Origin of the sequence: Microbacterium sp. SMR1, from assembly GCF_003289625.1 — a bacterium.
GTDB lineage: Bacteria > Actinomycetota > Actinomycetes > Actinomycetales > Microbacteriaceae > Microbacterium > Microbacterium plantarum.
On the sequence record NZ_QMBN01000001.1, the window covers coordinates 510539 to 734348 of the forward strand.

The 223810-nt window shown below is 68.8% G+C and carries 234 protein-coding genes, 8 tRNA genes, 1 other RNA gene and 1 pseudogene (2 of these 244 cut by a window edge); 160 read left to right on the plus strand and 84 right to left on the minus strand.

Annotated elements, in window-relative coordinates; genetic code table 11:
* A protein-coding gene (locus tag DO944_RS02455) for a hypothetical protein (protein WP_112614330.1) crosses the window boundary here: on the plus strand, nt 1–446 show its final stretch. It extends 1090 nt beyond the left edge of the window; only the last 446 of its 1536 coding nucleotides appear in the window; its start codon lies beyond the left edge, outside the window; it ends in the stop codon at nt 444–446.
* A gap of 23 nt (nt 447–469) precedes the next feature.
* Complete coding sequence (locus DO944_RS02460; protein WP_023951164.1) at nt 470–736, plus strand: DUF3039 domain-containing protein; 267 nt, start codon at nt 470–472, stop codon at nt 734–736.
* A gap of 113 nt (nt 737–849) precedes the next feature.
* Here the strand turns inward: DO944_RS02460 and DO944_RS02465 are convergent, their stop codons facing one another.
* The gene (locus DO944_RS02465) at nt 850–2172 is read right to left on the minus strand and encodes a nicotinate phosphoribosyltransferase (protein ID WP_112614332.1); all 1323 of its coding nucleotides are present in this window, start codon (nt 2170–2172) and stop codon (nt 850–852) included.
* Between the two features lie 79 nt (nt 2173–2251).
* Here DO944_RS02465 and murI point away from each other — a divergent pair, with 79 nt between their 5' ends.
* The 3 genes from murI to rdgB are packed head-to-tail and all read left to right on the plus strand — an operon-like array spanning nt 2252 to nt 4441.
* Complete coding sequence (gene murI, locus DO944_RS02470; RefSeq protein ID WP_112615103.1) at nt 2252–3088, plus strand: glutamate racemase; 837 nt, start codon at nt 2252–2254, stop codon at nt 3086–3088.
* 31 nt (nt 3089–3119) lie between these two features.
* Nucleotides 3120–3851: a ribonuclease PH gene (rph, locus tag DO944_RS02475; protein WP_112614334.1), complete on the plus strand. Its 732-nt coding sequence runs from the start codon at nt 3120–3122 to the stop codon at nt 3849–3851.
* A complete protein-coding gene (gene rdgB / locus DO944_RS02480) occupies nt 3848–4441 on the plus strand; it encodes an RdgB/HAM1 family non-canonical purine NTP pyrophosphatase (RefSeq protein WP_112614336.1) in 594 nt (197 codons plus the stop codon). Before rph ends, rdgB begins: the two co-directional genes overlap by 4 nt.
* 58 nt (nt 4442–4499) lie before the next feature.
* Here rdgB and DO944_RS02485 read toward each other — a convergent pair whose 3' ends face one another.
* A complete protein-coding gene (locus tag DO944_RS02485) occupies nt 4500–6926 on the minus strand; it encodes an ATP-dependent DNA ligase (protein ID WP_112614338.1) in 2427 nt (808 codons plus the stop codon).
* A 61-nt stretch (nt 6927–6987) separates the two neighbouring features.
* Between DO944_RS02485 and DO944_RS02490 the strand changes: the two genes are divergently transcribed.
* On the plus strand, nt 6988–7965 hold the full coding sequence (locus DO944_RS02490; RefSeq protein ID WP_112614340.1) for a Ku protein: 978 nt from the start codon (nt 6988–6990) through the stop codon (nt 7963–7965).
* On the opposite strand, the gene DO944_RS02495 is transcribed toward DO944_RS02490, so the two are convergent.
* From DO944_RS02495 to DO944_RS02515, 5 genes are all read right to left on the minus strand, one after another.
* Nucleotides 7966–8787, minus strand: coding sequence for a DedA family protein (locus DO944_RS02495; protein ID WP_112614342.1), 822 nt, complete (start codon nt 8785–8787; stop codon nt 7966–7968).
* A 51-nt stretch (nt 8788–8838) separates the two neighbouring features.
* Nucleotides 8839–8920: transfer RNA gene (locus DO944_RS02500), tRNA-Leu, on the minus strand.
* Between the two features lie 106 nt (nt 8921–9026).
* Nucleotides 9027–9860, minus strand: coding sequence for a formate/nitrite transporter family protein (locus tag DO944_RS02505; RefSeq protein ID WP_112614344.1), 834 nt, complete (start codon nt 9858–9860; stop codon nt 9027–9029).
* Between the two features lie 78 nt (nt 9861–9938).
* Nucleotides 9939–10991: a methionine synthase gene (locus DO944_RS02510; protein ID WP_112614346.1), complete on the minus strand. Its 1053-nt coding sequence runs from the start codon at nt 10989–10991 to the stop codon at nt 9939–9941.
* Between the two features lie 15 nt (nt 10992–11006).
* A complete protein-coding gene (locus tag DO944_RS02515; protein ID WP_112614348.1) occupies nt 11007–12032 on the minus strand; it encodes a putative oxygenase MesX in 1026 nt (341 codons plus the stop codon).
* A 118-nt stretch (nt 12033–12150) separates the two neighbouring features.
* Between DO944_RS02515 and DO944_RS02520 the strand changes: the two genes are divergently transcribed.
* The 9 genes from DO944_RS02520 (at nt 12151) to DO944_RS02555 (ending at nt 18869) form a co-directional block, all read left to right on the plus strand.
* Complete coding sequence (locus DO944_RS02520) at nt 12151–13092, plus strand: LysR family transcriptional regulator (RefSeq protein WP_112614350.1); 942 nt, start codon at nt 12151–12153, stop codon at nt 13090–13092.
* A 96-nt stretch (nt 13093–13188) separates the two neighbouring features.
* Nucleotides 13189–14364, plus strand: a complete 1176-nt coding sequence (locus DO944_RS02525) for a CpaF family protein (protein WP_396652009.1) — start codon at nt 13189–13191, stop codon at nt 14362–14364.
* On the plus strand, nt 14361–15224 hold the full coding sequence (locus DO944_RS02530; protein ID WP_112614354.1) for a type II secretion system F family protein: 864 nt from the start codon (nt 14361–14363) through the stop codon (nt 15222–15224). The genes DO944_RS02525 and DO944_RS02530 overlap by 4 nt, the downstream gene beginning before the upstream one ends.
* A complete protein-coding gene (locus tag DO944_RS02535; RefSeq protein ID WP_112615105.1) occupies nt 15221–16138 on the plus strand; it encodes a type II secretion system F family protein in 918 nt (305 codons plus the stop codon). The genes DO944_RS02530 and DO944_RS02535 overlap by 4 nt, the downstream gene beginning before the upstream one ends.
* A 30-nt stretch (nt 16139–16168) precedes the next feature.
* Nucleotides 16169–16357: a hypothetical protein gene (locus DO944_RS15530; protein WP_146751994.1), complete on the plus strand. Its 189-nt coding sequence runs from the start codon at nt 16169–16171 to the stop codon at nt 16355–16357.
* Between the two features lies 1 nt (nt 16358).
* Nucleotides 16359–16742: a TadE/TadG family type IV pilus assembly protein gene (locus DO944_RS02540; protein WP_112614356.1), complete on the plus strand. Its 384-nt coding sequence runs from the start codon at nt 16359–16361 to the stop codon at nt 16740–16742.
* Nucleotides 16720–17181: a TadE family protein gene (locus tag DO944_RS02545; RefSeq protein WP_112614358.1), complete on the plus strand. Its 462-nt coding sequence runs from the start codon at nt 16720–16722 to the stop codon at nt 17179–17181. Before DO944_RS02540 ends, DO944_RS02545 begins: the two co-directional genes overlap by 23 nt.
* Nucleotides 17178–17594, plus strand: coding sequence for a pilus assembly protein TadG-related protein (locus tag DO944_RS02550; RefSeq protein WP_112614360.1), 417 nt, complete (start codon nt 17178–17180; stop codon nt 17592–17594). The genes DO944_RS02545 and DO944_RS02550 overlap by 4 nt, the downstream gene beginning before the upstream one ends.
* A gap of 96 nt (nt 17595–17690) precedes the next feature.
* A complete protein-coding gene (locus DO944_RS02555) occupies nt 17691–18869 on the plus strand; it encodes a GAF domain-containing SpoIIE family protein phosphatase (protein WP_181574122.1) in 1179 nt (392 codons plus the stop codon).
* 28 nt (nt 18870–18897) lie between these two features.
* Here DO944_RS02555 and opgC read toward each other — a convergent pair whose 3' ends face one another.
* The 6 genes from opgC to DO944_RS02585 all read right to left on the minus strand — a co-directional run bounded on the left by opgC (nt 18898) and on the right by DO944_RS02585 (nt 26420).
* The gene (opgC, locus tag DO944_RS02560; protein ID WP_112614364.1) at nt 18898–21399 is read right to left on the minus strand and encodes an OpgC domain-containing protein; all 2502 of its coding nucleotides are present in this window, start codon (nt 21397–21399) and stop codon (nt 18898–18900) included.
* Nucleotides 21384–21803 (minus strand): ATP-binding protein, encoded by a 420-nt coding sequence (locus DO944_RS02565; RefSeq protein WP_112614366.1) that lies wholly within the window; start codon nt 21801–21803, stop codon nt 21384–21386. The genes opgC and DO944_RS02565 overlap by 16 nt, the downstream gene beginning before the upstream one ends.
* Nucleotides 21796–22131, minus strand: coding sequence for an STAS domain-containing protein (locus DO944_RS02570; protein WP_064956687.1), 336 nt, complete (start codon nt 22129–22131; stop codon nt 21796–21798). The genes DO944_RS02565 and DO944_RS02570 overlap by 8 nt, the downstream gene beginning before the upstream one ends.
* A gap of 3 nt (nt 22132–22134) precedes the next feature.
* The gene (locus tag DO944_RS02575) at nt 22135–24141 is read right to left on the minus strand and encodes a glycosyltransferase family 2 protein (protein ID WP_112614368.1); all 2007 of its coding nucleotides are present in this window, start codon (nt 24139–24141) and stop codon (nt 22135–22137) included.
* 91 nt (nt 24142–24232) lie between these two features.
* The gene (locus DO944_RS02580; RefSeq protein WP_112615107.1) at nt 24233–25087 is read right to left on the minus strand and encodes an endo alpha-1,4 polygalactosaminidase; all 855 of its coding nucleotides are present in this window, start codon (nt 25085–25087) and stop codon (nt 24233–24235) included.
* A gap of 1 nt (nt 25088) precedes the next feature.
* Entirely contained in the window at nt 25089–26420 is a 1332-nt protein-coding gene (locus DO944_RS02585) for an MFS transporter (RefSeq protein WP_258524566.1), read from the minus strand.
* Nucleotides 26421–26445: 25 nt separating this feature from the next.
* Here DO944_RS02585 and prfB point away from each other — a divergent pair, with 25 nt between their 5' ends.
* The 4 genes from prfB to smpB all read left to right on the plus strand — a co-directional run bounded on the left by prfB (nt 26446) and on the right by smpB (nt 30091).
* The gene (gene prfB / locus DO944_RS02590; protein ID WP_023951108.1) at nt 26446–27558 is read left to right on the plus strand and encodes a peptide chain release factor 2; all 1113 of its coding nucleotides are present in this window, start codon (nt 26446–26448) and stop codon (nt 27556–27558) included.
* 81 nt (nt 27559–27639) lie between these two features.
* Nucleotides 27640–28620: a cell division ATP-binding protein FtsE gene (gene ftsE / locus DO944_RS02595; RefSeq protein WP_112614370.1), complete on the plus strand. Its 981-nt coding sequence runs from the start codon at nt 27640–27642 to the stop codon at nt 28618–28620.
* Nucleotides 28617–29531 carry a permease-like cell division protein FtsX gene (gene ftsX / locus DO944_RS02600; RefSeq protein WP_112614372.1) on the plus strand — a complete coding sequence of 305 codons (915 nt, stop codon included), beginning with the start codon at nt 28617–28619 and terminating at the stop codon, nt 29529–29531. Before ftsE ends, ftsX begins: the two co-directional genes overlap by 4 nt.
* Nucleotides 29532–29614: 83 nt before the next feature.
* Nucleotides 29615–30091 (plus strand): SsrA-binding protein SmpB, encoded by a 477-nt coding sequence (gene smpB / locus DO944_RS02605; RefSeq protein ID WP_112614374.1) that lies wholly within the window; start codon nt 29615–29617, stop codon nt 30089–30091.
* A 26-nt stretch (nt 30092–30117) separates the two neighbouring features.
* On the opposite strand, the gene DO944_RS02610 is transcribed toward smpB, so the two are convergent.
* Nucleotides 30118–30780, minus strand: a complete 663-nt coding sequence (locus tag DO944_RS02610; RefSeq protein WP_112614376.1) for an SIMPL domain-containing protein — start codon at nt 30778–30780, stop codon at nt 30118–30120.
* A gap of 132 nt (nt 30781–30912) precedes the next feature.
* Here DO944_RS02610 and ssrA point away from each other — a divergent pair.
* Nucleotides 30913–31282: a transfer-messenger RNA gene (ssrA, locus tag DO944_RS02615) on the plus strand.
* Between the two features lie 171 nt (nt 31283–31453).
* On the opposite strand, the gene DO944_RS15615 is transcribed toward ssrA, so the two are convergent.
* From DO944_RS15615 to DO944_RS02630, 4 genes are all read right to left on the minus strand, one after another.
* Entirely contained in the window at nt 31454–31612 is a 159-nt protein-coding gene (locus tag DO944_RS15615) for a hypothetical protein (protein WP_181574123.1), read from the minus strand.
* 74 nt (nt 31613–31686) lie between these two features.
* On the minus strand, nt 31687–32079 hold the full coding sequence (locus tag DO944_RS02620) for a DUF4440 domain-containing protein (protein ID WP_112614378.1): 393 nt from the start codon (nt 32077–32079) through the stop codon (nt 31687–31689).
* Nucleotides 32079–32639 carry a hypothetical protein gene (locus DO944_RS02625; protein ID WP_112614380.1) on the minus strand — a complete coding sequence of 187 codons (561 nt, stop codon included), beginning with the start codon at nt 32637–32639 and terminating at the stop codon, nt 32079–32081. Before DO944_RS02625 ends, DO944_RS02620 begins: the two co-directional genes overlap by 1 nt.
* Nucleotides 32636–33472: an inositol monophosphatase family protein gene (locus DO944_RS02630; protein WP_112614382.1), complete on the minus strand. Its 837-nt coding sequence runs from the start codon at nt 33470–33472 to the stop codon at nt 32636–32638. The genes DO944_RS02625 and DO944_RS02630 overlap by 4 nt, the downstream gene beginning before the upstream one ends.
* A gap of 94 nt (nt 33473–33566) precedes the next feature.
* Here DO944_RS02630 and DO944_RS02635 point away from each other — a divergent pair.
* A tRNA-Lys gene (locus DO944_RS02635) sits at nt 33567–33642 on the plus strand.
* A gap of 71 nt (nt 33643–33713) precedes the next feature.
* Here DO944_RS02635 and DO944_RS02640 read toward each other — a convergent pair.
* Nucleotides 33714–35225, minus strand: a complete 1512-nt coding sequence (locus DO944_RS02640) for an HNH endonuclease signature motif containing protein (RefSeq protein ID WP_258524538.1) — start codon at nt 35223–35225, stop codon at nt 33714–33716.
* Nucleotides 35226–35348: 123 nt separating this feature from the next.
* Here DO944_RS02640 and DO944_RS02645 point away from each other — a divergent pair, with 123 nt between their 5' ends.
* Nucleotides 35349–36533: an acetyl-CoA C-acyltransferase gene (locus DO944_RS02645; RefSeq protein ID WP_112614386.1), complete on the plus strand. Its 1185-nt coding sequence runs from the start codon at nt 35349–35351 to the stop codon at nt 36531–36533.
* Nucleotides 36534–36551: 18 nt separating this feature from the next.
* Here the strand turns inward: DO944_RS02645 and DO944_RS02650 are convergent, their stop codons facing one another.
* Nucleotides 36552–36809 carry a hypothetical protein gene (locus DO944_RS02650; protein ID WP_112614388.1) on the minus strand — a complete coding sequence of 86 codons (258 nt, stop codon included), beginning with the start codon at nt 36807–36809 and terminating at the stop codon, nt 36552–36554.
* An 81-nt stretch (nt 36810–36890) separates the two neighbouring features.
* Here DO944_RS02650 and DO944_RS02655 point away from each other — a divergent pair, with 81 nt between their 5' ends.
* The 10 genes from DO944_RS02655 (at nt 36891) to serA (ending at nt 47770) form a co-directional block, all read left to right on the plus strand.
* Nucleotides 36891–38372: a trehalose-6-phosphate synthase gene (locus tag DO944_RS02655; protein WP_112614390.1), complete on the plus strand. Its 1482-nt coding sequence runs from the start codon at nt 36891–36893 to the stop codon at nt 38370–38372.
* Nucleotides 38369–39160, plus strand: a complete 792-nt coding sequence (gene otsB / locus DO944_RS02660) for a trehalose-phosphatase (protein WP_112614392.1) — start codon at nt 38369–38371, stop codon at nt 39158–39160. Before DO944_RS02655 ends, otsB begins: the two co-directional genes overlap by 4 nt.
* Before the next feature lie 29 nt (nt 39161–39189).
* Complete coding sequence (gene ilvD / locus DO944_RS02665; protein ID WP_112614394.1) at nt 39190–40896, plus strand: dihydroxy-acid dehydratase; 1707 nt, start codon at nt 39190–39192, stop codon at nt 40894–40896.
* A gap of 46 nt (nt 40897–40942) precedes the next feature.
* Nucleotides 40943–42745, plus strand: coding sequence for an acetolactate synthase large subunit (locus DO944_RS02670; protein ID WP_112614396.1), 1803 nt, complete (start codon nt 40943–40945; stop codon nt 42743–42745).
* 1 nt (nt 42746) lies between these two features.
* Nucleotides 42747–43256 (plus strand): acetolactate synthase small subunit, encoded by a 510-nt coding sequence (ilvN, locus tag DO944_RS02675; protein ID WP_071918201.1) that lies wholly within the window; start codon nt 42747–42749, stop codon nt 43254–43256.
* Nucleotides 43257–43292: 36 nt separating this feature from the next.
* The gene (ilvC, locus tag DO944_RS02680; RefSeq protein ID WP_023951072.1) at nt 43293–44318 is read left to right on the plus strand and encodes a ketol-acid reductoisomerase; all 1026 of its coding nucleotides are present in this window, start codon (nt 43293–43295) and stop codon (nt 44316–44318) included.
* A gap of 140 nt (nt 44319–44458) precedes the next feature.
* Nucleotides 44459–45181 carry a hypothetical protein gene (locus tag DO944_RS02685; protein WP_112614398.1) on the plus strand — a complete coding sequence of 241 codons (723 nt, stop codon included), beginning with the start codon at nt 44459–44461 and terminating at the stop codon, nt 45179–45181.
* A gap of 57 nt (nt 45182–45238) precedes the next feature.
* Nucleotides 45239–45706 (plus strand): hypothetical protein, encoded by a 468-nt coding sequence (locus tag DO944_RS02690; protein WP_112615111.1) that lies wholly within the window; start codon nt 45239–45241, stop codon nt 45704–45706.
* Entirely contained in the window at nt 45706–46035 is a 330-nt protein-coding gene (locus DO944_RS02695; RefSeq protein WP_112615113.1) for a hypothetical protein, read from the plus strand. The genes DO944_RS02690 and DO944_RS02695 overlap by 1 nt, the downstream gene beginning before the upstream one ends.
* A gap of 130 nt (nt 46036–46165) precedes the next feature.
* Complete coding sequence (gene serA / locus DO944_RS02700; protein ID WP_112614400.1) at nt 46166–47770, plus strand: phosphoglycerate dehydrogenase; 1605 nt, start codon at nt 46166–46168, stop codon at nt 47768–47770.
* 43 nt (nt 47771–47813) lie between these two features.
* On the opposite strand, the gene DO944_RS02705 is transcribed toward serA, so the two are convergent.
* Nucleotides 47814–48359 (minus strand): TetR/AcrR family transcriptional regulator, encoded by a 546-nt coding sequence (locus tag DO944_RS02705; protein WP_181574124.1) that lies wholly within the window; start codon nt 48357–48359, stop codon nt 47814–47816.
* Between the two features lie 63 nt (nt 48360–48422).
* On the opposite strand from DO944_RS02705, the gene DO944_RS02710 reads away from it, so the two are divergent.
* From DO944_RS02710 to DO944_RS15620, 6 genes are all read left to right on the plus strand, one after another.
* Nucleotides 48423–49970, plus strand: coding sequence for an MFS transporter (locus DO944_RS02710; protein ID WP_112614402.1), 1548 nt, complete (start codon nt 48423–48425; stop codon nt 49968–49970).
* Nucleotides 49971–50008: 38 nt separating this feature from the next.
* Nucleotides 50009–51061 (plus strand): 3-isopropylmalate dehydrogenase, encoded by a 1053-nt coding sequence (locus DO944_RS02715; RefSeq protein ID WP_112614404.1) that lies wholly within the window; start codon nt 50009–50011, stop codon nt 51059–51061.
* Nucleotides 51062–51109: 48 nt separating this feature from the next.
* Nucleotides 51110–52216, plus strand: coding sequence for a branched-chain amino acid aminotransferase (locus DO944_RS02720; RefSeq protein ID WP_112614406.1), 1107 nt, complete (start codon nt 51110–51112; stop codon nt 52214–52216).
* Between the two features lies 1 nt (nt 52217).
* Entirely contained in the window at nt 52218–52982 is a 765-nt protein-coding gene (locus DO944_RS02725; protein WP_112614408.1) for a fumarylacetoacetate hydrolase family protein, read from the plus strand.
* Nucleotides 52975–54264, plus strand: a complete 1290-nt coding sequence (locus tag DO944_RS02730; protein ID WP_112614410.1) for an MFS transporter — start codon at nt 52975–52977, stop codon at nt 54262–54264. Before DO944_RS02725 ends, DO944_RS02730 begins: the two co-directional genes overlap by 8 nt.
* Nucleotides 54265–54325: 61 nt before the next feature.
* Nucleotides 54326–54502, plus strand: coding sequence for a hypothetical protein (locus tag DO944_RS15620; RefSeq protein ID WP_181574125.1), 177 nt, complete (start codon nt 54326–54328; stop codon nt 54500–54502).
* Nucleotides 54503–54528: 26 nt separating this feature from the next.
* Here the strand turns inward: DO944_RS15620 and DO944_RS02735 are convergent, their stop codons facing one another.
* Nucleotides 54529–55578 carry an aminotransferase class V-fold PLP-dependent enzyme gene (locus DO944_RS02735; RefSeq protein WP_112614412.1) on the minus strand — a complete coding sequence of 350 codons (1050 nt, stop codon included), beginning with the start codon at nt 55576–55578 and terminating at the stop codon, nt 54529–54531.
* An 80-nt stretch (nt 55579–55658) separates the two neighbouring features.
* Between DO944_RS02735 and DO944_RS02740 the strand changes: the two genes are divergently transcribed.
* The 3 genes from DO944_RS02740 (at nt 55659) to DO944_RS02750 (ending at nt 58295) form a co-directional block, all read left to right on the plus strand.
* Nucleotides 55659–56615 carry a LysR family transcriptional regulator gene (locus DO944_RS02740; protein WP_112614414.1) on the plus strand — a complete coding sequence of 319 codons (957 nt, stop codon included), beginning with the start codon at nt 55659–55661 and terminating at the stop codon, nt 56613–56615.
* Between the two features lie 10 nt (nt 56616–56625).
* Nucleotides 56626–58140 carry a glutamate--tRNA ligase gene (gene gltX / locus DO944_RS02745; protein WP_112614416.1) on the plus strand — a complete coding sequence of 505 codons (1515 nt, stop codon included), beginning with the start codon at nt 56626–56628 and terminating at the stop codon, nt 58138–58140.
* Between the two features lie 83 nt (nt 58141–58223).
* A tRNA-Gln gene (locus tag DO944_RS02750) sits at nt 58224–58295 on the plus strand.
* Between the two features lie 59 nt (nt 58296–58354).
* On the opposite strand, the gene DO944_RS02755 is transcribed toward DO944_RS02750, so the two are convergent.
* The gene (locus tag DO944_RS02755) at nt 58355–59602 is read right to left on the minus strand and encodes an MFS transporter (protein WP_181574126.1); all 1248 of its coding nucleotides are present in this window, start codon (nt 59600–59602) and stop codon (nt 58355–58357) included.
* Nucleotides 59603–59747: 145 nt separating this feature from the next.
* Between DO944_RS02755 and DO944_RS02760 the strand changes: the two genes are divergently transcribed.
* Genes DO944_RS02760 through DO944_RS02770 form a run of 3 tightly spaced genes read left to right on the plus strand, consistent with a single transcriptional unit; the run spans nt 59748 to nt 61649 of the window.
* Nucleotides 59748–59999, plus strand: a complete 252-nt coding sequence (locus tag DO944_RS02760; RefSeq protein WP_112614420.1) for a hypothetical protein — start codon at nt 59748–59750, stop codon at nt 59997–59999.
* Nucleotides 60000–60022: 23 nt separating this feature from the next.
* The gene (locus DO944_RS02765) at nt 60023–60571 is read left to right on the plus strand and encodes a TetR/AcrR family transcriptional regulator (RefSeq protein WP_112614422.1); all 549 of its coding nucleotides are present in this window, start codon (nt 60023–60025) and stop codon (nt 60569–60571) included.
* 25 nt (nt 60572–60596) lie between these two features.
* Nucleotides 60597–61649, plus strand: coding sequence for a 2,3-butanediol dehydrogenase (locus tag DO944_RS02770; protein WP_112614424.1), 1053 nt, complete (start codon nt 60597–60599; stop codon nt 61647–61649).
* A 90-nt stretch (nt 61650–61739) separates the two neighbouring features.
* On the opposite strand, the gene DO944_RS02775 is transcribed toward DO944_RS02770, so the two are convergent.
* From DO944_RS02775 to DO944_RS02785, 3 genes are all read right to left on the minus strand, one after another.
* A complete protein-coding gene (locus DO944_RS02775) occupies nt 61740–61952 on the minus strand; it encodes a hypothetical protein (RefSeq protein ID WP_112614426.1) in 213 nt (70 codons plus the stop codon).
* Nucleotides 61946–63427, minus strand: a complete 1482-nt coding sequence (locus DO944_RS02780) for an SDR family NAD(P)-dependent oxidoreductase (protein ID WP_112614428.1) — start codon at nt 63425–63427, stop codon at nt 61946–61948. The genes DO944_RS02775 and DO944_RS02780 overlap by 7 nt, the downstream gene beginning before the upstream one ends.
* 211 nt (nt 63428–63638) lie before the next feature.
* On the minus strand, nt 63639–65651 hold the full coding sequence (locus DO944_RS02785) for a DUF262 domain-containing protein (RefSeq protein ID WP_112614430.1): 2013 nt from the start codon (nt 65649–65651) through the stop codon (nt 63639–63641).
* A 126-nt stretch (nt 65652–65777) separates the two neighbouring features.
* Here DO944_RS02785 and DO944_RS02790 point away from each other — a divergent pair, with 126 nt between their 5' ends.
* The 5 genes from DO944_RS02790 to DO944_RS02810 all read left to right on the plus strand — a co-directional run bounded on the left by DO944_RS02790 (nt 65778) and on the right by DO944_RS02810 (nt 70811).
* Nucleotides 65778–66551, plus strand: coding sequence for a hypothetical protein (locus DO944_RS02790; RefSeq protein WP_023951035.1), 774 nt, complete (start codon nt 65778–65780; stop codon nt 66549–66551).
* A 144-nt stretch (nt 66552–66695) separates the two neighbouring features.
* Nucleotides 66696–67472 (plus strand): DeoR/GlpR family DNA-binding transcription regulator, encoded by a 777-nt coding sequence (locus DO944_RS02795; protein ID WP_112614432.1) that lies wholly within the window; start codon nt 66696–66698, stop codon nt 67470–67472.
* Nucleotides 67469–68419 carry a 1-phosphofructokinase family hexose kinase gene (locus DO944_RS02800; RefSeq protein ID WP_112615117.1) on the plus strand — a complete coding sequence of 317 codons (951 nt, stop codon included), beginning with the start codon at nt 67469–67471 and terminating at the stop codon, nt 68417–68419. The genes DO944_RS02795 and DO944_RS02800 overlap by 4 nt, the downstream gene beginning before the upstream one ends.
* A gap of 37 nt (nt 68420–68456) precedes the next feature.
* Entirely contained in the window at nt 68457–70529 is a 2073-nt protein-coding gene (locus tag DO944_RS02805; RefSeq protein WP_112614434.1) for a fructose-specific PTS transporter subunit EIIC, read from the plus strand.
* 12 nt (nt 70530–70541) lie between these two features.
* Nucleotides 70542–70811, plus strand: coding sequence for an HPr family phosphocarrier protein (locus DO944_RS02810; RefSeq protein ID WP_023951028.1), 270 nt, complete (start codon nt 70542–70544; stop codon nt 70809–70811).
* Nucleotides 70812–70875: 64 nt separating this feature from the next.
* Here DO944_RS02810 and DO944_RS02815 read toward each other — a convergent pair whose 3' ends face one another.
* Nucleotides 70876–71514 (minus strand): MBL fold metallo-hydrolase, encoded by a 639-nt coding sequence (locus tag DO944_RS02815; RefSeq protein WP_112614436.1) that lies wholly within the window; start codon nt 71512–71514, stop codon nt 70876–70878.
* A 121-nt stretch (nt 71515–71635) separates the two neighbouring features.
* Here DO944_RS02815 and DO944_RS02820 point away from each other — a divergent pair.
* Nucleotides 71636–71711, plus strand: a tRNA-Glu gene (locus tag DO944_RS02820).
* 76 nt (nt 71712–71787) lie between these two features.
* Here the strand turns inward: DO944_RS02820 and DO944_RS02825 are convergent.
* Complete coding sequence (locus DO944_RS02825; RefSeq protein ID WP_112614438.1) at nt 71788–72906, minus strand: DUF4349 domain-containing protein; 1119 nt, start codon at nt 72904–72906, stop codon at nt 71788–71790.
* Nucleotides 72903–73463 carry an RNA polymerase sigma factor gene (locus DO944_RS02830; protein WP_112614440.1) on the minus strand — a complete coding sequence of 187 codons (561 nt, stop codon included), beginning with the start codon at nt 73461–73463 and terminating at the stop codon, nt 72903–72905. Before DO944_RS02830 ends, DO944_RS02825 begins: the two co-directional genes overlap by 4 nt.
* Nucleotides 73464–73579: 116 nt before the next feature.
* On the opposite strand from DO944_RS02830, the gene DO944_RS02835 reads away from it, so the two are divergent.
* The 7 genes from DO944_RS02835 to DO944_RS02865 all read left to right on the plus strand — a co-directional run bounded on the left by DO944_RS02835 (nt 73580) and on the right by DO944_RS02865 (nt 81194).
* The gene (locus DO944_RS02835; RefSeq protein ID WP_112614442.1) at nt 73580–74653 is read left to right on the plus strand and encodes a TerC family protein; all 1074 of its coding nucleotides are present in this window, start codon (nt 73580–73582) and stop codon (nt 74651–74653) included.
* A 151-nt stretch (nt 74654–74804) separates the two neighbouring features.
* Nucleotides 74805–76253, plus strand: coding sequence for a 3-isopropylmalate dehydratase large subunit (gene leuC / locus DO944_RS02840; protein WP_112614444.1), 1449 nt, complete (start codon nt 74805–74807; stop codon nt 76251–76253).
* Between the two features lie 2 nt (nt 76254–76255).
* Nucleotides 76256–76852, plus strand: coding sequence for a 3-isopropylmalate dehydratase small subunit (leuD, locus tag DO944_RS02845; protein WP_023951020.1), 597 nt, complete (start codon nt 76256–76258; stop codon nt 76850–76852).
* A gap of 71 nt (nt 76853–76923) precedes the next feature.
* Complete coding sequence (gene murA / locus DO944_RS02850; RefSeq protein ID WP_112614446.1) at nt 76924–78291, plus strand: UDP-N-acetylglucosamine 1-carboxyvinyltransferase; 1368 nt, start codon at nt 76924–76926, stop codon at nt 78289–78291.
* A 3-nt stretch (nt 78292–78294) separates the two neighbouring features.
* Complete coding sequence (locus tag DO944_RS02855) at nt 78295–79059, plus strand: 1-acyl-sn-glycerol-3-phosphate acyltransferase (protein ID WP_112614448.1); 765 nt, start codon at nt 78295–78297, stop codon at nt 79057–79059.
* Nucleotides 79049–80185: an NAD(P)H-dependent glycerol-3-phosphate dehydrogenase gene (locus DO944_RS02860; RefSeq protein ID WP_112615119.1), complete on the plus strand. Its 1137-nt coding sequence runs from the start codon at nt 79049–79051 to the stop codon at nt 80183–80185. The genes DO944_RS02855 and DO944_RS02860 overlap by 11 nt, the downstream gene beginning before the upstream one ends.
* Entirely contained in the window at nt 80085–81194 is a 1110-nt protein-coding gene (locus DO944_RS02865) for a D-alanine--D-alanine ligase family protein (RefSeq protein WP_112614450.1), read from the plus strand. Before DO944_RS02860 ends, DO944_RS02865 begins: the two co-directional genes overlap by 101 nt.
* On the opposite strand, the gene DO944_RS02870 is transcribed toward DO944_RS02865, so the two are convergent.
* Nucleotides 81184–81696 (minus strand): DUF3515 family protein, encoded by a 513-nt coding sequence (locus DO944_RS02870; protein WP_112614452.1) that lies wholly within the window; start codon nt 81694–81696, stop codon nt 81184–81186. The two genes, DO944_RS02865 and DO944_RS02870, sit on opposite strands and share 11 nt — an antisense overlap.
* A 54-nt stretch (nt 81697–81750) precedes the next feature.
* Between DO944_RS02870 and thiL the strand changes: the two genes are divergently transcribed.
* Entirely contained in the window at nt 81751–82749 is a 999-nt protein-coding gene (gene thiL, locus DO944_RS02875; RefSeq protein ID WP_112614454.1) for a thiamine-phosphate kinase, read from the plus strand.
* Here the strand turns inward: thiL and rsmD are convergent.
* Nucleotides 82719–83315 carry a 16S rRNA (guanine(966)-N(2))-methyltransferase RsmD gene (gene rsmD / locus DO944_RS02880; RefSeq protein ID WP_112614456.1) on the minus strand — a complete coding sequence of 199 codons (597 nt, stop codon included), beginning with the start codon at nt 83313–83315 and terminating at the stop codon, nt 82719–82721. The two genes, thiL and rsmD, sit on opposite strands and share 31 nt — an antisense overlap.
* A complete protein-coding gene (locus DO944_RS02885; protein ID WP_112614458.1) occupies nt 83312–83926 on the minus strand; it encodes a 1-acyl-sn-glycerol-3-phosphate acyltransferase in 615 nt (204 codons plus the stop codon). Before DO944_RS02885 ends, rsmD begins: the two co-directional genes overlap by 4 nt.
* 57 nt (nt 83927–83983) lie before the next feature.
* On the opposite strand from DO944_RS02885, the gene DO944_RS02890 reads away from it, so the two are divergent.
* The 6 genes from DO944_RS02890 (at nt 83984) to mutM (ending at nt 89058) form a co-directional block, all read left to right on the plus strand.
* Nucleotides 83984–86143 carry an ATP-dependent DNA helicase RecG gene (locus DO944_RS02890; RefSeq protein WP_112614460.1) on the plus strand — a complete coding sequence of 720 codons (2160 nt, stop codon included), beginning with the start codon at nt 83984–83986 and terminating at the stop codon, nt 86141–86143.
* Nucleotides 86144–86152: 9 nt separating this feature from the next.
* Nucleotides 86153–86650: a pantetheine-phosphate adenylyltransferase gene (gene coaD / locus DO944_RS02895; protein WP_112614462.1), complete on the plus strand. Its 498-nt coding sequence runs from the start codon at nt 86153–86155 to the stop codon at nt 86648–86650.
* 105 nt (nt 86651–86755) lie between these two features.
* Complete coding sequence (locus DO944_RS02900; RefSeq protein WP_112615121.1) at nt 86756–87253, plus strand: DUF177 domain-containing protein; 498 nt, start codon at nt 86756–86758, stop codon at nt 87251–87253.
* Between the two features lie 2 nt (nt 87254–87255).
* Entirely contained in the window at nt 87256–87465 is a 210-nt protein-coding gene (gene rpmF / locus DO944_RS02905) for a 50S ribosomal protein L32 (RefSeq protein WP_019179169.1), read from the plus strand.
* A gap of 11 nt (nt 87466–87476) precedes the next feature.
* A complete protein-coding gene (rnc, locus tag DO944_RS02910; protein WP_112614464.1) occupies nt 87477–88169 on the plus strand; it encodes a ribonuclease III in 693 nt (230 codons plus the stop codon).
* Entirely contained in the window at nt 88162–89058 is an 897-nt protein-coding gene (mutM, locus tag DO944_RS02915; protein ID WP_112614466.1) for a bifunctional DNA-formamidopyrimidine glycosylase/DNA-(apurinic or apyrimidinic site) lyase, read from the plus strand. Before rnc ends, mutM begins: the two co-directional genes overlap by 8 nt.
* On the opposite strand, the gene DO944_RS02920 is transcribed toward mutM, so the two are convergent.
* Nucleotides 89006–90133 (minus strand): GNAT family N-acetyltransferase, encoded by a 1128-nt coding sequence (locus DO944_RS02920; protein ID WP_112614468.1) that lies wholly within the window; start codon nt 90131–90133, stop codon nt 89006–89008. The two genes, mutM and DO944_RS02920, sit on opposite strands and share 53 nt — an antisense overlap.
* A gap of 48 nt (nt 90134–90181) precedes the next feature.
* The gene (locus DO944_RS02925) at nt 90182–90433 is read right to left on the minus strand and encodes a hypothetical protein (RefSeq protein ID WP_112614470.1); all 252 of its coding nucleotides are present in this window, start codon (nt 90431–90433) and stop codon (nt 90182–90184) included.
* 368 nt (nt 90434–90801) lie between these two features.
* On the opposite strand from DO944_RS02925, the gene smc reads away from it, so the two are divergent.
* From smc to DO944_RS02945, 4 genes are read left to right on the plus strand one after another with little or no spacing between them, the layout of a single operon-like run.
* Complete coding sequence (gene smc / locus DO944_RS02930) at nt 90802–94308, plus strand: chromosome segregation protein SMC (RefSeq protein ID WP_112614472.1); 3507 nt, start codon at nt 90802–90804, stop codon at nt 94306–94308.
* Between the two features lie 4 nt (nt 94309–94312).
* A complete protein-coding gene (ftsY, locus tag DO944_RS02935; protein WP_112614474.1) occupies nt 94313–95185 on the plus strand; it encodes a signal recognition particle-docking protein FtsY in 873 nt (290 codons plus the stop codon).
* 60 nt (nt 95186–95245) lie between these two features.
* Nucleotides 95246–95746 carry a DUF2004 domain-containing protein gene (locus DO944_RS02940; RefSeq protein WP_023950989.1) on the plus strand — a complete coding sequence of 167 codons (501 nt, stop codon included), beginning with the start codon at nt 95246–95248 and terminating at the stop codon, nt 95744–95746.
* A 1-nt stretch (nt 95747) separates the two neighbouring features.
* Nucleotides 95748–96191, plus strand: a complete 444-nt coding sequence (locus DO944_RS02945) for an MSMEG_6728 family protein (protein WP_112614476.1) — start codon at nt 95748–95750, stop codon at nt 96189–96191.
* Nucleotides 96192–96217: 26 nt separating this feature from the next.
* Here the strand turns inward: DO944_RS02945 and lipA are convergent, their stop codons facing one another.
* Both lipA and lipB read right to left on the minus strand, forming a co-directional pair.
* Nucleotides 96218–97240, minus strand: coding sequence for a lipoyl synthase (gene lipA, locus DO944_RS02950; RefSeq protein ID WP_112614478.1), 1023 nt, complete (start codon nt 97238–97240; stop codon nt 96218–96220).
* The gene (lipB, locus tag DO944_RS02955) at nt 97237–97875 is read right to left on the minus strand and encodes a lipoyl(octanoyl) transferase LipB (RefSeq protein ID WP_112614480.1); all 639 of its coding nucleotides are present in this window, start codon (nt 97873–97875) and stop codon (nt 97237–97239) included. Before lipB ends, lipA begins: the two co-directional genes overlap by 4 nt.
* 57 nt (nt 97876–97932) lie before the next feature.
* Between lipB and DO944_RS02960 the strand changes: the two genes are divergently transcribed.
* Together DO944_RS02960 and ffh are read left to right on the plus strand one after the other, a co-directional pair.
* A complete protein-coding gene (locus DO944_RS02960; protein ID WP_112614482.1) occupies nt 97933–98499 on the plus strand; it encodes a TetR/AcrR family transcriptional regulator in 567 nt (188 codons plus the stop codon).
* Nucleotides 98500–98532: 33 nt separating this feature from the next.
* Nucleotides 98533–100086 (plus strand): signal recognition particle protein, encoded by a 1554-nt coding sequence (gene ffh / locus DO944_RS02965; RefSeq protein ID WP_094261654.1) that lies wholly within the window; start codon nt 98533–98535, stop codon nt 100084–100086.
* 15 nt (nt 100087–100101) lie between these two features.
* On the opposite strand, the gene DO944_RS02970 is transcribed toward ffh, so the two are convergent.
* A complete protein-coding gene (locus DO944_RS02970; protein ID WP_112614484.1) occupies nt 100102–101271 on the minus strand; it encodes a glutamate--cysteine ligase in 1170 nt (389 codons plus the stop codon).
* 183 nt (nt 101272–101454) lie between these two features.
* Here DO944_RS02970 and rpsP point away from each other — a divergent pair, with 183 nt between their 5' ends.
* Genes rpsP through trmD form a run of 4 tightly spaced genes read left to right on the plus strand, consistent with a single transcriptional unit; the run spans nt 101455 to nt 103443 of the window.
* Nucleotides 101455–101880, plus strand: a complete 426-nt coding sequence (rpsP, locus tag DO944_RS02975; protein ID WP_023950978.1) for a 30S ribosomal protein S16 — start codon at nt 101455–101457, stop codon at nt 101878–101880.
* A 4-nt stretch (nt 101881–101884) separates the two neighbouring features.
* The gene (locus DO944_RS02980; protein WP_023950977.1) at nt 101885–102115 is read left to right on the plus strand and encodes an RNA-binding protein; all 231 of its coding nucleotides are present in this window, start codon (nt 101885–101887) and stop codon (nt 102113–102115) included.
* A gap of 1 nt (nt 102116) precedes the next feature.
* Nucleotides 102117–102734 carry a ribosome maturation factor RimM gene (gene rimM, locus DO944_RS02985; RefSeq protein ID WP_112614486.1) on the plus strand — a complete coding sequence of 206 codons (618 nt, stop codon included), beginning with the start codon at nt 102117–102119 and terminating at the stop codon, nt 102732–102734.
* A 1-nt stretch (nt 102735) separates the two neighbouring features.
* Nucleotides 102736–103443, plus strand: coding sequence for a tRNA (guanosine(37)-N1)-methyltransferase TrmD (gene trmD, locus DO944_RS02990; protein WP_112614488.1), 708 nt, complete (start codon nt 102736–102738; stop codon nt 103441–103443).
* Nucleotides 103444–103481: 38 nt separating this feature from the next.
* On the opposite strand, the gene map is transcribed toward trmD, so the two are convergent.
* Entirely contained in the window at nt 103482–104264 is a 783-nt protein-coding gene (gene map, locus DO944_RS02995; RefSeq protein ID WP_112614490.1) for a type I methionyl aminopeptidase, read from the minus strand.
* 52 nt (nt 104265–104316) lie between these two features.
* On the opposite strand from map, the gene DO944_RS03000 reads away from it, so the two are divergent.
* The 9 genes from DO944_RS03000 (at nt 104317) to DO944_RS03040 (ending at nt 110985) form a co-directional block, all read left to right on the plus strand.
* Entirely contained in the window at nt 104317–104811 is a 495-nt protein-coding gene (locus DO944_RS03000; protein WP_112614492.1) for an MFS transporter permease, read from the plus strand.
* Between the two features lie 155 nt (nt 104812–104966).
* Nucleotides 104967–105314, plus strand: a complete 348-nt coding sequence (gene rplS, locus DO944_RS03005; protein WP_023950969.1) for a 50S ribosomal protein L19 — start codon at nt 104967–104969, stop codon at nt 105312–105314.
* 141 nt (nt 105315–105455) lie between these two features.
* Entirely contained in the window at nt 105456–106199 is a 744-nt protein-coding gene (gene lepB / locus DO944_RS03010; protein ID WP_112614494.1) for a signal peptidase I, read from the plus strand.
* A complete protein-coding gene (locus DO944_RS03015) occupies nt 106196–106855 on the plus strand; it encodes a ribonuclease HII (protein ID WP_112614496.1) in 660 nt (219 codons plus the stop codon). The genes lepB and DO944_RS03015 overlap by 4 nt, the downstream gene beginning before the upstream one ends.
* A 63-nt stretch (nt 106856–106918) precedes the next feature.
* Nucleotides 106919–107242 (plus strand): DUF2469 family protein, encoded by a 324-nt coding sequence (locus tag DO944_RS03020; RefSeq protein ID WP_023950963.1) that lies wholly within the window; start codon nt 106919–106921, stop codon nt 107240–107242.
* Between the two features lie 90 nt (nt 107243–107332).
* On the plus strand, nt 107333–107695 hold the full coding sequence (locus tag DO944_RS03025) for a YraN family protein (RefSeq protein WP_112614498.1): 363 nt from the start codon (nt 107333–107335) through the stop codon (nt 107693–107695).
* On the plus strand, nt 107692–109161 hold the full coding sequence (locus tag DO944_RS03030; RefSeq protein ID WP_112614500.1) for a YifB family Mg chelatase-like AAA ATPase: 1470 nt from the start codon (nt 107692–107694) through the stop codon (nt 109159–109161). Before DO944_RS03025 ends, DO944_RS03030 begins: the two co-directional genes overlap by 4 nt.
* A gap of 14 nt (nt 109162–109175) precedes the next feature.
* Nucleotides 109176–110696 (plus strand): recombinase family protein, encoded by a 1521-nt coding sequence (locus tag DO944_RS03035; RefSeq protein WP_112614502.1) that lies wholly within the window; start codon nt 109176–109178, stop codon nt 110694–110696.
* Between the two features lie 16 nt (nt 110697–110712).
* Nucleotides 110713–110985 (plus strand): hypothetical protein, encoded by a 273-nt coding sequence (locus tag DO944_RS03040; protein ID WP_146751996.1) that lies wholly within the window; start codon nt 110713–110715, stop codon nt 110983–110985.
* Here DO944_RS03040 and DO944_RS03045 read toward each other — a convergent pair.
* A complete protein-coding gene (locus DO944_RS03045) occupies nt 110982–111446 on the minus strand; it encodes a hypothetical protein (protein ID WP_112614506.1) in 465 nt (154 codons plus the stop codon). The genes DO944_RS03040 and DO944_RS03045 overlap by 4 nt on opposite strands.
* Before the next feature lie 604 nt (nt 111447–112050).
* On the opposite strand from DO944_RS03045, the gene DO944_RS15820 reads away from it, so the two are divergent.
* The 9 genes from DO944_RS15820 to DO944_RS03085 all read left to right on the plus strand — a co-directional run bounded on the left by DO944_RS15820 (nt 112051) and on the right by DO944_RS03085 (nt 116379).
* Nucleotides 112051–112185 carry a hypothetical protein gene (locus tag DO944_RS15820; protein ID WP_258524541.1) on the plus strand — a complete coding sequence of 45 codons (135 nt, stop codon included), beginning with the start codon at nt 112051–112053 and terminating at the stop codon, nt 112183–112185.
* Nucleotides 112182–112643: a hypothetical protein gene (locus DO944_RS03050; protein ID WP_112614508.1), complete on the plus strand. Its 462-nt coding sequence runs from the start codon at nt 112182–112184 to the stop codon at nt 112641–112643. Before DO944_RS15820 ends, DO944_RS03050 begins: the two co-directional genes overlap by 4 nt.
* Nucleotides 112640–113995, plus strand: a complete 1356-nt coding sequence (locus DO944_RS03055) for an AAA family ATPase (RefSeq protein ID WP_112614510.1) — start codon at nt 112640–112642, stop codon at nt 113993–113995. The genes DO944_RS03050 and DO944_RS03055 overlap by 4 nt, the downstream gene beginning before the upstream one ends.
* Before the next feature lie 19 nt (nt 113996–114014).
* Entirely contained in the window at nt 114015–114764 is a 750-nt protein-coding gene (locus DO944_RS03060; RefSeq protein ID WP_112614512.1) for a hypothetical protein, read from the plus strand.
* On the plus strand, nt 114757–114978 hold the full coding sequence (locus tag DO944_RS03065; RefSeq protein WP_112614514.1) for a hypothetical protein: 222 nt from the start codon (nt 114757–114759) through the stop codon (nt 114976–114978). The genes DO944_RS03060 and DO944_RS03065 overlap by 8 nt, the downstream gene beginning before the upstream one ends.
* Nucleotides 114960–115190, plus strand: a complete 231-nt coding sequence (locus tag DO944_RS03070) for a hypothetical protein (protein ID WP_112614516.1) — start codon at nt 114960–114962, stop codon at nt 115188–115190. The genes DO944_RS03065 and DO944_RS03070 overlap by 19 nt, the downstream gene beginning before the upstream one ends.
* A 160-nt stretch (nt 115191–115350) precedes the next feature.
* Entirely contained in the window at nt 115351–115542 is a 192-nt protein-coding gene (locus tag DO944_RS03075) for a hypothetical protein (protein ID WP_112614518.1), read from the plus strand.
* Entirely contained in the window at nt 115535–115837 is a 303-nt protein-coding gene (locus DO944_RS03080) for a hypothetical protein (protein WP_112614520.1), read from the plus strand. The genes DO944_RS03075 and DO944_RS03080 overlap by 8 nt, the downstream gene beginning before the upstream one ends.
* A 92-nt stretch (nt 115838–115929) precedes the next feature.
* Nucleotides 115930–116379, plus strand: coding sequence for a hypothetical protein (locus DO944_RS03085; protein ID WP_112614522.1), 450 nt, complete (start codon nt 115930–115932; stop codon nt 116377–116379).
* Nucleotides 116380–116538: 159 nt separating this feature from the next.
* On the opposite strand, the gene DO944_RS03095 is transcribed toward DO944_RS03085, so the two are convergent.
* Nucleotides 116539–117297, minus strand: coding sequence for a hypothetical protein (locus DO944_RS03095; protein WP_146751997.1), 759 nt, complete (start codon nt 117295–117297; stop codon nt 116539–116541).
* Between the two features lie 38 nt (nt 117298–117335).
* The gene (locus tag DO944_RS03100; RefSeq protein WP_112614528.1) at nt 117336–117830 is read right to left on the minus strand and encodes a hypothetical protein; all 495 of its coding nucleotides are present in this window, start codon (nt 117828–117830) and stop codon (nt 117336–117338) included.
* A 128-nt stretch (nt 117831–117958) separates the two neighbouring features.
* Here DO944_RS03100 and DO944_RS03105 point away from each other — a divergent pair, with 128 nt between their 5' ends.
* The 3 genes from DO944_RS03105 (at nt 117959) to DO944_RS03115 (ending at nt 120104) form a co-directional block, all read left to right on the plus strand.
* Entirely contained in the window at nt 117959–118792 is an 834-nt protein-coding gene (locus DO944_RS03105; protein WP_181574127.1) for a DNA-processing protein DprA, read from the plus strand.
* Between the two features lie 386 nt (nt 118793–119178).
* Nucleotides 119179–119367: a hypothetical protein gene (locus DO944_RS03110; protein WP_112614532.1), complete on the plus strand. Its 189-nt coding sequence runs from the start codon at nt 119179–119181 to the stop codon at nt 119365–119367.
* A 242-nt stretch (nt 119368–119609) separates the two neighbouring features.
* The gene (locus DO944_RS03115) at nt 119610–120104 is read left to right on the plus strand and encodes a toll/interleukin-1 receptor domain-containing protein (protein WP_258524542.1); all 495 of its coding nucleotides are present in this window, start codon (nt 119610–119612) and stop codon (nt 120102–120104) included.
* A gap of 1727 nt (nt 120105–121831) precedes the next feature.
* Here the strand turns inward: DO944_RS03115 and DO944_RS03125 are convergent.
* The 7 genes from DO944_RS03125 to DO944_RS03155 all read right to left on the minus strand — a co-directional run bounded on the left by DO944_RS03125 (nt 121832) and on the right by DO944_RS03155 (nt 127213).
* Nucleotides 121832–123076 carry an HK97 family phage prohead protease gene (locus DO944_RS03125; RefSeq protein ID WP_112614538.1) on the minus strand — a complete coding sequence of 415 codons (1245 nt, stop codon included), beginning with the start codon at nt 123074–123076 and terminating at the stop codon, nt 121832–121834.
* Nucleotides 123069–124259, minus strand: coding sequence for a phage portal protein (locus DO944_RS03130; protein WP_112614540.1), 1191 nt, complete (start codon nt 124257–124259; stop codon nt 123069–123071). Before DO944_RS03130 ends, DO944_RS03125 begins: the two co-directional genes overlap by 8 nt.
* 63 nt (nt 124260–124322) lie before the next feature.
* Nucleotides 124323–125762: a terminase large subunit domain-containing protein gene (locus DO944_RS03135; RefSeq protein ID WP_112614542.1), complete on the minus strand. Its 1440-nt coding sequence runs from the start codon at nt 125760–125762 to the stop codon at nt 124323–124325.
* On the minus strand, nt 125755–126048 hold the full coding sequence (locus tag DO944_RS03140) for a hypothetical protein (RefSeq protein WP_146751998.1): 294 nt from the start codon (nt 126046–126048) through the stop codon (nt 125755–125757). Before DO944_RS03140 ends, DO944_RS03135 begins: the two co-directional genes overlap by 8 nt.
* Before the next feature lie 90 nt (nt 126049–126138).
* On the minus strand, nt 126139–126399 hold the full coding sequence (locus DO944_RS03145; RefSeq protein WP_112614546.1) for an HNH endonuclease: 261 nt from the start codon (nt 126397–126399) through the stop codon (nt 126139–126141).
* Nucleotides 126384–126740, minus strand: a complete 357-nt coding sequence (locus tag DO944_RS03150; RefSeq protein WP_112614548.1) for a hypothetical protein — start codon at nt 126738–126740, stop codon at nt 126384–126386. The genes DO944_RS03145 and DO944_RS03150 overlap by 16 nt, the downstream gene beginning before the upstream one ends.
* Before the next feature lie 257 nt (nt 126741–126997).
* Entirely contained in the window at nt 126998–127213 is a 216-nt protein-coding gene (locus DO944_RS03155; protein WP_112614550.1) for a hypothetical protein, read from the minus strand.
* 686 nt (nt 127214–127899) lie between these two features.
* Here DO944_RS03155 and DO944_RS15535 point away from each other — a divergent pair.
* The 3 genes from DO944_RS15535 to DO944_RS15825 are packed head-to-tail and all read left to right on the plus strand — an operon-like array spanning nt 127900 to nt 129868.
* Entirely contained in the window at nt 127900–128124 is a 225-nt protein-coding gene (locus DO944_RS15535) for a hypothetical protein (protein ID WP_146751999.1), read from the plus strand.
* Nucleotides 128121–129740 carry a phage/plasmid primase, P4 family gene (locus DO944_RS03160; RefSeq protein WP_181574128.1) on the plus strand — a complete coding sequence of 540 codons (1620 nt, stop codon included), beginning with the start codon at nt 128121–128123 and terminating at the stop codon, nt 129738–129740. The genes DO944_RS15535 and DO944_RS03160 overlap by 4 nt, the downstream gene beginning before the upstream one ends.
* Complete coding sequence (locus DO944_RS15825) at nt 129737–129868, plus strand: hypothetical protein (RefSeq protein ID WP_258524543.1); 132 nt, start codon at nt 129737–129739, stop codon at nt 129866–129868. Before DO944_RS03160 ends, DO944_RS15825 begins: the two co-directional genes overlap by 4 nt.
* Before the next feature lie 210 nt (nt 129869–130078).
* Here DO944_RS15825 and DO944_RS03165 read toward each other — a convergent pair whose 3' ends face one another.
* Entirely contained in the window at nt 130079–131416 is a 1338-nt protein-coding gene (locus tag DO944_RS03165) for a recombinase family protein (RefSeq protein ID WP_112614554.1), read from the minus strand.
* 20 nt (nt 131417–131436) lie between these two features.
* Here DO944_RS03165 and DO944_RS16025 point away from each other — a divergent pair.
* From DO944_RS16025 to DO944_RS03180, 4 genes and pseudogenes are all read left to right on the plus strand, one after another.
* A pseudogene (locus DO944_RS16025) lies at nt 131437–131598 on the plus strand (DNA-processing protein DprA); the annotation flags it as partial.
* Nucleotides 131599–131649: 51 nt separating this feature from the next.
* Nucleotides 131650–131883: a hypothetical protein gene (locus tag DO944_RS16030; RefSeq protein WP_396652012.1), complete on the plus strand. Its 234-nt coding sequence runs from the start codon at nt 131650–131652 to the stop codon at nt 131881–131883.
* A gap of 58 nt (nt 131884–131941) precedes the next feature.
* Complete coding sequence (locus tag DO944_RS03175) at nt 131942–132853, plus strand: tyrosine recombinase XerC (protein WP_112615123.1); 912 nt, start codon at nt 131942–131944, stop codon at nt 132851–132853.
* A gap of 68 nt (nt 132854–132921) precedes the next feature.
* A complete protein-coding gene (locus DO944_RS03180) occupies nt 132922–133500 on the plus strand; it encodes a DUF3060 domain-containing protein (protein WP_146752000.1) in 579 nt (192 codons plus the stop codon).
* 3 nt (nt 133501–133503) lie between these two features.
* On the opposite strand, the gene DO944_RS03185 is transcribed toward DO944_RS03180, so the two are convergent.
* Nucleotides 133504–134007: a murein hydrolase activator EnvC gene (locus DO944_RS03185; RefSeq protein WP_112614560.1), complete on the minus strand. Its 504-nt coding sequence runs from the start codon at nt 134005–134007 to the stop codon at nt 133504–133506.
* A gap of 277 nt (nt 134008–134284) precedes the next feature.
* Here DO944_RS03185 and rpsB point away from each other — a divergent pair, with 277 nt between their 5' ends.
* From rpsB to DO944_RS03230, 9 genes are all read left to right on the plus strand, one after another.
* Nucleotides 134285–135181 (plus strand): 30S ribosomal protein S2, encoded by an 897-nt coding sequence (gene rpsB / locus DO944_RS03190; RefSeq protein ID WP_112614562.1) that lies wholly within the window; start codon nt 134285–134287, stop codon nt 135179–135181.
* A gap of 105 nt (nt 135182–135286) precedes the next feature.
* Nucleotides 135287–136114, plus strand: a complete 828-nt coding sequence (gene tsf, locus DO944_RS03195; protein ID WP_112614564.1) for a translation elongation factor Ts — start codon at nt 135287–135289, stop codon at nt 136112–136114.
* Nucleotides 136115–136201: 87 nt separating this feature from the next.
* Nucleotides 136202–136921 carry a UMP kinase gene (gene pyrH, locus DO944_RS03200; protein ID WP_112614566.1) on the plus strand — a complete coding sequence of 240 codons (720 nt, stop codon included), beginning with the start codon at nt 136202–136204 and terminating at the stop codon, nt 136919–136921.
* Between the two features lie 54 nt (nt 136922–136975).
* Nucleotides 136976–137530, plus strand: coding sequence for a ribosome recycling factor (gene frr, locus DO944_RS03205; RefSeq protein WP_112614568.1), 555 nt, complete (start codon nt 136976–136978; stop codon nt 137528–137530).
* An 80-nt stretch (nt 137531–137610) separates the two neighbouring features.
* Entirely contained in the window at nt 137611–138546 is a 936-nt protein-coding gene (locus DO944_RS03210; RefSeq protein ID WP_258524544.1) for a phosphatidate cytidylyltransferase, read from the plus strand.
* Entirely contained in the window at nt 138543–139112 is a 570-nt protein-coding gene (locus tag DO944_RS03215) for a DivIVA domain-containing protein (protein ID WP_112614572.1), read from the plus strand. The genes DO944_RS03210 and DO944_RS03215 overlap by 4 nt, the downstream gene beginning before the upstream one ends.
* Before the next feature lie 45 nt (nt 139113–139157).
* A complete protein-coding gene (locus tag DO944_RS03220) occupies nt 139158–139838 on the plus strand; it encodes a lytic transglycosylase domain-containing protein (protein ID WP_258524545.1) in 681 nt (226 codons plus the stop codon).
* A gap of 11 nt (nt 139839–139849) precedes the next feature.
* Nucleotides 139850–140131, plus strand: a complete 282-nt coding sequence (locus tag DO944_RS15830) for a hypothetical protein (RefSeq protein WP_112615127.1) — start codon at nt 139850–139852, stop codon at nt 140129–140131.
* Entirely contained in the window at nt 140128–140868 is a 741-nt protein-coding gene (locus tag DO944_RS03230) for an alpha/beta hydrolase (RefSeq protein WP_112614574.1), read from the plus strand. The genes DO944_RS15830 and DO944_RS03230 overlap by 4 nt, the downstream gene beginning before the upstream one ends.
* A gap of 3 nt (nt 140869–140871) precedes the next feature.
* Here the strand turns inward: DO944_RS03230 and DO944_RS03235 are convergent, their stop codons facing one another.
* On the minus strand, nt 140872–141942 hold the full coding sequence (locus DO944_RS03235; protein ID WP_112614576.1) for an AI-2E family transporter: 1071 nt from the start codon (nt 141940–141942) through the stop codon (nt 140872–140874).
* Nucleotides 141943–142097: 155 nt separating this feature from the next.
* Between DO944_RS03235 and DO944_RS03240 the strand changes: the two genes are divergently transcribed.
* Nucleotides 142098–143882, plus strand: coding sequence for a glycosyl transferase (locus DO944_RS03240; protein WP_181574129.1), 1785 nt, complete (start codon nt 142098–142100; stop codon nt 143880–143882).
* On the plus strand, nt 143883–144824 hold the full coding sequence (locus DO944_RS03245) for a tetratricopeptide repeat protein (RefSeq protein ID WP_112614580.1): 942 nt from the start codon (nt 143883–143885) through the stop codon (nt 144822–144824). It begins immediately after the preceding gene.
* Between the two features lie 60 nt (nt 144825–144884).
* Here the strand turns inward: DO944_RS03245 and glgB are convergent, their stop codons facing one another.
* Genes glgB through glgX form a run of 3 tightly spaced genes read right to left on the minus strand, consistent with a single transcriptional unit; the run spans nt 144885 to nt 151242 of the window.
* Complete coding sequence (glgB, locus tag DO944_RS03250; RefSeq protein ID WP_112614582.1) at nt 144885–147044, minus strand: 1,4-alpha-glucan branching protein GlgB; 2160 nt, start codon at nt 147042–147044, stop codon at nt 144885–144887.
* Entirely contained in the window at nt 147041–149125 is a 2085-nt protein-coding gene (locus DO944_RS03255) for an alpha-1,4-glucan--maltose-1-phosphate maltosyltransferase (protein ID WP_112614584.1), read from the minus strand. Before DO944_RS03255 ends, glgB begins: the two co-directional genes overlap by 4 nt.
* Before the next feature lie 47 nt (nt 149126–149172).
* Nucleotides 149173–151242 carry a glycogen debranching protein GlgX gene (gene glgX, locus DO944_RS03260; protein WP_112614586.1) on the minus strand — a complete coding sequence of 690 codons (2070 nt, stop codon included), beginning with the start codon at nt 151240–151242 and terminating at the stop codon, nt 149173–149175.
* Nucleotides 151243–151286: 44 nt separating this feature from the next.
* Between glgX and DO944_RS03265 the strand changes: the two genes are divergently transcribed.
* Both DO944_RS03265 and mnmA read left to right on the plus strand, forming a co-directional pair.
* Complete coding sequence (locus DO944_RS03265) at nt 151287–152480, plus strand: cysteine desulfurase family protein (protein ID WP_112614588.1); 1194 nt, start codon at nt 151287–151289, stop codon at nt 152478–152480.
* A 9-nt stretch (nt 152481–152489) separates the two neighbouring features.
* A complete protein-coding gene (mnmA, locus tag DO944_RS03270; protein WP_112614590.1) occupies nt 152490–153587 on the plus strand; it encodes a tRNA 2-thiouridine(34) synthase MnmA in 1098 nt (365 codons plus the stop codon).
* Here mnmA and DO944_RS03275 read toward each other — a convergent pair.
* On the minus strand, nt 153544–154560 hold the full coding sequence (locus DO944_RS03275) for an epimerase (RefSeq protein WP_112614592.1): 1017 nt from the start codon (nt 154558–154560) through the stop codon (nt 153544–153546). The two genes, mnmA and DO944_RS03275, sit on opposite strands and share 44 nt — an antisense overlap.
* A gap of 25 nt (nt 154561–154585) precedes the next feature.
* Here DO944_RS03275 and DO944_RS03280 point away from each other — a divergent pair, with 25 nt between their 5' ends.
* Nucleotides 154586–155257, plus strand: coding sequence for a DUF4166 domain-containing protein (locus DO944_RS03280; protein WP_112614594.1), 672 nt, complete (start codon nt 154586–154588; stop codon nt 155255–155257).
* 9 nt (nt 155258–155266) lie between these two features.
* Nucleotides 155267–157579, plus strand: a complete 2313-nt coding sequence (gene ligA, locus DO944_RS03285) for an NAD-dependent DNA ligase LigA (RefSeq protein WP_112614596.1) — start codon at nt 155267–155269, stop codon at nt 157577–157579.
* Between the two features lie 55 nt (nt 157580–157634).
* On the opposite strand, the gene DO944_RS03290 is transcribed toward ligA, so the two are convergent.
* The gene (locus DO944_RS03290) at nt 157635–159332 is read right to left on the minus strand and encodes a long-chain-fatty-acid--CoA ligase (protein WP_112614598.1); all 1698 of its coding nucleotides are present in this window, start codon (nt 159330–159332) and stop codon (nt 157635–157637) included.
* Nucleotides 159333–159384: 52 nt separating this feature from the next.
* Between DO944_RS03290 and gatC the strand changes: the two genes are divergently transcribed.
* From gatC to DO944_RS03320, 6 genes are all read left to right on the plus strand, one after another.
* Nucleotides 159385–159684, plus strand: coding sequence for an Asp-tRNA(Asn)/Glu-tRNA(Gln) amidotransferase subunit GatC (gene gatC / locus DO944_RS03295; protein WP_112614600.1), 300 nt, complete (start codon nt 159385–159387; stop codon nt 159682–159684).
* Entirely contained in the window at nt 159681–161192 is a 1512-nt protein-coding gene (gene gatA, locus DO944_RS03300) for an Asp-tRNA(Asn)/Glu-tRNA(Gln) amidotransferase subunit GatA (protein WP_112614602.1), read from the plus strand. Before gatC ends, gatA begins: the two co-directional genes overlap by 4 nt.
* The gene (gatB, locus tag DO944_RS03305) at nt 161192–162709 is read left to right on the plus strand and encodes an Asp-tRNA(Asn)/Glu-tRNA(Gln) amidotransferase subunit GatB (protein WP_112614604.1); all 1518 of its coding nucleotides are present in this window, start codon (nt 161192–161194) and stop codon (nt 162707–162709) included. Before gatA ends, gatB begins: the two co-directional genes overlap by 1 nt.
* Nucleotides 162710–162781: 72 nt before the next feature.
* Nucleotides 162782–164041, plus strand: coding sequence for a DNA polymerase IV (gene dinB, locus DO944_RS03310; protein ID WP_112614606.1), 1260 nt, complete (start codon nt 162782–162784; stop codon nt 164039–164041).
* A gap of 40 nt (nt 164042–164081) precedes the next feature.
* Nucleotides 164082–164402: a hypothetical protein gene (locus DO944_RS03315; protein WP_112614608.1), complete on the plus strand. Its 321-nt coding sequence runs from the start codon at nt 164082–164084 to the stop codon at nt 164400–164402.
* A complete protein-coding gene (locus DO944_RS03320; protein ID WP_258524546.1) occupies nt 164377–164955 on the plus strand; it encodes a hypothetical protein in 579 nt (192 codons plus the stop codon). Before DO944_RS03315 ends, DO944_RS03320 begins: the two co-directional genes overlap by 26 nt.
* Here DO944_RS03320 and DO944_RS03325 read toward each other — a convergent pair whose 3' ends face one another.
* From DO944_RS03325 to orn, 5 genes are all read right to left on the minus strand, one after another.
* Nucleotides 164956–165426: a DUF2017 family protein gene (locus DO944_RS03325; RefSeq protein ID WP_112614612.1), complete on the minus strand. Its 471-nt coding sequence runs from the start codon at nt 165424–165426 to the stop codon at nt 164956–164958. It lies immediately after the preceding gene.
* Entirely contained in the window at nt 165423–165722 is a 300-nt protein-coding gene (gene clpS, locus DO944_RS03330; protein WP_112614614.1) for an ATP-dependent Clp protease adapter ClpS, read from the minus strand. Before clpS ends, DO944_RS03325 begins: the two co-directional genes overlap by 4 nt.
* Nucleotides 165713–166063, minus strand: coding sequence for a metallopeptidase family protein (locus DO944_RS03335; RefSeq protein ID WP_112614616.1), 351 nt, complete (start codon nt 166061–166063; stop codon nt 165713–165715). The genes clpS and DO944_RS03335 overlap by 10 nt, the downstream gene beginning before the upstream one ends.
* 27 nt (nt 166064–166090) lie before the next feature.
* A tRNA-His gene (locus DO944_RS03340) sits at nt 166091–166166 on the minus strand.
* 38 nt (nt 166167–166204) lie between these two features.
* On the minus strand, nt 166205–166828 hold the full coding sequence (gene orn, locus DO944_RS03345; RefSeq protein ID WP_112614618.1) for an oligoribonuclease: 624 nt from the start codon (nt 166826–166828) through the stop codon (nt 166205–166207).
* 121 nt (nt 166829–166949) lie between these two features.
* Here orn and DO944_RS03350 point away from each other — a divergent pair, with 121 nt between their 5' ends.
* The 7 genes from DO944_RS03350 (at nt 166950) to DO944_RS03380 (ending at nt 174367) form a co-directional block, all read left to right on the plus strand.
* On the plus strand, nt 166950–168080 hold the full coding sequence (locus DO944_RS03350; RefSeq protein ID WP_112614620.1) for a Gfo/Idh/MocA family protein: 1131 nt from the start codon (nt 166950–166952) through the stop codon (nt 168078–168080).
* On the plus strand, nt 168077–168805 hold the full coding sequence (locus DO944_RS03355; RefSeq protein ID WP_112614622.1) for a cupin domain-containing protein: 729 nt from the start codon (nt 168077–168079) through the stop codon (nt 168803–168805). The genes DO944_RS03350 and DO944_RS03355 overlap by 4 nt, the downstream gene beginning before the upstream one ends.
* Nucleotides 168802–169890 carry a Gfo/Idh/MocA family protein gene (locus tag DO944_RS03360; RefSeq protein WP_112614624.1) on the plus strand — a complete coding sequence of 363 codons (1089 nt, stop codon included), beginning with the start codon at nt 168802–168804 and terminating at the stop codon, nt 169888–169890. Before DO944_RS03355 ends, DO944_RS03360 begins: the two co-directional genes overlap by 4 nt.
* A gap of 42 nt (nt 169891–169932) precedes the next feature.
* Complete coding sequence (locus DO944_RS03365; protein WP_112614626.1) at nt 169933–170961, plus strand: sugar ABC transporter permease; 1029 nt, start codon at nt 169933–169935, stop codon at nt 170959–170961.
* Between the two features lie 35 nt (nt 170962–170996).
* Nucleotides 170997–171884 (plus strand): carbohydrate ABC transporter permease, encoded by an 888-nt coding sequence (locus DO944_RS03370; protein ID WP_240309842.1) that lies wholly within the window; start codon nt 170997–170999, stop codon nt 171882–171884.
* A 44-nt stretch (nt 171885–171928) separates the two neighbouring features.
* Nucleotides 171929–173596, plus strand: coding sequence for an extracellular solute-binding protein (locus DO944_RS03375; RefSeq protein WP_112614628.1), 1668 nt, complete (start codon nt 171929–171931; stop codon nt 173594–173596).
* 66 nt (nt 173597–173662) lie between these two features.
* The gene (locus tag DO944_RS03380) at nt 173663–174367 is read left to right on the plus strand and encodes a hypothetical protein (protein ID WP_112614630.1); all 705 of its coding nucleotides are present in this window, start codon (nt 173663–173665) and stop codon (nt 174365–174367) included.
* 13 nt (nt 174368–174380) lie between these two features.
* On the opposite strand, the gene DO944_RS03385 is transcribed toward DO944_RS03380, so the two are convergent.
* Nucleotides 174381–174453, minus strand: a tRNA-Arg gene (locus DO944_RS03385).
* 111 nt (nt 174454–174564) lie between these two features.
* Between DO944_RS03385 and DO944_RS03390 the strand changes: the two genes are divergently transcribed.
* The gene (locus DO944_RS03390; RefSeq protein WP_146752001.1) at nt 174565–174777 is read left to right on the plus strand and encodes a methyltransferase; all 213 of its coding nucleotides are present in this window, start codon (nt 174565–174567) and stop codon (nt 174775–174777) included.
* On the opposite strand, the gene DO944_RS03395 is transcribed toward DO944_RS03390, so the two are convergent.
* Nucleotides 174758–175393, minus strand: coding sequence for a YitT family protein (locus tag DO944_RS03395; protein ID WP_112614634.1), 636 nt, complete (start codon nt 175391–175393; stop codon nt 174758–174760). The genes DO944_RS03390 and DO944_RS03395 overlap by 20 nt on opposite strands.
* 61 nt (nt 175394–175454) lie before the next feature.
* On the opposite strand from DO944_RS03395, the gene DO944_RS03400 reads away from it, so the two are divergent.
* Nucleotides 175455–176864 (plus strand): PLP-dependent aminotransferase family protein, encoded by a 1410-nt coding sequence (locus DO944_RS03400; RefSeq protein WP_112614636.1) that lies wholly within the window; start codon nt 175455–175457, stop codon nt 176862–176864.
* A 30-nt stretch (nt 176865–176894) separates the two neighbouring features.
* Here DO944_RS03400 and DO944_RS03405 read toward each other — a convergent pair whose 3' ends face one another.
* Nucleotides 176895–177149, minus strand: coding sequence for a hypothetical protein (locus DO944_RS03405; RefSeq protein ID WP_146752002.1), 255 nt, complete (start codon nt 177147–177149; stop codon nt 176895–176897).
* Between the two features lie 116 nt (nt 177150–177265).
* Here DO944_RS03405 and msrA point away from each other — a divergent pair, with 116 nt between their 5' ends.
* From msrA to DO944_RS03430, 5 genes are all read left to right on the plus strand, one after another.
* Nucleotides 177266–177793 (plus strand): peptide-methionine (S)-S-oxide reductase MsrA, encoded by a 528-nt coding sequence (msrA, locus tag DO944_RS03410; protein WP_112614640.1) that lies wholly within the window; start codon nt 177266–177268, stop codon nt 177791–177793.
* A gap of 155 nt (nt 177794–177948) precedes the next feature.
* Complete coding sequence (ssb, locus tag DO944_RS03415; protein ID WP_112614642.1) at nt 177949–178455, plus strand: single-stranded DNA-binding protein; 507 nt, start codon at nt 177949–177951, stop codon at nt 178453–178455.
* A gap of 39 nt (nt 178456–178494) precedes the next feature.
* Complete coding sequence (locus tag DO944_RS15835; RefSeq protein ID WP_258524547.1) at nt 178495–178986, plus strand: DUF6993 domain-containing protein; 492 nt, start codon at nt 178495–178497, stop codon at nt 178984–178986.
* Between the two features lie 56 nt (nt 178987–179042).
* On the plus strand, nt 179043–180722 hold the full coding sequence (gene ettA, locus DO944_RS03425; RefSeq protein WP_112614644.1) for an energy-dependent translational throttle protein EttA: 1680 nt from the start codon (nt 179043–179045) through the stop codon (nt 180720–180722).
* A complete protein-coding gene (locus tag DO944_RS03430) occupies nt 180715–181242 on the plus strand; it encodes a thioesterase family protein (protein ID WP_240309844.1) in 528 nt (175 codons plus the stop codon). Before ettA ends, DO944_RS03430 begins: the two co-directional genes overlap by 8 nt.
* On the opposite strand, the gene DO944_RS03435 is transcribed toward DO944_RS03430, so the two are convergent.
* Complete coding sequence (locus DO944_RS03435) at nt 181220–182143, minus strand: acyl-CoA thioesterase II (RefSeq protein WP_112614646.1); 924 nt, start codon at nt 182141–182143, stop codon at nt 181220–181222. The genes DO944_RS03430 and DO944_RS03435 overlap by 23 nt on opposite strands.
* 44 nt (nt 182144–182187) lie before the next feature.
* On the opposite strand from DO944_RS03435, the gene DO944_RS03440 reads away from it, so the two are divergent.
* Nucleotides 182188–182862, plus strand: a complete 675-nt coding sequence (locus DO944_RS03440) for a hypothetical protein (protein ID WP_112614648.1) — start codon at nt 182188–182190, stop codon at nt 182860–182862.
* Nucleotide 182863: 1 nt separating this feature from the next.
* Here DO944_RS03440 and DO944_RS03445 read toward each other — a convergent pair whose 3' ends face one another.
* From DO944_RS03445 to pepN, 7 genes are all read right to left on the minus strand, one after another.
* Entirely contained in the window at nt 182864–183334 is a 471-nt protein-coding gene (locus DO944_RS03445) for a globin (protein ID WP_112614650.1), read from the minus strand.
* The gene (locus tag DO944_RS03450; protein WP_112614652.1) at nt 183331–184455 is read right to left on the minus strand and encodes a mechanosensitive ion channel family protein; all 1125 of its coding nucleotides are present in this window, start codon (nt 184453–184455) and stop codon (nt 183331–183333) included. The genes DO944_RS03445 and DO944_RS03450 overlap by 4 nt, the downstream gene beginning before the upstream one ends.
* 46 nt (nt 184456–184501) lie before the next feature.
* Nucleotides 184502–185176 carry a response regulator transcription factor gene (locus DO944_RS03455; RefSeq protein ID WP_181574131.1) on the minus strand — a complete coding sequence of 225 codons (675 nt, stop codon included), beginning with the start codon at nt 185174–185176 and terminating at the stop codon, nt 184502–184504.
* A complete protein-coding gene (locus tag DO944_RS03460; protein WP_258524548.1) occupies nt 185166–186428 on the minus strand; it encodes a sensor histidine kinase in 1263 nt (420 codons plus the stop codon). Before DO944_RS03460 ends, DO944_RS03455 begins: the two co-directional genes overlap by 11 nt.
* 10 nt (nt 186429–186438) lie before the next feature.
* Entirely contained in the window at nt 186439–187251 is an 813-nt protein-coding gene (locus tag DO944_RS03465; RefSeq protein ID WP_112614654.1) for an ABC transporter permease subunit, read from the minus strand.
* Nucleotides 187248–188162, minus strand: a complete 915-nt coding sequence (locus DO944_RS03470) for an ABC transporter ATP-binding protein (RefSeq protein ID WP_112614656.1) — start codon at nt 188160–188162, stop codon at nt 187248–187250. The genes DO944_RS03465 and DO944_RS03470 overlap by 4 nt, the downstream gene beginning before the upstream one ends.
* Nucleotides 188163–188270: 108 nt before the next feature.
* The gene (pepN, locus tag DO944_RS03475) at nt 188271–190817 is read right to left on the minus strand and encodes an aminopeptidase N (RefSeq protein WP_112614658.1); all 2547 of its coding nucleotides are present in this window, start codon (nt 190815–190817) and stop codon (nt 188271–188273) included.
* Nucleotides 190818–190929: 112 nt separating this feature from the next.
* On the opposite strand from pepN, the gene DO944_RS03480 reads away from it, so the two are divergent.
* Genes DO944_RS03480 through DO944_RS03495 form a run of 4 tightly spaced genes read left to right on the plus strand, consistent with a single transcriptional unit; the run spans nt 190930 to nt 194639 of the window.
* Nucleotides 190930–191475, plus strand: coding sequence for a ribose-5-phosphate isomerase (locus tag DO944_RS03480; protein WP_112614660.1), 546 nt, complete (start codon nt 190930–190932; stop codon nt 191473–191475).
* Nucleotides 191475–192482 carry an Fpg/Nei family DNA glycosylase gene (locus DO944_RS03485; protein ID WP_112614662.1) on the plus strand — a complete coding sequence of 336 codons (1008 nt, stop codon included), beginning with the start codon at nt 191475–191477 and terminating at the stop codon, nt 192480–192482. Before DO944_RS03480 ends, DO944_RS03485 begins: the two co-directional genes overlap by 1 nt.
* A gap of 4 nt (nt 192483–192486) precedes the next feature.
* The gene (locus tag DO944_RS03490) at nt 192487–193140 is read left to right on the plus strand and encodes an FMN-binding negative transcriptional regulator (RefSeq protein WP_181574132.1); all 654 of its coding nucleotides are present in this window, start codon (nt 192487–192489) and stop codon (nt 193138–193140) included.
* Complete coding sequence (locus DO944_RS03495) at nt 193137–194639, plus strand: amidohydrolase (protein ID WP_112614666.1); 1503 nt, start codon at nt 193137–193139, stop codon at nt 194637–194639. The genes DO944_RS03490 and DO944_RS03495 overlap by 4 nt, the downstream gene beginning before the upstream one ends.
* 108 nt (nt 194640–194747) lie before the next feature.
* Here DO944_RS03495 and DO944_RS03500 read toward each other — a convergent pair whose 3' ends face one another.
* Entirely contained in the window at nt 194748–195233 is a 486-nt protein-coding gene (locus tag DO944_RS03500) for a Dps family protein (RefSeq protein WP_112614668.1), read from the minus strand.
* 109 nt (nt 195234–195342) lie between these two features.
* Here DO944_RS03500 and DO944_RS03505 point away from each other — a divergent pair, with 109 nt between their 5' ends.
* Nucleotides 195343–195879 (plus strand): gamma carbonic anhydrase family protein, encoded by a 537-nt coding sequence (locus DO944_RS03505; protein ID WP_112614670.1) that lies wholly within the window; start codon nt 195343–195345, stop codon nt 195877–195879.
* Between the two features lie 35 nt (nt 195880–195914).
* Here DO944_RS03505 and DO944_RS03510 read toward each other — a convergent pair.
* A tRNA-Gly gene (locus tag DO944_RS03510) sits at nt 195915–195988 on the minus strand.
* Between the two features lie 134 nt (nt 195989–196122).
* Here DO944_RS03510 and DO944_RS03515 point away from each other — a divergent pair.
* The 6 genes from DO944_RS03515 (at nt 196123) to DO944_RS03540 (ending at nt 201380) form a co-directional block, all read left to right on the plus strand.
* Nucleotides 196123–196196, plus strand: a tRNA-Pro gene (locus tag DO944_RS03515).
* Nucleotides 196197–196267: 71 nt separating this feature from the next.
* On the plus strand, nt 196268–197803 hold the full coding sequence (gene tig, locus DO944_RS03520) for a trigger factor (protein WP_112614672.1): 1536 nt from the start codon (nt 196268–196270) through the stop codon (nt 197801–197803).
* Between the two features lie 194 nt (nt 197804–197997).
* Nucleotides 197998–198582 (plus strand): ATP-dependent Clp protease proteolytic subunit, encoded by a 585-nt coding sequence (locus DO944_RS03525; RefSeq protein WP_023950833.1) that lies wholly within the window; start codon nt 197998–198000, stop codon nt 198580–198582.
* 23 nt (nt 198583–198605) lie between these two features.
* Nucleotides 198606–199271, plus strand: a complete 666-nt coding sequence (locus DO944_RS03530) for an ATP-dependent Clp protease proteolytic subunit (RefSeq protein WP_023950830.1) — start codon at nt 198606–198608, stop codon at nt 199269–199271.
* Nucleotides 199272–199442: 171 nt separating this feature from the next.
* Nucleotides 199443–200711: an ATP-dependent Clp protease ATP-binding subunit ClpX gene (clpX, locus tag DO944_RS03535; RefSeq protein WP_112614674.1), complete on the plus strand. Its 1269-nt coding sequence runs from the start codon at nt 199443–199445 to the stop codon at nt 200709–200711.
* Nucleotides 200712–200765: 54 nt separating this feature from the next.
* Nucleotides 200766–201380 carry a dihydrofolate reductase family protein gene (locus tag DO944_RS03540; protein WP_112614676.1) on the plus strand — a complete coding sequence of 205 codons (615 nt, stop codon included), beginning with the start codon at nt 200766–200768 and terminating at the stop codon, nt 201378–201380.
* Here DO944_RS03540 and DO944_RS03545 read toward each other — a convergent pair.
* On the minus strand, nt 201377–203419 hold the full coding sequence (locus DO944_RS03545) for a M3 family metallopeptidase (protein ID WP_112614678.1): 2043 nt from the start codon (nt 203417–203419) through the stop codon (nt 201377–201379). The two genes, DO944_RS03540 and DO944_RS03545, sit on opposite strands and share 4 nt — an antisense overlap.
* A 69-nt stretch (nt 203420–203488) precedes the next feature.
* On the opposite strand from DO944_RS03545, the gene DO944_RS03550 reads away from it, so the two are divergent.
* Together DO944_RS03550 and DO944_RS03555 are read left to right on the plus strand one after the other, a co-directional pair.
* Nucleotides 203489–204112, plus strand: a complete 624-nt coding sequence (locus tag DO944_RS03550; protein ID WP_112614680.1) for a helix-turn-helix domain-containing protein — start codon at nt 203489–203491, stop codon at nt 204110–204112.
* Between the two features lie 2 nt (nt 204113–204114).
* Nucleotides 204115–205434 carry an MFS transporter gene (locus DO944_RS03555; RefSeq protein WP_112614682.1) on the plus strand — a complete coding sequence of 440 codons (1320 nt, stop codon included), beginning with the start codon at nt 204115–204117 and terminating at the stop codon, nt 205432–205434.
* Between the two features lie 19 nt (nt 205435–205453).
* Here DO944_RS03555 and DO944_RS03560 read toward each other — a convergent pair whose 3' ends face one another.
* The 5 genes from DO944_RS03560 to DO944_RS03580 all read right to left on the minus strand — a co-directional run bounded on the left by DO944_RS03560 (nt 205454) and on the right by DO944_RS03580 (nt 210624).
* Nucleotides 205454–205687, minus strand: a complete 234-nt coding sequence (locus DO944_RS03560) for a hypothetical protein (protein ID WP_112614684.1) — start codon at nt 205685–205687, stop codon at nt 205454–205456.
* A gap of 1 nt (nt 205688) precedes the next feature.
* On the minus strand, nt 205689–208268 hold the full coding sequence (gene valS, locus DO944_RS03565; RefSeq protein ID WP_112614686.1) for a valine--tRNA ligase: 2580 nt from the start codon (nt 208266–208268) through the stop codon (nt 205689–205691).
* A 72-nt stretch (nt 208269–208340) separates the two neighbouring features.
* Complete coding sequence (locus tag DO944_RS03570) at nt 208341–209162, minus strand: MetQ/NlpA family ABC transporter substrate-binding protein (protein ID WP_112614688.1); 822 nt, start codon at nt 209160–209162, stop codon at nt 208341–208343.
* Between the two features lie 32 nt (nt 209163–209194).
* A complete protein-coding gene (locus tag DO944_RS03575) occupies nt 209195–209866 on the minus strand; it encodes a methionine ABC transporter permease (RefSeq protein WP_112614690.1) in 672 nt (223 codons plus the stop codon).
* On the minus strand, nt 209863–210624 hold the full coding sequence (locus DO944_RS03580; protein ID WP_258524550.1) for a methionine ABC transporter ATP-binding protein: 762 nt from the start codon (nt 210622–210624) through the stop codon (nt 209863–209865). The genes DO944_RS03575 and DO944_RS03580 overlap by 4 nt, the downstream gene beginning before the upstream one ends.
* A gap of 45 nt (nt 210625–210669) precedes the next feature.
* Here DO944_RS03580 and DO944_RS03585 point away from each other — a divergent pair, with 45 nt between their 5' ends.
* Nucleotides 210670–211086 (plus strand): OsmC family protein, encoded by a 417-nt coding sequence (locus DO944_RS03585; RefSeq protein WP_112614694.1) that lies wholly within the window; start codon nt 210670–210672, stop codon nt 211084–211086.
* Nucleotides 211087–211096: 10 nt separating this feature from the next.
* Here DO944_RS03585 and DO944_RS03590 read toward each other — a convergent pair whose 3' ends face one another.
* On the minus strand, nt 211097–211603 hold the full coding sequence (locus tag DO944_RS03590) for a GNAT family N-acetyltransferase (RefSeq protein WP_112614696.1): 507 nt from the start codon (nt 211601–211603) through the stop codon (nt 211097–211099).
* On the minus strand, nt 211600–212283 hold the full coding sequence (locus DO944_RS03595; RefSeq protein ID WP_112614698.1) for a hypothetical protein: 684 nt from the start codon (nt 212281–212283) through the stop codon (nt 211600–211602). Before DO944_RS03595 ends, DO944_RS03590 begins: the two co-directional genes overlap by 4 nt.
* Before the next feature lie 212 nt (nt 212284–212495).
* Between DO944_RS03595 and ileS the strand changes: the two genes are divergently transcribed.
* Genes ileS through ndk form a run of 4 tightly spaced genes read left to right on the plus strand, consistent with a single transcriptional unit; the run spans nt 212496 to nt 218029 of the window.
* A complete protein-coding gene (ileS, locus tag DO944_RS03600) occupies nt 212496–215873 on the plus strand; it encodes an isoleucine--tRNA ligase (RefSeq protein WP_112614700.1) in 3378 nt (1125 codons plus the stop codon).
* The gene (locus DO944_RS03605; RefSeq protein WP_112614702.1) at nt 215870–217222 is read left to right on the plus strand and encodes a folylpolyglutamate synthase/dihydrofolate synthase family protein; all 1353 of its coding nucleotides are present in this window, start codon (nt 215870–215872) and stop codon (nt 217220–217222) included. The genes ileS and DO944_RS03605 overlap by 4 nt, the downstream gene beginning before the upstream one ends.
* The gene (locus tag DO944_RS03610) at nt 217210–217611 is read left to right on the plus strand and encodes a DUF4233 domain-containing protein (protein WP_112614704.1); all 402 of its coding nucleotides are present in this window, start codon (nt 217210–217212) and stop codon (nt 217609–217611) included. Before DO944_RS03605 ends, DO944_RS03610 begins: the two co-directional genes overlap by 13 nt.
* A 1-nt stretch (nt 217612) precedes the next feature.
* On the plus strand, nt 217613–218029 hold the full coding sequence (ndk, locus tag DO944_RS03615; protein WP_112614706.1) for a nucleoside-diphosphate kinase: 417 nt from the start codon (nt 217613–217615) through the stop codon (nt 218027–218029).
* A 63-nt stretch (nt 218030–218092) separates the two neighbouring features.
* Here the strand turns inward: ndk and DO944_RS03620 are convergent, their stop codons facing one another.
* Nucleotides 218093–218692 carry a vitamin K epoxide reductase family protein gene (locus DO944_RS03620; protein ID WP_112614708.1) on the minus strand — a complete coding sequence of 200 codons (600 nt, stop codon included), beginning with the start codon at nt 218690–218692 and terminating at the stop codon, nt 218093–218095.
* Between the two features lie 277 nt (nt 218693–218969).
* Here DO944_RS03620 and DO944_RS03625 point away from each other — a divergent pair, with 277 nt between their 5' ends.
* Nucleotides 218970–221372, plus strand: a complete 2403-nt coding sequence (locus DO944_RS03625; RefSeq protein WP_181574145.1) for an Rne/Rng family ribonuclease — start codon at nt 218970–218972, stop codon at nt 221370–221372.
* A gap of 34 nt (nt 221373–221406) precedes the next feature.
* On the opposite strand, the gene DO944_RS03630 is transcribed toward DO944_RS03625, so the two are convergent.
* Nucleotides 221407–221679, minus strand: coding sequence for a DUF4031 domain-containing protein (locus DO944_RS03630; protein ID WP_112614710.1), 273 nt, complete (start codon nt 221677–221679; stop codon nt 221407–221409).
* A gap of 231 nt (nt 221680–221910) precedes the next feature.
* Here DO944_RS03630 and rplU point away from each other — a divergent pair, with 231 nt between their 5' ends.
* The 3 genes from rplU to obgE form a co-directional block, all read left to right on the plus strand.
* Complete coding sequence (rplU, locus tag DO944_RS03635; protein WP_023950787.1) at nt 221911–222219, plus strand: 50S ribosomal protein L21; 309 nt, start codon at nt 221911–221913, stop codon at nt 222217–222219.
* A gap of 17 nt (nt 222220–222236) precedes the next feature.
* Nucleotides 222237–222494 (plus strand): 50S ribosomal protein L27, encoded by a 258-nt coding sequence (gene rpmA / locus DO944_RS03640; protein WP_023950785.1) that lies wholly within the window; start codon nt 222237–222239, stop codon nt 222492–222494.
* Between the two features lie 73 nt (nt 222495–222567).
* On the plus strand, nt 222568–223810 hold the 5' portion of the coding sequence (obgE, locus tag DO944_RS03645; RefSeq protein WP_112614712.1) for a GTPase ObgE. Its footprint extends 269 nt past the window's final position; 1243 of the gene's 1512 nt are visible here — the first part of the coding sequence; the start codon lies at nt 222568–222570; its stop codon lies off the right edge, out of view.

The following is a 223810-nucleotide window of genomic DNA, read 5'->3' on the forward strand; positions in this document are numbered from 1 at the left end:
GACTCGTGCCGCTGCTCCTGGTCGCACTGCCGCTGCTCGCAATCGCGATCCCGGTGGGAATCGGCATCCACGGTGACTGGAACGTTCTGCCGGTGATGGTCGGGGTGTGCTCCGCGCTGCTCTTCGGTGGCCTCGGCCTCTCGTCGGTGTCGTCCGTCCTCGCTCCCTACGCCGTCGCCCGGCACGGAGACAGTCCGTTCCAGCAGCCCCAGCGCACGGGCGGCGGGGTCGCTCAGGGCGCGGTGCTGCTCGGCGCGCTTCTCGCCGCATCGCCGGCGTTGTGGTGGTCCTGGCAGTTCCTGCAGGGGGAGGCGCACGCGCAGTGGTGGGCTCTCGGAACCGGACTCGGGGTCGGGCTGCCTGTGCTCGCAGTCGGCATCCTCATCGGGGGTCTGCTGTTCGACCGCCGCGGGGACCGGCTGATGGCATTCGCCGAGACGACCTGATCGTTCGCCGATAGAATTCCCGCATGAGCACTCCTCTCGATTCTCCCGACCAGGGCGGTCTCGCGACCCTCGACCGCGAGCTCGAAGAGCTGATCCGCGAGGAGACGATCGAGCCGGGCGACCATGAGCGGTTCTCGCACTACGTCAAGAAGGACAAGATCCTCGAGTCGGCGATCACCGGCAAGCCGGTGCGCGCATTGTGCGGCAAGAAGTGGACGCCGGGTCGTGATCCGGAGAAGTTCCCCGTCTGCCCGACATGCAAGGAGATCTACGAGTCGATGACGCGCTGACGCGCCACCGACATCGCGAAAACGCACCGTCCCGTCGAGGACGCACCGGCGAAGGTGCGCTCTGAGCGAGAGGGTGCGTTTTCGGCGTTGTGGCCCCAGTCGACGCGGCGACCTCAATCGGCGTCGCGGTAAACCGTGGGGATCGCGGGCTCGGATCGGCTGAGCGCCAGAGCGCGCACCGGCATCTCCTCGATCACGCTGGCGTGGTGGGCGCGGGCGGCGCGAACCCCCGCGGCCCCGATCCATTCGGTCACAGCACGCCCATCCGAGAAGAGCGTCGTCTGCAGTGCGCGCGCGTCGGGGTGCTCGGCAGGGGTGTCGAGCGGCTCGAAGCCGTCGGAGACGACGACGACCTCCTCTTTGGCCGTACCGCCGTCGAGCGCACGGAACGCCGTCTTGCGACCGCCGTGGGAGGCCTTGTCCGCTGACGCCTTCGCGACAGAGAGCCACGATCCGTCGTCGTTCTGCCGCGCGACGAGCTTGTACACCATGCCCGCTGTAGGGGTGCCCGAGCCGGTGACGAGTGACGTCCCCACGCCGTATGCGTCGACGGGGGATGCCGCCAGGGCCGCGATCGCGTACTCGTCGAGATCGCTTGTGACCGTGATGCGTGTGTCGGGCGCGCCGAGTGCATCGAGCTGCGCGCGGACGTCGGCTGCGACGGTCGGGAGATCGCCCGAGTCGATCCGAACGCCGCCGAGGCCGGTCCCGGCCACTCGGATCGCCGTCGCGACGCCCTCGGTGATGTCGTAGGTGTCGATCAGCAGCGTGGTGTCGACGCCGAGAGCGTCGATCTGGCTGCGGAACGCCGCCTCCTCGGTGTCGTGGAGCAGCGTCCAGGCGTGTGCGGCGGTGCCCATGGTCGGGATGCCCCACGTGCGACCCGCCTCGAGGTTGCTGGTCGCGCCGAAGCCCGCGATGTGAGCGGCCCGGGCCGCTGCCACCGCGCTGCGCTCGTGCGCACGACGCGAGCCCATCTCGGCGAGCGGGCGGTCACCGGCGGCGATTGCCATACGCGCCGCCGCCGTGGCGACGGCGGAGTCGTAGTTCAGGATGCTGAGCACGAGGGTCTCGAGCACGACCGCCTCGGCGAAGGTGCCCTCGACGGTCAGGACCGGCGAGCCGGGGAAGTAGAGCTCGCCCTCGCGGTATCCGGTGATCGTGCCCGTGAAACGGTAGTCGGCGAGCCACGCGAGAGTCTGCTCGTCGAGCGCCCCGTGCTCACGCAGGAACTCCAGCTCCTCGTCGCCGAAGCGGAAGTTCTCGACCTCCTCGAGCAATCGCCCGGTGCCCGCGACGACGCCGAACCGCCGCCCGCCCGGGAGCCGACGCGCGAAGACCTCGAACACGCAGTGCCGATCGGCGGTGCCGTCGCGCAGCGCAGCCTGCAGCATCGTGATCTCGTACCGGTCGGTGAGCAGAGCGCTGGAGGCCATGTGTGCCACTGTAGCGACGCCGCATCCCGCCGCAGCGCCTCGGGATGGCATGGCGCGACGCCAGGTAGGCTCGATGATCGTGAATGACGCGCCCATCGGAATCTTCGACTCGGGCGTGGGCGGGCTCACGGTGGCGCGGGCGATCTCGCAGCTGCTGCCGCGAGAGTCGTTGCTCTATATCGGCGACACGGCTCATTCGCCCTACGGCCCGAAGCCCATCGCCGACGTCCGGCGCTACGGGCTCGAGGTCCTCGACACTCTGGTCGACGAGGGCGTGAAGATGCTCGTGATCGCGTGCAACACCGCCTCATCGGCCCTGTTGCGCGACGCGCGGGAGCGCTACGACGTTCCGGTCGTCGAGGTCATCAACCCTGCCGTGCGCGCGGCGATCTCCACCACCCGGAACGGCCGCATCGGCGTCATCGGCACGATCGGCACGATCGCATCTCGCGCGTATCAGGACATGCTCGAGGTCAACGAGCGCCTCGAGGTGTTCGCGGCATCCTGCCCGCGGTTCGTCGAGTTCGTCGAGGCGGGCATCACGCAGTCTCCCGAAGTGCTCGCCGTGGCCGAGGACTACCTGGCGCCGCTCCGGGACGCCGGGGTCGACACGCTCGTCCTGGGCTGCACCCACTATCCCTTCCTCGAAGGCGCGATCAGCTACGTCATGGGCCCCGACGTCGCGCTCGTGTCGAGCGACTCCGAGACGGCGAAGGACGTCTACCGCCAGCTCGTCTCCCGCGGCCTGCTCGCGAACGACGACGCGGTTCCCCGTCACGTCTACGAGGCCACGGGCGACTCCGGCGACGACTTCCTGAACCTGGCCGACCGGCTCATGGGTCGTGGCGTGCCGTCGGTCCGCATGGTCCAGACCGGAGCGATCGTGCTGCCCAAGCTCGCCCCACCCGCATCCTGACCCTCATCCGCCGTCCGATCGGAGACCTCTCATGACCGATTCCCTGCGCGCCGACGGGCGCACCGCCGACCAGCTCCGCACCGTGACGATCGAGCGCGGCTGGAGCGCCCATGCCGAAGGATCGGCTCTTGTGAGCTTCGGCGGCACGAAGGTTCTCTGCACGGCGTCGTTCACCAACGGCGTCCCGCGCTGGCTGACGGGCAAGGGCAAGGGCTGGGTCACGGCCGAGTACGCCATGCTGCCGCGCGCGACGAACAGCCGGAACGACCGTGAGTCGATCAAGGGCAAGGTGGGCGGCCGGACGCACGAGATCTCACGTCTCATCGGTCGTGCCCTGCGCGCCGTCGTCGACACCAAGGCGCTGGGCGAGAACACGATCGTCATCGACTGCGACGTGCTGCAGGCCGACGGCGGCACCCGCACCGCCGCGATCACCGGAGCCTACGTGGCCCTGGCCGACGCGATCGAGTGGGGACGCTCGCAGAAGTTCATCGCACAGCGCTCCGCACCGCTGGTCGACTCGGTGTCGGCGGTGTCGGTCGGGATCATCGACGGAACGCCGATGCTCGACCTCGCCTACGTCGAGGACGTACGGGCCGAGACCGACATGAATGTGGTCGTCACCGGCCGCGGGCTCTTCGTCGAGGTGCAGGGCACCGCCGAAGGCGCGCCCTTCGACAAGCGCGAGCTCGACGCGCTGCTCGAGCTCGGTGTCAACGGATGCGCGCAGCTGCGCGACATCCAGGCGGCGACGCTGGCATGACCGGCCGCATCGTCCTGGCCACCCACAACCCCCACAAGGTCGAGGAGTTCCACGCGATCGTCGCGGCGGTCCGCCCCGACCTTGAGGTCATCGGGTACGACGGGCCGGAACCGGTCGAGGACGGCGTCACCTTCACCGAGAACGCGCTGATCAAGGCCCGGGCCGCAGCAGCGCACACGGGACTGCCGGCGCTCGCCGACGACTCGGGGATCTGCGTCGACGCCCTCGGGGGAGCCCCGGGTGCCTTCTCGGCCTACTGGGCCGGCCACAAGAAGGATGCCGCCGCCAACACGGCTCTGCTGCTCGATCAGCTCTCGGATATCGCCGACCCGCGCCGCACCGCACAGTTCGTGTCGGTCATCGCCCTCGTCGACGGTGACACCGAGCACGTCGTCGAAGGCGTCTGGCCGGGCCGGCTGGCGACCGAGGCGGCTGGCGAGGGCGGTTTCGGATACGACCCCGTTTTCGTTCCGGACGGGCAGTCCGGGCCCGCTCGCACCGTCGCGGAGTGGTCCGCCGCGGAGAAGAACGCCGCGTCGCACCGGGCGCGAGCCTTCGTAGCGCTCACCGAGTTGCTGCGCTCGCTCTGATCCCGCGGGCCACGCGCGCACCAGCGGCCGACGGCCGGGGCTATGCCGACGGGCGAGCCTAGCCGTCGTCGCGGCGGACGTCGCCGGGCGCTCGATCCGGCCGCAGGCCGCGCCACCGGGCATGGCGCAGGATGCCGCCGGGGGTGAACTCGGCGAATTCGACCTCGCCGACGAGCTCGGGTCGCACCCACAGCGCATCGGATGCGTCGGCCGCTGGGACACCCACGAACGGATTCCGATCGGTGCGGAGCGGGTCGAGGGCCGCGGTGAGCCGTGTCAGCTCGGCATCCGAGAACCCTGACCCCACGCGGCCGGCGTACCGGAGCGCCCCGTCGTCGTCGGGGATGCCCAGCAGCAGCGACCCGATGCCGCCCCGTCGGGCGCCCTTGCCCGGCCGGATGGCACCGACGACGACGTCCTGCGTTCGCGTCAGCTTGACCTTGCGCCACTCATCGGAACGGACGCCGATGCGATAGCGGGACGACGGGTCTTTGACGACCGCGCCCTCGAGATCGAGCTGGCGGGCCACGGTGAGCGCAGCGTCGAGGTCATCCGTCACCGGCGGCACGGCCAGCGGAGGCCGTGCTCGCGCCGACGCGGACTCGAGCAGGCGACGACGTTCCCGCAGCGGGAGATCAGTGACATCACGGTCGCCGTGCCGCAGCAGGTCGAAGACGAAGAAGTCGGCCGGAGTCCGAGCCCGTTCTCGGGCGATCTCGCGGGCCTTGGTGAGGTGCATCCGGTTCTGCAGGAGCGGGAAGCTCGGCCGGCCCCCCTCGTCGAGCGCGACGATCTCACCGTCGAGGACGAGGGCCATGTCGCCCAGGCCGAGATCGGCATCTGCGTCGGTGAGCTCGGGGTAGCGTGCGGTGATGTCGGTACCGCTTCGCGCGTACAACCGCATCCGCTTGCCGTCCCAGAAGGCGATCGCCCGGACTCCGTCCCACTTGAACTCGACCCAGGGACCCCACCGTTCCGCGGCCGCGCGGGCAGGCCCGGTCGACGAGGAGACGGCCAGCATGGGCGGCACCGGACCCGCCGCGCCCAGCGACGACGCCGCTGTCTCGGATGCTGGAGAACCGGGGCTCGCCGCGCCTGCCGCATCCGCGACGTCGGTTTTCATCCGGTGCAGCAACCACTGCGACTTCTCACCCGACCCGGCGGTGCGGATGAGTACGAGGCGCGCATCGGCGCCCCCTCCGCCGTTCGTGCTTCGAAGCGTGAAGATGATCTCGTCGTCGCGCCACTTCTCGAGGTCGTAGAGACCGGTGTCCCAGATGGTCATCGTTCCCGCGCCGTATTCGCCGGCCGGGATCTCGCCGTGGAAAGTCAGGTACTCCATCGGGTGCGGCTCGGTCATCACGGCGAGATGGTTGCGGTCCGGTATCTCGGGGATGCCGCGCGGCACGGCCCAGCTGACGAGCACGCCATCCCGCTCCAGTCGCAGGTCGTAGTGGAGGCGGCGCGCATGATGTTCCTGGACGACGAACCGGGGTTTGCCGGCGGAGCCGGTACCCGGAACCCCCGACGCACCCACCGACACCGCCTCGGGCATCGGCTCGGGAGTCCGGTCCGCGGAGCGCTTGGCGAGGTACGGCGCGAGCGGTGCCGTCCGCCGGGGCGCGAGGGGCGCCAGCAGGTCGCCGAGGTCACGGGCGCGCTCGAGCATCTCGTCGAAGCGCAGATGGCGCAGGTCGGGGTCGTCCAGCTCGTCCCACGTCCGTGGCGCGGCCACTGTCGGCTCGTCGCGGCCACGCAGCGAGTAGGGAGCGATGGTGGTCTTCGAGCCGTTGTTCTGGCTCCAGTCGAGGAAGATCTTGCCCGCCCGGGCGCTGCGGGTCATCTGGCTGATGACGAGGTCGGGGTGGTCGGCCTCGAGCGCCCGGGCGAGCTCCTTGGCGAACGCGGAGGCCTGGTCGCTCGTCTGCGCGCCGGCGAGCGGAGCGTACAGATGGATGCCCTTGCTGCCGCTCGTGACGGGGAACAGCTCCATGCCCATGTCCGACAGGATGCTGCGTACCCACCGCGCCACCTCGGCGCACTCGGCCAGGCCGACGCCGGGACCGGGATCGAGGTCGAGGACGAGCCGGTCGGGGGCGCCGCGTTCGCCGGCGTCGGTGAAGCGCCACTGCGGGACGTGCAGCTCGAGGCTCGCCACCTGTGCGAGGTAAACGAGCGAGGCGACCTCTTCGACGAAAGGGTAGTCCTTCGACCCGCTGGAGTGGTCGATCGGAAGGCGGGGGAGCCATGACGGGGCCCCGGGCTCGAGGGCCTTGGCGAAGAAGTCCGGCTGCTCGACGCCCTCGGGCCAGCGTTTGCGTGTCACCGGGCGCCGGTCGAGATGCGGCAGCATCAGCGGCGCGATGCGCGAGAAGTAGTCGATCACCTCGCCCTTCGTGGTGCCCGTTCTCGGATACAGCACCTTGTCGAGGTTCGACAGGCGCAGCCGGCGGCCGTCGACCTGGACCGTCTGCTCTCCTGCCATGCCGACAGGCTATTGCGCCACCCGCTGGCGTCGGTGAGGGGTTGCGGTGTGTACTTCGTGCATGAGATCGATCTGGAAAGGCGCCCTCACCTTCGGGCTCGTCAACGTGCCGGTGAAGGTCTACTCGGCGACCGAGGACCACGACGTGCCGCTGCACCAGGTGCACAACGCCGATGGCGGGCGTATCCGCTACCAGCGCATCTGCGAGATCGACGGCGAAGTCGTGCCCTATGCCGACATCGATCGCGCCTACGACGACGGCGAGCAGACCGTGGTCCTGACGAAGGAGGACCTGGCGTCGTTGCCCTCCGAGCGGAGCCGCGAGATCGACGTCGTCGAGTTCGTGCCGAGCGATCAGATCGACCTGCTCACGCTCGACAAGGCGTATTACCTCGAGCCCGACTCCTCCTCGCCGAAGTCGTACGTCCTGCTCCGCAAGACGCTCGAGCAGACCGACCGGACCGCGATCGTGCGGTTCTCCCTGCGGCAGAAGACGCGGCTCGCCGCGCTGCGCGTGCGGGGTGATGTGCTCGTGCTGCAGACGCTGCTGTGGGCCGACGAAGTTCGGGAGGCGGCGTTCCCCGCCCTCGACGAGTCGGTGCGCATCTCGGCGAAGGAGCTCGAGATGTCGGCATCCCTCGTTGAAAGCTTCTCGAGCGACTTCGATCCCGAGGCATTCACGGACGAGTACCAGGAGGAGTTGCGGACGCTCATCGACGCGAAGCTGGAGAAGGGCGACGCCCTCGACACCTCGGAGACCTTCGGTGAGAAGGCTGAGAAGGAGGGCGGCGAGGTCATCGATCTGATGGAGGCGCTGCGGGCGAGTGTCGAGCGCAGTCGCGCCGCCCGGGGCGGCGGGTCGAAGACGTCGGACGACGGCGACGCGGGGCGCTCCGGCACGAAGACGGACACGAAGAAGAGCACGGCGAAGAGCACGGCGAAGAAGGAGACGGACCAGAAGGCGCCCGCGAAGAAGGCTCCCGCCAAGAAGACGGCCGAGAAGAAGGCTCCGGCGAAGAAGAGCGCGAAAGCCTCCTGATCAGCTCCGCGGGTCGGTGCGCCGGTCGGTGTCGGTCGTGGATGCGTCGGGGCGGTGCGCATGCGGGCCGCCGTGGCCGTGCTCGCGGAAGACCTCGGGGTCGAGCACGAGCTCGCGCGCCTCGTCGGCGTCGGTGTATTCGTCGGGCCCCGCGGCCATCTCCTTCTTCGCCTTGCGCTTCTCGGCGAAGTAGTGCCACACGATGAAGAAGACGGTGCCGACGACGGCCGCGAGCAGGATGACGTCGATGTACTTCGCGACGAACTCGCCGACGCCGGGAATGAGGCTCACGAGATAGCCGATTACGGTCAGGCCGAAGCCCCAGATGACGGCCCCGATGAGGTTGTAGAGCGAGTACCGATGCCACGGCATCTTGCCGACACCGGCGGCGACGGGCGCGAACGTGCGGACGATGGGCACGAAGCGGGCGAGGATGACGGTGACGCCGCCGTATCGCTCGAAGAACGCGTTCGTGCGCTCGACGTTGCGGCGACTGAACAGGCCCGATTCCTTGCGCTCGAAGACGGCGGGACCGCCCTTGCGACCGATCACGTAGCCCACCTCACCGCCGAGGAAGGCCGAGAATCCGATCAGGAGACCGACGATCCAGACGTTGATCCCGAAGACTCCGTGGGGTGCGTGCGTGGCCGGGTTCGACAGCAGGCCGGCCATGATCAGCAGCGTGTCGCCGGGGAGCAGGAAGCCGACGAGCAGTCCCGTCTCGGCGAAGATGATGAAGCACACCACGAGCAGAGCCCACGGACCCGCCGCGCTGATGATGGTGGCGGGGTCGAGCCAGGGGATGAGGGCGATCTGATGCACGAGTTTCCCGTCGGGAGAGGATGACGCGAGGGCGGGCGAACGCCCGATCCGTGCGGAAGGTGGGACTTGAACCCACACGCCGTGAGGCACAGGAACCTAAATCCTGCGTGTCTGCCAATTCCACCACTCCCGCGGACGGGTTCAGTCTAGGCGTCAGCGATAAGCGAATCCGTCCGGATAACCCCCGAATTCGCCGAGACGATGGGGCGGTCGCGGCGCGCATGGCCGCTCGGGCCCACCTATCGCGCGATGGAGCTCCTGAGTCCGGAGTTCGGGACGTTCGCTGACGCGTCAGCGAGTCGCGGGGAGCCGCCGACGAACCAGTACCCGGCGCCGACGACGAGCCCGCCGCCGACGAGGTTCCCGGCGCCGACGAGCAGCAGGTTGAGGGCGAAGCCGCCCACGGTCGCCGACGGGTCGCCGGAGAGCAGACCGATCGTGAACGTGGTCATGTTCGCCACGACGTGCTCGAAGCCGGAGGTGATGAACGCGAGGATCGCGGCGAACACGACCAGGATGCGGGCGGTCTCGCTGCGCAGCCGCACCGTCATCCAGATCGCGACGCAGACGAGGACGTTGCACAGGATGCCGCGGACGAACAGCTCGATCGGCGACTCGTGTGCCTTCGCGGCGAGCATGTCGGAGATCATCGTGCCGGCCGCGGCGTTGCTGTGCAGCACCCCCGACGCGACGATCAGCGCTCCGAACACGACCGATCCGACGAGGTTGGCGCCGAACGTCCACAGGACCGCCGCGGCGGCGCGCCCCGCCGACACGGCCCTCATGAGCGCCGCCTGGGGGACCGTCATCATCGAGGAGGTCACGAGCTCGCCGCCCGCGATGACGACGATCGTCAGGGCGACCCCGAACACCAGTCCCGACACGAGCTTGCCCCAGCCCGAGCCCGCCGCGAAGAGGGGCCCGGCTGCCGTGACCATGAGCACGACCCCGACGCCGATGTAAGCGCCGGCGAGCATGCCCGACACCGTGAAGCGAGCGGGCGAGCGCAGCCCGTCCGCCTTGTGTCGGCCGTTCTCGGCTTGTGCGGCGAGCGCCTCGGGGATCGTGAGCACGGGATCACCGTCCTTCCGCCGCCAGTGTGCGCTCGATGCGCGGTCCGAAAGGGGGCGGCGGGCCGGGGATAACCCCGATCAGCGCACGGCGAGCGCGCTCGGCTCGGAGACCTCGGCTCGGACGATGGCGGCCCCGGCCACCAGAGCGCTGATCTTGTCGTTCGCCACGGCGCGGGGCAGCGGTGCCATGCCGCAGTTGGTGCTCGGGATCAGCTTGTCGGCGTCGACGAACTCGAGGGCGCGACGGAGGGTCTCGGCGACCTCGTGCGGCGTCTCGACCTCGTGGCTGGCGACGTCGATGGCGCCGAGCATCACATTCTTGCCTCGGATGAGTTCGATCAGCTCCACCGGAACGTGCGAGTGGTGGCTCTCGAGCGAGATGACGTCGATGCTCGAGCGCTGGAGAAGCGGGAACGACTCCTCGTACTGCCGCCACTCCGGGCCGAGCGTCGCCTTCCACTCGTTGTTCGCCGCGATGCCGTAGCCGTAGCAGATGTGCACCACCGTCTCGGCGCGCAGGCCCTCGGCCGCACGCTCGAGCGCGGCGATACCCCAGTCCTTCATCTCCTCGAAGAACACGTTGAACGCGGGCTCGTCGAACTGGATGATGTCGACGCCGGCGGCCTCGAGCTCTCGGGCCTCCTGGTTGAGGATCGTCGCGAACTCCCACGCGAGCTTCTCGCGGCTGCGGTAGTGACGATCGGCCAGGGTGTCGATCATGGTCATCGGGCCCGGGAGCGCCCACTTGATGGGGCGGTCGGTCTGCTGCCGGAGGAAGGCCGCGTTATCGACGAAGACCGGCCGCCGGCGACTGACGGCACCGACCACCGTCGGCACGCTCGCGTCGTAGCGGTCGCGGATGCGGACGGTCTCGCGCCGTTCGAAGTCGACCCCGTCGAGGTGCTCGATGAAGGTCGTGACGAAGTGCTGGCGCGTCTGCTCCCCGTCGCTGATGATGTCGAGCCCGCGGCGCTCCTGCTCATGAACCGCAGCGCGGAGAGCATCGCGCTTTCCCTCGACGAGCACATCGCCGGTCAGCTCCCACGGCGACCACAGAACTTCGGGTTTGGCGAGCCAGGACGGCTTGGGCAGGCTGCCGACGGTCGAGGTGGGAAGGAGGGAGTGCGACACGGATCGTCCTTCGGTTCAGCGGGTCGGCGCGGTCGAGGCGGCGTAGCGGGCCGCCCAGCGGCTGAGCACCTGCCGGTGGGGGGTCACGAAGTGCTCCTCGGCGTACCTGCCCTGCGTTGTGGCGAGCTGGCTGCGCTCGACCCGGTCGTAGGTGATGTCCGTCCGCACGAAGTCGTCACTCTCGAGGGTGGGCCGGTAGACCTCGCCGGCGGGCTCGGTCGCGTTGTAGATCTCGGGCCGGTAGATCTTCTGGAACGTCTCCATCGTGCTGATCGTGCCGATCAGCTGCAGATCGGTGTAGTCGGCGAGCAGGTCGCCGCGGTGGTAGAACGCCAGCGGCGCGACGCTTCCGCGCGGCATGAAGTACCGCACCTGCAGCCCCATCTTCGCGAAGTACTCGTCCGTCAGCGAGAACGAGTCCTGCTCGTACTCGACGCCGAGGACCGGATGCCGATTGCCGTTGCGCCGGTAGGTCCGGCTCGTCGACACGCTGATGCACACGACGGGCGACTGGGGGAACCGCTCGCGGTAGGCATCGGACTCGAGGAAGTGCTGGAAGAGCTTCCCGTGGAGGTCGCCGAACCCATCCGGCACCGTGAACTCGCCCGGAGTATGCTGCGCGGACGGCAACAGGATGCTGAAGTCGTAGTCCCGCAGGTACGACGAGAAGTTGTTGCCGACGATGCCGTGGTGGCGCTCGCCGGTCTGCCGGTCGAGGATGTGGATGTCCAGCACCTCGAGGAGCGGAAACTCGCTGTCGTCCGAAGCATCCGCTGCAGCATCCTCGGTGTCGGTGTCGAACCGCAGGTTGGCCGAGACGATGTCGAGCTCGGCGGTGTACGGGTCACCGTCCGGGTTGCCGGTGCGAGCGAGGTCGTTGAGGCGGGCGTCGATCATCGCGAGCGCGCCGCGGAGATTCTCCCGGCGGCGCTCGCCGCGGGCGAGGTTGGCGAAGTTCGTGGTGATGCGCGACGAGTCAGAGGGGGTGTAGTCCTCGTCGAAGCGCGTCGTCGAGATGCGGAACGCGAAGTCGTTCGCCATGATCAGCCAATCGAGCGGAGCTCCGGGGAGCCGTGGGGAAGATGATGGCTCCATCGTGCGCGCCGGCCGTGGTCATCGGGTAATTCCCTCTCGCTATCCGGTGCCATAGTCTGGGGCTATGGCCGTGCGTCGAAGCGGGATCACCCTGCAGCAACTGCAGTACTTCATCGAGGTCGCCGCCGAGGGCTCGATCTCGGCGGCATCCGATCTGCTCTATGTTGCGCAGCCCACGATGTCGGCGGCGATGAAGGACCTCGAGGCGCGGGTCGGCCGCGATCTGCTGGTGCGGTCGGCCCGAGGCGTGACTCTCACCACCGACGGCGTTGAGTTCCTCGGGTACGCCCGCCAGGTCGTCGAGCAGGCCGAGCTGCTCGAGCAGCGCTACCTCGGGCGGCCGCCGTCGCGCCGGCTGCTCGGCGTCTCGACGCAGCACTACTCGTTCGCCGTCGACGCGTTCGTTCGGATGGTCAGGAGCACCGGGGCGCCCGAGTACGAGTTCTCGCTGCGCGAGACCCGGACGTGGGACATCATCGAAGACGTCCGGACGCTGCGCAGCGAGCTCGGCATCCTGTTCCGCAACGACTTCAACCGGAACGTCATCGACAAGCTGCTGCGCGATTCCGGGCTCGCGTTCCACCCGCTGTTCGTCGCCCAGCCGCACATCTTCGTCGCGCGCCGGAACCCGCTCGCCTCGCGGGCCCGCGCGACGCTCGACGACCTCGCCGACCTGCCCCGCCTGACGTTCGACCAGGGTGCGAACAACTCGTTCTACTTCGCCGAGGAGATCCTCTCGACGCTCTCGAGCAAGCAGGAGATCCGGGTGTCGGACCGTGCGACGATCTTCAACCTCATGATCGGCCTCGACGGCTACACGATCTCGACGGGCATCATCAGCGACGACCTCGACCCCGAGATCGTCGCCGTGCCCCTCGACGTCGACGAGCGCATCGAGATCGGCTGGATCGGCCGCACGGCTGTTCCGCTCACCGAGCAGGCGCAGCGCTATCTCGACGAGGTGCGGGCCGTCGTGGGAGGATTCGGAATCGAGCTACTCGGGTGAGGCTGGGGCGTCGCCGCAGGGAGCAATCACCGGCTGCTGGTCCGACCCTGTGGATAGTCGTCACCGCCTGACCGAATAGCGACCACGATGCTGCGGGTGAGCATTTCTCTCTCTGCCGCATCCGGGTCCGAGCCGCCCGACCTGCCGCCCGAGACGCGGATCGCGTGCCGTCTGCGCGATCGGCTGCGGTCGGAGGGCATCGATCCTGCCGAGCGCCCGGACGAGGTCGAGCGCGTCGCGGTCGCGGAGGTGCAGCGACACAACGACTTCGCTCTGGCACGCGGGCTTGAAGCGGTCGACGACGAGTCCGCTGCGGTGCGCCGCGTGCTGGCATCCGTGGCGGGTTACGGCCCCTTGCAGGCGCTGCTCGATGATCCGAGTGTCGAGGAGCTGTGGATCAACGCTCCCGACCGCATCTTCGTAGCTCGAGGCGGACGGAGCGAGAGGGTCGCGTTGACCCTGACCGAGGAGCAGGTGCGCGACCTGGTCGAGCGGATGCTGCACGCCAGCGGTCGCCGCGTCGACTTGAGTCAGCCCTTCGCCGACGCGTCGCTTCCCGACGGTTCCCGGCTCCACGTCGTCATCCCCGACATCACGCGGCATTGGGCCGTCAACGTCCGCAAGTTCCTCCGCACGTTCCGCACGCTCGACGACCTGGTGGCGGTCGGGTCGGTGACCGTGGAGGCGGCGGACATCCTGCGCACCGCGATCGCGAGCGGACGGAACATCATCGTGTCCGGGGCCACCCACGCGGGTAAGACCACCATGCTCAGCGCTTTGATGGCGGCAAGCCCCGCCGAGCAGCGCGTCGTCACGGTGGAGGAGACGTTCGAGCTCGCCGCGGATCTGCCTGACGTGGTCGCCCTGCAGGCCCGGCAGCCAAGCCTGGAGGGCGGGGGAGAGGTGACGCTGCGGCGCCTCGTGAAGGAGGCGCTCCGTATGCGACCCGACCGCCTCGTCGTGGGGGAGGTGCGCGATGCCGAAGCTCTCGACCTGCTTCTTGCTCTCAACACCGGCGTCCCCGCCGCCGCAACGGTGCACGCGAACTCCGCCGCGGACGCGCTGCGGAAGCTCTCGGCCCTCCCGCTACTAGCCGGGCGGAACATCGACGTCGAGTTCGTGCGTGACGCTCTCGCGGCATCCGTCGACATCGTGGTGCACTGCGAGCTCCTGGACTCGGGGCGCCGACGCGTCGCCGAGATCGTGTCGCCCACCGGCGCCGTGACCGACGGTGTGATCGCGACCCGGTCGGTGTATCGGAGCCACGGGTGACCCTTTTCTGGGGCGCGACCCTCGGCGCCGGGCTCGTGCTCATCGTCGCGCCGTGGCTGTCGCCTCGTGAGGCGACGACGCCGGCGACACCCGGTCGCGCTCGCGGAGTCGGCCGCGGCCTCCTCGAATCCGCCGGGTTCGCACATGCGCCGGCGAGCGGGCTCGGCGCCATATCGGTCGGGTCAGCAGCGCTCGCCGCCGCGGCTGCCTGGCTGGTGACCTCCCTCCCCGTCGTCGCCGCCGTCGCTGCCGGGGCAGGAGCGCTGCTGCCGACAGCCTGGCTGCGCTCGCGCGCCCGCCGACTTCGAAGAGCGCGCCGGGGGCTCTGGCCCGACGTCTGCGATCTGCTCGTCGCATCGGTTCGGGCCGGGATGCCGCTCGGTGACGCGGTCTCGTCGATCGCCGAGACCGGGCCACCCGCCCTGCGACCCGCCTTCCGAGGCTTCGCGCGAGATCTCGCCGCGTCCGGCCATTTCGACACCAGTGCCGCCCGTCTGCAGGCGGTGCTCGCAGACCCGGTGGCCGACCGCATCGTCGAGACCCTCCGGATGGCCCGGCAGGTGGGAGGGACTGAGCTGGTCCCGGTGCTCAGGGCGCTGTCGACATCCGTCCGCGCCGATGCGGCTCTCCGCGCTGAGGTGGAGGCGCGCCAGTCGTGGATCCGAGGCGCAGCCGTGCTCGGATTGATCGCTCCCTGGGTGGTGCTCACGCTCCTGGCACTTCGACCTGAAGGGGCCCGCGCGTATGCCTCGGCGGAGGGAGCGATCCTCATCATCGTGGGCGCGGCGGTGTCGTTCCTCGCATACCGGGTCATGCTGCGGATCGGCAGGCTTCCCGAACCGCGGCGGTGGGTGCGGTGACCGGAGTGTCGGAGCTCGCCATTGCCGTCGTGCTGGGCACGGCGCTCGCCGCCGGTCTGCTTCTCACGATCTCCGGGATGCCGCGATGGGTCGCGCCGCCTCTCGAGCGCAGGATCGCGCCTTATCTGCGCGACATCGCCGATCCGATCGGTCTGACCCCGCTCCATCCGGGCTCGTCGTGGCTCGCGGGCTGGCGAGAGCGCAGCACGCGGATGGGGGCGAAGCTGGGCGACTCGGTAGCCCTCCGCCGGCGACTCCTCCGAGCCGGCTGGACGCTGACACCCGAGGGGTTCCGTCTCCGGCAGCTGTTCGCGGGCGTCGGGGGACTCGCGCTGGGCACCGTGCTGACCGTCGCCGTTGCGCTCCGCGGAGATGCGAACGGCGCCACGCTGCTGCTTCCGGTCGTCCTCGCTGTCGCCGGGATGCTCGGTCCCCACATGGTTCTCACCCAGGCCGCGGAGAAGAGGATGCGGCAGGTGCGAGAAGAGGTGCCGACGGTGCTGGAGTTCCTCGCGCTCTGCCTCTCCGCGGGGGAGAGCCTCAACGATGCGTTGCGTCGTGTCAGCGAGGTGGGTGCCGGTGAACTGACCGCACATCTGCGCGCCGCAGTCCTGGCCGCCGGGACTGGGTCGACCCTCACCGATGCCCTGCGTGACATGGCGCGTTCCCTCGAGGTGGCCAGCATCGACCGAGCGGTCGATCAGCTCGTCGGAGCGGTCGAACGCGGTGCTCCTTTGGCCCAGGTCCTGCAGACCCAGGCTGCCGATGCGCGGGAGGACGCGAAGCGGGTTCTGATCGAGCAGGCCGGGCGCAAGGAGATCCTCATGCTGCTTCCCTTGGTCTTCCTCGTGCTGCCGCTCTCGGTCCTGTTCGCGGTGTTCCCCGGCATCGTGATGCTGCGCCTGGGACTGTGAGCCATGTCCGATACGAAGAAAGGAAACACCATGAGACGAACGGTCGCGATGGCCCGCGGCGCCGCACGAGACCTCCGGCATGACGAGCGAGGCGATGTTCCCGGCTGGGTGCTCGTCACCCTGATGACGGCCGGGCTGGTCGTCGTCATCTGGGCGCTCGCCGGGCCCGCGCTGTCGAACCTGTTCGAGCAAGCCATCGCACGCGTCTCCGGACTCTGACATGGCGTTCGCTCTCGACGACCGAGGGTCGAGTCCGGCGGAGTTCGTGATGGTCGGAGCGCTGCTCACCCTGCTGACCCTGGGGGTCATGCAGCTCGCTCTCGCCGTCTACGTCCGAGGGGTCGCTCACGACGCGGCGGTCGAAGGCGCATATGACGCCGCACTCGCCGATGTGACCGACGCGGACGGAGCTGCGCGCGCCCGGGAGATCGTCGACCGGACGCTCGGGCCGGGGTTCGTGCAGGCCGTTCGGACGCAGCGCACTGTGGTCGACGACGCGGCGATGGTGCAGGTGACGATGCGGCTCACCCTGCCGCTCGTCGGATTGATGGGCATCCCGGCAGCGTGGGAGGTGACCGCGCATGCGCCTGCGAACGACGGGTAGTGAGCAGCAGCGTGCTGACGACGGGTCGGCGTCGCTCGAGTTCCTGACCGCGGGACTCATCCTGCTCGTCCCCGTCGTATACCTGATCGTCTCCCTCGGCGTCGTTCAGTCGCACACGTTCGCGGCCCAGGCAGCGGCGCGTCACGTGGCTCGCGCGATCGCGACAGCAACCGACGTCGCTCAGGCCGACGCGCGCGCCGATGACATCACGCGGGCGATCGCCGCCGAGTACGGGATGGCGGCGGACGATCTCGCGCTCGCCGTCTCGTGCGACGGGGCTGGTGCGTGTCCGCGTCCCGGGGAGATGTTCCGCGTCACCGCGGAGACCGAGGCGACGCTTCCGCTCGTGCCTCCCGTGCTCGGCCTCGACCGGCTCGCCCGTGTTCCGATCGAGGCGACCGCGGTGCAACGGATGCCGCGCCTGTGGGGCGCGCTATGAGGCGTCACCACCGGCTGGGGGACGAGGGGAGCGTGCTGCCCCTCACGCTCGGATACGCCCTGCTCGCCATCGTGCTCGTCCTCGTCAGCGCCGACGCGATGAGCCTGTATCTCGCCCACAAGCGGGCAGACACCGTCGCGGATGCCGCGGCCCTGGCGGCATCCGACGGATTCGCTTTCGTCGTCGAAGGCGGCTCACCGCGCGCGCTCCTCGACCCGGCTCATGTCCACGACCAGGCCGCCGAGGTCATCGCGGCAACCGGCGACGTGACGCTGGTCGAAGCCGGCACGCCCGATGGTGTGTCCGCGCGAGTCACCGTGGCGACGGTGTGGCATCCTCCGGTGTCGTCGATGTTCGTGCCCGACGGAGTACGGGTCGAGGCGACCGCGACGAGCCGGACCGTGCTGCGCTGAGTCCGCGAGGCGCAGCAATCGCGCAACCTCCTTCCCGGAGGAATCGGCGCTGGCTAGGGTCGGATGACCGGCTATGCGTGGAGGGGGAGCCCGCTCATGACCCCGCAACTCGATGTCAACGACGACGCGGTGACCCGTCTCGGTCTGATGGACACCGCCCCGGAGGAGCGCTTCGACCGCATCACGCGGCTCGCCCGCGAGATGTTCGACGTCGACTACGCCGTGGTCAACGTCGTGAACTCAGAGACGGTGTTCACGAAGTCGCAGCCGGCGGAATCCGACTTCCGGCACACCCCGATCGAGGACTCGTTCTGCGGCGAGGCGGTCAAACAGCCAGCGGTGCTCGAGGTGCGCGACGGCCGCGCCGATCCGAGGTTCGCCGACCGCGCGATCGTGGCCGAGCACGGCATCCGCTTCTACGCGGGATTCCCGATCCACACCGACGCGGGAGAGACCGTCGGCACACTCTGCCTGCTCGACACCTCGCCCCGTGATCTCAGCGACGCCGACCGCGACGCGTTCGAGCGCTTCGGCCTATGGGCGCAGGCGGAGATGCGCATGGACGATCCCGGTGCCTCCGGTGCCGGGCCCGGGCCCGTGCCCGCTGCGTCGGTCGCCCCGGCCGTACGCGATGACCGTCTCGCGGCAGGGGAGGTCCGCCTGGCCGCCCTGGCGATCCCGTACGGGCAGGTCAGCGGCGACCGGAGCAGCTGGCAGCAGGTCGGAGACCGCATCATCGTCACCCTCGCCGACGTCATGGGCAAGGGTGAAGAGGCCGGCGGGTTCGCCGAGGAGCTGATCGGCGCACTCCAGCAGCGCGCCCACCTCGACCCCGTCGAGGCGATGCTCTCGGTCGAGGACTACGCCCGGCACGACAAGCGCTACCGCGAGACCTTCGCCACCCTGTTCCACGCGGTCATCGAGACCCGGAGCGGCCGCGTGGCATATGTCGATGCGGGACACGGGCTCACGCTGCTTCTCCGTGCCGACGGCACGAGCGAGCGCCTGAGCTCCCGCAACCTCCCGCTCGGCCTGCGCCCATCCGACGCCGAGTGGGAGGCAGGCGAGACCGTGGTCGGGCACGGCGACCTCATCATCTCCGTCTCGGACGGGGCCCTCGATGCCTACGACTCCACGCTCGACAGTCTGCGTCTCATCGGCGAAGACCTCCGCCGCGCCACGGAGCCTGACGCCTTCTTCGACGAGCTGTCCATTCGCGTCTCCGAGCACGTCGTCGACGATGACGTGACGGCGGTGGTCATCTCGGTGCGCTGACGCACGGCGCGGGCGCGCTGACCGCGCGTCAGCGGGGGATCACCGAGAACAGGAACCGCCGCCGCACCATCAGGTAGATGAGCGCGATGACCGCGGTATGGATCAGCGTGCCCTGCCAGAAGCTCTGCCGGTCGAGGCCGGGGATGTTCGCAACGGCGAGCACGAAGAACACGTGCACGATGAACACGTAGAGGCTCGCCTGCCCGAGCGGGATCCAGAGCCATCCCATGACCGCGTTGATCGGCTTCCAGGCCACCGTGAGCACGGCGTAGCTGCAGGTGATCACGAGAACGAGGTCGAGCAGGCGTCCCCAGTGCAGATCGATCCGCGGGTAGCCCGAGTCGTACAGCATCCCGTAGAGGCCGGCAGGGAATGGGGCCGGCTCGAACCCGAAGCTGTCGCCCGCCCAGAGATAGACGAGGAACCCGGCGTAGCCGACGACGAAGAGCCCGACGAGGATCTTCCCCGGTGTCGAGGTGAGCGCCCGGATGATCTGGCGCCGGTAGTACCCGATGACGAGTCCGTGTGTGAAGAGCACCTGCCAGGCCAGCAGCGGGAAGACCGCATTGAACTGCGACGGCAGCGGCGACAGCTCCGGCATCGTGATGTGAAGGGCGTACAGGCCCCAGCTGCCCGCCAGCACGAGCCACCACAGGCGCCGACGGATGAGCCACATGAGTGCGGGGTAGGCCAGGCTCAGCACGACGAACAGCCCCATGATGTTGAAGGGCCACGGCCCCATCTCGAGCAGGAGGAACTGTCTCACCGCGTACCAGGGCGGCGGGTAGTCGAGCAGGCGGTCGGCGTTCGGATAGAGGTCGTACACGCGGCCGGTCGTCGCTTGTCCGTCCTCGCCGGTGCCGCGGTCGGTGAACGTCATGATCGCCGATGCGTCGATGAACGGCACGAAGCTGACGATGAAGATCAGCAGGATGACGGCGAGGGCGACCAGGTACTGCTTTCGCGCGCGTGCCCAGGCCGCGAGCGCAGCAGCCCATTCCCCGCCGCGTGTGACGGCCGCCGGGAAGACCATGCCCAGCACGATCCCGCTGAGGAGGACGAAGAGCTCGGCGCCCGTGATGGCGCCGACGATGTTCAGCGACGCGAACGAGTAGGGGCTCAGGACCTCGATGTGCGTCACGACGACCACGATGATGACGAAGCCCCGCATCATGTCGATGCGCAGGTCGCGAGTCGCGGAATCGTCGGGGTAGCGCCACGACGGCAGCATCCGTCCCACGATCCCCGAGACGAGGAACGCGATGGCGAGCACGGCGGCGGCGCCGGTGATCCAGTTCATCTCGTCGTTGCCCTGGCGCACCTGCACGGTGCTGGCCGAGGCCTGCTCGGGGGTGATCACCTCGGTGATCGGACTCCACTGCACCTGCCCGGATGCCGCGAGGTCGGCGCGGAACGCGCTCGCCAGCTCCCCCGAGGCGGTCAGACGCCAGTCGACCTCCTGAGCGCCGGCCTCGGCTTCCTCGCGCACGGCCTCGAGCCAGGTGACCGCGGTGATCCGCGGGTGGTCGGGCAGCTCGGCGAGCACCTGGCGCCACCAGCCCTGCTTGACGGCGAGCTCGGTGTCTCCATCGAGTGAGAAGTCGTAGAGCGCGCCGGTGTCGAGCAGAAGGTCTCGGCTCTCGCCCGCTGCGAACCTGTCGTAGAAGGTCTCCGGCTGCGGCACGGTGTAGCCCCACTGCTCGTCCAGGCGCGCGGCCACCTCACCCCCGTCAGGAGCGCTGTTCGACACGAGCGGCACGTCGCGACCCGCGGCAGCACCCGACTCGCCCTTGCCGAAGTAGAACATCGTCAGGCCTACCCGGTCGACGGCATCCGCGTCGGGAAAATAGGGGCCGTACGGGTCGTCGGCCTCGGTCAGCAGTCCGTCCGCGTCGGTGTCGAGCGCACGAAGGTCCGCGGGGGAGAGGTCGTCGAGGCGCCCGTCGGCGCGCTCGAAGGGGTACCCCGCGCCGTATGACGGTGCCCAGACCATCTCGGCTCCCGATACCCCGTCGTGGACGACGTCGGCCACGGCCTCGAACGCGCGCACGAACTCGCGCGGCTGCTGTCCCCACGAGGTCCACGAACCGTTCATCTCGGGGGCGAAACGCACGAGATGGTGCGTGTCGTAGTCGCCCTGCATCTTCTCGAGCATCGCGTTGAACGCCGCGGCATCGTCGCGCGTCAGGTCCGCGAGAGGAACCCGCGGTTCCATGCTCAGGACGAGGACGGCGCCCTGGGCGGAGGCCGCCGTGGCTGCGCGAGACCAGTCCTGGCGGGCTTTGTCGTCGAGCGGGTACGACAAGCGGATGGCGTAGGTCGCGGGCGTCTCGCCGAGCCGGTCGGCGTATCCGTCGGGGCCGTCCGAGCCCCAGTCGAGCTCCGGCCCGAACCAGAGTCCGTCCTGCGCGACGGGGGCAGGCTCGCCGGTGTCGGCGATGGCCGCGGGCGCCGTCAGGAGAGCGGCGGCCGTCGCTAGAGCGAGGGCCGCCAGCGCGCGCCGCAGGTACCGCGTCACTCGCGGCGGCACTCGAGAGTCCAGACGTTGCGCCCGTTCTCGTAGCGGTGCTCGACGGAGTCGACGCTCGCGAGGGCGAGGGCGAGGCCGCGGCCGTCCTCGGAGTCGGCGTCGGCCATGGTCACAGCACTGAGGTCGAGTTCGGCGGGCTGAGCGTCGTCCTCGAAGGTCGCTGTCAATGCCTCGGGTGTGGCCCGCAGATCGAGGGTGAAGTGCCGTCCTTCGGCGCCGTGCGCGGCTACGGAGTGCTCGACGATGTTGCCCGCGATCTCGACGACGGCGATCTCGAATGCGAAGCGCGTACGGGGCTCGACGTCGCCGGCTTCCTCCCACCACGATGCGAGCAGATCATGGACGGCCTCGACGCTCTCGAGCGAGACATCGGCGACGAGCGACCGGTGGACGACCTCAGCCATCGAGGGCGTCCTGCACGGTGGCGCGCGGCCGGAGCACGCGGTCGAGGTTCGTCAGGCCGAGCACCATCGTCACCTGTTCGCTCGGCGCGGCGAGCCGCAGGTCGCCGCCGCCTTGACGTGCGGTCTTGAGGCACGCGACGAGGGCGCCGAGGCCTGACGAGTCGATGAAGGCGACATCCGACAGATCCACGATCACGGGCGATTCGCCCGCTGCGGCGATCTCCTCGGTCACCCGCTCGCGGAAAGGACGGGCCGAGACCATGGTGAGCCGCCCGTGGGGGCGGACGACCCGACCGTTCTCGCGTACGTCGATATCGAGGTCCAGCATGGGTCAGGTCTCCTTCAGTTCCAGGTGTGCCGGTGGCCGGTACAGCACGGCGCGGATGATGATGCTGAAGACCATGAGGTCGTACAGCACCCAGACGATGTTGATGAGGGGCGCGATGCCCTGGGCCTGCCCGACGGCGTACCGGATGGCGACGGCGACGAGCGACAGGACGAGCGCAGCCATCGCGATCAGTTGCGGTTTCACGAGGTCCCACCGCGGGCTGTCCTCGGCGGCGCGCGTCTTCGGGGTGACGGCGAACCCCAAGGCTCGACCGCGGTAGACGTTGGCGAACGCTGTCGTCACGGAGCGGATCCAGACGGGGAAGAGCGCGAGCGAGTACTGCGCGCCGCGCCAGGTCGGGCGTCCGTTGGCGACGACGAGGAAGAGCAGCTGGTTCAGGAGGAAGAAGGGGATGAAGCGCGCGAAGAAGTCGACGCTCCACGCCTGCACGGGCATGACGCCGAACGTCAGGTAGAGCACGGGCGCGGCGATGTAGACGATGCCGGCGAAGCCGGCCAGGTAGCTCCACATCGTGCCGAAGTACATGATCCGCTGGCCCCAGCTGAGGCTGCGCTGCACGAGGGGGTTCTCGCGGAACATCACCTGCATGGTGCCCTGAGCCCATCGCAGCCGCTGCGTCAGCATCGTCGGCAGATCCTCGGGGGCGAGCCCCTCGGCGAGCACCTCGTCGTGGTACACCGACTTCCACCCCAGGCCGTGCAGCCGCATCGAGGTCGCCATGTCCTCCGTGACCGAGATGGTCGCGAGGGGCATGATCGCCTGAGCCTCTTCATCGCGCCCGACGTCGAACGCCGAGACGAGCATGCTGATCGACTCGAGCGCAGCCAACGGAGAGAGGCTCCGATCGCCCAGAGCGTCGAGGGTGACCTCATCGATGACGGCGAGGGCCTCGGTGTCGGCGGTCAGCTCGGCGAGAGCGCGCAACTCCTCGCGGACGTCGGAGACGTCCTGATCGCTCAGCTCGCGCCGCACCCGATCGATGCGGCTCTGGAAGGCATAGGTCACATCCGCGAGGGCATCGCCGCGCGCGATCTCGACCTTCACCTGATCGAGGGCGTCCGCGACGGTGTCGAGGGCGGCCGCGATGCGCGGGTCCGACCCGTGATCCCGGCGGGCGCGTGCGAGAACGCGACGGGAGGATCGCACGCCGCGGTTGACGGCGAGCGTGACCTCGTCGACGTAGCGTGAGACCCCGAGCTGCATCAGTGCCTCGCGGCGAAGGATCGCGTTCGATCCGCAGAAGAACGCCGCGTTCCACCCGTCCTTCGACTGCTGGATCGGGCCGTAGAACAACGGCGCCTGGCTGCCGAGCGGGTCACTGGGTGGAACGTTGACGAACCACTGCGGCGTCTGGACCAGGGCGACCTTGTCGTCCATGAACCAGCCGAGCGTGCGATCGAGGATCTTCGGCGAGGGCACCTGGTCGGCGTCGAGGATGAGCAGGAACTCGCCCTCCGTGACCATGAGGGCGTTGTTGATGTTCCCGGCCTTCGCGTGGCGCGGCCGGTCACGCCAGGCCTGCGACCGGGTGACGACGCCGATGCCCTCCGCCTCGGCGAGACGGCGAAGCTCGGGCCGGTCGCCGTCGTCGAGGATCCAGGTCTCGTGCGGGTAGCTGATCGCCTGCGCGGCGCGCGCCGTGCGCATGACGAGGTCGAGCGGTTCGTTGTACGTGGTGACGAGGACGTCGACCGTGACGTCGCGCGTCAGCGGTGGCGCATCGTGGCGTTCCCGCAGCCGCCAGGCGCCGACGGCGAAGATGAGCGAGTCGATCAGGCTGTACGTCTCGGCGAGCACGAGGGGCACGGCGATCCACCACGCCTCCCAGTTCACCGAGGCGAGCCAGCGCCAGACGATGTAGTTCACACCGGAGATCGCTGCGAGCAGAACCACCAGGCGGATCAGTGCGAGACGTCTCGACGACTTCTTCGACTGGCGCGCCGCATCCCGCCGCGTCCCCTCGCGGCCCAACGTCGTCTCGAAGACCATCGATCTCCCTCGGTCGAGAGCAACGCTGTCAGCCCCCGGTCGCAACTTGAAACGGGTTGCGCCAGGAACGACGTTCAGACCAAGATTCGCCTCAGCAATGCGTCGCTACATGCTCAGGGTAGCCTTCCACCGTCAGGCCCCGATCGCGCAGCACGACGGACGCCGGGGTCTCCGGATCGGCGCACATCTCGTCCCAGGTGCGCGGAAGATTGTCGGTGTACTCGATGTCCACGACCGCCTCGCCATAGACCTCGGTGTAGCGGGAGCACTCGAGATACGCGGCGCATTCCTCGACGACGGCGAAGTCGAAGCCTGCCTCGTCGCGGAGCTGGTGAGCGAAGTCCGCCGCGTTCTTCTGACCCGCGGCGAGACCCGCATCGTGGGCGACGTCGACGTAGGCGGCGGCGAGAGCGAGATTGCCGTCGATGTCGAGCATGCCCTCGGAGCGTGTGAACGAATCGAGGTTGTCGAACTCGATCGCGTCGAACCCGGATTCGGCGCAGCCGCGGATCCAGGGGGCGACCAGGGCGAGGATGCGTTCGCGTTTGTCGGCCGTCGATGAATCGATCAGCACCTCGTCGGGCCAGTCCGGATCGATGAGGGGCTCGCCGTCGACCGTCACGAGCAGATCGTCATCCCACAGGTCGCGTTCTGCCGGCTGCGTCTGGAACCCGTTCACGTAGCAGATCGAGTAACGGTCCGGCGCAGGCTCGGCTGTGCGGTCGCGGCCGACGATCTCCACGGCCTCGCTGGGCGGGTACGCTCCGCCCAGCTGGTAGTCCGGCTTTCCGCCGACCGGCGGCAGTATGACGTCGACGGCATGCGCGGACTCGGCGACATCCCCCTTCGCATCCCCGTGCCCGGGGCTGCCGACGGCGCAGCCGGAGAGAAGGGCGGCGATCAGGACGGCCGAGCCGGCGGCCGCGAATCTGTGCACGACGAGCATGCTACGCGGGGTCGTCACGGTCGTCGGGGCCGCCGTCCGGGCCGTCGGGATCACGGCTGATCCGGGTGCGCGGGACGAAACGGGGAACCCACCGGATGAACCCCAACGCGCCGACGAGACCGAATACGCCCATGACACCGGCTGCCACCGGCAGCGAGGCGACAGCAGTGATCCCGGAGACCAGCAGCGGGGCGGCGGCACCGCCCGCGTCGGTGAGCGTGCGCCAGGAACCGAGGAACGGGGCCGGGTTCGCCGTCGGCGCGACATCCGCTCCGAGCGTGAGGAGGATGCCGCTCGAAAGTCCGTTGCCGACACCGAGCACGGCGGCGAAGAGCGCGAACCAGAGCTCGGGCTGCGCGCTGGCCGACGTGAGTGCCAGCGCGATGAGGCCCGCGCTCATGAGCAGCATGGCGGGGAGGGCCGCCCACAGGCGGCCGAAGCGGTCCATGACCTGACCGCTGGCGTAGAAGAGCGCGAAGTCGATGGCTCCCGAGACGCCCACGACGAGTGCGATCGTCGAGCCGTCCAATCCGATCGCGACGCCCCACAGGGGGAGCAGCACCTGGCGCGTGGATCGCAGCGCCGACAGCGACGCGGCGGCGACGCCGAGCCGAGCGAGCACGTCGCGATTGCGCCAGGCGGTGCGGACGACGCCGGTGCCGGGGACGCGGCGCGTCCGGACAGGCGCCGTCGTGATCGCTTCGCCCTCGACGGTCCGTGCGATGGCGGGCGGCGGTCCCAGCCGCTTCTCGGGTTCGGGCCCGAAGGCGACCAGTGCGATCATCGCGACGAGGCAGACGCCGAAGAACCAGATCGTGGCGTGCTCGTCGCCGAACGCCCACAGCAGCGCAGCGGCGATGAAGGGTCCGACGAACATGCCGAGGCGGAAGCTGCCGCCGAGCAGCGACAGGGCCCGAGCGCGGAATGTGAGCGGCACGCGGGTGGTCATGAACGCGTGACGGGCGACTCCGAAGGCGGCCGCGCAGATGCCGATGAGGAAGACGGATGCCGCGAACACCCCCAGCACCGGGGCGAAGGCCATAGCCCCGACACCGACGAGGGCGAGCAGCCCGGCGATGATCATGGTGGCCCGCTCGCCGATGCGGGCGACGGCCCACCCAGCGGGCAGATTGCCGCACAGCTGTCCCACCACGAGTGCGGCGGCGACGAGCGCCGAGGTGGCGACGTCGGCGCCCAGCTCGGCGGCGATGACCGGGATGAGGGGTATGACGGCGCCCTCGCCGAGACCGAACAGGGTCGTCGGGCCGTAGATCATCGGGGCGAGGCGCCAGAGAACGCGGCGGATCGGTTCGTTCTCGTCGCTGGCTCCCATTGCTTCCACGATACTCTGGAGTGCCATGCTCGAATTCGATATCTCCGCCGACATCCAGGCCCTGCGCTCCACGTTCGCCGACATCCAGGCGGTGGTCGACGTCGAGGCTCTCCGGGCCGAGATCGCCCGCCTCTCCGAGGAGGCCGGCGCGCCCGATCTCTGGGACGACGTCGAGAAGGCTCAGAAGGTCACCAGCGCCCTCAGCCACCGCCAGGCCGAGCTCAAGCGCGTCACCGAGGTCGAGCGCCGACTCGACGACCTCGATGTCCTCGTCGAGCTCGCGATCGAGATGGACGATGAGGAATCGGCTGAGGAGGCGCGCAAGGAGCTCAAGCAGCTCGAAGAGGTCATCGGCCAGCTCGAGGTGCAGACCCTGCTTGACGGCGAGTACGACGACCGTGCGGCGGTTGTGACGATCCGTTCGGGCGCGGGAGGTGACGACGCCACTGATTTCGCCGACATGCTGCTGCGCATGTACCTGCGCTGGGCCGAGCGCCACAAGTACCCCGTGAAGGTCATGGACACCTCGTACGCCGAGGGTGCGGGGATCAAGTCGGCCACGTTCGAGGTCGACGCGCCCTACGCGTACGGCACGCTGTCGGTCGAAGCCGGTACGCACCGTCTCGCGCGCATCAGCCCATTCGGGTCGGCGGACAAGCGCCAGACGAGCTTCGCCGCCGTCGAGGTCATCCCGGTGATGGAGGAGGCCGTCGAGGTCGACGTCCCCGAGAACGACATCCGCGTCGACGTCTTCCGCTCGTCCGGCCCCGGTGGGCAGTCGGTCAACACCACCGACTCGGCCGTGCGCATCACCCACATCCCCACCGGCATCGTCGTGTCGATGCAGAACGAGAAGTCGCAGATCCAGAACCGCGCAGCGGCCATGCGTGTTCTGCAGACCCGACTCATGCTGCTGCAGCGCGAAGAAGAGGCGGCGAAGAAGAAGGAGCTCGCGGGCACCATCACCGCGAGCTGGGGCGACCAGATGCGCTCCTACTTCCTCTACGGCCAGCAGCTCGTGAAGGACCTGCGCACCGGCCACGAGGTCGGCAACCCGTCGACCGTCTTCGATGGCGACCTCGACGGGTTCATCGCCGCGGGCATCCGGTGGCGCAAGCGCAAGGATGACGACGCCTGATCGAGTGCTGAGGCGCGGATGCCGCGGCGCGCGGGTGTCGCGGCGTGGTTGTACGGGGGAGCCGCTTAGGCTCATCGAGTCATGATCCGGTTCGAACACGTCAGCAAGCGGTATCGCGGCACCTCGAAGCCCGCGCTCAGCGACGTCGACTTCGAGATCCAGCGCGGCGAGTTCGTCTTCCTCGTCGGCGCTTCCGGATCCGGCAAGTCGTCGTGCCTGCGGATGATCCTGCGCGAGGATGTCGCCTCCGAGGGGCGCGTGGTCGTGCTCGGCCGCGACCTGCGCGGTCTGTCGACGCGCAAGGTGCCCTACTTCCGTCGCCACATCGGCGCGGTCTTCCAAGACTTCCGGCTGCTGCCCAACAAGACCGTCTTCCAGAACGTGGCCTTCACCCTCCAGGTGATCGGCTCGTCTCGCGCTTTCATCTCGCAGGCCGTTCCGGAGGCGCTCGCGCTCGTCGGCCTCGCGGGCAAGGAGAAGCGGCTGCCGCACGAGCTCTCGGGCGGTGAGCAGCAGCGCGTCGCCATCGCGCGCGCGATCGTCAACCGGCCGCAGGTGCTCCTGGCCGACGAGCCCACCGGAAACCTCGACCCCGCGACATCCGTCGACATCATGCAGCTGCTCGCCCGGATCAACGCCAACGGCACGACGGTCGTGATGGCCACGCACGAGGCCGGCTTCGTCGACCAGATGCAGCGCCGCGTGATCGAGCTGAGCGGTGGCGTCATGGTCCGCGACGAGGTCGGCGGCGGGTACGGCGACACCTCGGCACTCCCGAGCCTGGCCCCCGAGCCGGTGCGCGGCGCTGCCGCGGTCGCTGCTCTCACGGCGGTTCTGGAGCTGCAGCGTGAGATCGCCGAGACCCCGTCCACCGCGCACGTCCCGGTGCCCGACGAGCCCGAGGCGCCGGCGGAGCCGCCGCCGCCGGTCGGGGAGACGCGGGCCATCCCGATCGTCGCCCCCGACATCGATCTTGCCGGCCTCGGACTGCCCGACGTCGCGAAGAAGCTCGGACTCGGCGATCGCGACGATCGCAGCGACGAAGTGGGGCCCACGTCATGAGAGTCGGTCTGATCCTCGGTGAGGCTCTGACGGGTCTGCGCCGCAACGCGTCGATGGTGATCTCCGTCGTCCTCGTGACCTTCGTCTCGCTCACCTTCGTGGGTGCGGCGATGCTCATGCAGATGCAGATCAGCAAGACGAAGGACTACTGGTCCGAGCGTGCGCAGGTCGCCGTCTACATGTGCCGTGAGGAAGCGACGGTGCAGAACTGCGCCGACGGTCCCGCGACCGACGAGCAGATCGCGGCGGTAGCCGAGAGGCTGGCCTCGCCCGCGTTGCAGAGCGTCGTGCGCGATGTGCGGTTCGAGACGAGTCAGGAGGCGTACGACAACGTCCTCTCGCTCATGGGGGAGGACTACGCCGAGTTCGTCAGCCCCGAGCAGCTGAACAACACCTACTGGGTCAACCTCGCCGACCCGTCGCAGAGCGACGTCATCAGCGAGGCGTTCAAAGACTTCGACGGAGTCGAGGAGGTCGCGAACCAGCTGCAGTATCTCGACCCCTTGTTCTCGGCGCTCACCGTCGCCACATACATCGCGGTCGGCATCGCCGGTCTGATGCTGATCGCTGCGGTGCTCCTCATCGCGACGACCATCCGGCTGTCGGCTTACGCGCGGCGGCGGGAGCTCGGCATCATGCGGCTCGTGGGAGCCTCCAACCGGTTCATCCAGACGCCCTTCATCCTCGAGGGGGTGTTCGCGGCGCTGATCGGATCGGCTCTCGCGAGCGTCGCGATCATCGCGATGGTGCAGGTCGGAGTCGGCGACTACCTGTCGTCGCAGATCGACTTCGTCACGACCTGGGTGAACCTGGGCGACGTCGCGCTGGTGGTTCCGGCTGTCATCGTGATCGGCGTCGTGCTGGCCGCCGTCTCGGCCGGGTTCGCGATCAGACGGTGGCTGCGCGCCTGAGGTCGAACCCCGCCGCGTCGCCCGCGCGTCGCCGTACCCCTAGACTGTAGGGCTGCGCCAGTGCACCAGGAAGGAGGCGCGTCATGCCGAAGGAACAGGGCGAGAAGCTCGTGGCGAGCAATAAGCGCGCCCGACACGACTACGCGATCGAGAAGACGTACGAGGCGGGTCTCGTGCTCACCGGCACCGAGGTGAAGTCGCTGCGGCAGGGCCGCGCGAACCTCACCGACGGCTACGCCTACATCGACAACGGTCAGGCCTACCTCGATGCCGTGCACATTCCGGAGTACTCGCAGGGTCACTGGACGAATCACGCGACCAAGCGCACGCGAAAGCTGCTGCTCCACAAAGAGGAGATCATCAAGCTCTCGCACGCGGTCAGCGCCGGGGGGTACACCCTCGTACCGCTACGGCTGTACTTCTCGGACGGCCGGGCGAAGGTCGAGATCGCGGTCGCGAAGGGTAAGCGCGAATTCGAGAAGCGACAGACCATCCGCGAGCGCGAGGACAAGCGCGAGGCGGAGCGGGCGATGCGCACCCGCAACCGACTCGGCGAATAGCGGTATCCCGCTTCGCCGTCCGGTCGTCAACGGGCGCGGAAGCGCGCCTCGACCGCGGCGGTCACGACGATCTCAGCGGGCCGGAGCTCGATGCCCCCGGACGGCGCGTCGGCTGACATCGTCGCCGCTCGCGCGAACATCGGCGCGGCAGGCGGAGCATCGGCGCCGCTGAGGAGCCCGACATCGGCGATCTCGACAGGCTCGACTGTGCCGTGACCGAGCGCGGTCGCGTACGCCGAGGCGCGTGCCACAGCGACGCCGACGGCGGAGGTCGCGACCTCGCGTTCGATCGTCGCCCGTGTCGCGGGGGAGAGCTGCCACTCGACGTTCGAGACGCGCATCCCTTCGTCGTCGGAGAGCAGAGACACCCATTCCGCGAGCGCGACGAAGTCGTCGAATGTGGCCACGAGGTCGATCGTCGCGTGGTGCACGGGCGCGAGCTGGTTCCCCTCGGGGTTCCACGGCCGGTCGGACCAGGTCGAGACGGACCCGCTCGACCAGCTCGAGACGACGCCCGCTCGTGTGAGCTCCTCGAGGCGCGTGCGCAGGGGTGCGACCGTCGCGGTCGCCCGGGAGACGACGGCGGTCCGTTCACGACCGTCGGCGGAGGCGGCGGCGGAGACGATCGCGACCTCGGGCGAGACGCGTCGCTCGGCCTCGCCGCGGACGGAGATGAGGATGTCTGCCATGCTCCGACTCTAGGCGCGAAGGGTGGGAATGGCGTGGGGCGCCGATCGGTTGTAGTCTGTAGTGCTCGGGTGCTGCGGCATCCGGTTTGGTAAATCCACAGTGTGACAGCGGCCCTTCGACCGAAGGCTCATGGGGATGATCGGTTTCGACATCGCCTGTGTGTCGGCGAGAAGCGGGCCGAGGATGCAGGGTTATCTCGTTAACGATCTCTGCAAAACTATAAGTGCCGAATCCAAGCGCACTGACTTCGCCCTCGCTGCGTAAGCGAGCCCGATAGTCCGTCAGACCGTGTGTGATCCCGCCACGGACCCTGGCGTCATCTAGGGATCTTGCTGCGTGACGGCGTCCGGACGTCACGCGGGACTCTTCCCGGACTGGGCCCGTCGACTTATGTGTCTGTACTGAAAGTCGGGGCCGAGCAGAACGCCTCTACAGACTGCGCCCGGAGAAGACGCCGTATCTCAGCGATGGACGGGGGTTCGATTCCCCCCATCTCCACCAATGCCGCTGTCACACTGTGAAGCCCCCGATCCCCTGGAAACAGGGGGATCGGGGGCTTCCGCTATGTCGAGCCGACACCGTCGTGCGCTACATACGCGAGGTGTCTGTCGGCGCAAGCGAAAGCCCCCGACCTCGGTTGAGGCGCAGGGGCTTTCGCTGATACGTGCGGTCTCAGGTCTTGTTGCGAATCGAACGCATGAGCCAGGCGATGATCGCGATGATGATCAGCGCGATGCCGATGAAGAGCAGGAACTTCACCGCTTCGACGAAGATTCCCGTGAACAGCAACGCGATGCCGATGATGATGAGGATGATCGCAAGTGCAGGCATGCCTCGATTGTGCACGTGGGTGCCCCCTCAACGCAGGTGCTTGACCTCGCGGGCCGCAGACTCTATGCGCGAGGCTACGGACGTGCGTCGGCAGCCGACTGTTCGGTGCCCTGGTGGAAGCGCAGCGCGAGGGCGTCACCCGAGGTGGCCCAGACCGACGAATGCCGGCTGATCCGGGTACCGGCGATGAGCCGGTATGTCACGAGCACCGTGTCCACGTCGAGGCGCTGGATGACCCACTCGTCCGTATGCGGAGTGTCGCGGGTCGCCTCCTCCAGGAGCTCGACGAGAAGGTCGGAGCGCGTCCATAGGCGGCCGGACCGGCCGATCTCGGTGAAGTCCGGGTGGATGAGCTCGCGGAGGCGGCGCGCGTCCTGCCGGACGGCACTGGTGAGCAGGTCGCGTTCGGCATCGCGGATACGGCCCGCCAGATCGTCGGCGACACCGACGGCGTGAAGCTCTCCCATCAACGTCGCTCGATGACGACGAGGCCCTGCTTCACATCGGCGACCTGGGCATAGCCTTCGCCGAAGAAGTATGTGACGCCGTATCCGTCGCCGTCGATGTTCAGCGCGAACGCCGGATCTTCGGTGATGTAGACCCCGCCGTCGCCCTCTTCGCGGATCCAGCCTTCCGAAACGAGGGCGCGCTCGGCGTCTGAGGTCTCGGCGGCTGTCAGCGGTGCCCAGCCGAACTGGAGGATGTTCCCGCCGGGTTCGGCCGCGTTCGTCCAGGTGCAGGAGACGCCCGCGTCGATCTGCATCTCGCCGATCATGAACGGGCCCTGCTGGTACTCCCAGCCCTGCGACTGCAGCTCCTCGAGGCTGGCCTCTCGGATGATGTTCTCGCAGGTCGGGTCCGGGAGCGCCGGCTCCGAGGCGGTGGCCTCTGGCGTCGCGACGGGAGAGGAGGGGACGGCTTCCGGCGGCGCGGTCTCCGTCGGTTCGGGTGCGGAGCAGCCGGTCAGGAACGTCAGAGCCAGGGCCGAGCCGGTCGCCAGGACGAGGGATGCGTGCCGCCGGGTCATGCGCGACCGCCCTCGTGAGCGAGCATCTCGAGGAAGGTGTCGTGCAGGATGCCGTTGGTGGCGAGGGATGAGCGCGTCGACAGGGTCTCAGCGCCGTCGATGTCGGTGAAGCGTCCCCCTGCCTCGGTGACGATGGGCACGTGGGCGGCCAGGTCGTACTCCTTGACACCGAACTCGGCGACGAACTCGAGCCGTCCTTCGGCGAGGAGCATGTAGGGCCACGCGTCGCCGTAGCCACGATCGCGCCAGACTCGGCGCGAGAGTGCGAGGAGCTGTTCGCCCCGGCCGACTTCATCCCACTGGTGGATGCTCTGGAAGCTGATGCTCGCCTGCGCGAGGTCGTCGATCGACGAGACCGAGAGTGACCGCGGCGTCGTCTCGCCCGGGACGTTCGTCCACGCCCCGTGCCCTGTCGCGGCCCACCAGCGACGACCGATGGCCGGCTGACTGACGACGCCGACGCGAGGCGTCCCGTCGACGGACAGCGCGATCAGGGTCGCCCACATCGGGATGCCCTTGAGGTAGTTCGCGGTGCCGTCGATCGGGTCGATGATCCACTGGCGTCGTGCGTCGCCGGTGGCGCCGTACTCCTCGCCGAGCACGCCGTCGTCCGGGCGCTCGGCGGCCAGCATGTCGCGGATGGCGCGTTCTGTGGCGAGATCTGCCTCGGTGACGTGCGACGCGTCCGCTTTCAGGCGCACGTCGAGGTCGGCCGCGTCGAAGCGGGCCATGCTCACCGCGTCGGCGGCGTCTGCCAACCGGAGTGCGAATGCCAGGTCGTCGGCCAGGGCGTCTGCAGAAGGCGCTGTCAGATCCGGTGTGGTTGGGGTCACGGCTCCAGGATACGACGCGCCGGGGGCGTCGATTGGCGCGATGACGCGAAGTGGGGTAACGTTTCTCCTCGGTTCGCTTCACTGCGAACAGCCTGCACCTCTAGCTCAATCGGCAGAGCAACTGACTCTTAATCAGTGGGTTCTGGGTTCGAGTCCCAGGGGGTGCACCAGCACGAAGGCCCCGCAACTCTCGCCAGTTGCGGGGCCTTCGTGTGTTGCCGTCCGGGCGCGGTTGAGCGCTTCAGAACGGCGGAGCGCTGTGAGCGGGCCGCGCGACAGCGACCGACCCGGTCAGCGATGCGTTCAGGGCGGAGTGCCGCCTGTTGCCTCCGGGCGGTTCGGTGACGGTGAAGGCGACGAGGGGTGGTGGTGCGTCTTCGCGGTAGATCCGTCCGGTGGGTGATGTCCAGATCAGCCTTCCGCCCGGGAGTTGTCGGACATGCCATCGGGTGTGGTGTTTGACGTCGTGGTGTCTCTTGCAGAGGTTCGCGAGGTTGCACACGTGCGTCGCCCCGCCGTCGGATGCGGCGATGGTGTGGTCGAGTTCGCAGCGGATGGCGGGTTGTCGGCATCCGGGGAACCGGCAGTGCCGGTCTCGGGCTCGGAGCAGCCTGACCATGGCGGCGGTGGGCCGGTAGCTGTCGCATTCGAGGACGGTTCCGGTGACCGGGTGGGTGAGCAGCCGGTCCCAGGAGGGGGTGTTGCCGGCGAGTTCGCGTGCGGCGGCGGCGTCGATGGGGGAGCGCCCCGCGAGGTCGGCCGGCCCGTCGTCCTGACCCATCAATGTCAGTGCCGACACCGCGACCTGCACGTGCGCGCGAATCGCTCCGAGGGTTCCGTTGCCGTCACCGGCTGCGGTGGGGTCGAGCGCGGGTGTCCCCGCGAGGAGGAGGTCACTGAACACGTCGGCGCGGACCTGGTCGATGGTGCGGGCATCGTCGACGAACGACGACCCGTCGCAGATCGTCGTGTCGGCATGGGGCGCGCCACCGTTCGCGTCGGTTCGCGCGTCAGGGGCGTCGGCTCGTGCTTCGGGGGCGCCCGCGGCATCCGCGGCACCCGCGACGTCCGCCTGGGCTCGCGCGGTGATGATCTCGCGCGCCTGCCGCGTGAGCCGGTCCACGATCCCGTCCGCGATCACGGTCGGCAGGGTCGCGATCAGGTCCGACATCCCGTCGGCCCCGGCCTGCACCCGCACACACCGCCCCGCCGCGGCCTCCTCGTGCCGCTCGGTGAACGGCCGCGGGTGCATCCGCTCCGCCAGCATCCGCAGCGCGTCCCGCACCCGATTCGGCGTCTCACCCTCGCACCGCTCGACCGCGACGCGTTCGAACTCGGCGCGATCCTCCGCGGGCACGAGGCATCCGACCTCCTGGATCACCCGCACATGCCCACGGACGATGCGTCCGGCTTCCCAGGCCGCCATCGTCACCGGGTAGTTCTCGACCAGGTCCCGGGCTTCGTCGATGCGGCGTTGCAGTGTCCGGTCGGTCGCGACGAACACCCCGGCGAGTTCGGCGGCGATGCCCCGCAGCGCCATCTCGCGCGCCTTGACCTTCTCCGACGCGCCTACGGCCTGCTTCTCGGCCAGCACCCCCGCCGCGGCGAGCACCCGAACCTCACGGATCTGCGCCGCCCGCGCAGCATCCGCCGCGCCCTCGGCATCCGCGACCAGCACCGCCAGGGCATCGACGTCACCGTCGCTGCCCATCCCGCTGCCAGGCCGGCCGCCGAGTTCGTCATTCGAATGCATGTTCGAATACTGTCACGAACCCCCGACATCGGCCCACCACTCTCCACAGGGGCCGGAATCTCGTCCCCGCGGCGGTGACCTGCACGGGCCATCGACGTCGGGGACGCTCGTAGGCTTGAGAACATGACCACGCCCGAGATTGTCATCGTCGCCGCCGCCCGCACGCCGCAGGGGCGCTTGCAGGGGAGTCTGTCGTCCGTTCCGGCCCCCGAGCTCGGTGGCGCCGCTATCGCCGGTGCTCTCGCGGCATCAGGCGTCGCCGCCACTGCGGTCGACGCCGTCATCATGGGGCAGGTCCTCCCCGCGGGCAATGGACAGAATCCGGCTCGGCAGGCCGCGCTCGCGGGCGGCATCGGCTGGGACGTCCCGGCCTCGAGCGTCAACAAGGTCTGCCTCTCCGGCCTCACGGCGATCATCGACGCCGCGCGCATGATCGCGCTCGGCGACGCCGAGGTCGTGGTAGCCGGCGGCATGGAATCGATGAGCCGGGCGCCCCACCTCCTCCCGGGCTCGCGTTCGGGCTGGTCCTATGGATCGATCGAGGTGCTCGACCACACCGCCTTCGACGGGCTCACCGATGCGTACGACCGCGAGAGCATGGGCGCGTCGACCGAGCGCCTCAACCCTCGGTTCGCTGTGTCCAGGCAGGACCAGGATGCCGCTGCCGCGCGCTCTCATCAGCGTGCTGCGGCAGCCCGCGACGCAGGCCGCTTCGCGGCTGAGATCGCCCCGGTGGCGGTGCCGCAGCGCCGGGGCGAGCCTCTCATCGTCGATACCGACGAGGGCATCCGTGCCGATACGACCGTCGACACCCTCGGTGGGCTGCGTCCCGCCTTCGCGAAGGACGGCTCGATCACCGCCGGCAATGCCTCTCAGATCTCAGATGGCGCAGCGGCGGTCGTGTTGACGACGCGCGAGCGCGCCGAGCGGGAGGGATGGTCGGTGATGGCCGTCGTCGGCGCCAACAGCCAGGTCGCCGGTCCCGACAACTCGCTCCACGAGCAGCCGGCCGCCGCGATCGAGCGGGCGCTGGCCAAGCAGGGTATGACGGTCTCCGAGCTCGATCTCGTCGAGATCAACGAGGCGTTCGGCGCCGTCGTGGCAGCCTCGGTGCGCCGGCTCGGTGTCTCTGCTGACATCGTCAACATCGACGGCGGCGGCATCGCGCTCGGGCACCCCATCGGCGCTTCCGGAGCACGGCTCGTCGTCCATCTCGCCCATGAGCTCGCGCGCCGCGGAGCCGGCGCAGCGGCCGCGGGTCTGTGCGGCGGCGGCGGTCAGGGCGAAGCGCTCATCCTGACGCGCTGAGCCCGCCTCGACCCGGGGTCAGCGCCGGCCGCGCTTGACCCGCTCCGCGAAGAGCTTGTCGCGGTCGACGTTCGAGTCGTCCGCCACGAGCCGCCCACGAGCACCGCGGTAGCTGTCGACGACAGCGCCGATCGCCAGCGCCATCGTGATGCCCCAGCTGAGCCATGCCAGGGCGGTGCGCCACGTGAACGGCTCGTCGCTGCGGGCCGAGCGGAGGAGCGTCACGCCACCGGTGATCGCGGAGAGGAGGCCGGTGCCGAAAAGGTACTTGCGCATACCACAAACGTAGCCGCCCGCAGGGGGCGCTGGGCGCGCGGGTAGGCTGGGATCACCGCCGATCGCAGCCTGGAGGCATGCATGAGCACCGCTGATTTCGTCGTCGTCGCCAACCGGCTTCCGGTTGACCGGAACACGGACGGTGGTGGGGACGGAGAATGGCGCCGTTCGCCGGGAGGGCTCGTCACCGCCCTCGAGCCCGTCATGCGCCGCACCGAGGGCGCGTGGGTCGGCTGGCCCGGAAAGCCCGACCTCGAGTTCGATCCGTTCGACTTCGACGGCATGCACCTCGTTCCCGTCGCCCTCAGCGCCGCCGACGTCGAGGACTACTACGAGGGCTTCTCCAACGACACGATCTGGCCCCTCTACCACGACGTCATCGCCGCCCCGCGATACCGGCGCAACTGGTGGGAGGCATACCAGCGCGTGAACCGGCGCTTCGCCGAGGCTGCGGCTGCGGTGGCAGCGGGCGGCGGAACCGTGTGGGTGCAGGACTACCAGCTGCAGCTCGTGCCGAAGATGCTGCGCGACATGCGTCCCGACCTCACGATCGGGTACTTCCACCACATCCCGTTCCCCGCTTACGGGCTGTACTCGCAGCTCCCGTGGCGGAAGCAGGTGCTGGAGGGCCTCCTGGGCGCTGACGTGATCGGTTTCCAGCGCGTGGCCGACGCCGGCAATTTCGCGCGCGCTGTGCGGCGTCAACTGCGGTACGAAACCAAGGCCAGCGGCATCCGCGTCCCCGCCCCGGGCGGAGGGCACCGCACGGCACTCGCCAAGGCGTTCCCGATCTCGATCTCGACCGACGACTACATCGAGCTCGCACAGCGTCCTGACATCCAGGCGCGGGCCGCGGAGATCCGCGAGGATCTCGGCAACCCCAAGACGGTCCTGCTCGGCGTCGACCGGCTGGACTACACGAAGGGCATCCGGCACCGCCTCAAGGCCTTCGGCGAGCTCATCGAGGACGGACGGGTCTCCGTCGAGGACGCCACTCTCGTGCAGGTCGCCAGCCCCAGCCGGGAGCGCGTCGAGTCGTACGTGCAGCTGCGCGACGAGATCGAGCTGACCGTCGCGCGCATCAACGGCGACCACGACACCTGGGGTCACAGCGCGATCCGCTACATGCACCAGGCGTTCCCGCGCGAAGAGATGGTGGCCCTCTTCCTCGCCGCCGACATCATGCTCGTCACCGCGCTCCGTGACGGCATGAACCTCGTCGCGAAGGAGTACGTCGCCAGTCGCATCGACAACCGCGGGGTACTCGTCCTGAGCGAGTTCGCCGGTGCTGCCGACGAACTCGCGAGCGCAGTGCGCATCAACCCGCACGACATCGACGGAATGAAGGATGCCATCGTGCGGGCGATCGAGATGCCTGCAGCCGAGCAGGGGAGGCGCATGCGGGCTCTCCGCAAGCGCGTCCGCGAACACGACGTCGACGACTGGTCGCGATCGTTCCTGGACGCGCTCGCGACCGCCGCTCAGTCCAATAGCCCGGCGGAGTCGGCTGCCACCGCGCGCGCCGTCTCGACCGCCGCCACCGAAGCGGAGCACAGCGCATGAGCGCCGTCGCGTACACATCGCCCGAGGGTCTCGCAGAAGCCGTCGCGCGCGCAGCGAGCGCACGGCACCTCCTCATCGCGCTCGACTTCGACGGCACGCTCGCCCCGCTCGTCGATGAGCCGATGTCGGCCAGAATGCTGCCCGCCGCGCGCGACGCGCTCGAGCGGCTCGCTCACGCATCCGCGACGACGGTCGCGCTCGTGTCGGGTCGTACGCTCGAACACCTGGCCGAGATCTCCGAGCGCGAGCCGGATTCGCGGATACATCTCGCCGGCTCGCACGGCGCCGAGTTCTGGCATCCGGGCGCGGAATCCACCCAGGACAGCGACAGCGACGTCTCACTCCGCGACGAGCTCACGGCGCGCGCGGAGCAGATCATCGGAGGCCTCGACGGCGCATGGATCGAGCACAAGCGGTTCGGGTTCGCCCTCCACACGCGGTTGGCCGATCGGGAGCAGGCCGCCGAGGCAGCCACCCGGATCGATGATCTCGTCCGGACCGAGGCGCCCGCGTGGCGCCGCCGCACCGGCCAGGACATCCTCGAGTTCGCCTCGCGGCACGAGGGCAAGGACTCGGCCGTCCGCAGCCTCCGTGATCGGGTCGGGGCCGACGTCGTCCTCTTCGCCGGCGACGACGTGACCGACGAGGACGCGCTCGCCTCGCTCGAGCCGGGCGACGTGGGGATCCGCGTGGGTGGGGGAAAGACGGTCGCTCAATACCGGGTGGCGGATGCCGCCGCCCTCGCGGTCCTGCTGGGACGGCTCGCCGAGGCCCGGGCGGGAGAATGAGCCCCGCCGCACGGGCATAGAATTCGAGAATGTCCGACAGCTCCGAGACCATCGACATCAAGCCCCGCAGTCGTGCCGTCACCGACGGCATCGAAGCCACGACCTCCCGAGGCATGCTCCGTGCCGTCGGAATGGGCGACGAGGACTGGGACAAGCCCCAGATCGGCATCGCCTCGAGCTGGAACGAGATCACCCCCTGCAACCTGAGCCTCGACCGGCTCGCGCAGGGTGCCAAGGAAGGCGTCCACTCGGGCGGCGGCTACCCGCTGCAGTTCGGCACCATCTCGGTCTCGGACGGCATCTCGATGGGCCACGAGGGCATGCACTTCTCCCTCGTGTCGCGCGAGGTCATCGCCGACTCGGTCGAGGCCGTCATCATGGCCGAACGCCTCGACGGCACGGTCCTGCTCGCCGGCTGCGACAAGTCGATCCCCGGCATGATGATGGCGAGCGCGCGCCTCGGCCTGTCGAGCGTCTTCCTGTACGCCGGCTCGACGATGCCGGGCTGGGTCAAGCTGAGCGACGGCACCGAGAAGGACGTGACGATCATCGACTCGTTCGAGGGTGTCGGCGCGTGCCGTGCCGGAAAGATGAGCGAGGCGGACCTCAAGCGCATCGAGTGCGCGATCGTCCCGGGGGAGGGTGCCTGCGGCGGGATGTACACCGCCAACACGATGGCCTCCGTCGGCGAGGCCCTCGGCCTCAGCCTGCCGGGCTCCGCCGCGCCGCCGTCGGCCGACCGCCGTCGCGACTACTACGCCCACCGCTCGGGCGAGGCCGTCGTCAACCTCCTGCGTCAGGGCATCACGACGAAGGACATCCTGACGAAGGAGGCGTTCGAGAACGCGATCGCCCTCGTCATGGCCCTCGGCGGCTCGACCAACGCCGTCCTCCACCTCCTCGCGATCGCCCGCGAGGCGGAGGTCGACCTGAGCCTGCACGACTTCAACCGCATCGGCGACAAGACGCCGCACGTCGCGGACATGAAGCCCTTCGGCCAGTACGTCATGAACGACGTCGACCGGCACGGCGGCATCCCCGTCGTCATGAAGGCCATGCTCGACGAGGGGCTGCTGCACGGCGACGCTCTGACCGTGACCGGAAAGACTCTCGCCGAGAACCTCCGCGACCTCGACCCGGAGCCGATCGACGGCAAGGTCATCCACACGTTCGACAACCCGATCCACGCCAGCGGCGGCATCACGATCCTGCACGGGTCGCTCGCCCCCGAGGGCGCCGTCGTCAAGACCGCAGGCTTCGACGCCGCGGTGTTCGAGGGGCCCGCGCGTGTGTTCGAGCGCGAGCGCGCGGCGATGGATGCCGTGGCGAACGGTGAGATCGAGCCGGGCTCGGTCATCGTCATCCGCTACGAAGGCCCGAAGGGTGGACCGGGCATGCGCGAGATGCTCGCCATCACCGCCGCCATCAAGGGCGCCGGGCTCGGAAAAGATGTACTACTCTTGACGGACGGACGATTCTCAGGCGGCACAACCGGCCTGTGCATCGGCCACATAGCACCCGAAGCGGTGGACGCAGGTCCCATCGCATTCGTGCGCGATGGTGATCTGATACGGGTCGATATCGCGGCTCGCTCCCTCGACCTACTCGTCGACGAGGCTGAGCTGAACGCCCGCCGTGACGGCTGGGCCCCTCTTCCCCCGCGCTATACCCGTGGCGTTCTGGCCAAGTACTCCAAGCTCGTGCGCTCCGCCGCGGAGGGCGCGACCACCGGCTGACTTCGGCTCCGACATCGTCTCCTCTTCTCCAGCGAGGTTCATCACCATGTCCACCGACATCTCCGCGGCCATTCCCCGGCCGCCGTCCCGCACACCCTCGGCACCCGTGATCACGGGAGCAGAGGCCGTTGTCCGATCGCTCGACAATCTCGGCGTCACCGAGGTTTTCGGGCTCCCGGGCGGCGCGATCATGCCCGTCTACGACCCGCTCATGGACGACGAGGCGGTGCGCCACATCCTCGTCCGTCACGAGCAGGGTGCAGGGCACGCGGCCGAGGGCTACGCCGCGGCATCCGGCCGGGTCGGCGTCGCGATCGCCACCTCGGGCCCGGGCGCGACCAACCTCGTGACGGCGATCGCCGACGCCTACATGGACTCCGTCCCGCTCGTCTGCATCACCGGGCAGGTGTTCTCGACCCTCATGGGCACGGATGCCTTCCAGGAAGCCGACATCGTCGGCATCACGATGCCGATCACGAAGCACTCGTTCCTCGTGAAGACCGCCGAGGAGATCCCCGGCGCGATCGCCGCGGCGTTCGAGATCGCCGGCACCGGCCGCCCCGGCCCGGTTCTCGTGGACATCACGAAGGACGCTCAGCAGAACAGCGCGCCGTTCGTCTGGCCGCCGAAGATCGACCTTCCGGGATATCGTCCGGTGACCAAGGCGCACGGCAAGCAGATCCAGGCGGCTGCGCAGCTTCTCGCCGAGTCGCACAAGCCCGTGCTGTACGTGGGGGGCGGTGTCATCCGCGGCGGCGCATCCGACGAGCTGCTGACGCTCGCGGAGGCGACCGGCGCACCCGTGGTCACGACGCTCATGGCACGCGGCGCCTTTCCCGACTCGCACCCGCAGCACCTCGGCATGCCGGGCATGCACGGCACGGTGCCCGCGGTGCTCGCGCTGCAGGAGTCCGATCTGATCGTCGCCCTCGGTGCGCGCTTCGACGACCGTGTGACCGGCAAGGCGTCGTTGTTCGCGCCGCACGCCAAGGTCGTGCACGTCGACATCGATCCGGCCGAGATCTCGAAGATCCGCTTTGCCGACGTCCCGATCGTGGGCGATGTGCGCGACGTGCTGGTCGACCTCGAGTCGGCCTTCCGCGGCGTCATCGGCGACGGCAAGCCCGACACGACCGAGTGGTGGGCCTACCTCGACGGGCTGCGCGAGGAGTTCCCGCTCGGTTACGCCCCGACGACCGACGGGCTGCTGTCGCCGCAGCACGTGATCCAGCGGATCGGCGAGCTCACAGGCCCCGAGGGCGTCTACGCCTCGGGCGTCGGCCAGCACCAGATGTGGGCCGCACAGTTCATCAAGTACGAGCGCCCCAACTCATGGCTCAACTCCGGCGGCGCCGGCACGATGGGCTACGCGGTGCCCGCTGCCATGGGTGCGAAGGTCGCTCAGCCGGAGCGCGTCGTCTGGGCGATCGACGGCGACGGCTGCTTCCAGATGACGAACCAGGAACTCGCGACCTGCGTCATCAACCAGATCCCGATCAAGGTCGCGATCATCAACAACTCGTCGCTGGGCATGGTGCGGCAGTGGCAGACGCTGTTCTTCGACGGCCGTCACTCGAACACCGACCTGAACACCGGCCACGGAACGGCGCGCGTCCCCGATTTCGTCAAGCTCGGCGAAGCGTACGGCTGCCTCGCCATCCGGGTCGAGACCGAGGACCAGATCGACGATGCCATCAAGCTCGCCCTCGAGACGAACGATCGCCCCGTCGTGATCGACTTCGTCGTGAGCGCAGACGCGATGGTGTGGCCGATGGTCCCGCAGGGTGTGAGCAACAGCTACATCCAGTACGCCCGCGAGCACGCGCCCGCATTCGACGAGGAGGCCTGAGATGTCGCGCCACGTGCTGAGCCTCCTGGTGGAGGACAAGCCGGGTCTGCTGACCCGTGTCGCCGGGCTGTTCGCCCGACGCGGCTTCAACATCGAGTCGCTCGCCGTCGGCGTCACCGAGGTGCCGGGGCTCTCGCGCATCACGGTCGTCGTCGATGTCGAGGAGTTGCCGCTCGAGCAGGTGACCAAGCAGCTGAACAAGCTCGTGAACGTCATCAAGATCGTCGAGCTCGACTTCTCGTCGTCGGTGCAGCGCGAGCACATCCTCATCAAGGTGCGGGCCGACAACCAGACCCGCTCGAACGTGATCGAGGTCGCGAACCTGTTCCGCGCCGCGATCGTCGACTACGCCCCCGACGCGCTGGTGGTCGAGGTGACCGGAGACCGCGGCAAGATCGACGCGATCCTCCGCGCCTTCGAGCCCTTCGGCATCAAGGAGCTGGCCCAGTCCGGCCTGCTCGCCATCGGGCGCGGCGGCAAGAGCATCACCGAGCGCGTTCTGCGCGGCTGACCTTCCGAACCACGAATCAAGGAGAAACACACGAACATGGCCGAGATCTTCTACGACGACCACGCCGACCTGTCCATCATCCAGGGCAAGAAGGTCGCGATCGTCGGCTACGGCTCGCAGGGACACGCCCACGCCCAGAACCTCCGCGACTCCGGTGTCGAGGTCGTCATCGCGCTCAAGGACGGCTCGAAGTCGGCCGCGAAGGCGCAGGACGAGGGCTTCGAGGTCAAGAACGTCGCGGATGCTGCTGAGTGGGCCGACCTCATCATGATCCTGGCTCCCGATCAGCACCAGCGCTCGATCTACGCCGACTCCATCAAGGACAAGCTCACGGCGGGTAAGACCCTCGCGTTCGCGCACGGCTTCAACATCCGCTTCGGCTACATCGACGCTCCCGAGGGCGTCGACGTCATCCTCGTCGCCCCGAAGGCCCCGGGCCACACGGTGCGCCGCGAGTTCGTCGCGGGTCGCGGCATCCCCGACATCATCGCAGTCGAGCGCGACGCGTCCGGCTCGGCCTGGGACACCGCGCTTTCGTACGCGAAGGCCATCGGCGGCACCCGCGCGGGGGTCATCAAGACCACGTTCACCGAAGAGACCGAGACCGATCTCTTCGGCGAGCAGGCCGTGCTCTGCGGTGGCATGAGCCACCTCGTCCAGTACGGCTTCGAGACGCTGATCGAGGCCGGCTACCAGCCCCAGATCGCGTACTTCGAGGTGCTGCACGAGCTCAAGCTGATCGTCGACCTCATGTGGGAGGGCGGCATCGCCAAGCAGCGCTGGTCGATCTCCGACACCGCCGAGTACGGCGACTACGTCTCCGGCCCGCGGGTGATCTCGCCGGAGGTCAAGGAGAACATGAAGGCCGTGCTCGCCGACATCCAGTCGGGCGCGTTCGCGCAGCGCTTCATCGCCGACCAGGACAACGGCGCCACCGAGTTCCTCGGCCTCCGCGAGAAGGAGCAGGGTCACCCCATCGAGGCGACCGGCAAGGAGCTGCGCGGCCTCTTCGCCTGGAAGCAGCAGGACAGCGACTACATCGAGGGCAGCGCCGCGCGCTGACCCGTCACGAGCGGCACCGTCCGCTCCGCGACCCTCGGCGGCACCCCGTCGAGCCCGGCCTCGTGCCACGGAAGCCCGGTCCCCATCAGGGGCCGGGCTTTCGGCGTGCCCCCACAGTCGTGACCTTTTACGATGGATGCATGCCCGTCCGTAAGAAGCAGTTCGCTCGCGCGCGCCTGGGGGCGGTGTGCGTCGCAGCTTCTGTGATCGCGGGGGCGATCACCGCACCGTCCGCCTGGTCGGTCACCGCCGATGAGATCGAGGTCGTCCCGCGATCGGACGCCCCGGTTGCGCCCGTGATCCCGGATGAGGAATCGGACGAGGGCGTCCCGACGCCCGCGCCGGGTGAGACCGAGACGCCGTCGCCGGCGCCGACCAGCGAACCGTCGCCGACGGATGGCGAGCCGACTCCGGCGCCGACCACGAGTCCGGCACCGAGCCCGTCCTCTCCGGTGGACCCCTCGCCGACGGTACCCGTCGAGCAGCCGCCCGCGCCGACGCCGCCGCGCATCGAGACCGACGCCCAGGTCGAGCTGCGCGCTTCTACTGCTATCCGACTCGGCGCCTTGCTGCGGCTCGCGCCGCGTGGCACCGACATGGCAACGCCCACCCCCGAACCGAGCGACGCGGTCCACATCGACGGCGGTCCTGACGTGGGCGGGTCGGCGCAGCTCGGCGCTTCCGTTCCCGCTGAAGACCCGACGGGGCGGACCGACGCGGTCCGAGTCGGATCGTTGCACGACGGGTCGGGCGAGGAACTCACGCGACCCGTCGTCTGGGCGCCGTGGGCCGGAGCGCTCGCTCTGGCCGGCGCCGGTGTCGCGATTCTGGTACTGCGCGGCGGTCGTCAGATCGGTCGCTGATCGGCGCGGCACGGCGCCGCGCCCGTGCCGGCCGTGGTCGCGCGGTACTCTGAGCAGGTGACGAGCCGCGATGACGACGCCCTGAGCTGGGCGGGGGACGACGATCCGACACTCGTGTCCGCGGCCACGGGTCAGCCCACGCCGGAGGCGTCCGGCCCTAGGGAGAACGATTCCACGGAGACGGTGTCCGACCTGCCTGACGAGTCGGCGGAGCACCCCTCGTCCGAGGGCCTGAGCAGCGCTGCTCTCATCTCGCTCGGTGTGCTCGGCGGAATCTACCTGCTGTACTCGGTCGGCTGGTTCGTCGGCGGCATGCGCGTCCACAACCTGAGCGGACTGCTCGGGATCGAGACGGCCGTCACCATCCCGGTGCTCGTGCTCGCCGTCGCCGCGCCGGCGATCTGGTTCACGGCCGCCTACGTCCTCACTCGGAGTTCGCGCGCGTGGGTTCGATTCGCCTGGCTCGGCGCGGGAGCGCTGCTTCTCGTTCCGTGGCCCTTCGCGACGCTCGGGGCGGTGAGCTGATGGTGTCGAACGAAGCGCAGCCGTTACGGAAGGCGCCCCCGGTCTGGCGGGTGGCGACTGTCGCGGGCGCGTTCGGTCTGTTCTACGCGTATGCGGTCTGGGCGGCGGTCCCGCTCCTCTTCGCGCCCTCTCCGGCACGCACCGCTGTCGGGTGGGTGGCCGTCGTCGCCGCGGTCGTGATGCCGATCGTGATCTTCGCCGGGGCTTTCGCGCTCGGTTGGCGCCGGCCGTCCTGGGCGTTCGCGCTCATTCTGCTGGGCGGCCTCGGGCTTGCATCCGTGTTCTTCCTCAACGTCATCTCGTTCGCGCTCACCTCCGGTGCGGTCTGACCCGGCGGAACGTCACACGGTCCTGGGTGTCGCCGACGCCGCGCTAGGCTGAGACGACCCGCCGCACCGCCGTCGGCTGTCGTGGCGACCACCCGTTCCGCGCTTCTGCGCATGCTCCAGAGGATCGTCCGTGCCCCAGCCCGTCGTGCTCATCGCCGAAGAACTCTCGCCCGCCACGATCGATGCCCTCGGTCCTGATTTCGAGATCCGATCCGTCGACGGCGCCGACCGTGCCGCGCTGCTGCCGGCTCTCGCCGACGCGCATGCTGTGCTGATCCGATCGGCGACCAAGATGGATGCCGAGGCGATCGCTGCCGCGCCCTCGCTGAAGGTCATCGCTCGCGCGGGCGTCGGACTCGACAACGTCGACATCAAGGCCGCAACTGCTGCCGGTGTGATGGTGGTCAACGCTCCGACATCCAACATCATCTCCGCGGCCGAGCTCACCGTCGGCCACATCCTCAGCCTTGCGCGCCACATTCCCGCGGCTCACGCGTCGCTCGCGACCGGTGCGTGGAAGCGCTCGTCCTTCACCGGAACCGAGCTGTTCGAGAAGACCGTGGGCATCATCGGCCTCGGCCGTATCGGTGCGCTGATCGCTGCGCGACTGCAGGCATTCGACGTCAACGTCGTGGCATACGACCCCTACGTCACTCCCACCCGTGCACAGCAGCTCGGCGTGACGCTGTTGAGCCTCGACGACCTGCTCGCGCAGAGCGATTTCGTCACGATCCACATGCCCAAGACGCCTGAGACGACCGGCATGATCGGCGCCGAGCAGTTCGCGCGCATGAAGAAGTCCGCCTACGTCGTCAACGTCGCTCGCGGCGGCCTGATCGACGAGGAGGCCCTCTACACCGCTCTCACGACCGGCGAGATCGCCGGGGCGGGGCTCGACGTGTTCACGAGCGAGCCGCCGAAGGAGGACGGCACGGCGTACCCGCTGCTCTCTCTGCCGAACGTCGTCGTCACGCCGCACCTCGGCGCGTCGACCGATGAGGCTCAGGAGAAGGCGGGCGTCTCGGTCGCGAAGTCGGTCAAGCTCGCTCTCGAGGGCGACCTCGTGCCCGATGCCGTCAACGTCGCCGGGGGTGTCATCGACCCCTTCGTCCGCCCCGGCATCGCGCTCGTCGAGCAGCTCGGCCAGATCTTCACGGGTCTTGCGCCCAGCGCACTGACGAGCCTCGACATCGAGGTCCGCGGCGAGCTGGCCGCCTACGACGTGAGCGTGTACCGTCTCGCCGCACTGAAGGGCATCTTCACCAATATCGTCAGCGAGAACGTCTCGTACGTGAACGCACCGCTCTTCGCCGAGCAGCGCGGCATCGAGACTCGTCTCATCGTCGAGGCCGACAGCCCGCTCTACCGCAACATCACCATTCTCCGGGGCACCCTCTCCGACGGGTCGGTCCTGACGGTCGAGGGCACTCTCGCCGGAACGCGGATGGTTCCGAAGGTGGTCGGTATCAACGGTTACGAGGTCGAGGTGCCGATCGAGCGTCACCACGTCGTCATGCGCTACGCCGACCGGCCCGGCATCGTCGCGATCTACGGCCAGAAGCTGGGGGAGGCGGGCATCAACATCGCCGGTCTGCAGGTCGCGCGGCCGGACGCCTCGGGCCGCGCGCTCTCGGTACTCACGGTCGATTCGCCGGTGCCCGACCACCTTCTCGACGAGATGCGCGAGGCCGTGGCCGCAGACCTGTTCCGCCAGATCGAGCTGACCGAGGTCTGAGTGCTCGATTCGATGCCCGGGGCGAATTCGTCCCGGGCATCGGTCATGGTCGAGCGACGCTGAGCACCAGCCGGATGAGTGCGTCGAAGTCTTCGCCCTGGGGGAGGGGACCCACGACAGCGCCCGCCCCCAGCGCGTTGTTGAAGTAGAGGCCGTCGCCGACCAGAAGCACGAGCTGCAGCGCCGTCTCGTCGCGCGTGTGCTCGCGGAGCGCCTCTTCCCACAGGGTGCGGACGTCGCGCAGCGCGGCGCTCGCAGCGGGGTGACCGCTCTGAGCCAGACGGGAACCGGCCAAGAGCGCGCGATCGAGCGCGCTGTCCTCCATCACCGAAGTGCGGAGATAGGCCGCGACGATCCCCTCGGGATGCTGCGCCATGTCGTCGACGTCGAGACGCGCGAGCTCCATCATCCGCTCCAGGAGGGCCGTCTCGAGCGCCTCCTTCGAGGCGTAGTGGTACAGCAGTCCTCCCTTCGAGACCCCGGCTGCGGCGGCGACGGCGTCCATCGTGGCGCCCCGGGCTCCGTCGGAGATCAGCAGATTCTCGTACGCGTCGAGCACGCTCTCGCGTGCGCGTGGGGGACGACTCATGTCCTCAATCCTCTCGCGTCTCGGCGTTCGGTCCTGTTACTATACCGGCTGGACGGTGAACTAATGACGTTGACAGAAGAGATCGCAATCGCAGACGGCCAGGGCCGACGGGTCGGCTGGCGGGGGTGGGCCGCGCTCGGCGTGCTGATGCTGCCGGTGCTGCTCGTATCGGTGGATAACACGGTGCTGAGCTTCGCGCTGCCCGAGATCGCACGAGCCCTGAGCCCCACCAGCGCGCAACAGCTCTGGATCATCGACGTGTATCCGCTCATCCTCGCGGGACTCCTCGTGACGATGGGGTCGCTCGGCGATCGCTTCGGTCGGCGCCGGATGCTGCTGGTCGGCGCGACCGGGTTCGCAACGGTCTCCGCCCTGGCGGCTTTCGCGCCCAACGCCGAGATGCTGATCGCGGCGAGGGCGGCGATGGGCGTGTTCGGCGCCATGCTGATGCCGTCGACGCTGTCGCTGCTGCGAAGCATCTTCACCGACCGGGACCAGCGCCGGCTCGCCATCGCGGTCTGGGCCTCGATGTTCTCGGCGGGCGCCGCGCTCGGTCCGATCGTCGGCGGCGTGCTGCTCGAGCACTTCAGCTGGGGGTCGGTGTTCCTCATGGCGGTACCGGTACTCGTGCCGCTGCTCCTGCTCGCGCCCTTCCTCGTTCCCGAGAGCCGCGATCCGCGGCCGGGGCGCATCGATCCGATCAGCATCGCCCTGTCGATGCTGACGATGGTGCCGATCGTCTACGCCATCAAGGACTTCGCGGTGAAGGGGTGGGGCATCACCCCGCCGGTGCTGTTCGCGCTCGGACTGGTGTTCGGCTGGCTGTTCGTGCGGCGCCAGCTTCGCGTGAACGAGCCGATGCTCGATATGCGGCTGTTCTCCCGCGGCACCTTCAGCGGTGCGCTGCTGGTCAACCTCCTGAGCGTCGTGGCCCTCGTCGGGTTCCTGTACTTCGTGACGCAGCATCTGCAGCTGATCGTCGGTCTCTCGCCGCTGCAGGCCGGGCTGGCCCTGGTTCCGGGGCTCGTCATGATGATCGTCGCCGGGTTGGGAGTCGTGCCCATCTCGCGCCGGGTCTCACCGCGGATCGTCGTGCCCGCGGCTCTCGCGCTGTCGGCCGCCGGGTACGTCATGATCGCGCTCCTGACCGACGCCGAGAGCATGATCGAGCTCGTGCTCGCGTTCGCCCTGCTGGGTATGGGCATCGGCGCGGCGGAGACGGTGTCGAACGAACTCGTGCTCGCGAGCGCCCCGCCGGCGAAGGCAGGAGCGGCCAGTGCAGTGTCCGAGACTGCGTACGAGGTGGGCGCCGTGCTGGGAACAGCCGTGCTCGGCGGCATCCTCACGGCGATGTATCGCGTCGGCATGACGGTCCCGCAAGGGGTGCCAGCCGAGGCCGCCGATGCAGCGCGCGAGACTCTCGCGGGAGCCGTCAACGTCGCGCAGGGTCTGCCCGAGCCGATCGGACGTCAGCTGATGGATGCAGCCGCGCACGCGTTCGACTCCGGCGTCGGCGTGACCGCGGCCATCGGCGCTGTGCTCGTCGTCTGCGCGGGCATCATCGCGGCCACTACGCTGAAGGGATCCCACTCGCGGCCCGCCGAGCATTGAGCGCTCGGCGCGCCGCTTCGCCGAGAACGAGGAGAGCGATGTCGCGCGTCGTGAAGCTGGCCGTGATTCCGGGCGACGGAATCGGTCCCGAGGTCGTCGCCGAGGCCGAGAAGGTGCTCGACGCGGCGGTGGCGGGAACGGATGTCGTCATCGACAAGACGCGGTTCTCGCTCGGTGCGGCGCGTTACCTCGAGACCGGTGACACGCTCACGGACGACGACCTGGCGGCCATCGCTGGGCACGACGCGATCCTCCTCGGCGCGGTCGGGGGAGTGCCCGGCGACCCGCGGCTGCGCGACGCGAACATCGAGCGGGGACTCCTGCTCAAGCTTCGCTTCGAGCTCGACCACTACGTCAACCTCCGGCCGTCGAAGCTGTATCCGAGCGTTCCGGGTCCACTCGCCGACCCCGGGGAGATCGACTTCGTCGTGGTCCGCGAGGGCACCGAGGGGCCGTACGTCGGCAACGGCGGCAGCATCCGCCGCGGCACCCCGCACGAGGTCGCGAACGAGACCTCGGTGAACACCGCTTTCGGTGTCGAGCGTGTCGTGCGCTACGCGTTCGATCTGGCTGAGCGCCGGCGGCAGAAGCTGACGCTGGTGCACAAGACGAACGTCCTCGTGCACGCGGGCGGGATCTGGAAGCGCATCGTGGACGAGGTGGCGGCTGAGCACCCCGACGTCGCCGTAGACTATCTCCACGTCGACGCGGCGACGATCTTCCTGGTCACGAACCCGGGCCGTTTCGATGTGATCGTCACCGACAACCTCTTCGGCGACATCCTGACCGACTTGGCCGGCGCCGTCACCGGAGGCATCGGCCTCGCCGCATCGGGGAACATCAACCCCGACGGCGCGTTCCCTTCGATGTTCGAGCCCGTCCACGGATCGGCGCCCGACATCGCGGGCCAGCAGAAGGCCGATCCCACGGCCGCGATCCTCTCCGTCTCGTTGCTGCTCGATCACCTCGGGCTCACGGAGGCCGCTCGACGCGTGACACGCGCGGTCGAGGCTGACATCGCGGACCGCAGCTCGGACCCGCGCACCACGACACAGATCGGCGACGCGATCACGGCTCGACTCCAGGCGTAGCCTGGAAGCCGCCCGCCGCCCGCCGCCCGACATTCTCTGGGAAGACAGATGACGCTCCTCGAAAACGACCCCGACGCCGGACTCGAAGCCCTCGAGTTCGCCGTCACTCGAAACCTCACCGCAGCCTCGGCTGCCCGTCGCGAGGAGATCCTCGCGAATCCCGGGTTCGGCACGCACTTCACCGATCACATGGTGGACATCTGCTGGTCGGTCCGGGGCGGCTGGCACCGCCCGCGCGTCCAGCCGTACGGTCCGATCACCCTCGATCCGGCTGCGGCGGTGCTGCACTACGGCCAGGAGATCTTCGAGGGCATCAAGGCCTATCGTCACGCCGACGGCTCGGTCCATACCTTCCGACCCGACCAGAACGGTCGGCGGCTCCAGCGCTCCGCGCGCCGCCTCGCGCTGCCCGAGCTGCCGGTCGAATGGTTCATCCAGTCGCTCCGCGAGCTCATCGCCGTCGATGGGGATTGGGTGCCTTCCGGCGCCGATCAGTCGCTCTATCTGCGGCCGTTCATGTTCGCGAAGGAGGCGTTCCTCGGCGTGCGCCCCGCGAACAAGGTCGCGTACTACCTGATCGCGAGCCCGGCGGGTGCTTACTTCACCGGGGGTGTGAAGCCTGTCTCGATCTGGCTCAGCGAGGACTACGCCCGCGCGGGCAAGGGCGGCACGGGCGCCGCCAAGACCGGCGGCAACTACGCGTCGAGCCTGCTCCCGCAGGCCGAGGCGTACGAGAACGAGTGCGACCAGGTCGTCTTCCTCGATCAGGACCGCAACGTGGAGGAGCTCGGCGGCATGAACGTCGTGTTCGTCTACAAGGACGGCACGATCGTCACGCCGCAGTCCGACTCGATCCTCGAAGGGATCACCCGCGACTCGATCCTGCAGCTCGCGCGCGACCGCGGGCATAAGGTCGAGGGACGCGCCGTCTCGCTCGACGAGTGGCGCCAGGGCGTGGCATCCGGTGACATCGTCGAGGTCTTCGCCTGCGGTACCGCTGCCGTCGTGACGCCGATCGGGATTCTCAAGGGCCACGACTTCTTCGACGAGCAGCCGGTCGGCGAGCTCGCCCTGTCACTGCGCGAAGAGCTCACCGACATCCAGTACGGACGACGCGAAGACAAGCACGGCTGGCTCGTGCGATTGGACGGCTGAGATGAAGATCGTACGGTTCTCCCACAACGAGGCCATCCGCTACGGCATCCTCGACGGCACCGACCTGGTGACCCTGGCAGGCGACCCGATGTACGCGGGCTACGACACGACGGGCGAGCGCGTTGCGCTCAGTGACGCCGTGCTGCTGGCTCCCGTCATCCCGCGATCCAAGATCATCGCCGTCGGCCGGAACTACCGCGAGCACGCCGCGGAGTTCGGCAATGAGGTGCCCGCGGAACCCTTGCTGTTCTTCAAGCCGAACACCTCGGTGATCGGTCCCGGCGACGCCATCGTCCGCCCGACCCAGTCGCAGCAGGTGGACTTCGAGGGCGAGCTCGCCGTCGTCATCGGCAAGGTCACCCGCAACGTCTCCGCCGACGACGCGCTCAGCCATGTGTTCGGCTACTCGATCGCGAACGATGTCACGGCACGCGACCTGCAGCGCAGCGACGGCCAGTGGACGCGGGCCAAGGGCTTCGACACGTTCTGCCCGCTCGGGCCGGCCATCGAGACCGAGTTCGACCCGTCACAGGCCGAGCTCGTCGCCCGGGTGAACGGCGACGAGAAGCAGCGTGCACCGCTGACCGATATGGTTCACGGCATCGCCGATCTCATTGCCTATGCGTCCGCCGCGTTCACGCTGCTGCCGGGCGACGTCATCCTGACGGGGACTCCTGCGGGCGTCGGGCCACTCAGCGCGGGCGATGTCGTGGAGGTCGAGATCGACGGTCTCGGCATCCTGCGCAACATCGTCCGGGATGCCTGACGGGGAGAGCATCCCGGTTCCGACCACGGCCGCTGCGGTCGGCGCGCGTGACGCCGTCCGCCGGCGTTCCCTGGTCGTGCTCTCGCTCGGTCAGGTGCTCGGCGGCATCGGTTTCGGCTCGACGATCTCGCTCGGTGCGGTCATCACCGAGCGGCTCACGGGCGACGAAGCGCTCGCGGGTCTTCCGACCGCAGCGGTGACCCTCGGTGCCGCGCTGCTCGCGATGCCGTTGGCCTCCTTCGCGTCGCGATCGGGGCGCCGACCGGCACTGACACTCGGGATGCTGCTGGCGCTCGTCGGCGTGGTCCTCGTCGTCTTCGGCACAGCTTCCGGGCTGTTCCCCGTGCTGCTCATTGCCTTCGCGATGATCGGCGCCGGTCAGGCCGCCAACCTGCAGTCCCGGTTCGCCGCGACCGATCTCGCGACCGACCGCACACGCGGGCGCGACCTCTCGATCGTCGTGTGGGCGACCACCATCGGAGCTGTGCTGGGGCCGAACCTGATCGGTGCCGGCGAGGCGCTCGGCGACGCGGTGGGGATGCCTCCTCTGACCGGGCCGTACCTCTTCACGGCGGTCGCGCAGCTGCTGGCCATCGCCCTGTACCTCGTCGCTCTGCGGCCCGACCCGCTGTTGCTCGCGCGCACGTCGAGCGCCGAGGCACCCCAGGCGCCGGCGACGCGCCGGGCGCAGGCCGACCGACCCGGTGCCGCCCGTTACGCCGTGCTCGCGATCGCCGGATCGCACGGGGTCATGGTGTCGGTCATGGCGATGACGCCTCTGCATCTCGTCCACCACGGTGCGGAACTCTCGGTCGTCGGGCTCACCATCAGCCTGCACATCGCCGGCATGTATGCGCTGTCACCCCTCTTCGGCATCCTCGCCGACCGTCTCGGGCGCGTGGCGACGATCCTGCTCGGTCAGGCTCTGCTCGCCGCCTCGCTCGTCGTCGCCGCGATGGGAGCCGACTCGGCCCTCACTGTCACTGCCTCACTGATCCTGCTCGGGCTCGGCTGGAGCGGAGCCACCGTGGCGGGCTCGGCGCTGCTCACCGAGGCATCGTCGCCGGAGCGGCGGACCGCGCGTCAGGGACGCAGCGACGCGATCATGAACCTCGTCGGGGCCGCGGGTGCTGCCTCGGCCGGGGGAGTGCTGGGCGTCCTCGGCTACGCTGGCCTGTCGATGTGCGCTCTCGCCATCGTCGCGATCGTCGTCATCTGCGGACTTCTCGCGGGCCGCTCTACGCGTTCGCCCGACCGTTCGAACCACCCCGTCGGCACCTAGACCCTGGGCCGCTCAGCGGCAAGCATTTTGCTCCGGGGCGGAAGGCTGGCACCGTGGAGTCATGAGCCACCGCGCACAGTTGATCATCGCCCTCGTCTCGAGCGCGATCCTCTTCCTCTCGATCGCGCTGATGTTCGCGCTGGTGATCATCAGCTTCTTCACCGATGGCATCGACTTCGCGGGCGATCCCCACATCGCCGATGCGCTCGCGTCGACCGGCTGGGCACTGACGGCGTGACGCCGCCCACCGCCGTGCTCCGCTGATCAGCCGAGGAGGGCGGTCGCGGCCAGCTCGACGTCGGCCTCGTCGTTGAAGACGTGGAACGCGATGCGCGCATTGCCGCGACGACCGGATGCCGCCACCCCGGCGGACGTCAGCCGTGCGAGATCTGCGCCGGCGGGATCGGGCCACGTGACGATCGGGGTCGCCCGCAGAGGCTCGGGAAGTCCGAGCCGCTCGCGAAAGGCTGAGGCGAGACCGGTCACCCGCGCGTGAAGCGCGGTGGCGTCGGCATCCGCGAACATCGCCAGTGCTGGTTCGGCGCCGACCATCGCCTGCCACGCTGGCGACACATCGAAGCGCCGCGCCGAGCGCGCGAGTGACGCGTCGACGCCGTAGCACGCGGCCCACGGGTCCTCGCCGGCGTACCATCCGGCGTGGAGGGGTGCGAGCGTCGCTGCGAAGTCGTCGGCGAGCACGAGGAACGCCACGCCGCGAGGCGCGCACAGCCACTTGTACGTGTGGCAGACGAGGGCGTCGAACTGCCCGGCGTCGAGGGGGAGCCAGCCCGCGGCCTGTGTCGCGTCGCAGAGCGTGCGGGCTCGGGCCCGCTGCGCGGCCTCGGCGATCGCGGCCGCGTCGGCGACCTCTCCCGTGGCCGACTGCACGATCGAGAATGCGACCAGGTCGACATCCGGAGTGATCGCGTCGGCGAGGTCGGCGAGCGGGACGGCGCGGACTCGGATGCCGCGCCCGGCGTGCGCGAACGGGAGAACGAGCGAGGAGAACTCGCCCTCGGGGCACAGCACGGTCGCGCCATCGGGGAGGGAAGCCGCGATCATGCCGACCAGGACCGACGTCTGCGACCCGATGGCCACGTGCCCGGGGTCGGTCGACACCAATCGGGCGAAGTGGGCGCGGCAGCGCTCGGCCACGTCCGCGTAATGAACGAGATCGGGCCGGGCATCGAGGTCGGCGACGACCGCCGCCCGCGTCGCGACCGTCGGCAGGCCCGTGCTGCAGGCGGCGAGATAGCCCCGAGCCCCCGGGAACGCGGCGTGAAGCTCCTCCGGTGTGAGAGTCGTCGTCTGCATGCATCCAGGCTGCGCGATCGTGATCTATTGGTCTACGGCAGGATTTGCATACAAAGCATCACGCCTAGTTATCTATCCGGATGGATACCCCGGACTATCGTCTCGACGTCACCGAGTTGCGCGTCGTGCGGGCCGTCGCCGACGGTGGCTCCATCACAGCGGCGGCGACGGCCTTGGGCTACAGTCAGCCGGCCGTGAGCCAGCAGATCAAGCGGCTGGAACAGCGCCTCGGCGTGCCGGTCGTCGAGCGGGTCGGGCGACGGATGCGGCTCACCGAAGCAGGCCGCGTGATCGCCCGGCACGCGGCGGCGGTCGCGACGGTCATCGAGGCGGCCTCCGGTGAACTGGCCGAGCTCGCCGGATTGCGGTCGGGGACCGTGCGCATGGTCGGCTTCCCCTCCGCTTCGCCGACGGTGCTGCCGCGGCTGATGGACCGGCTCGCCCTCGCGGAGCCGGGGCTGACCCTGACATACGTCGAGGCGGAGCCGCCCGAGGCGATCGCCGATGTGCGCGCAGACCGGGCCGACATCGCTCTGACGTTCGGTTACCCGGGTGATCGGAGCGACCTGCACGGTGAGAACGTCCGAGGACTCGACACCGAGGTCATCGGGTACGACGACCTGCTGGCGGTGCTGCCGGCCGACCACCCTGCCGCCCGCGGGTCGGGGGCCATCGAGATCGCGCCACTTGCGCACGAGGCTTGGATCGCCGGATGCCCCCGCTGCCGTGGTCATCTGCTCGAGGTGTGCGGCCGAGCCGGGTTCGAGCCCGCGATCCGCTTCGAGACCGACAATTTCGTCGCGGTCGAGCAGCTCGTGGCTCAGGGAATCGGTGTCGCCACTCTTCCCGGGCTCGCGGTCGCGTCATTCCCTCTCCTCCCCGGTGTGGTGACGCGACCGCTTCCCGCGAGCGAACGCCGCGCCATCCACGCGGTCTCCGCGGGCGGAGCGGGCCGGGTTCCCGCGGTGGCATCGGTCCTCGGCCACCTGCGAGCCGTCGTCGCGGAGCTCACCGGCGGCGACGCTCACGAGAACTAAGCTGGAGGGGATGTCCACCGCACCGCACCCCGCCACCACTACCGCCGCCGGAACCGATGTCCGCGTGCGGTTCTGCCCGTCGCCGACCGGTCTGCCGCACGTCGGCCTCATCCGCACGGCCCTGTTCAACTGGGCCTACGCGCGCCACAACGGCGGCAAGATGGTCTTCCGCATCGAAGACACCGACGCCGCGCGCGACAGCGAGGAGAGCTACCAGCAGCTGCTCGAAGCGCTGCGGTGGCTCGAGATCGACTGGGATGAGGGCGTCGAGAAGGGCGGCCCGAACGCGCCGTACCGCCAGTCGCAGCGCCACGAGATCTACCGCCAGGTGCTCGACAAGCTCATCGCCGCCGGGGTCGTCTACGAGTCGTACTCGACCGCCGAGGAGATCGACGCCCGCAACGAGGCGAACGGCCGCGCGAAGCAGCTCGGCTACGACAACTTCGACCGTGACCTCACCGACGAGCAGAAGGCCGCCTTCCGTGCCGAGGGTCGCGAGCCCGCATGGCGCCTGCGCGTGCCCGACCACGACCTCACCTTCGTCGATCTCATCCGCGGCGAGGTGACCTTCCCCGCCGGGTCGTTCCCCGACTTCGTCATCGTTCGCGCCGGCGGCGTTCCGCTCTACACGTTCGTGAACCCCGTCGACGACGCGCTCATGGGCATCACCCACGTTCTGCGCGGCGAGGACCTCATGCCGTCGACGGCGCGTCAGCTCGCGCTGTACGCGGCGCTCATCGAGGCCGGGGTCACTGATTTCGTCCCGCGGTTCGGTCACATGCCGCTCGTCCTCGGCGAGACCGGCAACAAGAAGCTGTCGAAGCGCGACCCGAAGGCCGATCTCTTCCTGCAGCGCGAGAAGGGCTTCATTCACGAGGGGCTCCTGAACTACCTGTCGCTCCTCGGCTGGTCGATCGCGCCCGATCGCGACGTCTTCACGCGCGACGAGCTGATCGCCGCGTTCGACATCGCCGACGTGAACCCGAACCCGGCCCGCTTCGACCAGAAGAAGGCCGAGTCGATCAACGGCGACCACGTGCGGATGCTCGCGCCCGACGACTTCGCCGAGCGCCTCGTGCCCTACCTCGCCGGCGCCGGGCTGATCGAGAACCCTCCCACGGCGGCGCAGCGCGAGATCCTCGAGGCCGCGGCGCCCCTCGTCCAGGAGCGAATGCAGCTGCTCGGCGATGCACCGGGTCTGCTCGGCTTCCTGTTCCGCTCCGAGGTCGCCTACGACGACGATGCGCTCTCGGGTCTTCCGGCGAACGCGGGGGAGGTGCTCGTCGCGTCGGTCGGCGCCCTCGAGCTCGTTCCCGAGCAGGGCTTCACCGCAGCCGCGGTGCAGGATGCCCTCGCGCCCGCCCTCATCGAGGGGCTCGGGCTCAAGCCGCGTGTCGCCTACGGCCCGCTGCGCGTCGCCCTCAGCGGACGTCGCGTGTCGCCGCCGCTGTTCGAGTCGATGGAGCTGCTCGGCAAGGCCGAGACCATCCGCCGGCTCGACGCGCTCGTCCAGCGCGTCGGCTGACGCGCCCGGGCGGCGCTCGGTTAGGCCCCACCGCATCCGTCGGGTATAGTTGATCCTCGGTGCGACTGAGGTCAAACCGACCATGGGGTATGGTGTAATTGGCAACACGGCTGATTCTGGTTCAGTTGTTCTTGGTTCGAGTCCAGGTACCCCAGCTTCGAGAAAGGCCCCGCTTCGGCGGGGCTTTTCCGTTTCGTGTTCGATGCGGCGGCGGTCAGTGAGGCCGGGCAGACGGTGCCAGCCGCGGTGCCACGACCGCCGCCACGATCAGCGGTGCGGCCAAGAAGAGCCAGGCGGCAGCCGAGGCCCCCGGCATCGCGAGCAGGACGCCGACGATGAGGTTGCCGATGAGCACCGCGATGCCCCCGCAGGTGGCGAGCAGGCCGAAGAACGACCCTGTCGGACGATCCTCCGCGAAGCGGGGCGCCAGCGACAGGGCTGTCGGGTTGGTCGTCATGTGGCCCGCCACGACGAGGGATGCCGCGACGACGACGATCGTGACGCGTGCGGCATCCGCCACCGGCGTCAGCGCGCCGACCGCGACGACGGCGAAGCCGGCGGCGGACAGCAGGTAGCCGGTGCGAAGGGCGACCGGCGCGCCGACGCGCGCCGACCAGCGGGCGACGGGGATTTGCAGCGTCAGCGTCAGGACCGACACCCACGCGAACATCCCGGCCGTCGCGGTGGCCGGGTGGTCCGTGGTGGCGAGCTGCAACGGCAACGCGAGGTAGAGCTGGTTGTACGCCAGCAGATCGGCGGCGTGCGCGGCCGAGAAGCCGACGAAGCGCCGGTCACGCAACGACCACCAGCGTCTCGTCGGGCCCGCCGCGACCTTCGACGTGTGTTCGCGGCTCGCGGCGGGCAGCCAGAATGCGAGGAACAGTCCGATCAGAACGAAGAAGCCGGCCCCGCAGAGGGCGACCGTTTCGAAGCCCCAGCCGAGGAGAGCGGCACCGATGACGGGGCCGGTCACAGCTCCCAGCTCGCCGGTGATGCTGAGCCAGGCGAAAAGCGAGGCACGTGGTCCGGTTCCCGCGGCCGGTCGCCGGCGCTCGGCGTCCGCGAGGAGCACGTTGAGCCCCGGTGAGAACAACGCTCCGCCGAGGCCCGTGAGGGCGGTCCCGGCGACGAAGAGAGCGAGCTGGGGCGGTGCCAGCAGTAGGGATGCCGCGAGCGTCGTGAACCCGGCCACGCGAACGGCGCAGCCGAGGAGAATGACGCGGCGCGCGCCGATTCTGTCGGCGAGCACCCCGCCGACGAGGAACATTCCCTGCTGGGCGAACGTGCGGATCCCGAGAATCAGTCCGACGGTGGTGGCCGCGACGCCGAAGTCCTCGGTGAGGACGAGCGCGAGGAAGGGCACAACGGCGTAAAAGCCCGTGTTGAAGAGGAACTGCGTCGCCAGCAGCACCGGGGTGCGCGCGGCGCGCGGTGCTGCGGCACCGGGAGATGGTTCGGGCACGTCGGTCTCTCTCGGGCTTCGGATGGCGTCGGCGGACCGCGTCGGGGCCCGCGGAGGGGGTGGGTCGTGCAACGCACCGAAACGATCATCGCAAGACGACGGCCGTGCGGCCGCGAACGGCGTGCCGTGGAGTCACAATGGTCGTATGGGACTCTTCACGCAGCGACCCGAAGAACCGAGCGAATGGGCGGGTCTGCCCTCCGAGCCCGTTCGTCGGAAGTCGAACGCCGAGCTGCTGCCCGACGAGCCGCCGGCCGCCGACCCTGCGGGCGACCTGCTCGGCGGGGGCGGTATCGCGTCGATCTCGATTCCGCTGGCGGTTCCGACCGCGACGGAGGCTGAAAACGCCGACGCCGACGGCGAGCCGGAATCACGCAGCGAGCCGCCCACTGTCTGACAGGTGTCGGATAGGCTGATCACATGGACCCGCGGTCGATGCGCAGCCGAGAGGCACTGCGCCGGGCCGCGCTCGATCTGGCCGCTGTTCGTCCGCTTGCGGATCTGTCGGTCTCCGAGATCTGCCGCACGGCCGGCGTGACACGCGATACGTTCTACCGTCACGCGGATTCGCCCGTCGCGCTCGTCGCCGACGCGCTGAGCGTCGAGTTGGCGGAGGCTCTCTCCGACGTCGGCGAGCTCGACTCGCTCTCGACAGCCGAGGCGCTGCTGCTCTCGCACGTCAAGAAGCGAGCCGACGTGTACCGCGGGGCGCTGCATCCTTCGCTCGCCGCACCTATTCGTGGCGTGCTCGAGCGGGTCGTCGCCGGCGGCCTCGAGGAATGGCTCGCGCGGCATCCCGAGATCGAGCCGCCCGCGATGGACGACCAGCCGACGCGAGAGATCGCCGTCGCGTACGCGGCGGGCGGGACGGTCGCGGCGATCGAGGTCTGGCTGCGCTCCGGCGCGGACGACGCGGCGTGGGCGACGAGGGCGATCCTCGCCGCATCACCGGAATGGTGGCTGCGGTAACGCGGCCGAACGAGAGGAGATCACGATGAAGGCAGCAGTGTTCCACGCGAAGGAAGACCTCCGTGTGGAGAACGTCGACGAACCGACGGTGAACGCGGGCCAGGTGAAGCTGAAGAACGCTTTCGCGGGCATCTGCGGGTCGGATCTGCACGTCTACTACGCTCCGGAGGCCGCGGGCCTCACACTCGACGAGCCGCACCCCGTGACGGGCGCGCAGCTTCCGCAGATCCTCGGTCACGAGTTCGCGGGGACCGTCGTCGAGGTCGGCGAGGGCGTCGAGGGGGTCTCGGTCGGCGACCGCGCCGCGGTCTGGCCCGTTTACTACTGCGGCGAGTGCCCCGCGTGCGGGAAGGGAATGTTCAACGCCTGCCAGAAGATCGGCTTCCACGGCCTCAGCTCGCACGGCGGTGGCATGGCGGAATACACGACGGTTCCGGCGTCGATGCTGCACAAGCTCCCCGAGAACGTCGATCTGCGGATGGGTGCCCTCGTCGAGCCCATGGCCGTCGCGTGGCACGCGGTCGAGCGCTCCTTCGTGAAGGCGGGGCAGACCGCGATCGTCGCGGGTGCCGGTCCTATCGGCATCGGCGTCTGGTTCGCTCTCAAGGCTCGCGGTATCGAGAAGGTCCTCGTCTCAGAGCCGAGCGCCTCGCGGCGTGAGACGATCGCCGCGCTCGGTGCCACGGTCGTCGACCCCGTCTCGGGCGACCTCGCCGCCGCGGTGGCCGAGCTGACCGAAGGACGCGGTGCCGACGTCGCGTTCGACGCAGCAGGCGCCGGCCCCGCCATCACGTCGGGACTCGCGAGCCTGGTGCCCGGCGGCCGCCTCGTCGTCGTGGCGATCCACGAGCGCGCGATGGAGTTCTCGCCGACGCAGCTCGTGATGGCCGAGACCGAGATCGCCGGGGCGCTGGCGTACCTGCCGGCCGACTTCGACGCGGTCATCGACGCGATGTCGCGCGGCGTCTACGACACGACGGGATGGGTCGAGGAGGTCCCGATCGACGGTGTCGTCGGCGCCATCGAGAAGCTCCGTGGTGGGGCCGGGGCGAAGATCCTCGTGCGTTCCGACGCCTGACGCCTGACGCCCGACGCCTCGAAGCGAAAGCCCGCGAGTCCGAGTCATCGGTTCGCGGGCTTTCGTGTTCTTGCTGAGCAGGAGCGGAGGTCAGGTGCGGCGCGGCCGCGGCGCCGGCGGCGGCGGGACGGGTTTGGCCGCGACGATGTCCGAGCGACGGATACGTTCGACCCCGCGCTTGCCGTCCACCACGACCAGCTCGTCGTCCGCGCTCAGCAGCTCGCCGAGCGCATCCGTCGCCTGTCCCGTCGGCAGCAGGTAGCGGACGACGACACGGTTGCCGGGGGCGGGCAGCCTCACCATGCGCCGGGGGAGTAGTCCTTGAGGAAGACTCCGAACAGATCTTCGCCGGCCTCGCCACGGACGATCGGGTCGTAGACGCGCGCGGCGCCGTCGACGAGGTCGAGCGGGGCGTGGAAGCCTTCCTCGGCCAAACGGACCTTGGTCGGGTGGGGACGCTCGTCGGTGATCCATCCGGTGTCGACGCTCGTCATCAGGATGCCGTCGGTCTCGAACATCTCGCGCGCGCTCGTGCGCGTGAGCATGTTCACGGCGGCCTTGGCCATGTTCGTGTGCGGGTGGCCGGGGCCCTTGTAACCGCGGTTGAAGACGCCCTCCATCGCGCTGACGTTGACGACGTAGGTGCGGCGGGCCGGGCTCGCGGCCAACGAGGCGCGCAGCTTCGACACGAGCAGGAAGGGCGCGGTGGTGTTGGCGAGCTGCACCTCGAGCATCTCGAGCGGGTCGACGTCGCCGACGCGCTGCGTCCACGAGTTGACGCTGTCGAGGTCGGGGATGAGTCCGCCGGCGTCGATCGCCGTACCGGCGGCGAGGCGTTCGAGCGAGCTCGAGCCCGCGGCCATCGCCTGCTCGGTGAGCTCGTCTGCGCGCGAGGCTGCGGCGGCGAGGATCGGGTGAGCGTTCACCGAGCGCTCGAGAGCTCGGGGGTGCATGTCGTTGGTGTGGCCGAAGGTGACGAGCTCGGGCAGCGGCCCGTCCGGCAGCGGCGAGAGCTCGGCGTCGACGAGGGGCTGGTAGGCGCCGGGGGAGCGCCGCACTGTCTGCGTCGCGTTGTTGATGAGGATGTCGAGCGGACCGGCCGCGGCGACGTCATCCGCGAGTCCGACGACCTGGGCGGGATCGCGCAGGTCGATGCCGACGACCTTGAGCCGGTCGATCCACTCCGGCGAGTCGGGCAGGCTCGTGAACCGGCGAACCGCGTCGCGGGGGAAACGCGTCGTGATGGTGGTGTGCGCGCCATCGCGCAGCAGCCGCAGGGCGATGTACATCCCGATCTTGGCGCGCCCGCCGGTGAGCAGCGCTCGGCGACCCGTGAGGTCGGTGCGGGCGTCGCGCTTCGCGTGGCTGAGGGCCGCGCAGTCGGGGCAGAGCTGGTGGTAGAAGGCGTCGACGAGCGTGTACGGCTGCTTGCAGATGTAGCAGGCGCGCGCCTTGATGAGGGTGCCGGCGATCGGAGCGGTCGTCGACGACGAGATCGGGATGCCGCGGGTCTCGTCGTCGATGCGGTCGGGGGCGCCGGTCGCGGTGGCGTGCACCACGGCGCGGTCGGCGGAGGCGACCGCATCCCGGATCTCACGGCGCCGCACCTTCTTCGCCGCCTTGAACATCGCCGCCGTCGCGCGTCGCACCGAGACGTAGTCCGGGTGGGCGTGGTCGATGTCGGCGAGCTGCTCCAGAACGCGGAGCGTCGCGGCGAGGTCGGCCGGATCGATGCCGCTGGGCGCTACGGAAGCGGGGGAGATCGTGTCGGGAAGCACACGGAATTCTACGACACCCGGTCTGAACGACTCCGGAGGAGGGGACGACCCCGCCGGAGATGAGATCTCACGGCGGGGCCGTCAGTGAGCCCTGGGAGAAAGTGACCCGAACACCGTCTCTACCGAGCCGCTCACGTACAACAGTGAAGCTACGCGGTCGAGAACCGGATCGCGGGGTCGTTGACGCCGCGCTTCCGACTCTGCTACGCGATCAGCGCATCGCCTCGCCGATGTACGAGTACTTCAGGAAGACCTCCGACGCCCAGCCGGCCTCTTCGAGCACACCCTGAACGGCCGTGAGCATGTAGCGGGAGTCCCAGCCCATGTAGAGATAGCTGCCCTCGCCGAGCTCGTCCCACTGGCCGTTCCATGCCATCGCCGGGTACACCGGGCCGCCGCGACGAGCGCTGAAGTCGACGACGCTCTGACGGGAGTCCACCCAGAGGCGCTTGAAGACGCGGTTGAACAGGTACCGGACGTCGGGCACCTCCCAGTGCTCACCGCGGAACTCGACGTAGTCGAACTCGCGCTGCCAGCCACGCGGCCAGCCCCGTCGCAGCTTGGCATCCAGGATCGGCGTGAGGTTGTCGTCGTCGATCCCTGTCAGCGCGGGACGGCGCCAGACCTCGACGAAGCGCGCCGCGAGCTCCTCGGTACGCGCCCCGATGGCTGCGGTGTCCCAGCTCGGGCGCTTGGCCACGTCGCGCGACATCTGCACCGAGCTGCCCGCGAGGAGAGGACGCAGCTGCGGGAAGGTCGCGTCTAGCGCGCGCTCTGCGCGGTCCCGCTCGAGCAGCGTGAGGTTGCCGATCGTGTGCGCCAGGGCGCGGTGGCTGTTCTGCTCGTCCTCGCTGTACTCGGCGAAGCGTCGCGTGCCGTCTCCCGACCAGTCGTCGCCGGCGCCGGCGGGGAAGACCGGCGAAACGTCGAGGAGGTATGCGGGATCCACGTCGGCGAGGCGGCCGAGAACGTAGCGCGGGTGGGGGAGGTCGCTGTACTTGAGTCCGACGCGCACGCGCTCGTCCGAGGGCGTGATTCGCGCGATGGCGCGGGTCAGCGCGTCCGGCCCCTCGGCGTACGCACGGCACAGCCGTGCGACGAGTCGCTCGGTCGCGATGCCGACGACGACGCGGCGCAGAAGGAGTGACTGGATGTCTTCGAGACGGGCGATCAGCTCGTCGCGGGGCAGGATGCCGGCGCGCTGGTCGTGAACGAGCCGCATCGCGAGCGGGAACATCTGACGTCCCAGCACCGCGAGGTAGCCGAGCTGCCGGCCGACCTCGGGGTCGTCGCTCGTGGCCGGGTCGAGGAGCTCGCGGTAGATCTCCGAGAACGTCCGCCAGCTCGTCGCGTGCTCCCGCAGGCTGCCGATGTCGAGCCGGGGGAACTGCTGTCGGAAGACGTCGTAGACGCCGCGTCCACCGGTGATGAGCACCTCGCGCCCCGTGAGCATGACGAGGTAGTGGTTCCAGAATGACCCGATCGCGTCGCCGGTGTTCTGCTCGATCGGGAGCCAGTACTCCTGCTCGATCTCGTTCTGCTCGCCGTGCGTGAGCCCCATCAGCACGTAGTTGTGAATGAGCTCGTGGTCGCGCAGCGGCTCGCCCGTGGAGTTCAGGCTCTCGAAGATCTGCTGAGCGTTGGCCTGCGCCCCCAGAGTGATGGCGACGTGCTCGAGCTTCTGCAGGCCGCGCCACAGCGCGGCGGCCTCGCCGGGCCGGATCTGGCTGCGGAAGAACGCGTAGTTGTCGTCGAAGCGCGAGGCGCGCTGCTCGTCTTCGGGGGAGCGCCGGTCGAGGACGACGCTCTCGAAGACGTCGGCCCAGGCCCGGTGGGGACGGAGCTTGGTGCGCGTCGGGTCGTCGGCGCGGACGAGCACCGCCTCCAGCTCCCGCGCGAGGTCGGGATCGTCGTCGCGCAGCGTGTGGTGGAGTGCCGCGACGAGCAGCATCAGGGTCGTGATTCGCTGCTGACCATCGATGAGCACGAGCTGCGCGTCGTCGTCGGACGAGGTGCTCGCGGTGGAGAGGATCGATCCGATGAAGTGGGTATGAGTGTCGTCGGAGGCCGACACCGACCGGATGTCGCCGAGCAGCTGCTCGCACCCGCCGATGTCCCAGCGGTACTGCCGCTGATAGACCGGGACGACGATGGTGGTCTCGGATGCCGAGAGCCAGCCGATCGTGTTGACGGCGGTCGCTTCGACATTCGTGGCAGTGCTCATGTTCTCCGAAATCGCTCCTCGAAAACCCCGGACGAGTCTACCGGCGCGTTCAGGAGCCCTAGGTAGGCTGACCTAAGTCGGGCCTGTAAAAACTTCGCTTGTCCGACAGAAAGGTCATGATCCGTCATGGGTTACATCAAGTCCGCTGCCCTCGAGGAGACCGGCTACGTCGTCCTCGACCGCTACAACAAGGAGATCGATCCGAAGGAGTGGCTCGACGTCGAGTACGTCGACTGGAAGTCCTCCGGCGACACCCGTTTCGCTCCGCTGGCCTCGGCCAAGGGCGAGATCGAGTGCAACGGTTTCTGGAACCACAAGCCGCCGCGCACAGACAAGGACGGCGTGTGGATCGACTCGCAGACCGCGATCGCTCCGACGCTGACCGCGCGTGCGCAGGAGCCCGGCGCCAACGTCGGCCGCTGCCGCATCATCGAGCTGCAGCCGAACACGTACGCCGACTGCCTCTACAACCTGCACCAGGACGACAACAACCGCCTCAACCCCGACGGCACGGGCTGGGTCGTCCGCGGCTTCTTCAACCTGACGGATGACAAGACGAGCTACTTCGTGCTCCGTGAGAACCGCACCGACCCCAGCGAGGAGACCCGCATCGCGCTGCCCGCCGGTGCGCAGCTCATCGTCGACACCCAGCGCCTGTGGCACGCGGCAGCTCACTACGGTGACGAGCCGCGCTACTGCCTCATCACCTCGTGGGAGTCGGGCCCCGAGCTCGATGCCTACATCGCCAAGTACAACGGCGTGAACAAGGTGGAGAGCTACCCGGTCGACCAGGAGACCCTCGACGCCGGCCAGATCGAGCAGGAGCGCCGCATCGCCGCTCGTGCCGCCGCGCTCGCAGCACGCGGTCAGCAGGAGGTCATCGCGATGAGCGAGGCCTGAGCCTCGGACTCGCCTGAAGGGAGGTGTCGGCTGCGGCCGGCACCTCCCTTCTTCGTCCTTCGCGGTGGGACCAAATACCGTGTTGCTTTCTGTTGCTTTGCGTGTGAATGCGTTGTAACGTGTGGGCATCCGAAGGAGGATGTCGTGTACGCAATGGAGCGCCAGCAGCTCATCGAACGAATGCTCGCCGCCCACGGTCGCGTGGCCGTCGTCGACCTCGCTTCGCGTTTCGATGTCACGACCGAGACGGTCCGGCGCGACCTCGCGGCCCTGGAGGAGACCGGCGTTCTGCGCCGCGTTCACGGCGGCGCGGTGTCGGCGGAGCGCGTCAGCACCGCCGAGCCATCCGTCGCCGAACGCTCCCAGCGCCACTCGGCGGCCAAGGAGCGGATCGCCCGGCGCGCTCTGACAGCGCTCCCGGCCGGGACCGGATCGATCTACGTGGATGCCGGCACGACCACCGGCGCCTTCGCGGAAGCACTGATCGAGCGCAGCGCGCCGAACGGGCTCGAGGTCGTCACCCATTCGATGACGATCGCTCACTCGCTCGCCGGAGCGGCCGGGATCGGCCTGACTGCGATCGGCGGACGCGTCCGGGGCCTCACCGCGGCGGCCGTTGGATCGGATACCGTCGGCGCCATCACGCGGCTGCGGCCCGACGTCGCCTTCCTCGGCACGAACGGCATCGCCCGAGAGGCCGGACTCACGACGCCCGACCCCGACGAGGCCGCCGTGAAGCGCGCCATCGTCGCCGGAGCCCGGCGCGTGATCCTCCTCGTCGATGCCGACAAGTTCGACGCCGAACTGCTCGTGTCGTTCGCCGACCTCTCGGACCTCGACGTCGTCGTGACCGACCGGGAGCCGGATTCGGAGCTCGCCCGCGCCCTGCGCGAGGCCGACGTGGAGGTATGGATCGCATGATCGTGACCCTGACGGTGCACCCGTCGCTCGACCGGACCATCTCGATCGATGCGTCGTTGCGCGTCGGCGAGGTGCAGACGGCGTCCGCCGTCCGCGAGGATGCCGGCGGCAAGGGCATCAACGTCGCGCGCGTGCTGCACGCGTCGGGGGTCGACAGTCTCGCCGTGCTTCCCCTGGACCCCGCCGACCCGTTCGCTGCGGTGCTGGCGGACGGGGATGTCGACGTGCGCACGGTCGCGGTGCACGGCCGCACTCGCGCGAACATCGCGGTCACAGACCCGACCGGCGAGACGACGAAGATCAATCTCCCCGGTGTGGCTCTGAGCGCGGCCGACCTCGACGACGTGATCGATGTCGTCGCGCAGTGCGCGCGCGGCGCCCAGTGGCTCGTGCTCGCCGGCTCGCTCGCGCCCGGCCTGCCGGATGACGCCTACGTCCGCGTCATCCGCGCGGTCCGCGACCGGTTGGGGGAGGAAGCCCCACGGATCGCTGTCGACACGTCGGGAGCCGCGCTGCGCGCCGTCGTCGCGGACGGACGTCCCGACCTCATCAAGCCCAACGACGAGGAGCTCGCCGATCTCTTGGGCGCGCCGCTGCCGGCGGCCGACACCCTCGCCGACGCCGTCCACCTCGCGTCTCGCGAGCTGGTCCCCGCGGCGGTCGGCGCGGCGCTGGTCACCCTCGGTGGCGACGGTGCGGTCATCGTCTCCGACCGCGGCGCGTGGGCAGCGACTCCGCCCCCCACCCGCGTCCGCAGCACGGTCGGCGCCGGTGACAGTTCGCTCGCGGGCTTCCTCCTCGCCGACTCCCGCGGCGCGGACCCCGCAGCCGCGCTCGTCTCCGCCATCCGGTACGGTTCGGCCGCCGCGGCGCTCGAGGGAACGCAAGCCCCGAAACCGACCGATCTCCCCACCGCGGACATCCCCGTCCGCGCGCTCCATCACTGATCCGAACGACCCGCAACACTCGAACCAGGAGGACACCGTGTCCGACACCATCACCCCGGAGCTCGTCAGCCTCGACGCGCCCCTCGGGACCGACAAGAAAGACGTCATCCGCGCCCTCGCTCGCCTCGTCGCAGCGCAGGGCCGCGCCACGGACGCCGACGCCCTCGCGAAAGACGCCATCGCGCGCGAAGAGAAGGACGAGACCGGGCTTCCCGGCGGCATCGCGATCCCGCACGCGAAGAGCGCTGCGGTGACCCAGGCCTCGCTCGCGTTCGCTCGACTGAAGCCGGGCGTGGCATTCGGAGCCCCCGACGGCCCGGCCGACCTCGTCTTCCTCATCGCCGCGCCCGAGAACGCCGCTGAAGAGCACCTCGCGGTGCTGTCGCGTCTCGCCCGCAGCCTGATGCAGGACTCGTTCACGAGCGACCTCCGCGCCGCGGCATCCGCCGACGACGTCGTGCGTACGGTTCGCGCGGCGATCGGCGAGGGCGATGCCGCCCCAGCACCCGCTGCCGCCGCGCCGACGGCCACCTCGGCCGCGCCGGCTGAGGCCACCGCCGGCGACCTGACGATCGACGGCCGTCCCGCCCGCATCGTCGCTGTGACCTCCTGCGCGACGGGCATCGCCCACACCTTCATGGCTGCCGACGCGCTGACCGCCGCAGGTAAGGAAGCCGGGATCGACCTCGTCGTCGAACCCCAGGGCTCCAGCGGATACCAGGCGCTGCCGGCATCCGTCATCGACAACGCCGACGCCGTGATTTTCGCCACCGACGTCGACGTCCGCGAGATCTCGCGATTCGCCGGCAAGCCGGTCATCCGCTCGGGCGTCAAGCGCGGCATCGAGCAGCCCGCGCAGATGATCCGCGAGGCCGTCGCCGCGGCATCGAACCCGAACGCCGCCCGTGTCAGCGGGGCCGCAGCGGATGCCGGTTCCGGTGCGGGCACCGCGTCGCAGAATCTGTCGTGGGGGGCGAAGATCCAGCGCATCCTGCTCACGGGCGTGAGCTACATGATCCCCTTCGTCGCCGGCGGTGGGCTGCTGATCGCCCTCGGTTTCGCCCTCGGCGGCTACGAGGTCACGGCCAACGCGTCGAAGGTCATCATCGACAACGCGCTGTGGAACCTGCCCACGACCGACATCACGTCGCCGTTCGGGCCGCTCGGCCAGTACCTCGGGTCGGTGGCGTTCATGATCGGCTCGACGTCCATGGGCTTCCTGGTGGCCGCTCTCGCGGGATACATCGCCTACGCGATCGCCGACCGTCCGGGCATCGCTCCCGGATTCGTCGCCGGTGCGATCGCCGTCACGATGAGCGCCGGCTTCATCGGCGGCATCATCGGCGGTTTCCTCGCCGGCTTCGTGGCCTGGTGGCTCGGACGCCTTCCCGCGCCGCGCTGGCTGCGCGGCCTGATGCCTGTCGTCATCATCCCGCTGCTCGGTTCGATCGTCGCCTCGGGTCTCATGATCCTGTTCCTCGGCCGCCCCATCGCGGCCCTGATGGCGCTCCTCACCGATGGCCTCACGTCGCTCACCCAGAGCGGTGCGGGCCTCATCGTCGTCGGCGTGATCCTGGGCCTGATGATGTGCTTCGACCTCGGCGGTCCGATCAACAAGGTCGCCTACGTCTTCGCGACGACCGGACTCGCGGCCGCGTCCACCGAGAACACCGCGCCGTACCTCATCATGGCTGCCGTCATGACTGCCGGCATGGTGCCGCCGCTGGCTCTTGCGCTCGCGTCGACCGTGCTCGCGCGTCCGCTCTTCACGCCGGTCGAGCGCGAGAACGGCAAGGCGGCATGGCTGCTGGGCGCCTCGTTCATCAGTGAGGGGGCGATCCCGTTCGCCGCGGCCGACCCGCTGCGCGTCATCCCGGCTTCGCTCGTCGGTGGGGCGATCACCGGTGCGCTGAGCATGTGGTTCGGCGTCCAGAGCTTCGCTCCGCACGGCGGCGTGTTCGTGCTGTTCGCCATCTCGCCGGTGTGGGGTTTCTTCGTCGCGCTTCTGGCGGGTACCGTCGTTTCTGCGCTGTTGCTCGTCGTGCTCAAGAAGTACGTCCGCAAGAGCTCCACCGCCCCGGCCCCGGCCGCGGCGACCGCGACAGTCTGAGGAGACACCACCATGGCAGAACGCACCGCCACCATCGCGAGCAGCTCCGGACTGCACGCCCGCCCCGCGAAGCTCTTCGTGCAGGAGGTGCAGTCGAAGGGCGTTCCCGTCACGATCGCCGTCGAGGGCGGCCCCGACCTGAACGCCGGCAGCATCCTGAGCATCATGGGCCTGGGCGCCTCGCAGGGCTCGGTCGTGACGCTCAAGGCCGAGGGTGAGGGTGCCGAGAAGGCTCTCGACGAGCTCGTCGCCTTCCTCGAGATCGACCACGACGCGGCCTGATCCGCTCCGAACATACGGATGCCGTGGACCTTCGGGTCCACGGCATCCGTCGTTTCCGCGCGGCTCAGATGTCGGTGGAGTCGCCCGGGTCCAGGGCGACGAAGTCGCCGCCGTTCTGCTGGGCCGCCCACGTCAGCCGCTCGCGCCCCATCGCGAGGCCCGCCGGTGAGAGAGTCATGTCGTGGGTCGCGAAGACCCGCTGCGGCTTGACCTCGAGCACGAAGTCCATCGCGTCGCCGATCTTCAGCCAGGGGGCGCCGACGGGCGCCGCCAGAAGCTCCACTTTCGCTCCCTTGGGCACGGCGTACGAGTCACCGGGGTAGTAGAACGCGTCGTCGACGAGGACGCCGACGTTGTCGATCACGGGGATCGACTCGTGGATCACCGCGTGGCGTCCGCCGAAGAACTCGAGGCTGAACGGGCCCGCTTCGAGCTTGTCGCCGGGGGAGACCTCGCGGATGTCGAACCCTGCGGCCGCGCGCACGACACCCTCCGGGCCGTAGACGGGGATGTTCGGGAACTGCTCGAGGATCGTCGACAGGTGCTGCGACGTCCAGTGGTCGGGGTGCTCGTGCGTGACGACGACAGCCACGACGTCATGCAGATCCTCGAGCGGCGAGGTGAACGTGCCGGGGTCGATGATCAGGGTCTTGCCGTCGCGCTCGAGGCGCAGGCAGGCGTGTTCGTGCTTGGTGACATGCATGCCCTCAGTCAACGCCCGACACGCCCGAGAGGGCAATGGGGGCCTCGATTTTGCCGGATGCGCGAGCCCGTGGCATACTTTAACGGTTGCCTCCGGAGCCCCGGGGAAGACAAAAAAGTACGGCCCCATCGTATAGCGGCCTAGTACGCCGCCCTCTCACGGCGGTAACGCGGGTTCGAATCCCGCTGGGGTCACCATTGCGAAACGCCCATCCGATCGGATGGGCGTTTCGCGTTTGTCGGAAACCGGTCACCGGTTACCGGCCCCGCGAGGTCAGTCGCCGGTAGAGCTCCGTCGCGCTCGGCGCCGGCGCGTCGACGAGACGACGAGCCAGATCAGCGCGGCGGTGAGACCGATCACGACGAGCCAGGGCAGCAGGAACCCGAGCGCCACGACGATCCCGTTGAACGTGGCGATGAGCCCGTTCCACCCCGTCGCCAGTCCGTCGCCGAAGCCTGCCGGATCGGCGTCCACCTTCTCGGCCGGCGCCTGCAGGTGCACCGTGAGCGACGACAGGGTGACCTGCGACTCGAGCGCGGTGAGCTGCTGCTGCAGCGAGTCGAGCTCGGCCTGCCGGTCGGCGAGAGCGGACTCCGCTGCGATGAGGTCGGCGACCGACCCGGCTTCGCCCATGAGCTCCGTCAGCCGTTCGACCGATGCCTGCCCGGCGGCCACCCGGGCGCGGAGGTCGGTCGTCTGCGTTGTCACGTCGTCGCGTGAGACCTGCGAGCTCTCGACTTCGCCGACGTCCGCGAGCGCAGCGATGGCCTCCTCGAGGCTCGCTGCGGGAACCCGGACGGACACCCAGGCCGAGCCGGCGGAGGCAGGCCAGACCGCGCGGTCATCCGCGTACGGCAGCGCGCCCGCCGCCGTGCCCCCGAGACTCATCGACTCGACATAGCCGCCCGCGGCGACGGCGGCCTCGGCGATCGATTCCGCCGCGTCACGGGGATCGTCGGCGATCACTGTGGCGGACGCTGTGGCGATGACGTCGCGCCCGGCGGGGGAGTCAGACACCGCGCCGGAGGCCGACCCCTCTTCGGTCGACCCGTCCAACGCGAACGGCTCGGGCTGCGCCGCCGAGTCGCCGGCGTCTCGCGACACTTCGCCGTTCTCCATCGTGCCGAAGAACCCCTCCGGGGCGGTGGCGGGCGCGACGGAGGAGGCCCCGCCGCTGCTGCTCGTCAGCTGCGGCGCGATGGCCGCGGCCACGACGATCACGGCTGCCGCGGCGCCGGACGCGCCCCACCAGGCCCGCCGCCGTCGCGTCCGCTGCGCGGCGGCCCGGTCAGCCGAGGCGCGGTGTTCGGCGCGGTCGCGCGCGATGTCCGCGAACAAAGCCTCTTCGATCGCATCGATACGGCTGTCATCCAGGGTGGGTAGATCGTTCATGACTGCTCCGGTTCAACGCTCGAGCGGACGAATGTGCGGATGCGGGAGAGCCGGTTCCGGACCGTCCCGTGGCTGACGCCGAGCTGGTCGGCGGCTGCTTGATACGCGAACCCTTCGGCGGCGCAGAGCCGGAAGATGTCCTGGTCGAGGGGGCTCAGCGAGCCGACGGCGGCGAGGATGCGTTCGACGAGATCGCTCTGCACCACCTGCCGCTCGACGTCCACCGTGTCGGCGACCTCGGCGGCGTCCTCATCCGTCGTGTGGCGTCGTTCCCGTTGCCGTCGGCGGATGCGGTTCGCGCTCTGGAACCGGCAGATGGTGACGAGCCACGGCAGCAGCGACTCGCCCGCCAGCTCGAAGTCGGAGAGTTTGCGCCAGGCCACCAGGAACGTCTCCTGCGTGACGTCCTCGGCTTCGAGGCGATCGCCCAGCAGGCCATGCGCGAGCCAGTACACCGGCCGCACGTAGGCGCGATAGAGCGTACGGAAGGCGTGCTCACTTCCGGATGCCGCCGCTTCGACGAGCTCGGCATCACCGCGTGTGATCGTGTCGACCATGCGTCTGAGTTCCTTCCCTCATCCCATCAGTGTCGCGTCGTCGCGAACCGTCTCACACCCGGGCCGCGGGGGAGCCGGGGTGTAGTCTCGGGAGGCTTCCTCCCCGAAAGGCTCGCATGGACCTCCCCGTGCCGTTCCAGATCGTCGCGCTCGTCGTCCTGGTGCTCGTGCTCGTCGCCGATCTGCTCATCATCGTCAAGCGGCCCCACATCCCGTCGCCGAAGGAGTCGACGCTGTGGGTGCTGTTCTACGTGTCCCTGGCGCTGGTGTTCGCCGGCATCCTCTGGGCCGTCGCAGACGTCGAGCACGCCGGGCAGTTCGTCGCCGGATGGCTGACCGAATACAGCCTCTCCATCGACAACCTCTTCGTGTTCGTCCTGATCATGAGCCAGTTCTCGGTTCCGCGCCGGTATCAGCAGAAGGTGCTGATGGTGGGCATCATCATCGCGCTGGTGCTTCGAGGTCTCTTCATCCTCGCGGGGGCGGCAATCATCGAGCAGTTCAGCTGGGTGTTCTACATCTTCGGTGCCTTCCTCATCTACACGGCGATCAAGCAAGCGCTGCCCGAGGGCGACCACGACGATGACGTGAAGAAGGAGAACTTCCTCGTGCGCATCATCCGTCGCACGGTGGACATCTCCGACGAGTACGACGGCCCCAAGGTCCGGACCGTCGTCAACGGCAAGCGGATGTTCACCCCGATGATCATCGTCTTCGTGGCGATCGGCGTCACCGATCTGCTGTTCGCCCTCGACTCGATCCCGGCCATCTTCGGCATCACGCAGGACCCGTTCCTGGTTTTCACCGCGAACATCTTCGCGCTGATGGGTCTGCGCCAGCTCTACTTCCTGCTGGGCGATCTGCTCGACCGGCTCAAGTACCTGCACTACGGGATCGCGTTCATCCTCGCGTTCATCGGCGTGAAGCTGATCCTTCACGCGATGCACGAGAACGAGCTCGCGTTCATCAACGGCGGCGACGGGATCGCCTGGGCGCCCGAGATCTCGACATGGGTGTCGCTCGGCGTCATCATCGGCGCCATGCTCGTCGCGACCGTAGCCAGCCTGATCGCCGCGCGGCACGACCGCGACGCGGCCGGCCCGACCCAGGCTGCGGCCGCCGTCGCCGACGAGCAGGGCACGCCCCCCACGGTCGAGCAGCCGCACCCGCGCGACGACGAGCGCTCATGACCGGACGCCGCCGCGGCGCCCGGTGGTATTCTGACCGCATGCGGATCGCTCGCCTTCTCCTTAGCGGCCGCGGCGAGGTCTCGTTCTGAGCCCCTCCTCGCCGCGGAGTCCGTCGTGGGCTTGATCCCGGTTCGCAAGGAGAACGAAACCCATGAGCATTCCCACCCCTCCCGAGCGCCCGCGCACCCTCGCCGAAAAGGTCTGGGACGACCACCTCGTCGTCAAGGGTGAAGACGGTCAGCCCGACCTGATCTACATCGACCTGCACCTCGTGCACGAGGTCACGAGCCCGCAGGCCTTCGACGGTCTGCGTGCCGAGGGGCGTCCGCTGCGGCGCCTCGACCTGACGATCGCGACCGAGGACCACAACACCCCGACGCTCGACATCGACAAGCCGATCGCCGACCTCACCAGCCGAACGCAGATCGAGACCCTTCGGCGCAACGCAGAGGAGTTCGGCGTCCGCCTCCACTCGCTCGGCGACGCGGAGCAGGGCATCGTCCATGTCGTCGGACCCCAGCTCGGCCTCACGATGCCGGGCATCACGGTCGTGTGCGGCGACAGCCACACCTCGACGCACGGCGCGTTCGGCGCGATGGCGTTCGGCATCGGCACGAGCGAGGTCGAGCACGTCATGGCGACGCAGACCCTTCCGCTGAAGCCGTTCAAGACGATGGCGATCACCGTCGAGGGCGAGCTGAAGGAAGGCGTGACGGCGAAGGACATCATCCTCGCCGTGATCGCGAAGATCGGCACCAACGGCGGCCAGGGCTACGTGCTCGAGTACCGCGGCAGCGCGATCCGCGCCCTCTCCATGGAGGGGCGCATGACCATGTGCAACATGTCAATCGAGGCGGGTGCCCGCGCAGGCATGGTGGCCCCCGATGAGATCACCTTCGAATACGTGAAGGGCCGCCCGCACGCGCCGACCGGGCAGGACTGGGATGACGCCGTCGCCTACTGGCGCACGCTCCCCAGCGACGAGGGCGCCGTCTACGACGCCGAGATCTTCATCGATGCGGCCGAGCTCGAGCCGTTCGTCACGTGGGGAACCAACCCCGGCCAGGGCGTCTCGCTCAGTGCGACGGTTCCCTCGCCCGACGACTTCAGCGACCCGAACGAGAAGGCGGCGGCTGAACGCGCGCTCGATTACATGGACCTGCAGCCGGGTACTCCGCTCAAGGAGATCCCGGTCGACGCCGTCTTCATGGGTTCGTGCACCAACAGCCGCATCGAAGACCTGCGCGCGTTCGCGTCGATCATCGAGGGGCGCACGAAGGCTGACGGAGTTCGCGTGATGGTCGTTCCGGGCTCCGCCCGCGTTCGGCTCGAGGCTGAGGCCGAGGGGCTCGACCGGGTCTTCACCGAGTTCGGCGCCGAGTGGCGCTTCGCCGGCTGCTCGATGTGCCTGGGCATGAATCCCGACCAGCTCGCTCCGGGCGAGCGCTGCGCGTCGACCAGCAACCGCAACTTCGAGGGACGCCAGGGCAAGGGCGGCCGTACGCACCTGGTGTCGCCGCTCGTGGCCGCCGCCACCGCTGTGCTCGGGCGCCTCGCATCGCCGAGCGATCTGCCCGCACGCGAGAAGGTCGAGGCCTGAACATGGAGAAGTTCGAGACCCACACCGGTGTCGTCGCACCGCTCAAGCGCTCCGCCGTCGACACCGACCAGATCATCCCGGCCGTCTACCTGAAGCGCGTCACCAAGACCGGCTTCGAGGACGCGCTCTTCGCCAACTGGCGTCAGGACCCCGAGTTCGTGCTGAACCAGCCCGCTTTCGCGGGGGCGTCGATCCTCGTCGCCGGGCCCGACTTCGGTACCGGATCGAGCCGTGAGCATGCGGTGTGGGCGCTGCGCGACTTCGGATTCCGCGTCGTGCTGGCACCCAAGTTCGCCGACATCTTCCGCGGCAACGCGGGCAAGCAGGGCCTCCTCGCCGGTGTCATCTCGGAGTCGGATCGCGAGGCGATCTGGGCTGCCGTGGATGCGCAGCCGGGTGTGCGGATGACGGTCGATCTCGAGGCACGCGTCGCTGCTCTCGGCGACCTCCGAGTCCCGTTCGAGATCGACGATTACACTCGTTGGAGGCTCCTCGAAGGACTCGACGACATCGGGCTCACGCTGCGCAATGAAGAGGCGATCGCGCAGTTCGAGGCGCGCCGTGAGGCGTGGCGACCCCGGACACTCCCCGTCGCGTAGCCCCGGATCACGCCCTGAACCGTGGGGCGAAGATCCGCCCCGCCCTCGATCACCAAGTGAGGAAGTCCTGCATGAGCACTCCGCCGAGTGAGCCGTCCGCATCGGAGAACGGCAACCGTCGCGAAGACGGCGAGATCCTCGAGATCCGGGGCGGGCGGCCCCTCGTCGGACGTGTCGACGTCAAGGGAGCGAAGAACTTCGCGACGAAGGCCATGGTCGCCTCGCTGCTCGGCGAGACCGAGAGCGTCCTGCGCGACGTTCCTGACATCAGCGATGTGGCCGTGGTCCGGTCCCTTCTCGAGGTCCACGGCGTGACGGTCGCCGACGACGGCGAGGGCACGTACCGGCTCGACCCGAGCGGGGCCGAATCGGCCGGCTTCGAGGAGATCGACGCGCACGCCGGTGCCTCGCGCATCCCGATCCTCTTCTGCGGGCCGCTCCTGCACCTGCTCGGCCAGGCGTTCATCCCCGACCTCGGCGGATGCCGAATCGGGGACCGCCCCATCGACTTCCATCTCGACGCGCTCCGCAAGTTCGGCGCGATCGTCGACAAGCAGCCCAACGGCATCCGTCTCTCGGCGCCCGAGGGACTTCACGGTGCGGACATCGAGCTGCCCTACCCGAGCGTCGGCGCCACCGAGCAGGTGCTGCTGACTGCGGTGCGAGCCAAGGGCACGACGGAGCTGCGCAACGCCGCCATCGAACCCGAGATCATGGACCTGATCGCCGTGCTGCAGAAGATGGGCGCGATCATCTCCTACGAGCCGAATCGCGTGATCTTCATCGAGGGCGTCGACAAGCTCCGCGGGTACGACCACCGGTCGATCTTCGATCGCAACGAAGCAGCCTCATGGGCGTGCGCCGCCCTGGCGACCGACGGCGACATCTTCGTCGGCGGTGCGAAGCAGCAGGAGATGCTCACCTTCCTCAACGTCTTCCGCAAGGCCGGAGGCGACTTCGACATCCAGGAGGACGGCATCCGCTTCCGTCGCGACGGCGCGCTGCGTCCCGTCTCGGTCGAGACCGATGTCCACCCCGGATTCATGACCGACTGGCAGCAGCCGCTCATTGTCGCCCTGACGCAAGCCGAAGGCGTCTCGACCGTGCATGAGACGGTCTACGAGAACCGTCTCGGCTTCACTCAGGCGCTGAACAAGATGGGCGCGCAGATCGTGGTGCACCCCGAGGGCATCGCGAGCCCGGACCGTCGCGTCCCGCGTCGCGCCCTCGAGCAGGCCGCGGTCATCACGGGCCCGACGCCGCTGCACGGTGCGGATGTCGTCGTGCCCGACCTGCGCGGCGGATACAGCTACGTCATCGCGGCTCTCGCGGCCGAGGGAACGTCGGTCGTCCGCAACGTCGGGATCATCCGCCGGGGCTACGAGAAGTTCTTCGACAAGCTCGAGGCGCTCGGCGCCGACTTCGACATCATCGGCTGACGCGTGTCGCACAACCGCCGTCGCGCGTCCGCGGAGAAGACGAAGCCGACCCCGTTCTGGTTGGCCGCGGCCCTCGTCGTGCCCGCGGTCGGTCTGCTGGCCCGGATCGAGATCGAGGGCGGGGAGCATCTCCCGGAGGAGGGCCCGTACGTCCTCGCGCCCAATCATTACAGCGAGTTCGACCCGATCGTCATCGCCGTGGCGACCTGGCGCCTGGGCCGGGCGCCGCGATTCATGGCGAAGGAGAGCCTCTTCCGCGTGCCCGTCGTGGGTGCGGTGCTGAAGGGCCTCGGCATGATCCCCGTCTCGCGGACGACGTCGGCCTCGGCGGCGGGCCAGGCGATCTCGCAGGCCGCCGAGCTCGTGGCCGACGGTCGCGGCGTGATCGTGTATCCCGAGGGTTCGCTGACGCGCGAGCCCGACCTGTGGCCGATGCGAGGGAAGTCGGGTGCCGTCCGGGTCGCGGCGGCCGGCGACATCCCGATCATCCCGGTCGCCACGTGGGGCGTTCAGTCGATCCTCCCGCGTTACGGGAAGTTCAGCGCCTGGCCGCTGCGCAAGCGCATCCGCGTGCGCTTCGGTCCGCGCGTCGAGCTTCCCTTCGAACCGGGCGTGACTCCGTCGCCGACGCAGCTGGTGGCGGGAACGGACGCTGTGATGGCCCGCATCTCTGGGCTGCTCGGCGAGCTTCGCGGCGAGACCCCGCCCGCCGAGCGCTGGAACCCGGGACAGCACGGCCAGAAGGAGACGGGTCGCCTTGAGCCGTAAGACCGAGACCTCCGGACCCCGGGTCACCGTCATCGGTTCGGGTAGCTGGGGAACCACGTTCGGCAAGGTGCTCGCCGACGGCGGCGCCCAGGTCACGATGTGGGCGCGCCGTGCCGAGCTCGCGCATGAGATTCGCGAAGGCAAGCGCAACAGCCGGTATCTGCCGGGCATCAACCTCCCGCGTTCGATGACGGCCACCCACCATCTCTCGGAGGCGCTGCAGGGCGCCGAGCAGGTGTACCTCGCCGTATCGAGTCAGGCGCTGCGTGAGAACCTCACGGCCATCCGGCCCCTCATCGCCGGCGGAACGATGCCCGTCGTCTCCCTCATGAAGGGCGTCGAGAAGCGCACTGGCCTGCGAATGAGCCAGGTGATCGAGCAGGGGCTCGACTGCGACCCGAACCGCATCGCGATCGCATCCGGACCGAATCTCGCCCTCGAGATCGCACGCGAACAGCCGACGGCCGCCGTGATCGCGTCTGCGAGCCAGGAGACGGCTGAGGCGGTCGCGCTGCGCGCACGCAATTCCTACTTCCGCACGTTCGTGAACACCGACGTGATCGGCACCGAGTTCGGGGGTGTGCTGAAGAACCTGATCGCCGTCGCGATCGGCATCGTCGACGGCGTCGGCTACGGCGAGAACACGAAGGCGTCTATCATCACGCGCGGTCTCGTCGAGATGACGGACTTCGCCGTGGCACAGGGGGCTCACCCCGAAACCCTTCAGGGACTCGCGGGCCTCGGCGACCTCATCGCGACGTGCCAGTCGCCCCTGAGCCGCAACAACACGGCCGGGCGTCTGCTGGGGCAGGGCTACTCATTCCAGGACGTCGTGAAGCAGATGGACCAGACCGCCGAAGGCCTGGCCTCGGTCGCGCCCGTCCTGACACTGGCCCGCGCGGCGGGAGTGCAGATGCCGATCGTCGAGCAGGTCAAGATGGTCCTCGACGGCACCATGAACCCGCGCGACATCGCGCCCCACCTGACCACCGACGACGACAAGCCGACCGGCGAGAGGACCCCCCATGGCGACGACAACAGTAGCGGTGCTCTTCGGCGGGCGTTCCAGCGAGCACTCGATCAGTTCCGCAACGGCGGCCGGGGTCCTGCGCGCGATCGATCGTGAGCGCTACCGCGTGATCCCCGTCGGGATCACGCGCGAGGGTGCGTTCGTCCTGGAGGACGACGACGCCGATAAGTTCGCGCTGAACCCGGAACGGATGCCGGAGGTCGTCGACAACGGCACGCGCATCCTGTGGCCCGAGCCCGGCGGCCGGCGAGAGCTCCGGGTGCGCCGCGACGACGGCTCCGTCGAGGCGCTCGGCGAGATCGACGTCGTGCTGCCGATCCTGCATGGTCCGCACGGCGAGGACGGCACGATCCAGGGGTTCTTCGACACGCTGCAGCTGCCCTACGCCGGCGGCGGGGTCTTCGACTCCGCCCTGTGCATGGACAAGCACTTCATGAAGATCGTGCTGCAGGCTGCCGGCATCCCCGTCGCTCCCTGGGTCACCGTCGAAGAGACCCGGTGGCGTCGAGACCCCGACGGTGTTCGTGTGGATGCCGCAGGCCTCGGCTTTCCGAGCTTCGTCAAGCCGGCGCGCGCCGGATCGAGCGTCGGGGTGTCGAAGGTCCACGAGGCGGCCGAGCTCGACGCGGCCCTCGAGCTGGCGTTCGCGGAAGACGGCAAGGTGCTGATCGAGCCGGCGATCGTCGGCCGCGAGGTCGAGGTCGCGGTTCTGGAGGGGCGCGGCGAAGACTCCGCCCGAGCGTCACTGCCGGGGGAGATCGTGCTCACAACGCGCGAATTCTACGACTTCGAGGGCAAGTACCTCGGCGGTGACGGCGCGGAGGTCGTCTGCCCGGCCGATGTGACGGCTGACGAGATCGAGGCGCTCCAGAACATGGCGGTCGCCGCATTCACCGCCGTCGACGGCCGCGGGCTCGCGCGCGTCGACTTCTTCCAGACGGCCGATGGCCTGTATGTCAACGAGCTCAACACGATGCCGGGCTTCACGCCGATCTCGATGTTCCCGAAGTGCTGGATCGCCTCCGGCCTCAGCTACAGCGACCTCATCGCCGAGCTGATCGAGGTCGCGCTCTCCCGGCCCGTCGGGAGCGCCGTCAGGGACTGACGGGCGAGGGGACGGGGGTCGCCTCCGCACGGTCGACGCATGCACCGCCGTCGCTGGGCAGCCGCGACACGACCCGTGACAGTTCGTCGAGGACCTCTCGACTCGACACGCCCTGCACCTCGGCCGAGGTCTCGGTGTTGAAGTAGAGCTCGACCGCAGGCTTTCGCCCGTAGGTGACGACACGGAAGCGCGGCGCTTCCGATTCGTCGATGACCCAGTCGACGCCGGCGACCGATTCGCAGCGAAGCGTCGTGGGCCCGGGAGAGGCGACACCGCACGAGAAGATGATGGTCGCCGGATCGCCCCACGCGGCCGTTGCCTGGCTGTCCGTCCAGCGGCGCTCTGCGCCGGCGACCTGCTGCGGAAGCCGAACCATCAGGTCTGCGCATTCGGGAGCATTCGCCTCCGGGGCCGCGGGGACGTTGACGGTCCCGGCGCAGCCGGCGAGGGCGAGAGTCACCGAGGCCAGGACGAGTGCGGGAATCGTACGGCGGAGCGGCATCCCTCCAGGGTACTGGGCCGTGAGGGGCCACGACCGCCGGGGTAGCGTTGGACCATGCCCGACGTCGATCCCGCCACCCCCGTCGGCTCCCTGTCGGAAGAGGCTGTGCTCGCGCACATCCTCCAGCGCTTAGGCCCGGGCCAGGCGCTCGTCGGGCCGGGCGACGATGCCGCGGTGCTGCGGCTCGCCGATGCACGCGTCGTGGTGACCACCGACACGTTGATCCACGGTCCGGATTTCCGGCTGGCCTGGTCGTCCGGGCGAGACCTCGGCGCGAAGGCTGCGGCCGTCAACCTCGCGGACGTCGCCGCGATGGGTGCCCGACCCGTCGCCCTGTTCGTCGCCCTCGCCATGCCGCCCGAGACGAGCATCGGGTTCGTCGGCGAACTTGCCTCCGGGCTTCGAGAGGCGTGCGACGATCTCGCTCCGGGATGCCGGGTCGAGGGAGGCGATCTCACGAGCTCCGATACGCTCACGATCGCCGTCACCGCGGTCGGCGAGCTCGACCCGGGCCGGGCTCCGGTGCTGCGCTCCGGGGCACGCCCCGGTGACATCGTGGCGATCTGCGGCGATGTCGGTCTCGCTGCCGCGGGTCTCGACATCCTGTTCGATCGGTTCCGAGATGAGCGGGGTGCGGCGATCGCCGTCGATGACGCTGTGCTGAGCCCGTCCGAGCGCGTCGCGGTGCGGGGGCAGCTCCGCCCGCGTCCACCGATCGGGTCCGGCACAGCTGCGGCGCGAGCAGGGGCAACCGCGATGATGGACGTGTCCGACGGCCTGGTGCGTGATGCTCGTCGTCTCGGCCGGGCCTCCGGCGTCACGGTCGATCTCGAGCGGAGCACGCTCGGCCCGGACAGCGATCGCGCGCTTCGCGGCGGCGAGGATCACGCGCTCCTCGCGACCTTCGCCGCCGGGACGGTGCTTCCCGCGGGCTTCCGTCGCATCGGCTCGGTGAAGCAGGCCGGCCTCGACCCGCTCACCGTGGACGGTAGGCCGGAACGTTCGGCCGGCGGATGGGACCCTTACCGCGACTGGGACGGCGCGGGCGGCTGACCACCGTTGTCCGCGCGTTCGTACCACCACAGTGCGGTGTCGCCGTAACGCTTGCTGCGCAGCGGTTCGAGCTGCGCCGGAACGCGCGGCTCGGGGGAGCGGCTCGCGCGTTCCACGATGACGACCGCCCCTCGCGCGGTGACGTCGGCCAGCAGTGCGAGAGTGATCGCGAGGGCCTCGTCATCGAGGTCGTAAGGCGGGTCGATGAACACGAGGTCGAAGGGCCCGGATGCCGACTGCAGAAACGCGTCGGCGCTGCTGCGATGGACCCGGACCGCCGACGAGCCGACGGCCCGAGCGACGGTTCGCGCGTTGCGGTCGGTCACCGCGGCCGCCGACGCCGACTTCTCGACGAGGTCGACGGACGCCGCGCCCCGACTGACGGCCTCGAGACCGAGGGCACCCGAACCCGCGTAGAGGTCGAGCACGCGCGCGCCGTCGAGGACGCCCGAGGCATCGAGCCCCCCGAAGAGCGACTCGCGGACCCGGTCGCTCGTCGGTCGGGTGCCGCGGTCGGGAACCCGCAGCACGAGCGATCCGGCGGCGCCGGCGATGATGCGTGTCATGCCGGGCCCGCCGTATGTTCCGCGGCCTCGTCGCCGGCGCTGCCGCCGTTCTCGTCGCGGAGGCGCGGCTCGCTACGCAGCTCGGGGCGGAACCCCGCCTTGTCGGCGTAGAACTCGCGGATGACGGCCATGTCGGCGGCGACGTCGCCCGTGAGCTCCATGGTCGGCCCGAGGCCGGTGGTCATGGTGGTGCGGTCGACGTACCCGAGCGTCACCGGCAGGCCCGAGGCGCGGGCGATGCGGTAGAACCCCGACTTCCAGCCGGTACGGGAGGTGCGGGTCCCGTCCGGGGTGATGACCAGACCGAACACCTCGCCCGCCGCGATCTGCGCGAGGACATCGTCGACGACGCGCGAGGGGTCGTCCCGGTCGACGGGGATGCCGCCGAGCTGGCGCATCGGACCGCTCCGCCAGCCGCGGAACAGACTCTTCTTGCCCAGCCACCGGACCGGGATCTGCAGACGCCACGCGATCGCGAGCATGAGCACGAAATCCCAGTTGGAGGTGTGCGGCGCACCGATGAGGATGGTGGGCCGTGTGGGTGCGGGCGTGCTGACGAGGCGCCAGCGGCTGAACGTCCAGAAGAGGTGGGCGATCGCGCGTCGGAGCATGCTCTTACCGTAAAGCCTGGCGGCGGCGTGTCCGACCTCCTGCCTAGACTCGACTCCATGCCGCAGGTCGACCTGGATACCCCGCTGCCGCAGGCCGTGGGCGAGAAGGTCGCCGCGACGCTCTCGCGTGCGTTCACGATGACGACGGTCGGTGACCTCCTCGCGCACTACCCGCGTCGCTACGCCCGCCGCGGCGAGCTGACCCCGATCTCGTCCCTGCCCGTGGGCGAGATGGCGACGATCGTCGCCGAGGTGAAATCGGTTTCGGAGCGTCCGATGCGTCAGCGTCGAGGGTCGCTCATCGAAGTCGTGATCAGCGATGGCGTCGGCGAAGCGACGCTGACGTTCTTCGGACAGAAGTGGCGTCTCCAAGAGCTCCGGGTCGGGCGACAGGGCATCTTCTCGGGCAAGGTCGGGGTGTTCAAGGGAAAGCAGCAGTTCGCCCACCCCGACTACGAGCTCTTCGACGACGAGGTCGAGGCGCGCGTGACGGCGGTCGCGCGAAGCCTCGAACCGATCCCCATCTACTCCGCCACGAGCACCATCACGAGCTGGCAGCTGCGCAAGATCATCGCCGACGTCATCGCGCGGCTCGGTGACGTGCCCGATCCGCTGCCTGACGAGCTGCGTGAGCGGCGTCAGCTCCTCGATGCCCGGACGGCGCTCGTCCAGGTGCACACCCCGACCGTCCCCGAGCAGGTGCGTCCGGGTTTCGAGACCCTCCGCATGCACGAGGCATTCGTCCTCCAGGCCGCCCTCCTGCAGCACCGCATCCAGGTGCGGCGGCTCGCCGCCACCGCCCGACCCGCGGGAGACCTGCTCGAGCAGTTCGACGCCGCCTTGCCCTTCGAGCGCACCCCCGATCAGATCGCTGTCGGCGACGTGATCGCCGATGATCTCGTGAACGAGTGGCCGATGAACCGGCTGGTGCAGGGCGAGGTGGGGTCGGGCAAGACGCTCGTGGCTCTGCGCGCCATGCTGCAGGTCGCGCAGTCCGGGGGGCAGGCGGCACTCATCGCGCCGACGGAGGTCCTCGCCGCGCAGCACGTGCGATCCATCGCGAAGATGCTGGGGCCGCGGCTCGCCCCCGAGCTGATGCCCACTCTGCTCACGGGGGCGCAGCCGGCCGCTGAGCGGCGCAAGGCTGCCCTGCGGGCAGCATCCGGCCAGGCGCGGATCGTGGTGGGCACCCACGCGCTGCTGAGTGCGTCGACGACGTTCGCCGACCTCGGCCTGGTCGTCGTCGACGAGCAGCACCGATTCGGCGTCGAGCAGCGCGAGGCGCTCCGCGCGAAGGGCACCTCGCCCCACGTGCTCGTGCTGACGGCGACGCCGATCCCGCGCACCGTGGCGATGACCGTTTTCGGAGACCTCGACGTGTCGACGATCCGCACGATGCCGACCGGGCGCGCGGGCATCTCCACCTTCGTCGCGCCTCTGGCCGAGAAGCCGGGCTGGTTCGGCCGGGTGTGGGAGCGCGTGGCCGAAGAGGTCGCTCAGGGACGACAGGCCTTCGTCGTGTGTGCGGCGATCGACGCCGAGAAGGCCGTGGTCGACGACACCGACGACGCTGGCATGCTCGAAGACGGCACGCGGACGCGGACTCGCTGGGGAGTCGTTCAGGCCACCGCGATGCTCGCACAGCATCCGTCGTTCGCCGACCTCACCGTCGCGACGCTGCACGGCAAGATGCCCGCAGACGAGAAGGATGCCGTCATGCAGGCGTTCGCCCGCGGTGAGATCGACGTGCTCGTGGCCACGACAGTCGTCGAGGTCGGCGTCGATGTGCCGAACGCCTCGACCATGGTGATCCTCGAGGCTGAGCGATTCGGAGTGTCGCAGCTTCATCAGCTGCGCGGCCGCGTCGGCCGGGGCAGCGTGCCCGGGCTGTGTCTGCTGGTCACCGAGGCAGACCCCGATACGGCGGCGCGGTCACGGGTCGAGGCCGTCGCGGCCACGACCGACGGCTTCTCCCTCGCAGAGGTCGACCTCGAGCTGCGGGGCGAGGGAGACGTCCTCGGCGATGCTCAGTCAGGTGCGCGGTCATCGCTTCGTCTGCTGCGAGTCGTCGCGGATGCCGACCTGATCGCGCAGGCGCGCGACGAAGCCGCATCCGTGCTGCAGAACGACCCCGATCTGTCGGAGCATCCCGGGCTCGCCGCAGCCATCGCGCGGCGCCTGGGCGAGGACGAGCGCGGCGCGCTCCACAGGAACTAGGCTCAGACCATGAGCAACCGGATCGCGGTCGTGCCCGGCTCCTTCGATCCGCCGACCCTCGGCCATCTCGACGTCATCCGTCGGGCCGCTGCCTTGTACGACCAGCTCCACGTCCTGGTCGTCCACAACCCCGGCAAAGAGGCGATGCTCCCCATCGCGCAGCGTCAGGCGCTTCTCGAGCAGTCGATCGACGAGGCCGGGATCGAGGGTGAGATCGTCGTTGCGGCGTGGAGCATGGGACTGCTCGTCGACTACGCGACCGACGTCGGCGCCGGGATCCTCGTCAAGGGGATCCGGTCGCAGGTCGACGTGGCCTACGAGACGCCGATGGCGATCGTCAACCGGCACCTCGCTCAGATCGAGACCGTGTTCCTGCTTCCCGACCCCGCGCACGCGCTGGTGTCGAGCTCTCTCGTGCGGCAGGTCGCCTCGCTCGGCGGCGACGTGTCGCCCTTCGTGCCGGGCCCCGTCGCGCGGTTCCTCGACACGGGATCCCGCGGCATCTGAGTCCGCTCGACGCCACGGCGACTACCATGGTCGATCGTGGGTAGAAAGCACGTCACCGGACCATTCGTCATCCCCGTGCGCGACATCGTGCGCCAGCCGGGGGAGATGCGGGAGTTCGCGTTCAGCGTGCCCGCGCCCGACAAGTGGGGCGAGGGTCTCGTCTCGGTCGCCGCGGGCCGGCCGATCGATCTCGAGGTGCGCCTCGAGTCGGTGCACGAGGGCATCCTGGCCACCGCTGAGGCCGACACCGTGTATGACGGCGTCTGCGGTCGGTGCCTGACGGAACTGACACGCCCCCTCCGAATCGAGTTTCAGGAGCTCTTCGGGTATTCTGGGGACGAAGCGTCCGACTTCGAGGTTCAAGACGACCACGTGGATCTTGAAACTCCGGTCAGGGATTCGATCGTCCTGGCGCTTCCGTTCCAACCGGTGTGTCAGCCGGATTGCCCCGGGCTCGACCCGGTCACGGGTGAGAAGCTGACGCCGGGAGCGGAACCTGCGGAGCAGGTGCAGATCGACCCGCGCTGGGCCGCGCTGACGGCCTACACCCCAGACCACGACGACGCAGACCACCGCGTCGCGCCCGACACAGAGAAGAGCTAGCCATGGCAGGTAACCCCCCGAAGCGGAAGGTCTCCCGCTCCAACACGCGTTCGCGTCGCGCGCAGTGGAAGGCCGAGGCTCCCACGCTCGTCAAGACCATCGAGAACGGCAAGGTCGTCTACAGCCGCCCCCACCAGGCGAAGGTCGTCACCGACTCGCAGGGCACCGAGCTGTTCCTCGAGTACAAGGGTCGCAAGGTCGCTGACGTCTGACGACGCGCGGCGTGACTGAGAACACCACCGAGCGCTCCGCGCTCACCGACAAGCTCGGGGTCGACATCGACCCCGAGCTTCTGTCGCTTGCCCTCACCCACCGTTCGTACGCGTACGAGAACGGCGGGACGCCTCACAACGAGCGTCTCGAGTTCCTCGGCGACTCGATCCTGGGCCAAGCCGTGACCGTGCATCTTTTCCGCACGCATCCCGATCTCGACGAGGGTGCGCTGGCCAAGCGTCGCGCGAGCGTCGTGTCGACGATCGCCTTGGCCGAGGTCGCTCGGACGATCGGGCTCGGCGACCACATCAAGCTGGGCCGCGGCGAGACGCAGACCGGCGGGCGCGATAAAGACTCGATCCTCGCCGACGCCATGGAGGCCGTGATCGGAGCGGCCTTCCTCTCGGCCGGTCCCGAGCGGGCGCAGGAACTCGTCCTCCGTCTCGTCGCGCCACTTCTGGCGGACCCCGCGCGTTACGGCGCGGCGATGGACCCGAAGACCTCCCTGCAAGAGCTCGCCGCTCACCTGGGCGTTGCGCCGCCGGTCTACGGCATCGAGGCCTCGGGACCCGACCACCACCGGGTCTTCACCGCGACCGTCACCGTCGGGGACGTGTCACGCGAGGGCGTGGGAAGCAGCAAGAAGCAGGCCGAGATGGCGGCCGCCCTTGCTGTGTGGCACGTGCTGTCTGCCCGTGCCTGAGCTGCCCGAAGTCGAGGTCGTGCGCGCCGGTCTCGAGCCGGCCGTCGTCGGCGCACGGATCGAGGCGTGCACGGTGCTCGACGCTCGCGCGCTCACGCGCCACGTCGGAACGCCGGCGTCGTTCGAGCAGGAGTTGACCGGACGCTCCGTCACCGCCGTCGCGCGACGCGGCAAGTTCCTCTGGTTTCCCGTGGAGGGCACCCAGCGTGCGGTCATCGCCCACCTCGGAATGAGCGGGCAGATGCTGCTGCGCGAGCCCGGTGCGCCGACCGAGCGCCACGAACGCATCCGCTGGGACATCGTGCACCCGGAGCACGGCGAGCTCTCCGTCCTGTTCGTCGACCAGCGGACCTTCGGCTCTCTCGCGGTGGACGACCTCGAACCCACAGTGGACGGCGCACCAGCCGGGCGCGGAACGGATGCGGCACTGATCCCGGGGCAGGTGCGGCACATCGCCCGCGACCCCCTCGACCCGGCGTTCGACGCTCCGCGGCTTCATCGGGAGCTCGCCCGGCGGTCGTCCGGCATCAAGCGCGTTCTGCTCGACCAGGGCGTGGTCAGCGGCATCGGCAACATCTACGCCGACGAGGCGCTGTGGGCTGCCCGCATCCATCCCGGGACCGCCGCGTCCCTCCTTTCGCGCCCAGCGCGGGAGCGCCTGCTCGAGGCCGTCGTCGCGGTGATGACGAAGGCTCTCGCCGAAGGCGGCACGAGCTTCGACGCCCAGTACGTCAACGTCAACGGCCAGGCCGGCTACTTCGCGCACTCGCTCGAGGCCTATGGCCGCACCGGAGCGGAGTGCTCGCGGTGCGGCTCGGCCATCGTCCGGGTCGCGTTCACGAATCGCTCATCGCACTACTGCCCGCGCTGCCAGCGTCGTCGCCACTGAGCCGCTTCTTCCAAGCGCCCTCGTATGACAGCGGGCGGAACCCGAGGGCCTCGTTGATGTCGAGCATCGGGCGATTCTCTTCGGCGTTGTAGGTGATGACGCGGGGTGATTCGGGGGCGATGTCGCGCCACGCGACGAGGCCCGCGCACTTCACGAGCATTCCCAGCCGGTGGCCCCGGTGGCTCGCCGACACGAGCGTGTCGTGCTGATGGGTCGCGCCGGTGCGGTCGGAGCCGATCATGAGTTCGTTGAAGGCCGCGAGCTCGCCGGTCTTGATGTGCTGCGCCGCGGTCACGAGCAGTGTCTGGTCCGCTTCGACGTAGCGCGCATCGTGGCGGGCCAGGCGCGCGGCATCCCACTCTTCCTCGTCCACCTCGAGGCCGGCGGCAGGGGCGTCGGTCGACATGCGCGACTTGAGCCAGGCGTACCCTTCGACGAACTCCGGCGGCGTCGGCGCGGTCCATCGCACCACGCGGTACCCGGCGGCCGCCACCGTGGCTCTCGCCAGGTGATCATCGACGACGGTGGCGGAGTCGGTCAGATCGAGCACGCTCTTCCGATTGATCTGCTCGAGCGTGTAGCCGTGACGCAGCAGGAAGCGCGCGGCATGGTCGCGCGGAATGTCGCCGTACCCCGTCGGAGCGGCCAGCCTGTCGCCCGGCTCATCGGGATGCTCGGCGTACGTCTGCAGAACGTGGCGGCCATGGTCGCGGGCGGTCCGCTCGACGAGCGCGTGGGCCTGCGAACCGATGCCTAGTCCGCGGACCTCGCGCAGGAGTTCGATGAGCCAGTACGCGCTGTCGGATCCGGCTTCGTGGGGGATGTCGAGCCCCACGCGCCCGACGACTCTGCCGTCCCATACCGCGAGCCAGCTGAATCTCGTCTCGTCCGGGCTCGGGCGATAGTGGGGGAGCAGCTCGTCGGGGCGGGCGGTATCGTCATCGCCGCCGGTGATCTCGCGATACACGAGATTGCGCACGCGCACCATCTCGCAGAAATCCGCGGCGTCCGGTGCATCGATCCTCTCAGGGATGCGGAGGGGGCGCAGCTCGAGCCGCGCAGTGATGTCGTTCATGATTCTCTTTCGGCGGCGTGGGGTCTCGTCACCGAGACCCCACGCGGATCAACGGTAGGGAGTGAGCAGGTACGCGCGTTCCCAGTGCCGCTCGCGCGCCTCGCGGGCGGCGAGCTGTTCGCGGCGGTACGCGACCTCGGGCGCAGAGCTGGCGCCGCGGTTCGCGCTCCACACGATGAGGCGCAGTGCGATGCGCAGCGCAAGGCGCTGGGCGAGGGTCGGACGGCCGAGAGCCGTCTGCTCGGAAATGGCGGGCCGCGCAGGCGCGACCTCGGGACGTCGTTGTACGACGGTGTTCATGGTGTCCTCGTTCGAAGAGGGCGGACGTGCGATGGCGACGATGTGCGTCGCAGGTGCAGCCGTCGGCTGCGGCCCGGCGCGAGTTGTCGCGCGGGCGGAGAGGCGGAACGGGGCGAGGGACTCGCGGACTCAGACGTTCAGCGGAGCACCCATGACGGCGGCTCCACCGATCACGCAGGAGAAACGGTCGCGGTGCTCGGAACGAACAGCAACAGCGTTAAACGCGGTGACAGAAATCAACATCGGGGAACCTCCTTTCGTCAGGGATGCGGGAAGTGACGCTAGCGGTCCGCCCGGTGCGGCGTCAAGTCCGGCTCGTCATCCTCCGGTAGCGTGTGGGCATCCACCGAGCGCCGGGAGGGCCCGACATGCACCTGAAGAGCGTCACGCTCAAGGGCTTCAAGTCGTTCGCCCAACCGACCACTTTCGTGCTCGAGCCGGGCGTCACCTGCATCGTCGGGCCCAACGGCTCGGGCAAGTCGAACGTCGTCGACGCGCTCGCCTGGGTCATGGGCGAGCAGGGGGCCAAGACCCTCCGCGGCGGGAAGATGGAAGACGTCATCTTCGCAGGCACTGCCACGCGCGGTCCGCTCGGTCGCGCCGAGGTCCAGCTGACGATCGACAACCACGACGGCGTGCTTCCGATCGAGTACGCCGAGGTGACGATCAGCCGCACGCTGTTCCGCAACGGATCGAGCGAGTACGCGATCAACGGCGAGACGTGCCGACTGCTCGACGTGCAGGAGCTCCTGAGCGACTCCGGTCTCGGTCGCGAAATGCACGTGATCGTCGGGCAGGGCCGGCTCGACACCGTGCTGCAGGCGAGCGCGGAGGACCGGCGCGGTTTCATCGAGGAAGCGGCGGGCATTCTGAAGCACCGCCGCCGCAAAGAGAAGACGGTTCGCAAGCTCGAGGCGATGGAGGCCAATCTCACGCGGTTGAGCGACCTGGCGGGCGAACTGCGGCGGCAGCTGAAGCCCCTCGGCAAGCAGGCCGAGATCGCACGTGAAGCCGCGACGATCGCCGCCGTCGTCCGCGACGCGAAGGCGAGGCTGTACGCCGACGACCTCGTCGCGCTGCGCTCCCAGCTCGCCGACCACGCACGCGACGAGCACGAGCGGCACGCCGAACGCCTCGTGCTGCAGGACCGGCTCGACGGCGTCAAACGACGCATCGACGAGCTCGAGGCCGAGCAGCGATCCGAGGCCGTCGACAGGGCACGCGCCACCGCGTTCGCGCTCGAGCAGGTCCAGGAGCGGGCGCGCGGACTGCACACGCTCGCGGCGCAGCGCCGCGCTCTTCTCGAGGACGACGGCCAGCTCTCGATCGAGGTCGCCACGGTGGGACAGGCGGCGATCGACGAGGCCCGCCAGGAGGTGGACGAGATCGCTTCGGGCGTCGGCGACGCGCAGGATGCCGCCGCCGCGGCATCCCGGGATGTGATTCGAGCGCGTGCCGAGTTGGATGCTCTCGACTCCGACATCGCCGCGCAGAGCGCTCTCGTCTCCGAGCACGACATGCGGCTGACCAAGCTCCGCGGCCGAGCAGACGCCGCCGCGTCGCGCTTGGAAGCTCTGCGCGCGACGGTCGAACGGCAGCAGCGGGGGCTGGACGCCGCACGGACGCGGCGCGCGGAGGCTGAGGCGGCCCTCGAGCAGGTCCAGTCCGAAGCGGCTCCCGAGGCGAGCTCCGCCGAGCACACGGCTGCGTACGAGCGCGCTCAGCGCGAGGCGACGGAGGCGGAGACGACGCTCGCGGGCATCCGTGAGCGGCTGCACGCGGCCGAGCGCGAGGTCGAGTCGCTGACGGCGCAGACGGCTGCGCTCGGGCGGGCGCTCGAGGTCCGCAACGCGGCCGCCGATCTGCTGTCGCGCGGCGACGATGGGCTGCGGTCACTCGTCGCCGACGCCCTGAAGGTGGAACCGGGATACGAAGCGCCTGTCGCTGCGGCGCTGGGGGCGCTGGCCGAGGGCGTGCTCGCCGCCGATGTGCCCGCAGCGCTGCGGGCGGCAGCCACCGCTGCCGAAGACGACCTCGGTGTCGTCGACATCGTCCTCGCGCATGCCGACCGGGGAGAGGCTGTCAACGCCGTGCCGGGCGCTGTGCGTGCGATCGACGTCGTCAGCGGGCCCGACGGCGTCGTCGGCCAGCTCGAGCAGGTGCTCGTCGCTGATGACCTCGAGACAGCAGTCCGTATCCGCGATGCATGGTCGGCGAGCGAACGCGGACGCGCCGTCGTCGTGACCAAGCAGGGCGAGCTGGTCTCGTGGCGCACGGTCCGAGCCGGATCCGGCGAGGGCCGGTCACGTCTCGAACTCGCCGCGGAGCGAGACGCGGCGGCTGACCGGCTGAGCGAGATGACCGTCGTCGCCGACGCGCTCCGGGAGTCGCTGACCGATGCGCAGGCAGCCTGGACCGAGGCTCGCGCCCGGACGAGGACAGCGCTCGAGACGCTGCGTGCCCACGATGCGGCGCTCGCGGCCGACGCGGAAAAGCTCAACCGAGCCACCGTGCGGTACGAAGCGGCCATCGCAGAATGCGACCGGCTCGAGGCAGGCATCGCGCCGGCTGTCTCGGCCGCGACCGAGGCCGAGTCAGCGGCCCGCGATGCCGAGGAAGCGCTCGCGGCGGCGGCTGCGGCGCCGCGCCCGATCCTCGACGCATCGGCGCGTGACGGTCTCCTCGAAGCCCTCGAACAGGCTCGCGAACGCGAGATGCGCGCACGCCTCGACGTCGAGACCCTGCGAGAGCGCGTGCGAGCCGGCGAGGCCCGCGTGGTTCAGCTCGAACGCCAGCGCGAGCGAGAGCGCGCCGCCGCCGCCGAGGCCGCCCGACGCGCCGTCATCCGGCGGCAGCAGCGTGCGATCGCGGATGCCGTCGCCGCACAACTGCCGCCGCTGCTCGAATCGATCGACAGGTCCGTCGCCGCCGCCCGCGTGGAACTGGGGAGGGCTGAGCAGGCGCGGAGCGAGATCACGAGCGAGCTCGCCGAGCTGCGCCGCCAGGATCAGTCGGCGCGCAGCCGGCTCTCGGCCCTGACCGAGTCGGTGCACGGACTCGAGATGCAGATGCACGAGAAGAAGCTGCACGTGACGAGTCTGCTCGAACGCGTCGGGTCGGAACTGGGCTTCGACGAGGACATTCTCGTTTCGGAATATGGGCCGGACCACCCCGCCCTCGACGATTCCGGCGAGCCGGTGCCCTTCGATCGCGCCGCTCAGCGCCGTCGCCTCGCGGAGGCGGAGCGGAAGCTCGCGCAGCTCGGGCGCGTGAACCCTCTGGCGCTGGAAGAGTACGCCGCGCTCGAGCAGCGGCACGCGTTTCTCACGGAACAGCTCGCGGATCTGACCCAGACCCGCTCGGACCTGCTGACGATCATCGGCGAGCTGGACGAGCGGATGCAGACGATCTTCCTGGCCGCCTTCGAGGACACGAAGGTCGCATTCGGCGAGGTATTCCCGATCCTGTTCCCCGGGGGCACCGGCAGCATCTCGCTGACCGATCCCGACAACCCGCTCACGACCGGCATCGAGGTCGCGGTGCGACCTGTGGGTAAGAAGATCGAGAGGTTGTCGCTCCTCTCGGGCGGCGAGCGTTCCCTCGCCGCTGTCGCTCTTCTGACGGCCATCTTCAAGGCGCGGCCGAGCCCGTTCTACATCCTCGACGAGGTGGAGGCAGCGCTCGACGACGCGAATCTCGGACGCCTGCTCGGCGTGTTCGAACAGCTCCGCGAATCGAGCCAGCTCATCGTCATCACGCACCAGAAGCGCACGATGGAGATCGCGGACGCGCTCTACGGCGTCTCGATGCGCCAGGACGGAGTGTCGGCGGTCGTCGGTCAGCGCGTTCGGGAGCGCGCGGGCGCCGTAGGCTGAGGGTATGGCCGACAATCCCTGGTCGCTCTCGCGCGCGCTGCGCGGGCTCTTCGTCAAGCCGACCATCGACGAGAACACGTGGGACGATCTCGAGACGGCGCTGCTGACCGCCGACTTCGGGCCCGACATCACGGAGCGTCTCGTCGATGACCTGCGCGACAAGGTGGAGCGGTACCGCACGACCGACCCCCGCGACCTCCAGCGCATGCTCAAGGAGACCCTGGAGGAGCGGTTCGCCGCGTTCGACTCGACCCTGCGTCTGACGGAGCGTCCCGCCGTCGTCCTGGTCGTCGGGGTGAACGGCGTGGGGAAGACCACGACGATCGGCAAGTTCGCGAAGTTCCTCCAGCGTTACGGCCGGTCGGTCGTCGTCGGAGCCGCCGACACCTTCCGTGCGGCCGCGGTCGACCAGCTCGCGACGTGGGCCGAGCGCGGAGGCGCGCAGATCGTCCGTCCGCAACAGGAAGGCCAGGACCCGGCCTCGGTTGCGTTCCAGACGATCGACTACGCCAAGCGGGCCGGCACGGAGATCGTGCTCGTCGACACGGCCGGCCGTCTGCACACCAAGGGTGGGCTGATGGACGAGCTCACCAAGATCCGGCGCGTCATAGAGAAGCAGGCGCCGATCAGCGAGGTGCTGCTCGTTCTCGACGCGACGACCGGGCAGAACGGCGTGATGCAGGCCGAGGCGTTCCTCGAGCACGCGGGAGTGACCGGCCTGGTCCTGACGAAGCTCGACGGCTCCGCACGTGGCGGATTCGTCCTCGCCGTGCAGGAGCGCACCGGCATCCCCGTGAAACTTCTCGGCCAGGGCGAGGGAATCAACGACCTCACGGGCTTCACCCCGCACGTCTTCGCGTCGGCGCTCGTCGAGTGAGTCGCGCGCCGCGCCGCATCACCACTTCCCCCGCACCCTCACGGCTGGTTTCATAAACACATGGCGATCGAGCACGACTACTTCGGACTCCTCGAGTCGGGGCCGGACGGATCGATCTTCTGGTCGGATCACGTCGAGATCGGCGATCAGACGGTCACCGTCGATCTGACGGCTCCGGATCAGGACGACGTCTCGGCTGCCGCGCTGGATGTCGCCGCCGCCATGATCTCGGCGATCGAATCGATCGATCTCTCCGCCCGCAACGCGATGGTCTCCGAGCTGAACGACCGCACCAGCGAGGTGACGGAGTTCATCCTCCAGCAGCAGGAGGAGCTCGGAGAGGACATCGAGTCGTACCTCGTGGACATCTCGGGCGACGTCCACATGGACGTCATCCGGTCGTTGCAGCTGATCAGCATGACGATCCTGGCCGATGAGCACGGGGGATCGGACCCATTCGCGGTGCTCGAGTACGCGCTCGACCCCGATTCGACCGAAGAGGTGCTCCTGGTGAATCTCACGAGCGACGGCAGCATCCAGTCGGTCACCAGCGCCGACTGACGTGCAGACCTTTCTGCCGTATCCCTCGTTCGCCCAGTCGGCGGCGGCCCTCGACACGGCGCGGCTCGGCAAGCAGCGCGTGGAGACGCTGCAGCTGCTCCGGGCCAACACGGTCCCGGGATACGGATGGCGCAACCATCCGGCCGCCAAGATGTGGCGCGGCTATCTGCCGGCCCTCACGGCGTACGGCCTTGCGATGACGGACGCGTGGATCGCCGCCGGTCGCCCGGACACGGTCCGGCCGCAACTGCTGCAGTTCGCTCCCGATGTCGATGGGATGCCCGAGAGCGAACTCGAGATGCCGCCGTGGCTGGGCGATGAGGCGTTCCACCTGTCTCACCGCTCGAACCTCGTGCGCAAGGATGCCGCGTTCTACCGGCCGCGCTTCGGTGACGTTCCCGACGACCTGCCGTATGTCTGGCCGCCGGACCCGACCGCGTCCTGAGACCTCGCGGCCGGGCCGGCACGGCGTCAGACGGCCTGCGCGAATCCGGACTGGGCCGAGTCGGCGAGGTGCGCGAGATGGGGCGGGATCTCCCGGCCCTTGGCAGTCATGGACTGCGCCCACAGGCGCCCGGCCCGGTAGGACGACCGCACGAGCGGTCCGGCGAGCACGCCGAGGAAGCCGATGCGTTCCGCTTCCTCACGGAAGCCGACGAACTCCTCCGGCTTGACCCAGCGGTCGACCGGCAGGTGACGAGGCGTGGGACGCAGGTACTGCGTGATCGTGATGATGTCGGTGCCCGCGTCATGGAGGTCCTGGAGGGCCTGGACGATCTCCTCGGGCGTCTCGCCCATCCCGAGGATGAGGTTCGACTTGGTGATGAGTCCCGCGTCACGGGCGCGCGTGATCACGCCCAGGGAGCGCTCGTAACGGAAGGCTGGCCGGATCCGCTTGAAGATGCGGGGGACCGTCTCGACGTTGTGTGCGAAGACCTCGGGTCGTGACGCGAACACCTCGTCGAGCTGCGCCGCGTCGCCGTTGAAGTCCGTCGCGAGAATCTCCACGCCCGTGCCCGGGTTCTCCGCGTGGATCCGTCGCACCGTCTCCGCGTGGAGCCAGGCTCCGCCATCGGCGAGGTCGTCGCGCGCCACCCCGGTGACCGTCGCGTAGCGCAGCTGCATCCGGCTGACGCTCTCGGCGACGCGGCGCGGCTCGTCGGTGTCGTATTCGGCCGGCTTGCCCGTGTCGATCTGGCAGAAGTCGCACCGACGCGTGCACTGCGAGCCGCCGATGAGGAAGGTCGCCTCCCGGTCCTCCCAGCATTCGTAGATGTTCGGGCATCCCGCTTCCTGGCAGACCGTGTGGAGTCCCTCTTCTTTGACCAGATCATGCAGAGCGCGATACTCCTCGCCCATCCGCGCCTTCGTCTTGATCCACTCCGGCTTGCGCTCGATCGGCGTCTGCGCGTTGCGCACTTCCAGGCGCAGGAGCTTGCGCCCTTCCGGACCACCCGCGGCGGGAGCGGCGGGCACGGCGCAGCCGCCGCTCATGCTGCGGCCGCCGTCTCGAACTCGGCGCGGAACCGACACGCGACGGTGTCCACCACATCCGCGGGGGAGACGCTTCTGCCCAGCACTGTCGAGAGGGAAGCGACGCCGGCATCGGCGATGCCGCACGGGATGATCTGCTCGAACGGGGCGAGGTCGTTGTCGCAGTTGAGGGCGAAGCCGTGCATCGTCACGCCGCGCTGAACCCGCACACCGATGGCCGCGATCTTCGCGTCTCGGCCGTCCTGACTCACCCAGACGCCGCTTCGGCCCGTCACCTGACAGGCCGCGACGCCCAGGTCGGCGACGACGTCGATCAGCATCCGCTCGAGCCGCCGCACGTGCGAGACCACGTCCACCGGCTCGGGGAGCCGCAGAATCGGATACCCCACCAGCTGGCCCGGCCCGTGCCAGGTGATCTTCCCACCGCGGTCGACCTCGACGACGGCGGTGCCGTCTGTCGGTCGCTCGCCGGGCTCGGTTCGCGCTCCGGCGGTGAACACCGGCTCGTGCTCGAGCAGGAGCAGCGTGTCGGGGCCACCGGCGACGACCGCGTCGTGGACACGGCGCTGCAGCTCCCAGCCTTCTGCGTAGGGGACGACGGCGGGGGCGAGCCCCACGACGCGGACATCGAGCACGGTTCCTCCTCGAATACTGGACCGCGTCCAACAATACGACACGCCTAGGCTGTCCTGGTGACGTCCTCCACCCGCGCCGGCCGGCCTCGCGTATCGTCCCGCGAGACCCTCGCGGAGGCCGCCTGCGAGCTCTTCCTCGAGCGCGGTTATGAGGCGACGACGGTCGCCGACATCACCCGACGCGCCGGTGTCAGCCGTTCGAGCTTCTTCAACTACTTCTCGTCGAAGTCGGCCGTCCTGTGGTCCGGACTCGATGAGCGGATCGGCGAGCTCGAGCTCGGTCTGCGACGCGCCGGCGGTGTCGACGACGTCGCGTCCGCGGTGGCGGAGCTCGCCCGCGGCTTCGCCCCCGACGCGTTGGCGCTCGCGATCGTCAACGATGTCGCGATGGGGCTGTCCGACGAGCTCGCGCGAGATGGCGCACTGCGGGCCGCCCGCATCGCGAGAGCCGTCGCCGCGGCCCTGCACGGGTCTGGGACGGAACGACTCGAAGCCGACATCCTCGGCGCCGCCTGGGGCGGTGCTGTGCTCGGAGCCGTCCGCTCCTGGGCGCGCGGGGGAGCGGGTCGGACGGATCTGGCGCACGAGATGGTCCGAGCGATCGCGATCGTCCGGGGGCGCTGACCGGGTCAGCTGCTCGCATAGAATCGAGGGATCATGGCAACTTTCGGCACGCTCTCCGACCGTCTTACCGAGACCTTCCGGAATCTCCGCACCAAGGGAAAGCTCTCGGCGGCTGACGTCGACCAGACCGTCCGTGAGATCCGCCGCGCGCTTCTCGACGCCGACGTCGCCCTCGCGGTGGTCAAGGAGTTCACCGCCAAGGTGCGTGAGCGCGCGCTCGGCGATGAGGTGAACCGTGCGCTGAACCCTGCCCAGCAGGTCGTTCAGATCGTCAACGAGGAGCTCGTGGGCATCCTCGGCGGCGAGCAGCGACGACTGCAGTTCGCGAAGAACCCGCCCACCGTCATCATGCTCGCGGGCCTCCAGGGCTCGGGTAAGACCACGTTCGCCGGCAAGCTCGCGAAGCAGCTCGAGAAGGACGGTCACACGCCTCTTCTCGTCGCGTGCGACCTCCAGCGGCCGAACGCCGTGAACCAGCTTCAGGTCGTGGCCGAGCGTGCCGGCGCCGCCATCTACGCGCCCGAGCCCGGCAACGGAGTCGGCGACCCCGTGCGAGTCGCCCGTGACGGTGTCGAGCACGCACGCCGCCAGCAGCACGATGTCGTCATCATCGACACCGCGGGACGCCTCGGCGTCGATGCGGAGCTCATGAAGCAGGCCGCCTCGATCCGCAAGGCCACCGATCCCGACGAGGTGCTCTTCGTCATCGACGCGATGATCGGTCAGGACGCGGTGAACACCGCGAAGGCGTTCCAGGAAGGCGTCGACTTCACCGGCGTCGTCCTGTCCAAGCTCGACGGCGACGCACGCGGTGGTGCTGCGCTCTCGGTCGCCTCGGTCACCCAGCGGCCGATCATCTTCGCGTCCACGGGTGAGGGCCTCGACGACCTCGAGCCCTTCCACCCGGACCGCATGGCCAGCCGCATCCTCGACCTCGGCGACATCCTCACTCTGATCGAGCAGGCACAGCAGGCGTTCGACGAGCAGGAGGCCCTCGCGGTCGCCGAGAAGCTCGCGAAGGAGCAGTTCACGCTCGAGGACTTCCTCGACCAGCTTCAGCAGATGAAGAAGATGGGGTCGATGAAGAAGATGCTCGGCATGCTGCCGGGCATGGGGCAGATGAAGCAGCAGCTCGAGCAGTTCGACGAGCGCGAGATCGACCGCACCGAGGCGATCATCCGGTCGATGACGCCGGCGGAGCGTCGCAACCCGAAGGTCCTCAACGGCTCGCGCCGCCTGCGCATCGCCCGCGGTTCGGGGATGACGGTGACCGACGTCAACCAGCTCGTGCAGCGCTTCGAGCAGGCGGCGAAGATGATGAAGACGGTCGCTCGCGGTGGCGTTCCCAACATCCCCGGAATGGGGCCGATGGGCGGCAAGCCCGGCGCCTCGAGCAAGCGCGGCAAGCAGGCCAAGAACAAGGGCGGTTCGCGTTCGGGCAACCCGGCGAAGCGGGCCGCAGAGAATGCCGGCCTCGCGACCGCGACGGCGCCGACCGGTTCGGGCTTCGGTCTCGGAGCCGGCGGTCAGGCTCAGCCGAGCGAGGCCGACCTCGCCGAGATCCAGAAGCTCTTCGGCAAGGGCTGAGTCAGCCGGTCCGAATCAGCGGCCGACGTCCGGCTGCGCCAGGTGCTGGCGCAGCGTGGGGCCGTCGCGGAACTCGCGGATCAGGTGCTGGACGACCTCGCGCAGGTCGCCGTCGGCCGCATCCGCGACGCGCGTCTGCCGGAGGTAGCTCGCCCCTTGATCGAGGATCGTGTTCAGCCCGCGGAACTCGCGTGCGCAGTGCAGCTCCTCGGCGATCGGCTCCAGCTCGGCCATCGTGTCGCGGAGGTGATCGGCGACGTGGCGCTGCGTGCCATCGGCGTCGACGATCAGACGCGCGTCCAACCCGTACCGGGCGGCGCGCCACTTGTTCTCCCGCACGAACCACGGCGGGATCGTCGGGAGCTCGCGCCCCTCGTCGAGCTGTCGCGAGAGGTGCTCGGTGAGCACCTGGACGAGGGATGCCACGGCCGCGAGCTCGGGAAGCGTCGACATCCCGTCGCACGCGCGGATCTCGATCGTTCCCCACTTCGGCGCGGGGCGGATGTCCCAGCGCACCTCCGACGCGTCCTCCATGACGCCCGTGCGGACCATGCCGTCGAGGTAGTTCTCGAAGTCGCTCCACTGCGTGAAACTCCAGGGCAGGCCGGCGGTGGGCAGCTGCTGGAAGACGAGGGCGCGATTGGATGCGTACCCGGTGCGGTCGCCGGCCCAGAACGGGCTCGACGCCGACAGGGCTTGCAGGTGGGGGAGGTAGAGCGACAGCGCGTTGATGAGCGGGAACACCTTGTTCACGTCCTCGACACCCACATGGATGTGGATGCCCCAGATCATCATGTTCCGGCCCCACCACTGGGTGCGTTCGATGAGCTTGTGATAGCGGGTCTTGTCGGTGATCTGCTGCTCGTACCACCGGGCGAAGGGGTGGCTGCCGGCGCAGAGCATCTCGAGACCGCGCGGTGCGGCGAACTCGCGCACCCGCTGGATCGCGTCGTCGATGTCGTCGACCGCCGCGGCGACGGTGTCGCCGACACCGCTGGTGACCTCGATGGTGTTCGTCAGCAGCTCGCCCGTGATCGTGTAGCGCTCGAGCGCGGAGGATTCCTCGACTTCGGCGAGCACTTCCGGCGCTCGGGGCGCGAGATCCCCTGTGTCGCGGTCGGCGAGCATCAACTCCCACTCGAGCCCCACGGAGGAGCGGGCAGACGTGGCGAAGGGGACCGTCATGCGCTCAGTCTGACACGCGGTGCGGTGCGGTTCGCGACGACCGTCATCATCTGGCAAAATAGACGGTTGGACCGCTCGCTCGACCCTCTATCCGGCGGGAAGGTCCACCCTCAGAGCTCCCGCCGGGTGTGCACCCCACGCTCCAGGCGACGTTCACTTCACATCACACCACTCAGGAGAATTGTGGCTGTCAAGATCCGTCTCAAGCGCCTCGGTAAGATCCGCGCGCCCTACTACCGCATCGTCGTCGCCGACTCGCGCACCAAGCGCGACGGCCGCGTGATCGAGGAGATCGGTCAGTACCACCCGACCGAGGAGCCCTCGATCATCAAGGTCGACTCCGACCGCGCCCAGTACTGGCTGTCCGTCGGCGCTCAGCCGACCGAGCAGGTCACCGCGCTGCTGAAGCTCACGGGCGACTGGGGCAAGTTCAAGGGCGACAAGAACGCCGTCTCGACCGTTCGCACGGCCGAGGCCAAGGGCGAGTTCGTCGCAGACGCGTCGAAGAAGTCTGTCATCAAGCCGCAGGCCGCCAAGAAGGCCGAGGAGCCCGCCGCTGAGGCTCCCGCCGACGAGGCTCCCGCCGCCGACGCGACCGACGCGGAGTAATCCGTTGCTGTCCGCCGCGCTCGAGCACGTCGTCAAGGGGATCGTCGATCACCCCGACGACGTCGTCATCCGTTCCTCCTCGTCGCCCCGCGGCGAGGTCCTCGAGGTGCGCGTGCACCCCGACGACCGGGGACGGGTGATCGGGCGCGGCGGACGCACCGCCAAGGCGCTGCGCGCGCTGATCTCCGCGCTTGCCGACGGCACGCGCGTTCGCGTCGACGTCGCGGACGACTGACATGGCCGCCGACCCCGCTCGCACTCAGCTGCGCGTCGGGCGCCTCGTCAAGGCGCACGGCCTCAAGGGCGCACTCAAGCTCGAGCTCTACACCGATGATCCCGACGGCCGCTTCGTGCCGGGCGCGACGTTCACGTTGCAGGTCCCCGAGGCGTCTCCCTGGCACGGCAAGTCCGTGACCGTCCGCGAGTTCCGGTGGATGAACTCGCACCCCGTCCTCTTCCTCGAGGACGTCAACGACCGCGATGCCGCCGAGAGCCTGGTCAAGGCCATCCTCTGGGTCGACCAGGACGGCGACGCCACGGTCGAGGACGACGCCTGGTTCGATCACCAGCTCGTCGGCCTCGACGTCGTGCGTGACGGCGAGCGGGTCGGACGCATCGCACGAGTCGATCATCTCCCCGCGCAGGACCTGCTCATCGTCCAACGCGACGGTGACGACACCGAGATCCTCGTACCGTTCGTCAAGGCGATCGTGCCCGAGGTGGATGTCGCAGGGGGTCGTGTCATCGTGACTCCGCCGGCGGGACTGTTCGAAGATCTGCCCGCTGATGAGTCCGACGACCCCGCGGCAGCCGCTTCCGTGGAAGACGGCGACAGCGCCTCCTCCGAGGACTGACGTGCGCGTCGACGTCGTCACGATCTTCCCCGCGTTCTTCGACGTCCTCGAGGTCTCGCTTCTCGGCAAGGCGCGAGGCGCCGGCCTCCTCGATGTCCGCGTCCACGATCTGCGGGACTACACCACCGATCGGCACCGCACCGTCGACGACACCCCGTACGGCGGCGGCGCCGGCATGGTGATGAAGCCCGAGCCGTGGGGGCTCGCGCTGGATGCGATCGTCGCGGACGCGGACGCGGGCGACCGGCCGACGTTCATCTTTCCTTCGCCTGCTGGCGAGCGGTTCTCGCAGGGCACCGCTCGCGAGCTGAGCGAAGCGTCGCACCTCGTCTTCGGCTGCGGCCGCTACGAGGGGATCGACGAGCGCGTCTTCGCATACGCGGCGACGCTCGGCGACGTCCGGCTCATGAGCCTCGGCGACTACGTCCTCAACGGGGGAGAGGTCGCCTCGATGGCGATGATCGAAGCGATCGGCCGCCTCATTCCCGGCGTCGTCGGCAACCCCGAGAGCCTCGTCGAGGAGTCGCACGAAGACGGGCTGCTTGAGTACCCCTCCTACACCAAGCCCGCATCCTGGCGTGGCCACGAAGTGCCGGACGTCCTGCTCAGCGGGCACCACGGCCGCGTCGCGGAGTGGCGGCACGCTCAGCGGGTCGAGCGGACGCGCGAGCGCCGTCCGGACCTGTTGCCCGGAGACCTCGAGGCCTGAGCCGGCCGCCGCGACGACGGACCGGCCCAGGGCACACGTCAGTCGACGCCGAGGAACGACCGGTCGGTGAGGATGACCGGACCGTCCGCGGTGATGGCCACGGTGTGCTCGGAGTGCGCACCGCGGGACCCGTCGGCGCTGCGGAGGGTCCATCCGTCGGCATCCGTGACCAGCTTGTCGGTGCTCTGCAGGAACCAGGGCTCGAGCGCGACCACGAGGCCGGCGCGCAGCGGGTAGCCGCGGCCGGGCTTGCCGTCGTTGGGGACGTGCGGGTCGCCGTGCATCTCCCGGCCGACGCCGTGGCCGCCGAAGTCGGTGTTGATCGACAGCCCGTCGGCGCGGGCGACCGTCGCGACGGCGTGCGAGATGTCGCCGATCTTGTTGCCGACCACGGCGGCTCCGATTGCTGCATCGAGAGCGCGCTCGGTGGTGTCGATGAGGGCGAGATCCTCGTCTCGCGGCGTCCCCACGACGAACGACACGGCCGAGTCGGCCACCCAGCCGTCGACCGAGACCGCGAAGTCGAGCGTGACGAGATCGCCGTCGCGCAAGGCGTAGTCGTGGGGGAGCCCGTGCAGGACCGCGTCGTTGATCGACGTGCAGATCACTTTGCCGAACGGGCTGGCTCCGAACGACGGGTGGTAGTCGATGTAGCAGGATTCAGCGCCGGCGCGGCGGATGAGCTCGTGCGCGCGCCGATCGATCGCGAGGAGGTTCGTGCCGACCTTCGTCTCGTCTCGAAGGGTCGCCAGCGTCTCGGCCACGAAGCGTCCCGCGGGACGCATCGCTTCGATCTCGGCAGGGGTGCGCAGCTCGATCATCGTGATCCTCTCTTCAGCTTCTATCCTGCCGGACCGGCGTAGCATCGGGAGCATGTGGCTGCGACGCGCGCTCTTCCATTGGCTCCTTCCCGCGGCCCTGGCGCTGCCGCTGTGGCTCGTCGTGGGCTGGGCGATCTCGGGTGCGAGCGGCTGGGTGTTCCTCTGGGTCCTGTTCATCGCGGTCCCGGCGGTGCTGATCGGTCAGCTCGTGACGACACTGCTGGTGCGGGCACGCGGCACCGTTCGGCACTCGCGGATGCTGTCGTGGTGGGACGTCCTCGTGTTCACGGTGTGGCACGCGCTCATCATCGCCATCGGGTTCTACCCCGAGGGTGCCTTCTGGCCGCTGCTCACCGCCGCGGTCGCTGCGTTCCTCGCGGTCTTCTGGGTGTCGCTCTGGCAGCTCTTCCGCGAAGCGCGGCCCGTCTCGCTGTTCTCCGTCGCCACAGATCCGGCGTACCTGCGCGAAGCGATGCGACCGACGTCCGAACGACGTGCCGACGAGAAGGTCGTGATCATCGAAGAGGTCCGGCGCAGCGACGGCTGACGTTTTGGTCAGCGGGGCCCGGCATGGCAGAATGAACGCTTGTGCCCTGACAGATCTCTGCCTCAGGGGAGCGGCGCCCGGCGGGCGCCCGGGGCACCGCATCCTTATTCAACTCTCTCGTGGTCGACCTGAGGCGGTCGCAGGAAGAACAGATCATGCAGATCCTCGACTCCGTCGACGCAGCATCGCTGCGCAGCGACATCCCCGCATTCGCCCCCGGAGACACCGTCAAGGTGCACGTCAACATCACCGAGGGCAACCGCTCGCGTATCCAGGTCTTCCAGGGCGTCGTCATCGGCCGCTCGGGCGACGGCGTGCGCGAGACCTTCACCGTCCGGAAGATCAGCTTCCAGGTCGGCGTCGAGCGTACGTTCCCCGTCCACAGCCCCGTGATCGACCACATCGAGGTCGTCACGCGCGGTGACGTCCGTCGCGCGAAGCTGTACTACCTGCGCAACCTGCGCGGCAAGAAGGCGAAGATCAAGGAGAAGCGCGACCGCTGATCGCAGCGACGCATTCTCTGGATGCCCCGGGCTCAGGCTCGGGGCATCCGTCGTCTCCGCTGCGCGGTGACCGGCGATGGTCGCGGAATGTGCGACCCTGGGTAGGGCTCCCCGGCGGGCGAGTCGGATGAGAGGCGATGAATGACCACCGATGACCTTGCCGCGCAGGCGCCGAAGCCCGCGCGTTCACGATCACGTCGCCTCGGCCTGCTTCTTCGGGACGTCCTCGTGATCGTCGCCATCGCTCTCGCGGTGTCGTTTCTGGTCAAGACTTTCCTCGTTCGTTCGTTCTACATCCCGTCCGGATCCATGGAGCGGACGCTGCTGAAGGACGACCGGATCCTCGTCGACCAGCTCACGCCCCGGTTCGGCGGGTACGCGCGGGGTGACGTCGTCGTCTTCCGCGATCCCGGAGGGTGGCTGCCTCCCACCGTCGAGCAGGCCCGTCCGCCGCTCGTGGAGGGCATGGACTGGGTGCTGTCCGTCGTCGGGCTGTCGGCTCCCGACAGCAAGGACCACCTCATCAAGCGGATCATCGGGATGCCGGGTGACCACGTCGTGTGCTGCAACGCGGTCGGCCAGATCACGGTGAACGACGTTCCCATCGACGAGTCCTCGTACGTCTCGCTCGCGGACGGCCAGTCGGCCCCGCAAGAGGTTCCGTTCGACGTGACGGTGCCCGAGAACTCGCTCTGGGTGCTCGGCGACAACCGGGATCACTCCCGGGACTCGCGCTACAACCGCGATCAGCCCTCGCAGGGATTCGTCCCGCTCGACAACGTCGTGGGACGAGCCTTCCTGATCACCTGGCCTCTCGACCGCTTCGGCCTCATCGACTTCCACCACGACGTCTTCGCGGGGGTCCCCGCGCCCGAAGGACGATGACCGTCGTCGCGCCCCGGCTGACCGTCGAACGGCGGCTGCTGCGCGAGTACGAGTTCGTCATCGCTCTCGACGAGGTGGGGCGGGGCGCGTTGGCGGGCCCGGTGTCGGTAGGTGCCGCCGTGCTCGACGCACGCTGCGCGCGTCGTCGCGTTCCCGAGGGGCTTCGTGACTCGAAGCTCGTGACCGAGCTTCGCCGACCAGAGCTGGCGCTGCGAGCAGCCGACTGGGTCGTGGCCTCGGCGGTGGGGTCGGCCACGCCGGGCGAGATCGACGAGATGGGGATCATGCGGGCGCTCGGCCTGGCCGCTGTTCGCGCGATCCAGGGTCTCGGCGTCGCGGATCCCTTCGCTGCTGAGACCGTCGTCATCCTGGACGGCAATCACGACTATGTCAGTCCGATGGCCGGACCGGGCATGACGGTGCGGACGATCATCAAGGCGGACCGCGACTGCGCCAGTGCCGCGGCGGCGTCGGTCATCGCAAAGGTGGCGCGCGATGCCCACATGACCGAGCTGCACGACGAGACGCCGATGTACGAGTGGGCACGGAACAAGGGTTACGCCAGCGCTCTCCACCGGGCCGCGATCCGGGAGCACGGGCTGTCGCGCCATCACCGGGCGTCCTGGGCGATCGCCGACGCGCCCACTCTGTTCTGACTTCGGTGCCCGGGGTCGCGGGGACGAGAACGTCGTGCTGCCGCCGCCTAGGATGGAGTCACCATGGATGACGAAGTCTTCGAAGACTATGACCGCGAGCTGGAGCTGGCGCTCTACAAGGAGTACCGCGACGTCGTGTCGCAGTTCCAGTACGTGATCGAGACCGAGCGTCGCTTCTACCTCGCGAATGACGTCAACGTCGTTCGGCGCGACACCGAGCACGACTTCTACTTCGAGCTGACGATGAACGACGTGTGGGTCTGGGACATCTATCGCGCCGACCGTTTCGTGAAGTCCGTGCGTGTACTGACGTTCAAGGACGTCAACGTCGAGGAGCTCCAGCGCCGCGACTTCGAGCTCCCCGACGAGCTCTCGCTCGACAGCTGACGCTCCTCCCCAGGACCGTCGTCGGGCCGGTTCTGCACGGCCGCGCAGCCGTGACCCCGGGGCCGTCGGCTGGCGCGCGAGAGTGCTTGTATGGCAGCGAAAGACGACCGGGGCCGCGCCGGTGAAGAGCGGGCCGCGCGGCACCTGACCCGCCTCGGGTACGACATCCTGGACCGGAACTGGCGCGATCGGCAGGGCGAGATCGACATCGTCGCCGTATCGCGCGACGAACTCGTCATCGTCGAGGTCAAGACCCGGCGGACCGCGGCGTACGGGCATCCGTTCGAGGCGGTCGACGAACGCAAGAAGGACCGGTTGTGGCGGCTCGCCTGCGCCTGGATCGCCGCGCACCCGGGGGAGGTGCGCGGTCGCCGGCTCCGTCTCGACGTCATCGGCATCACCGGCGACGACGTCGATACGGCGGCGCTCGAGCACGTCGAGGACCTCCGGTGAGCCTCGGGCGTACCTGGGCGGTCTCACTCACCGGGCTCGCCGGTGACCTCGTGGAGGTCGAGGCCGACCTGTCGAACCAGACGCCCGCGTTCCGCATCGTCGGACTCGCCGACCGAGCCCTCGCCGAGGCACAGCAGCGGGTGCACAACGCCTGTCAGAACAGCGGGCTGCCGCTGTCGCGCCGCCGAGTGACGGTCAACCTCTCACCGGCGAGCCTTCCGAAGCAGGGTTCGGGGTTCGATGTCGCCATCGCCGTCGCGGCGCTCGCGACGGAGCTGCCGATGGACCCCACGTCGCTCGCCGACACCGTCCACATCGGCGAGTTGGGCCTCGACGGGCGGCTCCGCCCGGTACCGGGAGTGCTCCCCGCAGTCATCGCCGCAGCGCGCGCGGGGAAGCGGGCGGTCATCGTCCCCGAGGCCTGCCGAGCAGAAGCCGCTCTCGTCGACGGGGTCCGCGTCGTCGGATGCCGCACCCTCGCGGGCGTCGCGCGCTGGCACGGGCTCGAGATCGACAGTGATGACGAGGCGGTACCCGAGGTGCCGGTTCCCGCCGATGACGGAGAGCATGACGGCGACGGGCTGCCTGTCGACGATCTCTCGGACATCCGAGGTCAGGAGGAGGCGATCGATGCGCTCGTCGTCGCGGCGGCCGGCGGCCACCATCTGCGCATGAGCGGTCCGCCCGGTGCTGGGAAGACCATGCTTGCCCGTCGCCTGCCGGGGATCCTGCCCCCGCTCGACGACGAGACCGCGCTGCAAGTCGCATCGATACGCTCGCTGTCGGGCACCGTCGTCGACAGCCTGAGCAGAGTTCCTCCGTTCGAGGCGCCGCATCACAGCGTGAGCGTCGCGGCGCTGGTGGGCGGTGGCAGCAGGTCGCTGCGACCGGGGGCGATCGCTCGGGCGAGCGGGGGCGTCCTGTTTCTCGACGAGGCCGGTGAGTACAGCGCCCACGCGCTGGACTCTCTTCGTCAGCCACTCGAGGCGGGGTCGATCGACATCCACCGGGCGGGATTCCGGGCAACTCTGCCGGCGAGGTTCCAGCTGGTGCTGGCCACGAACCCCTGCCCGTGCGGACAATACGGCGTCCGTGGCGGCAATTGCTCGTGCCCATCCCTCGCGATCCGCCGCTATCTCGGCCGACTCTCGGGCCCGCTGCTGGATCGCATCGACATCGAGCTCTCGCTTTCGCGGGTGTCGCTCGCCGACCTGACGGCGCGCGGTCCTGCGCAGATGACCACTGCCAACGCGCGGGAGCAGGTCGCAGCCGCGCGGTCGCGTGCCGCTCTGCGATTGGCGGAGACCCCGTGGCGAACGAACGCCGCTGTCTCGGGCGCGTGGCTGCGGGATGGACCGCTCGCTCCCGAACCGCGCGTTCGCGCTCCGCTCGACGCGGCGCTCCAGCGCGGAGCGCTCACCCTGCGTGGCTACGACCGGGTTTTGCGGGTAACAAGATACATCTAGGACATACTTCGTGTATGACCCGCGCAGCGCTTTATCTCCGTCAGTCGATGGATCGCGACGGACGATCCGAAGGTATCGACCGTCAGCGCGCCCGATGCCGCTCGCTCGCCGAATCGCGCGGATGGGACATCGCGGACGAATACGTCGACAATGACGTCTCGGCCTCGAAGCCGCGCGGCGCCGGCACGGCGTGGCACCGCCTCATCGTCGACGCGAAGGCGCAGCGTGTCGACGTCGTCGTTGCCGTCGATCAAGACCGCATCCTCCGTGGGATCGGCGACCTCGTGACCATTCTCGACACGGGCGTCCGCATCGCGACCGTCGACGGCGAGCTCGACCTCACGACGGCTGACGGCGAGTTCCGCGCGACACTGGCGGCGGGACTGGCGCGCTTCGAGGTCCGGCGCAAGAGCGAGCGCCAGAAGCGCGCGAACGCCCATCGTCGCGAGAGACTTCTCCCCGCGGGCGGCCGTCGAGCGTTCGGGTACACGAAGCTCCGCGCGGGCGCGGCCGTCGACTGGCCGAAGCGCGTCTCGAGCGACGGCACGGAGTGGCCGGACTACGGGCACGAGCCGCTCGAGCCGGAGGCGTCCGCCGTGCGCCAGGGGTACGCGATGCTCCTCGCCGGGGCGACGCTACGCTCGATCGCACGGGCATGGAACGCCGACGGACTCACGACGACAGTCGGCCAGCGCTTCGAGGCGTACAGCGTCCGGAACGTGCTCGCGAACCCCCGTAACGCCGGGCTCGTCGCTCCGCCCCGGTCAGCGGCGGACGGAGGCCAGAGCGGGGCGCAGAATCTGCGTCTCTCCGACCTCCCTGTCGGGTCGTGGGAGCCGCTCGTGTCGCCCGAGACGTGGGCGGCCGCGCGCGATCTACTCGCCGACCCCGCGCGCCGATCGAACCCCGGGGCGATGCCGAAGACCCTCCTCTCCGGGATCGCGACGTGCGGCGTGTGCGGGGCGCCGATGAAGGCGGGCGTCATCCGTGACATTCGCTCATACCGGTGCAGCGCGTCCCCGCATCTCAGCCGGAAGCGCGACGACGCCGATCACTTCATCACGCACGTCGTGCTCGATCGGCTGGCGCGGCCGGATGCCGCCGAGATCCTCCGTCGCCCCGACGCACCCGACGCCGACCGCCTCCGCGCGGAGTTGCTCGAGGCGAAGGCGGGGGAGGCAAACGTACTCGCCCTCGTCGGGCAGGGCTTGACGACGATCGACGCGGCTACGGCGACGCTCCGGGACGTGCGCGAGCGCATCGCGAAGCTCGAGGCCTCGCTCACGGACGCCGGGCGGGTGAACGTGCTCGGAGCGCTCGTCGACAGCGCAGAGGCGGCGGGCGACGACTATGAAGCGCGCTGGGCCGCCGTCGCGGAGGCCTGGGCGGGGCTCGACGAGGATCGACAGCGCGCGATCGTGCGGAAGCTTGTCGGCATCGTCATGCGGTCGCCGGGGAAGGGCTCACGCCCTCCGCGGGATGCGGCGGGGCGACTGGCACACACGGAGGCGACGCTCGCGCTCACGTGGCACTAGCCGGTACGTTTACGCGGTGACTGTGGGGGACTGGGCCCGACTTCTGTACATCATCGGCGGCGCTTTTGCGATCGCGGGACCGGCAATCGCCGCGGTTCGCACCGCAAGGGCCTACGGACGCGCGAAGGAGTTTCAGGGCACCTGGGACGACTTCGACGCTGCGTGGAGCGCCGAGACTGTTCATTCGACCGCTAGAGCGGACGCCTGGTGGGGCGTGATCGAGTTCGCGCTCGTCGGCGTCGGCGTCGCGCTGGCATCCGTTGCGAGCTTGCTTCTGATCCCGTCTTAGTCGCCCGGCTCGCTCGGCTCGAGGCCGAGGCGACGGAACTCATTCGCGTTCGTCGCGATCTGCGCCTCGAGGTTCGCGTTCTCGATCTCGAGGGCCCGCATCGACCGGAGCGCCATACCGGCCCGGTTCGTCTGCCCGGCCATGCGCGTGGCTTCGTACTCGGCGCTCACGTTGAACAGCCGAGAGGCGACGTCGGCCTTCACGACGAGGAGACGGTGCCGCTCGATGCGCAGCTGGTCGACGTCGACGTCCGCGTTCGTCTTGATCTTCCGGTTCTCCCGGATCTGGCTCGGGATCGCCGTACCGACGAGGACGAGGCCGAGGATCGCGAAGGCGAACCCGCCGATCATGAAGCCGTCGCCGATCGCCCGGTTCTCGATGAGCGACGGGATGCCGGCGAGCGCGGCGACAGCGAGGCCAATCGTCAGGACTGAGATAGCGACGGTCATGCGGGGCGTCATGGCGCTGAGCTTATCCAGCGGGCGACGTACGCCTAAGGCTGAGCGCACCGGCTCGCGTGTGTCGAGAGGGCGTAACTCGCTCGAGAAGATGCGGATAGCGACGGATGCCAGGCTCGAGGCGCACGTTATCCGCTCGCGCCAAGACACTTAGCGACGAGCGGGCCAGCTAGCGACGGTCATCTAACGACCGTGTGCCACGTCCCAAGTCCCGAGGTATACGCCCCGATACGTCTCTCAGCCCTCGAGGTAATGGTCCGGGACGGTCCTCAGCGGTCCTCGGGACCAGGGCCCCGAAACGGTCCTCCTGGTCCCCGGGTCTTTAGACCGGGACCGAGGACCGCGGGGGAGGAGGCCTAGGCGGAGAGGGTGAGTCTTCTCGACCAATAGGTCAGAGGATCGGGGCTTTTCTGCTTGCGTAGTCCACGGGTATACGTCATGATCGTTTCAAGGAGTAGCGGGATAGCAACCCCTCCGCTGATCCGGTAGGCCGACAGGAACCGCCGGGCGAAGCTGCCAGCAGAGCGCTAGAAGCGCGGCGGTCACTCAGAGCAAACCGCGGTACCGAGCTATATCGGCCAGACCTCGACTCGAGGACTTGCCGCTCATGCGCTCTGCCGCCCCTCTCGCCCCGCTCTCTCCGGATGAGCGCGCGATCGTCGCCCGCGTCGTCGACGCCGCCCCTCCGCTCCGTCCCGCCCTCATCGCCGAGATCGCCGCCCTCTTCGGGGGTGCCGCGTGAGCGCCGACAAGCCCTCCGTCATCCCGCCGAAAGGCTCCCCGGAGCGCTCGGCGTACTTCCGCGACCTCATCGCGAAGCGCTGGGAGAAGCCGCGCCCCGTGCCGAAGGAGACGCGCGGACCCCGCACGCTCCCGGCCGGAAGCCCTGACGAGACGATGTGGGACGAGCGCGCCCGCACTCTGGGCCTGTCCGATGAGGGGATGAGCCGCACGTCATGGCGCCGCATCCTCAAGCGCCTGGCCGCCGCTGAGCTCGAGCGGCTGCGCACTCAGGGAGTCGACTCGAGCCGCCCGGCGGACGCGAACGACGATCTCCTCCTCGTCTACCTCGAGCGCGAGGCGACGCGCCTCCGCGAGCGCGCCGTCCGGGATCGCGCGTTCGCTGAAATGCACGACAAGGAGGCGAACGACGCGGAGACGCGCCTCATCGCTCACATGCGCCGGCTGGGCCTCGCATGACCGTCATCGACGGCGTCGACTTCATCGCCACGAGCCGCGAGAGCATCGTCGCCCACGTCGCCGGGCTCGGGAAGCTCGTCGAGCACGACCCGGCCGAGATCCCGACCGCCGCACGCGACATGGGAGCGAGCGTCCCGCTCGAGGTCTACACGAAGAGCGCCGCGCTCGACTTCCTCTTCGACTCCGCGCCGAAGCTCGCGAAGGAGGAGCGGAAGGCGCTCCGCAAGAAGGCCGCCCGCGCGTACGACAAGGGCCGCCGGGGTCCGCGTCGCGCGTTCCTCTGGGCGCCGGATGCCGCGAGCCGTCGCGCCGACCTGGACGCCGAGAAGGAGAAGCAGCGCATCCGCCGCGACGCCCGTCGCGAGCTCGACGAGGAGGAGCTCGAGGTCGACGACCTCGCCGACGACTACGCCGACGTCGCCGCGCTCATCGAGCAGGGCGTCGAGCGCCGTACGCCGGACGCTGGGGGCCTCCGCGCCGATGGTGTGCGTCTCGCCTACAGCGGGGCCGTAAACGGCCTCGTCGGCCCTCCTGAGAGCGGGAAGACGCTCGTCGCGATCGCTCAGGCGTGCGACGCCCTCAAGGACGGGGCGCGCGTGCTACACGTCGACGCCGACCACAACGGAGCCGAGGCGACGCTCTCGCACTACCTCGCCGCCGACGGCATCGAAGAGAGCGTCCTCGCCGACCGCAACCGCTTCCGCTACGTCGACGTGCGCTCCGCCGACCATCTCCGACGCATCGTCGCCGCCGCGGACGAATGGCGCCCGACGTTCGTCGTCGTCGACTCCGTCGGCGAGATGGTGCCGCTCATGGGCGGAGAGTCCAACTCGAACGACGACTATCGCCGCATCCATCGCGAGATCCTCTCGCCCCTCGCGAACCTCGGCGCCGCCGTCCTCGTCATCGACCACGTCACGAAGGAAGAGGGCCGCGGCGGGTACGCGATCGGCGCCGGCGCGAAGAAGGCCGCGATCGACGGCTCGTATCTCGCCGTGGCGACCATGGAGCCCTTCGCACCCGGCCAGGGAGGCGTGGCCGCACTGACCATCCTCAAGGACCGGCACGGCGGCCTCCGCGCCGTCTCGCCCGCGGCGAAGAGCCCGACCGCCGCCGTCTTCCGGCTTGACTCCCGCAGCGGCGTCTCGACGTGGGAGTTCTACGCGCCGCGCTCGCACGAAGAGCGCCTCTCCGAGCAACTCGCCGCCGACGTCGCCGCCCTGAACGACCTCGAGCCCGCGCCGACGTCGAAGACCGACGTCAAGGCGCGCATGAAGTGGGGAAGCGACCGTGCGTTCGCCGCTCTCACCGCCTGGCGAGCCGCCCAGCAGACCACATTCCCTGTCGATTGATAACGAAAGGCAAACAACCGTGATCTCCGAATCATTCAGCAGCATCACCGCCGCCGGAACCCTCAACGCCCGGTACAGCGTCGACCTCCCCGACCCGGGGAAGATCAAGGTCGCCGAAGTCGCGGCGCTCGTGAAGAGCCTCCCCGGCACTGTGAAAGCGCTCCGCGAGGCGAACAAAGTCGCGACGGAGGCTCGCGAGCGTCCTCGTCGCCTCTCCGAGCAGCACCGCGCGGACGCCGCGCGTGCTGGCAAGGAGGGGACGAAGTTCTCGGCGAAGGCCGCCCGGAAGGCGCAGCGCGACGCCGAGGATGACCTCGAGATCGCCGAGCTCGAGCAGCAGGTCGCCTCGGCCCGTGCGGTGAGCCATTATGAGGCGATCGTCGACGCGGTCATCGCCCACAGCGACCCGCTTCTCCGACAGGCCCTGGCGGACGCTGAGGCGGCGCTCCTGGGGCTCACGACGGCCCGAACGATGCTCGCCCAGCACGGCGCCGCGTTCGGCTCGACAACGGCCTTCGCCGCGATGGTCGCGGACATGCCGCACAAGCGCGACCTCCGCGGCCGCCCGCTCAAGTCCGCGAAGCACGGGGCGCCGGAGGTTCACGTCGCCGTCACCCTCGAGAAGCTCGACGAGGCGATCGTCTCGGCTTCGGCGACGGTCGACGAGTTCAAGGCCGAGCTCAAGAAGCGCGACGCCCAGGCCGACGCCGACGCGCAGTTCGACGCGATCGACGTCGCGGACCCCGACGAGGACGGCGACGATGACTGACCCCATCGACCGCGACTTCGCCGGCATCGACATGGAACGGAAGTGGACGCTCGCCGAGACGCTCGACGAGATCACGAACCGGACGCTCGAGGCCCTCGGCGACGGAGAGTCGCCGGCGCCGCTTCTGGCGGTCCTCGTCGACGTCGCTCGCCTCCGAGTCACCCAGACCCCCCGCAACACAGAAGGAGAAGGCACGTGCCCATCAACCGAGTAGAGATCACCGTCGACGTCCCCGTCGGCTTCGCCAGCACCTACGACGCCCGCCTCGCGGCGAAGAAGACGCTCATCCCCGCCGCGACCGACGTCCACGGGACGCGCTTCCGCGAGAAGAACGCGCTCCCGGGCGACGCGAGCAAGACGCGCTTCGTCGTCGACGTCATCACGCCCGACCCCGCCCCCGAGCCGGACCCCGAACCGCAGCCCTGACAACACGACGCCGCGGCTCCTGAGCGTCGAATCACGGGAGCCGCGGCGGAAAGGCCATGGAGATGACCAACACCGAGCGTAAGGCGTTCGACGCCGCATTGACCGAACTCGAGCAGACCGTCGCGCAGATGGTCGCCGCCACGAAGGAGAACACCGCATCATGACCGACCGCATCGCAAAGCTCCGCCGCCGCGAGGCCGCGCTCGAAGCCGAACTCGAGAGCCGACAGGAGAACCTCAGCGCCAGCGAGCGACAGGCCCGCTACCTCCGCGGTTCCTCGTCGTCGACCGACCTCCGAAGCTCCGCCAGCGCCGCCCAGGCGAACCGTCTCCGCGGGGGCGACGATGACTGAGCGCACCGCTGCGGACGAGAACGTCGACACGATCCTCCGTCGCGCCGACCGTGCCGCCACGCGCTCGGTCCAGCGTCGCGGCGCCGACGCTCAGAAGGCCGTCCGCGAGGCCCTCGAGTGCGCTACGGCGCTCGAGATCACCGACCGCGACGAGGACGCCGCGCTCGCCTTCGCCGCCGCATCCGTCCTGTGGGCGATTGGCCGGAAGTGGACGGGGCCTGTCGACGAGCACGGCGTGCTCGAGTCGTCCGTCGTCGCGCTGCGCCGCGTGCTCGAGGGGTACGGCGATGACTGAGGGAGAGAAGCTCGGCGAGGCGCTCGTCGAGCTCGAGGAGGCGCTCGTGAAGCTGCATGACAGGCTCGTCGTCCTGAACGGAGAGCGGGCCGATGCGTAGCCGGCGACAGGGGTCGATCCCCTCCGATATCGGGGATCTCATCGACGAGCTCGACGACCTCGGGGAGCGGGTCCGCGCGCTTGAGGCGCCGACAGGTGAGGCCTTGTCGTCGACCGTTGCGAAGCTTCAAGGCCTGGTCGCAAACATCACGGAGACGCTCAACAACTACATGGCGGGGCGACGCACGGACGCGCAGATCGACGCGGCGATCGACGCGAAGATCGCGGCCGCGATCGCAGCGGCCTTCGCCGGTAACGTCTCGATCACGGGCTCGCTCACCGTGAACGGAGCCCTCGCGGCCGCATCACTCTCGACGGGCGGCTCCCTGACGGCCGGCGGAACCGTGACGCTCACCGGGGCGCGCGGGACATCCCTCGTCTCGGCCCCGAACCGCGTCAACGCCTGGCTCGCGGGCGATGGACGGCTCGGGCACACGGCATGAGCGCCTCGGCCTGTCGCGTCGACCGCTCACCCGACACGGGCTCGCTCGTCGTCTGCACGTGCGGGCTCTCGCTCGGGCCGTTCATGGATCACGCGCGAGCGATCAGCGTCGCGCGGGACCATCGCGACGTGCACAAGCGCGAGAAGGCCCGCGCGCGGCTCAGCGGCCCGGCCGCAACATAGCGAGCAACTCGGGGATGCTCCGTCGGACCTTCGGGCTCGGCGGGGCATCTTCGTTTTCGCGGTCCTCGCTCGGGAGGCGACGCTCAATCTCGCGAAGCTGTCGGTTCGTCGCCCGTAGCTCGTCGGCGATCTTCTTCGCGGACTCCGCAAGCGTCTTCATGCGCCCGGGCATCGATGTGCTCGAGACGCTCGTCGTCGTGAGCTTGATCGCGTCGACGTGCAGCGTGAACGTGTCGGAGTAGCGGCGCCAGCGATTGCCCTTGTACGAGACGGAGACGGTGACCTCGTCGGGCGTCTTCATGTGATTGACGAGCTCATTGTGCGACGTCGTGGTGACTCCGCCGGCCCACCACACGTTCGTCAACTCGCTCCCGGGCGGGAGGATAGGCGTCGCGCGATCGTAGCGCTTCGCGAGTGTGTCGGTGAGTCCGTCCTGGCGTTGCTCCTCGGAGAACGGCGGGTCGAAGGTGACGGTCAGATCCCGAGCGGCCGACGTCCCGTAGTTGCGGACGACGAACTCGAAGGATGAGTCGCTGTGCTCCGCCTCGCGGAAGAGCGCCATGACGAGCGGCCGACTGCGCTCCCGGCTGTCGCGCGCCGTGCTCGCCAGGGCGACGACGGCGATCACGGCCGTGATGATCGCCGCGAACGCCGAGATGACGTCGGTATAGGGCGCGAGGGCGTCGACGAGGGGCGCGAGCGGCGCGACGGGCGTCGGAGTCGGGGAAGGCGTCACGGCGCCGAGCATATCGGCGGAGAATGCCGCCGCGCGGGTCAGTCGCGCGCGGTCACCGGCTCCCGGCCGAGCGCGACGAGGGCCGCGTTCATGTCCTCGAGCACGCCGTCGCGCGTTGTGACCTCCGCCTCGACGCGCTGGGGCGCATCCGTGCCGAAGATCTTCGCCTCGCGCTCCTGGTAGCGGAGGAGGCGCATCTCGGCCTCGGCGGACGCCTTCACGTCGCCAGCGGCACGGGCGGCGGCGATGTCGCTCACGGCTAGCCGGATGAGTTCGTCGATCTCTGCCTCCTGTCGTGCCCGCCGCTCATCTACGCCGGTCTGAATCGAATCGCGGATGCGCGCGAAGTAGGCGTCCACGCGGGCGCGGAGTACCTTCTCGGAGAGCGGGTAGCCGAGGCCGCCGCGCTCGACCGGCAACGCGACCAGCTGCGCCATTTGCCTGAGGCTGAACCGCTCTTGCTTGCGGTCGTACGCCCAGCGCTCTTCGTTCTCCACCTTCGCGGCGACGATCTCACGTTCGTGTTGCCCCACGGCTCCTCCTAGTTACGTTCTGAACCGATGTATTGAGTGGCATGGTCGGTCGCCGACCTCGCGGGTCGCGAGCGGCTGACCGCGGGTGACGTCGGGCGCGCACTATTCCTGAAGAAGGGCCTCCAGCAGTGAGCAACGACGAGGTGCGCAGCGCGTTGGCGGGGCTCGTGCCCGCGGGCGACCTGGCAGATCCCGACAGCGTCCGCGAGCGCTGGGCGCGAGCACGATGGTCGGTGCTGGCCGAGCCCGGAGACGGTATCGCCGGGCTCGCAATCCAGCGGCTGGGAGCGTTCCGCGCCTTCCAGTGCGCTCTGCGAGACGACACACCTCCGGCGGAGCTCGATCTCGAGGTGCGGGACTGGCGCCGCGCCTGTGCCCGGTGGCGTCCGCGGCAGGGCGACCACTCCTACGCGATCGAGCGGGCGAAGCGGGTCGGGGTTCGGCTCATCGTGCCGGGTGATCCGGCCTGGCCGGAGAGGGTCGAGGAACTCGGCATCCATGCCCCGGTCGCGCTGTGGGCCAGAGGACGGGCAGATGCTCTCGCGGCGCCAGCGGCGGCGGTTGCGCTCGTCGGAGCGCGCGCGGCGACTGCGTACGGTGTGCAGGTCGCGGGGGAGATCGCGGGAGAACTGGGCGTCGCGGGGGTGACGATCGTGTCCGGGGCTGCCGTCGGGATCGACGCTGCGGCGCATCGAGCCTGCCTCGCGGTCGGCGGCAGCACGATCGCCGTGCTCGCGGGAGGCGTCGACAAGGCGTACCCGTCGGGCCATGCCGGCTTGTTGACGGAGGTGTCGCGCCGTGGTGTGGTCGTGAGCGAGGTGCCCTGCGGCACGGCACCGACGAAGTGGCGTTTTTTGCAACAGAAACTCAGTCATGTCAACGGCGTGGCCGCCCCATGCCCCACGGTGTGGCACCACGACACTCCGCGACACGCCGAGGGAGCGCGATCCGTCCGAATCTGATGTCGGTGGAGGGGTCTACCGTACGATCTGTGGACGGAGGGAAGCGGAGATCGACTCAGCCGCATAATTCCGGGCCTGCGACGATGCGGCCCGCGCATCTTACCTGTGGATGAAACGGTGGAGAACACAGCCTAGTGCTGTGGAGAAACTACAGGCTTGTAACTACTACCCATTGTGGTGCCCCCCGATGTCGGCACCCATATGTAGTATTGAGCCCGAAGGACAGCAAGGAGCCCCGAAGTCCGGGGTAGACCGGAGCGGTTCGGGGCTCTACACCTATCTTGCCGGATGGGGTGTGTAGAGACTCTAACACCGCACGAGGGTGGGAGTCGTCGTGACTCTCCTCTCACCGGACCATTCCGTTGTTGTTCGGATTGGACAAGGAGATGGCTACGACGCCGGATCTGAACCCCGGGACTCCGACCCCTCGGTCGGGGCAGTACGAGATCGTCGGACCCCGTGGTGGGCGTACCGGGATCGAGCGTACGTCCACGCGCGGCAACCCGCTGCCCCCGCCCCTCAAGGCTGGGCAGAACTACCGTCTGGTCGACGCGACGAAGCACGGGAAGCGCTGATGGTGCGCGGCTACGGGCAGTGCACTGCCCCCGTGCGAGGCCATACCGGAGGAGGGGCGGCGAGCTGCCCCGTACATGGAGGACGCGGTGGATATGGCTACAGCTACCCGTCCTACTCGCGGCCCTACTCTCCGCCGCGGGTCGAGACGCCGCCGCCGCCGAAGCGTTACCCGAGCTACGCGAGCCGGTCTTCGGGCGGCTCCGGGGCTCGGAGCGCTTCCAGTCGCGCTCGGCGCTCGTCGGTGACCTACTCGGTGCAGGAGTACCGGCTGCTGAATCCCGTTCGCGAAGAGGTCGCTCGCATCGCGAAGAGCGAGGTCGTGGACCGTCGCGATCTGTTCCTCTGCCACGCATGGGGTGATCGGGAAGGCGCGGCACTCGACTTCTACAACCTGCTGACCGGACTCGACGTGAAGGTCTGGTTTAGCGAGAAGGACGTGCCGCTCGGTACTCCGCTGATGCGGCAGATCGACAAGGGCCTTCGTGCCTCCCGGGCGGGCATCGTTCTCGTGACTCCGGAACTGCTCAAGAGCCTCGATGCGGAGGGCGTCGCCGATCGTGAGCTTTCGGCACTCCTGCAGACGGGTCGCGTGATCCCGATCGCTCACGGCACGACCTTCGAGCAGCTGCGCGATGTGAGCCCGCTTCTGGCGTCACACTCGGGCCTCACCACCTCGGAGTACGACTCGCTGAACACCGTGGCAGCGAAGATCGCTGACACTGTGCTTCTCGACTGATCCAGCACCTCACAACACAGCGAGAGGCCCCCAGCGTCATGCTGGGGGCCTCTGTCGTTGTGTCACTGTGTCAACCCGGGAAGAACGGTCCCCGGGGGGCTATGCGGCCTCGTTGGGCACGACATCGAGGGTGACGATCCAGCGCGATCCGTCCGCCTCATCTCGACGCCCGACGATCCGATAGTCGGTGACCTCGACGCCTCGGCGAAGGATCGTGATCCGGTCTTGAATCTCAAGCTGCGCGGCGAGGTCGGGGCTCTCCTGCGCGTTCCATCGAATCGATGTCACTCGGTAGTCGGTGTACGCGTGATCCACGAACACCTCGCCCATTCGACGCCAGAGAAGCGAGACATCGTTGGCAACCGTTACGCCGGTATCGCCGAGGTACCGATACCACTCCTCGCGAGTGGACAGTGTGTCGCCATCGACGTACGGCATCGGCTGATCCGCCTCGACTACGAGCGGCTTTCGCACCCGGACCTCCGCGCCCGCGGGTACGGATGCGCCGCCGAACGCGACAGAGAGCATGAGGTCACTCGCGCCCGCGGGGGCCACAAGGGGGCCGACCTCGTACGTCTGCGGGGCGAGGCCCACCGTGTAGCTGTTCTCCACCGTGGCCGATACCTGCCGGAGAGTCCGGTCAACCCACGTGATCTTGATCTGACCCGATTCGATGAGGTTCGACCCCTCGACCTCGACCGATGCGAAGTAGGACGATCCCGGCTTGACCGGCGCAGAGAACACGGCCCTTACGGCGGTGTCCGCGGGCACCTCGGGGATACTGTGACCAATCTCGATCCGAGTGTTGCCGCCATCGATTGCGCGGAGGACCGTCGCGTCTTCTCCGGCCTTCAACGACCATGAGTTGCGGCCATCCAGCTTCGCCCAATGCTTCACGCGCTCGGTCGGGAAGCGGATGAGGTTAGCTATGCGGAGCGGCGTCGAGATGTTCGTCTCAAGCGCTCCCTTCCGAACACCCAGAAGTTCGGTCTCCTCTCGGAGATAGAAGGTGCTGTTACGGGTGAAGTCATCGCCGGTCAGCGGGTCGATTCCGCGGTTGGCGGACTCAAGGCGAGTGATGGTGTTCTTCGTGTCCCATGCCTGTTGTGCGTCGACGTACTCGAAATGGCCCGGTGCGCGGGTGTCCGAGAAGACGGCGCGAACGGGGGAGTCCTTCGGGAACTGGCGGAACTGAGCGCGGTCGTGGGCATCCACGAACCACACCGCCCCGACTGAGTTGCAGGCGAGGGAGAAGTGGTTCGCGAGCGTGGACTCGTAGACGGTGCTCTGAAGCCGGTAGGGCGAGGCGGAGCGGTCCTCGGTGATTTCGACTCCATAGAAGCCGGTCGCTTCAACGAAGCCCTCGATCTGCCCCCACACCGGTTCGGACGCGATGACGATGACGTGCGTCTCTGCGGTGGCGACGAATTCGAACTCGGGCAGCGGGGTTGTCTCACCGGGGAGTTCGAGGTCACCGTAGGGCGCGAACCCCACACCCTCGACGCCGATCGCGTAGTTGTCCACCGCGGCAGGGGCGAGGGCTACGGCGGTGGCGCGGACGGTGTACGTCCGGCCCGGGGTGAGCCCGTCCACAGTGCGGCGGATACCGATCCCGTACTGGGCAACGTTCACCTCGGTGGATGGCGTCTTGGCCTGAGTCTCACGGATCAGGCCGACCGGGGCGGGGTCAACGGTGTAGAGCGAGCCGCGCCGCACACCGTCCGCCTCTAGCTGAATGAGCCCGCTCGGCTCGGGGATGAAGCCGGTCCAGGGGGCGTGATCCAGGTTCTCGCGCATGACGACGCGCACCGGGTCCGAGACGAAGTCGGGGCCTTCGGTGCTCGCGACATTGGATCGGTGCACAGTGGATCGTCTCCGGCCCCGAGCGCACCTTTACACTCGATCTTCTTGCGGCGCCCGGCCTCGATCGTCAGCGCCTCAAGGGTCGTGTTAAGCACCGGGATGCTCGAACGCTCGATGGCCTGACGCGAAAGCTCGGTGTAACCACCGAAGGTCTTCACGGGGGCCGACTTGTTCTCGAACTCAAGCTTGCCGAACGGTAGGGTGTCGCCCTCGTTGACCTGCTGCTCGACCTTCAGAGTGTTGCTCTTGAGCTGCGTGTACTCGACGTTCATGCCGGTAGCGGGCAGCGTGCCACGCGAGAAGACGCGCGACTGAACACCCGAAGAGGCGTCGAACAGACGGGTCAGGTTGCCGACATAGGCGTCCTGCACCGGGGCGTCGGCGACAACGGCACCGCTGAAGTCACGCTGCTGAAGCTCGTCGTGACGGTGTTCCTGAGCGCGGTTGTAGGCATCGATGGTGGCGGAGTCGCCCTCAACGATGGCCTTCAGGACTGCACCGGCAGAGCGGTTGTCCACGGCGGGAGCCGCGGGGGCGGAAGTGGTGAAGGTCTCGAAGCGGCGCTCGATGTCCTCGACCTGGCCGCGGAGCTCGTTCACGTCCGCGGGAGAGACTGAATCAGTCATTGTGTGTTCTCCATTGATGGGGGTTGATTCCTCGCGAACGCTGAGGATGGATGCCCCGCTGTATGCGGGACGTTCGACTACGGAGATTTCGCGTAGAAGGGCCTTGGTGCGCACGACGACACCGGCGTCTGAGGTGCGCTGAGAGAGGGGGACGAAGCCCACCGAGAAGCGGTTCAGTGCGCCCGAACGAAGGAGGGCGAGGGTGTCGCGCCCGAGGTCGGAGAGGGCGACCTTCGCGCGGACCCATAGACCGCCGTCGCGGTCCTCGGTTTCAAGGACGTGCCCGATGATCGTCTTGTGATCGCGGTACAGCTTGATGTCCTGCGAGCCGTCGAACGCGCCGCGCTCGAAGCTCTCGCGGTACTGTCCGCCGATGTCGGCGATCTCGCCGTAGGGGACGGCGTAGCCCTCGATCACGCCTTCATCGGCGCTCTCATCGGCGCGGAACTCTAGGGTCGCTTCGCGGGTTTCGAGGTCAGACATTGACGGCCTCCTCGGTCTCGGGGGCCTCGGGCTCGACTACCTCAGGGGCGGGAGCGGGGGCCGGTTCGGGCTTGGGGAGTGGGGGAAGGTTCTCGATGGCGCGCACCTCATCCGGGGTCATCCATCCGGCGCGAAGTGCGGACTCGTGAGCGGCGTAGCGCTCGGCGGTGTCACCGCGGAGAAGGGCCTCGAAGTTGAAGCGGACGCGCTGACCGCGGGGGAGGGCGCGAGATAGCGCCTCCTCGATTTCGGTCGTGTACTGCGCGAGGCCGAACTTGACCCACCCGGTGAGTTCCTGAGAGACGTTCTGGTAGCTCTGCGCGTTGCCGTCGAGGACCGCGAGCATGAGGGACGCGGGTACACCGAAGAGACGGGCGATATCGGTCGTGTTGTACTTCCGAGATTCGAGCCACTGCGCATCCTCGGGGGACAGCGTGAAGGGCACGAGCTTGAAGCCGTCACCAACCATGGGAGCGCCCTCGCGGTCACGCGTGGCACGTGTCAGCGCCTCCCGGTTGAGTTCCGCTTGCGCGGGCACCAGAGCCTTATCGGTGGACCAGTAGCCGCCTGCGGGTAGGCCGGAGTCGTGGAACCAGTTCGAGGCGTAGTCACGGACATCGAGCGCTCCGCGGAGCGTGCCCTGCGCCGCCTGAATAGGCCCGAGGCCCTTCGCGCGACCGGGCATCCGGTTGAGCTTCAGATGCTCCATGTCACGCGAAGGGACGGGCGTCGTACGTCCTGCGACTCTGTAGTGCGTCACTGTGCCGAAGGCGTTCATGTCCGGCTCGACCGTCCTCGGGTCAAGCGGGGTGAAGTTCACGACGCGGCCCGATGAGTCGCGGTCGATGAGGAGGTAGGCGTTGCCCTGCGCGGTGAGGGAGTTCGTGACGAGTTCGAGGAATTCGCCGACGCTCATATCGACGTTCGGGGCGCGAACGATCGCGGGCTTTGGGTCTAGTCGCTCATCGCCGCGGTAAACGTCTAGTGAGAGCTGCTTGATCGCGGTCGAGATGAGCGAGAAGGCGCGGTAGACCTCGGGAAGAGTTAGGGCGTCCTCGGAGGAGACGGCGCGGCTTGAGACTTCGCGCGAGGGGATGACGAAAGCGCCGCCGTCCGCGATGACCTCAGCGGCCCGCGTTACGGTCTTCCATGTGTCCCAAATTGCCAAAGCGACGTACTCCAAATACTGATAGGAATTCGTCGCTGTTGTCTCCTAACATTTTACCATCGAATTCGAGGGTGATATTTAGAAGAAGCTCGCGGTCTGCTGCGGCGTGACCTCCGCGGCGTGCACGGCCATAACAGTTGCCATCACTGCATCGATTTCGGTCGAGGAATCGGACGCGGAGATGATGAAGGAGTCCCCGTGAGGCTTCGAGACGGTGCGGGGGAGTTGTACCGTGAGCAGCGGGTCACCCGCGTGGCGGAGCGTCTTCCGAGCTACGCGCGCGTAGAAGCTGTTCGAGGCGCGCACAATGTCGGCGGGGGAGTACAGCGACACCGGATATCCGCGCCGCTTGAGTTCGTTCCCGAGTTCGCGAAGGCGGTAGCTGTACATCACGAAGGCCGTGGGATACCGGAACGACAGTTCCTCGCAGAGTGCCGTAAGTCCTTCGAGGGTCGGGTTGACGATGGTCGCGACAAGCTGCGTGTGCGCGTTCCCGGACTCATCGAGCGCGGCGGCGGCGATGGTCGCGTACTGCTGACCCGTAGACCAGTCGAGAGCGATGACCGGCTGAGTGCCGGTAGGCCACTCGGAATCCCACGGGCGTTGACACTCACCCCACTTCGCGAGGTCGATGAAAGCCTCTGTGCCCGAGGTGAAGCGGTTGAGGCGGTAGCGCAGAATCTCGGCGGTCGAGAGGGCGCGCACGTCCGCGAGGATCGTCTCGGGGTCGAGGCGACCGCCCGAGAGCGCCGGGTTCGCGGCCTTGAGATAGTCGAGAAGCTTCGCGTCATCGGTCGGGACGATCGACTCGGGAGCCTCCCAGCAGAAGAAGCCGAAGCGCTCAAGCGTCGGGTCGCCCGCTACCGCCTTGTCCCCGGTCTCATAGAGGTTCTTCAGTAGCTCGGACTCATCACCGCCCGCGGTCGTGATGCCGATGACGAGCGTGTTCGGGCGTCCGCCCATACCGTTCACCACGTCCGCCCATAGCTCGCGCGGGAGGATGTGAAGCTCATCGACGAGCGCGGTCGTGATCGGGATACCTTGCAGACCCGCCGACGTTGCCGGGGCTACGCGGTAGATCGCGCCGTCATGAGTCTCAAGGCCGCGGGTGCCGGTAGAGCGGCGGAACCGCTTCGCGAGCGTCGGGTTGCCGGTGATCGCCTTCCGGGCGCGCGCATAAATGAGGTCGGCCTGTTCCTTGCTGGACGCGAGGCCAACCGTGAACGCGTTCGACTGGCGGAGGAGCCCCCAGAGTCCGAGGATCGCGCCGAGTTCGGTCTTGCCGTTCTGACGCCCCATCGAGACGACGACGGAGCGGTAGCGAAGCTGACCCGCGCGGGCGTGGCCTGGGGGATACGTTTCGAGGATGGCGCGCAGAAGCGCACGTTGCCAGGGGTCCAGTTCGATCCCGAAGGCCTCGCGCCAGACGATGAGAACGATCGGCTCGAACCGATCCCAGTCGCTTGTGAAGTTGTCCGATAGTGGGGCGGTGTATCGAGCCGCCCCGAACTCACGAATCGTTCATGGCGTCGTTTGTCGTAGGGGCAGGGGCGTTCAGAGCGTCCAGGGCGGCGGCGAGCGGATCGACCGCGGGCATGTTGGCGCGGGCCTTCTGGAAGCGAGCGAGTTCGCGGGTGTAAGTCGCGAGGAGGGACGCAACCGCGCCCTCGTCAGCGATCTGCGCGTCAAGCTGCGTTGCCATCGCGCGTAGGGCGGCGATCATGGGGGACTCCGCAGGGGTCATCGATGAACCTAGGGTCGCTAGGTAGGTTTCCAGAGTTTCTGAGAGTGTTTCGACGGTCATCGGGTCAAACCTCGGGATTATTGGGCCGGTTGTGCGCGAAAAAGGTGGGGCGGGGTGAACTGGCATACGCCACGGAAAAGACGGCCCGGCTCATCGGCGGAACCACGACTCATCGCGCCAGAAGCGGCGAAGGATCGGCCGATCCGACTTCCGGGCGTTGCACGGCTGACAAGCGGCGACCAGGTTCCATAGCTCGGACGGCCCGCCCTTGCTGATGGGGATCACGTGATCGGCTGTGGTGGCATGGCCCCCGCAGTACTGGCACACAGATAGGTCCCGCTCTAGGCAGGCGAGGCGGACCCTGTTCCACGCTGCACCGCGTGCACTATGGACGCTCATGAGTTCGTCCATTGATCGCGCTTACCCGAGTAGGTCCGCTTACCAACGCGTGCGGCCCAGTACTCAACCCGGGCCTGCCATCTCTGCCCGGGGGGTAGGTCGTTGAGGAAGCTCATATCGGGCTTCTCGGCCACGGCCTTCTCCCGCCGCGCGGCACCCTCGGGCAGGGGAGTCCCGGTGTCAGCGGCGACCTTGATCGCGGCGAGGAGGGCGGTGTTCTTCGCCTTGGTCGCGGGCGCGGCTGAGGTCTTCCGCATACGGGAGATGATCCGCTTCGCCGCATCGCAGTACTCGCAGGAGCACAACGGCTCCCCGTTCTCGACCGGCTGCAAGATCGCGTGCTCAAGCGTCATGACGGCACCCCTCACAGCGGCACTGCTCGCCTCTCGCGGCGAGGTAGGGGTTGTGCGGTAGCGGCCCCGTGTACGGGCGTCCGTAGTGGTCGAGCGGCGTCTCGTCGGCGTCCTCCTTGACGTACCGCAGAGACAGCTTGTAAGACGCGGTGCAACGCTTGCAGCGGCACCCGTCGAAGTAGGTCCACTTGGTGAAGAGAGCGCCCTCAGGGTGCCCTGTTCCCTCCGTATCAGCCGCGGAGGGTCGGCCCTCTAGCTCACTCACCGGCGATGGGACGAATGCTGTACGACACGGCATCCGCGCTCTCTTCAACGTCGGATGCGATGAACGGAACCTCGTTACCATCCAACGTCAACACACCGCCGTGTTCGACGTAGTAGGCCAAAGCGGCGAGAGCATCTTCTCGTGCGGTTCGCTCTGTCTTCGGGATGGTGACGCGTACCTCGGTAGCGTTCTTGATCAGGTCCCACATGGGTGGCTCGACTTTCGCCTCGATTCGCGAGGCATTCTTTCAATGTGATACCTCCATTTTACCACCTCTGAAAGAGACGATATAATGAGTGTGTGCATTCGTCACGGGTTGTGCTTCTTTCAAGTGTTGGCCCCTCGGTATGCTTCCTCCTTCGCTGCCGAGGGGCCTTCTGTATTCCTATACAATGGAAGGGTGGCAATCCCGCCACACTTACCATATGTCGTTTGTACTAGCGCAACCCCCGGGCAATCCCGCTCGGGGGTTTTCGTTTGCCGGTGTGTAGGGTGTGAGTGGCACTTCGGATGAAGCCCTAGGGTGGTGTGCATAGGGCCTTAATCAACACCCCCCTCACACCCTGCACACCTGAGAGTTTCCTGTGAGACAACTCTTGTAATTCGCCCGAACTGTGGTGTAAGCAATCGACTATCGATATGAAACCGGCCTTCCTACCCCATTCCGAACGCGGATGCAAAAACACCCCCCATTCGATTTCTGCTATTCTGTCATTGTGCCGCTGAGACGGGATCGAGTATCCGGCTGTCGAGTCCGCACAGTTTCCCGTCCAGGATGCGAACATGTGCTAGAATGTACTTGAGCATTTGAACTCTTTTTTGTGAGCGAATCCCCTCGGTTCTCTGGACGGGCCCGAGGGGATTCGTGTTTCCACTCACAAAAGGAATCCTCAAATGTCCACTGGACTACCCGAGCGCGGGGGAGCCGCGCCTACCGATCCCGAGTACACCAACCGTCATCCGATCTACGGTCTACCCCCTCGCCTTCTCCTGGACGGCGACCTGTTCACGTACAACGCCTACCTCGATGCGTGGACGAACGCCGAGGGCGTCGAATGGACCGGCTGGACGATCCTCCACGGGATGAGCACGACGCTCCGTGTGGAGGTGGCACCGTGAGCGCCGGACGCGAGGCCGTGGCGGCGCATGAGGCCACGCTGAAAGCTCGTGCCGCTGAGCCGCTGGCCCGCCTGTCTGCCCGTCACCTCGATGACTCGGTTCTCGCCGAGATTCTGGCCCGCGGTGGCATCCTCCACGAGGAGCGCACCGAGGACGGCAGGACTGTCCACGGGTGGACGCCGCAGAGCGGGCGTCAGGGCCTCGCGGCCCGTCTTTGCTACTCAGAGGGCGTGTGGCGCATGTGGGACGGCACCGTGTGGCTGAGCAAGGGCGAGGCGGATGCGGTGGAGGTGGTGCGCCGTGAGCTACGCGCCCGCTTCACCGAGCTAACCGCCTCACCTGACCTCAAGCCGGATGACGTGAAGGCGTACGCCGTGCTCTTGCAGAAGACGAAGGCGGCGAACGTCCTGTACTTCCTCCGCGGCCTGCTCGCGGTCGATGCCGCGAAGTTCGATGCCGACCCCTACGTGCTGAACTGCCGGAACGGGCTCGTCGATCTTCGGGACGCCTCGATCCGCGCCCCGCACCCGGAGGACTACCTCACGAAGGTGACCGGGTGCGACTACGATCCCGAGGCGACTCATCCCGATTGGGAGATGGCTCTTGAGGCGTTGCCGTCCGACGTGCGCGAGTGGATGCAGGTCCGTTACGGGCAGGCGATCACCGGCTTCGCTGTAGACGACGACGTGATTCCCATCCAGACCGGCGACGGCTCGAACGGTAAGAGCGCTCAGGTGACCGCCATGGTGAAGGCCCTCGGCGGGTATGGCGTGTTCGTCCCGGATCGGGTGCTGCTCGCATCGCCGGGGGAGCACCCCGCGGACCTGATGACTCTTCGCGGTGCGCGCTTCGCGGTGCTCGAAGAGACACCCGAGGGGAAGTTCCTGCCCACCAAAAGGTTGAAAGACCTCGCCGGTACTGCGGTGATGACCGCACGTGCGATGCGTCAGGACTGGGTGAGTTGGGATGCTACGCACACGCTGTTCGTCAACACGAACTTCGTCCCGCAGATCGCGGAGACGGACGGCGGCACCTGGCGGCGTCTCGCGCTCGTGAGATACCCGTACAAGTTCATTCACCCGGACGATCCGATCATGGCCCCGAACGAACGCCACGGCGACCCCGGGCTTCGGGAGCGCCTTCGGGACAACCCTGGTGGACAGTGGGACGCGGTTCTCGCGTGGCTCGTGGCCGGTGCGGTCGAGTGGTTCGGGAACGGTCGCCGTCAGCTTCCGGTTCCGCTCACTGTCCGGCTGGATACTCAGCGCTGGCGGGAGGATACCGATGTAGTCATGGCCTACTGCATGGAACGAATCGAGTTCGATCCATCCTCGAAGGTGCTCACCTCGGACCTCTACGAGGACTTCCTCGACTGGATGCAGGGTGTCGGCAAGACGAAGGTCGCCGAGAACACCCTCGCCGCGCGCCTTGAGTCGCACGAGCTGTTCAAGAAGAACAACGTGGCGAAGCTGTCGAGGTCGCGGGATCACTCGGGACTGACCCGACTCCCCGTCTCGTGGCGCGAAGACCAGAAGCCAACCCCGGCGCAGGCGACCATGTGGGCGGGCGTTCGGTTCAAGCCCCGTGAGTCTGTCACCGAGGGAGGTTGGGCGTGACGCGCCGTTACCAGCACCCCGCCCCGAGCCTCGAAGAGCGCATCGCGCGCCTTGAGGATCAGGTGCGGTGGATGGATGCATGGATCACCGCCCACAACATCCGCGAAGTGATGGAGGGCGAAGAGTGAGCGCCCTCGAACTGCGAGCGATGGAGGTCCGTACTCGATTCATCGAGATACGGGTCACCCTCCACTGCCTGCGGACGCTCCGCACCCTGCGGCTGATGGAGTTCTAGACACTGTGGAGTTGTAGGGCGACTCTGGCACACGGCGGAAGCCCCGACCAGACCCAAACTTAAACCGGGTCTGATCGGGGCTTTCCCGTCATTTGAGTGGGAACTATCGCGGGGTGACGGTCACCCGCCCGAGTCCGCGGCCCTTGCTGACGACGACGGTCAGGCGCGAGTCCACGAGGTCACGCCGCGAGTCGAGCGGCAGGGCGTCGAAGTACGTTTCCCACGCGTCGAGGTCGAGGTCTACGTCCGTCGAGCCGTCCGGCAACTGCTCCACGGCGTTCGGGTCTTCGAGGGCGTCGGCGAGCACTGTCAGGGCCTCCACGGTGAGGCGCTGGGTTGCGGACTCCACGCGGCTCCGCCCCAGCCGCTCGGCGACCTCCTCAGCCTCGCGGGCGATCCGCACGAGTTCCCGCTCGACCTCCGCAAAGTCCACGCCGGGAAGCGCGCCCATGCGGGTCCACCGGGTGCGCTCATCCTCTAGCTCACTCAGGCGGCGTGCGAGTGGGGCGGGAGCGCCGACCGTTGCAGCCCCGGCGTTCCGGATGAGCGCGGCGGCGAGGTGTGACTTCACGTGCGGTTCGAGGTCGCGACGGTAGATGGTCGCGTGCGCAGTGTCCGCACTGCACTTGTAGTAGACGCTGATCGCTCGCATGAGCGCCCCGCACTCGCACCGGGCGATACCGCTCAGGAAGTGCTTCCGACCCGGGCCGGGGCTCGTGCGACGGGCATCATCTGCGAGGAGGTCTTGAACCGCCTCCCACACGTCCCGGTCCACGACTCGGGCGACGGTTGCGTGCGCCTCGAATCGCTGCCCCTTCCGGACGACCCAACCGGCATAAGAGGGGTTCGTCAGAATCTCCCGGACGCGCACCGGGGGCTTCCCGAACCGGGTCGCGATCGAGCGGAGGGAGTGGCCCGCGAGTATGTCGGCGTACGCCTGCCGAACCTGCTCCGCCTCCTCGGGGCGTTCGATGACGTTCCCCGGCTCGAAGCCGAACCGCCGCTTACCCGGAACCGGGAGCCCGTTCGCCACGCGCGACTCATTGCCCCGCACCTGGCGCTCGCCCTTCCGCCGCGCCTCGAAGCTCGCGAGCGAGGTCAGCAGCTCGGCGCGGAAGCGACCCTCGGCGGTGGTGAGGTCGAGGTCGCCCTCAACGGTCGCGACTGTCTTTCCGGCGTCGATGAGCGCGAGAAGGTCAGCCTGCCCGCGAAGCAGTCGGTCCATGTTGACGGCGATCACCACCTCGGCGGGGGAGTCGAGGAGCCGTTGCCATGCGGTGCCCTGCCCGCGAGACTTGAACGCGCTCACGGCGTTGTCCTCGAACTCGGCGACCACGGTCCAGCCTCGGGACTCCGCGAGGGCGCGGCACCGTGCAAGCTGACGGCTGATGCCCTCGGCCTTGTCGATGGACTGCCGGACATAGATCGCGCACGTTGTCACATCTGTGATTCTGCCAGCGCAATCGGCTGATCGCTGCGCTCTCCGATGCCACCGTCGTGGTCGAGGCGGGGTGGAGGTCGGGTTCGTTGAACACTGCGGGACATGCAGCGGCGCTCGGGCGGGCCCTCGGCGCGGTACCGGGGCCGGTGACCTCGGCGGCGTCGGCAGGATGCCACCGGATTCTTCGCGAGTACGACGGCCGGTGCATCACGAGCGCGGACGACGTCCGGGAGATGCTCGGATGGACCGACGAACCCGGCGATGCCGCGGTCCTCGGCGAAGGCGGTCGCACGGATGATGCCACGCGGGTGCTCGACGCGCTGAGTACCCGCGTGCCGCGGGACGTCGCGGAGATCGCGCGGCGCTCCGGCGTGGCCGGCGAGGATGTGAGCGCCTGCTTGGGGCTCCTGGAGCTCGATGGTCGAGTCGTGTCCGACGAGCGCGGGTGGCGGCGGGCGGGAAGGTGACCTCCGGCGCACCGCGAGCCTGGCCCGGCGGCGCCTGCGGATCGGTCATGCTGGCTGCATGCTCATCTCGGAGGCGGCGGACGCGTACGCTGACCACCTGCTGCGCGTCCGCAGACTCTCTGAGAACACCGTCCGCGCCTACCGCAATGACCTCGCCGATCTGGCTGCGGCGTCGGGCGACATCGAGCTCGAAGAGGTGGACATCGAGGTGCTCCGCGATTGGGTCTGGCGCGCGAGTGAGCGGGGCGACGCGCGCTCCACCCTCGCTCGCCGTACCGCGACCGCCCGGGGCTTCTTCGCGTGGGCGACCGAGCGCGGCGCGATCGCCAGCGACCCCGCCCTCCGCCTGGCGTCACCGAAGCGGGCGCGGACCCTGCCCAAAGTCGCGACCGCTCAGACGATGGCATCCGTCCTCGACGATCTGCGGGCGCGGGCGGCCGACGGGGATCCGGTTCTCCTCCGCGACCACGCGATCCTCGAAACGCTGTACGCGACCGGCATCCGCGTGTCCGAACTATGCGGACTGGACCTCGACGACATCGACAGCGAACGCCGCACGGCACGTGTCACGGGCAAGGGCGATAAGGACCGGGTCGTTCCCGTAGGCGGTCCGGCATTCGACGCCGTGCAGGCTTACCTGGTCCGCGGGCGTCCGGTGCTCGCGGCACGCGCCGCAGGCCGAGCAGAGGCCGCGCGTGCAGTGTTCCTCGGGTCGCGCGGTGGTCGGCTGACGGCGCGCGCCGTATATGCGACGGTCTCGGAGAAGCTCGGCCCCGCACTCGGGGTGGATGCCGTCGGGCCGCACACTCTGCGGCATTCCGCCGCGACCCATCTGTTGGATGGCGGTGCCGACCTGCGGGCCGTTCAGGAGATCCTCGGGCACGCGAGCCTCGGCACGACGCAGATCTACACGCACGTGTCGGGGGAACGGCTCGCCGCCGCCTATCGACAAGCGCATCCGCGCGCATGATGGTGCGCTGGCCCTCCGCCGTCGTAGCGTTGGGAGAGCACACGGAGGAGCACGAAGAGGGGGCACGCATGAGAAGAGCTGCTGCAGCGATCGGCGCGACTGTGCTCGTCGGGATGCTCGCTTCGTGCGCGCCGGTGGCGTCGAACGAGCCCGACCGGATCGTCCGGCCTACGGCGCCGCAGACCTCGGCGTCTCCCTCGGCTTCGCCCGCCGCGACGCCGGAAGCATCATCCGACGCGACGGTTCCTGCGGTGCCGGGGCCGAACGACCCCGCGTGCATCGACGGCGTCGTCGCGATCCGCGGAACCGACCTCGACCTCGCCTTCGCCGGCGAGTGCGACGTGGTCCGCATCGAGGGCGCTTCGCTCGACGTCGACCTCGAGCGAGCGCGCGTCGGAAACGTCCTCGCGAGTGGTGATCGCATCGAGATCGACCTCGGCTCGGTCGACTCGCTCGAGATCACGGGGCAATCCGCCGATGTGGATGCCGCCAGGGTCGGCGCCCTCACCATCGCGGGAGACCGCAACTCCGTCGACGCCGACGAGGTCGGCACCGTATCGGTATCGGGCAACGACAACCACGTCGACGCGGATCGCCTGGGAACGGTCACCCAGAGCGGTGACCGCAACATGATCGGGAACGACTGACGCTCAGCAGCACGGCAACAGGATCGGCCTGGTGAGGCCGCCCATCATCAGGAGCGGGTTGATGTACTCACCGTTGCGCCGCACTCCGAAGTGGATCGTGCCGTCGCCCGTATGGCCGCCGGACGCCACGGTTCCCACGGGCTCCCCTTGGCCGACCGCCGTCCCCGTCTGCAGGGCCGTGTCGACCGGCTCGAGACTGGTCACCACCCCGTCGCCGTGGTCGATCGTCACGACGGGGCGGCCGGCGACGGGCCCCGCGAACGCGATGACACCGTTCGCCGGCGCGACGACCTCGCTCTCGCCCCCGCCGGCGAGGTCGACGCCTCGATGCCCGGGAGCGTACTCATGTGCCGGAGCTTCGAAGCCTCGCGCGACGGCGGCTCCGCGCAGCGGCATGACCCAGCCGGGCGAGGGACGCGGCTCACCACCTGGCGCGACGGCGTCGGGATGAAACGTGCTCACGATGAGGAGCGCTGCTGCGAGCAGGGCGGCCGGGGAACGGGTCACGAGTCGAGTCTTGAGACTCGTTCGTTCGCCGCAGCGACGTCAGCCGCGACACGCGGGCAACCCGTTCGCACGCAGCGTGGGGGAGGAGCGGCTCACTGCTACACTGATCACCGCGCCTCGCTCGTCGAGGTGACTACGCGTGCCCTGAGCGATCGGTTCCCGATCGTGGCGCATCTTCCCCAGGTCTCCCGCTCCGGCGGCGAGCGGAAGTGTGTCGGGCGCCAGGAGTACCGGGCCGTCGGCCCGGCGAATCAACCGAAACAGAAGGAGAACGGCCATGGCCGTCGTAACCATTCGCCAGCTGCTCGACAGCGGCGTCCACTTCGGGCACCAGACCCGCCGCTGGAACCCGAAAGTCAAGCGCTTCATCCTCACCGAGCGCTCGGGCATCCACATCATCGACCTGCAGCAGTCGCTGTCGTACATCGACCGCGCCTACGAGTACGTCAAGGAGACGGTCGCGCACGGCGGCACCATCCTCTTCGTCGGCACCAAGAAGCAGGCGCAGGAGGTCATCGCCGAGCAGGCGACCCGCGTGGGTCAGCCCTACGTGAACCAGCGCTGGCTCGGTGGTCTGCTGACCAACTTCCAGACGGTCTCGAAGCGCCTCGCCCGCATGAAGGAGCTCGAGGAGCTCGACTTCGAGAACCCCGCAGCCAGCGGCTTCACGAAGAAGGAGCTGCTGCTCAAGAAGCGCGAGCTCGACAAGCTGCACAAGTCGCTCGGCGGTATCCGCAACCTGCAGAAGACCCCGTCGGCCATCTGGGTCGTCGACGCCAAGCGCGAGCACCTCGCGATCGATGAGGCCAAGAAGCTCGGCATCCCCGTGATCGGCATCCTCGACACGAACGCCGACCCCGACGAGTTCCAGTACCCCATCCCCGGCAACGACGACGCGATCCGTTCGGTGAGCCTGCTCACGCGCATCGTCGCCGACGCTGCTGCCGAGGGCCTCATCCAGCGCCACCAGCCGTCCGACGAGTCGGCCGAGGCCGAGCCCCTCGCCGACTGGGAGCGCGAGCTGCTCGAGAGCGCTCCTGCAGAGACCGCTGCCGCCGAGAACGCCCCGGTCGAGGGCGCTGCCGCCGAGGTCGCCGCGACCGAGACGCCCGCCGACGAGGCCGGCGCCGAGGCGCAGGCCGAGACCGTCGCCGCCGAGGCCACCGAGAAGTAATCAGCGCGTCTTCCTGACCCGCTACGATCGGCGCGGCCGCGGCTGAGCCCGGCCGCGCCGATCGGCATCCACGAGATTTCATACAGACAGAAGGAGCCGCCACTCATGGCAAACTTCACCATCGCCGACATCAAGGCTCTGCGCGAGCAGCTCGGCACCGGAATGGTCGACACCAAGAAGGCCCTCGAAGAGGCCGACGGCGACGTCGAGAAGGCCGTCGAGATCCTCCGCCTCAAGGGTGTGAAGGGCAACGCGAAGCGTGCCGACCGCTCCACGAGCGAGGGCCTCGTCGTCGCGCGTGAGCAGGACGGGAAGGTCACCCTCGTCGAGCTCGCATGCGAGACCGACTTCGTCGCGAAGAACGACCGTTTCATCGCTCTGGCCGACAAGGTCGCAGACGCGGCCGCCGCGGCATCCGCCGACTCGGTCGAGGCTGCCCTCGCCGCAGACGCGTCGGGCCAGACGATCGAGCAGCTCATCAACGATGAGGCCGCCATCATCGGCGAGAAGGTCGAGCTGCGTCGCGTGCGCACGCTGACCGGCGACGCGTTCGAGATCTACCTGCACAAGACGAGCAAGGACCTGCCCCCGCAGATCGGCGTCGTCGTGGCGTACTCGGGCTCGGACGCGGAGACCGCCCGCTCGATCGCGCAGCACATCTCGTTCGCGAACCCCAGCTACCTGTCGCGCGAGGACGTTCCCGAGGCCGACGTCGAGAAGGAGCGCGAGATCGTCACCGAGATCTCCCGCAACGAGGGCAAGCCCGAGGCCGCCCTTCCCAAGATCGTCGAGGGCCGCGTGGGTGCGTTCTTCAAGCAGGTCGCCCTCCTCGACCAGGACTACGCGAAGGACAACAAGCTGTCCGTCGCGCAGGTCGCGAAGGACGCCGGCATCACCATCACCGACTTCGCTCGGTTCAAGGTCGGCGCGTAACAGCCCGAAAGGCCCGCATCTTCGGATGCGGGCCTTTTCCATGCCCATCCGGGCGATACTCTGCAACACAGCGATGAGAGGGACACGATGAACGATGAGAAGACCGGGCGCCGTCGCGTCCTGCTGAAGCTGTCGGGCGAGGCATTCGGTGGCGGCCAGCTGGGCGTGAACCCGGATGTCGTCGGGCAGATCGCCCGCGAGATCGCTGAGGCCGCCGACCGGGTGGAGGTCGCCATCGTCGTCGGCGGCGGGAACTTCTTCCGAGGCGCAGAGCTGAGCCAGCGCGGGATGGACCGCGGTCGCGCCGACTACATGGGCATGCTCGGCACCGTGATGAACGCCCTCGCATTGCAGGACTTCCTCGAGCAGGCCGGCGCCGCAACGCGCGTGCAGTCGGCCATCTCGATGACGCAGGTCGCTGAGCCGTACATTCCCCGTCGCGCGGAGCGCCACATGGAGAAGGGTCGCGTCGTCATCTTCGGCGCCGGGGCCGGTCTGCCCTACTTCTCCACCGACACGGTGGCGGCGCAGCGCGCCCTCGAGATCAAGGCCGATGAGGTCCTGGTCGCCAAGAACGGTGTCGACGCGGTCTACACGGCCGACCCGAAGAAGGACCCCACGGCGGAGAGGATCGAGCAGATCACCTACGGCGAGGCGCTGCAGCAGGGGCTCAAGGTCGTGGACTCCACCGCATTCAGCCTGTGCATGGACAACGGTATCGACATGCGCGTCTTCGGCATGGAGCCGGCGGGGAACATCACGCGCGCACTGCTGGGCGAGCGCATCGGCACGCTCGTCACCGTCTGAGCCCCGCCCGCCTGCAGACTAGACTTGACCGGACGTACCGACGAATGGAGTGACGTGATCCCCGAGATCCTCGCTGACACGAAAGCCCGCATGGAACGCGCCGTCGAGGCGGCCAAGGAGGACTTCTCCACCGTGCGCACGGGACGCGCCAACACGGCGCTGTTCCAGAAGATCCTCGTCGACTACTACGGGTCGCCGACTCCGCTCGCGCAGCTCGCGTCGCTCAACAACCCCGAGGCCCGCACGATCATCGTCACGCCGTACGACAAGTCGGCGCTCAAGGCGATCGAGCAGGCGATCCGCGACACCCCCAACCTCGGCGTGAACCCGACGAACGACGGCAACATCGTGCGTGTCACCATGCCTGAGCTTACGGAGGAGCGCCGCAAGGAGTACGTCAAGCTCGTCCGTTCGAAGGGCGAGGACCACAAGGTTCACCTGCGCGGCATCCGGCGGAAGTCCAAGGACGAGCTCGATGGTCTCAAGAGCGAGGTCGGCGAGGACGAGCTGGTGCGTGCGGAGAAGGAACTCGACGGACTCACGCGTGCACACGTCGACCTCATCGACGACGCGCTCAAGCGCAAAGAGGCCGAGCTTCTCGAGGTCTGAGACCGATGAGCGCACCCGGCGACGACGCCCCGTCTCGATCCGAGCGGGAGCGCTCCCGTTCGCGCGAGCACGGTGATTCGGTGTTTCAGAATCAGGTGCGTGCCGCGCGAACGGAGTTCGAACAGCACATCGGCCGAGCTCGGGCCGACTTCGAGCAGGCGAACGAGCGCATCAACGCGCGGACCGGACGCAATCTCTTCGTCGCGATCCTGATCGGGGTCGCCATCGGCGTCGTCGTGATCGGGTCGCTCATCTTCGTGAAGTGGGTGTTCGTCCTCTTCGCGATTCCCGTCGCGCTGCTCGGCGTCTTCGAGTTCGTCCGAGCCCTGCAGGCCGCGGGACGACGCGTGGACGTCGCACCACAGCTGGTCGCCGGCGCCGCGGTGCTGGCGGCGGGCTTCCTCCTCGACGCCGGCACGCACTGGGTCGTTGTCTTCGCCGCCGTGGTCACGGTGATCGTCTGGCGGTTGATGGCGCAGATGGTGAGCGGCGAGAGCCGTCGCTACGGCCAGGTGCTCAGCGACGTGCTCATCAGCGGCTTCGTTCAGCTCTACGTCCCGTTCCTCGGAAGCCTGCTGCTCATCCTCCTGCGCGAGGACGGCGGAGAGTTCTGGGTCCTCGCGATGATCGCCGTCGTGGTGGGCGCGGACACCGGCGCGTATGCCGCGGGGCTCGCCTTCGGCAAGCATCCGATGGCCCCGCGAATCAGCCCGAAGAAGACCTGGGAGGGTTTCGCAGGCGCGGGCGTGGTCGCGATGCTCGTCGCTGTCGGGTTCGCCTGGCTGCTTCTCGGACTCCCGGCGTGGACCGGCGTCATCATCGGTATCGTCATCCTCGGTTCCGCGACGGTCGGCGATCTGGCTGAGTCGATGATCAAGCGTGATCTCGGCATCAAAGACATGAGCTCGTGGCTGCCGGGCCACGGGGGAGTGCTCGACCGACTCGACTCGATCCTGCCGTCCACCGTCGTGGCGCTCGTCCTCTTCCACGCTCTGTCCCCTCTGGTGATGTCATGACCTCGACCGATACCTCCCTGTCCACGAGCCCGTTCCCCGAGGTGCAGGGACGAGCCAAGGGATACGACCGAGCCGCTGTGGATGCCTTCCTGCGGCGCGCTCGCGAAGCGTTCGAGGCGTCCGAGGAGGACGACCTCGACTCCGCCGCGATTCGCGCGACCGCCTTCCCGCTCGTGCGCGGCGGGTATGCCGTCGCCCCCGTCGACGCCGCGATCGGACGGATCGAGGACGCATTCGCGGCGCGCGAGCGGGAACGTGCCCTGTCACGTGCGGGCGCCCGCGCCTGGGTCGGCCGCTCACGCAATCTCGCCCAGGAGATCCTCGACCGGCTGTCGCGTCCCGAGCGGCGGAGGTTCGATCGTGTGGGTGTGCTGTCGTACGGCTATCGCATGGACGAGGTCGACCTCGTGGCGGACCGCATCGCCCGCTACCTCGAATCGGGTGAACCGCTCACCGTCGAGCAGGTGCGATCGGTCGCGTTCCGCATGCAGCGCGGAGGCTACCGCGAAGCGCAGGTCGATGCGGTTCTCGACGGCGTGGTGTCGGTGATTCTCGCCATCGGGTGAGTCTGATGGAGAGAAGCTGCACGCCTCGCTAAACTCGAGGGCATTGTGACTTCCCGCTCGACTGTCTCCCGGCGCACGACGCGCGTCCCGGCTCGTCGCGGGGGCACGCCGGTCTCCGCCCGCTGGTCGCGACGTCGCGGTGCGTCCTCCGTCTTCGCCGCGGTCGCTGCGCTCGGTATGGCGGGCGGCGCTCTGGCACCGCTCGGCACCGCACTCGCGGTCGCCCAGGAGAAGCCCGTCGAAGTCGTCTCGCTGTGGGCCGAGTCGCGCGGCGACGCGCAGGCGCTGTCCGGTGACGGAACGGCGACGGCGCCCGCTCAGCTCGATCGCAGCGGCTTCACCGTGTACGTCGCTCCCAAGCCGACGCCGACCCCCACCCCGACCCCCACCCCCGTGGAAGGCGAGAGCACCGGGACGTCGCGCGCAGCGCCGGTCATGTACTCCGGCGGGGGATCTTCCGCCGACTGGCTGAGCGCCGCCGGCATCCCGGAGAGCGACTGGGGCTACGTCGACTACATCGTGTCGCGCGAGAGCAGCTGGAACCCGAACGCTACTAACGCTTCGTCGGGGGCCTGCGGTCTCGTCCAGGCGTATCCCTGCAGCAAGGTGCCGGGTAGCGGGTACGACCCCGTCGACAACCTCACGTGGGCGAACGGCTACGCCGTCGGACGTTACGGCAGCTGGAGCGAGGCGTATGCCTTCTGGTCCAGCAACCACTGGTGGTGAGTGCGCGCGTCATGCCCCGTTCCAACAGGCGACGGCCGGAACCGCGCGACGACTCGCTCGAGCGGCTGCTGAGCGGCTGGAAGCGCTCCGAGACGCGACGTGGCGTCGAATGGACCGTGCAGCCGGTGTCAGCGGCGCAAGCGCAGAAGACGTATTCGTGCCCGGGCTGCGGGCGTGACATCGCGCCCGCCACGGCGCATGTGGTCGCGTGGCGGGCGGACGGTGTCCTGGGCGACGCCGCGGACCTCGCCGCGCGTCGGCATTGGCATTCGGCATGTTGGAGGATCGCATGAGCTTCGAAATCCGCGGACCCGTTCAGCTCCCCGCACGTCGTGAGGACATCGAGCTCCGCACGCTCGACGAGCTGACCCTGGTCGGCGAGCTCGCGCTGCCACAGGATCGCGAACCGGTCGCGACGCTCGTCACCCTGCATCCGCTTCCGACGGCGGGCGGATTCATGGACTCGCACATCCTGCGCAAGGCGGCCGGGCGCCTCCCCGCCCTCGCCGACCTCGCCGTGCTGCGTTTCAACACCCGAGGAACGACGTCGCCTCGGGGGACCAGCGAGGGGACGTTCGAGGGCGGTGTCGGCGAGGTGTTCGACGTCGCGGCGGCGATGGCGTTCGTGCGCGATCGGGGCCTGCCGCGTCCTTGGCTGGTCGGTTGGTCCTTCGGGACCGAGCTCGCCCTCAAATACGGGCGCGACCACGACATCGAGGGCGTCGTTCTCCTCTCGCCGCCGTTGCACCGGGCCACAGCCGACGAGGTCGCTGCCTGGGCAGGCGACGATCGGCGAGTCGTCATCGTGGTGCCCGAGTTCGACGACTACCTCCGCCCGGACGAGGCGCGTCAGCGCTTCGCCTCGATCCCGCATGCGACGCTCATCGCCGTGGAAGGCGGCAAGCACCTGTGGGTGGGGGAGAACCAGACTCGTCGGGTGCTCACCGAGATCGTCGCGGCCGTCAACCCCGACGCGCTGCCGCTCGCCGAAGAGTGGGACGACGATCAGGCCTCGGACGACGCCTCCTGAGCGTCAGCGCTCGTTCTGCCGCGGGATCACGACCTGGCGGTAGATGATCAGGATGCTGGCTGCCACCGGGATCGCCACGAGCGCTCCGAGGAGCTGCCCCAGCGCCGCTCCCGCGAGGGCTGCGATGACCACGACCGCGCCGGGGATCGATACGGCGCGGTTCATGATGCGCGGCGAGATGAGGTAGGCCTCTACCTGCATGTACACGAGGTACCAGATCGCCGCCCACAGCGCGGTCTGGGGTTCCGCGAGTCCGGGTATCAGGCAGGTGAGCACGATGATCGCCGACCCGGTGAGGGTTCCCACCAGGGGGATGAGCGAGAAGAAGAAGGCGATGACCGCGAGCACCGCGGGGAAGGGGGCGCCGATCACGCTCAGGAAGATGGCACTGAGCACACCGTTGATGACGCCCAGGGACACCTGGCCCATGACGTAGAAGCCGACGGATGCCGTGATCTGCTCGGCCAGGTCGATGAAGCGCGGCCGTCGCGACGCGGGCACGAGCTGATAGACCGCAGCCTTCAGGTTCGGGGTCGACGCCGTGAAGTAGATCGTCAGGATGAGCACGATGACCGCGCCGGTGAACCCGCTGATGATGCCACCGCCGATCAGGATGATCGAGCCCGTGATCGACCCGCCGATCGCCCCGATGTCGAGCGAGTTGTACCAGTCGGAGAGGTACTGGAACAGCTCGTCGACGTTCAGCTGCGGGAAGGTGACGGTCAGCCAGTCCTTGACGGCGTTGACCGGGTCCCAGTCGCCGTTGGTGACGAGGCCCTGGATGGCGGCCACGAGCTGCGAGATCTGCGAGACGATGATCGGCACGACCATGAGGATGATGCCGGCGAAGGCCGCGAGCAGCGCTGCGAAGGTGATCAGGAGCGCTGCCCACCGTGGTAGGCGTCGCCGCTCGAGCCACGAGACCACCGGGTCGAGCCCGAGAGCGAGGAAGAGCGCGGTGCCGACATAGAGAAGGATGGTCGAGAGGGTCTGGATGCCCCCGATGATCACGATGCCGACGCCGACGCCGAGCGTGGCGATCAGCGCAGTGCGAAACGGGTTCTGGATCTTCACGAACGCCTCCGGGGTCGAATCACTTCACTTTACGAGCCGCGCGAACTTTCGTTGGGAGGCGCCCCTTTCACGACCCTTTCAGGTCGTTTTGGATACTCTGGAACGTCGATCAAGCGTTCGGTGGTCCCGTTCCGAATGTGGAGAGGTGTTTCTTCGTGCGTTTCGTGTGGGCTGTAGTCGCCTTCGTCCTGGCCACCGTCATGATCGGGGCGGGTATCGCGCAGCGCACGATCCTGCGTGGGCCCGAGACCGTCACCGAGTCGGTGACGGTGACGGGAGACGCCCCCTTCACCCTCATCGACGGCGCCGTGCTCACCTCGCGCCCCGGCGCGCAGGCGTTGAGCGTCCAGGGGACCGGGACCGTCTTCGCCGCATACGGCCGCACGTCCGACGTGACCGCGTGGCTCGGGCGCACCGACTACACCCGCCTCGGCGTCGACGCCGACGGGGCGATCACGACTTCCGAGGTCGCGGCCGCGTCCGCGCCGACGCCGGATGCCGACGGCAACATCCCGGCGATGCCGTCACCGGTCGGGTCGGATCTCTGGCTCGAAGAGTTCCAGCGCGATGACGCGCTGACCACATCCCTGCAGCTGCCGCAGGACATGAGCGTCCTGATCGCATCGGACGGCACCGCGCCCGCGCCCGCCGACATCCAGGTGACATGGCCGATCGAGTCGAACACGCCCTGGGCCGGCCCGCTGATCGTGGCCGGTGGGATCCTCCTCGCGTTCGGAATCGTCATGTACGCGCTCGGCTGGCGCCATCTGCGTCGCTCGCGCGGTCCGCGACGGAAGGGGCTTCCGATGAGCGCCACTCAGCCCATCGATCTCGCGACGGATGCGGAAGCGAAGGGCGTCATCTCGTCCACGCCGCCGCGACGCCGCCTGACACGCGGGCGTCAGGCTCTACTCGCGCTCCCGCTGGTCTCCCTCGTGGCCCTGACGGGGTGCTCGGCGGACGCCTGGCCCCAGTTGGCCCCGAGCCCGACTCCCTCGCCGACAACGACGGTCGTCGCCGACCCCGATCAGGCGCCGCCGGCGGTGACCCAGCAGCAGGCCGAGCGCATCCTCACGCGTATCGCGGAAGACGTCTCGACCGCCGACGTGAGCGCTGACGCCGCCCTCGCCGGCACGCGGCTCGCGGGGCCGGCGCTCGCGGAGCGCGAGACCAACTACACCCTCCGCTCCAAGATCACCGATCGTGCCCCGCTGCCGCCCATCCCGGCCGAACCCCTCGAGATCCTCCTGCCGGAGACGTTCGAGAAGTGGCCGCGTACCTTCCTCGCGGTCGTCGAAGGCGGCGAGGGCGCAGCTGACACGATCATGACGGTCAGTCAGCAGGATCCCTGGTCCAACTACAAGCTCGGCTACATCGCCGAGCTGGCGACCGATTCGTTCCCGGAACTCGCACCGGCATACCTGGGTGCCGCGCAGGTGGCGCCGGACTCGCCGTTCCTCGTCCTGCCGCCGAAGGACCTCGCGGCCGCATACGCCGACCTGCTGACCAACGGCGACGCGAGTCCTTATGCGGGCTTGTTCGAAGCGGACGGCGACGCCTTCCGTGCGGGCGTCACCTCCAACCGCGAGCAGATCGTCAACGACTTCAACCAGACAGGTGCGGAGACGGGCACGGTCTCGTTCACGACCCAGGCCGGGACGCAGCCGCCGATCGCCCTCCAGACGCTCGAGAGCGGCGCCGTCGTGGCGGTGACCATCACAGAGGACCACACGTTCAAGCCGAGCAATCCGGATGCCGTGATCAACGTGCCCGACACCAACCCGGTCGCGAGCGCGCTGACAGGAGTGTCGCAGTCGTCCACCGGCTTCACCACCACGTACGCGGACCAGCTGTTCTTCTTCGTGCCCGGCGCCGGTTCATCCGAGCCGATCCAGTTCCTCGGCTACCGTTCCAATGTCCTCTCAGCAAAGGTCGTATGAATGAGTGATCCTTCCTCCAACGCCGTGCTCCGTGGCGCGCTCGATCTGTCGTCGCTGCGTAACCGCCCCACGGCTCCGACGCCCGCGTCGGCACCCGCCGGGCAGCCGTCCGAGAGCGCATCGCGCCTGATCTTCGACGTAACCGATCAGACTTTCGGCGAGGTCCTCGAGCTCTCGCGAACGGTACCGGTCGTCGTGGATCTCTGGGCGGAATGGTGCGGCCCGTGCAAGCAGCTGAGCCCCGTGCTCGAGAAGGTCGTCACCGAGCTGGCCGGTCGCGTCGTCCTCGCGAAGGTCGATGTCGACGCCAACCCGCAGCTCGCGCAAGGGTTCCGCGCGCAGTCGATCCCGATGGTGGTCGCGCTGGTGGCAGGGCAGCCCGTGCCGCTGTTCACCGGAGCGGTGCCCGAGCAGCAGGTGCGCGAGGTCTTCGCGCAGCTGCTTCAACTCGCGTCTCAGCACGGTGTCACCGGCACCGTTCCCCTGGAAGGGGAGACGGACGCACCGGAAGAGGCCGCCGAGCCGCCGCTGCCCCCGTTGCATGCGGAAGCCTTCGCTGCGATCGAAGCGGGCGACTACCCGCGTGCGATCAGCGCTTACGAGCGGGCGCTCGCGGAGAACCCGCGCGACGCCGACGCTCAGGCGGGTCTCGGACAGGTCAAGCTCCTCGACCGCGTGCAGGGCGTCGACCTCGGTGAGGCCCGCGCCGCAGCCGCAGCCGCGCCGCACGATGTCGATGCGCAGCTGCGCGTCGCCGACCTCGATGTCGCCGGTGGTCACGTCGACGACGCGTTCGGCCGACTCCTGGATCTGTTCGCCGCGGTCGACGGAGATGCTCGATCGACGGTGCGCGACCGGCTCCTCGAGCTGTTCGGCCTCGTGGGAGACGCCGACCCGCGAGTCGTCAGCGCGCGCCGGCGGCTCACCTCTCTGATGTTCTGAGGCGAACGCCGCGGGCCCGGGGTGTCACCGTTGGTGACACCCCGGGCCCGCGGCGTTCGTTCAGTCTTCCGGGACCCCAGGTGCGGCGTCGGGAGCGTGGTGCAGCCACAACACGCCGAGCGGAGGGATCACCATGGTCGCTCGTCCGTCGGTCGCGTGCACGGTGCCGAAGTTTCCCACGCCGGAACCCCCGTATGCCTCGGCGTCGCTGTTGAGGACCTCGCGCCACGCGCCATCCGCCGGCAGTTCGAGCGTGTAGTCGTGCAGCGGTACTCCCGAGAAGTTGCAGATCACCGCGACGGTGTTCCCGTGGTTGTCGCGGCGCGCGAACGCCATGACGTTCGGGTTCCAGTTGGGGGCGCCGAGACGGCTGAAGGCGTCGCCGTCCGAATCGCGGGACCAGAGGGCGGACTGGTCTCGGTACGTGCGATTCATGTCCGCAACGAACGCGTGCAGCCCACGGTGCGCCGGCTGGTCGAGCATCCACCAGTCGAGCTCGCGTGATTCGGACCATTCCGACATCTGCCCGAACTCCTGCCCCATGAACAGCAGCTGCTTGCCCGGATGTCCCCACATGTACGCGAGGTAGGCGCGCATGTTGGCGAGCTTCTGCCAGTGGTCACCGGGCATCCGGGTGAACAGGCTTCCCTTGCCGTGCACGACCTCGTCGTGGCTGATGGGCAGGACGAAGTTCTCGCTGAACGCGTAGACGAATGAGAACGACAGCTCACCCTCGTGGTGGCCCCGGTACATCGGGTCTCGCTTGATGTACTGCAGCGAGTCGTTCATCCACCCCATGTTCCACTTGAACCCGAAGCCGAGGCCGCCCCACTCCGTCGGTGCGGTCACGCCCGGGAAGCTCGTGGATTCCTCCGCGATCATGGCGATGCCGGGGTAGCGCTTGTACGAGGTCGCGTTGACCTCCTGGAGGAACGAGACGGCCTCGAGGTTCTCACGCCCGCCGTGCACGTTGGGCTCCCACTGGCCCTCCTCGCGGGAGTAGTCGAGGTAGAGCATGGAGGCGACAGCATCGACCCGGAGGCCGTCGACGTGGAACTCCTCGAACCAGTACAGGGCGTTCGCGACGAGGAAGTTGCGCACCTCGTTGCGTCCGTAGTCGAAGATCAGCGTTCCCCAGTCGCGGTGCTCGCCGCGGCGGGGGTCCGGGTGCTCGTACAGCGGCTGCCCGTCGAATCGCGCCAGCGCGAACGAGTCCTTCGGGAAATGCCCGGGGACCCAGTCCATGATGACGCCGATGTCCGCCTGGTGAAGCCGGTCGATGAGGTAGCGCAGATCATCGGGTGAGCCGAAGCGGCTGGTCGGGGAGTAGTACCCCGACACCTGGTAACCCCACGAGCCGCCGAACGGGTGCTCGGCCAGCGGCAGGAACTCGACATGGGTGAAGCCCTGTTCGCGAACGTAGTCGATGAGCTGGTCGGCGGCGTCTCGGTAACCGAGTCCGGAACGCCACGACCCGAGGTGCACCTCATAGACAGACATCGGCTGGGAGACGGGCGTCGACGTGCTGCGCCGATCGAGCCACGCGGCATCCTCCCACTCGTAGGAGCTCGCGGCGACGATCGACGCGGTCGCGGGCGGCACCTCGGACTGGCGGGCCATCGGGTCGGCCTTATCGATCCATGCACCGTCGGCCGTGAGGATCTGGAACTTGTAGACAGCGCCGGCGTTCAGCCCCGGAACGAAGAGCTCCCAGACCCCGGAATCGCCCATCGAACGCAGCGCGTGGCCCTGGCCGTCCCAGCCGTTGAAATCTCCGATCACCCGGACCGCGCGCGCGTTGGGCGCCCAGACGGCGAACGACACCCCCGGGACGCCGTTGTGCAGGCGGACATGAGCGCCGAGGACGCGCCAGAGCTCTTCATGGCGACCTTCGCGGATGAGGTGCAGGTCGAGCTCGCCGATCGTCGGAAGGTGACGGTACGGGTCATCGGACACCCAGGCTGGCGCTTCATCGTATGTGGCCACCACCCGGTAAGCCTCGGGGCGTTCGTCGAGAGCGGCTTCCCACACGCCGGCGCGGAGGTGGCGGAACGAAGCCTCGGGCTGGTTCGCGAAAACGGCGGTGACCGTGCGAGCCAGCGGGCGGCGCACGCGGATCACCCAGCCGTCCTCGGTCTGGTGCGAGCCGAGCACGTCGTGCGGGGCGTGGTACGAGCCGGTGGCGACCGAGTCGAGGACGTGGTCTGCGGGGGCGTTCATCGGCGTTCCTTCACGTGCAGGATGTGCATGGGCTCGGCGAAAGCGTCGAGCCGCACATAGTTGTGGTCGTTCCAGGTCCAGACGGCGCCGGTGAGCAGATCCTCGACCTCGTACTCGTCGCCGGGGGCGACGCCCCAGACCGACGTGTCGAGGTGGACCGTCGTCTCGCGTGCCGAATGCGGGTCGACGTTGACGACGACGAGGATCGTGTCGTCCCGGCCGTCGGCCGTCAGTGCGCCGGGGAGATGCTTGGAGAAGACCACGATCGCCTCGTCGTCGGACCAGTGGAACGAGAGGTTCCGGAGCTGACGGAGCGCGGGGTGGGTGCGCCGGATCTCGTTGAGGCGCGTGAGGTAGGGAGCGAGCGACTCGCCGCGTGCCTCGGCGCCCGCCCAATCGCGGAACTTGTACTCGTACTTCTCGTTGTCGATGTTCTCTTCCGACCCCGGGCGTGCGACGTTCTCGATGAGCTCGTACCCCGCATACACGCCGTAGGACGCCCCGGCGGTGGCGGCGATCCCGGCGCGGATCTTGTAGGCGGGGCGGCCGCCGTATTGCAGGTACTCGGTGAGGATGTCGGGGGTGTTCACGAAGAGGTTCGGACGCATGAAGTCGGCCGTGTCGTGGGCGACCGAGGTCAGGAACTCCTCGAGCTCCTCCTTGGTGTTCCGCCACGTGAAGTACGAGTAGCTCTGCTGGAACCCAGCCATCGCGAGGCCCTGCATCGGGGCGGGGCGGGTGAACGCCTCCGCCAGAAAGACGACGCCGGGCGTCTCGTCGGCAACGGTCGCGATCAGCCACTCCCAGAACTGCAGAGGCTTGGTGTGCGGGTTGTCGACGCGGAAGATCCGCACGCCCTGCGCGATCCAGTGGCGCACGACCCGCAGCACCTCGGCGCGGATGCCCGCGGGGTCGTTGTCGAAATTGACCGGGTAGATGTCCTGGTACTTCTTCGGCGGGTTCTCGGCGTACGCGATCGAGCCGTCGGGCAGCGTGGTGAACCACTCGGGATGCTCCGCGACCCAGGGGTGGTCGGGGGATGCCTGCAGCGCGAGGTCGAGCGCGACCTCGAGGCCCGCGCCGGAGGCCGCGGCGAGAAAGCCGCGGAAGTCCTCGAGCGTCCCGAGGTCGGGGTGCACCGCGTCGTGACCGCCCTCGGGGCCGCCGATCGCCCAGGGCGAGCCCGGATCATCCGGGCCGGCGGTCAGGGTGTTGTTCGGCCCCTTGCGGTGAGTGCGCCCGATCGGGTGGATGGGTGGCAGGTAGAGGACGTCGAACCCCATGGCGGCGACGGCGGGCAAGCGGTCTCGCGCGGTGACGAACGTGCCGCTGCGGACGGAGCCGTCGGAGAGACGTTCGGCGCCCTCGGAGCGGGGGAAGAACTCGTACCAGGCGCCGACGCCCGCGCGCTCGCGTTCGACGAGCAGCTCGTGCTCGTCGCCGACCGTCACGAGCGACTGGAGCGGGCGATCGGCGAAGACGCGCGCGAGATCGGCGTCGCGGACGACCGCGAGCGCATCGACCGCGTCGACCGCGGCATCCCGAAGTCTCGCGGCGGCCTTCTCGAGGATCTTGCGCTCGGCAGCGGGGCGGGACTTCTCTGCGGCAGCGCGCATGAGCAGAAGGGCGCCAGCCTCGCGCATCAGAGGAACGTCGACTCCGGCAGCGATCTTGATTGCGGCGGCGTGCTGCCAGGTGGCGAAGTCGTCACCGAAAGCCTCGTAGCGGAAGCGCCACACGCCCTCGGCGAGCGGGGCGACGAGGACGGACCACCGGTCGAATCCGTCGTTGAGGGGCGTCAGCCGGTGCAACGACTCACGTCCATCGGGCGAGAACAGCCGCAGATGCACACCGATCGCGTCGTGCCCTTCGCGGAACGCCGTGACTCGGAACGGCACGGCTTCGCCGGCGAAGGCGGAGGGACGGAACCGGCCACCCGGAACCGAGGGGGCGGGGCGCTGGAGCGGGATGCGTCCCGTGACCGTGTCGCCGGCCGACGGAAGCGGCGCGGCGGGGCGGCCGGGGATCTCGGCGGTGCTGCGGAACGGGGCGGGTGAGGTCGTGCGCGTCGTTGATGCCACGGCTCGAACCTATCGCGGTGGACGAGTTCGAAAAACGGGCTTGCGCCTCACTCCGCTCTGAGCAAATGCAACGTCGGCCCCGAGAGGGGGAGGCGGTCGCCCGGGGCGAATCGCGCGCCGTTCTCTCGGGGACGCTCGTCGGCGCTCGACCAGAGGGACACCAGAGATGACGCCGCGCCGACGGGTGGCAGCACGACCTCGGCGTCGTCCTCGCGGCCGTGGATGATGAGGAGCACGCAGTTGGCGGGTTCGTGCGCCGGCGTCGACGTCGCGACGTATTGGAGGGTGCGCTGCTCCGGATCGGTCCATGTCGCCTGCGTCATGGGCTGGCCCTGCGCGTCGAACCACTGGATGACGGATGCCTCGGGCACCTCGTCGTCGGGGGCGGCGTACCGCACGGGGCGCAGGGCCGGGTTCTCGGCGCGCAGCCGCGTGAGTTCCCGCACGTGCGCGAGCAGGTCGACCTGCCAGTCCGCGAGCTGCCAATCGACCCAGGTCAGGGCGCTGTCGTGACAGTAGGCGTTGTTGTTACCGAGTTGCGTGCGGCCCATCTCGTCTCCGGCGGTCAGCATCGGCACTCCGGCAGACAGTAGGAGGGTCCCGACCAGGTTTCGGATCGCGCGATGCCGCGCGGACAGGATGTGCTCGAGCGCAGTGTCGCCCTCGGCGCCGTGGTTGAAGGACCGGTTCGTGTCTGCGCCGTCGCGGCCCTGCTCGCCGTTGGCGTCGTTGTGCTTGACGTCGTAAGAGACCAGGTCGCGCAGGGTGAAGCCGTCGTGCGCGGTGATGAAGTTCACCCCCGCCAGCGGACCGCGCTTCGCGCCGAACAGCGGCGCAGAGCCCGCGAGGTGCGTGGCGAGTCCGCCGACGCCGGCCGGTGAGGTTCCGGCTCGGCGCAGGTAGTCGATGTCGCTGAGCCAGAAGTTGCGGACCCCGTCGCGGTAGCGATCGTTCCACTCCTGCCACCCGTCGCCGAACCCGCCGGTGTGCCAGCCGCCCAGCCCGACGTCCCACGGCTCCGCGATGATCTTGTCGTCGCGCAGGATGGGGTCGTCGGCGATCGCCCGCAGCAACGGGTGGTCCGGATCGAACACGTGCTCGGCGTCACGACCGAGGGTCACAGCCAGGTCGAAGCGGAACCCGTCGATCTGCACCTCCTCGCTCCAATAGCGCAGAGAGTCGAGGATCAGTCGTGCGGCGGCGTGGGTCGACGTGTCGACGGAGTTGCCGCAGCCGGTCACGTCGATGTAGGCGCCGTCGTCCTGCTGGCGGTAGTAGCCGCGGTTGTCGATGCCTCGGAAGCTCGACCGCGGTCCGCCCAGCTCGAGTTCGGCGGTGTGGTTGTAGACGACGTCCAGGATGACCTCGATGCCGGCGGCGTGAAGAGCGCGCACTGTGCGCTTGAGCTCTTTCAGGACGGCGGTGGGGCCGCTGCGGCGCGCGTCCTGCGTGGCGTAGGCCGCGTGGGGCGCGAAGAACCCGAGCGTGTTGTAGCCCCAGTAGTTGGCCAGCCCCAGAGCGAGCAGCCGCGGCTCGCTCTCGAAGGCGTGGATCGGTAAAAGTTCGACGCTCGTGACGCCGAGCGAGCGGAAATGGTCGATCATCGCCGGGTGACCGAGTCCGGCGTATGTGCCGTGCAACGCCGGGGGGATGTCGGGATGCCGCTTGGTGAGGCCTTTGACGTGCGCTTCGTAGATGACCGTGCGGTCCCGGGGGACCCGCGGTTTACGGATGCCGCCCCAGTCGAAGCCCGAGTCGATCACGACCGAGCGGTGATCGCCCGAAGCGCCCGAGACGACGCCGCGAGCGTACGGGTCGAGCAGAAGGGTCTGGGGGTTGAAGACGTTGCCCGCCCCGTGCGGTCCATCCACGCGCAGCGCGTACCGGACTCCGGGCCGCAGCGTCTCGATGTCGGCTGCCCAGATCCCGTCGCCGATGGGCTCGAGCGGTCGCTCGTCGACGGCCCAGTCGAGGTCGTCGTCATCGAACAGCACCACGTCGATCGATGTCGCCCGCTCGGACCAGACCCGAAGGGTGCCGCCGTTCTCGCGGAGCGTGACGCCGAGGTCGGTGAATCGGGGATCGTGCAGTCCGGCTGGGCTGGTGCTGTCGGGCATGCGATCTACAGTAATGAGCGTCGGTGAACGCCCGGGGAGGTCGGATGGTCGTCTATCTCGATCATGCTGCGACGACCGCGCTCCGCCCGGAAGCGCGCGACGCGTGGCTGTCGGCCCACGAGACGCTCGGCAACGCCTCGTCGGTGCACGGCGCGGGACAGGCGGCGCGCCGGCTCCTCGAGGATGCGCGCGATGCGGTCGCGTCTGCGCTCGGCTGCGAGCCCATCGAGGTGGTCTTCACGTCCGGGGGGACCGAGGCGATCAACCTGGCCGTCAAGGGGCTCTGGCTCGCCGCCGACGCCGGCGCCTCCGCGACCGGGCCGATCGTGCTTCCTGACGGCGAACACCACGCCACGATCGATGCGGTCGCGTGGCTCGCGTCGCGCTGGGGTGCCGCCGTGCGCCCCGTCGGTCTCGACTCCGTCGGCCGGATCGATCCCGCTCTGTTCGCCGACGCGCTGCCCGGCGCTGCTCTCGCGACCGCGCTCGTCGCCAACAACGAGGTCGGAACGCGCAACGATGCGGCGGCGCTCGCCCGGGCGGCGCGCGACGCGGGGGTGCCGCTGCACCTCGACGCGGTCGCGGCGCTCGGCACCGTCGCCCTCGACTTCGCGGCGTGGCGGGGCGGGGGCGCGACGCCCGACGGCCTCGTGGCCATGTCCGTCTCCGGCCACAAGGTCGGCGCCCCGGTGGGCACGGGCGCGCTCGTCGTATCGCGCCACGCGCAGCTGACACCCCTCGCGCACGGCGGTGGCCAGCAGCGGGGGCTTCGCGCGGGTACCCAGGATGTCGCCGGGGCGGCGGCGTTCGCGGCGGCGCTCGACATCGCCGAGGCCGAGCGCCCCTACGAGGCAGTCCGGGTCGAGCGCCTTCGCGGTCGCCTGATCGAGGGCATCCGATCGCTCGTGCCGTCGGCGGTCATCCTGGGCGATCTTCGCGACCGGCTGCCCGGCAACGTCCACGTGCTCTTCCCCGGCACGATCGGCGAGACTCTCCTGTTCCTCTTCGACACGGTCGGGATCGCGGTGTCGACCGGTTCGGCTTGCCAGGCCGGGGTCACGGAGCCCTCGCACGTCGTGCTCGCCCTGGGACGTGACGCGGACGACGCCCGCGCGGTGCTGCGTCTGACCCTCGGGCGCACGAGCACCGACGCCGACGTCGACGCGTTCCTCGCGGCCCTTCCCGAGGCGCACCGGCGTGCGGTCGCCGCCCGCGCCGGGCGTGCAGCCCGCACGTAGACTGGAGCGATGCGAGTACTGGCTGCGATGAGCGGCGGCGTCGACTCGGCGGTCGCCGCGGCCCGAGCCGTCGACGCCGGGCACGACGTCGTCGGCGTACACCTCGCGCTCTCCCGCGCGGGCGGCACGCTGCGGGCCGGCAGCCGCGGCTGCTGCACGATCGAGGATGCGATGGACGCGCGCCGCGCCGCCGACCTCCTCGGCATCCCCTTCTACGTCTGGGACTTCTCCGAGCGCTTCCGCGATGACGTCATCGACGACTTCGTCGCGGAGTACCGCGCCGGCCGGACACCGAACCCGTGCATGCGGTGCAACGAGAAGATCAAGTTCGCGGCGCTCCTCGAGCGCGCCATCGAACTCGGATTCGACGCTGTGTGCACCGGTCACTACGCCCTCCTGGTCGACGGCCCCGAGGGACGCGAGCTGCACCGCGCGTCGGATGCCGCGAAGGACCAGTCGTACGTCCTCGGCGTGCTCACGGCGGAGCAGCTCGCCCACACCTACTTCCCGCTCGGGTCGACGCCCTCGAAGGCCGAGGTGCGCGCGGAGGCGGCCGAGCGTGGTCTGACGGTCGCGCAGAAGCCCGACAGCCACGACATCTGCTTCATCTCCGACGGCGACACCCGAGGGTGGCTCGCCGAGAAGGTCGGCGCCGAGGCGGGCGAGATCGTCGACCGCACGGGAGCGGTGGTCGGACGTCACGAGGGGGCGCACGCGTTCACCGTGGGTCAGCGCCGAGGGCTCCAGCTGGGCGTTCCTGCGCCGGACGGCAAGCCTCGCTTCGTGCTCGAGGTGCGCCCGGTGGACAACCGTGTCGTGGTGGGTCCGAAGGAGGCACTGGCGACCGCTGAGATCGCGGGCGGCCGCTTCACGTGGGCCGGGCGGGCGCCGTCCGAGCGCGTCTTCGCCTGCGAAGCGCAGATCCGGGCGCACGCCGATCCTGTCCCGGCCCGAGCCGAGATCACCGAGAACGAGATCGTCGTGACCCCTGACACTGCCTTCGACGGCGTGGCTCCGGGTCAGACGGCCGTGATCTACGACGGCTCGCGCGTTCTCGGACAGTTCACGATCGACCGGACCGTCTCGGCCGTCCCGGTCGACGCCTGATCGAGCCGGCGGCGGCGCGCAGCGCGTCGGCCAGCTCCGTGTAGCGGAACCGGTACCCCGCTTCGACGAGGCGCTCGGGGACGACCCAACGGCTCTTCAGCACGAGTTCCGGTTCGGTGCGCAGGAGCCACATCGCGGGTTCGAGCATCCACCGCCAGGAGGGAACGCCGAACGGCATCCCGACGGTGGAGCGCAGCTCTCGCATGAGGGTGCGGTTATCCGATGCGTGCGGACTCACGACGTTGACGATTCCCGCCATGTCCTCGTGCGCATCGACCCAGCGCAGCGCGCCCACGACGTCGTCGATGTGCACCCAGCTGAACCGCTGCCGCCCGCGCGTGCGATACCAGGGTGCGGTGCTCCCGGTCGGGTGATCGCCGATGCCGCGATAGCGCCGGTGCGGGATGATCGGACCATCGATCTGCGGGCCGCCGAGGCCGACGCGGGCCAGCGTCAGCAGCATGGCGGTGGCAGGCCCCGGGCCCAGGACGATGGCCATCCGCAGGGCGACGCGGCGCGTCCGCGGGAGCTCGCCGCCGAAGAACGCCGCCTCCCACGCGCGTGCCACGTCGACGGAGAAGCCGCTCCCGAGCTCTCCGTCTGATTCGGAGTTCGGCCGGTCGGTCGCGTGACGGTAGATCGTGGCGGTCGACGCGTTGACCCAGAGTCGCGGCGGTTGTGCGGCCCGGCGGACGGCAGCGGAGAGGTCGCGCGTCGTCGCGACCCGCGAGCGCAGGATCTCGTCGCGATTGCGATCGGTGTAGCGGCAGTCCACCGATTTGCCTGCCAGGTTGACGAGGAGATCCGCGCCGTCGATGAGGCGGGCCACGGCGGCCGCATCGTCCCACGTCGTGCCGGACGCGCGCCCGATCGTGTCGACGGTATAACCGTCGGTCGTGAGCGCGTCGACGATTGCGGTGCCGATAAATCCGGAGGCGCCGGCCACGACGGCGCGGGGGCGGGTGTTGCTCATACGGTCATCGTAGTAGTTTCTGAACATGTTCAGTACCGGAGGAAATGGTCCGCGCGATCGGTCAATATACGAACGCGCGCTCGGGGCGGACCTCTCGCGCATGCCGCCCGTGCTCCGCGTCTACTTCGGCTCGATACCCGCGGGGTGCGTCGGGATCGGAGAGGGCATCTACGACGAGGCGGGCTACTGCGGCCCCCGCTGGCTGCGGCCCATCGTTCGCTTGTTCGCGGGGCGCGGGGTGATGTTCCCCGAACGGGGTACCGACGTACCGTTCGTGGTCGTGAACACGCCCCGGCGGGACGGTTCTCTCCACGCGGAGCGCGACTTCCTCTTCGCGGGCGCCCCGCGGCGCATGGTCGACGCGATGAGCTGCGCTGGAACCGGCGAGATCGTCGACCGTCTCGGTCGTCGCGGCGGGCTGGAAGTGCGCCTTCGCGCCGAAGCCGACCTCCGAGGGATGCGGATGCGGTCCGTGGGGCTCGCCGTCCGTTTGGGTGCGGCGCGGCTGCCGCTTCCTCCGGTGGCGGGAGTGGCCGTGACCGAAACAGCGGACCACGCGGATGCCGTGGCGCAGCGCGTCGAGGTGAGCGTGCGGGGGTGGCTGGTCGGGGAGCTCTTCCGCTATCACGGCTCGTTCACGTACCGCATCCAGCCGGCCGACGGGAACCCCGTCCGCGGCGTCGTACCCCCTGCCTAGACTGACGAGGTGGCAGACGGAGAACTCCCCGAGATCACCCTCGACGAGGCGCGCGCGGAATCCCGTGACCTGATCGAGCGGATCACCGCGGCGCGCGACGCGTATTACGGTCGCGATGCCGAGGTCGTCGACGATGCGACGTACGACGCGTGGATGCGTCGACTCGACGAGCTCGAGCGAGTGCATCCCGAGCTGCAGTCGCAGGACTCGCCCACGCAGACGGTCGGCGCCGCCGAGTCGACGCTGTTCGCGCCGGTCACGCACGCCGAACGGATGCTGAGCCTCGACAACGTCTTCTCGCCCGAAGAGCTGACCGATTGGTGCGTCAAGGCAGCGGCGTCCGCCGGCCGTCCTGTCCGTTGGCTCTCCGAACTCAAGATCGACGGACTCGCGATCAGCCTGCGCTACGAGAACGGCGTCCTGACATCTGCGGCGACACGCGGCGACGGCCGCGTCGGTGAGGACGTCACCGTGAACGCCCTGCGCGTCAGCGGCATCCCCGAGCGCCTCGCGGGAGACGGGCACCCGGCGATCGTCGAGGTGCGCGGCGAGATCTTCATCCCCGTCGCTGAGTTCGCTCAGCTCAACGCGCTCCAGGCCGAGATGCGCGATCGTGTGGTCGAAGATGCGCGGTCCCGTTCCCGCGCGTTCGACGAGGAACGCGCGCGCATCAGCGCCGAGCGCCGATTCCCGGCCTTCGCGAACCCTCGCAACGCCGCGAGCGGGGGGCTGCGCCAGCAGCTCGACAAGAAGTCGGGTCTCGAGCTCGAAGCCTCCGAGGCCCGCGTCCGCTCACTCCGGCTCTACGTGCACGGGATCGGAGCCTGGCAGAATCCGCCGGTGTCGTCGCAGAGCGAGATCTATGCGCTCTTGGCCGAATGGGGTCTGCCCATCAGCCCGCACTCGCAGACCCACGAGAGCATCGACGGCGTGCTCGGCTACGTCGCGCACTTCGGCGAGAACCGTCACAGCGTCGAGCACGAGCTCGACGGTGTGGTCGTGAAGATCGACGAGCTGGCGCTGCACGACGAGCTGGGTGCGACCAGTCGCGCACCTCGCTGGGCGATCGCCTACAAGTACCCGCCGGAACAGGTCAACACCAAGCTGCTCGACATCGTCGTGTCGGTCGGTCGCACCGGCCGGGCGACGCCCTTCGCCGTGATGGCGCCCGCCCGCGTCGCGGGCAGCGTCGTGCGGCAGGCGACGCTGCACAACCAGGACGTCGTCCGCGCCAAGGGCGTCCTCATCGGCGACACCGTGGTGCTGCGGAAGGCGGGCGACGTCATCCCCGAAGTACTGGGACCCGTGGTCGAGTTGCGCGACGGCACGGAACGCGCGTTCGTCATGCCCACGAACTGCCCCGAGTGCGGGTCGCCGTTGCGCCCCGCCAAGGAGGGCGACATCGACCTCCGCTGCCCCAATGCGCGCTCCTGCCCGGCGCAGGTGCGTGGTCGCGTCGAGCACGTCGGGTCCCGCGGCGCCCTCGACATCGAGGCGCTCGGAGAGGTCACGGCAGCCGCCCTCACGCAGCCGCTGGGCGACGCCACCCCGCCGCTGGTGACCGAGGCCGCTCTCTTCGAGCTCACCCTCGATCAGCTCGTGCCGATCGAGGTCATCGTCCGCGACTCCGAGACGGGCGAGCCCCGTGTGGACGAGAAGACGGGCGAACCCGTGCGGCGTGCTCCCTTCCGGCGCAACCCCTCGGCTGCGGAGAAGAAGGATGGGCTGACCGGACCGCAACCGTCGGCGCAGGCACTGAAGCTGCTCGACGAGCTCGAGAAGGCGAAGACGAAGGAGCTGTGGCGGTTCCTCGTCGCGCTCAGCATCCGCCACGTCGGTCCGGTCGCGGCGCGTGCCCTCGCGCAGTGGTTCGGCTCGATCGCCGCGATCCGTGCGGCGACGCGGGACGAACTGGCGGCCGTCGAGGGCGTGGGCGGCATCATCGCGGATTCTCTGATCGACTGGTTCGAGGTCGACTGGCACAGCGAGATCGTCGAGCGATGGGAAGCGGCCGGGGCGCGGCTCGAGGTACCGGGTCACCCCGGACCGGGCGCAGCCGTGGTCGAGGGCGGAGTTCTCGAGGGCATCACCGTCGTGGCGACGGGATCGCTCGAGGGCTACACCCGCGAAGGCGCCCAGGAGGCGATCCTCGCCGCCGGTGGAAAGGCCGGCTCGTCCGTTTCGAAGAAGACCGACTTCGTCGCGGCGGGGCCGGGCGCAGGATCCAAGCTGGCCAAGGCAGAACAGCTCGGTGTGCGGATCATCGATGCCGCCCAGTTCCGCCTCCTCGTCGAGCAGGGGCCGGCGGCCCTCGATTCCTGAACAGGGGCGTGACTTCCCATCCGGAGCCGGCCTCCGGGCCCGAGCGTAGTCGGGGTCAGCCCGCGAGGAGCCGATCGCGGACTTGGCGACGCAAGACCTTGCCGATCATCGACTTCGGCAGCTCGTCGACGACGACCACCCGACGCGGCACCTTGTAGGGCGTCAGGATGCCGCGGCAGAAGTCCCGCACGTCGGCCTCGTCGATGGTCGCCCCGGGGGCGGCGACCACGGCGGCCACGACATCCTCGCCGGAATGCTCGCTGGGCAGCCCGACGACGGCGGCGTCGGCGATCTGCGGGTGCTGACGCAGCGCGATCTCGACCTCGGTTGGTGCGACGTTGAAGCCGCCGGTGATGATGAGTTCCTTGATCCGGTCGACGATCCGCACGAATCCCGCCTCGTCGATCGTCACGATGTCGCCCGTGCGGAACCAGCCGTCGACGAAGACCTTCTCGGTCTCCTCGGGCTTGCCGTAGTAACTGGTGAACACCTGGGGGCCGCGGACCAGCAGCTCGCCCCGCCCGCCGGGCTCGACGTCCCGTGTCGGTTCGTCCGGGTCCACGACGCGGCACTCGGTACCGGGAAGCGGCAGACCGACGGTGCCGGGGACACGGTTCTCGGCCACGGGATTGGCCATCAGGACGGGGGAGCATTCTGACAGCCCGTATCCCTCGACGAGGTATCCGCCCGTCGACGCCTCGAACGGCACGACGAGCTCGTGGGGGAGCGCCATCGCGCCGGAGATCGCGACTCGCGTGCCCGCGAGCGACACGCCCGCCGCATCGGCGGCCGCAAGCAATCGCTCGGCGATCGGCGGAACCAGGGGCAGGAGAGTGGCCGGATGACGCTTGTGCACCGCGAGCACCAGGGCCGGATCGAACTTCGGGAAGAGGACGAGCCGCGCACCCATCGACATCGCGAAAGTGAGGCAGAGGGTCAGGCCGTACGCGTGGAACATCGGCAGCACCGCGTAGACGACGCAACCCGCGCCGCGCTCGATCGTCGGGGTCCACGCCTGCGCCTGGGCCGCGTTCGCTAGGAGGTTGCGATGCGTGAGCGCCGCTCCCTTGGGGTTGCCGGTCGTGCCGCTGGTGTACTGGATGAGCGCGAGATCGCCCGTGGTCGGACCCACGTGGCTCGCCGGCAGGGGGTCGTGCCGTTCGGCATCCGACCAGAATCCGTGCACGCGATTGCGGGCCACGGGAGAGGTGAGCGCCTCGCGCGACTCCCGCGCCTTGGCGATGGGCAGGCGGAGCGCCGCCCGCATGTGGAACGGCATGGCCGTGGTGATGTCGACGGCGATCACGGCATTGAGCGCCAGATCGTCGGGGAAGTCGAGCAGCACCGAGACGAGCTTGCTCCAGACGATGGCGACCTTCGCGCCGTGGTCCTCGAACTGCTTGCGCATCTCACGCGGCGTGTAGAGCGGGTTGTGCTCGATGACGACCGCCCCCAGGCGCAGAACGGCGTAGAAGGCCACGATGTGCTGCGGGCAGTTGGGCAGCACGATAGCCACCCGGTCGCCGCGCCGCACACCGGCATCCCGCAGGTACGCGGCGGCTCGTTCGATCCGGTCCTGCAGCTGCTGGTACGAGACCGTGCGGCCGAAGAACTCCAGCGCCGGGGCGTCCGGATGCTCGCGCGCGGAGGTCGCGACGATGTCGACGAGTGAGCCCGTGATGGGCGGGAGGTCCTCCGGCACCCCGTCGGCGTAGCTGGCGATCCAGGGACGTGGCGGGTCGTAGGTCGTCACGCTGACACCCTACGGGTCTCGCGGGCGATCGGGCCCCAACTAGAATCGTCGGGTGTCTGAAATCACCCCCGATCTCGTGCGCCACCTCGGCGTGCTCGCCCGGATCCAGCTGAACGACGAGGAGGTCGAGCGTCTCACGGGACAGCTCGACGCGATCGTCGACAACATCGCGAAGGTGTCGGAGGTGGCGACGCCGGATGTTCCGGCCACGAGCCACCCGATCGCCCTCGAGAACGTCTTCCGCGAGGACGTCCCCGGCGACATGCTCACGCTCGACCAGGTGCTCCAGAACGCACCCGAACGAGCGGACGACCGTTTCCGCGTGACCGCGATCCTGGGGGAGGAGCAGTGAGCGACATCATCCGGTCGAGCGCCGCCGAGCTCGCCGCGCGTCTGGCCGACCGCAGCATCAGCAGCGTCGAGGTGACTCAGGCTCACCTCGACCGCATCGCCGCCGTCGATGGTGACGTGCACGCGTTCCTGCACGTCTCCGAGCACGCCCTCGAGGTGGCGGGCGAGATCGACGCGCGCCGCGCCGCGGGCGAGGAGCTCGGCGAGCTGGCTGGTGTGCCCCTCGCGATCAAGGACGTGCTCGTCACCACGGACATGCCGTCGACGAGTGGGTCGAAGATCCTCGAGGGCTTCATGTCGCCGTACGACGCGACGGTCGTGGCGCGCGCTCGTGCTGCGGGACTCGTCCCGCTCGGCAAGACGAACATGGACGAGTTCGCGATGGGCTCCTCGACGGAGCACTCCGCGTACGGGCCGACCCGCAATCCGTGGGACCTCGATCGCATCCCCGGCGGCTCCGGGGGCGGTTCCGCCGCCGCCGTCGCCGCGTTCGAGGCGCCGCTCGCCCTCGGATCCGACACCGGCGGCTCGATCCGTCAGCCCGCACACGTCACGGGCACGGTCGGAGTGAAGCCGACGTACGGTGGCGTCAGCCGCTACGGCTCCATCGCGCTCGCCTCGAGTCTCGACCAGGTCGGTCCCGTCTCGCGCACCGTTCTCGACTCGGCTCTGCTGCACGACGTCATCGGCGGCCACGACCCGCACGACTCGACGTCGCTGGCGGACCAGTGGCCGTCCTTCGCCGCGGCAGCGCGCGAGGGTGCCCGGGGCGATGTGCTGCGCGGGCTCAAGGTCGGCGTCATCCGCGAGCTCGCGGATGTCGGCTTCCAGCCCGGCGTCAGCGCGTCGTTCCGCGCGTCGCTGGCAGCGATGGAGGCCCAGGGTGCCGAGATCGTCGAGATCAGCGCACCGCACTTCGAGTACGGGGTCGCGGCGTACTACCTGATCCTCCCGGCCGAGGCGTCGAGCAACCTCGCGAAGTTCGACTCGGTCCGCTTCGGACTGCGCGTCGATGTGCCGGGCGGCACCGTCGAGGACGTCATGTCGGCGACCCGCGAAGCCGGTTTCGGCGACGAGGTCAAGCGCCGCATCATCCTGGGCACCTACGCCCTGTCGGCCGGCTACTACGACGCCTACTACGGCAGCGCTCAGAAGGTGCGGACGCTCATCCAGCGCGATTTCGACGAAGCGTTCGCGCAGGTCGATGTCATCGCGACTCCGTCCGCACCCACGACCGCGTTCCGTCTCGGCGAGCAGATCGACGATCCGCTGCAGATGTACCTGAACGACGTGACCACCATCCCGGTCAATCTCGCCGGCGTTCCGGGGATCTCCATTCCGTCGGGGCTGTCGGATGATGATGGTCTGCCGGTCGGTATCCAGTTCATCGCTCCGGCGCGCCAGGACGCACAGCTGTATCGGGTGGGCGCCGCGCTCGAGTCTCTGCTCGTCGACAGCTGGGGCGGCCCGCTGCTCGACCGCGCACCGATCCTGGGAGGGGCACGCTGATGGCTGCCAAGGTCGCACTGATGGACTTCGACAAGGCGCTGGAGCTGTTCGAGCCCGTGCTCGGCTTCGAGGTGCACGTCGAGCTGAACACGCGCACGAAGATGTTCTCGCCGGCTGCGAACCCGGCTCACCCCGACAACCACGGCGCAGCTCCGAACACCCTCGTCGCGCCCGTCGACATGGGTCTGCCCGGGGCGCTCCCTGTCGTGAACGAGACGGCGATCCGGTCGTCGATCAGCCTGGGTCTCGCGCTCGGCTGCTCGATCGCACCCTCGAGCCGCTTCGCGCGGAAGAACTACTTCTACCCGGACCTCGGCAAGAACTATCAGATCTCGCAGTACGACGAGCCGATCGCGTTCGAGGGCGCGGTCGAGGTGGAGCTGTCCGACGGCACCACCGTCACCGTCGACATCGAGCGGGCCCACATGGAGGAGGATGCCGGCAAGCTCACGCACATGGGCGGCGCCGCGGGTCGTATCCAGGGCGCCGAGTTCTCGCTCGTCGACTACAACCGAGCCGGAGTGCCGCTCGTCGAGATCGTGACCAAGCCGATCTTCGGTGCCGAGCACCGTGCGCCGGAGATCGCGAAGGCCTACGTCCGCACGATCCGCGACATCGTCATCGGCCTGGGCATCTCGGAGGCGCGCCTCGAGCGGGGGAACCTGCGGTGCGACGCGAACGTGTCGCTGCGTCCCCGGGGCCAGGAGAAGCTCGGCACGCGTACCGAGACGAAGAACGTCAACTCGATGCGCTCCGTCGAGCGTGCGGTGCGCTACGAGATCCAGCGTCAGGCCGCCATCCTCGCCGAGGGCGGCACCATCACGCAGGAGACTCGGCACTGGCATGAGGACACCGGCACGACCTCGCCGGGGCGTCCGAAGTCGGATGCCGACGACTACCGGTACTTCCCGGAGCCCGATCTGCTGCCGGTCGCACCGTCGCCGCAGCTGATCGACGAGCTCCGCGCGGCCCTTCCCGAGCCGCCGGCTGCCCGACGCCGCCGGCTGCAGGGCGAATGGGGCTTCACCGACCTCGAGTTCCAGGACGTCGTCAACGGCGGCCTGCTCGCCGAGGTCGACGCGACGGTCGCGGCGGGAGCGTCGCCCGCTTCGGCCCGCAAGTGGTGGACCGGCGAGATCACGCGCGTCGCGAACGCGCGTGGGGCCGAGCCGCAGGCGCTCGTCTCGCCGGCTGACGTGGCGGCGCTGCAGAAGCTGGTGGATGCCGGAACCCTGACCGACAAGCTGGCGCGCCAGGTGCTCGAGGGCGTCATCGATGGCGAAGGCTCGCCCCAGAAGGTCGTGGATGCCCGCGGCCTGGCCGTCGTGTCGGACGACGGCGCCCTGATCGCTGCGATCGACGACGCCCTCGCCGCGCAACCGGACGTCCTGGCGAAGATCAAGGACGGCAAGGTTCAGGCCGCGGGAGCCGTGATCGGCGCGGTCATGAAGGCCATGAAGGGCCAGGCCGACGCAGCCCGCGTGCGCGAGCTGATCCTCGAGCGCGCGGCCCAGTAGGCGCAGCTTCGTCGCACGGCCGCGTCGTCCGACGGCGCGGCCGTTGTCGGCGGTACCCGCGACAATAGAAGCATGGGACGCGGCGACGGCACGGGGCGCATCGTGTCGCCGCCGGATGCGGACGACACCGGCACCCGCATCCTCCACGTCGACATGGACGCCTTCTACGCGGCCGTCGCGGTGCTGGACGACCCGTCTCTCGCGGGCAAGCCCATCATCGTCGGCGGCGTGGAGCGCCGCGGCGTCGTCTCGAGCGCCTCGTACGAAGCGCGGCGCTTCGGCGTCCGGTCGGCGATGCCGGTCGCGCGCGCCCTGCAGCTGTGCCCGCAGGCCATCGTGGTCCCGACGACGTTCGAGCGCTACACGGAGCTCTCTCGACGCGTGATGGAGATCTTCCGGTCGATCACGCCACTGGTCGAGCCGCTCTCGATCGACGAGGCGTTCCTCGACGTGAGCGGCGCCCGTCGGCTCTGGGGGAGCCCGCGCGAAATCGCGCAGCTCATTCGACGGCGCGTGCTGAGCGAGACCGGCCTCACCTGCAGCGTTGGGGTCGCGGCGACGAAGCACGTCGCCAAGATGGCGTCGACGATCTCGAAGCCTGACGGGCTCCTCGTCGTCGCCGAGCACCAGACGCTCCGCTTCCTCGCAGGTCGCCCGGTCGGTGCCCTGTGGGGCGTGGGCCCCAAAGCCGCCGAGGCCCTCCTCACGCGCGGCATCCGGACGGTGGCCGACGTGTGGGACACCCCGCGCTCCGTCCTCGACCGTGCGCTCGGTCCGGCGATGGGCGAGCGCGTGTGGCATCTCTCGCGCGGTCACGACGCTCGTCAGGTGCAGACCGAGCGGGCCGAGAAGAGCATCTCGCACGAGGAGACGTTCTCCCACGACGTCACCGACCTCACGGTGCTCCGTTCCGAGCTCAGGCGTCTGGCCGACCGGGTGGGCGCGCGACTGCGCGCTGGCGGCTGGGAGGCCGGGACGGTGTCGATCAAGGTGCGACTGAGCGACTTCTCGACGTACTCCCGCTCGCAGACTCTGCCCCTGGCGACGAACGTCGGGCAGCGCATCGGCTCAGCGGCGATCGAGTTGCTTTCGTCGGTGGAGCTCTCGCAACCGGTGCGACTCATCGGCGTCCGAGCCGAGAAGCTGCGTCCGGACGGCACGGGAGGCCTCACGCTCTGGGACGACGATGAGGAATGGCGCCGCGTCGACGACGCCCTCGACGGGGCCCGCGCCCGCTTCGGCCGGGGTGCGGTCACTCGGGCGAGCGTGCTCGGACCTCGTCGCGACGTCGGCGCCATGCCGACCAACCCGCGCCCCGACCACGAACATTGACACCTGTACCGCGGCACCCGGGGGAGGGTACGGTGGGTCCATGCCCAACCTCGCACTCGAACTCGGCAAGCAGACCGCGAATCTCGGCGTCACCAGCGTCTACGGTGAACAGCAGGATGTCGACGGCATCACGCTCATTCCGGTCGCGCTGACGTGGAGCGGCTTCGGGGCCGGCGAGGACAATGAGGGGAACAGCGGCGGTGGGGGCGGCGGCTACGCCATCCCCGTCGGGGCGTACGTGCGCAAGGGCGATGATCTGCGTTTCGAGCCGAACCTCGTGTCGCTGGTCGCCGTCGGCATTCCCTTCGTCTGGGTCGTGGGCCGCGCTCTCAGCCGTGTCATCCGCGCCCTCAAGAAGTAGGGCCGTCGCGCGCCTGACCTCGGCGGCGCTCGTCCGCACCGTCCTCGGCGAGGTCTCGCCGGGCGACGTCGTGATCATCGATGGGCGCAGCGGCGCGGGAAAGTCCACGCTGGCGCGCGAGCTCCAGCGACAGTGGGACGGCGCGCAGCCGCCGCAGTTGATCGCGCTCGATGAGCTGTATCCCGGATGGGACGGCCTCGCTGCGGGTGCCGAGTACGCCGTCGCGCGCGTGCTCGCCCCTCGACGCACAGGCGCGCCCGCGCGCTGGCAGCAGTGGGATTGGGCGGCGGACCGCTATGGCCAGGATCGCGCGCTGAAGGGCGACGAGTCGATCATCCTGGAGGGCAGCGGTGCGCTGACCGCCGCAGCCGCAGCCTTCGCGACCGTACGGATCTGGTTGGACGCGCCGAGCGATGTGCGCAAACGGCGTGCCCTGGACCGCGACGGTGACACCTATCGGCCGCACTGGGAGCGTTGGGCGGCGCAGGAGCAGGACCACATCGCTCGGAACGATCCCCGCCGCCTCGCGACGCACGTCGTCGAACTGGTCTGATCACCCGTCGAGTGCTTGCAGCAGCATCTCCTGCCGGTACCCGAGCCACTCGTAGACGTCGAAGCGGGGATCCCCCACCGGCATGATGCTCTCGTCGGTGATGCCGATGCGCTCCGCAAGCACCAGACGGAGCCCAGCGAGCGTCCTCAGCCACGCCGTCTGCTCGTGCGGATCGAGCGTGAGTCCCCCGCCGGATGCCGTATCGGTCGAGCGATCGCGGGAACCTCTTGCGAGGGTGGCCAGCACCAGGCGCGCATCCGCGGCGCGTGTCGCAGCGACATCGTCTCGTGTGAGGGCGCGGAACTCCGTCGCGGCAGCCGGGTCGTCCGGGTATGCGTCGGGGGAGAGCCGGCGGGCTGCCGGATCCCGGGGATCGTCGGGGGTTTCGACGAGCTCGAGGTACTGATCGACGAGTTCGCGGAGATAGTCCGCCTCGGCCGCGGGCAGCGCGAAAACGATGGTCGTGGTCATTCGTTCGCCCGTCTGACCGTCGCCCAGAGGCCGAATTCGTGCATCGCGCGCGTGTGCGCTTCCATCGCTTCGCGCGGACCCTCGGCGACGATCGCGTGCCCCTCGTGATGGACGGAGAGCATGAGCTGCGTCGCGCGGTCGCGCGAGTACCCGAAGTAGGTCCGGAAGACGTGGACCACATACGACATGAGGTTCACCGGGTCGTTCCACACGACGGTCTGCCATGGTTCGTCGGGCGCAGCACGGAGGTCGGTCTCGATGTCGAGGTCGGGGAGAGCGGTGCTCATCAGGCCCATCCGAGCTCGTGCAAGCGGTCGTCGTCGATACCGTAGAAGTGGGCGATCTCGTGGACCAGCGTGGTGTGGACCTCCTCGCGAAGGCCGGCGACGTCGTCGCACGCGTGAAGATGCGGTTCGCGGTAGACGATGATGCGGTCGGGGAGCTCGCCCTGCCCGTAGCGCTCGCGCTCTGTGAGGGCGTAACCGTCGTAGAGGCCGAGCAGGTCGAGGCTGCCGTCTTCCGGGCGGTCTTCGACGACGAAGATGACGTTGTCGAGTCCGTCGACCATGTCGTCGGGGAGGCGATCCAGCTCGTCGGTGACGAGGAGCTCGAACTCCTCGACATCCATCTCGATCATCTGCACTCCCGGACCGGGGTGTTTACGTGGGGTGGCTAACGGGACTTGAACCCGCGACCCCCGCGACCACAACGCGGTGCTCTACCAACTGAGCTATAGCCACCATGTCTCCCGGTGAAACCGGGCAACCAGACGATTGTATTACACGGATGGGGCATACGACGACACGGCGGCCTCAGCGGCTGCCCGTGCCTCGTCGCTCGTGGGTCCGGGCGCCGGCACGAACACGGCGGAACGGTAGTAGGCGAGCTCGCGGATCGACTCTCGGATGTCGGCCAGCGCCCGGTGTCCGCCGTCCTTGGCCGGTGCCTGGAAGTAGGCGCGGGGGAACCAGCGCCGCGAGAGCTCTTTGATGCTCGAGACGTCGACGTTGCGGTAGTGCAGCCAGGAGTCGACCCGAGGCATGTACTTCGCGAGGAACATCCGGTCGGTGCCGATCGTGTTACCGGCGAGAGCTGCCTTGCCTTCGGGTACGAAGCGCTGGATGTACTCGAGCACCGCCGCTTCAGCGTCGACGAGGGGCACGCCTGAGTCGAGCTCGGAAAGCAGGCCCGACGTCTCGTGCATCGCGGTGACGAAGTCGCCCATGTTCGCTCGCGCCGCCTCGCTCGGACGGATCACGAGCTGGAAGCCCGGGTCGAGCTGCCGCAGCTCGTAGTCGGTGACGATGACCGCCACCTCGACGAGCTCGTCGACGCTGAGATCCAGCCCCGTCATCTCGCAATCGATCCATACGAGACGGTCGTTCTCGGCTGTTCCCACCATGTCGCCCATCCTAGTGACCGGCCGCGACACGGTCGTTTTAGAAAACTGTTGACCGCGCGCGGCAGATGCGACCATCATGACTACTACGTCGTAGTAGTACGTAGTAGAAGTGCGAGGAAGCATGTTCAGAATCGGCATCATCGGCACGGGCGGCATAGCGAGTGCCCACATCGGCGGGTACCTCGCGTTCCCTGGGGAGTGCGAGATCGTCGCCCTTGCCGACGTCATGCCGGGAAAGGCAGCGCAGAAGGCCGAGGAGTTCGGCCTGAGGGATGCCGCCGGCTACGACGACCCGCTCCGGATGATCGCGGAGGCCGATCTGGACCTCGTCAGCATCGCGACTCCGCCGTCGACGCACGCGGCCCTCTCGATCGCGGCGTTGGACGGCGGTGTGAATGTGCTGGTCGAGAAGCCGATGGCGCCGTCCCTCGAAGAGTGCGACGCGATGCTGGCCGCCCAGGAGCGCTCAGGCAAGGTGCTCTCGGTCGTCGCACAGAACCGGTTCCGCGATGACCTGGCGACGCTCAAAACCGTCGTCGACTCGGGGCTTCTCGGTCCGATCTCCTCCGTGCGGGTGGATTCGGCATGGTGGCGCGGGCTGCCGTACTACGACCTCTGGTGGCGTGGCACCTGGGAGAAGGAGGGCGGCGGTTGCACCCTCAACCACGCGATTCACCACATCGACCTGCTGCTGTGGCTCCTCGGCCGCCCGATGGAGGTGACCGCGATGCTCGCCAACGCGCAGCACGACAACAGCGAGGTCGAGGATCTCTCCGTCGCGGTCCTCCGCTACGAACGCGGGCTCGCCCAGCTCACCAGTTCCGTGGTCCATCACGGGGAAGAGCAGGAGATCGTCATCCAGGGGGCGAACGCCCGCGTGTCGCAGCCGTGGCGGGTGATCGCCGAGCGCGCCGATGGCGGCGGATTCCCCGCGCAGGGCGGTGATCCCGAGCTGGTGGCAGCGATCGAGGCGGTCGTGGCTGCCCGGGAACCTCTCGCGCACACCGGGCACGCGGGGCAGATCGGAGACCTGCTCGCCGCCATCCGGGAGGGGCGCGCTCCGGTCGCGGACGGGCGGGACGGCCGCAACGCGATCGAGGTCGTCTCGGCCATCTACAAGGCGGGCATCGAGCGCACCTTCGTCGACCTCCCGATCCCCGCCGACGACCCCTACTACCGCGCCGGCCAGCTCGTCGAGCGCGCACCCCGCTTCTACGAGAAGCAGCGCTCACTCATCGAGGCGGCATCGTGACCGGCCCCTCGTTCCCCGGAGGCACCTCGCTGTCGCACCTCGACATCTACCACGACGCCGCCCCGGACGGCATCTGCGGCGGCAGTCCGCACATCCACCTCGTCTCGACGGAGGCTTACCTCGTCGTCGAGGGTCGTGGCGCCCTTCAGACGATCGACGGCGAGGGGTTCCGGGAGACCGACCTGGAGGCCGGATCGGTCGTCTGGTTCACGCCGGGCACGATCCACCGTGCGGTCAACCGCGGCGGGCTGAAGGTGCTGGTGCTGATGAGCAACGTGGGACTGCCGGAGGCCGGCGATGCCGTGATGACCTTCCCCCCGCATATCGTCGGCGACCCGGCGGCGTACGCCGAGGCGGAAGCACTGGGCGAGGGGGAGGAGCGGGCCGCGCGCGCCGCTCGCCGTCGGGACCTGGCCGTGACGGGGTTCCAGGCCTTGCGCGATGCGGTCGTCGCCGGCGATCGGGCTCCGCTCGACGACTTCTACGCAAGCGCCGGCGCGCTCGTCCGCGACCGGGCGGCCGCCTGGAGCGAGCTCGTCCGCGCCGGCGCGCTTGCTCAGGCGCAGACCTCGCTCACGCTCACCGAGGCCGCCGCGCGTGGCGACGTCGCCCATCTGCGCGATGCCCGAGCCCGTGTGGCTCCCGCGCCTCCCGGGGAACGCGCCTTCGGCATGTGCGGACGGATCCGTGCCTACGACCTGACAGACCAGGAGAACACCCGATGACCGATTCATACACTTTCGACCCCCTCCCGCGCCCCGTCGTCGCTCCGGGCGAGTTCGCCTTCGCGGCGGTCGGTCTCGACCACGGCCACATCTTCGGCATGACCGACGGTCTGATCGGCGCCGGGGCGACGGTGACCTGGGTGTTCGACGAGGATCCCGCACGCGCCGCCGCGTTCGCGAAGCAGTATCCGACGGCACGCATCGCCTCGAGCGAGCAGGAGGTCCTGAACGACCCCGCGGTTCGGCTGGTCGCGACCGCCGCGATTCCGTCGCAGCGTGCGCCCATCGGACTGCGGGCGATCGAGGCAGGGAAGCACGCTTTCGTCGACAAGGCGCCCCTGACGACCTTCGCGCAACTCGATGCCGTCCGGGAGGCGACCGCACGGACGGGTCTGCTCTATGCGGTGTACTACGGCGAGCGCGTGCACTCGGAGGCGGCGATCCTCGCAGATCAGCTCGTTCAGCGGGGCGCGATCGGCAGGGTCGTGCAGGTCGTGTGCTTCGGTCCGCATCGCATCGGCGGGGGACGCCCCGATTGGTTCTACGACCCCGCGCAGTACGGCGGCATCCTCTGTGACATCGGCAGCCACAACTTCGACCAGATCCTCCATTACACGGGTGCGACGACCGGTCGGGTGTCGACCTCGACCATCGCGAACTACGCGCATCCGGAGACTCCCGGCCTGCAGGACTTCGGCGACGCGCACGTCGTCCTCGACAACGGTGCGACGGGATACGTCCGCGTCGACTGGTTCACCCCCGACGGCTTGGGAGTGTTCGGTGACGGGCGCACGCTTCTGCTGGGCACCGATGGGTACATCGAGCTGCGCAAGTACATCGACATCACGACCGACAACGGTGGTGGCCAGGTGCTCCTCGTGAATCAGGAGGCGCAGCACCGGTTCAACGCGAACGGCATGACAGGGTTCCCGTACTTCGGGCAGCTCATCCGCGACTGCATCGATGGCACCGAAACCGCGATGAGCCAGGACCACGCCTTGATGGCGGCGGAGCTCAGCCTGCACGCGCAGATGGGCGCGACGGTGGTCGGCTCTCCGTCGCCGGCGCCCGTCCTGACACCCTGACGGCGACCCGCTCACGAAGACCACGAGGATGTGGAGTTCCGAATGACGCAATCCGTTCACGCGCCGGTTCGGCTCGGGGAGGGCCCACGGCAGGGCACCGCCACGCGCGCGATCACCACGGCGCCCGCGAAGCGGCGACTGTTCCGCCGCGATCGCACCCCCCGAGCCAAGCAGACCTGGCGCCGCGCCCTCGTCCGCGACTGGCGGCTGTACACCTTCCTTCTCGTGCCGGTCGTCTTCCTGCTCGTGTTCCGGTACATCCCGATGCTCGGGAACGTCATCGCCTTCCGGCGGTTTCGCCCCGGTGGGTCAATCTTCGGCGACGAGTGGGTGGGCTTCTACTACTTCGAGGCGTTCATCTCGAACCAGCAGTTCTGGACGGTGTTCTGGAACACGGTGGTGCTCGGAGGCCTCACCCTTCTGATCACGTTCCCGCTGCCGATCATCCTGGCGCTCATGCTCAACGAGCTGCGCTCGCGTCGCTTCAAGCGCATCGTGCAGACGATCTCGTACCTTCCGCACTTCATGTCGGTCGTCATCGTCGCCGGTCTCGTGCTGCAGCTGACCGCTCTCAACGGGACGGTCAACCAGGTCGTCGAGGCGATGGGGGGCGACCCCGTGCCGTTCATGCAGCGCCCCGAGTGGTTCCGCTCCATCTACGTGTCGTCCGAGGTGTGGCAGACGGTCGGCTGGGGAACGATTCTGTACCTCGCCGCGCTCACCACCATCGACGATCAGCTCTACGAGGCCGCCCGCATCGACGGGGCCAATCGCTGGCAGCAGACCTGGCACATCACGCTGCCGGGGATCCGCCCGACGATGATGGTGCTCCTCATCCTGAACATCGGCTCCTTCATGGCCGTCGGGTTCGAGAAGGTCCTGCTGTTGCAGAATCCACTCATCTACTCGACGGCGGACGTCATCTCGACGTACCTCTACCGCGTCGGCATCCAGTCGGCCCAGTTCTCGTACGGAACGGCCATCGGTCTGTTCGAGGCCGTTATCGGCCTCGTGCTCGTCCTCGGCGCAAACGCCCTCTCCCGTCGATTGGTTGGTACCTCGCTGTGGTGACCGAAGCCCTTCCCCCGAAGCCAGACAGTGCCCGCGTGCGCCAGGAGACCGGCATCATCAAGGAGTCAGCGGGTTACCGCACCTTCCGTGTGGTGAACGCCGTCGCCCTCGTGCTCGTCTGCGTCGTGACTCTCTATCCGTTCATCAACCTCGTCGCCAAGGCGTTCTCGTCGGAGGGGTACATCGCCGCCGGCGAAGTGAACCTCATCCCGCGCGGATTCAACATCGACACGTTCCGCGTTGTCATGAACGATGGCACGTTCTGGACGAACTACGGGAACACGTTCCTGTACACGATCGTCGGAACCGTCATCGCGATGGCGATCACCACGACGTACGCCTACGCGCTCAGCAAGCCGTATCTGAAGGGACGGACCTTCTTCGTCGGCATCGCGGTGTTCACGATGTTCTTCGGCGGCGGGCTCATCCCCAACTACATCCTCATCGCTAACTACCTCGGCTGGCGCAACAGCATCTGGGCCGTCGTGGTACCCGGAGCGCTGAGCGTCTTCAATCTGCTCGTCATGAAGTCCTTCTTCGAGAACTTCCCGGAGGAACTCGAAGAAGCCGCAGCGATCGACGGGCTCACGACCTACGGCATCTTCTTCCGGATCGTGCTGCCGCTGTCGAAGGCCGTGCTCGCGACGATGACGCTGTTCTACGCCGTGAGCATCTGGAACTCGTGGTTCAACGCCTTCTTGTTCCTGGACGACAAATCACTGTTCCCGGTGACCGTCTACCTGCGGAACCTCATCGCGGCGGCGACGGGGGTCCAGGAAGCGATCGGCGGCGAGTCCGCTCAGGTCGCTTCGAACATCCAGGCCGTCACGATGCTGCTCACCGTGCTCCCCATCATCTGCCTGTACCCCTTCATCCAGCGCTACTTCGTCTCGGGCGTGATGCTCGGGTCGGTGAAGGGCTGAATCCCCTACGTCGAACGACGACGTTCACACAGAGGAGAAACACCATGAAAATCACTCGCCACACCCTCGCCGGTGCCGCGGGCCTGGCTGCGGTCGCGGTCGCGCTGTCCGCCTGCTCCGGGCCCGCGACCGAGGATGCCGCCGGCGACGGCGGTGCCACGATCGGAGAGGCCCAGTCCGTCGGCGCAATGGAGGACTTCGAGGCCGGGGTCTCCTTCGCCGCGACCGAGCCCGTCCAGTTCTCGATCATGTATCGGGACCACCCCAACTATCCGGTGAAGGACGACTGGTCGTTCTTCGAGCATCTCGAGAAGGACCACAACGTCACGTTCTCCCGTACGGACATCCCCATGGCGGATTTCGATCAGAAGAAGTCTCTTCTCATCGGCAGCGGCGAGGCCACCGACATCATCTCGTCGACGTACGCGGGATCCGAGACGCAGTTCGTCTCGGGCGGTGCGATTCTGCCGGTCTCGGACTACTTCGACTACATGCCGAACTTCCAGCAGAAGATCGCTGATTGGGACCTCGAGGACGATCTCCGGAATCGTCGCCAGGAGGACGGGAAGATCTACCACCTTCCCGGCCTGCGCGAGGTGCCCGATGTCCAGTACTCGGTGGCCATCCGCGAGGATCTGTGGAAGAAGGCCGGCATCACCGAGGATCCGGCAACCTGGGACGAGTACCTCGAGCAGCTCGAGAGGGTGAAGCAGGCGAATACCGAGCTGGACTACGCGATGTCGGATCGCTGGACGGATGCGACACCGCTCGGCTCCCTGCTCAGCATCATGGCGCCGAACTACCCCACGGCCGCCGGCTGGGGCTACGCGAACACGTGGTACGCCCAGGATGCCGGCGAGTACGTGTTCACGGGAGCATCGGACGGATACAAGCAGGTCGTGTCCGATGCTGCTGCTCTCGTCGAGGCGGGCGTCCTGGACCCGGAGATTACCCAGAGCGATGACCAGGCTGTGCAGAAGTTCATCTCGGGCAAGTCTGCCGCGATCTCCGGGAACACCCAGACGATCGCGGAATACCGGCAGAAGTTCGCCGACTCGGGGCAGGGCGACGTCCCGATCCGCCTGATCTCGCTCCCGGGCGGGCCGGCGGGCGACAAACTTCCGAGTGGTCGCTTCACCTCGGGCATCCTCATCTCGAGCGATGCGGCCGAGAAGCCCTACTTCAAGGCACTGCTGCAGTTCGTCGACTGGCTGTACTACTCAGACGAGGGCCTCGAGTTCGCTCAGTGGGGTGTCGAGGGAGAGACGTTCACCCGCGAGGCCGACGGTAGTCGCAAGCTGATGGACGACATCGCGTGGAGCTCGATCAACGCCGGCGCCCCACAGCTTCTCAACGCCGACTACGGCTACAGCAACGGGGTCTTCCTCCTCGCGAACGGCTCTTCTCAGGAGCTGGTGCTCTCGATGATGACCGACGAGATCGCCGAGTGGACCGCTGAGCAGCTCGAGAAGAAGGAGCAGCTGCCCACCGCCCCGGCTCCCTTGCTCAACGAGATCGAGCTCGAGCAGACCTCTTTGCTGCAGACGCAGCTGACGGATGCCGTCCACGCGGCGACCGCGTCGTTCATCACAGGCCAGCGGTCCATCGAGGACGACTGGGACGCTTACGTGGCCGAGCTCGAGGGCTTGGGGTCGCGCCAGCTCATCGACACGTTCAACACGGCGCTCGAGCGCACGCAGAATCAGGGATGACCGAGAGCGGCCGGCCTTCTGACCGGGGCCGGCCGCCTCGTCTCGTCGAGCGAAGGGGCCGAAGAAATGGATGCGGAAACCACCACGATTCGTCGCGGCGACCCGGCAGATGAGGTCGGCCGCGGCCCCCTCTCACGCGGTGCCGCCTTCATCTACCGGCAGATGGTCTTGGAGGCGCAGCTGCTGCTCGCGTCGCTGCCCTCCGTCGTGGCGGTGCTGCTGCTGGACCGCGACCCGTCGAACGTCCCCCTCTTCGTCCTCGCGCTGCTGCCGGTCGCCCCCGCCCTCGTGGCGGGCGTGGCCGCAGCGATGGTTCCGCGCACCGACCTGTCGCCGGGTCGGCACTTCTTCCGTGCGTATCGCCGCGAGCTCGCGCCGACCCTCCGCTGGGCGGCCCCGGCGGCGGTGGCTCTCGCTCTGCTCGCCTTCAACCTCATCCACCTGGACGGCGTCGACGGCGGGGCGACGCTGCGCCCGCTCTACAGCGTCCTCGGGCTGCTGATCCTCGTCTGGGCCGGGCACATGGTCGTCCTGACGGCCGGGTTCCACTGTCGCGCGCGCGATGCAACGCGTGTCGCGGCGGCGCAGCTCGCTTCCCAGTGGCGGTTCTCGCTGGGGGTGCTGTCCCTGCTGATCGTGACGGTGTTTCTCGTGATCGTGGTGAGCGAGACCGTCGTGCTGCTCCTCCTGTGGGCGTTCGCGGGTCTGCTCGCGCTCATGGCTCGACCGCTGCTGGCGGACACCGCGCGGAGATTCACGCCGCAGGCCTGAGCGGCGCCTGGAGTGCCCCCGACAGGATTCGAACCTGTGACCAACGGATTAGAAGGCCGCTGCTCTATCCACTGAGCTACGGAGGCGGATGCTTCTACGCTATCGCGCGGAGACGCCGGTTTCGGGCCGGATGTCGCGGAACACTGGTTCCGGGGCGGTCGGGGGCGTACCCTGCGGGTGTCGGAAGGGGTTCGATGATGAACGCGCAGACACGATCGACCGCACTGTGGGTGGCGTACGGCGCCGGGGGAGTCGCGGGAATGATCCGCCACCGCGGCGACGAGTACATCGTGACGATGGCGGGTGCGGACGCCGAACTCGGCGCGTACCCCACGATGGAGATCGCCAAGAACGCGCTGCACGCGCACATGGCGCCGGGAGCGGACTGGCCTACGTTCCGGGAGCACTGAGGCCGCCCACCGCCGCGGCTGGTGTTGTGTGACGTCGGCGGCGTGCCCGGCCGTCGAAGACCGGCAGGCTCACGTGCACCATGGGCCCGATGAGCACGGCGAAGAGCACTGTGCCCAGGCCCACCGTGCCGCCCAGGAGCCAGCCCGTGACGAGCACCGTCGCCTCGACCCCGAGCCGCCCCGCCCAGATGGGCCAGCCCCACCGCTGATGGATTCCGGTCATCAAGCCGTCGCGGGGGCCCGGACCCAATCGCGCCCCGATGTAGATGCCCGAGGCGACACCGACGAGCGCCGTGCCCGCGATGAACATCGCCACCCGCGCGATCCAGTGATCGGGCGTGCTCACGAGCGGGAGGGTGAACTGCATCGCGGCCCCGACCACGAGGATGTTCGCGACGGTGCCGACACCGGGCTTCTGACGGAGTGGGATCCACAGGAGCAGGACCAGGAACCCGGTGATGCTGACGACCCAGCCGATCCCGATGCCGGTGTTCTTGCTGATTCCTTCGGCCAGGACGGTCCAGGGGTCGAGACCGATTCCCGCGTCGACCATCACCGCGCACCCCGCTCCGAACAGGATGAGGCCGACGATGAGCTGCGAGAAGCGGAGTATCACTCGTCTATTGCACTGCAGGATTGGCCGTAGCGAAAGATGCCAATTACCGTATCGTGGCCGTATGCACTCCCGGATCTCCGCCAGGTCGCTGGAAGCGTCGCTCGGAGGCTGGCGTACCCGCGAGCCGGCCTATGAAGCGCTCGCGGACGGCATCCGGCTGCTGTGTCTGGACAACCGCATCGCGGCGCGCACCCTACTCCCTGCCGAGCGCGCCCTGGCGCAGACGCTGGGGCTGAGCCGCACGACGGTGGCGAGCGCCTATGCGAGCCTGCGCGCGAGCGGGCACATCGAGAGCGTGCGGGGCTCGGGCAGCGTCACCACTGCTCAGCCGTTGCGCGGGGGTGGGACAGTGTTCGCCGAACCGGGGTCGATCGACCTGCAGCAGGCGAGCCCGAGCGCCTGGCCGGGCTTGGCCGGCGTGATGGCGGAGATGGCGTCGGATGCGGCCCGACTCGTCTCGCGGACCGGATACGACACCCTCGGGTCGACCGGCCTGCGCGACGTCATCGCCGAACGCTACACCGCGCGTGGCATTCCCACGTCGCGCGATCAGATTCTCGTGACCGCGGGTGCGCAGAGCGCCATCCACCTCATCGCCGAGGTGCTCGTGGCGCGGGGCGATCGCGTGCTCGTCGAGACGCCGACCTATCCGCATGCGGCGGAGGCTCTCCGGGCCGCGGGAGCGCGGCTCGTAGCCGTATCCGTGACGACCGCGCACGGCTGGGACCTCGACCGCCTGGACGAAGCCGCGCGACGGACGCGACCGACGCTCGCCTACCTGATGCCCACGCTGCAGAACCCGACCGGTCGCTCCATGACGGCGACGGAGCAGAATGCACTGCGCGAGGTGGCTCAGCGGGGGTGCACGCTCGTCGTCGACGAGACGACGGCCGAACTGTCGTTCGGCGCACCGGCACCCGCAGCCCTTCCGGACGACGACGTCGTGCGGATCGGTTCGCTCGGCAAGACGGTGTGGGGCGGCCTGCGCGTCGGATGGGTTCGCGCCCAGCCGGAGGTCATCCGGCGGCTGCATGCGGCGCGGCCGGCGCGCGACCTCGGCACGCCCGAGTTCGAGCAGGAGGTGGCGGCGAGGCTGATTCCGCGGATGCCGGAGATCCTGCCGCAACGCGCCGAGTTGCTCGCCACGGGATATCGCGCGGTCCGAGCCGCGCTGCGCGACAGGCTGCCGGACTGGGACGTCCCCGAGGTCTGCGGTGGCGTGGCGCTCTGGGTCGGTCTTCCGGCGCCGCTCAGCGGGCCGCTCGTCCTGGGTGCCCGTGCCGAGTACGTGTATCTCAGCGGCGGACAGCGCTTCGCGGTCGACGGCGGGCACGAGAATCGTCTGCGGATTCCGTTCACCGCGTCGCCTGCAGAACTGGAGCGCGCCGTCGAAGTGCTGGCCACGGTGTGGCCGCGCGTGGCGAGCGGAGCTCGGACGGCCGGCCCCACGCCTCTCGACGCCCTGGTCTGAGCTGTGCGAGCCGGGCAGAGCAGGCGAAGGTCAGCGAGAGAGCCGGAGGGTGTCGGACGCCTCATTGATGCGCCAGAATTCGCCGATCGCCCGGAAGGAACGTGACGGCGGGTGGAACCGGAGCGCGCGGAAGCGGTCTCCGGTGGGCGTCTGGACGCGCTCGACGAGGCCCCGGACGTGTCCATCACCCTCGACGACTCGCCAGCGGTCGGTCCCGAGAGCGATGAGCTCGCCGCCCGGCCGCTGTTCCCGGGCCTGTGGGGTGTGGGCCTGCACCAACGTCATGATCTCCTCCTCGCGAACGAGGCTAGAACGGGCCTCGGACATCCGCGGGAACACGCGGGCGGCGCCCGTGGTTGGCTAGGGTGAGACCTCGCGCAAGCGGGAGAACGGAGCTTTCCATGACCACCACCTTCATCCTCGCCGGCGGCTGCTTCTGGTGCCTCGATGCCGCTTATCGTGCGCTCGACGGTGTGTCCGAGGTCGTGTCGGGCTACATCGGCGGGCACGTTCCGCACCCGAGCTACGAGGCGGTGTGCACCGGCACGACCGGTCATGCCGAGGCGGTGTCGGTGACGTTCGACCCCGATGTCATCCCGGCCGACGTCATCCTCGATGCGTTCTTCACGATGCACGACCCGCGTCAGCTCAACCGCCAGGGTGCCGATGTCGGCACTCAGTACCGCTCGGCCATGTTCCCGCTCGACGAAGACCAGCGCGAGCTCTTCGCGGCGGCCCGCGACCGCGCCGACGAGATGTGGGGTGGCGGGGTCGTGACGACGATGGAACCCGCCGACACGTTCTACCCGGCCGAGGACTACCACCAGGACTTCTTCGCGAAGAACCCGGGGCAGGGATACTGCCTCGCGGTGGCCGTTCCCAAGGTGAACAAGGTGCGCGCGCGCTTCGCGGAGTACGCCCGCAGCTGACTCCTCCCCAGCTCGATTCGAGGGCGGTTCTGCACCGATGTGCGGAACCGCCCTCGGTGTTCCGGCGCCGGGGCCGAGGCTGGAAGCGCTCCGGCACCCGACGGGCACTCGGGTGCTGGAGCGTCCCACCTTCCGTGCCCTGCTGAGGAGCAGACATGTCAGATCGCATCACCGTCATCGGCAACATCGCCACCGAGCCCGAGCAGCGCCGGACGGGTACCGGCATCCCGGTCACGAGCTTCCGTCTCGCGAGCAGCCAGCGCTACCGAGACGCCCAGTCCGGCGAGTGGATCGACGGCACCACCAACTGGTACCGGATCAGCGTGTTCCGTGGGCTCGGAGAGAATGCGTTCGCCTCCCTGCGGAAGGGGCAGCGGGTCATCGTCGACGGGCGGCTGCGGCTGAAGGAGTGGGAAGCCGGCGAGAAGCGCGGCATCGAGATCGAGATCGACGCCGACGCGATCGGTCCCGACCTCAAGTGGGGGACCGCGTCGTTCCAACGGAACCCCCGCACGGATGCGGCCGGTCCCGCACGTCCCGGCGGGGCGGCCGATGGCACCGAGGCCGCCGGCGAGAACGCGGCCCACCCCGTGACCACCGACGGCGATTGGGCCGTCGCTGCGGTGCCCGAGAGGGACCCCGTCGAGCCGACGCCGTTCTGACGCCGCGAGTCGGAGACCGGGGCCGCCTAGAATTCAGACATGCGCTCGCCTCGTCCCCGGTTCACTCGCTCGCTCGTGGGAACGGCCGGCGCTCTCGTCCTCGCCGCATCCCTCGCCGGGTGCTCGATGCTCTTCCCCGAGGAGCCCCCGGCGACATCCACAGCGCCCACGCCGGCACCGACCACCACGGAAGGTCCGGCGCCCCTGTCGCCCGAGAGCACCGCGGCTGACAACCTGCCGCTGTTCTCCGAGGTGATGAACCAGGTGGCGGCGTCGCCCGACAGCGTCGCGGGGCGGGCGTACATCGATGCGCTCGTGGCAGCCGGTTTCGACAAGTCGACGATGCAGGTGACGGCCGACCGCACCTCCGTCGACGACCCGGTCGACAGCTTGCAGTTCTCGGTCCTGTGGGCGGGGGAGTGCCTGGTCGGACAGGTGGGTCCATCGACTCCCGCCCCCACGGCGACGGTGTTGCCCGAACTGCCGAGCGGTGGCTGCCTTATCGGCCGGACGCGCCCCATCGACTGGTGAATCGCGGGGTCCGGGCGGGCGAACGCGGCGCCCTCCCGGACTAGACTCGAGACGTTATGGCCGAATACATCTACTCCATGGTCCGCGCCCGCAAGGCCGTCGGCGAGAAGCTCATCCTCGACGACGTCACGATGGCATTCCTTCCCGGTGCCAAGATCGGAATGGTCGGCCCCAACGGTGCCGGTAAGTCGACGATCCTGAAGATCATGGCGGGGCTCGATCAGCCGTCCAACGGTGAGGCGAGGCTCGCGCCGGGCTTCTCGGTGGGCATCCTGATGCAGGAGCCGGAGCTCGACGACACGAAGACCGTGCTCGAGAACATCGAGGCCGGGGTCGCGATCAAGCCGAAGCTCGATCGCTTCAATGAGATCTCCGCGCTCATGGCCGACCCCGACGCCGACTTCGACTCGCTCCTGGCCGAGATGGGCACGCTGCAGGAGGAGATCGACGCGGCCGACGGGTGGGACCTCGACTCTCAGCTGCACCAGGCGATGGAAGCACTTCGCACGCCGCCGGCCGACGCCTCGGTGGCGCCGCTGTCGGGTGGGGAGCGCCGCCGCGTGGCCCTCGCGCGTCTGCTCCTGCAGAAGCCCGACCTGCTCCTCCTCGACGAGCCCACGAACCACCTCGACGCCGAGAGCGTGCTCTGGCTCGAGCAGCACCTTCAGGCTTACAAGGGTGCTGTCATCGCCATCACCCACGATCGATACTTCCTCGACAACGTCGCCGAGTGGATCGCTGAGGTCGACCGCGGTCGCCTCATCGGCTATGAGGGCAACTATTCGACGTACCTCCAGAAGAAGGCCGAGCGCCTCGACATCCAGGGCAAGAAGGACGCGAAGCTCGCGAAGCGTCTGAAGGACGAGCTCGATTGGGTGCGGAGCTCTGCCAAGGGGCGTCAGACCAAGTCGAAGGCCCGTCTGGCCCGCTACGAGGAGATGGCGGCAGAGGCCGAGCGCACGCGCAAGCTCGACTTCGAAGAGATCCAGATCCCCGCGGGCCCGCGTCTGGGCAGCGTCGTCATCGACGCGAAGAAGCTTCACAAGGCGTTCGGCGATCGCGTGCTGATCGACGGCCTGAGCTTCAACCTCCCGCCCAACGGCATCGTGGGTGTCATCGGCCCCAACGGCGTCGGAAAGACCACGCTGTTCAAGACCATCGTGGGTCTCGAGCCGCTCGACGGCGGAGAGCTGAAGATCGGCGAGACCGTCAAGATCAGCTACGTCGACCAGTCACGCGGCAACATCGATCCGGAGAAGACCCTCTGGGAGGTCGTCTCCGATGGACTGGACATCATCACCGTGGGCAAGACCGAGATCCCCTCGCGGGCCTACGTGTCGAAGTTCGGATTCAAGGGACCCGACCAGCAGAAGAAGGCGGGCGTGCTCTCCGGTGGTGAGCGGAACCGTCTGAACCTCGCCCTCACCCTGAAGGAGGGCGGCAACCTCCTCCTCCTCGACGAGCCGACCAACGACCTCGACGTCGAGACCCTCAGTTCGCTCGAGAACGCGCTGCTGGAGTTCCCCGGCTGCGCGGTCGTCATCACCCACGACCGGTGGTTCCTCGACCGCATCGCGACGCACATCCTCGCGTACGAGGGCACCGAGGAGAACCCGTCGCAGTGGTACTGGTTCGAGGGCAACTTCGAGGCGTACGAGGCGAACAAGATCGAGCGGTTGGGCGCGGATGCCGCGAACCCCGCCAAGTCGACCTACCGCAAGCTCACGCGTGACTGAGCACACGCCGCACACGGTGGCCTCGGTGGTGACAACTGCCGGGGCCACCCGTGTCCGTATCCCCATCCATCTCCGCTGGGGCGACCTCGACGCTCTGGGGCACGTCAACAACACCTCGATGCTCAAGCTGCTGGAAGAAGCGCGCCTGCGCGCCTTCTGGAAGCCCGAGGCAGGGATGTCGGGGCCGACCACGGCCATCCTCGACGCGCTGAGCCTGTCGGCGGAGACGATGACGCTGATCGCGCGGCAGGAGATCGAGTACCTCGCTCCGGTGCCGTACGGCCAGCGCCCGCTCGACGTTCAGCTCTGGATCGGCCGTATCGGCGGTTCGAGCATCGACGTCTGCTACGAGGTCTACAGCCCCCATGAGGACGACCCGCAGACCTGTTACGCCCGCTCGACTGCCGTCGTGGTGATGGTGTCGACCGAGACCGGCCGGCCCGTCCGGCTGACGGATGAGATGCGCCGCGCATGGTCGCCCATCCTCGGGGAGCCGATCACCTACGCTCATCGGCGTTAGAGTCACCAGCATCCGTGGTCGCGGGAACGCGGACCATGATCTCCTGGGCGACGCTGGCGACGAGTGTGCCCGCCCGATCGTAGATCCGCCCGGTCGACAGCCCGCGCCCGCCGCGTGCGCTGGGTGATTCCTGCACGTAAAGCAGCCAGTCATCGACCCGCGCGAAGCGGTGCCACCACATGGCGTGGTCGAGGCTCGCCACCTTGAGGCCGGGCGTCGCCCACGCCAGCCCATGCGCTCGCAGCACAGGCTCCTGGATCGTGAGGTCGCTGAGGAACGCGAGGGCTGCCCGGTGCACCGCGGGGTCGTCGGGCAGAGCTGAGCGGGTGCGAGCCCACACCGCCTGCCGAGGCGTCGCGTCGTCGTCGGGCTGCAGGTAGATCGGCGCCGTGACGTGGCGCAGCTCGATGGGGCTGGCGGAGAAGATCCGCCGGCTGAGCGGGTGCATACCGCTCAGCTGTTCCTCCAGAGCGGGGAGGTCTTCGGGCTGCGGCAGACCGTCGGGCATGGGCTCCGCGTGCTCGACGCCGGGATCCTCATCCTCGAACGAAGCGATCATCGAGAAGATCGGCATCCCGTTCTGGAAAGCCTGGGTTCGCCGTGTCGAGAACGACCGACCATCGTGGATGCGATCGACGGAGAACGTGATGTTCCTCGACGAGTCGCCGGGGCGCAGGAAGTAGCCGTGCATCGAGTGCGGCACGCGTTCGCGCGGCACCGTCCGCATCGCCGCCATCGTCGCCTGTGCGAGCACCTGGCCGCCGAAGACGCGACCCTGGGGCATCACCTGCGACCTGCCGGTGAAGATGTCCTCCGTGGTCCGCGCCTCGCTGGAGGAGAGATCGAGCACGCTGAGCATCGCGGCGACGGGATCCGTCTCTTCCGTGAGGCTGTCGGGCATGGGCTCTGAGCTGTGTGCGGGCATCGGTCGGTAGTCTAGGACGGATGTCCGAGCGCCTCCTGTTCCCGCAGCCCGAGGTGGCCCGTGACGTCCTGACATTCGCGGGCCGTGCAGCCCGCCACGGCGACGGCATCCTTCGGCTGCGCGCTCGTGCCGGCGTCCTAGCGCTCTCGTGCGCGCCCCTGGCGCCGCGTTCACTGACCGACGCGACTCCGTTCGTGCTTGCGCTCCGGACGGCTCGCGTCGACCCGGAGCTGGAATGCGACCTGACGATCGACGCGGCTGCGCTCGCACCCGATGGCGATGACGACCGTGCCGTGCGACTTCCCGACAGCGGGGTCGCTGCTTCCTGGGCCGGCGTGTCGCCTCCGCGCTCCGGATGGCGCGAGGCCGGCAGCCTCGACTCCGCTCAGGTGTCGCTTCGGGCGCAGTGGGGGATCGCGGCGGTCGCTCGTCAACTCCCCGCCGGCGCCGGCGATGACGTCGTCCATCTCGTCCGCTCGTCGATCTGGGGAACACCCGACGAGGATCTGGGCGGCCTTCCTCTGGGAGTCGCGTTCGCCGCGGTCGGCCTGGGGTTCATCGCGGGCGCCGAGCACCCGACCATCCGCCGTACCGACGTCTGGACGCGGGTGTCGTTCGCACGGGGCCACGTCCTGACACGGGGGCCGGTCGCGATGGGTCTCACTCCCGTTCGCGCCACGGGAACGCCGCGCTGATTCAGTCCGACGCCGGGGCGTCGGCGGCGGATGCGGGGTGCACGCCCAGCATCGGCCGCCGTGCCGAGCCCTGTGGACCGATGCCGGCCGGCTCGAACGTGTTGACCATGGCGTACGCAGCGCGCTCGAGGTAGTCCCACAGGGTCGCGTCATGGAGCGGGGGCAGCGCGAGCTCGTCGAGTGCCGTGCGCATGTGGCGCAGCCACCGGTCGCGAGCGTCGGGGTCCACGTGGAACGGGCGGTGGCGCATCCGCAGCCGAGGATGACCGCGCTCCTCGCCGTAGGCGGTCGGGCCACCCCAGTACTGCTCGAGGAACATCGTGAGCCGGTGCGCCGCCGGCCCCAGGTCGGCCTCGGGATACATCGGGCGCAGCACCTCGTCGGCGGCGACCTCTCGGTAGAAGACATCGACGAGGCGGACGAAGGTCTCGTGACCGCCGACCTCGTCGTAGAAGCTGACCTGGTCGCTCACGGGGTGTCCTTCTGCTGATCCGTTGCGTCGCCGTCACCGGCGGGCGCCTCCTGGGCGTCGGGCGACTGCGTCGACGCCGAGGCCCCCTTGCTGCGCTTCGGCCGCCACTGGGGGCGCGCCTTCACCTGCGGCGGCGCCACCGGCTGGGGCTTGGTTCGCGGCGGGTTCGCGCCTCGGATGCTCTGGGCACCCTCGAAACCGGTGAGGACGGTGGAGTTGAGCTGGGGGAGCGCGACGCCGAGCTCGTCCACGGCATCCTTGAGTCGCGCGCGGAGGGCTCGCGCGACATCGTCCTTGGCGTTGGGCCGCGTCTTGACGACGAGACGGATCACCAACGCGTCGCCGCTGATCGATTCGAGCCCCCACAGTTCGGGCTTCTCGATGATGCGGCTGCGCCACTTCGGTTCGCGCGCGAGATCCTTCGCGGCTTCGATCACGGTCTTCTCGACGACATCGACGTCGGCGTCGGTCGGCACGCCGAGATCGATGATCACGCGCGACCAGCCCTGCGACATGTTCCCGATGCGAGTGATCTCACCGTTGCGAACGAACCACAGCGTCCCATTGACGTCTCGGACATGCGTGACACGGACGCTGACGTACTCGACGATGCCCGTGGCGAGTCCGAGGTCGACGACGTCGCCGATGCCGATCTGGTCCTCGGCCACGATGAACATCCCGTTCAGGACGTCTTTGACGATGTTCTGAGCACCGAAACCGAGACCGGCGCCGATCGCGGCCGACAGCAGGGTGAACGACCCGAGGATGTCGGGGCTGAGAACGCCCACGATCATCAGCAGGGCAACGATGACGATCGTCACGTTGACGATGTTGGTCAGGATCGACCCGAGTGTGCGGGTCCGCTGGACGATACGCACCTGTGCGAGCGGCGACATGTCGATCGCTCGCGTGTCTTCGGCCTCGGCCCGCGTCTTCGCACCGCGCACGATCCGGTCGACGATGCGGGCGATCAGGCGGCGCATCAACCAGGAGAGCGCGAAGGCGCCGAGGATGATGCCCGCGACCGCGACGATGTTCCATCCCGCTTCGGTGAGGAACTTCCAGAACTCCTCGGCGGGGAACTCCCAGGCGAGCGGGACGGCAGTGGTCACGGTGGTCATCGATCCGATTTTACCGAGCGGCACCACGACATTTCCGAGAGAGCCATCAGGCATCGAGGCCGGGCTCGGCGAGTCCGTGCGCGATCAGCACGGCGTGCACGCGATCTCGCGCGGGCAGCTTCGTCAGGATGCGGCCGACGTGCGTCTTGACCGTGGACTCGCTGAGGAAGAGCTCACCGGCGATCTCCAGATTCGTCAGTCCTCGCGCCATGGCAGCCAGCACATCCGCCTCCCGCGCCGTCAGAACGGCCGGGGTGACGGGCTGCGGAGCGGGCAGCCCGGTCGCGGTCACGAGCTCGATCATGCGACGGGTGATCCGCGGAGCGAGCGTCGCCTCGCCTGCCGCGACAGCGCGGACGGCAGCGACGAGCTCATCGCGTCGCGCATCCTTCAGGAGAAAGCCGCCGGCGCCGGCGCGAAGCGCCCCGAACGCATACTCGTCGAGGTCGAACGTCGTGAGCACCAGCACAGCGACGGTCGGATGCTCGCTCCGGATGCGAGCGGTGGCTTCGATGCCGTCGACCACCGGCATGCGCACATCCATCAATACGACGTCGGGCGACGACTCGGAGACGGCGCGGAGGGCGGCCGCGCCATCGGCTGCCTCACCGACGACCTCGATGCCGTCAGCGGCGTCCAGCACCATCCGGAAGCCGAGGCGGATGAGCTGCTGGTCGTCGACGATCAGCACGCGGATCGGCGAAGCGGGATCAGCGGTCATGATTCTCCTGTTCGAGGGGGATGACGGCGTGCACGCGCCACCCACGGGCCGATCCCGGTCCCGCGGTCACCGCTCCGCCCGCCAGGACCACGCGCTCTCGGAGGCCACGCAGGCCGTACCCCGATGGCGACGTCGTCGAGGAAGCGACCGGCTCGCCGTCGTCGACGATATCGACCTCGACTGCGTGAGGACGGTAACCCACCCGCACGTCGATCCGTTCGGCACCGCGTGCGTGGCGCATCGCGTTCGTGACGCCTTCCTGCACGATGCGCGAGATCGCGAGTTGCACGGCGCTGCTGAGCTCCGGTCTGTCGCCCGAGATGGTCAGAGTCGCGTCGAACCCGGCGGCGCGCGCGGAATCGACCGTGTCCGCGGTCGTGTCGCGTGCCAGCGGGGCGAGCGGAGCGGCGTCGTCCTCGCGGAGGATGCCGAGGGTCGCGCGCATGTCGCTGAGGGCTTCGCGCCCCGTCGATGCGATGGCGGTGGCGCCGGGACGGGCGCGGTCGATGTCGCTCGATGCGGCGACGCCCTCGGCCAGGGCCACCATCACCGTCAGCGAGTGAGCGACGATGTCGTGCAGCTCCCGGGCGATCCGGTCGCGTTCCGATGCCGCGGCGAGGCGCGCCTGCTGATCGCGTTCGACGACGAGCTGGCGCGACCGGTCGATGAGAGCGGCGACGTAACGGTGCCGGTTGCCGACATTCGTGCCGATGAGGGCCCCGATGAGCGCGCTCAGGCCCTCGCCGACCAGCGCGTTCCAGGCGATCATCGGGCCGATCATTCCCGTGAACGCGAGGCCGGCCACCAACGCGGCGATGGTGCCGAACGCGACGGCCACACCGATCAGGCAGGCCCGAGCACTCCGATGGACGGCGAGGGTGTACGCCGCGATGCCGAGCATCGGCCCACCGGTCGGCGCAGGGGCAAGAAGGTAAGCCAGCGCGACCGCCACGGCTCCGACGAACACGAGCGTCGGGTAGCGCCTGCGCACGAGGAGCGAGGCGCACCCGAGCACGACAACGACCATGACGATAGGAGCCGTGGTGGCCCAGAGCCGGCCGACACCGACCGCGTCGTCGATGCGATCGGTGAAGCTCGTCGCCGGGACGAGCGAGAAGGTCAGGCAGATGAGCGCGGTGAGGATGTCGGCGAAGACCGGGTGCCGCCCCCAGAACCGCCGGAGGAATCCGGGCGGACGCGGAAGCCGCAGCTCATCGTCGGGCGACGATGAGCCACGGCTTCCGGGAGACACTCCTCGTACCCTACGCGTCGGTCGCGCGGAGGATCGCCCAGCCGCCGAGCAGCGTCGCGGTCGGCCACGCGAGCAGCGTGATGAGGCCCGTGACGAAGTCGTCGGAACCGGGCGAGGTCACCGTCTGCGCTGCGCTCGCGGGCAGGTACTGGCCCAGGTCGACGATCCACGCCCACGATTCCCCACCGAAGGCGAACAGGCTCAGGACGATCGGCATGACGAACAGGATGCCGACGGTCGCGGCGATGGCACCTGCGCCGTTGCGGATGATGAAGCCCCATCCGAGTCCGAGCAGGGCGAACGTGGCCATCGCCAGAACACCGAGGACGAGGGGGAGCACCGAGGATTCCGCGTCCGCCCAGTCGATGGCACGGTCGCCGAAGATCGGCGCGGAGGCGACGACCGAAACGATCGTGGTGACGACCGTCGTGGCGGCGAGCAGCAGTGCGACCACGACCGCCTTCGCGACGAGCACGGCACCGCGTCGTGGCTCGGCGGTCAGGGTCGATCGGATCATGCCGGTCGAGTATTCGCCGGTGATCGCCATGGCACCGAGGATGCCCGCCACCAGCATCGTGAACTGCATCGGAGCGACGATCGCACCGACCGGGTTGAAGTCGCCGCCGAAATCCTGCGAAGCCCACGCCATGAGCAGCGAGATGCCGATCGCCAGGACGGCCGTGACTCCCAGCGACCACCAGGTGGAGCGCAACGAGAGCAGCTTGATGGTCTCGCTGCGGACAAGGCGACCGAACGACAGTCGCGCGTTCGACGGCGTGGCGCGCGCCGGCGCGGGGGTCTGCACGGTGGTGGTGGCGGTCATCGCACCGCTCCCTTCGTCTGGTATTCGACCGACCCCTCGGTGAGAGCGAGGTAGGCGTCTTCGAGCGATCCCACGCGCGGTGTGAGCTCGTGAAGCGGGATGCCGTGCGCGGCTGCGGTGTCGCCGATCGCGGCGGCGCTCAGGCCGGCGACCTGCAGGAGTCCCGGCTCGCCCGTCGTCACCGCGACGTCGGGGCCGGCGATGAGGCGGGTGAGCTCGTCGGCCCGCGGGGTGCGGACGACGACAGTGTTGCTCGTCCACGAGCGGACCAGATCGTCGATGCCGGCATCAGCCAGCACGCGGCCTCGGCCGAGCACGATCACGTGGTCGGCGGTGAGTGCCATCTCGCTCATGAGGTGGCTCGAGAGCAGTACCGTCCGCCCTTGCGCCGCCTGACCGCGGACGAACTGCCGGACCCAGCGAACGCCCTCGGGGTCGAGACCGTTCACCGGCTCATCGAGGATCAGGGTCTGCGGATCGCCGAGGAGCGCGGCTGCGATGCCCAGGCGCTGCCCCATGCCGAGCGAGAACTTGCCGGCGCGCTTGCCCGCTACCGAGCCGAGGCCGGTGATCTCGATCACCTCATCGACGCGGGAGCGGGGGATGCCGTGGGTCGCCGCCATCGCGCGCAGGTGGTTGCGCGCGCTGCGGCCGGTGTGGACGGCCTTCGCGTCGAGGAGGATGCCGACCTCGGTGAGCGGTGACCGCAGCGAGCGGTAGTCGCGGCCGTCGATGGTGACGCGCCCGGACGACGGCCGGTCGAGGCCGACGATCATCCGCATCGTGGTGGATTTGCCGGCGCCGTTGGGACCCAGGAAGCCGGTCACCTTGCCCGACTGCACGGTGAAGCTCACCCCGTCGACTGCCGTCTTGTCTCCGTACCTCTTCGTGAGGCCTTCTGCAACGATCATGCGCCCCACGCTATCGACGGGCGCATCCCGCTGTCGTCCGCCGGGAGTGCCGAGATCGCTGATGGGCGTCGTACCGGAGTACGACGCCCATCAGCATTGCGGATGACGTCAGTCCTGCGCGTCGCGCTCCTGCACAGCGAGCGCCCGCTCGACGCCCGCGAGGTTCTCGGCGACAAGTCGGCGGAGTGCAGCCGGAGCCTCTGTGTTCTCCGAGAGCCACGCGCGGGTCGCATCGCGCAGCTCGGCGTTGGCGAGAGCAGCCGGGTACAGGCCGACGATGAGGTACTGGGCAATCTGGTAGGTGCGCGACTCCCAGATCGGCAGCAGCATCCGGAAGTACTCGTCGACGAAGGCGCCGAGGTGCGCCACGCCCGCCGGGTGGGTGAAGCCGGCAGCCGCCGAACGTACGACGGTGTTGGGCAGATCGTCGTTCTCGATGAGCGATGCCCACGCGGCCTTCTTCGCGTCGGCCGTCGGGAGCGCCGCCCGGGCCTGCGCCGCGAATTCGCCGCCCTTCGCGGTGTTGTCGGCTGCCAGCGCGGCGTCGATGTCCGCCGCCGACACGGCGCCCGACGCAGCGAGGGAGACGAGGAGCGCCCAGGAGAGGTCGGCGTCGATCTCCAGCCCCGGGAGGACGGTGTCGCCCGATCGCAGGGCGCGGACGACGTCGGCGTGGGCGTCGGTCGATGCGGCCGACGCGAAGGCGGTCACGAACTGCAGCTGGCTGTCGCTGCCCGCCTCGGCCTGCTGAGCGAGTTCCCACAGCCCGTCGGCGACGCGGGCACGCGCGGCATCCCGGGTCTGCGGATCGACGTACGAGTTCGCTGCGAGCTGGAGCTGTCCGAGCGTCGTGCGCACCGTGGTGGACTCGGTCTCGGTGCCGATGTTGCGGAGCACCAGGTCGATGTAATCGGTCGCTGATGCCTCGGCGTCGCGGGTCTGGTCCCACGCGGCGCCCCAGACGAGGGACCGCGCGAGCGGGTCGCTGATCTTCGCGAGGTGCTCGACCGCCGTACGGAGCGAGCGCTCGTCGAGGCGGATCTTGGCGTACGCGAGGTCGTCGTCGTTCAGGAGGACCAGGTCGGGCTGCGCGCGACCCTTCAGCTCCGGCACCTCCGTCAGATCGCCGTCCACGTCGAGCTCGACGTGGTGCGTGCGCACGAGCGTGCCGCCCTGAAGGGAGTAGAAGCCGACGCCGAGGCGGTGCGGACGGATGGTCGGGTAGTCGGCGGGTGCCGTCTGGACGATGGCGAAGCGGGTGATGATCCCGTCGGCATCCGTGACGATCTCCGGTTCGAGCGTGTTCACGCCGGCCGTCTCGAGCCACTTCTTCGACCAGGTCTCGAGCTCGCGACCGCTCGTGGCCTCGAGCTCGACGAGAAGATCGGACAGCTCCGTGTTGCCCCACGCGTGCTTCTGGAAGTACGCCGAGACGCCGGCGAAGAACGCTTCGACGCCGACCCACGCGGCGAGCTGCTTGAGCACCGAGCCGCCCTTGGCGTACGTGATGCCGTCGAAGTTGACCTGGACATCCTCGAGGTCGTTGATGCGGGCGACGACCGGGTGCGTCGACGGAAGCTGATCCTGGCGGTAGGCCCAGGTCTTCTCCATCGCATTGAAGGTCGTCCAGGCCTCGGTCCACTCGGTCGCCTCGGCCGTCGCGATCGTCGACGCCCATTCGGCGAACGACTCGTTGAGCCAGAGGTCGTTCCACCACTTCATCGTGACGAGGTCGCCGAACCACATGTGGGCGAGCTCGTGAAGGATGGTCACGACCCGACGTTCCTTCACCGCGTCGGTGACCTTGGAACGGAAGACGTAGGTCTCGGTGAAGGTCACGGCGCCCGCGTTCTCCATGGCGCCGGCGTTGAACTCCGGCACGAAGAGCTGGTCGTACTTCGCGAAGGGGTAGGGGACGCCGAACTTCTCCTCGAAGTAGGCGAAGCCCTGACGTGTCTTCTCGAAGACGTAGTCGGCGTCGAGGTACTGCCACAGGCTCTTGCGCGCGTAGACGCCGAGGGGGATCACGCGCCCGTCGGCGCTCGTGAGCTCGGAGAAGACCTGCTCATACGGGCCCGCGACGAGAGCGGTGATGTACGAGGAGATCCGGGGAGTCGGCTCGAAGGCCCACGTGGACGTCCCGCCGTCGCCGGGCACGGGCTCGGGTGTGGGGGAGTTGGAGACGACCTTCCACTCGGCGGGGGCCGTGATCGTGAAGCGGAACTCTGCCTTGAGGTCGGGCTGCTCGAACACCGCGAAGACACGACGCGAATCGGGAACCTCGAACTGCGAGTACAGGTAGACCTCGCCGTCGACGGGGTCGACGAAGCGGTGCAGGCCCTCGCCGGTGTTCGTGTAGAGGCAGTCCGCATCGACGATGAGCTCGTTCTGCGCCGCGAGACCGTCGAGTGCGATGCGGGAATCGCTGAATGCCGAGGGGTCGATCGCCCGGCCGTTGAGGGTGATCTCCCGGACATCGCGGGCGATCAGATCGACGAAGGTCGAGGCGCCCTCGGCGGCGGCGAAACGGATGACCGTGCGCGAGCGGAAGATCTCCGCGCCGACGGTCAGATCGAGGGCGATGTCGTAGCTCTGCGTGTCGACGATCGCGCGGCGCTCCTGCGCCTCGATGCGGGTGAGGTTCTCTCCAGGCACGTGCGTTCTGCTCCCAGGGTCGGGGTGAGGATTCGGGGCCGCGCGCTGCTGGCGCCGACGGCAACCGTGCCAGCCTACGCTTTCGGGGCTCGCACGTTCATAGGATGGTGCCATGCGCATCCATATCGCGACCGACCACGCCGGTCTCGAGTTCTCTACTCAGCTCCAGCACCACCTCGCCGAAGCGGGTCACGATGTCGTCGACCACGGCCCGATCGAGTACGACCCGGTAGACGACTACCCCGCGTTCTGCATCCGTGCGGCGGAGGCCGTCGTCCGGGATCAGCAGGCGGGCGTCGAGGCGCTCGGCGTCGTCTTCGGCGGGTCCGGCAACGGCGAGCAGATGGCGGCGAACAAGGTGCATGGTGCACGCGCAGCGCTCGTCTGGAACATCCCGACGGCCGAGCTCGCGCGGGAGCACAACGACGCCAATGTCATCGCCATCGGCGCGCGCCAGCACACGTTCGACGAGGCGGTCACCTTCATCGACCGCTTCATCGCGACGCCCTTCAGCGGGGAGGAGCGCCACGCGCGACGTATCGCCCAGCTCGCCGCCTACGAAGCCGACGGCAGCCTGCTGCCCGACCCGCGCGCGGTCGACGGCGGCACCACGTCGCCGCTGCCCGCAACCGACTCGTTCGATCCGGAAGCGGGCTGATGCCCGAGGGCCATTCCGTCCACCGGATCGCCCGCCAGTTCGAGCGCAACGTCGTCGGCCGCGTCGTCGCCGCGTCGAGCCCGCAAGGGCGGTTCGTCGAGGGCGCGGCGGTGCTCGACGGTCGCGAGGCGATCGAGGCGCGGGCGGTCGGCAAGCAGATGTTCCTCGCGTTCGAGGACGACGTCTGGTTGCGCGTCCACCTCGGGATGTATGGCGCGTGGGATTTCGCCGGCGAGATCGTCGTCGACCCCACGATCGCGTCCGCGAACGGGCGGATGGGCCACACGAATCAGCGCGGCACCGAGATCGCGCCGATCTACGACGCCGCCGGAGAGAACTCCCTCAGCTCGATCGGTGCGCCGCGACGAGCCCGCGGACGAGTCCGCATGAGCGAACAGACCACGGGGCTCGGTGACGACGGTGCTGCCGAGGACGGGGGATGGCCGCCGCCCGTCGTCGGTCAGGTGCGCCTGCGCCTGCTCACCGACGTGACCTGTGCCGACCTTCGCGGACCGACGGCCTGTCAGCTGCGGACACCGGAAGAGGTTCAGGCGACGATCGCGAAGCTCGGGCCCGATCCGCTCGTGGATGACGTGACGGAGGGCGAGGAGCGATTCGCCGCGACCGTCCGCCGCAAGCCGACGGCGATCGGTCTGCTTCTCATGGACCAGAGCGTGGTCAGCGGAATCGGCAACGTCTTTCGCGCGGAGATGCTGTTCCGCGCACGCCTGAACCCGCACACGCCGGGCCGCGACGTGCCGGAGGAGACCGTCCGAGAGCTCTGGCGCGACTGGGTACGTCTCCTCGCGATCGGCGTCGAGACGGGGCAGATGATGACGATGGACGATCTCGATCCCGAGGCATGGCGCCGGGCGATGGCCCATCGTGACGACCGGCACTGGGTGTATCACCGGGCGGGCCTGCCCTGCCGCGTGTGCGGAACGTCGATCGTCCTCGAGGAGATGGCGTCACGCAAGTTGTACTGGTGCCCGAACTGCCAGAGGTGAGCGCGTGAGAAAGAACCCCAGCTTCGCGATGACGGATGTCGTCGAGCTGCGCCGTGTGATTGACGAGAACCCGTGGGTCACGATCGTCAGTGCAGGCACCGACGGACTCGTCGCGTCGCACTACGCCGTGCTCCTCGACGACGAACGCGACGACCTCACGATCGTCGGGCACGTCGGGCGCCCGGATGACGCGATCCACGGCCTCGGTAGCGGCGAGATGCTCGTCGTGGTCCAGGGGCCGCACGGGTACGTGTCGCCTCAGTGGTACGGCGACGTGCCCGCCGTCCCCACATGGAACTACGTCTCGGTTCATCTCTCCGGCGTGCCCGAGATCCTCGCGCCGGAAGAGAACCTGCGTGTGCTCGAGCGCCTCGTCGACCGGTTCGAGTCGGGCCTGGGTGCGGCACGGGGCATGTGGGCCGCGCCGAACGATGAGGACTTCGTCCGGCGTCTCGAGCGGGGGACCGTCGGATTCCGTCTCTCACCGGCCCGAGTCGAGGCTAAACGCAAGCTCAGCCAGAATCGGCCGGATGCCGTGGTCGACACCATCATCGCCGAGCTCGAGCAGACCGCCACACCGTATGCCGACCCCCGGCTGGCGACGGAGATGCGCCGGGCTCACGAGGCGATGCGCGCCGCCCGCGAGGATCGGTCGTGAACCTCGCAGCGCCGGGCGAGACAGTGGACATCATCGCGGACGTCCGACTGACCGGCCCGGGGCGCACGGATCCGTTCGGTGCCGATCTGGTCGACGTGCACGTCGCGGGTGATGTCGTGGTCGACATCGCGCCTGCGGGCGCCCTCCCGCGACGCGGGGTCGTTCTCGACGGTGGTGGGGGCTGGCTGATCCCCGGACTCTGGGACCACCACGTTCACACCGTGCAGTGGGCCTTGGCGGCGCGCCGCGTCGACCTCGAGGGCATCGTGAGCGCTGCCGAGGCGGCGGCGGTCATGGGTCGAGCGGGACTGGATCTCGACGGTCGCCGCGTCGGCTCGGGTTTCCGCGACGCGCTCTGGCCTGATCGGCCCTCGCTCGCACTGCTCGACGCGACCACGGGCGACGCGCCCACCTATCTGATCAACTCCGATGTCCACAGCGTCTGGCTCAACAGCGCCGCGCTCCGGCGTGAGGGGATGTCGGCGGCCGACGGGGTGCTGCGCGAGGAGCCCGCGTTCGAGATCTCCCGCCGCCTGAACGCCCTCGACACGGCGGTCGCGGATGCCGCGGTGATCGAGGCGATGTCTGCGGCATCCGCCCGCGGCGTGGTCGGCATCGTCGACCTGGACATGGCATGGAACGCGGAGGCCTGGGATCGCAGGCTGGCTCGCGGATACGACGCGGTGCGCGTGTCGTTCGGTGTCTACGCCAGCATGCTGGATCGAGCGATTTCAGCGGGACTGCAGACCGGCGACGCGATAGATCCGGCGGGGCTCGTGCGGATGGGGCCATTCAAGGTCATCACCGACGGCTCACTCGGCACCCGGACGGCGGCGTGCTCGCACCACTATCCGAACGCCGAGCACGACTTCGGAGTCATGACCGTGCCGCCTGCCGAGCTCGTCGAGCTGATGCGGCGCGCGGCGGGGGCCGGCATCTCCTGCGCGGTGCACGCGATCGGCGACGTCGCGAACTCGCACGCCCTCGACGCCTTCGCGATGACGGGAGCCACCGGGACCATCGAGCACGCTCAGCTCGTCGCTCACGCCGACATCCCGCGGTTCGCCCGCCTCGGCATCGGCGCGAGTGTGCAGCCCTCGCATGCCGTCGATGATCGCGACATGGCGGAGGAGTTCTGGGCGGGGCAGACGGCCGTCGGCTACCCGATGCGGGAGCTCGTCGACGCCGGAGCCAACCTGCTGCTCGGTTCGGACGCGCCGGTGGCCCGTCTCGATCCCTGGACCACGATGTCGGATGCGGTGTTCCGTACGCGTGACGAGCGCGAGCCCTGGCGTCCGCATCAGCGAATCCCGGCTGCGGTCGCCCTCGCAGCCTCAACGGCGGGTGGGTCGCAGACCGGCTCGGCGATCGCGCCGGGGGACATCGCGGATCTGGCCATCGTCGACCGTGACCCTCTCGCCGCCGACACGCCCGGCGCTCTGCGCGGAACCGGCGTGACGGCGACCCTCCTCGGCGGCCGGATCACGCACATCGGTTGAATTGCGTCTTCCGGGGCACACGTCCCGGGAAGGCGAAACGGGACGGTGATCGGTGGGGAAGCGTCCAGCTGCCCTCATCGCGATCACCGCCCCGTTCGGCGCTGAGGATTACTCGGCGAGGTGTGCGAGGAGGAACCAGCGATCCTTGTCGACGCCGCGCTTGATCTCGATCGCGACGTCCTGGCTCGTGAGGTCGACCTCGTCGAGACCGTCGATGGCGTTCTGAAGGTCGACGAGCGCCCCGTCGATATCGGAGACGATGGCCTTGATCTCGTCCTGCCACTGCGCGAACCCGGCGGGCACGGCGGTGCTGGTCTTCTCGGCCATGGTCGAGACGCGCGAGTCGACGGGCAGGCCGAGGGCGACGATGCGCTCAGCGGCGGTGTCGGCGTAGTCCTGGGCGTGGGCGACCACCGTGTCGAGCAACTCGTGGATCGCGATGAAATTCGAGCCGCGGACGTTCCAGTGCGCCTGCTTGCCGTTGACGACGAGCGCCTGCATCTTGTGCACGACCGGGGTGAGGAACTGCGCGGCAGCGGCGGCGACCTCGGGGTCGGCGGTGAGGGCGGGAGTGGTGATGTTGGTGTCGGTCATGTCTGCGCTCCTTCTGGCAGGTCGTGGCCTGCATCTGCCCAAACGCTACTCACGCCGGAACATTCCGCAAGCAAGAGAAGGCTGGGCTCACCAGGGGTAACGTGAGGCCATGCCCGTCGCCTCGTCCGCATCCCTCGTGTCTCTCGGAGAGTCTCGGCCCCGCCTGCATCCGACGGTGTTCGTCGCGGACGGGGCGCGACTGGTCGGTGACGTGGTCATCGGCGAGATGTCGAGCGTCTGGTACAACGCGGTGATCCGCGGTGATCGGTCGCGCATCGTGATCGGAGATCGCAGCAACGTCCAGGACGGCGTCGTGATCCACGTCGACGCGGGGTCGCCCGCGAAGATCGGCGACGACGTCTCGATCGGCCACAACGCCGTCGTCCACGGGTGCACGGTGGAGGACGGCTGCCTCATCGGGATGAACAGCACGATCCTCAGCGGTGCGGTGATCGGGGCCGGATCTCTCGTCGCCGGGGGAGCGGTCGTGCTCGAGGGAACCGTGGTCCCCGCCGGTTCCCTCGTCGCCGGGGTGCCGGCGAAGGTCCGCCGGGCGCTCACGGAGGACGAACGGGGCGGGCTTCACGGGAACGCCGCGACATACCTGCAGCTGGCCACCGATCACGGCGCCCGTTGCGCTGAATGAAGAGCTCCTCCGCGTACGAAGACGAGGAGGAGCATTGGAGGGGCTGACGAGAATCGAACTCGCATCATCTGTTTGGAAGACAGAGGCTTTACCACTAAGCTACAGCCCCGCATCCGACCTGGATCGGATGTGGATCGCCGTCACGCTGAGAACCATGTCCAGCGCTGGCAACTCGAACAGTCTAGCGGACTCCGTCGGCTAGACTGACCACGGCCGTTTTCCGACGCACGTGTGCTGCGCGCCCGGGGCGTAGCTCAGCTTGGTAGAGCGCCCGCTTTGGGAGCGGGAGGCCGCAGGTTCAAATCCTGTCGCCCCGACAACGGCCCCACGAACCCAGACCACCGAACGGACGCGCATGTGCGCGGCCGGATAAAGGAGAACGACAGGCATGGTCACCAGCACCGTCGAGACGCTCAGCCCCACGCGGGTGAAGCTCCACATCACGGTCAGCCCGGACGAGCTGAAGCCGAGCATCACCCACGCGTACGAGCACATCGCTCAGGACGTGCAGATTCCCGGCTTCCGCAAGGGTAAGGTGCCCGCTCCCATCATCGACCAGCGTGTCGGCCGCGGTGCGGTCATCGAGCACGCGGTCAGCGAGGGCCTCGACGGCTTCTACCGCGAAGCCGTCACCGCGAACGAGCTGCGCGTCCTCGGGCGTCCGTCGGCCGAGGTCGTCGATTGGCCCAGTGACAAGGACTTCTCGGGCGACCTGAAGGTCGAGGTCGAGGTCGACGTGCGTCCCGAGTTCGAGCTTCCCGCCTACGAGGACATCACCATCGAGGTCGAGCCCGTCGCCACCGACGACGCCGCCATCGACGAGGAGCTCGACCGCCTGCGCGGCCGTTTCGGCACGCTCGTCACCGTCGACCGTCCTGCCGTGAAGGGCGACTTCGTCGAGCTGGACCTCGTCGCGACGATCGACGGCAACGAGATCGACCGCGCCGAGGGTGTGTCGTACGAGGTGGGCTCGGGCGAGCTCCTCGAGGGCATCGACGAGGCCATCGAGTCGCTCACTGCTGGTGAGGACACCACGTTCCGTTCCAAGCTCGTCGGCGGCGACCACGCCGGCGAAGAGGCCGAGGTCGCCGTCACGGTCAAGGCTGTCAAGGAGCGCGAGCTCCCCGAGGCCGACGACGACTTCGCGCAGATGGCGAGCGAGTTCGACACCATCGCCGAGCTGCGCGAGAGCCTTGTCGAGCGCGTCTCGCAGCAGAGCCTGTTCACGCAGGGCGCTGCCGCGCGCGAGAAGCTCGTCGACGCGCTCCTCGAGAAGGTCGAGATCCCGGTTCCGGCCGGACTGGTCGAGGACGAGGTTCACGCGCACCTCGAGGGCGAGGGTCGTCTGGAGGATGACGCGCACCGTGCCGAGGTCACCGAGGCGAGCGAGAAGCAGTTCCGCACGCAGATGGTGCTCGACAAGATCGCCGAGACGCACGAGGTCCAGGTCTCGCAGGACGAGCTGACCCAGTACCTGATCCAGGCCTCTGCGCAGTACGGCATGGCCCCGCAGGACTTCGTCAACGCGCTCCAGCAGAACGGCCAGCTTCCGGTGATGGTCGGCGAGGTCGCCCGTAACAAGGCCCTCGCGATCGCCCTGGGCAAGGTCACGGTCGTCGACACCGACGGGAAGTCGGTCGACCTGACCGGCTTCACCACCGTCGAGGGCGAGGAGTCCGCCGCCGACGAGGTCGTCGAGGAGGCGCAGGAGATCGCCGACGAGGCCGCCGACGCCGATGCCGACGCCGCCGAGGCGGAGGAGAAGCCGGCCAAGAAGACGCCGGCCAAGAAGGCGCCCGCTAAGAAGAAGGCGGATGCCGCCGACGACGCTCCCGCCGCCGACGAGAAGGCTCCCGCCAAGAAGGCGCCGGCCAAGAAGGCCCCCGCCAAGAAGAAGGCCGCCGACGAGGCTGCCGCCGAGTGATCTCCTGATCGCGACGGTCGCCCGACCGGCAGAAGGGGCGGATGCTGCGGCATCCGCCCCTTCTGCTCTGCCCGGCAGATGCTCCGCATCAGGGACGGCGGTGACACGGGCTATGCCCACGGCGAACACGGTCAGGCGCATGCGGCGGCGTCGGTAGATTCGACACGTCACGAAACTTCGGATCAGGAGCACACATGGCTGACCCCCTCATCGCAACAAGCGTCTTCGACAGACTGCTCAAGGACCGCATCATCTGGCTCGGGTCGGAGGTGCGCGACGAGAACGCGAACGAGATCTGCGCGAAGATCCTCCTGCTCGCCGCCGAGGACTCCGAGAAGGACATCTACCTCTACATCAACTCGCCGGGCGGCTCGATCACGGCCGGAATGGCGATCTACGACACGATGCAGTTCGTTCCGAACGACATCGTCACCGTCGGCATCGGCATGGCCGCGTCCATGGGGCAGCTGCTCCTGACCGCCGGCACGAAGGGCAAGCGTTACATCACGCCCAACGCCCGGGTTCTGCTGCACCAGCCGCACGGCGGGTTCGGCGGCACGGCCAGCGACATCCAGACGCAGGCGCAGCTGATCCTCGACATGAAGCGTCGTCTCGCCGAGATCACCGCGGCCCAGACCGGCAAGTCCGTCGAGCAGATCAACGCCGATGGCGACCGCGACCGGTGGTTCACCGCTCAGGAGGCGCTCGAGTACGGCTTCGTGGACCACATCCGCGAGTCGGCCACCGACGTCGTCGGCGGCGGCGGCACCGAGAACTGATCGACCGAAGGAGAAAGACAACGATGAACACACCCGCCTTCGGCCTTCCCCACGGTGCGGCGATGCCCTCGAGCCGGTACATCCTGCCGCAGTTCGAGGAGCGCACCGCCTACGGCTACAAGCGCCAGGACCCGTACAACAAGCTGTTCGAGGACCGCGTCATCTTCCTCGGCGTCCAGGTCGACGACGCATCGGCTGATGACGTGATGGCCCAGCTGCTCGTGCTCGAGTCGCAGGACCCGGACCGCGACATCATCATGTACATCAACTCGCCCGGTGGATCGTTCACCGCCATGACCGCGATCTACGACACCATGCAGTACGTGTCGCCCCAGATCCAGACGGTGGTGCTCGGTCAGGCGGCTTCGGCGGCGTCCGTCCTGCTCGCCGCCGGCGCCCCGGGCAAGCGTCTCGCGCTTCCGAACGCCCGCATCCTCATCCACCAGCCCGCCGTCGGCGAGGCCGGTCACGGTCAGGCGTCGGACATCGAGATCCAGGCGGCCGAGATCCTGCGCATGCGCACGTGGCTCGAGGAGACCATGGCGCGCCACACCAACCGCACGCAGGAGCAGGTCAACAAGGACATCGACCGCGACAAGATCCTCTCGGCACACGAGGCGATGGAGTACGGCATCGTCGACCAGGTGCTGACGTCGCGCAAGCGGACGCCTGCCGCGATCACCTCCTGAGCGAGGCGAGTTCACAGCGTATGGCCCCGGCGACGAGCCGGGGCCATACGCGTCATGGGGGCGGTTCGACTCGAAGGGCTCGCAAATCCGCGGGGATGTCTGCGGGAGAGGTTAGGCTCGGAGCACCACGTTCTCAGGTGAGCGATGGTTTCCGGCATCCAGGAGGGGTACATGGCTCGCATCGGTGAGAGTGCCGACCTGTTCAAGTGCTCGTTCTGCGGAAAGAGTCAGAAGCAGGTCCAGCAGCTGATCGCAGGACCCGGCGTCTACATCTGCGACGAGTGCGTCGAGCTGTGCAACGAGATCATCGAAGAGCGCATGGCCGAGTCGGGCGACGAGTCGGTCGCCGAGTTCGACCTCCCCAAGCCGCGCGAGATCTTCTCCTTCCTCGAGGAGTACGTCGTCGGGCAGGACCCGGCGAAGCGTGCGCTCTCGGTCGCGGTCTACAACCACTACAAGCGCGTGCGGGCACACTCGACCCTCCAGCCCGCCGAACAGCGCGCCGACGACGTCGAGATCGCCAAGAGCAACATCCTGCTGCTCGGTCCCACCGGCTGTGGCAAGACGTACCTGGCGCAGACGCTCGCGAAACGCCTCAACGTGCCTTTCGCCGTCGCCGATGCGACCGCGCTCACCGAGGCGGGCTATGTCGGTGAGGATGTCGAGAACATCCTGCTCAAGCTTCTGCAGGCGGCGGACTTCGACGTCAAGCGTGCGGAGACCGGCATCATCTACATCGACGAGGTCGACAAGATCGCACGCAAGGCGGAGAACCCGTCGATCACGCGCGATGTGTCGGGCGAGGGCGTGCAGCAGGCTCTGCTGAAGATCCTCGAGGGGACGGTGGCGTCCGTTCCCCCGCAGGGCGGACGCAAGCACCCGCACCAGGAGTTCATCCAAATCGACACGACCAACGTGCTGTTCATCGTCGCGGGCGCGTTCGCAGGCCTCGAGGAGATCATCTCGTCCCGTGTCGGCAAGCACGGCGTCGGCTTCGGCGCCCCGTTGCAGGAGAAGGACAAGGAGCTCGACCTCTTCCGCGAGGTCGAGCCGGAAGACCTGCACAAGTTCGGTCTCATCCCCGAGTTCATCGGCCGTCTCCCCGTCGTGACGTCGGTCGCACCGCTCGACCAGAAGGCGCTCATCGAGATCCTCACCGGTCCGAAGAACGCCTTCGTCAAGCAGTACCAGCGCATGTTCGAGCTCGACGGCGTAGAGCTCGAGTTCGAGGACGACGCGCTGCGCGCGATCGCCGATCTCGCCGTGGCGCGCAAGACCGGTGCCCGCGGCCTGCGCGCCATCCTCGAAGACGTTCTCGGTCCCATCATGTTCGAGATCCCGTCGGCCGACGATGTCGACAAGGTCATCGTGACGCGGGCCGCCGTCGATGACGGCGCTCCGCCCACGCTCGTCCTGCGGCAGAAGCGCAAGAGCGCCTGACGACCGAGCCGCGACGCCTGCGGCGGTGTCGGAGGTCCCGGTTAACCTGCCGGTATGGGACGCATCATCTTCGACACGGCGAGCTCGCTCGATGGCTTCATCGCCGACGGCGCGAACTCGCTCTCCTGGCTGTTCGCGGTCGACGGCGGCGACGAGCCCGACGCGAGTCTGCTCCCGGAGAACGCGGGCGTGCTCGTCGAGGGGTCCACGACTTACGAGTGGATACTCGCCGAGTCGGACATCCTCGCGCACCCCGAGCGATGGCAGGAGTTCCACGGCGATCGGCCGACCTTCGTGTTCACGACCCGCGAGCTTCCGCGTCCGGCGGGCGCGGACGTCAGGTTCGTGTCCGGGCCCGTGTCCGACGTGCTCGCGCGTATCCGAGAGGCCGCTGCGGGGCACGATGTGTGGGTCGTCGGCGGTGGCGACCTGGCCGGTCAGTTCTTCGACGCCGGTGCGCTCGACCAGATCGCAGTCTCTGTTGCGCCCGTGACGTTGGGTGGGGGAGCGCCCCTGCTTCCGCGCCGCATCGAGTCGGACCGGCTCTCGTTGCGCTCAGCAGAGCGGGTGGGAGCGTTCGCGCGCCTGGTCTACGACGTGATCCCCGGCGGTGGGCGCGACGCGCGAAGCGCTCCCACCGACGGACTCCTCGCCGCAGACGCGACCTAGGCGCTCAGCCCGCGGCGTGCGAGCAACGGCTCGATGCGGGCGTCACGGCCCCGGAAGTCACGGTATGCCTCGAGCGGATCCTTCGAACCGCCGACGCCGAGGAGGCGCTGACGGAAGCGATCCCCGTTCGAGCGGGTCAGCCCACCGTTCTCCTCGAACCATTCAACGGTGTCGGCGTCGAGAACCTCGCTCCAGATGTAGGAGTAGTACCCGGCGCTGTAGCCACCTGAGAAGATGTGCGCGAAGTAAGCGGACGAGTAGCGTGTCGGCACAGCGGAGTCATCGAGTCCGATGTCGGCGAGGGCCGCGGCTTCGAAGGCTGCCACGTCGGTGACAGCTGCTGCATCCTCCGCGCTGAGCGAGTGCCATGCGAGGTCCAGCCATGCGGCGGCGAGATACTCGCTCGTGGCGAATCCCTGGTTGAAGGTCCCCGAGGCTTCGAGGCGCTCGACGACGTCCGAGGCGAGCGGCTCACCGCTGTCGACGTGTCGGGCGTAGTTCGCCAGCACCTCGGGTCGGTAGATCCACATCTCGTTGACCTGGCTGGGAAACTCGACGAAGTCGCGGAAAACGCTGGTTCCGGCGAAGGTCGGGTAGGTGACCGTGGCGAACAAGCCGTGCAGCGCGTGCCCGAACTCATGGAAGAGCGTCGTCACCTCGTCGAGCGTCAGCAACGTCGGGGTGCCGGGGGAGGGCTTCGGGACATTCAGGTTGTTGAGGACGATCGGACTCGTCCCTCGTAGCGCCGACTGGGAGGCGATGGAGTTCATCCATGCACCGCCGCGCTTGGTGTCGCGCGTGTAGAGGTCGAGCACGAACAGTCCGAGGTGGGAGCCGTCCTCGTTCGAGACCTCGAACACACGCGCGTCCTCGTGGTACGCAGGCAGGTCATCGCGCTCACGGAACGTGATCCCGTAGAGACGTGTCGCGGCGAAGAAGACGCCGTCGCGCAGCACTCGTTCGGCCTCGAACCACGGGCGCAGCGCTGTCGTGTCGATGTCGAGCGTGCTCGCGCGCACGCGCTCCGTTGCGAATGCCCAATCCTCCGGCCCGACCTCGGCGCCGTCCAGGACCTCCTGCAGGGCCAGCTTCTCGCGCTGTGCGTTGCGTGCAGCAGGAGCGGCGAGCCGGCGCAGCAGCGCGGACACCGCTTCCGGGGAGCCCGCCGTCTGGTCGGAGGTGACGTAGGCCGCGTGCGAGGGGAAGCCGAGCAGCTCCGCGCGCTCGGCGCGGAGGCGGACGATTTCAAGCAGCACGGGGCGGTTGTCGTGGCGGCCGGGCCGAGAGCCGCGAGCGCGCGAGGCCTCGAGGATGCGGTGGCGGGACCGCGGGTTCGTGAGCGAGGCGAGCGCCGGGTGGCCCGTGAACAGCGTCAAGGTGATGACGTAGGCCTCCGGTCGCCCGCGATCGGCAGCCGCGCGCGCGGCGGCGGAGATCTCACCCTCGCTCAGCCCGTCGAGCTCCTCCCGCGACTCGAACACCACGGCCAGATCGTTCGTATCGGCGAGGAGATTCTTCTCGAAGGTCGTCGTGAGAACGGACAGTCGGCTGTTGAGCTCGGTCAGTCGCTGCTTAGCGCTGCTGTCGAGCCCGGCGCCCGCGTGGGTCATCTGCACGAACCGCCGCTCCAGCAGGTAGCGCTGCTCGGCCGTGAGTCCGAGATCATCCCGGCTCGCGTGCAGGCGCTCGATCCGGTCGTACAGGCGGGGATCGAGGAGGATCGCGTCGGAGTGCGCAGACATCAGCGGGGCGAGCTCCTCGTCGACGGCCTGCACCGCGGGAGTGGCGTCCGCAGAGCTGACCGTGTAAAAGACGCGCGCTACGTCGCCCAGAAGCCGGCCGCTCTCTTCCCATGCCACGACCGTGTTCTCGAACGTCGGAGGCTCGGTGCTGCCGGCGATCGCGTCGATCTCGCTCCGTTGCTGAGCGAAGGCCTCGCGGAAGGCGGGCAGGTAGTCATCGACGTCGATCTCTCGGTAGTCGGGGAGGCCCCACGCGAGTGACGAGGCGGTGAGAAGGGAATTCGAGGATGCCGACATGGCACAAGCCTACGATGTGTTCCAAAAATCATGTTGCAAAGAGGTGCTTGCAAAGATATCTTTGGACCCATGACCGAAGACAACGCCGAGAAGCGGACGCCTCGCGACATCCGCACGCTCGACTCGGGCGCGCTCCGTGCCCTCGCTCACCCCGTGCGCGTGCGTCTCTACGACATCCTGAGTCAGCAAGGCCCTCAGACGGCCAGCTCGCTCGCGGCGATGACGGGGGAGTCGTCCGGCTCGACGAGCTACCACCTGCGCGCTCTCGCGAAGCACGACCTCATTCGCGAGATCCCCGATCGGGGCACGGCGCGCGAGCGATGGTGGGAGCGGCCCACCGGCGGCGTGTCGTTCCCGGGTGCGGAGACGATGCGGACGCCGGCGGGCCGCGCCGCGACCCAGGTCGTCATGGGCGAGTTCCTTGATCGTCGACACGAGCAGCTCATGCGCTTCGTGGAGAGCACGTTGCGCGACGAACTCGACCCATGGGCCGATAACGCGCTCATCACCTCGGCCACCGTCTCGCTGACGGTCGAGCAGCTCCGCGAGGTGAACGCGCGCATTCAACGGGTCATCGACGACGTCGTCGACGAGTACCGCGTGGACCCGAACCCCGGCCCGGGTTCGTCCTCCGGACGCCGCATCGTCTCGCTGCGCGCCGAGGCGTTTCCGATCACGACAGAGAGCGACTGACGATGACCAGCGTGACTGCCTCCCGCACCCGCTCAGCCGACTCCGGGCGCCCCCGTCCGCTCGGGCGCAACTTCTCGCGACTGTGGACCGCCGCCGCGTTCAGCAACCTCGCGGACGGACTGGGCCGCACGGCGGTGCCCCTGATCGCCACGACACTCACGCGCGACCCGTTGCTGATCTCGTTGCTCGGCGCGTCCGCCTTCGTCCCGTGGCTCGTTTTCGGGGTGCCGGCCGGCGTCATCGTCGATCGGTTCGACCGGCGCCGTGTCATGGCGTTGGCGAACAGCGTGCGCGGCGCGGCCGCGGTCGGTCTGGCCGTGCTCACGGTCACGGGCAGTCTCGACATCGTGTGGCTGCTCGTGGGCACGCTCGTCTTCGGCTTCGGCGAGACCCTGTTCGACAACGCGACCAACGCGGTGATTCCGAGCGTCGTCGAGCGGGATCAGCTCGATCGGGCCAACGGGCGCATCCAGGCCGCGCAGATCACCATCGACAGCTTCGTGGCGCAGCCCGTCGCCGGCATTCTCTTCGCCGTCTCGCTCGCACTACCGCTGTGGCTCGGCGCCGCGGGTTACCTGGTGCCGATCGCGCTGGCGCTCCTTCTCCCGCTGGCCGCGGCGCGATCACGGGCTTCGGACGTCATCGGCGCGGTTCAGGGCGACGTCGTCGCCGGCGCCGTCCCCGAGCCCCTGCCGGCAGCACCGGACGTCGCCGTTCCCGCCGGGGAAGCGTTGCGCTACCTCTGGCGCCATCGGTTCCTGCGTGCCCTGGTCGTGTTCACGTCGGTCGTCGGCTGCGCCTTCGCTTTCGCGCAGGCTCCGACGCTGCTCTACTTCCTCGATGTCCACGGGGTACCCGAGTTCGCCATCGGGTTCGTCACGGCAGGTGTCGGGGTCGGTGCGCTCGCGGGCTCACTCCTCGCTGCGCGCATGGTCGCCCGCTGGGGCCGCGGCAACGTCATGTGGGGCGCGAACCTCGCCGCCGCAGCGTGCATGGTCGCCGTCGGGTTCGCCCCCGGAATCGTCGTCGCGGTCATCGCCTACGCGGGCATGGCGTTCGCGGTGTCGGTGTGGAATGTCCCGTGGGGTGCGCTGCGGCAGCAGATCATCCCGCCGGCGCTGTTCGGGCGCACTCTGGGCATCATCCGGACGCTCACCTGGGGACTCTTCCCCGTGGCGACGATCCTGGGCGGCCTGGTCGCGTCGATCGACCTGCGGCTGCCGTTCATCGCTGCGGGCGCTGTCTGCCTCACCGCGACGGCCGTGTGCACGCGCCTCATCCGCTCCGCGTCCGCGCAAAGCTCTCCCGCCGCGTCGGAGTGAGCGGCGGGAGAGCGGGGCGTCAGAACTCGTCGTCGTCGATCTGACCGACGACCGGTTCACCGGCGGCGTCGAGAGAGACCACGACACCGGTCTCGAGCTCGGCCACGGGGCGTCCCTCGAGCCAGGTCAGAGTCCACTTCGGACGCGGATCTGCGTCGAGCCCGCCGTCGACCGCGCGAACCCGGTCGCGGAAGGCGGCCGGCAGCGAGACGGGCGGCTCATCGCCGCTGGTCCACCGCGTTCCCAAACGCATCTCACGCCTCCTGAGGCGCGAGCTCGACGCGCTCCACGACCAGGTCGCCGTCACTGTCGAGGAGCTCGAGCTCGGCGATGCGTCCGACCGCCTTCAGGTCGCCCTCCGCGCGGCGCAGTCGCTCGATCGTCGCGGCATCCGCGCGCAGCGTCAGTACCGAGACGGGGGTCTTCTGCGAGGCCTTGGCTTCCGTCTTCGCCCGGCGGATGCCGATGAGCGCGGCGCTGGCCGCGGTGAGAACGGCCGGGTCGCCGTCGATGCCGCTCGCTTCCGGCCACGGTGCGGTGTGCACGGAGCCCTCCTCGAACCACGACCATGCCTCCTCTGCGGCGAAGGCGAGCACCGGGGCGAGCAGACGCAGCAGCGACGACAGCGCGAGTCGCAGTGCCAGCGCCGCCGACGCCTGACCCGCGTCGGAGCGGTCGTACGCGCGCTCCTTGACGAGCTCGAGGTAGTCGTCGCAGAAGGTCCAGAAGAACGCTTCCGTGATCTCGAGCGCGCGAGCGTGGTCGTAGGCCTCGAACGCCCGCGTGGCATCGACGATCACACGGTCGAGCGTTGCGAGCATGGCGGCGTCGAGGTCGTGGGTCACCGCCGCGCCCTCGGGCACGGGGAACGACAGCACGAACTTCGCGGCGTTCAGCACCTTGATGGCGAGACGGCGGCCGATCTTCACCTGCGTGGGGTTCTGCGGATCGAACGCGGCGTCGGAACCGAGGCGACTCGACGCGGCCCAGTAGCGGACCGCATCCGTGCCGTGCTGGGCGAGGATGTCGGCGGGGGTGACGACGTTTCCCTTCGACTTCGACATCTTCTTGCGGTCGGGGTCGACGATGAAACCGGAGATCGCGGCATCCGACCACGGTGCGCGGCCGTCTTCGAGAGCGCTGCGGAGCATCGTGGAGAACAGCCAGGTGCGGATGATGTCCTGCCCCTGCGGCCGCAGATCGAACGGCGCGACGAGCTGCCACAGCTCCTCGTCGCGCTGCCACCCGCCCGCGAGCTGCGGGGTCAGCGACGACGTCGCCCAGGTGTCGAAGATGTCGCGCTCGGCGTCGAACCCGCCCGGCACGCCGCGCTGCTCGGCGGTGTAGCCCGAGGGGACATCCGTGGTCGGGTCGATCGGGAGCTGGGCAGCATCGGGGGTGATGACGCGCTCGTAATCGCGTTCGCCGTTCTCATCGAGGCTGTACCAGATCGGGATCGGTACGCCGAAGAATCGCTGACGGGAGACGAGCCAGTCGCCGGTGAGACCGTTGGTCCAGTTCTCGTAGCGCACCCGCATGAAGTCGGGGTGCCACGACATCTCCTGACCGAGCGAGATGAGGCGCGCCCGGAGCTCTTCGTCGCGGGCGCCGTTGCGCAGGTACCACTGTCGGGTCGAGACGATCTCGAGCGGGCGATCGCCCTTCTCGAAGAACTTCACCGGGTGGCTGAAGGGCTTCGACACCTCGAGCAGCTCGCCCGATTCCTGCAGCAACTCCACCACGCGCTTCTTGGCGCTGAAGACGGTCTTCCCCGCCAGCTCGGCGTAGGCCGCGCGTGCGCCATCCGTGACGATGACGTCAGGCGCCTCGGCCACGATGCGACCGTCGTGGCCGAGGATCGTGCGGTTGGGCAGGTCGAGCTCGCGCCACCAGATGATGTCGGTGACGTCGCCGAACGTGCAGATCATCGCGATTCCCGAGCCCTTGTCGGGCTGAGCGAGGTGATGGGCGAGGACCGGCACCTCGACGTCGAAGAGCGGCGTGCGGACGGTCTTGCCGAAGTAGGGCTGGTAGCGCTCGTCATCGGGGTTCGCCACGAGGGCGACACACGCCGGAAGCAGTTCGGGCCGCGTCGTCTCGATGTGGATGTCGCCGCTGCCGTCGGTCTTGTGGAACGCGATGCGGTGATACGACGCCTGCTGCTCGCGATCCTCGAGTTCGGCCTGCGCGATGGCGGAGCGGAAGTCGATGTCCCACAGCGTGGGGGCCAGCGCCTGGTAGGCCTCGCCGCGCTCGAGGTTGCGCAGGAACGCGAGCTGGCTGGTGCGGATGGTCTCGTCCGAGATCGTCCGGTACGTCTGGGTCCAGTCGACGGAGAGCCCGAGCTGACGGAAGAGCGACTCGAACTGCTTCTCGTCCTCGATCGTCAGCTTCTCGCACAGCTCGATGAAGTTGCGACGGCTGATGGGCACCTGGTCGGCGGCACGGCTCGACTTGTTGTCGCCGCCCTCGAACGGCGGGACGAACGACTCGTCGTAGGGGAGAGTCGGGTCGCAGCGCACGCCGTAGTAGTTCTGGACGCGGCGCTCGGTGGGCAGGCCGTTGTCGTCCCAGCCCATCGGGTAGAAGACGCTCTTCCCGCGCATGCGCTCGAATCGCACCTTGAGGTCGGTGTGGGTGAACGAGAAGACGTGGCCGATGTGCAGCGACCCGGATGCCGTCGGGGGAGGCGTGTCGACGGAGAAGACGCCGCCGCGGCCGGTCTTCGCGGCACGCGCGCGGTCGAACAGGTAGGTGCCCTGCTCGGCCCACGCGGCGCCCCACTTCTGCTCGAGGCCTTCCAGAGCGGGCTTCTCGGGAATGTGCGCTGTCATGGGAACTCCTCGACGATATGTGCGGCACTGTGTGAGCGTGCCTGAGTGTGCGTCGTCCGAGTCTACCGGGGGTCAGAAGGCGGCTTCGATGGTCTCGTTGCCGTCGATGACCTTTCGCACCTCGTCGCTCGTGAAGGCTTCGATGAGTGCCTTCGTGGCAGGGGAGTCCGCCTCAGCCGAGGGGACCACGAGCTGAAGCGCGAAGCGGTCGTCGAGTTCGGTGAGCAGGCCGTCGTCCTGCGGCGTGAGGCCGAGCGCGGCGATGTGCGACGGCCACTGGAAGATCAGGTCGGCCTCGTCGTACGCCGTGTTCAACTGGTTGATCTCCAGCGACAGGAACTGGAGGTTCTTCGGGTTCTCCGCGACGTCGTCGAGGGTCGCTGTGTACGGGTCGATGCCCGGGGCGAGGTCGATGATGTCGGCGTCGGCCAGCAGCTTGAGCGCACGCGCGGTGTTCGACGAGTCGTTCGGGATGGCGACCGTGGCACCGTCGGGGAGCTGGCCGATGTCGGTCAGCGTCTTCGAGTAGAAGGCGATGACGAAGTTGTAGACGGGTTGGACCGCCTCGAGCGATGCCCCGTTCTTCTCGTTGAACTCCGTCATATACGGCGCGTGCTGCGAGAAGTTCGCGTCGATGTCGCCGGCAGCGAGCATGTTGTTGATCGTGACGTAGTCCGACACCGGAACGAGCTCGATCTCGTACCCGTCGGCGATCGCGGCTCCGGCAGCCTCGACGATGTCCGTCGCGGGGGCGGTCACCGCGCCCACGCGGAGCGTCGTGACCCCGGAATCCGTGTCTCCGGGCGAGCCGGCGCAGCCGGCGAGGAGTCCGGCGACCGCGAAGGTGGCGATGGCCGCCGAGGCGATGCGGGTGCGAAGGGTGCGAAGGGGCATGGGTTCTCCTTGTGAGAGCGGGTGGACGAGGGTCAACGGTGGTCGAGTCTGGTCGACAGGCGGTGACCGGCCGACTGGATGATCAGCACGACGACGAGGATGACCGCGATCGTGAAGTACATCAGCGGATAGTCGTACTCCTGATAGCCGTAGCGCAGCGCGAAGTCGCCGATGCCGCCACCGCCGACCACACCGAGCACGGTGGAATACGACAGCAGACTGATGGTTGCCGAGGTCAGCGCGTAGACGAGGCCGGGAACGGCCTCGGGAAGCAGGAAGCGCCGGACCGTCTGAGGCAGGGTCGCTCCCATCGTGCGCGCGACCCGGGGGATTCCGGGGCTGATCTCGCGCAGGATCTGCTCGACCAGACGTGCGTAGATCGCGACCGCGACGAAGCAGAGCGAGAACGTCGCCGCAGGAGTGCCGAACGTCGTCCCGTAGACGAGACGCGTCACCGGTACGAGGAACACGACCAGGAGGAGAAACGGGAAGGAGCGCACGACGTTGATGAAGAGGTTCCCAATCCACCACACGAACCGGTTCGGCGCAGCGCCGTCCCGTCGCGTCAGGTACACGAGCATCCCGAGGGGGAGTCCGAGGAGCACCGCCGCGGCCAGCGAGACGAGGAGCATGTACCCGGTCTCGCCGAGCGCCTCGAGCAGATCTCCGCCGCGGCGCTCGAGTGATTCGACCAGGCCGGTCATGCGCCCAACTCCCGCCGGGCGCGGTCGAGATAGCTCTCCCGGCCCTGATCCGATGCGGGCTCGACGTGCAGGATGTCGCGAAGCCGCCCGTGCTCGAACAGCGCGACGCGGTCGCAGACCCGCCGCACGACGGCCAGATCGTGCGTCACGACGACCACTGTCGTTCCGAACCGGTCCCGGGCCTCGCGGAGGAGCGCGAGCACGCCGTCGGTTGTGCTGGCGTCGAGCGAGGAGGTCGGCTCGTCGCAGAGCAGCACCTCGGGCCGGCCCACGAGCGCTCGGGCGATCCCGACGCGCTGACGCTGACCGCCGCTGAGCTCAGCCGGGTAGGCATCCTCACGACCGCCGAGACCGACGAAACGCAGCGTCTCGTCGACCGCGGCGCGTCGCTCATTCACACTCAGGCGGTCCCGGCGGTCGCGCAGTTCGAGGGCGAGCAGGACGTTCTGACGGACGGTGCGATTCGCCAGCAGGTGCACACCCTGGAAGACCACGCCGATCCGCCGGCGCAGATCCCGCAGCGCCGTCCGGCTGAGACCGGTCGGGTCCTGATCGAGCACCCTCACGGTTCCTGCGGTCGCGCTGATCTCGCCGGTGAGCAGAGCCAGGAGAGTGCTCTTGCCGGCACCGCTCTCGCCGATGACTCCGAAGATCTCGCGCGGAGATACAGCGAGATCGACGTCGGTGAGAGCGCGGGTTCCGCCGGGGTAGGTGACGCTCACGCCGCTGAGGGCGATCGGCGCGTCGGTCGGTGGCACGGGGCATCCCCTAATAGTTGGACGACGTTCAACTATAGTCGAAGCATGGTCACCCGGTACCGCACCTCTGCTTTCAACGACGACGGCGGCACGGGGGTCAGCCGCGTTCCGGACGGCCTGGAGGTCGCCGTGTCGAATCCATTGCAGCCGGGCCATGACACCGCCGCGAGCAATCCGGAGCAGCTGCTCGCGCTGGCCTGGTCGACGTGCCTCAACGCCACCGCGCAGGCGATCGTGGCGGGCCGCCACCGCACGAAGGCGCGGGTCGAGGTCGAGCTGCGCGACGCCGAGGGGCGCGCGGGGTACGAGTTCCTCGTGACGGCCTTCATCTCCGGCGAGGGGCTGGATGCCTCCGAGGCGGCGGAACTCGCCGCCGCAGCGCACGATCGCTGCCCGATCTCGCGCCTGTTGCGGGAATCGCCGCTCGCCGAGGTACGCGGCGAGGCCTGGTCGGCGTCCTGAGGAAGCGCCGTCAGCGATCGACGGCGAATCCGAGGTGGGGCATGTCCACGCCTCGGTAGTGCACCATGAACCGGCGGCGAACGGTCATGCCGAGGCGGATGGCGACGTTCATGGATGCGATGTTGGTGTCGCGGACCTTGGCCCAGATGGCCGGAGCACCGAGCTCGCGGAATCCCCAGTCCCGCGCCGCGACCGCGGCCTCGGTCGCGTAACCGCGGTGCCAGTGCGCCCGCTGGAAGAGGTAGCCGACCTCGAGCACCTCTTCGTCGCCGACGAACTGCCGCGTGATGCCGCACTGCCCGATCATGCCGGCCCCAGGGAGGTCGACGGCCCAGAGGCCGAACCCGTCCTCCTCGTAGCGACGAAGATTGCGCGCGAGCCACCGCGCGCTCTCGTCGTCGTCGAACGCCCCCTCGTAGGCGGTCATCGCGATGGGGTCGGTCAGTATCTCGCGGAGCGGGTCCAGATCGTCCTCGGTCATCAGCCGGAGGACCAGACGTTCGGTGCGGGCGATCATCGGCTCGGCTCCTCGGCGGACGCCTCATCGCGCACGTCCCATCCGAGCGCAGCGGCGAACGCGGGGGCATGCGCTTCGATCTGCCGACGCGATGCAGTGGCGCCCGTCAGCGCCCGGATGTCCGTGAAGGCGAGTGCTTCCAGGCCGCGGAGGTCGAGATCCGTGCTCGAGAGCGCACGGGAGTCGAACTCGTCGACCGTCGTGTCGACGAAACGGACCCGCTCGAGCATCGCGCCCGGGGCGTCGAGCGTTCCGATGCGGCAGTCGACGATGAGCACGTCGCGCAACGTCGCGGCGGGCACCGAGAGGTAGTCGATCCGGATGCCGCGGAGGATGACGCCGTCCCAGCGGGCACGCTGGGCGTCGAGTGTGCCGATCCGCCCACCGCTGAGGGTCACGGTGCGCCAGCTGCCGTCGCCCGAGCGGAATTCGGCCGTCGCGAGGTCGCGGATGGCCACGTCGGCGAGCACCGCGCCGGTGAGATCGAGCCGGTCGGGGGACCCGGCCTCGACGGCGCTCTCGCTCAGCCGTGCGTGGGCTCCGTCGACCGCCTCGCTGCCGAGTGCTATCGACGTCTCGACGAGATCGCCGTGTCTGGTGAGGACTCCGGGCTCGAGGTGACGCGGCAGGTCGGGTTCGCTCACCCGAGGGGGCGTGGGACGGGTACGAGGGCGGGCCATACGTTCAGCGTATGCCGACGGTATGATGGGCTCATCAGCACCGATCCGGCCATCACCGGGGAGCTCTCGGAAGAACGGCGGTCATCCGCCCAGTAGAACCGAGCGGGGCAGGCCCGTCACAGCCGCTGGGAGAGTGGCCCTCCGGGGCAAGCGGGGTGGTACCGCGGTCGCACGATCGTCCTCGCAGGAAGTCCGACCCTGCGAGAGAAGCCATGACCTATCCGAAGTCCTCCGCTTTCGGCCCCGCCGCCGACAGCGTCGTGCCGAGCCCCCGCTTCCCCGACGTCGAGCGCGACGTGCTCGCGTTCTGGGAGCGCGACGACACCTTCCGCAGCTCCATCGCGCGGCGCGAGGGGGCGCCCGAGTGGGTCTTCTACGACGGCCCACCGTTCGCGAACGGGCTCCCGCATTACGGCCATCTGCTCACGGGGTACGCGAAGGATGTCTTCCCTCGCTTCCAGACCATGCGCGGCAAGAAGGTCGACCGCGTCTTCGGCTGGGACACCCACGGGCTGCCCGCCGAACTTGAAGCGATGAAGCAGCTCGGGATCACCGAGAAGAGCGAGATCGAAGCGATGGGCATCGCCGCCTTCAACGACAAGGCGCGCTCATCCGTCCTCGAGTACACGCGCGAGTGGGAGGACTACGTCACCCGGCAGGCGCGGTGGGTCGACTTCGAACGCGGCTACAAGACGCTCGACACGGGCTTCATGGAGTCGGTGCTCTGGGCGTTCAAGGAGCTGTGGGACAAGGACCTCGCCTACGAGGGGCATCGCGTGCTGCCCTACTGCTGGCGCGACGAGACGCCCCTGTCGAACCACGAGCTGCGCATGGACGACGACGTCTACAAGATGCGCCAGGATCCGTCGGTGACCGTCACCTTCCCGTTCGTCGGGGCGAAGGCCGAGTCCCTCGGCCTCACCGGTGTGCGGGCTCTCGCGTGGACGACGACTCCGTGGACGCTGCCCACGAACCTCGCTCTCGCCGTCGGCCCCGACATCCGCTATGTCGTGCTGCCCGGCGGGCCGGCCGGCGCCGCCGACGTTCATGAGGACCGTGTCGAGGCCGACGCCCACCGCTACCTCCTCGCCGAAGACCTCCTCGCGGGCTACGCGAAGGACCTCGGGTACGGCGACGTCGACGAGGCGCGCGCCGCGATCGAGCGGACCGTTCTCGGCAGCGAGCTCGCCGACGTGCAGTACGACCGGCTCTTCGACTACTACGCGGACACCGACACCTGGGGAACGGGTTCCGCGTGGCGGGTGCTCGTCGACGACTACGTCACCACCACCGACGGCACCGGCATCGTCCACCAGGCCCCGGCCTACGGTGAGGACGACCAGCGCGTGACCGGCGCAGCCGGCATCCCGCTCATCATGAGCCTCGACGACGGCGGGCGCTTCCTCCCGCAGGTCACCGACGTCGCGGGGGAGTTGTGGATGGACGCCAACCGCCCGCTCATCCGCCTCCTGAAGGCCGAGGGCCGTCTCCTTCGCGAGGCAAGCTACGAGCACTCCTACCCGCACTGCTGGCGCTGCCGCAATCCGCTCATCTACAAGGCGGTGTCGAGCTGGTTCGTGCGCGTCACGGCGATCAAGGACCGCCTGCTCGAGCTCAACGAGCAGATCACGTGGGCACCCGAGAACGTCAAGCACGGGCAGTTCGGCAAGTGGCTCGAGGGCGCGCGCGACTGGTCCATCAGCCGCAACCGCTTCTGGGGCTCGCCGATCCCGGTCTGGAAGAGCGACGACCCCGAGTACCCGCGAACCGACGTGTACGGCTCGCTCGCCGACATCGAACGCGACTTCGGTCGCCTGCCGCGCAATGAGGCGGGCGAGGTCGACCTGCACCGGCCGTTCATCGATGACCTCACGCGTCCGAACCCCGACGACCCCACGGGCCGCTCGACGATGCGCCGCATCGAGGACGTCTTCGACGTATGGTTCGACTCCGGGTCGATGCCGTACGCGCAGGTGCACTACCCCTTCGAGAACCGGGAGTGGTTCGACGAGCACGCGCCGGCCGACTTCATCGTGGAGTACATCGGACAGACCCGCGGCTGGTTCTACGTCATGCATGTGCTCTCGGGTGCGCTGTTCGACCGGCCGGCGTTCTCGGGCGTCGCCTGCCACGGCATCGTGCTGGGCAGCGACGGTCAGAAGATGTCGAAGTCGCTGCGAAACTACCCGGACGTGTCCGAGGTCTTCGACCGCGACGGTTCCGACGCGATGCGGTGGTTCCTGATGGGCTCGTCGGTGCTCCGCGGCGGCAACCTCGTCGTCACCGAAGAGGGCATCCGGGCGGGCGTGCGGGAGTTCCTGCTTCCGCTGTGGAACACCTGGTACTTCTTCGCCACCTATGCCAACGCGGCCGGCGGTGAGGGCGGGGCCGGGTACGAGGCGCGGCGGCGGACCGACTCCACGAACGTGCTCGACCGCTACATCCTGGCGCTGACCGGCGACCTGGTGCGCGATGTCGCAGCCGACCTGGAGGCCCTCGACTCCACGATGGCCGCCGCCAAGCTGCGCGACTTCGCCGAAGCGCTCACGAACTGGTACATCCGCCGCTCCCGCGATCGCTTCTGGGTGGGCGTCGTGCCCGACGACGATTCCTCGACGGAGGCGTTCGACACCCTCTACACGGTGCTCGAGACGCTGACCCGGGTCGCGGCGCCGCTTCTGCCCCTCGTGAGCGAGCGTGTCTGGCAGGGCCTCACCGGCGGACGGAGCGTTCACCTGGAGGACTGGCCGGACGCGGACGAGTTCGCGCCCGCAGCCGACATCCGTTCGGCTATGGACGCCGTCCGCGAGGTCTCATCGGTGGCCAACGCTTTGCGCAAGAAGGAGGGCAAGCGCGTGCGCCTGCCGCTGCCTCAGCTCACGGTTGCGATGACTGACGCGGCGTCGCTGGAGCAGTTCGCCGACATCCTCCGCGACGAGCTCAACGTGAAGGATGTCGCTGTGGCCGAGCTTTCGGACGACCTCGCGGCCTCGTATGGCATCAGCCAGCGTCTCTCGGTCAATGCGCGCGCGGCCGGTCCACGACTGGGCAAGCAGGTGCAGCACGTCATCGCGGGTGCCCGGGCGGGCCTGTGGCGCGAGCAAGACGGTGTCGTGACCGTCGACGGCGTCGCGCTCGAGCCCGGCGAGTACGACCTGACCCTCGAAGCGGGAGGGGTGGCGGAAGGCACCGCGATCGCACTGCTGTCGGGGGGCGGGTTCGTCCTGCTCGACACCACCACGACCCCGGAGCTCGAGGCCGAGGGCCTGGCGCGCGACGTGATCCGCGCGGTGCAGGACACCCGGAAGGCCGCCGGCTTCGAAGTCAGCGACCGCATCCGGCTGATGCTGACGTTCGATTCCGACGAGGATGCCGCTGCTGTCGCATCGGCATTCGACGCCGCCGATGTGGCGGGCGAGACGCTGGCCCGCGAATGGGCGGTGCGCTCACGCACCTCGACCGTTGCCGAGTCTGCGGAGTCCGTCGCCGCGACCGAGCCCGACTTCGAGGCCGTGGTCGCGGCCAAGACCTACGCGAACAGGGGAGACCTCGCCGTGAGCGTCACCCGGCTGACAGGAGAGACCGCATGACCGATCAGGCCCGCGCCGACGCCGTATACACGGCGCTGCTGCAGCGTCAGGGGGAGCAGTGGGTGCAGCCCCGCGTCGAGCGGACACGACGCGTTCTCGAACTGCTGGACGACCCGCAGCGCACCTACCGCGTCGTGCACGTGACGGGAACGAACGGCAAGACGTCGACGAGCCGGATGATCGAGAGCCTCGTGCGCGCGCACGGGCTGCGCACCGGGCTCTTCACCAGCCCGCACCTCGAGCGCTTCACCGAGCGCATCCTGATCGACGGCGAGCCGATCGCCGACGCCGCGGTCGCCGACGCGTGGGACGAGATCGCTCCCTTCGTCGACCTCGTGGACGCTGAGCTGGATGCGGCGGGTGACGCTCCTCTGACGTTCTTCGAGCTGCTCACCGTCCTCGCCTTCGTCGCGTTCTCCGACGCGCCCGTCGATGTCGCGGTCATCGAGGTGGGCATGGGCGGATCGTGGGACTCGACCAACACCGCCGACGGGGACGTCGCCGTCATCGGCCCCGTCGCGCTCGACCACGCCGACCGCCTCGGCGAGACCATCGCCGAGATCGCCGCGGTCAAGGCGGGCATCATCAAGCCCGGCGCGGCGGTCGTCTCGGCCGTGCAGACACCCGAGGCGGCCGAGCAGATCCGAGCGCGCGCCGCGGAGGCGGCCGCCACCGTCGGGTTCGCCGGTGAAGAGTTCGGTCTGACCGCGCACAGCCTCGCCGTCGGCGGACAGCAGATCAGTGTTCGGGGGCGCGCGGGGGAGTACCCCGAGCTCTACCTGCCGCTTTACGGCTCTCACCAAGCCGAGAACGCCGCCCTCGCGGTCGCCGCGGTCGAAGCTCTCATCGGCGCCGAGGACCAGGCACTCCACGCGGAGGTCGTCGCGGACGGACTGGGCGCTGTCACCTCCCCGGGTCGCCTGCAGCTGCTCGGGATCAGTCCGACCGTGCTCGTCGACAGTGCGCACAATCCCCACGGCGCAGCGGCACTCGCGGCGGCGCTGCGCGAGTCGTTCGACTTCGACGAGTGGGGCATCGTGCTCGGTGTTCTGGGAGACAAGGACGCCGCGGGGATCGTCGAGGCCCTCGCACCGGTCGCCGCGCACGTGTTCGCGACCTCACCGGACTCGGAGCGCGCGTCGGAGCCGACCCTCGTCGCCGATCTTGCCGAGGAGCGCGGACTCGGGGTCACCGAGCACCGCGACCTCGTCGAAGCGGCCGAGGCCGCGCGCGAGTGGGCCGCGGCTGCGGAACGGCGCGCGGTGATCATCGCCGGTTCGGTCGTGCTCGCGGGCGAAGCGATCGCCCTCGCCGCCGCAGAGGACTGGAAGTCGGGATGGCAGGCGTGAGACGGCCTCGCGAGCGCCGACGTCGCGGTGCCGCGGAGTCGCTCGGATCGGTCGTCCTCGGTTTCGAATCCATCGTGGTCTTCCTCGGCGGACTGACCGTCTACGGACTCGGTGCGCTGCCGGAGGACGTCGCCGACTGGTGGGGAGTGGTCGCCGGGGCGGTCCTCGCCGTGGCGATGATCGTCACCTCAGGGCTGCTGCGGCACCGGTGGGGCATCCTCCTGGGCTGGCTGCTGCAGGTGGTCCTGGCTCTCGGGGTGTTCCTCGTGCCGGCGCTCGGGATCGTCGCGCTGGTTTTCGGCGGCATGTACGCGTATGCGACCATCAAGGGGGCTGCTCTCGACCGGCGGAACGCCGCCCTCGCAGCCGACGAATCGAACGGAGACTGACATGCCCACCGAAGAGACCCTCGTCCTCGTCAAGCCTGACGGTGTGGCCCGCGGCCTCACCGGCGCGATCCTCGCCCGCATCGAGGCGAAGGGCTACGCGCTCGTCGACATCCGGCTCGTCGAACCCGACCGGGAGGTGCTCGAGAAGCATTACGAGGAGCACGCCGGCAAGCCGTTCTACGAACCGCTGCTCGAGTTCATGCAGAGCGGCCCCTCGGTCGCCATCCGCTTGGCCGGCAATCGCGTCATCGAGGGCTTCCGCTCGCTCGCCGGAACCACCGACCCCACGACGGCCGCACCCGGTACGATCCGGGGCGACTTCGGACGCGACTGGGGCCTGGCCGTTCAGCAGAACCTCGTCCACGGCTCCGACAGCGCCGAGTCCGCCGCGCGCGAGCTCGAGATCTGGTTCGGCTGACCGACTCTGCGAAACGACGCCCGCCGGCCGACGTCACGACGTCGATCGGCGGGCGTCGTCGTCTCAGAGGAAGCCGATCCAGTCGAGCCGGATCTGTGCGATCACGGCGATGGCGACGTAGCTGAGCACGGCGAGAAGCGGCACCCAGCCGGTCAGAGTGGCGGCGATCCCTCGGCCTCGACGCGGCAGCGGCACGACGCCCGACCTGAGCAGGTGCAGGGTGACGGCGTAGAAGCTCGGGATGGTCACGAACCAAGTGACCATGCACCAGGGGCAGAGCGTTCCGAGAACGAAGATGCTCTGCGAGATCAGCCACACCACGAAGCCGAACGCGAACGCCATGCCGGCCCAGAAGAGCAGCCAGAACCACCGGGCGAAGCGTGCGCCCGCGAGGATCGCGGCGCCCACGACGATCGGCGCGACCCAGCCGGTGAGCCCCAGCAGCGGGTTGGGGAAGCCGAAGACCGAACCCTGGGCAGAGGTCAGGTTCGCCCCGCACTGCACGACGAGGTTAAAGTCGCATGATGCCGTGGCCGTGGCGTCTTCGAGCAGGTGGAGCCGCTCTGTCGTCAGCGCGAACGCTGCGATCCATCCGATGACGCCCGCGATCATCAGCCAGACGGCGAGTGCGACAGGGCGGGCGTGGCTACGGGGTGCGGACATGACCGCGATTATCCCATCGGCATCGATGACCCCGCCGTGAGCATCGGCCCCGTGTCCCACGAAGCGACGCGCGTAGTGCGATAATGGATGCCGATGCTCGTCTGCAGCCGCGCTGCGACAGGACATCACGAGAGACTTCGGGCAATGGCTGCCCACGCAGGCCGCGCCGAGAGCCGGCTGCACACCGAGTGAGTTCGCGGCTCGTCCTTCCGGGAGCGACGCCGCCAGAGATGTACCGGGTGGCGCGCGGTGCCGCCCGAAGAGGAGTACGCCAGTGATGGCCGATGATCGCAACGACAGCCCGACCCCCGATGAGCCCGCGAACGCGGTAGACCCCGCCGCAGCCGAGCTCGCTGACGCGGTGACGTCGATCGACGCCACCGAGGAGCACATCGACAGCGGGCGTGCCGCAGAGGATGCCGCGCCGGAACCCGGTTCCGGAATGACCGCGGAGACCGGCACCGAGGGGACGCCTGCCGCGCCCGAGTCCGCGTCCGTCGAGGAGGCCGCCCCCTCGGAGGAACCCGTCGTCCCCGCTGGCCAGCCGGCGCCCGCCGAAGAAGCTGAGGAGCCGGCCCCCGCTGAGGAGCCGGCGCCGACGGACGAGCCGGCGCCCACGGACGAGCCGGCCGCTTCCGGCCCGCCCACCGCGGTCTCGCTCGGCCTGTTGCCGGCGGAGTTCGTATCGGCGGTGTCCACCGCGCTGCACTTCTACGCGCCCGAGATCGCGCCTCTTCCCGCGCTGCCGGACGACACCGATGACGACGACAACGGATCCTCGTCGAGCTCGAGCAGCTCGCGCCGCCGTGGCCGTCGCCGCGGCGGGTCGAACGGCGACGAGGGCAATGAGCCCGCTCCGCGCCAGCGCGCCGTCGAGTTGATCACCGAGCCCCAGCGCATCAAGGGCTCCACTCGCCTGGAGGCGAAGAAGCAGCGTCGCCGGGACGGGCGGGAAGCCGGTCGTCGACGCACCGTCGTCACCGAGGCGGAGTTCCTCGCGCGGCGCGAAGCGGTCGACCGCGTCATGGTCGTGCGCTCGAAGAGCGGCCGCATCCAGATCGCCGTGCTCGAGGACAACGTGCTCGTCGAGCACTACGTCGCGCGCAACCAGGACGCTTCCCTCATCGGCAACGTCTACCTCGGCCGCGTGCAGAACGTCCTGCCGAGCATGGAAGCCGCGTTCGTCGACATCGGGCGTGGCCGCAACGCCGTGCTGTACTCGGGCGAGGTCGACTGGGATGCCGTCGAGACGGGCAACCAGCCCCGTCGCATCGAGCTCGCCTTGAAGTCGGGCGACCGCGTCCTCGTGCAGGTCACGAAGGACCCCGTCGGCCACAAGGGCGCGCGCCTCACCAGCCAGATCTCGTTGCCCGGCCGCTACCTCGTGTACGTCCCCGGCGGTGCGATGAACGGCATCTCTCGCAAGCTGCCCGACACCGAGCGGGCGCGTCTCAAGCGCATCCTCAAAGAGGTGCTCCCGGAGTCCTCGGGTGTGATCGTGCGCACCGCCGCCGAGGGCGCGACCGAGGATCAGCTGACGCGCGACGTTCAGCGCCTCACCTCGCAGTGGGAGCACATCAGCTCGCAGCTCGAGAAGATCCAGGCGCCGGCCCTCCTGCACTCCGAGCCCGATCTGCTGGTAAAGATCGTGCGCGACGTCTTCAACGAGGACTTCTCGCGAATGCTCATCCAGGGTGACGAGGCGTACTCGACGATCACCTCCTACCTCACCGGCGTCGCTCCCGATCTCCTCGAGCGCGTCGAGAAGTACGAGGACGAACAGGACCCGTTCGACGCGTTCCGCGTGACCGAACAGATCGAGAAGGCCCTCGACCGCAAGGTGTGGCTGCCTTCCGGAGGTTCGCTCGTGATCGACCGCACCGAAGCGATGACCGTGGTCGATGTCAACACCGGCAAGTTCGTCGGTTCCGGGGGCAACCTCGAAGAGACCGTCACGAAGAACAACCTGGAGGCTGCGGAAGAGATCGTCCGCCAGCTTCGTCTACGCGACATCGGCGGCATCATCGTCGTCGACTTCATCGACATGGTGCTCGAATCGAACCGCGATCTCGTGCTGCGGCGCCTCATCGAATGCCTGAGCCGCGACCGCACCAAGCATCAGGTCGCGGAGGTCACCTCTCTCGGTCTCGTCCAGATGACGCGCAAGAAGCTGGGCCTCGGGTTGCTGGAGACATTCAGCGAGGCGTGCGACGTATGTGCTGGCCGCGGGGTCATCGTTCACCACGACCCGGTCGTCAAGCACCGCGGTGGCGGAGTTCAGGGCGGCAACGGCAACGGCTCGGCGCGGCGCGGTCGCGGCGGCGGCAACGCGGCACCGGCTCCCGCGAACGGTGGCACCCACGTCATCACCGAGGGCGCGAAGTCGGCCCTGGCGCAGATCGCTGCCTCGACGATCCAGGCGACCGCGGCCGATGAGGATGCCGAGATCATCGCGGCTCCCGTCGAGGCCGAGCCCGCGCCCGTCGAGCGCCCGAAGAAGCCCCGTCGCAAGAAGGCCGAGCCCAAGGCGCCGCGGACCGAGAAGGATCTTCTCCTCGATTCGGTCCTCAACGCGCTTCCCGAGCCCAAGGCGCCCGGTCAGGGACGAGGACGTCGTCGCGTGACCACGGCCGCCCTCAGCGGCACCCCGGTGTCGGCTGCGCCGGCTTCGGACGACTGACGCCCATCGTCGAGACGAACGCCGCGGGATCGCTTCAGATCCCGCGGCGTTCGCGCGCTGTGACCCTCAGCCCGGAGGCGATGAGCCGGCGTACGAGCTCGTGGCCCGAGACGTGCTGGGCGCCGCCGGCGATGAGGCGCTCGAATGCCGAATCGGGGACGTCGTAGTGGTCGAGATCGAATGCCCGCGCGGGCAGATCATGGCGTCGCGCGAAGGCATGGAGCTCATCGAGGTCCGTATCGCTGACCAGGTGCGACCACAGGCGGCCGTGGGCCGGCCAGCGCGGATCGTCGATGAGGATCGCCATCCTCCGATCCTAGGGAGCGCCTCGCTCGGCGGCTCCGAAGCGACACACCCGGCCGTCCTTTTGCCGGATCTCCCGGCATCCGGTAAAGTGGACCCTTGGTGCAGCGAGTCCGTCGACGTCCCGTCACGATTGCGGCTCAGCCACAGGATCCTCTGTGGCACGCGCACCAAGACTTTCCAGTCTCGCAAAGACAATCGGAGCCGTGCGCTCCACAGAAGAAACAGGTGTGAAGTGGTTTACGCAGTTGTGCGCGCCGGCGGCCGTCAGGAGAAGGTCGAGGTCGGCACGATCGTCGTCCTCGATCGTCAGGCGGCTCAGATCGGTGACAAGCTCGAGCTTCCCGCCGTTCTCCTCGTCGACGGCGACGCCGTGACCACCGACGCTGACAAGCTCGCGAAGGTCACGGTCACCGCCGAGGTTCTCGGTGAGGAGCGCGGCCCGAAGATCGTGATCCAGAAGTTCAAGAACAAGACCGGCTACAAGAAGCGCCAGGGCCACCGTCAGGACCTCACGCGCGTCAAGATCACCGGCATCAAGTAAGCCAGGGAGACGCAGAGATGGCACACAAAAAGGGCGCAAGCTCCACCCGTAACGGTCGTGACTCCAACGCACAGCGCCTCGGCGTGAAGCGCTTCGGCGGCCAGGCCGTCAACGCCGGCGAGATCCTCGTCCGCCAGCGCGGCACGCACTTCCACCCCGGCGCCAACGTCGGCCGTGGCGGCGACGACACCCTGTTCGCACTCGCGGCCGGTGCCGTCGAGTTCGGCACGAAGGGTGGCCGCAAGGTCGTCAACATCGTGGCGGCTGCCGAGTAATTCGGACCAGACCACTTCGCGGCGAGGGGCGGGCTTCGGCTCGCCCCTCGCCCTGTTTTCCAGGAGGCACCGCATGGTGACGTTCGTCGACCGGGTCACGCTGCATCTGCGTGCCGGCAAGGGCGGCAACGGCTGCGTGTCGGTGCGCCGCGAGAAGTTCAAGCCGCTCGCCGGCCCCGACGGAGGCAACGGCGGTGACGGCGGCGACGTCGTCCTCGTCGCTGATCCCCAGGTGACGACGCTTCTGTCGTATCACCACTCGCCCCACCGGTCGGGCGGCAACGGCGGCTTCGGCATGGGCGACAACCGCTCGGGCGCGGCGGGGGAGCACCTCGAGCTCCCCGTCCCTGTCGGCACGGTCGTCAAGTCTCCCGAGGGCGAGACGCTCGTCGACATGGTGACCCCGGGCATGCGTTTCGTCGTGGCTCCGGGTGGACAGGGCGGCCTCGGCAACGCGGCACTGGCGTCTCCCAAGCGAAAGGCTCCCGGCTTCGCGCTGCTGGGAACCCCGGGCTGGGAAGGCGATGTCCAGCTCGAGCTGAAGACGGTCGCCGACATCGCACTGGTCGGGTTCCCCTCCGCAGGCAAGTCGAGCCTCATTGCGGCGATGTCCGCCGCCCGCCCGAAAATCGCCGACTACCCGTTCACGACGCTGCATCCCAACCTCGGCGTCGTCCAGGCCGGCGACATCCGCTACACGATCGCAGACGTGCCGGGCCTCATCGAGGGCGCGAGCGAGGGACGCGGACTCGGTCTCGAGTTCCTGCGCCATGTGGAGCGCTGCTCGGCCCTGGTGCACGTGCTCGATTGCGCGACGCTGGAGCCGGGACGCGATCCCCTCACCGACCTCGAGGTCATCCTCGCCGAGCTCGGCGCTTACCCGGTTCCCGAGGGCCAGGTGCCGCTGCTGGAGCGCCCGCAGCTCATCGCTCTCAACAAGACCGACGTCCCCGAGGCTCGCGATCTCGCTGACCTCGTGCGTCCCGACCTCGAAGCCCGCGGCTACCGCGTGTTCGAGATCTCGACCGTGAGCCGTCAGGGTCTGCGCGAGCTCTCGTTCGCCATGGCCGAGCTCGTCGCCGAACACCGTGTCGCCGCCGCTGCCGAGGTTCCCGCAGAGCGGATCGTCATCCGCCCCAAGGGCGCCGAACGCGACTTCACGATCCGCGTCGAAGGCGGCACCTACGGCAACGTCTACCGCATCCTCGGCGCCAAGCCGGTGCGCTGGGTGCAGCAGACCGACTTCCAGAACGAGGAAGCGGTGGGCTTCCTCGCCGATCGTCTCGACAAGCTCGGCATCGAGGACGAGCTGTTCC

Excerpts from the sequence above, each read along its gene's own strand:
- DO944_RS02460 (WP_023951164.1), top strand. The coding sequence starts at position 470 with ATGAGCACTCCTCTCGATTCTCCCGACCAGGGCGGTCTCGCGACCCTC.
- DO944_RS02465 (WP_112614332.1), bottom strand. The coding sequence starts at position 2,172 with ATGGCCTCCAGCGCTCTGCTCACCGACCGGTACGAGATCACGATGCTG.
- rph (WP_112614334.1), top strand. The coding sequence starts at position 3,120 with ATGACCGATTCCCTGCGCGCCGACGGGCGCACCGCCGACCAGCTCCGC.
- rdgB (WP_112614336.1), top strand. The coding sequence starts at position 3,848 with ATGACCGGCCGCATCGTCCTGGCCACCCACAACCCCCACAAGGTCGAG.
- DO944_RS02485 (WP_112614338.1), bottom strand. The coding sequence starts at position 6,926 with ATGGCAGGAGAGCAGACGGTCCAGGTCGACGGCCGCCGGCTGCGCCTG.
- DO944_RS02490 (WP_112614340.1), top strand. The coding sequence starts at position 6,988 with ATGAGATCGATCTGGAAAGGCGCCCTCACCTTCGGGCTCGTCAACGTG.
- DO944_RS02515 (WP_112614348.1), bottom strand. The coding sequence starts at position 12,032 with ATGGCGAACGACTTCGCGTTCCGCATCTCGACGACGCGCTTCGACGAG.
- DO944_RS02520 (WP_112614350.1), top strand. The coding sequence starts at position 12,151 with ATGGCCGTGCGTCGAAGCGGGATCACCCTGCAGCAACTGCAGTACTTC.
- DO944_RS15530 (WP_146751994.1), top strand. The coding sequence starts at position 16,169 with ATGAGACGAACGGTCGCGATGGCCCGCGGCGCCGCACGAGACCTCCGG.
- DO944_RS02540 (WP_112614356.1), top strand. The coding sequence starts at position 16,359 with ATGGCGTTCGCTCTCGACGACCGAGGGTCGAGTCCGGCGGAGTTCGTG.
- DO944_RS02545 (WP_112614358.1), top strand. The coding sequence starts at position 16,720 with ATGCGCCTGCGAACGACGGGTAGTGAGCAGCAGCGTGCTGACGACGGG.
- DO944_RS02550 (WP_112614360.1), top strand. The coding sequence starts at position 17,178 with ATGAGGCGTCACCACCGGCTGGGGGACGAGGGGAGCGTGCTGCCCCTC.
- DO944_RS02555 (WP_181574122.1), top strand. The coding sequence starts at position 17,691 with ATGACCCCGCAACTCGATGTCAACGACGACGCGGTGACCCGTCTCGGT.
- DO944_RS02565 (WP_112614366.1), bottom strand. The coding sequence starts at position 21,803 with ATGGCTGAGGTCGTCCACCGGTCGCTCGTCGCCGATGTCTCGCTCGAG.
- DO944_RS02570 (WP_064956687.1), bottom strand. The coding sequence starts at position 22,131 with ATGCTGGACCTCGATATCGACGTACGCGAGAACGGTCGGGTCGTCCGC.
- DO944_RS02575 (WP_112614368.1), bottom strand. The coding sequence starts at position 24,141 with ATGGTCTTCGAGACGACGTTGGGCCGCGAGGGGACGCGGCGGGATGCG.
- DO944_RS02580 (WP_112615107.1), bottom strand. The coding sequence starts at position 25,087 with ATGCTCGTCGTGCACAGATTCGCGGCCGCCGGCTCGGCCGTCCTGATC.
- DO944_RS02585 (WP_258524566.1), bottom strand. The coding sequence starts at position 26,420 with ATGGGAGCCAGCGACGAGAACGAACCGATCCGCCGCGTTCTCTGGCGC.
- prfB (WP_023951108.1), top strand. The coding sequence starts at position 26,446 with ATGCTCGAATTCGATATCTCCGCCGACATCCAGGCCCTGCGCTCCACG.
- ftsE (WP_112614370.1), top strand. The coding sequence starts at position 27,640 with ATGATCCGGTTCGAACACGTCAGCAAGCGGTATCGCGGCACCTCGAAG.
- ftsX (WP_112614372.1), top strand. The coding sequence starts at position 28,617 with ATGAGAGTCGGTCTGATCCTCGGTGAGGCTCTGACGGGTCTGCGCCGC.
- smpB (WP_112614374.1), top strand. The coding sequence starts at position 29,615 with ATGCCGAAGGAACAGGGCGAGAAGCTCGTGGCGAGCAATAAGCGCGCC.
- DO944_RS02610 (WP_112614376.1), bottom strand. The coding sequence starts at position 30,780 with ATGGCAGACATCCTCATCTCCGTCCGCGGCGAGGCCGAGCGACGCGTC.
- DO944_RS15615 (WP_181574123.1), bottom strand. The coding sequence starts at position 31,612 with ATGCCTGCACTTGCGATCATCCTCATCATCATCGGCATCGCGTTGCTG.
- DO944_RS02620 (WP_112614378.1), bottom strand. The coding sequence starts at position 32,079 with ATGGGAGAGCTTCACGCCGTCGGTGTCGCCGACGATCTGGCGGGCCGT.
- DO944_RS02625 (WP_112614380.1), bottom strand. The coding sequence starts at position 32,639 with ATGACCCGGCGGCACGCATCCCTCGTCCTGGCGACCGGCTCGGCCCTG.
- DO944_RS02640 (WP_258524538.1), bottom strand. The coding sequence starts at position 35,225 with ATGCATTCGAATGACGAACTCGGCGGCCGGCCTGGCAGCGGGATGGGC.
- DO944_RS02645 (WP_112614386.1), top strand. The coding sequence starts at position 35,349 with ATGACCACGCCCGAGATTGTCATCGTCGCCGCCGCCCGCACGCCGCAG.
- DO944_RS02650 (WP_112614388.1), bottom strand. The coding sequence starts at position 36,809 with ATGCGCAAGTACCTTTTCGGCACCGGCCTCCTCTCCGCGATCACCGGT.
- DO944_RS02655 (WP_112614390.1), top strand. The coding sequence starts at position 36,891 with ATGAGCACCGCTGATTTCGTCGTCGTCGCCAACCGGCTTCCGGTTGAC.
- otsB (WP_112614392.1), top strand. The coding sequence starts at position 38,369 with ATGAGCGCCGTCGCGTACACATCGCCCGAGGGTCTCGCAGAAGCCGTC.
- ilvD (WP_112614394.1), top strand. The coding sequence starts at position 39,190 with ATGTCCGACAGCTCCGAGACCATCGACATCAAGCCCCGCAGTCGTGCC.
- DO944_RS02670 (WP_112614396.1), top strand. The coding sequence starts at position 40,943 with ATGTCCACCGACATCTCCGCGGCCATTCCCCGGCCGCCGTCCCGCACA.
- ilvN (WP_071918201.1), top strand. The coding sequence starts at position 42,747 with ATGTCGCGCCACGTGCTGAGCCTCCTGGTGGAGGACAAGCCGGGTCTG.
- ilvC (WP_023951072.1), top strand. The coding sequence starts at position 43,293 with ATGGCCGAGATCTTCTACGACGACCACGCCGACCTGTCCATCATCCAG.
- DO944_RS02685 (WP_112614398.1), top strand. The coding sequence starts at position 44,459 with ATGCCCGTCCGTAAGAAGCAGTTCGCTCGCGCGCGCCTGGGGGCGGTG.
- DO944_RS02695 (WP_112615113.1), top strand. The coding sequence starts at position 45,706 with ATGGTGTCGAACGAAGCGCAGCCGTTACGGAAGGCGCCCCCGGTCTGG.
- DO944_RS02705 (WP_181574124.1), bottom strand. The coding sequence starts at position 48,359 with ATGAGTCGTCCCCCACGCGCACGCGAGAGCGTGCTCGACGCGTACGAG.
- DO944_RS02710 (WP_112614402.1), top strand. The coding sequence starts at position 48,423 with ATGACGTTGACAGAAGAGATCGCAATCGCAGACGGCCAGGGCCGACGG.
- DO944_RS02715 (WP_112614404.1), top strand. The coding sequence starts at position 50,009 with ATGTCGCGCGTCGTGAAGCTGGCCGTGATTCCGGGCGACGGAATCGGT.
- DO944_RS02720 (WP_112614406.1), top strand. The coding sequence starts at position 51,110 with ATGACGCTCCTCGAAAACGACCCCGACGCCGGACTCGAAGCCCTCGAG.
- DO944_RS02725 (WP_112614408.1), top strand. The coding sequence starts at position 52,218 with ATGAAGATCGTACGGTTCTCCCACAACGAGGCCATCCGCTACGGCATC.
- DO944_RS02730 (WP_112614410.1), top strand. The coding sequence starts at position 52,975 with ATGCCTGACGGGGAGAGCATCCCGGTTCCGACCACGGCCGCTGCGGTC.
- DO944_RS15620 (WP_181574125.1), top strand. The coding sequence starts at position 54,326 with ATGAGCCACCGCGCACAGTTGATCATCGCCCTCGTCTCGAGCGCGATC.
- DO944_RS02735 (WP_112614412.1), bottom strand. The coding sequence starts at position 55,578 with ATGCAGACGACGACTCTCACACCGGAGGAGCTTCACGCCGCGTTCCCG.
- DO944_RS02740 (WP_112614414.1), top strand. The coding sequence starts at position 55,659 with ATGGATACCCCGGACTATCGTCTCGACGTCACCGAGTTGCGCGTCGTG.
- gltX (WP_112614416.1), top strand. The coding sequence starts at position 56,626 with ATGTCCACCGCACCGCACCCCGCCACCACTACCGCCGCCGGAACCGAT.
- DO944_RS02760 (WP_112614420.1), top strand. The coding sequence starts at position 59,748 with ATGGGACTCTTCACGCAGCGACCCGAAGAACCGAGCGAATGGGCGGGT.
- DO944_RS02765 (WP_112614422.1), top strand. The coding sequence starts at position 60,023 with ATGGACCCGCGGTCGATGCGCAGCCGAGAGGCACTGCGCCGGGCCGCG.
- DO944_RS02770 (WP_112614424.1), top strand. The coding sequence starts at position 60,597 with ATGAAGGCAGCAGTGTTCCACGCGAAGGAAGACCTCCGTGTGGAGAAC.
- DO944_RS02775 (WP_112614426.1), bottom strand. The coding sequence starts at position 61,952 with ATGGTGAGGCTGCCCGCCCCCGGCAACCGTGTCGTCGTCCGCTACCTG.
- DO944_RS02785 (WP_112614430.1), bottom strand. The coding sequence starts at position 65,651 with ATGAGCACTGCCACGAATGTCGAAGCGACCGCCGTCAACACGATCGGC.
- DO944_RS02790 (WP_023951035.1), top strand. The coding sequence starts at position 65,778 with ATGGGTTACATCAAGTCCGCTGCCCTCGAGGAGACCGGCTACGTCGTC.
- DO944_RS02800 (WP_112615117.1), top strand. The coding sequence starts at position 67,469 with ATGATCGTGACCCTGACGGTGCACCCGTCGCTCGACCGGACCATCTCG.
- DO944_RS02810 (WP_023951028.1), top strand. The coding sequence starts at position 70,542 with ATGGCAGAACGCACCGCCACCATCGCGAGCAGCTCCGGACTGCACGCC.
- DO944_RS02815 (WP_112614436.1), bottom strand. The coding sequence starts at position 71,514 with ATGCATGTCACCAAGCACGAACACGCCTGCCTGCGCCTCGAGCGCGAC.
- DO944_RS02825 (WP_112614438.1), bottom strand. The coding sequence starts at position 72,906 with ATGAACGATCTACCCACCCTGGATGACAGCCGTATCGATGCGATCGAA.
- DO944_RS02830 (WP_112614440.1), bottom strand. The coding sequence starts at position 73,463 with ATGGTCGACACGATCACACGCGGTGATGCCGAGCTCGTCGAAGCGGCG.
- DO944_RS02835 (WP_112614442.1), top strand. The coding sequence starts at position 73,580 with ATGGACCTCCCCGTGCCGTTCCAGATCGTCGCGCTCGTCGTCCTGGTG.
- leuC (WP_112614444.1), top strand. The coding sequence starts at position 74,805 with ATGAGCATTCCCACCCCTCCCGAGCGCCCGCGCACCCTCGCCGAAAAG.
- leuD (WP_023951020.1), top strand. The coding sequence starts at position 76,256 with ATGGAGAAGTTCGAGACCCACACCGGTGTCGTCGCACCGCTCAAGCGC.
- murA (WP_112614446.1), top strand. The coding sequence starts at position 76,924 with ATGAGCACTCCGCCGAGTGAGCCGTCCGCATCGGAGAACGGCAACCGT.
- DO944_RS02865 (WP_112614450.1), top strand. The coding sequence starts at position 80,085 with ATGGCGACGACAACAGTAGCGGTGCTCTTCGGCGGGCGTTCCAGCGAG.
- DO944_RS02870 (WP_112614452.1), bottom strand. The coding sequence starts at position 81,696 with ATGCCGCTCCGCCGTACGATTCCCGCACTCGTCCTGGCCTCGGTGACT.
- thiL (WP_112614454.1), top strand. The coding sequence starts at position 81,751 with ATGCCCGACGTCGATCCCGCCACCCCCGTCGGCTCCCTGTCGGAAGAG.
- rsmD (WP_112614456.1), bottom strand. The coding sequence starts at position 83,315 with ATGACACGCATCATCGCCGGCGCCGCCGGATCGCTCGTGCTGCGGGTT.
- DO944_RS02885 (WP_112614458.1), bottom strand. The coding sequence starts at position 83,926 with ATGCTCCGACGCGCGATCGCCCACCTCTTCTGGACGTTCAGCCGCTGG.
- DO944_RS02890 (WP_112614460.1), top strand. The coding sequence starts at position 83,984 with ATGCCGCAGGTCGACCTGGATACCCCGCTGCCGCAGGCCGTGGGCGAG.
- coaD (WP_112614462.1), top strand. The coding sequence starts at position 86,153 with ATGAGCAACCGGATCGCGGTCGTGCCCGGCTCCTTCGATCCGCCGACC.
- DO944_RS02900 (WP_112615121.1), top strand. The coding sequence starts at position 86,756 with ATGCGGGAGTTCGCGTTCAGCGTGCCCGCGCCCGACAAGTGGGGCGAG.
- rpmF (WP_019179169.1), top strand. The coding sequence starts at position 87,256 with ATGGCAGGTAACCCCCCGAAGCGGAAGGTCTCCCGCTCCAACACGCGT.
- DO944_RS02920 (WP_112614468.1), bottom strand. The coding sequence starts at position 90,133 with ATGAACGACATCACTGCGCGGCTCGAGCTGCGCCCCCTCCGCATCCCT.
- DO944_RS02925 (WP_112614470.1), bottom strand. The coding sequence starts at position 90,433 with ATGAACACCGTCGTACAACGACGTCCCGAGGTCGCGCCTGCGCGGCCC.
- smc (WP_112614472.1), top strand. The coding sequence starts at position 90,802 with ATGCACCTGAAGAGCGTCACGCTCAAGGGCTTCAAGTCGTTCGCCCAA.
- ftsY (WP_112614474.1), top strand. The coding sequence starts at position 94,313 with ATGGCCGACAATCCCTGGTCGCTCTCGCGCGCGCTGCGCGGGCTCTTC.
- DO944_RS02940 (WP_023950989.1), top strand. The coding sequence starts at position 95,246 with ATGGCGATCGAGCACGACTACTTCGGACTCCTCGAGTCGGGGCCGGAC.
- lipA (WP_112614478.1), bottom strand. The coding sequence starts at position 97,240 with ATGAGCGGCGGCTGCGCCGTGCCCGCCGCTCCCGCCGCGGGTGGTCCG.
- ffh (WP_094261654.1), top strand. The coding sequence starts at position 98,533 with ATGGCAACTTTCGGCACGCTCTCCGACCGTCTTACCGAGACCTTCCGG.
- DO944_RS02970 (WP_112614484.1), bottom strand. The coding sequence starts at position 101,271 with ATGACGGTCCCCTTCGCCACGTCTGCCCGCTCCTCCGTGGGGCTCGAG.
- rimM (WP_112614486.1), top strand. The coding sequence starts at position 102,117 with ATGGCCGCCGACCCCGCTCGCACTCAGCTGCGCGTCGGGCGCCTCGTC.
- map (WP_112614490.1), bottom strand. The coding sequence starts at position 104,264 with ATGATCGAGCTGCGCACCCCTGCCGAGATCGAAGCGATGCGTCCCGCG.
- DO944_RS03000 (WP_112614492.1), top strand. The coding sequence starts at position 104,317 with ATGTGGCTGCGACGCGCGCTCTTCCATTGGCTCCTTCCCGCGGCCCTG.
- rplS (WP_023950969.1), top strand. The coding sequence starts at position 104,967 with ATGCAGATCCTCGACTCCGTCGACGCAGCATCGCTGCGCAGCGACATC.
- lepB (WP_112614494.1), top strand. The coding sequence starts at position 105,456 with ATGACCACCGATGACCTTGCCGCGCAGGCGCCGAAGCCCGCGCGTTCA.
- DO944_RS03015 (WP_112614496.1), top strand. The coding sequence starts at position 106,196 with ATGACCGTCGTCGCGCCCCGGCTGACCGTCGAACGGCGGCTGCTGCGC.
- DO944_RS03020 (WP_023950963.1), top strand. The coding sequence starts at position 106,919 with ATGGATGACGAAGTCTTCGAAGACTATGACCGCGAGCTGGAGCTGGCG.
- DO944_RS03025 (WP_112614498.1), top strand. The coding sequence starts at position 107,333 with ATGGCAGCGAAAGACGACCGGGGCCGCGCCGGTGAAGAGCGGGCCGCG.
- DO944_RS03035 (WP_112614502.1), top strand. The coding sequence starts at position 109,176 with ATGACCCGCGCAGCGCTTTATCTCCGTCAGTCGATGGATCGCGACGGA.
- DO944_RS03045 (WP_112614506.1), bottom strand. The coding sequence starts at position 111,446 with ATGACGCCCCGCATGACCGTCGCTATCTCAGTCCTGACGATTGGCCTC.
- DO944_RS15820 (WP_258524541.1), top strand. The coding sequence starts at position 112,051 with ATGCGCTCTGCCGCCCCTCTCGCCCCGCTCTCTCCGGATGAGCGCGCG.
- DO944_RS03055 (WP_112614510.1), top strand. The coding sequence starts at position 112,640 with ATGACCGTCATCGACGGCGTCGACTTCATCGCCACGAGCCGCGAGAGC.
- DO944_RS03065 (WP_112614514.1), top strand. The coding sequence starts at position 114,757 with ATGACTGACCCCATCGACCGCGACTTCGCCGGCATCGACATGGAACGG.
- DO944_RS03075 (WP_112614518.1), top strand. The coding sequence starts at position 115,351 with ATGACCGACCGCATCGCAAAGCTCCGCCGCCGCGAGGCCGCGCTCGAA.
- DO944_RS03080 (WP_112614520.1), top strand. The coding sequence starts at position 115,535 with ATGACTGAGCGCACCGCTGCGGACGAGAACGTCGACACGATCCTCCGT.
- DO944_RS03085 (WP_112614522.1), top strand. The coding sequence starts at position 115,930 with ATGCGTAGCCGGCGACAGGGGTCGATCCCCTCCGATATCGGGGATCTC.
- DO944_RS03110 (WP_112614532.1), top strand. The coding sequence starts at position 119,179 with ATGGCTACGACGCCGGATCTGAACCCCGGGACTCCGACCCCTCGGTCG.
- DO944_RS03125 (WP_112614538.1), bottom strand. The coding sequence starts at position 123,076 with ATGTCTGACCTCGAAACCCGCGAAGCGACCCTAGAGTTCCGCGCCGAT.
- DO944_RS03140 (WP_146751998.1), bottom strand. The coding sequence starts at position 126,048 with ATGACCGTCGAAACACTCTCAGAAACTCTGGAAACCTACCTAGCGACC.
- DO944_RS03145 (WP_112614546.1), bottom strand. The coding sequence starts at position 126,399 with ATGGACGAACTCATGAGCGTCCATAGTGCACGCGGTGCAGCGTGGAAC.
- DO944_RS03150 (WP_112614548.1), bottom strand. The coding sequence starts at position 126,740 with ATGACGCTTGAGCACGCGATCTTGCAGCCGGTCGAGAACGGGGAGCCG.
- DO944_RS03155 (WP_112614550.1), bottom strand. The coding sequence starts at position 127,213 with ATGTGGGACCTGATCAAGAACGCTACCGAGGTACGCGTCACCATCCCG.
- DO944_RS15535 (WP_146751999.1), top strand. The coding sequence starts at position 127,900 with ATGTCCACTGGACTACCCGAGCGCGGGGGAGCCGCGCCTACCGATCCC.
- DO944_RS16030 (WP_396652012.1), top strand. The coding sequence starts at position 131,650 with ATGCTCGGATGGACCGACGAACCCGGCGATGCCGCGGTCCTCGGCGAA.
- DO944_RS03175 (WP_112615123.1), top strand. The coding sequence starts at position 131,942 with ATGCTCATCTCGGAGGCGGCGGACGCGTACGCTGACCACCTGCTGCGC.
- DO944_RS03180 (WP_146752000.1), top strand. The coding sequence starts at position 132,922 with ATGAGAAGAGCTGCTGCAGCGATCGGCGCGACTGTGCTCGTCGGGATG.
- rpsB (WP_112614562.1), top strand. The coding sequence starts at position 134,285 with ATGGCCGTCGTAACCATTCGCCAGCTGCTCGACAGCGGCGTCCACTTC.
- tsf (WP_112614564.1), top strand. The coding sequence starts at position 135,287 with ATGGCAAACTTCACCATCGCCGACATCAAGGCTCTGCGCGAGCAGCTC.
- pyrH (WP_112614566.1), top strand. The coding sequence starts at position 136,202 with ATGAACGATGAGAAGACCGGGCGCCGTCGCGTCCTGCTGAAGCTGTCG.
- DO944_RS03215 (WP_112614572.1), top strand. The coding sequence starts at position 138,543 with ATGACCTCGACCGATACCTCCCTGTCCACGAGCCCGTTCCCCGAGGTG.
- DO944_RS15830 (WP_112615127.1), top strand. The coding sequence starts at position 139,850 with ATGCCCCGTTCCAACAGGCGACGGCCGGAACCGCGCGACGACTCGCTC.
- DO944_RS03230 (WP_112614574.1), top strand. The coding sequence starts at position 140,128 with ATGAGCTTCGAAATCCGCGGACCCGTTCAGCTCCCCGCACGTCGTGAG.
- DO944_RS03245 (WP_112614580.1), top strand. The coding sequence starts at position 143,883 with ATGAGTGATCCTTCCTCCAACGCCGTGCTCCGTGGCGCGCTCGATCTG.
- glgB (WP_112614582.1), bottom strand. The coding sequence starts at position 147,044 with ATGAACGCCCCCGCAGACCACGTCCTCGACTCGGTCGCCACCGGCTCG.
- glgX (WP_112614586.1), bottom strand. The coding sequence starts at position 151,242 with ATGCCCGACAGCACCAGCCCAGCCGGACTGCACGATCCCCGATTCACC.
- DO944_RS03265 (WP_112614588.1), top strand. The coding sequence starts at position 151,287 with ATGGTCGTCTATCTCGATCATGCTGCGACGACCGCGCTCCGCCCGGAA.
- mnmA (WP_112614590.1), top strand. The coding sequence starts at position 152,490 with ATGCGAGTACTGGCTGCGATGAGCGGCGGCGTCGACTCGGCGGTCGCC.
- DO944_RS03275 (WP_112614592.1), bottom strand. The coding sequence starts at position 154,560 with ATGAGCAACACCCGCCCCCGCGCCGTCGTGGCCGGCGCCTCCGGATTT.
- DO944_RS03280 (WP_112614594.1), top strand. The coding sequence starts at position 154,586 with ATGTTCAGTACCGGAGGAAATGGTCCGCGCGATCGGTCAATATACGAA.
- gatB (WP_112614604.1), top strand. The coding sequence starts at position 161,192 with ATGGCTGCCAAGGTCGCACTGATGGACTTCGACAAGGCGCTGGAGCTG.
- dinB (WP_112614606.1), top strand. The coding sequence starts at position 162,782 with ATGGGACGCGGCGACGGCACGGGGCGCATCGTGTCGCCGCCGGATGCG.
- DO944_RS03315 (WP_112614608.1), top strand. The coding sequence starts at position 164,082 with ATGCCCAACCTCGCACTCGAACTCGGCAAGCAGACCGCGAATCTCGGC.
- DO944_RS03325 (WP_112614612.1), bottom strand. The coding sequence starts at position 165,426 with ATGACCACGACCATCGTTTTCGCGCTGCCCGCGGCCGAGGCGGACTAT.
- clpS (WP_112614614.1), bottom strand. The coding sequence starts at position 165,722 with ATGGGCCTGATGAGCACCGCTCTCCCCGACCTCGACATCGAGACCGAC.
- DO944_RS03335 (WP_112614616.1), bottom strand. The coding sequence starts at position 166,063 with ATGATCGAGATGGATGTCGAGGAGTTCGAGCTCCTCGTCACCGACGAG.
- orn (WP_112614618.1), bottom strand. The coding sequence starts at position 166,828 with ATGGTGGGAACAGCCGAGAACGACCGTCTCGTATGGATCGATTGCGAG.
- DO944_RS03350 (WP_112614620.1), top strand. The coding sequence starts at position 166,950 with ATGTTCAGAATCGGCATCATCGGCACGGGCGGCATAGCGAGTGCCCAC.
- DO944_RS03360 (WP_112614624.1), top strand. The coding sequence starts at position 168,802 with ATGACCGATTCATACACTTTCGACCCCCTCCCGCGCCCCGTCGTCGCT.
- DO944_RS03365 (WP_112614626.1), top strand. The coding sequence starts at position 169,933 with ATGACGCAATCCGTTCACGCGCCGGTTCGGCTCGGGGAGGGCCCACGG.
- DO944_RS03375 (WP_112614628.1), top strand. The coding sequence starts at position 171,929 with ATGAAAATCACTCGCCACACCCTCGCCGGTGCCGCGGGCCTGGCTGCG.
- DO944_RS03380 (WP_112614630.1), top strand. The coding sequence starts at position 173,663 with ATGGATGCGGAAACCACCACGATTCGTCGCGGCGACCCGGCAGATGAG.
- DO944_RS03390 (WP_146752001.1), top strand. The coding sequence starts at position 174,565 with ATGAACGCGCAGACACGATCGACCGCACTGTGGGTGGCGTACGGCGCC.
- DO944_RS03400 (WP_112614636.1), top strand. The coding sequence starts at position 175,455 with ATGCACTCCCGGATCTCCGCCAGGTCGCTGGAAGCGTCGCTCGGAGGC.
- DO944_RS03405 (WP_146752002.1), bottom strand. The coding sequence starts at position 177,149 with ATGACGTTGGTGCAGGCCCACACCCCACAGGCCCGGGAACAGCGGCCG.
- msrA (WP_112614640.1), top strand. The coding sequence starts at position 177,266 with ATGACCACCACCTTCATCCTCGCCGGCGGCTGCTTCTGGTGCCTCGAT.
- ssb (WP_112614642.1), top strand. The coding sequence starts at position 177,949 with ATGTCAGATCGCATCACCGTCATCGGCAACATCGCCACCGAGCCCGAG.
- DO944_RS15835 (WP_258524547.1), top strand. The coding sequence starts at position 178,495 with ATGCGCTCGCCTCGTCCCCGGTTCACTCGCTCGCTCGTGGGAACGGCC.
- ettA (WP_112614644.1), top strand. The coding sequence starts at position 179,043 with ATGGCCGAATACATCTACTCCATGGTCCGCGCCCGCAAGGCCGTCGGC.
- DO944_RS03435 (WP_112614646.1), bottom strand. The coding sequence starts at position 182,143 with ATGCCCGACAGCCTCACGGAAGAGACGGATCCCGTCGCCGCGATGCTC.
- DO944_RS03440 (WP_112614648.1), top strand. The coding sequence starts at position 182,188 with ATGTCCGAGCGCCTCCTGTTCCCGCAGCCCGAGGTGGCCCGTGACGTC.
- DO944_RS03450 (WP_112614652.1), bottom strand. The coding sequence starts at position 184,455 with ATGACCACCGTGACCACTGCCGTCCCGCTCGCCTGGGAGTTCCCCGCC.
- DO944_RS03455 (WP_181574131.1), bottom strand. The coding sequence starts at position 185,176 with ATGACCGCTGATCCCGCTTCGCCGATCCGCGTGCTGATCGTCGACGAC.
- DO944_RS03465 (WP_112614654.1), bottom strand. The coding sequence starts at position 187,251 with ATGACCGCCACCACCACCGTGCAGACCCCCGCGCCGGCGCGCGCCACG.
- DO944_RS03470 (WP_112614656.1), bottom strand. The coding sequence starts at position 188,162 with ATGATCGTTGCAGAAGGCCTCACGAAGAGGTACGGAGACAAGACGGCA.
- DO944_RS03480 (WP_112614660.1), top strand. The coding sequence starts at position 190,930 with ATGCGCATCCATATCGCGACCGACCACGCCGGTCTCGAGTTCTCTACT.
- DO944_RS03485 (WP_112614662.1), top strand. The coding sequence starts at position 191,475 with ATGCCCGAGGGCCATTCCGTCCACCGGATCGCCCGCCAGTTCGAGCGC.
- DO944_RS03500 (WP_112614668.1), bottom strand. The coding sequence starts at position 195,233 with ATGACCGACACCAACATCACCACTCCCGCCCTCACCGCCGACCCCGAG.
- DO944_RS03505 (WP_112614670.1), top strand. The coding sequence starts at position 195,343 with ATGCCCGTCGCCTCGTCCGCATCCCTCGTGTCTCTCGGAGAGTCTCGG.
- tig (WP_112614672.1), top strand. The coding sequence starts at position 196,268 with ATGGTCACCAGCACCGTCGAGACGCTCAGCCCCACGCGGGTGAAGCTC.
- DO944_RS03525 (WP_023950833.1), top strand. The coding sequence starts at position 197,998 with ATGGCTGACCCCCTCATCGCAACAAGCGTCTTCGACAGACTGCTCAAG.
- DO944_RS03530 (WP_023950830.1), top strand. The coding sequence starts at position 198,606 with ATGAACACACCCGCCTTCGGCCTTCCCCACGGTGCGGCGATGCCCTCG.
- clpX (WP_112614674.1), top strand. The coding sequence starts at position 199,443 with ATGGCTCGCATCGGTGAGAGTGCCGACCTGTTCAAGTGCTCGTTCTGC.
- DO944_RS03540 (WP_112614676.1), top strand. The coding sequence starts at position 200,766 with ATGGGACGCATCATCTTCGACACGGCGAGCTCGCTCGATGGCTTCATC.
- DO944_RS03545 (WP_112614678.1), bottom strand. The coding sequence starts at position 203,419 with ATGTCGGCATCCTCGAATTCCCTTCTCACCGCCTCGTCACTCGCGTGG.
- DO944_RS03550 (WP_112614680.1), top strand. The coding sequence starts at position 203,489 with ATGACCGAAGACAACGCCGAGAAGCGGACGCCTCGCGACATCCGCACG.
- DO944_RS03555 (WP_112614682.1), top strand. The coding sequence starts at position 204,115 with ATGACCAGCGTGACTGCCTCCCGCACCCGCTCAGCCGACTCCGGGCGC.
- DO944_RS03560 (WP_112614684.1), bottom strand. The coding sequence starts at position 205,687 with ATGCGTTTGGGAACGCGGTGGACCAGCGGCGATGAGCCGCCCGTCTCG.
- valS (WP_112614686.1), bottom strand. The coding sequence starts at position 208,268 with ATGACAGCGCACATTCCCGAGAAGCCCGCTCTGGAAGGCCTCGAGCAG.
- DO944_RS03570 (WP_112614688.1), bottom strand. The coding sequence starts at position 209,162 with ATGCCCCTTCGCACCCTTCGCACCCGCATCGCCTCGGCGGCCATCGCC.
- DO944_RS03575 (WP_112614690.1), bottom strand. The coding sequence starts at position 209,866 with ATGACCGGCCTGGTCGAATCACTCGAGCGCCGCGGCGGAGATCTGCTC.
- DO944_RS03585 (WP_112614694.1), top strand. The coding sequence starts at position 210,670 with ATGGTCACCCGGTACCGCACCTCTGCTTTCAACGACGACGGCGGCACG.
- DO944_RS03590 (WP_112614696.1), bottom strand. The coding sequence starts at position 211,603 with ATGATCGCCCGCACCGAACGTCTGGTCCTCCGGCTGATGACCGAGGAC.
- DO944_RS03595 (WP_112614698.1), bottom strand. The coding sequence starts at position 212,283 with ATGGCCCGCCCTCGTACCCGTCCCACGCCCCCTCGGGTGAGCGAACCC.
- ileS (WP_112614700.1), top strand. The coding sequence starts at position 212,496 with ATGACCTATCCGAAGTCCTCCGCTTTCGGCCCCGCCGCCGACAGCGTC.
- DO944_RS03605 (WP_112614702.1), top strand. The coding sequence starts at position 215,870 with ATGACCGATCAGGCCCGCGCCGACGCCGTATACACGGCGCTGCTGCAG.
- DO944_RS03610 (WP_112614704.1), top strand. The coding sequence starts at position 217,210 with ATGGCAGGCGTGAGACGGCCTCGCGAGCGCCGACGTCGCGGTGCCGCG.
- ndk (WP_112614706.1), top strand. The coding sequence starts at position 217,613 with ATGCCCACCGAAGAGACCCTCGTCCTCGTCAAGCCTGACGGTGTGGCC.
- DO944_RS03620 (WP_112614708.1), bottom strand. The coding sequence starts at position 218,692 with ATGTCCGCACCCCGTAGCCACGCCCGCCCTGTCGCACTCGCCGTCTGG.
- DO944_RS03625 (WP_181574145.1), top strand. The coding sequence starts at position 218,970 with ATGGCCGATGATCGCAACGACAGCCCGACCCCCGATGAGCCCGCGAAC.
- DO944_RS03630 (WP_112614710.1), bottom strand. The coding sequence starts at position 221,679 with ATGGCGATCCTCATCGACGATCCGCGCTGGCCGGCCCACGGCCGCCTG.
- rpmA (WP_023950785.1), top strand. The coding sequence starts at position 222,237 with ATGGCACACAAAAAGGGCGCAAGCTCCACCCGTAACGGTCGTGACTCC.